Here is a 228,702-nt window from a genome sequence, read left to right as displayed (position 1 = left end):
CCGTACTCGTCAGGAAAACTTGAGCAGCACCCGAGCCGCCATGCAGGAGCAGGGCGCCCATTGGCATTTGCTCAGTGCGCTGGATGATATTGCCTGGACCCTGAATCTGCGTGGCAGTGATGTGTCCTATAACCCGGTGTTCCTGTCGTACTTGCTGATTGGCCCGGATCAGGCGTTCCTGTTTGTGGATAGCAACAAGCTGTCGGCAGGCATACAGGACACGCTGGCTGTGGATGGTGTGCAAGTACAAGGCTATACCGAGCTGTCCTCCTTCATGCGCGCCTTGCCAGCATCCATGCCCATCTTGCTGGATATGGCACGAACCACGGCCTGGGCCGCTCAATTGGCGGCGCATTTGAAGGTGGTCGAATATATCAACCCAGCTCAATTGCTTAAGTCTTGCAAGACCGATGCCGAGTTGGATCATGTGCGTGAAACCATGGAAAAAGACGGCGCTGCCTTGTGCGAGTTCTTCGCCTGGTTTGAACAGCAAAGCGATATCAATGAGCTGGATGTGGATGAACGTATCTGCGCCGCCCGTGCTCGTCAGGAAGGTTTTGTCAGTCCTAGCTTTGGCACGATTGCCGCCTATAACGCCAATGGTGCCATGCCGCACTATCAGGCTACCCAGCAGTCCCACGCCCGTATTGCTGGCAATGGTTTGCTGCTGATCGATTCGGGCGGGCAGTATCAGGGTGGGACCACGGACATTACCCGTGTCGTGCCGGTAGGTCAGGTGTCTGCCGAGCAGATGCGTGATTTTACGCTGGTTCTGAAAGGCATGGTGTCCTTGTCCATGCTGGTGTTTCCCGAAGGCATTGCCGGTCAACAAATTGATGTACTGGCCCGTCAGCCTTTGTGGGAGCAGGGCCTGGACTTTGGTCATGGCACTGGCCATGGCGTGGGTTACTTCATGAATGTGCATGAAGGCCCGCAATCCATTTCCTGGCGTGGTCGTATCGGACCTCATTCGGCCATGCGTGCCGGCATGATTACGTCCAACGAGCCTGGCTTGTATCGTCCCGGTCAGTGGGGCATTCGTATTGAGAATCTGGTGGCGGCGGTACCGGCCATGCACAGCGAGTACGGGCAGTTTCTGCGTTTTGAAACCTTGACCTTGTGCCCCATTGATACACGTTGTATAGATGCCGCACTACTGACGGCTGCCGAGCGCCAGTGGCTCAATGAATATCATCAGCAGGTGCGCGAACGTCTCTTGCCGCGTGTTCAGGGGGATGCACGCAAGTGGCTTGAGCAAAGGACGCAGGCGATCTGATCGCCACCGTCTGCTCTTGTCAATAGTTGCAAGGACAAGTGGTATTTCCGCTGTGAAATGCCACTTGTCGGGTCGCCAAGCATGGACGCTTGCCGTTATAATCCAAATTTCCCGCTATCGCCTGATTTGACCTCAGGCGCCTTTTATAATGACCACCAAATATGTATTCGTAACGGGAGGCGTTGTGTCCTCCCTGGGCAAAGGTATTGCGGCTGCATCCCTGGCTGCCATCCTGGAGTCCCGCGGTCTGCGCGTGACCATGCTCAAGCTGGATCCCTACATCAACGTAGATCCGGGCACCATGAGCCCCTTCCAGCACGGTGAAGTGTTTGTTACTGAGGATGGTGCGGAAACCGACCTGGACCTGGGCCACTACGAGCGTTTTATCTCCGCTCGCATGCGCAAGGTCAACAACTTCACCACGGGCCAGATTTACGAATCCGTGCTGCGCAAAGAGCGTCGCGGGGACTATCTGGGCAAGACCGTGCAGGTTATCCCGCACATCACCAACGAAATCCAGGACTTCATCATTCGTGGTGCCAAGGCTGCCTACAATGGCGAGGCCGATGTTGCCATTGTCGAGATTGGCGGCACCGTGGGTGACATCGAATCCCAGCCTTTCCTGGAAGCCGCCCGCCAGATGAATCTGCGCCTGGGCCGCAACAATACCGCTTTTGTTCACCTGACACTGGTGCCGTTCATTGCATCGGCTGGCGAACTCAAGACCAAACCGACTCAGCACTCGGTGCAAAAGCTGCGTGAAATTGGTATTCACCCCCATGCTTTGCTGTGCCGTGCCGATCGCGTCATTCCTGATGACGAGCTGGCCAAGATTTCGCTGTTCTCCAACGTGCCTATGGACGCCGTGATTTCGGTGTGGGACGCGGATTCCATCTACAAGATTCCATCCATGCTGCACAAGCAAGGTCTGGACAGCCTGGTGTGCGATGCCTTGGCCTTGTCGCCTCCACCAGCCGATCTTTCCATGTGGGATCGTTTGGTTCAGGCACAGGAAAATCCAGAGCACGAAGTACGTATTGGTATGGTTGGCAAGTACGTAGACTTGACCGAATCCTACAAGTCGCTCAGCGAAGCCTTGGTTCATGCCGGTATCCATACCCGTACTCGTATCAATATCGAGTACCTGGATTCCGAAGTGATCGAGAACGAGGGGACGGATTGCCTGAAAGGTCTGGATGCCATTCTGGTGCCAGGCGGTTTTGGCAAACGTGGTACCGAAGGTAAGATTCGCACCATTCAGTATGCTCGTGAAAACGGCGTGCCATTCCTGGGTATTTGCTTGGGCATGCAATTGGCCGTGGTCGAGTTTGCCCGCAATGTGGGTAATCTGGTGGGCGCGAACTCCACCGAGTTTGATCCATCGGCTGTGCACCCCGTCGTGGCCCTGATTACCGAATGGGCGGATCGCGAAGGCAAGATCGAGCACCGTGATGGCACCTCCGATCTGGGCGGCACCATGCGCAAGGGCGCACAGCGTTGCCCCGTGAAACCTGGTTCGCGTGCTGAAGCCATTTATGGTCCAGAAGTGAACGAGCGTCACCGCCACCGTTTCGAGGTCAACACCTTGTACGTGCCGCGTCTGGAAGAAGTGGGCATGGTGATTTCCGCTCGTACTCCTACCGAGAGCCTGCCAGAGATCATGGAACTGCCAAATCACCCCTGGTTCATGGGCGTGCAATTCCACCCGGAATTCACTTCCACGCCGCGTGATGGCCATCCGCTGTTTACCAGCTATATCAAAGCTGCTCTGGATCACCAGAAAAAATCGGCTTGATAATTTGGTATGACTGAAAAGGCCCGCGCGATGCGGGCTTTTTCATTCGGGGTGACAAAGTGTGTTGCCCGCTTTCCTGGGAGTAATCATGATCGAACAATTGGATCATTGGGTGCTGACCTGTACGGACCCGCAAGCCACCATCCATTTTTATACCCAAGTTCTGGGTATGAGGCAGGAGGTTTTTGGACAGGAACGCATTGCTTTCAGCTTTGGCTCACAAAAGATCAATTTGCATGTGCGCGGGCAGGAGTTCGAGCCCAAGGCGCATTTACCAGTGCCGGGGGCGCTGGACCTGTGTTTTATCGCCAGCATTCCTCTGGAGCAGGTGATCGAGCATCTACAGTCACACGCTTGGCCCATTATTGAAGGGCCTGTACAGCGTACGGGTGCTACTGGCCCGATTCGCTCTATCTATGTGCGCGACCCGGACTTGAACCTGATCGAAATCGCCGAACGATTGGGCTGACAGTGATGCTGCACGACGGTGCAGCATCACTGTCAGGAATGTGGGAGAATGCAGCAATACTGAAACGAGGTCTATTATGGATTTATGCGGTTACGACGTTGGCTTGGATCGGCCCTTTTTTCTGATCGCTGGCCCTTGTGTGATTGAATCGCGTCAAATGGCGTTTGATACAGCAGGTCAGCTTGCCGAAATTACCTCGGCTCTGGGTATCCCCTTTATCTACAAAAGCTCGTTTGACAAGGCCAACCGGAGTTCGGGCAAGTCTTATCGTGGACCTGGCATGGCGGAAGGTCTGCAGATTCTGGCGGATGTGCGCTCGCACTACAAAGTGCCAGTCTTGACCGATGTACACGATAAAGACCAGGTTGATGATGTGGCGGCCGTCGTGGATGTGTTGCAAACACCGGCTTTCCTGTGCCGCCAGACCGATTTTATTCAAGCCTGTGCCGCTACCCTGAAACCCGTGAATATCAAGAAGGGTCAGTTCCTGGCCCCTCAGGATATGGTGCAGGTGGTGGCAAAAGCACGTGCCGCGGCAATGGAAATGGGCGGTGATGGCTCCACCATCATGGTCTGTGAACGTGGCGCTTCCTTTGGCTACAACAATCTCGTGTCCGATATGCGCTCTTTGGCGATCATGCGCGCCACGGACTGCCCGGTTGTCTTTGATGCCACACACTCGGTTCAATTGCCGGGCGGGCAGGGAACCTCTTCGGGCGGACAACGTGAATTTGTGCCCGTGCTGGCGCGTGCTGCGGTTGCAGCAGGGGTGGCTGGCGTGTTTATGGAAACACACCCCAATCCGGACAAGGCCTTGTCTGATGGCCCCAATGCCGTCCCCTTGTCGCAGATGACAGATTTGCTGCGGACACTGCAACAGATCGATTCGATTGTTAAAAACAGCGGTGCCTTGCAGCACGGCTATTAAAAGTAGTTTGGAGACAGTATGCCCGCATATTTGATTGCTAATGTCGAAGTAAGCAACCCGGAGCAGTACAAGCAGTACCAGGAGTTTTCCAGCATCGCCATGAAAACTCACAACGTGAAAGTGTTGGTGCGTGGCGGTGAAACAGTCGCTTTAGAAGGCAATGCGCCTTTGCGTACCGTGGTTATGGAGTTTGACACGCTGGAGCAGGCCCAGGCTTTCCACGATTCCGAGGAATACCGTCGTGCCCGTAAAGCACGTGAAGGCGCGGCTAATATGACCATGTACGTGGTGCAAGGTCTGTAAAAACAGGCTATTCCATCTAGACAGGCAGAAAAAGGGAGTGCGAAAACACTCCCTTTTTTATGCTTGCAGGCATAGACCTGCTCGACCATTGTGGCCTGAAGGCGTTGCTCTTGTCTTGATGCTCTCGAATGCCGAATAACGAATGTCTTTGTGCTTGAAGGCAGGTGCGGGCGGGCGGATTTTTCAGCCTCACCAGATGCGCTATCAGCCGCAGAGAGTGCTTTTTCTTTTCCTTATTGTCCCATGCCCCTTGTGAATACGTGGCGACGCTTGCGGTTTAAAAACGCGGGTCGCGCAGGGCGGGTAGGGTCAGTTCGCGTATGAAGCTGGCGGGAGACAGTTGCAGCAGGCTGCGCACAATGGTGAGCACGTCATGCACTGGAATAGTCTCGCCCTGGTCCCGCTCAGCGGCGGTGGACAGCGGAACATCCAGGCCATCTTCCGTATTGAGGTAGCCCAGTTGTAGACAAGTGACGGCCAGACCTTGATTCCTATAGCCTTCGCGCAAGCTATCCGCTAAACCATTCAAGGCAAATTTCGTCGCCCCGAAAGCAACTTCCGGACGGCCGTTTTGGCGCAGGCCTGAGGTGGAGCCAGTCAGAATCAAGCGGGGCTGGCTGCTGCGCAGCAAATTGGGCAGCAAATGGCGGATTGCCAATAAGGCGCCGGTCAGATTTACATCAACCAGGCGGCGCAGAGCTTGATCGGACTGCGACATGAAATCGTATTCTGGGCTGAATGCTGTGTCTTCCCAGATTCCCAGGTTATAGATCAGCACATCCAGCGAGTCTGGGCAGGCGGCTGCCAAGTGGCTGGCAGCGTCAGGCTGGGACAAGTCGGCGCTGATCCAATGTTGGCGGTGGCTGGGGTCTGGCTGCAGGGCGCTGGTCAAGGAGCTGGGCGGCCGTCTAGCCACGCCATACAGCGTGTTGCCATCTTGGGCCAAACCGTCCATCAAGGCGCGTCCCAGACCCATGCTGGCGCCCACAATCATGATATTCATACTGTTTTCCTATGGAACAGACTTGGGTGGAAAGCATGACTCTCCGAATGAGTGCCATTGTGCACCAGGATGGAGGGGCAGGGCTTGAGTCAGTCAGTGCTTGTCAGGTTTTTCACTCCCCCGTAAAATAATTGACTAGGCAATAATTGCGTGGTCAATGAAAATGGTAAACGTATCGGAAGCGGCCCAAAAGACCCCAGGGCGTGTTTTATCAGTCACAGAATCCATACTGGCGATGATGGGTTTGTGCTTTGTGGTGATGTTGGTGGCCATTGATCAGACCGTGGTCGGGACAGCCTTGCCCACCATCGTGTCCGAGCTGCATGGTTTTGAATTGTATGCCTGGGTAGCAACCGCGTATTTGCTGACTTCGGTGATTACCGTGCCTATCTTTGGCCGCCTGGGGGATTTTTATGGACGCCGCCGTTTTGTCTTGGTGTCCATTGTTCTTTTCACCTTGGCCTCCGTGTTCTGTGGCATGGCGCAAAGCATGTTGCAGTTGGTGCTTGCGCGGGCCTTACAGGGCATCGCCGGGGGCATGCTGGTCGGGACTGCCTTTGCCTGTGTGCCAGATCTTTTTCCCGACCCTCGTATCCGTTTGCGCTGGCAAGTGATGCTGAGCGCGTCCTTTGGGATTGCGAACGGGATAGGGCCCTTTCTGGGGGGAATTCTGACGGAGCACTACGGTTGGCGTTCTGTTTTTTATGTAAACCTGCCTGTCGGTTTGCTCAGCCTGTATTTTGTCTATCGCTACTTGCCGCAGATTCGCCACTTCCGTCAAACCCAAGTCCGTATGGATTATTTGGGCGCGCTTTTATTGATGCTCGGCTTGGCCTGTATTCAGTTGTTGGTAGAGTTGCTGCCTCTCTATGGCGGCAGTTATGTGATGGTTTTGTTGGGGCTGTGCAGTGTGGCTGCTTTTTCCTTGCTGGTAACTTGGGAGCGACGGGTTGCAGAACCCCTGCTGCCTTTGGTTCTGTTCAGTAGTCCTGCTCAGTTCTCCTTGCTGGTTCTGTCAGCGGGTTTGGGCTTTATTCTGTTCGGCCTTTTGTTCTACGCGCCTTTATTGCTGCAGGGAGGATATGGTCTACGTCCGCAAACAGCCGGTTTATTGGTCACACCCTTGGTCGTGTTCATTACGGTGGGTAGTATTATTAATGGCCGTATGATTACTCGCTTGCGTCGTCCTGCCTTGATGTTGTACCTGGGGCTGGTGCTGTTGACGATTGCCTGTCTGGGCATGGTGTTCATCAAGAAAACCGATCCACACTGGCATTTTGTCTTGTACGCCACGATTGCCGGAACCGGGGTGGGCTGCATCATGCCGAATTTGACCGTGTTTGCACAGGAAATTGTAGAGCGTTCCATGCTGGGAATTGCCACAGCCATGCTACAGTCCATGCGCATGGTGGGTGGCATGTTGGGAACTGCTGTTGTCGGTGCCCTGATCAATTACCAATATGGTGAAGCCATCCGCACGCAATTGGCCGCTTTGCCCGCAAGCGTCGTCAGCGCGCTGCAAGATCCGCAGGTCTTGATGAGTGTGAGCCAGCAGACACAGTTTCTGGGGCTGGCGGGGCAGGACGGGCAGATGTATCTGGGCTTGGCCCGGGATGCCTTGGCACATGCCGTCAATATGGGTATGGCCGTGACCTTGCTGCTGATCGTCTGGTGTTTCTATTGGGTACGCAAAGTGCCACCGATACGATTTAATCGTCAAGAACAGTCTTGAACATGATGAATGAATTTCCGCAACTTCAAGCGGCTCAGCAGTTGGGGCGCACCTATCGTAGTCTGATGGCAGCGTTTGACCAGCAATTGGGCATGCCCTTGCCACGCTGGCGTATCCTGATTGGTCTGTATCAAGAGGGTGGCTGTCTGTCTCAAAAGCAATTGGTACGCATGCTGCGCATCGATCCGGCTGCCGTGACACGACAGCTTAAAAGCATGGAGGCCTTGGGGCTGGTTGAACGTTTCACGGATGAGCAGGACAACCGGCTGACCAATGTGCGTCTAAGCCCCACTGGCCGCGAACTGGTGGAAGCTACCTTGCCCCGGCGTCGCCGTCTGGTGGAAGCCATGCTGCAAGATTTTTCCGATCAGGACTTGAATCAATTAATTACCTTGCTGGGCAACTGGGAAAGCGCCTTGTTGAAAGCAGCCGACAAAGATTTACTTTGAGACGTATCGGTACTTTTTGTATTTACAGAGACGCCGCCTAGTCTCGGAATTTCTGGTGATAATAAACATGTGCCGGTTTCGATCAGGATGCAGGCAGGGGCTTGAATCCGGGCTTTTTTCCAGCTTTCGGAACTAGACATGGCACGGCTGTGTCATGGGCAGGTACAATCCTGTTTTAGCAGGAGGGCAGGGGCGCTGATTGCACTATAGCTGTCGCGCTTGCTGGTCTTTTCAACTTCCAGGCTAGGCGCCTTTTCAAGCTGATCTTCAATTGGTTTACGGCGATACGCCCGGCAGCAGGATTGTTTAACTTATCTAGCTTAATGCTACTTCAGGCAGGACTGTCAAAATCATGAGTGCAATCGTAGATATTATTGGCCGCGAGATTCTGGATTCCCGTGGTAATCCAACGGTGGAGTGTGATGTATTGCTCGAATCGGGCGCTATGGGGCGTGCCTCCGTTCCATCAGGTGCATCCACTGGCGCGCGCGAAGCGTTGGAACTGCGTGATGGTGACAAGGGCCGTTACCTGGGCAAAGGTGTTTTGCGCGCTGTCGAGAACCTGAACACGGAAATCTCCGAAGCCCTGATGGGCTTGGATGCTCAGGAACAAACCTTTATCGATCGCACCCTGATCGAGCTGGACGGCACTGAAGACAAGAGCCGCCTGGGCGCTAACGCCATGCTGGCTGCCAGTATGGCTGTGGCCCGTGCTGCTGCTGATGATTCGGGTCTGTCCCTGTACCGCTACTTCGGTGGCAGCGGTGCCATGGCCATGCCTGTACCCATGATGAACGTCATCAACGGTGGAGCACACGCCAACAACACTCTGGATCTGCAAGAATTCATGATCATGCCCGTGGGCGCCAAGAGCTTCCGCGAATCGCTGCGTATGGGTGCAGAAGTGTTTCATACCCTGAAAGGCCTGATCCACGATCAAGGCATGTCCACCGCTGTGGGCGACGAGGGTGGTTTTGCTCCTAACGTGGCCAACCACGAAGCCGCTATCGAACTGATTCTGCGCGCTATCGAACAAGCTGGCTACGAGCCGGGCACCCAGATCGCTCTGGCCCTGGACTGCGCCGCTTCTGAGTTCTACCGCGACGGCAAGTACCACCTGGCTGGCGAAGGCGGCGTGTCCCTGAGCTCGCAAGACTTTGCCAACCTGTTGGCCAACTGGTGCGACAAGTACCCCATCATCTCCATCGAAGACGGCATGGCCGAAGACGATTGGGACGGCTGGCGCATTCTGAGCCAGCAACTGGGCGACAAGATCCAGTTGGTTGGTGACGATTTGTTTGTAACCAACACCAAGATCCTGAAGAAAGGTATCGAGCTGGGTATCGGTAACTCCATCCTGATCAAGATCAACCAGATCGGCACCCTGACCGAAACCTTTGCTGCCATCGAAATGGCCAAGCGCGCCGGTTACACCGCTGTGATTTCGCACCGTTCGGGTGAAACCGAAGACTCCACGATTGCGGACATCGCTGTGGCTACAAACGCCATGCAGATCAAAACAGGCTCCCTGTCCCGTTCCGATCGCATGTCCAAGTACAACCAGTTGTTGCGTATTGAAGAAGAATTGGCAGAAGTTGCTACCTTCCCAGGTCGCGAAGCGTTCTATAATCTGCGCTAATTCTGTTTGATGAACCGGGTCGCTAGACCCGGTTCTTATATCACCATGCGCCTTATTGTCCTGCTCCTGCTGTGCTTGACCCTGGTAACCCATTACGCTTTATGGTGGGGCAAAGGCGGTTGGCTGGATGTACGGCAAATGCAGACCAAGCTGGTCGCGCAAAAAGAAACCAATGAAGCCCTGACAGCGCGTAACAACGCCTTGCTGGCCGAGGTTCAGGATTTACGCTCGGGTACCCACGCGGTTGAAGAGCGCGCCCGTAGCGAGTTTGGCATGATGCGTGAAGGCGAGATCTTTGTGCAGATCGTGCCTCCTGGTGGTTCGGCTACCACGACAAGCAGCCCACGTTAGGAAGTAGCGCGCAAGGCGCTGCTGGAACGGCTATTCAGCCAGTTCATTTCTGATAATTCCTCTGCTTAGTGTATTTGGATCGTTGATCCAGGTTTTGTTGCGCGCCTTGTATTTGAGCTTGAGTGGGACTTGGTTTCAGTAGTAGCCATTCCAGGGTTAGCGTCCGTGCTTGACTGGCTATGCAGCCCCTTAGCTGTGCAGGTAGTGTGACTGACCTATCTGTTCTTTCTCCTGGTTTTTTATTGTGCGACCACAAACTGCTTATTACGGTGACCGTAATGTTCCATTCTGGTTTAGCCAGCAGAGTGTTGATAGCATCCTATGCTGCTGACACGACGGCCTACACTAGAAATCTGCACTGGATGGCACGTATTTAGTAGCAAGCGGGGTTTGGGGGTACGGAGTCAACCCTTCCTGAGTCTGGGGTGGGGGCGGCAGGCCCTGGAGAAGGGGAAGCATCACCTGATCCTTGAGCAGGGCCATCCCATGATGGCAGACGGCCATTCCCGTCCGTTGATGGCGGTTCTGCTGGCTCCAGGTCTGTGGACCAGCCTGTTTGGGACACTGGCAAGGCAAGCGTGTTTTCGGTCGGCTGGGCATAGATGACTCGACCGTCAGCCAAGTTATCCCACTGCACGGCATCGGACTGCATGGGGTGCCTGATTTCCAGGCGCAGCCAGACCGCTGCCGAACCCGAAGGGCTGGGCGTACTGGCGGCAAGCTTGGGTAGCAGGCGAAGCAAGGAAAGAGGCCCTGGCTTATGGGCGTAGAGCAGATACAAATGCAGTGTGTTGGCCTGGTAGATGCTGGTGCCGCTGTGGCTGGTTTGTTCCGCTTGCTGTGCCTGCCAGCCTTGGGTAATGCTTGTTCGCCCCTCATGCAGCCGGGAAGGTCTGCCATGCAGCATAAAAGCCTGTGGTGAGGGCGACAGAATCTGGATTTGCCATTGATCATGCAGTGGCACGTTGGCAGCAGCCAGTGTTTGGCTGAATGCCAGGGCAATGCTTTCAGGCCGGGCATGCTGCACGCTGGCCTGACGAGCTGCCTGCAACAGGCCGTGCTGCAGGCGTACGCGCAAGGAGTACAGCGTCAGCACGTCCAGCACCAGCCAGCTCAGCAGGATGATGGCAAGCAGGGCTCCCACGATGTGAGAGCCCGCCAAACCGGATTGAGGATGGGGTGAAGAAAAAGAATCAGCCATGATGTTGCCATCATGGCTGACTGTCTTCTAGCCCGATAGAGGGACTTGTGCGGGCGTAGTGTCTCGTAGAGACATCGGCCTAGTGCAGGGTGTCATCACCCGGCTGCGTGTCGCCCTTGTCGACAAACAGGGATGCACAATCGATTGCATCGTACTGATAGGGTTTACCGCAGAAGTTGCAGGACACATTGATGGTGTCTTGTTCTGCCAGCATTTGCTCGATCTCTGCCTGGCCCAGCATACGCAGCATATTGCTGACGCGTTGACGGGAACAAGGGCAATGCCAGCGTACGGACTGGGGTTCGAAGACTTGCAGATCTTCTTCCCAAAACAGGCGGTGAATCAGGGTGTCGCTATCGAGCTGCAGCAACTCTTGAGTCTGGACGGTAGAACCCAGCGCCAGAGCGCGTTCCCAGGTGTCCAGGTTCTGTGCCAGGTTGTGTCCCCCTTGGGGGGGAATACGTTGCAGCAACAGGCCCGCACAACGGTTCTCATCGGCAGCCAGCCACAAGTGAGTATCCAGTTGTTCGGAGGTGCGCATATAGGTTTGCAGAACCTCGGCAACGGTCTCGCCTTCCAGGGGCACAACGCCTTGATAGGGACGGAAATCCTTGCTGCTTTGACGTGGGGCCAGCACCACGGTGAAGCGACCTTGGCCTTGCGGGTTCAATAAGGTTTGCAGGGTGCCGGTTTGAGGCACGGGATGGTGTTCACGCAGTGAAACCGTGGCACGTATGTCCATGTCCGAGGTGCACTCCACCACCAGCAAGGCAATCGGGCCATCGCCCTGGATTTGCAAAATCAAGGAACCGTCAAACTTGAGGTTGCCCGCCAGGAGCACCGAAGCGGCCACCAGCTCGCCCAGCAAGTCGCGGATGCAGGCTGGGTAGTGCTGGTGCTCCAGGCCCATTTGCCAGGCCTGCTCAAGATGAACAATCTGGGCGCGTGTGCTTTGGTCGGCGAACAGGTATTTTTTTAAAATGTCAGTCATGACTTTGCTGTACTACTAAAAAATGAAGAGGCAGCTTGCCTGCTCAGGTGGCCGCCGAAGTGACTCGGGTGGGGCGCGCATCGATCAGATGAGTCTTGCTAAGACGGTCGTGCAGAAACTGCTGGTCTTTGTCGAACCAGGTCCAGATAAAGTTCAGAAAAGGCGTGAATACGATAAGAAGATCCGTGGACGCATAGCCTGTGTAGCCAGACAGAAGCTGAATCAGCAAAGCCCCCAGCAAAGGCAGGGGCCATAGCAGAATATAACGCAGCAGCAGGGTACGCAGGGCAGGAATCTGGCCCTGTTCGTCCACCAAACGCATGTGCCATGTTTTCATGGGCAGGGTTTGGCCCGCTTTGCGCCAGCACAGGACGAAATAAATCCCCAGGGCAATAAACAGGATGCCCTGACGGACATGACGCAGATCCAAGCCGCTACGGCTTTGGGTCAAGGTATCAAACAGATAGCCAGCGGTAAAAATAACGCCAAACAGCAGGATGGATTCATACATCATGCAGGCAAAGCGTCGCCAGCGGCCAGGAGTAGTGAAAGTGGGTGTCATGGTGCGTGTTGAAGCAGGCAAGACTGTCATTATCGCGTATATCGGAGGCGAACGGAACGCCGCTCCTATAAACAAGGGCCAAGCCATTGATATGGACTTGACCCTTTGTCGCCTTGGGCAAGACGGCTTGGCGCTTATTCGGCGCTGGCCGAGTCTTCGCTGGCGTCCGAGGCTGCCTCGTGATTGCGATAACTGGCCGGAACCATATCAAAGCAGAACAGGCGGCAATCCAGAGCGCCGTTGTACAGCGGGTAACGACGCTTGGGCTTGAGGCGCATATGACGTGGCAGCTCCAGATCGCTGCTGATCATATTCACGCTCCAGTTGGCGAAGTTTTGCTTGAGGTTGCTGGCCCAGTTTGGCCAGAAGTCCTCGTCCTGATGTTCCAGCCGCTCGCCGTAAGGAGGATTGGTGACAATCCAGCCGGCCTCTGTTTCCGGGCGAATCTTCAGGGCATCGCCTTGCTCGAAGCGAATCGTCTCCAGCGTCAGGTGCGAGCGTTCCAGGTTGGAACGGGCGGCATCCAGAACGGTGGGGTTGATGTCGTAGCCAATCAGTGGTGTATCCAGGCGAGGGGCGATCAGGGAACGCGCTTCGTCTTTAATGTCACGCCACAAACGCTGATCGTGGCAGCGCAGACGCTCGAAGTGGAAGGGACGCCAGATTCCGGGAGGTGCTCCCAGGGCCATCCAGGCGGCTTCGATCAGAATCGTGCCACTACCGCAGAAGGGGTCGATCAAGGGTTTGCTGGGATCCCAGCCAGACAGGGCCAGCAGGCCTGCTGCCAGGTTTTCACGCAAAGGCGCATCGCCCTTGTCGTGCCGCCAGCCGCGCTTGAACAGGGACTCGCCACTGGTGTCCAGATAGAAGGTGGCACTGGTCTCGTCCAGGAACAAATGCACCTTGGCATCCGGGCGTACGGTATCGATGGAAGGACGGGCGCCTTCCAGGTCTCGCAGGCGGTCACAAATCCCGTCTTTGGCGCGCAGATTGCAGTACTGCAGGCTTTGCATGGGGCTACGTACCGCCGAGGTATCGACACGCAGTGTCTGCTCGGGGCCGAACCAGCGTTCCCAAGGCGTTACCCGGGCCAGGGCCAGAATGTCCTCTTCGTTGGTGACAGGAGCGTGCGAGACTTCCAGCAAAATGCGTGTCGCCAGTCGCGAGGACAGGTTGGCACGCATGACGCCGATCCAGTCCGCGTCAAAATGGCAACCCGCACGGCCGGTTTGGACGTTCTCGTAGCCCAGTGCTTGCAGTTCCAGCGACAGCGCCTCCTCCAGCCCTTGTGGGCAGGGAGCAAACAGACGGTAGCGTTCGCCTTGCAGGGCTTTGACCTGGACGCGCTCGTTTTGCTCGATATGGCTATCGGGCAGGCGCTGACCGGGCTTGGGGGCCTGGGGGCTGTCTACACGCTGGATAGGCGAGACATACTGAGGAAAGGCATCGGAGTCACCTGCCGGGCTAAAAAGCTTGCTGGGCATCTTGCCGGCAGGGGTACGCTCCGAGGACTCATTGTCGCTCTTGAAGGCAGGACGTTCGCGGCGTTCACCCGAGAAATTGCGGCGCTCACCCGTTTGAGGGCGGCTGTCGCGGTCACGGTTGAATGCCGGACGTTCACGGCGTTCACCGGAGAACTCACGACGTTCGCCCGATTGTGGACGGTTGTCACGGTCACGGTTGAATGCCGGACGTTCACGGCGTTCACCGGAGAACTCACGACGTTCGCCCGACTGCGGACGGCTGTCACGGTCACGGTTGAATGCGGGGCGTTCTCGGCGCTCACCGGAGAATTCACGACGTTCGCCCGATGGTGGGCGGCTGTCACGGTCACGGTTGAATGCGGGGCGTTCACGACGCTCACCGGAGAACTCACGACGTTCGCCCGATGGTGGGCGGTTGTCACGGTCACGGTTGAATGTGGGACGTTCGCGGCGCTCACCGGAGAACTCACGACGTTCGCCCGATTGAGGACGGCCTTCGCGGTTGCGGTCGAATGCGGGGCGCTCACGGCGTTCACCGGAGAACTCACGACGCTCACCCGTTTGCGGGCGGCTGTCACGGTCACGGTTGAATGCGGGGCGTTCACGACGTTCGCCCGACTGCGGATGGCTGTCACGGTCACGGTTGAATGTGGGGCGTTCACGACGCTCACCGGAGAACTCACGACGTTCGCCCGATTGTGGGCGGTTGTCACGGTCACGGTTGAATGCGGGGCGTTCACGGCGTTCACCGGAGAATTCACGACGTTCGCCCGATTGTGGACGGTTGTCACGGTCACGGTTGAATGCGGGGCGTTCACGGCGTTCGCCCGAGAATTCCCGGCGTTCACCGGAGAACTCACGACGCTCGCCTGATTGTGGGCGGCTGTCGCGGTCACGGTTGAATGCGGGGCGTTCACGGCGCTCACCGGAAAACTCGCGACGCTCGCCCGATTGGGGGCGATCTGTGCGGTCGCGGTTGAAAGCAGGGCGCTCACGGCGTTCCTGGTCACGTTTCTCTACGTAGGGGCGGGACTCGCGCTTGGGGCCGCCCTGGCGGTCTTGCTGCAGGCTGGCCGCACGCGCGCGCGCACCCGAGCGCACGCGGGGTTCCGCATTGCTGGCTTTCTTTTTAGTGCCTGGGCTCAGGCTTAGTGTCTTGCGTTCAGATTGGTCTGACATGAATAAGGTATTAGAAGGGTTTTATAACCACCAGGATGAGGACCAGCAGCAGAACGATGACCGGAATTTCATTGAACCAGCGGAAGAATACGTGTGAGCGGCTTTGTTGTCCTTGTTGGAACTGCCGTAGATAGCGCCCGCACACACCGTGAAAGGCAAACAGGATTAAAACCAGGGTTAGTTTGGCATGCATCCAACCCTGTCCTTTACCGATGCCGTAATACAAAAATAATCCCAGGCCTGTTAACAAGGTCAGAATGGCTAAAGGGGCCATAAAACGATACAGGCGCCGGGCCATGCCCAAGAGCGTTTCATAGGTCTTGGTATCTTGCTCCCGGGCAAGATTCACATAGATGCGGGGCAAGTAGAACAGCCCCGCAAACCAGGAGGTTACAAACAAGATGTGGAATGTTTTTAACCAAAGCATGATTTAACCACGTATTTGGCCATTGCCATGCAAGACCCATTTGTAAGTTGTCAGGCCTTCCAGGCCAACAGGGCCACGGGCATGAAGACGGTTGGTGGAAATGCCAATTTCTGCGCCCAGGCCGTATTCAAAGCCATCGGCAAAACAGGTAGGCAGGTTCACCATGACGGAACTGGAGTCCACTTCGCGCTGGAATCGCTCGGCCAAGCTCAGATTTTCTGTCACGATGGATTCCGTGTGCTCAGAGCTGTACTGGGCAATATGGTCCATGGCCTGGTCCATGGAATCGACAATGCGGATCGCCAGAATGGCCGCGGCAAATTCGGTTTCCCAGTCTTCTTCGGTGGCGGTGGCCACATTGGCGACCAGGGCACGGGTTTGTTCGCAGCCCCGCAATTCCACCCCTTTATCCTGTAATTGGCGGGCCATTTCTGGCAGGAAAGCCGGTGCAATGCTGCGGTGAACCAGCAAGGTTTCCATGGTGCCGCAAATACCGTAGCGGTAGGTTTTGGCATTGAACACGATGCGTGAGGCTTTTTCCAGATCGGCAAATTCATCCACATAGACGTGGCAGTTACCGTCCAGGTGCTTGATCAGGGGAACCGTGGCTTCGGCGCTGAGCCGTTGGATCAGGCTCTTGCCTCCACGCGGGACAATAACGTCCACGTAGTCGTTCATGGTTACGAGCAAGCCAACGGCGTCACGATCCGTGGTGGGCACGACTTGGACAGCATCTTTAGGCAAGCCGGCACGCTCCAGACTGCTGGAAATAATTTGTGCCAGCGCCTGGTTGGAGTGAAACGCTTCGCTACCGCCGCGCAGAATGGTGGCGTTACCGGATTTCAGGCACAAGGCGGCGGCGTCAATGGTCACATTGGGGCGTGATTCGTAAATGATACCGATCACCCCCAAAGGTACACGCATCTGAGCCACGCGCATGCCATTGGGACGGGTGCGCGAAGCACTGATCTGACCAACTGGGTCGTCCATGTCCGCAATTTGACGCAGGCCTGTGGTCATGATCTCCAGTGCCCGGTCCGACAGAGCCAGGCGTTCGATCATGGCCGGGGCTATCTGACGCTCACGTGCCGCGCGCAAGTCCAGCTCGTTGGCGGCGAGCAACTGGGCTTTTTGTTCAATCAGGGCATCAGCCATATAGCGCAGGGCGTCGGCTTTGGCTTTGCCAGTGGCGGCGCGCATGCGACGGGCAGCAAGCTGGGCGCGCTTGCCCAAATCTTGCATCATGGAGGATAGATCGCCGACCTGAGTGGTGGTAGAGGACTGGGTGATATCGTTCATAGCCGTGTAACTCTCCGATTCAAGAGAGCATTATCGCAACAATTGAGAGGTTAAGGGGTATCGGACGCTTAGCGGCGGGGTGCTTGTGTCGCGACCGCGATACGCATGGTCAGGCGGCGCATTTCTTCCCATGGGTCTTGCTGACGTCCGTTGGGGTGCAGGCCTTTGATCAATCGGTCTATATCGTGTGCATGCAGCACTGAGGCAGGCCAGCTTTGAGACGGAATGCGGTCCAGGGCCTGACGGACGAGTTTTTCGCGTGGGCCAAAAATGCGGTACTGGCGAAACAGGTTGGATATATCCTGCCCTTGTTGGCGCGCCTGTGACAAGCGCGCCAAGGTACGCACTTCTTCACCGACAGCCCACAGGACCAGGGGCAGAGCTTCGCCTTCTGCCTGCAAGCCATCGAGCACGGTCAGGGCGCGTTGGCTATGGCCGGCCAACATGGAGTCGCGCAAATCAAAGATGCTGTAGCGAGCCACGTTCAGGACGGCGTTTTCCAGTTCCTCCTGGGTCAACTGACCGGGAGGGTAAATCAGAGCCAGTTTCTGGATTTCTTGATGGGCTGCCAAGAGGTTGCCTTCAACCTTGTCAGCCATCCACTCCAGACTGTTGCGCTCCAGGCTTTGATCCTGAGCGTTCAGGCGCTGGGCAATCCAGCCTGCCAGGGAGTTGCGGTTGATGGGCTGGATTTCAACCCAACAGGCGACTTGTTCCAGGGCCTGGCACCATTTGCTGTTGCGCGTAGCCTTATCTAGGCGGGGAAGTTGGATCAAAAAGCTGGTGCCATCCATTTGCCCGTTGCTGATCAGTTCGCACAGCTTTTGCAGGGCGTCGCCGCCCGGTTTGCCGGGTTTGCCACTGGGGATGTTTACATCAACCAGCTTCTGATCGCCAAACAAGGATATGTTCTGAGCAACGGCAAACAGTTGTGACCAGTCTGCGCGTGCATCCAAGGTAAAGCTGCTGCGTTCAGTAAACCCATCCAGGCGGGCGCGAGCGCGCACCGCATCGGCGGCTTCAATCAGTAAAAGGGGCTCGTCACCGGATACCACATAAAGCGGTTGAAAGGCTGCTGATGGCGTGGCCAGTTCGCGCAGCAAAGTATCGTGGTCGGCTCTGCGCCCCATCTTTACAGTGGTGCCTGTGGTCGGTTGGGCAGCAGTTCCAATTCTTCCATGGAGCTGACCTCGGGCTGATTGCTTAGGAAGTGGTAGGCGCTGGTGACATCAGGCGAACTTAGGCGACGCACAATGCGGTTGATCAAGGATTGTTCCATATCACGGAAAATCATCTCGATTTCGCTGTCTTTGGCTTGGACGGCTTCGGCGTCGTAAGGCACTTCCCGTATGACATTCAACGTGGTGGGGGGCAGCACGGCGCGGCCTTTGGCGTCCAGTAGCTCAAATACAAAGGTCAGTTGCAGTTCGTACTCTTCCACTTGGCCCTTGGCGTTGATGGAGATTTCGCGCTGACTACGATTGAGAGAGAGTTGCTGCAGGATGGCCTCAGCCTCTTGTGGGCGTTCCACAAAGTGGCTTTGAGGCGAACTGGCCAATAGCGTTCGACGCAGGGTCGCGCCAAAGGCGCTGTTGTCGGTAATGTTGGTGTAAATCGCGTTGAACGGTAGCGGGGCTATGCCTTTGAGGTGAAAACCACACGCTGTCAGAACAACACTGAGCAGCATGACCAAGCCCGCCAGTCCCCAGAACCTGGGTGCAGGAACAGACAAGGAGCTGGAAGGAAACAAGCGGGCTAAGTACATGATTAACCTACGACGTTAACGAGTTTGCCTGGCACCACAATGATGCGTTTGGCGGGGCGGCCTTCCAAATACTTGAGTACTGCAGCATGTTCGGCTGCGGCTTGCTCAATGGCGGCCTTTTCTGCGCCCTGGGGCACGATCAAAGAACCGCGCAGCTTGCCGTTGACTTGCAGCATCAACTCGACTTCGTCGGCAATCAAGGCTTGCTCATCCACGACAGGCCATTGAGCGTCCAGCATATCGCCTTGACCGTCAGCCCAGCCCAGTTCACGCCACAACTGCCAGGTGATGTGGGGGACAACTGGATACAGAACGCGCAACAGGATGGAGGTAGTTTCAGCCAGCGCACGTTGTGCGGCAGGCGTGTCTTCCCATTGTGTCTGCTCCAGGGTGTTGAGCATTTTCATGCAAGCTGACACGACCGTGTTGTACTGGATACGCTCGTAGTCGTAATTGGCTTGCTTGAGCAAGGAGTGGATTTCCAGACGGGCGCGTTTGGCCGTTGCGTCCAGATTGCTCCAGTCGGTCGTTTGTGTGTTGCCAGCGCGCAGGGCATCGGCACGGTTGTAGCAGAAGGCCCATAGACGACGCAGGAAGCGGTTGGCACCGTCCACACCTGAGTCTGACCACTCCAGTGTCTGTTCTGGCGGGCTGGCGAACATGATGAACAGGCGGGCGGTATCCGCACCCATCGTATCGATCAGGGATTGAGGATCCACGCCGTTGTTCTTGGACTTGGACATGGTGCCAATGCCGTTGTATTGCACGGGCTGACCATCGCTCTTCAAACGGGCGCCGATAATCGCGCCTTTTTCGTCGTAGACGTTTTCGACCGTTTCAGGCCAGAAGTACTCGATACCACCTTGAGGTGTGCGGCGAGTGTAGCTGTGATTGAGCACCATGCCCTGGCACAGCAGGCGGGTGAAGGGCTCGTCAATCTTGACCAGGCCCATGTCGCGCATGACTTTGGTCCAGAAGCGGGCGTACAGCAAGTGCAGCACAGCGTGTTCAATACCACCGATGTACTGATCCATGGGCATCCAGTAATCGCTACGCGGATCGGTCATGGAGTCGTTCAGATTGGGTGTGGTGTAGCGCAGGAAGTACCAGGACGAGTCCACAAAGGTGTCCATGGTGTCCGTCTCGCGGCGAGCCGGTTTGCCGCAAGAAGGGCAAGTGCACTTCAGGAAGGCTTCGTGCTTGTTCAGCGGGTTGCCGCTGCCGTCGGGAATCAGCTCTTCGGGCAGAACCACGGGCAGGTCTTTTTCTGGAACAGGAACCGGACCGCAATCGTCGCAATGGATGATCGGGATTGGGGTGCCCCAGTAACGCTGACGGGAAATGCCCCAGTCGCGCAGGCGGTAGGTGGTTTGTTTTTCGCCCAGATCCTTGGCGTTCAGGTCGGCGGCAATGGCATCGACGGCAGCGACGTGTGTCAGGCCGTCGTACTTGCCGGAATTGATGGTTTGACCTTGCTGCTTGTCGCCGTACCAGTCTTGCCATTGGGTAGCGTCGTATTCTTTGCCTTCAACACCAATGACCTGATTGATAGGCAATTGGTATTTCAGGGCGAAGGCGAAGTCGCGTTCGTCGTGAGCAGGCACGCCCATGACAGCACCATCGCCATAGCTCATCAAGACGTAGTTACCGACCCAGACAGGAACATCTGCACCGGTCAGTGGGTGCTTGACCGTCAGGCCGGTTGGCAGACCTTCTTTCTCGCGGGTCGCCATATCGGCTTCCGTGGTGCCGCCTTTCTTGCATTCTTCGATAAAGGTGGCCAGCTCGGGATTGTCGCGGGCGGCCAAAGTAGCCAGTGGGTGTTCAGGAGCAACCGCACAGAAGGTAACACCCATGATGGTGTCCACGCGGGTGGTGAACACGAACAGACGGCCGTCCTGGATCAGTTGGCCTTGCTCGTCACGAATATCGTGAGGGAAGGCAAAGCGTACGCCCTGGCTCTTGCCGATCCAGTTTTCCTGCATCAGGCGCACACGCTCGGGCCAGCCGGGCAGGCCGGTTTTTACGGTCTCCAGCAGCTCTTCGGCGTAATCGGTAATGCGCAGGTAGTAGCCGGGGATTTCACGCTTTTCAACCAGCGCACCGGAGCGCCAGCCACGGCCTTCAATCACTTGTTCGTTGGCCAGAACGGTTTGGTCTACCGGGTCCCAGTTCACCGTCTGGGTTTTGCGGTAGGCAATGCCTTTTTCCAGCATCTTCAGGAACAGCCACTGGTTCCATTTGTAGTAGTCGGGGTCGCAGGCGCACATTTCGCGCGACCAGTCGATGGCCAGCCCCATCGCCTGCATCTGCTTTTTCATGTAGGCGATGTTGTCGTAAGTCCACTTGGCGGGTGGTACTTGCGATTTGATGGCAGCGTTTTCAGCGGGCATGCCAAAAGCATCCCAGCCCATGGGCATGAGAACGTTAAAACCGCGCATGCGTAGCTGGCGCGCCATCATGTCATTGATGGTGTAGTTGCGCACGTGGCCCATATGTAGCTTGCCGCTGGGGTAGGGCAGCATGGAGCATGCGTAAAACTTGGGTTTGAGCGAGCCATCGGGAGCGGTGGCGTTTTCGACGGCGCGATAGGCGTCCCGATCGGTCCAGTTTTGCTGAGCGAGTTGTTCAACCTCGCTGGGGTTGTAACGTTCCTGCATGAGTGGCAATACCGTTTTAGACAAAAGTAAAGGAGTATCCGCCATTATACGGGGCAAATCTCGCTGTGGACGGCTGCAAGGTGGGCAGTGTGCATGAGCGTAATGGCAGACAGGAGGCAGGCCTGTCACAGCAGCCTGTGAGGGGCAAAAAAAACCCCTGCAGGGCAGGGGCTTTTTTGAAAACCAATCCGCAGTGAGTGCGGGGCGCGAATTAACGCAGCTTGGTTTCTTTGTACTCGACGTGCTTGCGAACGACGGGGTCAAATTTCTTGATCACCATTTTTTCAGGCATGTTGCGCTTGTTTTTGGTGGTGGTGTAGAAATGACCGGTGCCGGCGGACGATTCGAGTTTGATTTTTTCGCGTATACCTTTAGCCATGATGAGCTCCTGGTTAAATGTTTAAGAAGCGCAGCTTAGTATTTTTCGCCGCGGGAGCGCATGTCGGCCAGAACGGAGTCGATACCGTTCTTGTCGATGGTGCGGATAGCGTTAGCGGAAACGCGCAGGCGAACCCAGCGGTTTTCACTTTCAACCCAGAAACGACGGGACTGCAGGTTTGGCAGGAAGCGACGCTTGGTTTTATTGTTGGCGTGCGAAACATTGTTGCCCGACATTGGGCCTTTTCCGGTCACTTGGCATACGCGTGCCATGGTCATACCCCTTGAGATCTAAATCAGCCTCCGCTAAACGAAAAAAGCCGCGGGCGATTGTAAAATTAGGATCGTGTTAACCCCAGTGCTGGGGTACAAAGAAGATTATTCTAATATGGAAAAATCACTTAGATCAAGTTTTACCGTGCTTTCCTCGCGGCATTGCGGCCAAACAGCCACGATAAGATGGCACAGATCGCCAATACCGCGGTCAATGGCAAAGCATTGGGAGCAGCCCAACTGCTGACGGCGAAACCGGCCAACGCTCCACATAACATTTGCAAAGCGCCCATCAGGGCCGAAGCGGTTCCCAGACGATGGCCTTGCTCAGACAGGGCAAGGGCGGCGGAGTTGGGGTTTACAAAGCCCTGGCAAGCCATAAAGCCCATCAGGGTCACCATCAGCCAGGTCAGGTCCAGCACGCCCGACAGGGTCAGAGTCGCGCCCAGCACAGTAAAGATTACCTGCAGTCCCTGCGCCACGCGCAACAAGGTGGGCGGGCTGTACGTATTGAGCAAGCGGGCACTGACCTGAGAGAAAACAATCAAACAGGCGGCATTGGCGCCAAAATAAAACCCAAAATGGCGCGGTTCGACTGAAAATAAATCAATAAAGACGCGTGGCGATCCGGCGATGTAGGCAAACATACCCGCAGAGCTGAAACCGGCGGCCAGGGAATAAAACATGAAGGGCTTGTCGCGCAGCAAGGCGCTGTAATTATGTGCAATCAGCTTGGGCTGCAGTGGCAGTACGTGCTCGGGGGCCAGGGACTCTTTCATGGTGAAAAAAGTCAGCAACCACAGGAGTACACCACAGCCTGCCATGAAGTAGAAGATGCCGCGCCAGTCACTGAACAGCAGGATCTGACCGCCAATCAGCGGGGCTAGAATCGGCATGACGCCCATGATCAGCATCAGCATGGACAAGGCACGGGCGGCTTCACGGGTCTCGAATCGATCCCGGATCACGGCACGGGGAATGGCCATGCCTGCCGCCCCTCCAAAGGCCTGCACAATACGCCAGGCAGTGAGCTCATCAATATTGCTGGCGCGCGCACAGAAAAAAGAAGCGGTGGTGAAGATCAGCACGCCCATCAGCAAGGGCAGCTTGCGGCCGAAACGGTCTGCCATGGGGCCATAGACCAACTGGGCCACACCAACACCCAAGAGGAAACTTGCCAGTGTGCGCTCTACCATGCCTGCCGAGGTGTTCAGGCTCTGGGCCATCGCCGGGAAGGCGGGCAGGTACATGTCAATGGCCAAAGGCCCCAGGGCCGTGAGCAGCCCCATCAAAATGAGCCAGGGCGGAAAAGCAGGGGAGTGGTTGCGTGTCATCGGGCCAAGTATTAAGGTGGGGCAGATCCTGGCCGAGAGCCCGAACCCATTACCCTGTGCCGCGCATCAATGCAAGCCGATGCAATGGGCCAAAGGCAGGCAGTTTAGCATGGGGTGAGGTCAATATCGGGGTGAGTGCTTTAGGTTTGAAATATGTGATTCGTGACTTTGATGCAACGGATCCAGGGGCTGATTGTATTAGGCTACAGGATTGACGGCTTACGTGCGGTGTGTCGATGCAGGCGACACATTGTCATCTTTGTTTGTTTACATGCAAGGAGGCGAAGTTGAGTTCAATTTCATCCATGGTCCAAGCCAAATTAGATCGACTCAGCGTCCCGGTTCGACTGACCTTGCCCAATGGGGAGCAGGTTGGAACAGCCAACGCATCGGTTCATCTGACGATCAAAGACAATGCCACCTTGGCGCAACTGGCTGCCGGACAGTCCGGGCAGTTGGGTGAGGCCTACGTGGAGGGACGTATGGACTTTGAAGGGTCCATGCGGGATTTGATGCAGTTGGCGGCTGATATCTTGCCGGGTTCACCAGTTGATGCCGCTCAGGCGGGCTGGCTGACCTCCATTATCAAGCACCTGACTTCGGTCTGGCGTCACTCGCAGGAAAAGGACGCCAAGCAGATCCAGTTTCATTACGATTTGTCGGACGATTTCTACGCCTTGTGGCTGGACCCGCGTCGGGTTTATTCCTGCGCTTATTACCGCGAACCGGACATGACGCTGGCCCAGGCTCAGGAAGCCAAGCTGGATCACATTTGCCGCAAGCTGCGCTTGCAACCGGGTGAGCGTTTTCTGGATGTCGGTGCCGGGTGGGGCGGATTGTTGATGTGGGCGGCTGAACATTACGATGTGGACGTGACAGGTATTACCTTGTCCCGTAACCAGCATGCCTATGTGAATGGGCTGATCGAGCAAAAAGGTCTGTCGGGCCGGGCCCGTATGATGCTGCTTGATTATCGTGAGCTCGATGAACTCAAGCCTTATGACAAGCTGGCCTCGGTAGGTATGTTCGAGCATGTGGGGCGAGCACAGTTGACGGCCTATTTTGACAAGCTGCGTCGTTTGGTCAAGCCCGGCGGTTTGATTCTGAATCACGGTATTACGGCCGGTGGAGTGGACAATAGCCAATTGGGTGCTGGGATGGGCGACTTTATCGAGAAATACATTTTCCCTGGTGGGGAGCTGACTCATATCAGTCATGTATTGCGTCATTTGGCGGAAGGCGGTCTGGAAGGGCTGGATATTGAAAATCTTCGTCCCCACTATGCGCGTACCTTGTGGGCCTGGAGCGATGCACTGGAAAGTCAGTTGGACAAGGCCAAGACGGCGCTGGATTCGGAGCAGGGCCAAAAATCCCTGCGTGCTTATCGGGTGTATCTGGCTGGATGTGCAATGGGTTTTGAGCATGGCTGGATCGCCTTGCATCAGGTTTTGGCTCAGGCCCAAAGTGTAGGACGGGCTCAGGAACTGGAGTATGCGCCCGGCGTCGTGTATCCATGGCGACGGGATTACATGTATCAGCCTTAAGTCAGTTATCCAAAGAGCCAATGACAAGGTTTTATGCCTGCTCATTGGCCTTTGGGAGCCCGGTTTTTAAACCCCTGAATTGGCTCTGAATTATTAAGTAACAAAAAAAAGTTTATAAAATCCTCAAAACCACGCCAAACAAGGGGTTTGTTGCGTTTTAGCCATTGACATATTTTTGACTTTAACTGGTTTTGCGCAGTAATAATTTGTTTTTGATTGCAAAGACCCGTAGAATGGCCTTCTTGTCTTATTCATCAATTCGATCCAGAACCGCTTGTGCAGCGTGTTCTATTCGCACCAAATCATCGCCCCGCGCGGTGTGACCTGGCCCAGCCGTTTTGTTTCGGTCAAGGCGCAGAACGATATAAAAAGGGTGTTTACCCATACGTATCGTTCCGGGTTTTCGTGAGTGCCTGGCACTCGTCTATACGTAGGTATGTATTGGCGATAAGAGCATCGTCTTCCGCACACCCCTTTAGCCTTGGCGCTGACTGATCATGCAGGACGCGTCCACAGTAACTCAAGGAGGAGCATCATGTCTTCATACTTCCCTCACGCCGGTGCCAAGTCGCGCTTGCACCGCTTTCCCCTGATTCAAGCCTCTGTGCTGACCAGCGTTTTGCTGGGTTTGTCGTCCGCCGCACAAGCCGCTACCCCGGTTTCCTGCGAACTGGATCGTGCTGTTCGCTTTGGCGGCATGAATTGGGAATCCAACCTGGTCCTGACTGAAGTCGAGCGTTTTATCGCTGACAAGGGCTATGGCTGCAAGACTGAGGTCATCTCGGTCGAGACGCTTCCGGCTTTGGCTGCATTGGAGCGAGGCGACCTGGATGTCAACACGGAAATCTGGCTCAACAGTGTGGCTGATCCCTGGAAACAGGCACAAGCCACGGGGAATGTAAAACGTATTGGCGATATTTATATGGGTGGCGAAGCCTGGTTCATTCCACGCTATACCGCCGAGCGCCTGCCTGAACTGAAGTCCGCGGCGGATTTGCCCAAGTTCAAGGATGAATTCAAAGACCCTGAAGAACCCGGTAAAGGCCGTTTTTATGGCTGCCCGGCAGGCTGGGGGTGTGAAGTGGTCAGTGGCAATCTGTTCAATGCCCTGAAACTGGGTGATACCTACACCTTGTTCTCGCCCGGTACCGGTGCCACGCAGAAGGCTGCCTTGACCTCTGCTTACCAGCGCAAGGAAAACATCGTGTTCTACTACTGGTACCCCACACCGCTGGTGGGTTCCATGGATCTGGTCAAGCTGGAATTGCCCGCTTATGACGAGAAAAAGCACGGATGTCTGACCGATCCTAATTGTGCCAATCCAGAGCCTAGCGATTACCCAGAAAACCCCGTGTTCACTGCCGTGAATACCGAGTTCTCCAAGCAAGCTCCCGAACTGACGGCTTTCCTGGCCAATGTCAGCGTGCCTTTGGAGTTGATGAACAACACCATGGCTCATATGGAAAAAACCGAGGGTGAGCCCGAGGATGTGGCGCACTGGTTCCTGAAAGAGCACGAGGACATCTGGTCCAAGTGGGTGCCCATGGAAGTGGCTCAGCGCGTAAAAGCCGCTCTTTAGTATTCGTGTTGTTGTGTAAGCGAGGCCGGCCTCGGTATCTGCATTCTTTTGGGTGTGGGCACTGAGCCGTACCTCGCTTTTGTGTCTGGTTACAGTGTGACCGGCAGGCTCATGGCCGGGCAGCATGCCCGCGCCGTGTATGCACGAGTTTTACGGAGTGTTTTTTATGTTTCCTGAGTTGATTGATCCGCGCGCCTTACGTTTGCCTATCGATCAGTTCGTGGGTGACCTGGTTGATAATTATTCCAGTACCTTGCGCGCGCTGACCCAGCCTTTGCTGGATATGCTGGTTTTCATGGAGTCCATCTTGCGCAGCAGCCCGTGGTGGGCGGTCGTGCTGGTGGTGGTGGTGCTGGGTTGGGCTGCCAGTCGCCGGATTCTGTTTTCCGTCGCTATGGGGGCCATGTTGTTTCTCATCGGCTTGATCGGCCTGTGGGATGCCGCCATGCAGACCCTGGCGCTGATGATTGTGGCCGTTTTCCTGTCTGTCCTGATAGGCATACCACTAGGTTTGTTGATGGCCAGCTTTAACTGGCTGCGTCGCATCATGATGCCGATTCTGGATGTGATGCAAACCATGCCCAGCTTTGTGTACCTGATTCCGGTGGTGATGCTGTTCAATCTGGGCAAGATCGCCGCCCTGATTGCCACCATTATTTACGCTATTGCGCCGGTGATTCGTCTGACGGACCTGGGGATACGTCTGGTCGACAGTGAAGTACTGGAAGCCTCGCGCTCTTTTGGGTCCAATCGCTGGCAGCAGCTCTATGGGGTGCAATTGCCGTTGGCCATGCCCAACATCATGGCCGGTATTAACCAGACAACCATGATGGCACTGGCGATGGTGGTGATTGCCTCCATGATCGGTGTGCGGGGGCTGGGTTACGAAGTGCTGCAAGGCATTAATCGCCTGCAGGTGGGCCGTGGCCTGATGGCGGGTTTGGGTATTGTGTTGTTGGCCATCTTGTTTGACCGTATCACGCAAGAGTTCGGTCGCCGCTTTCAGACGCGGGAGGCCTCATGAGCAAGATTGACGTTCGCAATATTTACAAGATCTTTGGCTCTCAACCCGAACGCTGGCTGGAAGAGGCTCGCAACGGGGTTCGTAAGGATGAGCTGCTGGCCAAGAGTGGCCATACGCTGGGTCTGCGTGACATCAGCTTGTCCATTGAGCATGGCAGTATTTACGTCATCATGGGTTTGTCTGGTTCGGGCAAATCCACCCTGATCCGCCACTTCAACCGTCTGATCGAACCGACTGCCGGGCAGATTCTGGTCGATGACGTGGATGTGATGAGCCTGGATGGCAAGGCGCTGATGCAGTTCCGTCAACAAAAGATCAGCATGGTCTTTCAGCGTTTTGGCTTGTTTCCGCATCGTACCGTGCTGGAGAATGCGGCTTATGGCCTGCAAGTGCAGGGCATGGGCCGCGCCGCTCGTGAAGAGAAGGCTACTTACTGGTTGGAGCAGGTAGGTCTGCAAGGCTTTGAAAATCAGTACCCTCATCAGTTGTCGGGCGGTATGCAGCAACGTGTGGGTCTGGCACGTGCCTTGGCCACCGATGCGGACATCCTGTTGATGGACGAGGCTTTCTCGGCCTTGGACCCGTTGATTCGACGCGAAATGCAGGATCAGTTACTGGAACTGCAGGCCCGGCTGAACAAGACCATTGTGTTTATCACGCATGATCTGGATGAGGCCCTGCGTCTGGGTAACCGGATTGCCATCCTGAAAGATGGTGAACTGGTCCAGGAGGGGTCGCCTGAAGACATTCTGCTATCGCCCGCCAGCGATTATGTGCAGGCCTTCTTGCAGGATGTGAACCGCAGTAAGGTGCTTAATGCTGCCCATGCGGTGCGCGATTCCAGCAAGACATTGACCTTCACCATGCGTACCCGCGCCGTTCATGCGCTTGAGCGTCTGAGTGAGCGGGGCGTGCGGTATGCGCCTGTGCTCGATGGCAAGCGTCTGGCTGGCGTCCTGATGCGTTCCAGTGCCCAGGAAGCGGTGCAGCAAGGCGCACGGGATATTTCCAGCTTTGTGGACGAGATGAGTTCCGTTCCCGCCACCATGGGTCTGGATGAAATCCTGGGGCAGTTGCTGCGTAGCAGCGAACCTTTGGCCGTGACGGGCGAGAACGACGAGTTCCTGGGCTTGCTCTCGCGCAGCAAGGTCGTGGATCTGGTCAGTCCGTTGATTGATGCGGCGGAGGAATCGCCGGATGCGGCTGCAGAGTCGACGCCGGATGATACTGCCAAGATTGTGGAAGCACTTGAAGGCAGTAAACCTGCTGCCTGACCTTTCTTGTTTTGGTAGGGCGATAAAGAAAATGGGACCTGTTATTGAACGGGTCCCGTTTTTTTATATGTTTGCGCTTTGACGGTTTGCCGTATTTTGATCTTGGGCTTTTGATGCTGAGCAAAGAGCAAAGGACGGTCAGCAACTGGACGTCTGAATCTGTCCTGGACTGAGTGACTGCCAGTGCCCGAGGTCTTGCTTATTGGGACGCTTGCGTCTTGCGCCTGGCCGGATTGTAGATGTGCAAAATATGGACGTACCAGAACAGCAGCAGCAAGGCCGAAGCCCCCAGCCCCAAGCTGGACATGGTCCACAAGCTGGCCGCACCCACCGGCGCACCCGGTGCCAGCCATTGAATCACTCCTTCCAGCGATCCGGCAGCGGGCCCAAAACCCAGCCACCACCCCCCACCCAAACCCAGTACGCTCAAGGCAAAGAATTGCAGCAGCATGGGGATGAAGGCCACTTTATAGGCGCGCAACAGATAGGAAATCAGGCACTGGAACGCATCGAAAAAATGAAAGAAGGGCAGCAGTTGCAGTAAGAGCAATGCGCGCAGTGCAACATCGGCATCATCGGTGTAGGCATTGGCCAGCGTCGGGCGCAGCAGCACCAGCAAAGTAGTCGTTAGCGTCACCCCCACCAGCACAATTCCCAGGCTGACCATCCCCACCTGACGGGCGCGGTGATACTGCCTGGCACCAATCGCTTGTGCACTGACCGAAGCTGCGGCAACACCCACGGCCATAGGCACCATGAAGCAGACGGCGGCCAGATTAGCCATGATCTGGTGTGCGCCCGAGGCAAAGACTCCTTCACGAGCAACCAGCAAGGCCATAAAGCTGAAGGCGCAGATCTCGATCAGGTAGGAGCCGCCCATAGGCAGCCCCAGACGCAGCAGTTCTTTTTGGGCCGCCCAGTTAGGCAGTCCCAGTCGCAGCGTGAAAGGTTTGTAGTAGCGGTCGGTACGCAGTAACCATAGGCCTGCCGCCAGCATCAGCCAGGAAACCAGAGTAGTGGCCAGACCTGAACCGACAGCCCCCATGGCAGGCAGCCCAAATTTCCCGAAAATCAGCACCCAGTTGAACAGGGCCTTGAAGGCCACGCTGAACAGGTTGATCAGCATGACGGCCTTGGGGCGGGACGTTGCCGTGCCCAGGCAGTAAATCGTTCGGAATACCAGAGCGGCGGGCAGAGCCAAAATCAGGCTGCGCAAATACCAGGTCACGCGGTCGTGTACTTCAAGGCTTAGATCGCCCGACCAGCGTAACCATAGATTGGGAAAGGCCAGCGCCAGGGTCCCGATCAAGGTCAGTAAAAGGGCCAGCCAGACGCCTTGCCCCCACCAGCGGCCCACTTCTGTCAGGCGGCGCGCGCCAAATTGCTGCGCAATGATAGGGATCAGGGCGTGGATGACACCCATCAAGCCAATAAAAACGGTGATGTAAATGGATACGCCCAGGCCCATGGCCTGCAGATCGATCGCACTGCTGTGACCGACCATAACGGTATCCAGAACGCCAAAGGCGATACCCGCCCAGGAGCCAACCAGCACAGGCCAGGCCTGACGCAGGATCTGGCCTGCCTGGCCTTTCCAGTTGTGATGAAACACGGAGGACATGATTGAAACTTACTGAGCTTGGACTCGCAGCAAACGGAAAGCCTCGTGGCGATCTGGTCCGCGTTTACCTTGCCAGAGCTGGACCGCATTGTCGGGAATGGGGGCCTTGCCATCTTTCAGGTCACGCAGGGAAAACTGTTCCAGTACCAAAGAGCAGCGGTTATCAAAATTGATATTGATGTCGTTGAACACCAGGAAGGAGGCCCGTTGCCCTGAACCCAGCCCCCAGGAGCGCAGGCATTCGCCGGGCTGCTTGTGCGTGTGCAGGGCGGCAGACAGTTCGCCGGACACATCGCGGTAACTACGTACATAGTCCAGCGAAGGCATCCATAAAGTCACCAGCAAGAGCCAAGTGGTAATCAGGCCGCCAGCAGACAAGACTGTGCCACGCAACAGCCCAGGAGGGTTGGAGGACAAGCGCCAGCGCACCAGCGCGACCCAGGCGACGGTACCGAGCACGGCAATAATCATGACCGGCCAGGAGATAAAGGTGTCATAGCCTTGCGTCTGGCGGGCAATGTTGTGCGAAATCTGGCGTGGCCATCCGGTTTGCTGAGCAAACCAGCCCAGCCATACGGTTGCCGCCGTCAGCGAGAAACACATGATGGCAAACCAGTCCAGCGTATTGATGACGCCACGACGCAAGGTGGGCAAAGAGAAAGCAGCGAGGATAGCGCAAGGTACAACCAGCAAGGCGTATTCGGGCTCGAAGGCATCGCGCATGAATAATAGGCTGATGAGCGGGACCAGAAAGCTGATGGCGGGTACATAAATATGCGGAGCCTTGAACCAACTGCGCCATTGCCACAGCGCCAGCAGCGCCAAAGGCCAGATAGGCCAGAGGAACCACAGCAAGTCGCGCAGATTATTCAGTTGTTCCTTGAAACCAGCCCAGCCCCAGGCAGCCAGATGCCACAGACGCCATTGTTCGGTCCAGTACACGCTGACTCGCTTGGCCGGAATCCACCAGGCCATGATGATGGCCAGGGTCAGCACGGCGCTCAGAGCCAGCCATTGGCTGTGCTGGCGCAAGGGGCCGCGCGGAATGAAACACAGCGCAGTGGCCAGCATGATGGGGCCCGCACCCAGCCAGCCGCGGGTCAGAAAGCAGGCACCCAAAGACAGGCCCAGCATGATCGCGCCCGAGGCAGGGCGGTCGAACATGCGCACCAGACTGTACAAGGCCAGTGCCTGAAAAGCGATGATGGCCGGCACTTCCGAGGTTTCGTGCATGCGCCAGATGATGCCGACCGTGGCCACTGTCAGCAGCAAAGTGGCGTCGGCAATCATGCGTCCATAAGCGGTGGGCGAGGGCTCCCCGCCAAAGGGCAGGCGTAACGGCTGGGCTTCGGGACGACGGGCCAGCCAGTAGGCGCTGTGCCAGACCGAAGCGGCCAGCATGCCGAACCACAGCAGGTTAGGTAGGCGGGAGGCCACAATATTGGCATTCAGTTCGGAGGTGAAAAGTTTGAGCAGCGGCGCAAACAGGGTAATGAACAGCGTCCCCAGCCAGGTGATGAGTGGCCCGTCCTGGGCATGCGCCAGATCGCCTACCTGCGGCAATAGCAAGGCCTGACCGCTGGGATCAGACAAGGCGGTCAGCATGGTTGCAAGCCCGATGACATCGTCTGCTTTCCATGGGTCACGGAAAAACAGCCCCGCAAGAATGTAAATTGTTCCCACAACAAGCAGGACCAGTCGGGGAAGTTTGACGGCAGCGGTGGCGGTCAGGCGAGCAGGGGTGGAGGTGGGTATGAGGCTAGATGACACGTCTAGGGTAAAACAGTCGGTTGATTCGCCCTATCTTAATGCAAAGGGGGCGCCTTGGCCGGGAAATGTGCAGTAAAAAAAGACCTCTACGCTGTGCCTTCGGCTTGCTGCCCCCTCCGAGGGGGCTTTTTACCGGGGGCGCCAAGCCTTGGGGTGGCCCAGTGGATAAAAAAAGGCAGCCGAAGCTGCCTTTTTTGCGCTTAACGCGGTATGTCGAGAAAGAGAGCTTATTCGCCTTTCTTGACGGTACCAGCCGTACGGGCAAAACGGGCGCGGAATTTTTCAACGCGGCCAGTTTCCACGATACGGGTTTGAGCGCCCGTGTAGAAGGGGTGCGACTCGGACGTCACGTCACACTTGAACAGCGGGTAGGTCTGACCGTCTTTTTCGGTGGTTTCGCGAGTCTGGACAGTGGAACGGGTGATAAAGGAGTTGCCCGTTTGCAGGTCCAGAAACACCACGTCACGGTATTCTGGGTGAATGCCTTCTTTCATGATGATTCCTGTTTTGACAAATAAGGACCGCCAGCAAGGCACGTATTTACAAAAAATAAAGCTGCGCAGGGCAGATTTTCAATTTTTCTTGTAAGTACCGGCACTAAAAAGCTAGAGGGCTGTTTTTTTAATCGGGTAGGGGTTTACATCCTGCCCGATTGAATAATGCCTAAAGACTTTTTGCCACGTATCCGATGAAGCCTGAGATTTTAGCATCGAGCTGCCACTTTTCAAAGAAAACTCCGTCAAAGCGCGGCACAGGAGCAACACGAGCAGGCCTGAGCGGTGATGTGTGCCTCTTGAGGACGTGAATACCGGCTACAGATCCCCGCGTTCGGCCATGGAGACGGTCTGGCTGGGTGTGACAATAATATGGTCCAACAAACGTATATCTACTAATGCCAATGCCTGGCGTATGTGTCGGGTCAGCCGGATATCAGATGCACTGGGATAGGCTGCGCCAGAGGGGTGATTGTGCGCCAGAATAATGGCGCAGCTATGGTGACGCAGGGCAGCGCGCAAGATCTCCCGTGGGTAGACCGAGGCCTGATTCACGGTGCCCCGGCTGATTTCCTCGGCACAGATCAGGCGTAACTGATTGTCCAGAAACAGGGCCAGGCAGTGCTCTACGGGCAGGTGTCCGATATGGGCCAGACAGTATTCGCGCACTTTGTCCGCCTGGTTCAGGACTGGCAATCCGCTCAGGGACTCCAGGGCACAGCGCCGTTGCAGTTCCCGGATAACCAACAGTTCCGCGCATTTGGCCGGGCCGATTCCGTCCAGTTGGCGCAGGGCCGACGCATCGGCCGATAATAATCCTTTGAGTCCGTTAAAATGGTCCAGCAACATCTGGCCCAGCTCGACAGCATTGCGCTCGCGTGTACCGGTGCGCAGGACAATGCCCAGCAGTTCCGGGGTGCTCAGACAGGCAGGACCGTGCGCCAACATGCGCTCACGGGGCCCTTGGCGGCGTAAAGTGGATGTGGCCATAAGAAACGCTAAAATGCGGTAATTGAATGATTTTCTATAGTGAGCGATCGTGAGTAACTCTGCTAGTTCCGAGCTTGGAATTGTCCGTCAGGATTCCTACCTGACTTTGCACTATCGTATAGAGCTGGCCAGTGGCCCGGCGGCAGGCTCTGTGTTTGCGGATACCTTTACGGGCCGCCCGGCGACCTTGCAGTTGGGCAATGGCCAGTGGGCCCCCGGCATGGAAGAGAAGTTGCTGGGTCGCCGTGAAGACGAGCGCTTTCAGCTCGACATCACCCCTGAAGATGCTTACGGCGCCCGTAACCCGGATCTTTTGCAGCGCATCACTCGTGAAATGCTGGCCAGCAATGCTGCTGAGGGGGTGGAGTTCGTGCCCGGTGATATGGTGGAGTTTGCTGCGCCTAATGGCAGCCGCTATTCGGGTGTGCTCAAGGAAATCGACGACAAGACGGCCTTGTTCGATTTCAACCATCCTTTGGCTGGCGTGGCTTTGCGCCTGGATGTTCATATTTTGGGGATTCTTTAATGAGTCAAGCTACTCCCGTTCAGAACGCTGAGGTTGTTCTGGCCCAGCCCCGTGGATTCTGTGCTGGGGTTGACCGCGCAATTGATATTGTCGAACGCGCCTTGGAATTGCACGGTGCACCGATCTACGTGCGCCATGAAATCGTCCATAACCGTTACGTGGTCGAAGACCTGCGCAACAAAGGGGCGATCTTTATTAAAGAGTTGGATGAAGCGCCTTCGGGGGCAATCGTGATTTTCTCGGCTCACGGCGTCTCGCGTCAGGTGCGTGACGATGCCGAAAAACGTGGCCTGAAAGTCTTTGACGCCACCTGCCCGCTGGTGACCAAAGTGCATATCGAGGTCTCCCGCATGCGCACCGAAGGCCGGGAAATCATCATGATTGGTCACGTCGGTCACCCTGAGGTCGAGGGCACCTTGGGACAGGCCGACGGCGGCATGTACCTGGTGGAAACGCCCGAGGACGTCGCCAACCTGAAAGTGGCTGATCCCGACAAGCTGGCCTTCGTGACGCAAACTACCTTGTCCGTAGATGATGCGGCTGTCGTGGCCCAGGCCTTGCGCGAGCGTTTCCCCAACATCGTGGAACCCAAGAAAAGCGACATCTGTTACGCCACCCAGAACCGTCAGGATGCGGTCAAGATCATGGCTCCACAGTGCGATCTGGTCCTGGTAGTGGGCAGTACCAACAGCTCAAACTCCAATCGTTTGCGCGAAGTGGCTGAACGCAAGGGCGCGGAAGCTTATCTGCTGGATAAACCGGAAATGATTGATCCGGCCTGGCTGGTGGGTAAGAAGCGTGTGGGCGTGACAGCGGGCGCATCGGCACCGGAAGTTCTGGTCAATCAGGTGATTCAGCGTTTGCAGGAACTGGGCGTAGGCAAAGTGCGGGCCCTGGATGGGGTGGAAGAAAATATTGCCTTCCCGCTGCCTCGAGAGTTGTCGCGCAAAATTGAAAGCCTGAACAAATAAAAAACGATTTTTGCAGGGTGGACAGGAGACAAGATGATTCTGTATAGCTACTTTCGCAGTTCCGCCGCTTACCGGGTGCGGATTGGTCTGAACCTCAAGGGTCTGGATTACCAGATCAAGCCTGTGCATCTGCTTAAAGATGGCGGTCAGCAGCATCAGCCGGATTATGTGCAGATCAACCCCGTGCAGTTGCTGCCAGCCTTGGACGATGATGGTCTGATCATCACGCAATCCCTGGCCATTTTGGAGTATCTGGACGAACGCTATCCCGAGCTGCCTTTGCTGCCCAAAGCTTCGGCAGAGCGGGCCTGGGCACGTTCCATGGCTCAAACCGTGGCCTGCGATATTCATCCGCTGAACAATCTGCGTGTGCTTCAGTATTTGAAAAACGAGCTGCATGCCGAGGAAGACGCCCGCAACCAGTGGTACCGCCATTGGGTCACGGTAGGGCTGGAGGGTCTGGAGGCCCTGGTACAACGTCATGGCAAAAAGGACCATCCCTTTATCTTCGGTGATACCCCCGGTATTGCTGAAATTTGCCTGATTCCCCAGATGTTCAATGCGCGTCGCTTTGAAATCGATCTGAGCGCATTTCCCCGCCTGCTGGCCGTCGAAGAAAAATGCCTTGAGCTGTCCGCTTTCCAGGAAGCCGCTCCCGACCGTCAGCCCGACGCAGCTTGAGCATCAGCATGAAGGCGGCCCGGGTTTGGGCCGACCAGAACCCACCCGCCGGACAGGCGGGTTTTTCTTGCCCCGTTTCAGCCAGATCCATTGTGGTGGGGGCGTAAAGGACGAGACATGAATATTGGTTTTTGTGGTTTGGGCCGTATGGGACAACCGATGGTGCGCCGTTTGCTGAATGCTGGCCATCAGGTTCGTATCTGGAACCGCTCAAAGGATAAGGCGCAGACCTTGATTGAAGCGGGTGCCCGCTGGTGCGATACCCCGGCACAGATGGCCGAGCAATGCGAGGCCGTGTTCTTGTGTGTATTCGATGCCCAAGCGGTGCACGATACCGTTCTGGGCGAGCAGGGCCTGGCCACTGTGCAGGGAGCCTTGCAGATTGTAGTGGACCATTCCTCGATTTCACCTCAGGCTACGCGCGAGATGGCAGTTCAACTGCAGCAGCGTTGCGGGGCGGATTGGCTGGATGCTCCTGTCTCGGGGGGAGTCGGCGGAGCGGAACAAGGCACTTTGGCCATCATGGTGGGTGGAGCAGCGGCGCAGTTGGATCGGGTACGCCCCGTGCTGGCGGCGTATTCGCAGTGCGTCACCTTGATGGGGGCGGTTGGGGCTGGCCAAGTAACAAAATTATGCAATCAGACCATTGTGGCTACGACCTTGACCGCTATTGCCGAGGCCTTGAGTCTGGCCAATGATAATGGCGTGGAGGCGTCTAAAATCAGTGAAGCGTTGCGAGGTGGTTGGGCTGATTCGGTTCTGCTGCAATTGTTCGTGCCGCGCATGACGCAGCGCGACAATCAAGTAAAGGCGTCGGTGGATACCATGTTAAAGGACTTGAATACGGTGGCGGAGCTGGCCAGTGTCAGTCATACCAGCATGCCGGTGGCTCATGCGGCCCAGCAAACCTATCGTGCAGCCCATCGCTTGGGCTTGGGTGAACAAGACGTCGCTCGCATTACGCACGTGAATAGTTACAATTACGGGGAATAAACCTCCTTCAGTCAAACTTAGTTTCGGTATTATGTCGGCTGTTTAAAGTTGGGACTGTAGGTCAACAAAAGGGAAGTCATGAAGAAAAGTACAGGGCTAGTCACACTGGTTGTCGTGTTAGCGGCTGCATACGGCGGTTCGACTTGGTACACCGGTAAGAAAACAGAAGCACTGATGGGCGAGAAAGTGGCCGAGTTCAATACCTTTGCGGCCAAGCAGTTGCAGCAAATGGGAGCGAGTGAGTCGCTGGTCATGAACGTGGTGGACTACCAGCGTGGTGTGTTTTCCTCAACCGCTCGTTATACCATCACCCTTAAGTCTGCTGAGGATGCAGACAAGCCTCTGGAGCTGACTTTTGAGGACAAGATTAGCCACGGTCCTTTGCCTGTGTCGGCTCTGGCCATGGGTAACTTCACACCTGTTGCGGCTTTGTCGCACAGCACCTTGGTCAAGACCAAGGATACGGAAGGTTGGTACAAGCTGACGGGTGACAAAACGCCGTTGTGGGCTGACAGCCTGGTGGGTTTTAGCGGCTCGGTAGATTCGACTGTGAGCTTTGAGGCCATCAAGCACCAAGGTAATGAAATCAGTGTGGATTTCAGTGGTGGCCAGTTGCGTACCAAGGCGGGCGGCAAGAGTGAAGACATTATTGTCACCGGCAGCTTTCCCAAGTTGATTGTCGATGACATCAGTGATGACCCCTTGAAGCTGGAAGCCGCCAATTTTGTGGTGGACTTCAAACAAGAGGGCGATGTCAATGTCAATGGGACGCAGGTTGGCAAGTTGAGCGTGGATAACGTCAATATGCAGTCTGTCGATATGGCAAGTGTCAATTTCAAACAGATTGCGATTTTGACGGATGCGGTGACCAAAGACTCCATGAGCAACACCAAGGTCAGCTATCAGTTGAATGATCTGTTGCTAGAGGACAAGATCAAGCTGGGTTCGGCAGAGCTGGTGGTGCATTTTGAACGCATGTATATGCCAGCGATTTCTGAACTGTCTACCTTGTTGTCGGACTCCAAGGTGCATAGCGAGATCGATTCGGTTGATGCCCCGGTGGTCCAGAAAATCATGGAATTGGCTTTGCAGGCACTGGAACACAAGCCTGTGCTGCGCGTAGAGCCGCTGCGTTGGTCCACCGAGGGTGGTGAGTCCACAGCCAGCTTGCGTGTCGATTTGCAAAAGCCTGATGCAACGGTTCAGGAACTGAAAGAAAGTCCAAACCTGTGGCTGGAAACCATTCCTGCCGCTCAGTTGGATGTGTTGGTTTCCAAGCCTATGCTGCGCCATTTGGCCGCTGAAATTGACAAGGCAGAGGGTTTGTCGGGCGAGGACAGCAACGTTGCCATGTTAGATATGGCTTTGGACCTTGTGCTTGAGCCGTATGTCGAGTCCAAGATCCTCAAGAGTGATGAAGCCAGTATCTCGACCGTTATCAAGTACGATGGCCAGGATCGTGTTTTCGACATCAATGGTCAGCGTTTCACATCCGAACAACTGTTTGGCTTGTTCCTGTTGGGCATGATGTAATTGTCCTGGGCAAGACTCAGTGTGAAGCCCACCGGAAACGGTGGGCTTTTTTTTGCCTCGGGTGATAGGGGCGGCTTGGTGTGGCAGACAAGATCGGCGCACTCTGTTTGCCTGATGCCTGGTATTTCAAGGGAAAGGAGCTTCAATGACCAGCTTATCGGATCAATTGTCTCGGCTGGTGTACAGCACGGAGCAAGGGCGCATGTGTCCGGATTGCGGGCAACCGCAAAACCAGTGCCGTTGCGAAGAAAACAGGCGCGAACACGCTTTGTCTCAGGCTCAGGGGCCGGTGCGTTTGAGTCTGGAAACCAAGGGGCGCAAAGGGAAGGGGGTGACCGTGGTAACGGGGCTGGTGATGCCGCAAGAGCAACTCAAGGCGTTGGTCAAGGAATTGAAGAACGCCTGTGGAGCGGGTGGGACGCTGAAAGAGGAAACGCTGGAGATTCAGGGCGATCATCGAGCCGTTGTGCAGGCACGCCTGGAACACAACGGCTTGACGGTCAAGCGGGTCGGCAGACCCTGACGGGACTTAGAAGCTGTAGCCCAAGCCTACGCCACCAAAGACGCTGCTTTTCTTCTCGACCAGCGGGCTGTCTTTGGCTTCTTCACCCAAGGTATTCACGCCCAGCAACCCCTGCAGGGACCAGCTTTCGCTGAGCTTGTGGGTGTACTGACCGTACAAGGCGTAAGAGCGCAAACCCGCGTCAGGGCGGTACGTGCGCAGTTGGCCATTACTGCCAGCGGCTTCATGCGATTTCACGCCAAAGTAGGTGCGCATGGCTTTTTCGTTGGACCATTTCAATTCGGCACCCAGCGAGAAGCTGCTGTCCTGATCGTTCCAGAGGCGGTAGCTCAGATCCAGAACGGCAGTGGCCCCGTAACCGCTTTTCAGTGCCTGATAGTAGCTGCCTTCGATCTTGGCATTGCCCAATTGGTAGGCGGTAAACACACCCAGATTACCGTGACGATCAATATCGTCCGTACCGTACAGGCGGTCGGCATCACCAGATTTACGTGCGCGGGCCAGGGCGGCGTACGTGCCGATCGTCCAGTTGTCGGTCAGGTTGGTTTGCAGACCAATGGCAGGCATGCCTGCCTTGGGGGCCAGAAAGAAGTGGCCATTGCGGTGCGACAGCAGGGGGTAGAAACGGCCATCGTAACTGTCAGCCCCTTCATATTTGGGGGCAAAACCCACGCCCACGCCAACTGTGGTTTGCTGCGCCAATGCCTGACTGGTTCCGAAAGCACATAAAGCCAGTAGCAGGCAGGGGCGCAGAGCAGAGCGGGCGAGGGTGGCCATGACAGATTTCCTTGTGATACGGGATAAAAACAGGCCCGCTTGCCGCAGGCCTAGCTATCGTATCAAGGTTTGAACTGGCTTAGGCAAAATCATGACCGGCCTGTATGGTCTGTTGTTCTGGCCCTACACCCCATCAGGCCCGAATGTAAATCCAGTTTTCTGCCTGTAGTTTCACCAGGGTGGTGATGGCCCCTTGCTCCAAGGTTTGGAGGCGTTCTGGCGCATTGAGGGACTGATTGCGCAGCGTGTTGGGGCATAGGTAGGTGTAGGCGTCGCACTCGTGTGCTGCGCCTTCTACGCAGGCTTTAACCGCCTGCGCATTGGCGATGATGCGAACCTGGGCATCCGGTATGTCCTTGAGCAAGTTGCGCGCATTGCTGCGGGCGCGCTCCAGGGCAAGGGCAGTGGGGGCATGCAAGAGAACACGAGTGCTCATGAATAAACGTCCTGCTTGAAATTAGCGTGGGCCAAAAACGCGTTCGGTAATGTCGGGTGAAGCGCCAGTCTGCATTTGAATGCGACCTTGCTCATCTTGCCAGACCATGGCGGGGGTGGCACGCAAATCCCAGCCCATCATCAGATCTTCATTGCGGGTCAGGTCGGCTTCAATATCGCTGGGTACACTGTCCAGGCCTTTTACACCGGCGCTGCGATCTTTCAGCATGGCCAGAGAATGTTCATTCAGGGCCTGGGTAGGATCTTTGGCAGCCAGGATCGCAGCCGATTTCAGGCTGCTGCTGGGGGCCAGAATGCCTACCATGATGTGGCGTAGCTGCACTTTTCCGGACTCCACCCAGGGGCGGGCCATTTGCCAGAGCTGCATGCAGTAAGGGCAATTCGGGTCGGTAAAGACGTAGACCACGCGAGGGGCCTTGTCGTCGCCATCCTTGATCCAGCGGGATTTCTCCAGCTTGCCCAGCATGTCTTTGGCGATAGCCGGCTGAACCAGCTCGTCCAGGCCGGCAGGTCGCACCTCTTCGCCATTGGCATCAATCATGGTGCCCACCATCATGTGTTGCCCATCGGGCAAGTTGTAGATGGCCAGTGCCCGATTCCCGCTATACGCACCCCAGGCTTTCAGGCCACCGGGAGCATCAAACTCGCCCACAATGGACAGCCCTTGTTCTTCCAGAGCCTTCAGGGCTGCGGGGCGGTCGGCGGCTTGGGCGACGGTGCTGGCGCACAGCAAACCGGCCAAGGCAAGACGAATCGAAAAAGAAGAAAGCGACATGGTGGTTAAATCCTGCAAAACAGTCGGTGAATGTATATATCCATAAAATATATACTAAGAGCCAAATGGAATAAAAAGAATGGGACTAGGCCTTGTGCGGATAGTTCCCCATTCCTGTCCGGATCGGGCTGTTTCTCCGGTTTAGCCGGGTGTACGATGCTTCAGATTGGCCAGTTCCAGCAAGCGGTAGGTTTCGTGCACGGGCAAACCCATCACACCGGTATAGCTGCCACTTAAGTGGCTGATAAAGGCGCCGCCCAGACCTTGAATGCCATAGGCTCCGGCTTTTCCCATAGGCTCGCCACTGGCGCAGTACTCTGCAATTTCCTGTTCGTTCAGGGTCTTGAAGCTGACTTCGCTGATGCTGATGCTTTCAAACTCCACCCCGCCCACGCCCAATGACAGGGCGGTCATCACTTTGTGACGGCGGCCCGAGAGCTCGCGCAAGATACGTGCAGCATCGGCCACATCAGCAGGTTTGCCAAAAATGTCTTCGCCCATGCAGACCGTGGTGTCCGCACTCAAAATAGCGCGTTTCTGATCCAGACCACTATTCTGTGCTCGCCATGCCAGGGCGCGCAGCAGCTTGTCGCGGGCTGTACGACGAACATAGTCCAGCACGGCTTCCTGTTCCAGGCGCGGCTCATCCTCGCCCGGAGGGCTGGGCACCTTCAGGACTTCATGTGTGATCTGGATGCTGTTGAGCAGGTCGTGGCGGCGTGGGCTGGCAGAGGCCAGATAGATGGGCTGAAAAGGCATAAGAAACCAGGGCTAAAAGAAGGTTCAGGCGCGGTGGTAAGGATGCCCGGTCATGACGGACCAGGCGCGATACAGTTGCTCGGCCAGAAAGATACGTACCAAGGGGTGGGGCAGGGTCAGGGAGGACAGACGCAACATGCCGTGGCAGCTTTGCTTGAGTGCTGTATCCAGCCCGTCCGGGCCACCGACCAGAATGGCAATATCTTGACCGCTGCTGCGCCAACGCTCCAGCTCCTGAGCCAGCTTGACGGTGGTCAGATCCTTGCCGCGTTCGTCCAGGGCGATACGCATCGCCTGGGCGGGAATGGCCGCTTCAATGCGTTTGGCCTCGGCCTGCATCATCTGGGCAGGCGTCTTGCCGCTGGTACGGGGTTCGGCCTTGATTTCGCGCAGTTCTATGGCGCAGTCCTGGGGCATGCGGCGAGCATATTCCTGCCAGCCTTGTTCCACCCAGTCGGGCATGCGTTGACCTACCGCGATGACAATGAGTTTCATGGAATGTCGTAAAAGAAAAAGGCCGCATCGTAAGCTGCGGCCCGGGTATTGCCGACAGGACAGAGGAAGGGTTTAGTCTTCGTTTTCGTCGGCGCTGGCGAAAAAGCCAGCCGGTGGAACCTGGCGCGATTGCGGCAGCAGTTCCACTTCGACAGGGCGTTCGCCCCAAAGTTCTTCCAGGTTGTAGTACTGGCGGATGGCCGGCTGCATGCAATGCACCACGATGTCACCTAAATCCAGCAACACCCATTCGCCGGTGTCCTCGCCTTCATGAGCCAGGACTTCGACCTTGTTTTGGCGTGCCTTGTCAAACACGCTCTGGGCCAGAGCGCGGGTTTGCCGGTTGGACGTACCACTGGCAATGACCACACGATCGAACAGGCCGGTCATGTGGGTCGTGCTAAAGACCTTGATGTCTTGAGCTTTGACGTCCTCGAGGGCATCGATGACGAGTCGTTGAAGTGTTTCTATATTCATAAAAAGAACTATACAGGGCGCGCCTGTGGGTGGGAAAGATAGAGCTGTTTTTTGTCAATGTATTGAGCGACTTCTTCCGGGACCAGGGCAGTGATGTTGTCACCGCGCTGCACTCGCTCTCGAATTTGAGTGGCCGAGATGTCCATAGGTACAAAGTCGATCTGATGCAAACGGCGCTGCAGTCGACTGAGTTCCTGTTGCAAGGCCTGTGGCGTTTCCACGGGGCTGCCGGGGCGCTGGGCAACAGCCAGCTCGACGTACTCAAGAATTTCCTGCCAGTCGTTCCAACTGCAAAAATTATGTAGTTGGTCGCTGCCTAAAATCCAGTAGTACCGTGGTCCGGCGGGCAGGCTGCGTACTGTGTCTATGGTGTAGGTGGGGCCACCGCGTTCGATCTCTATGGGGTTGATCTGTAGACCGGGGTGGTTTTTTGCAGCCAACTCGGCCATGACCAAGCGATCCTGCGTGCTGGCCCCCAAGGCGTCGCGTTGCCAGGGTTGGGCAGCGGGCAGCAGTTGAACCTGGTCCAGTTGCAATTGCTCGAACGTGGCAACAGCCAGTGCTACATGGGCTTTATGGATGGGGTCGAAACTGCCACCCAGGAGCCCGACACGCTTTAAATCCATTCGCGCGGCACCAGGTATTGCGCCAACGCCGCTTCCGGTGTGCCAGGTTCGGGCGACCAGTTATAGCGCCAGTTCGCCTGGGGCGGCATGGACAACAGGATGGATTCCGTACGCCCACCGGATTGCAGGCCAAACAGGGTGCCACGGTCAAAGACCAGATTGAATTCCACATAGCGGCCGCGACGAATGGCCTGGAAGTCTCGATGCGCCTGGGTGTATTCCTGATCCATGCGGGCACGCACGATAGGCGTGTAGGCATCGGTAAAGGAGTTGCCCACGGAGCGGGTCAGGGCAAAGCTGGCTTCGAAGCCAGCTTCGTTCAGGTCGTCGTAGAAAATGCCGCCAATGCCACGGGTCTCGTTGCGGTGCTTCAGATAAAAATATTCGTCGCACCAGCGCTTGTAGCGCGGGTAGTAATCGCTACCGTGTGGCGCCAGCGCATCGTGGCACACCTGGTGGAAATGGCGGGCATCGTCTTCGTACAGGTAGTAGGGCGTCAAGTCCAGACCGCCGCCAAACCAGAACACATCCTCTTGATCCGCTGTCTGGGCCTGGGCCACAAACATGCGCACGTTCATGTGCGTGGTGGGCACAAAGGGATTGCGCGGATGGATGACCAGCGAAACACCCATGGCCTCCCAGGGGCGTCCGGCCAGTTCAGGCCGGTGGGCGCTGGCCGACGGAGGCAGGGTGTGGCCTTTGACATGGCTGAACAGAACGGCAGCCCGCTCGAACACGGGGCCGTTCTCCAGCAGGCGGGACAGGCCGCCACCGCCTTCTGGACGATTCCACTGGTCCGACTCGAAAGGCGTACCATCCAGTTGCTCAAGTGTGTCCACGATGTGGCTTTGCAACTGACGGAAATAAGCCTGGACGGTATCAATGGGTAAAGACATGAAAAGACCTTGCTGCGACAATCAGGACTCACTGCTGGGCAGAGCGCGCCAGCCGATATCGGTGCGAAATTGCTTGCCGTCGAAATGCGTTTGGGAAATGGCCTCGTAAGCGGCTTCCTGAGCGCGGCGGATGGAGTCGGCCATGGCGGTCACACACAGTACACGACCACCAGAGGTGACCACGGTGCCGTCTTTCATCTGAGTGCCTGCATGGAAGGTGATGCACTCGTCAGTGTCTTTCGCAAACTGCGTGATGGCATCGCCCGTGCGCGGCTCTTCGGGATAGTTGGCCGCGGCCAGTACCACGCCAATGGCGGTACGACGATCCCACTCGATAGTCGCCTCGTCCAGCTTGCCAGCCAGAGCCAGCTCGAAGGTTTCGGTCAGATCGCTTTTGATGCGCATCATGATCGGCTGGGTTTCAGGGTCGCCCATGCGGCAGTTGAATTCCAGTACCTTGATGGGGCGGGTAGCGTCCGGGCCATCGTCAATCATCACGCCCGCGTACAGAAAGCCGGAGTAGGGCAAGCCTTCCTTAGCCATGCCTTGCATGGTGGGGTGAATGACTTCGCGCATGATGCGGTTGTGCAGCGTGGGGCTGACGATAGGAGCAGGAGAGTACGCACCCATGCCGCCGGTGTTCGGACCTTGATCGCCGTCTTTCAGGCGTTTGTGATCCTGGCTGGTGGCCATGGGCAGCACATGCTTGCCGTCGCACATCACGATGAAGCTGGCTTCCTCGCCGGTCAAACATTCTTCCACGACCACACGGGCACCAGCGGCACCAAAGCGGCCATCACCCAGAATATCGTCAATGGCGCCCAGTGCTTCTTCCAGCGTAGTGGCCACAATCACGCCCTTGCCAGCGGCCAGGCCGTCGGCCTTGACGACAATGGGCGCGCCTTGCTGGCGGATGTAATCCTTGGCGGCATCTGGATCGGTAAAGGTTGCGTAGGCCGCCGTCGGGATGTTGTGACGCACCATAAAGGCTTTGGCGTAGTCCTTGGAGCTTTCCAGTTGCGCGGCAGCCTGGGTAGGACCAAAGATTTTCAGGCCAGCCGCGCGGAAGGTGTCCACAATGCCAGCGGCCAGAGGCGCTTCCGGGCCAACGACGGTGAAGGCAATTTTTTCTTGCTTCACAAAGGCAATCAGTTCCTGGATATCGGTGATGGCCAGGTTTTCAATACGTTCGGCACGCGCGGTACCGCCATTGCCTGGGGCAACGTAGACAGTCTGTACGCGTGCAGATTGGGCCAGGCGCCATGCCAAGGCGTGTTCACGGCCGCCGCTGCCGACAACAAGTAGCTTCATAGTGATGAGTCGGGCAGGGCCCGCAAAGAGGAGTTTTCAGGAATCAGGTTATTCGGCTTCGTCCATGACAGCGGTGGTGTAGACCTCTTGGACATCGTCCAGGCCTTCCAGTGCGTCCAGAAGTTTTTGCATTTTGACGGCATCATCGCCGCTCAGTTCGGTCTCGTTCAGGGCTTTCATGACCACGCCTTCCACTTCGGGCGTCAGGCCAGCAGCCTGGAACGCGGCTTGCACAGCCGGGTAGTCGGTGGGAGCGCACAGCACTTCGATCAGGCCTTCTTCATCCGTTACGATGTCGTCGGCACCGGCTTCCAGGCCGATTTCCATAATCGTGTCTTCCGAGGTGCCCGGAGCGAACAGAAACTGACCGCAGTGGCGAAATTGAAACACGACCGAGCCATCCAGGCCCAGATTGCCGCCATTTTTTGTAAAGGCGTGACGCACATCCGAGACCGTGCGCTGACGGTTGTCAGTCATGCAGTCCACAATCACGGCAGCACCGTTAATGCCATAGCCTTCGTAGCGAATTTCTTCGTAGTTGGCGTCGTCTGCCCCGCCCGCACCGCGCTGGATGGCGCGCAGAATATTATCTTTGGGCATATTGGCACCGGTTGCCTTGTCCCAGGCCATGCGCAAACGTGGGTTGGACTCGGGGTCAGGGCCGCCAGCACGTGCGGCCACGGTGACCTCACGAATGATCTTGGTCCAAAGTTTGCCCCGTTTTGCGTCTTGACGACCTTTACGGTGCTGAATATTCGCCCATTTACTATGTCCGGCCATAAAGTATTACCAATTCAGTAGACTACGTTCAAAGAAAAACAGATCTATTTTAACCTGTCTGTGCGACTAGGCCCGAGCTTGGGCGAAAGTCGCTAGAATCTAGGCACTTGGCATTCTATCCGGAAGAGAACAAACAATCATGGCCGATCCAATTTTGCTTGCTCAGAACAGCAATACCCCCATTTACCTGTTGCCTGCTTTGGCCAACCGGCATGGTTGTATTACGGGCGCCACAGGTACAGGCAAAACTGTCACCTTGCAGGTGCTGGCTGAGGCTTTTTCCCGCCAGGGAACGCCGGTGTTTCTGGCTGATGCCAAGGGCGACTTAAGCGGAATTTCCCAGGCTGCCCAGCCCAATCCCAAACTGCAGGAGCGTTTGCACAAACTGGGTCTGCCTGAACCGGCCTGGGGCGCAAACCCGGTCACCTTCTGGGATATTTTCGGCGAGCAAAGTCATCCGGTCCGGGCCACGATTTCCGACATGGGGCCTTTGTTGCTGGCCCAGATTCTGGAGCTGAATGATACCCAGGAAGGGATTCTGAATATTCTTTTCCGTGTGGCAGACGATGAGGGACAACTGATTCTGGACCTGAAGGATTTGCGTGCCTTGCTGCAAGACATAGCGGATCGTGCGGCCGAGCTGCGTAATCAGTACGGCAATATTGCCGCCGCGAGTGTGGGGGCCATTCAACGCGCTTTGCTGCGCCTGGAAACCCAAGGGGCGGATCGTTTCTTTGGTGAACCCGCCCTGGATGTGATGGACTGGATTCGTACCGACTCTGCTGGGCGCGGCATGATCAATGTGCTGGCCGCCGACAAGCTGATGCAGTCGCCTCGCTTGTACGCGGTATTCCTGCTGTGGATGCTGGCCGATCTGTACGAGCGTCTGCCGGAGGTGGGCGATCTGGACAAGCCGCGTCTGGTTTTCTTTTTTGACGAAGCCCACTTATTGTTTACAGGTGCACCCAAAGCCCTGCTGGAAAAAGTAGAGCAGGTCGTGCGCCTGATTCGCTCCAAAGGCGTGGGTATTTATTTCGTGACCCAAAACCCGCTGGATATTCCGGATACCGTTCTGGGTCAGTTGGGCAATCGAGTACAGCACGCCTTGCGCGCCTTTACACCGCGCGATCAAAAAGCCGTCAAGACGGCCGCGCAAACCATGCGCCCCAATCCGGGTCTGGATATTGAAGCGGCCATTACGGAGTTGGGTGTGGGTGAAGCCCTGGTGTCCATGCTGGATGCCAAGGGGATTCCCACGCCTACCGAGCGCGCCTGGCTGGTGGCTCCGGGTAGCCGAATTGGCCCGGCCACTGATGCTGAGCGACAGGCGGTTCGACAAGCTTCCTTGTTTGGCTTGAAATATGACCAGGCTATTGACCGAGAATCCGCCTATGAGGTGCTGGCCAAAAAAGCAGCGGATGCTGCTGCCAACGGTGCTGCCGGTGCTACCCAGGCCAGTGCGTCAGCAGGCAAGGATGAGGGTTTGATGGGCGTGGTCAATGACTTTCTATTTGGATCAACGGGGCCGCGTGGTGGTAAAAAGGACGGTTTGGTGCAAAGTATGATTAGAACCGAGACCAAACGGGCTGCCACCAAAGTGCTGCGTGGGGTATTGGGCTCTTTATTTGGAGGAAAGCGTTAATGCCCTCGCCATTGCCGCATTTAATTATTGCTACCGCACGGCCATCAGAAACCACGCGTTGGGCGGACGCATTCCGTAAAGCTTATCCCGATTGGAAAGTGGACGAGTTTGTAGCGGGCCAGCCCAGTACCGGCGCGACCTATGCCGTGGTCTGGCAACCGGATGCGGTTCTGTTCAAGCAAGAGCCCCATTTGTGCGCCACGTTCAATCTGGGTGCGGGCGTAGACGCGGTCGCCGGAACCATCCCGCCCGAAATGCCCTTGTACCGTCTGGAAGACGCCGGCATGGCCGAGCAAATGGCCGAATATGCCTTGTATGGTGTGCTGCGGGCCGTGGGCCGTTTTCAGCCTTATGAAGAACAGGCGCGTGAAGGCAAGTGGAAAGCCTATCGCCCGATTGACCGCCGTCAGTGGCCCGTAGCGGTGCTGGGCCTGGGTGCGATTGGCAGCAAGATTGCCAAGATCATCGCCAGTCTGGGGTACCCCGTGCATGGCTGGTCGCGTCGTCTACACGAAGCGGATTTTCCTTGCTATGCCGGTGAAGATGGCCTGAAAGCGTGCGTCTCTGCCAGCCGTATTCTGGTCAACGCCTTGCCACTGACGCCGCAAACGGCAGGGGTGATCAACCGTGACGTGTTATCGAATTTGCAGCCTGGTGGCTATTTGATCAATGTGGCTCGCGGCGCTCATTTAGTCGATGCGGACGTGCTGGATGCGCTCAAGAGTGGCCATCTGTCTGGTGCTTTGCTGGATGCCTTTACTCAGGAGCCATTGCCTGCGGATCATCCGTATTGGGGCATTCCTTCTGTGATGGTTACGCCGCATATTTCGGGTATCACCGTGCGAGAGTTGGCGCTGGAGCAAATTGGCTCACGTATCGCGCTTTTGCAGCAAGGCAAGCCTGCGGCCGGACGAGTGGATCATAGTCGGGGCTATTAAGTATTTTCAAATTTAGGGCCAGCTTGCCGGCACAGTGGGAGCAGGCTGGCTACTTGCTGTTTTGTGAACAGCGCAGCGTCTTGTCAGAATAAGGCCGTTGAGGCCATGTAAAACCACAAGGAAAGAGGAATGAGTAAAGTGCATCGTATTGCCGTGATCGCGGGAGACGGGATCGGCAAGGAAGTCATGCCCGAAGGACTGCGTATTCTGGACGTGGCTGCTCGCCGTCACGCCATCAATTTTGATTGGAAAGTGCTGGACTGGAGCTCGGACTACTACCAGAAGCACGGCACCATGATGCCCTCGGACTGGAAAGCCCAACTGATGGATACCGAGGCCATTTTCTTTGGTGCCATGGGCTGGCCCGATCTGGTGCCTGACCATGTTTCGCTGTGGGAATCTCTGTTCAAGTTCCGTCGTGAATTCGATCAGTACATCAACTTGCGCCCCGTGCGCTTGATGCCCGGTGTGCGTTCGCCGTTGGCGGGTCGTGAGCCAGGCGATATCGATTTCTTTATCGTGCGCGAGAACACCGAAGGTGAATACTCCAATAGCGGCGGCATCCTGTTTGAAGGCACGCAGCGCGAAGTGGTGATTCAGGAAAGTGTCTTTACTCGCACGGGTACGGATCGAGTCTTGAAGTTTGCTTTTGAACTCGCCAAGAAACGCGGCAAGCACGTTACCGCGGCGACCAAATCCAACGGTATCTCGATTTCCATGCCCTGGTGGGATTCTCGCGTGGCCGCCATGGGCGAGCAATATCCGGATGTGAAATGGGACAAGTACCATATCGATATTCTGTGTGCGCACTTCGTGCAGCATCCGGACTGGTTCGATGTGGTGGTGGCTTCCAACCTGTTTGGCGACATCTTGTCCGACCTGGGCCCGGCATGTACCGGCACCATTGGCATTGCACCGTCAGCCAACCTGAACCCCGAACGTGTGTTCCCATCTTTGTTTGAGCCCGTGCATGGCTCGGCACCGGATATCTATGGCAAGGGCATTGCCAACCCGGTCGGTCAGATCTGGAGTGGTGCCTTGATGCTGGATTTCCTGGGCTACCCGCAGGCTACCGCCGAAGTGGTGCAAGCCATTGAGCAGGTTTTGGCCAACGGCCCACGTACGCCTGATCTGGGCGGCCAGGCCAGCACCGCAGAAGTCGGAGCCGCCGTTGCCCAGGTTCTGGAAGCGATGGCCTAAACCCTTAGCTGGACTTGGGTGGGCGCAAGCCTGCCCAAGTGATGGCGCCAATCATGATGGCTCCACCCAGCAGCGCACGGCTGCTGGGGTACTGAGCGAAAAGCAGCGCCGCAAAGGCGATGGCGTAGACAGGCTCCAGGGCGATCACAATCCCGGCACTGCGAGCATTCAAAACGGTGAGCGCAGAGACCAGCAGGTAGTGCGACAAGGCCGTACAAAATACCCCCAGCAGTGCAATCCATACCCAGTCCACCAGCGTGCTGTCGCCCAGTAGCTGTAGGGCAAAAGGCCAACACATCAGGGCGACAAACAGGTTCTCCCACCAGGCTACTTGTTGTGCTGACAAATGCTTGGCGGCGCGTCGATTGATGAGGGTGAACATGGCAAAGGTAAAGCCGGAGGCAATCGCCCAGGCCAGGCCAATGGTAGATTGATCCTGGAAATCGAAAGAGGGGGTGACCAGCAACAAGCCAAAGGTGACCAGGGCCAGAATGATCCATTCAGAGACGGTGACGCGCTCGCGCAGCACGGCCCATTCACACAAGGTAATGAAGGCCGGGAAGCTGGCAAAACCCAAGGTGGCAATGGCCACACCCCCCACTTTGACGGCCACAAAAAAAGTGGCCCAGTGAATGGCCAGCATGATGGAGGCCATCAGCAAGGTACGGAAGTCCGCTGCCTTCATACCCTGCCCCAAACCGCGCCCTTGAGAGCGAATACTGATCAACAAGGCCAGGACCGCAAAGCTGGCTCGGCCTGCGGTGATCAGCATGGCGCCGACCTGAATGAGTTCACCAAAAATACCGGTCAGTCCGAACAGAATGGCGGCCACATGAATGGCTGCCAGAGCACGTCCATGTGTCATGGAAAGCGATCCGAGAAAAAAGAGTGAAATTTACGCTATTCTGGTGCTTTAGATCAGCCAGCGATAGGGCAGTGGGGTCGGGCAGGCAATGCGTGTAAAGCATTATTCTAAGACATTGCTATGGGCCCCTCATCAAAGGAGTAACACAATGACGCAGACGGTTAAGGCGATACGGATTGAACGCAATGGGGGCCCGGAGGTATTGCAATGGGCCTCGGTAGAGTTACCCGCTCCGCAGGAAAAGGAAGTCACCATTCGACAAAAAGCGGTGGGCTTGAACTTTATTGATATTTATTTCCGTAATGGCCTCTACAGCAATCCCTTGCCGCATGGTTTGGGTTTTGAAGCGTCTGGCATTGTGGAGGCAGTGGGTTCGGGCGTCACGCATTTGAAGGTAGGTGATCGTGTCGCTTATGGTCAAAGCCCTCTGGGGGCGTATGCCCAAGCGCGTAATGTGCCTGCCGACCGTGTCGTGCGTATTCCTGATGCAGTCTCCTTTGAGCAGGCGGCGGCCATGATGCTTAAAGGTTTGACCTGCTGGTACTTGCTGCGCCAGACGTATCGCGTACACGAAGGCCAGACGATTCTGTTCCATGCCGCTGCGGGTGGCGTGGGTTTGTATGCCTGCCAATGGGCACGAGCCTTGGGTGTGAAATTGATTGGCACCGTTTCCGGCCCGGAGAAAGCGGCATTGGCGAAAGCGAACGGTGCTTGGGAAGTGATTGATTATTCCCACGAAGACGTGGTGCAGCGTGTGCTGGAGTTGACCAATGGCCAGAAAGTGCCGGTTGTGTATGACGGCGTGGGCAAGGATACCTGGGAGCGTTCGCTGGATTGCCTGCAACCGCGTGGATTGATGGTCAGCTTCGGCAATGCCTCCGGTCCGGTCACCGGCGTGAATCTGGCGACGCTGGCATCCAAAGGCTCCTTGTATGTGACTCGTCCTGTTCTGGGGGCTTACGTGCCCACACAGGAAACCATGCAGGCAGCGGCAGACGAGATGTTTGAGCTGGTGCTGCAAGGCAAGATCAAGCCGCTGATCGGGCAGCGTTTTCCGCTGGATCAGGTTGCCCTGGCTCATGAGGCTTTGGCGGGCCGTCGCACGACGGGCTCTACGGTTTTGACGCTGGATTAAGGCGGGTTATCGGGCGGTGACGAGCAGTCAGCCGCAATCGTATTGCTTTAAAAAAATGGCCTCCGACAAGGAGGCCATTTTCATTTGGCAGTGCTGTATCCGCCGAGGATTGGCGGACAGAAATCAGCCTTGCTCGTGGTACTGACGCACGCGCTCGACTTCATTGCGCGAACCCAGAATCACGCCAATGCGCTGATGCAGTTCGGTAGGCTGAACGTCCAGAATGCGCTGTGTGCCGTCAATCGACATGCCACCGGCCTGCTCGACCAGGAAGCTCATGGGATTGGCTTCGTACATCAAACGCAGCTTGCCTTTGCGACCGGAGGCGCGGGCATCGCGGGGGTACATGAAGATGCCGCCACGGGTCAGGATGCGGTGTACATCGGCCACCATGGACGCGATCCAGCGCATATTGTAGTTTTTGCCCAATGGGCCTTCGGGACCCGCCAGGCAGTCGTCGATATAGCGTTTTACCGGGGCTTCCCAGTGACGCATATTGGACATGTTGATGGCAAATTCCGAGGTGTCCTCAGGAATGGTAACGCGCTCGGTGGTCAGCACCCAGGAGCCCATTTCCTTGTCCAGCGTGAAGGCGGCCACGCCATCACCTACCGTCAGCACCAGCATGGTTTGCGGACCGTAAATAGCATAACCGGCGGCCACTTGACGCACGCCAGGTTGCAGGAAGTCTTGCTCTTCAATCACGCGCTCGCGTGCTTCAGGCGGTACGCTCAGTACCGAGAAGATCGTGCCAATGGACACGTTCACGTCAATATTGGACGAGCCATCCAGTGGATCGAACAAGAGCAGGTTTTCGCCCTTGGGGTAGTAGTCGGGGATGCGGTGCAGGGTGTCCATTTCCTCGGAGGCCATGGCAGCCAGATTGCCGCCCCATTCGTTAGCTTCCAGCAGGATTTCATTGGACAGGACATCCAGTTTTTTCTGCACTTCGCCCTGGACGTTTTCGGAATCCAGAGCACCCAGAACGCCGCCCAGCGCCCCTTTGCTGACGGCATGGCCAATGGCCTTGCACGCGCGAGCCACGGTTTCCAGTAGCAAGCGTACATCGGCGGTGACCGTTTTCTTCTGGCGTTGTTGTTCCACCAGATACTGAGTAAGGTTTTTCTTCAAGACAGACTCCGAGGTCAAAGAGTTAATGCTTTATGTACGATTTCGGCCACATTGCCCGACAGGCCGGGTTCGGCCTGAATACGCTCCAGCGCGGCTTTAAGCCGGTCGCGGGCTTCGGGTTCAAAGCGGGCCCAATTATCAAACACACGGGCCAGACGGGCCGAGATTTCCGGGTTGAGCTTGTCCAGGGCAATGACTTGCTCGGCCCAGAAAGCATAGCCTTCCGGCGTGTGTACTGCCTGCATATTATTCATGCAGAACTGGAAAATCAGCGAGCGGGCGCGGTTAGGGTTGCGCATCGAGAAAGCAGGATGCAGCATCAAGGCACGCACCTGGGCAACGTGTGTGCTGGGGGCGGTGGCCTGTAAGCTGAACCAGCGGTCCAGCACCAGGGGATTGTCCTGCCAACGCTGGAAAAAATCATCCAGGCCGTCTTGGCGATCTTCTTGGTCGCCGTAGTTCACCAGCGCGCTCAAGGCCCCCATGCGATCGGTCATATTAGTGGCCTGATCGTATTGATTGCGTGCCAACTGTGGGCCGGTATGCACACCAGCGACCAGTAGATAATTCAGAGCCAGATTGCGCAAGGCGCGCTGGCCTGCTTGTAAGGCGTCGGGGCTGTAAGGGGCCTGCTCCAGGCTTAGGTATTGGTATAGCTCTTGCCAGTAGGGCGTCAAGGCCAGGCCCAGTTCACGTTGCAGTTGACGGCGTGCTTGCACCACGGCGCGTGGTGTCATGGGTTGGGTTTGCTCCAGCAACTCACGCTCGCTGGGCAGGGACAGGATGCGGGCTTTGTAAGCCGGGCTCAAGGCGGGGTCTTGCACCAGCGCATGCCAGGTTTGCACCACGGTTGCCAGTTGTGCAGCCGAGGGTGTCCGACCTGATGCGGAAGACAAAATCAGACGGGTCGCCAGCAGTTGAGTCGCTTCCCAGCGCGCAAATGGATCGGTGTCGTGGCGGGCCAGCAAAGCCAGTTCAGAATCGGGACGGTAGTAGTCTACACGTACAGGGGCAGAGAAATTGCGCAGTAACGACAGAATCGGCGTGTCGGGAGTCTGCGTGAAGGTCCAGCTTTGTTCGGCTTGCGTGAAATCCAGTACCAGTGTATCGCCTTGCTGACCATCAAGATGCAGGGTCAAGGGGGCGCCTTGCTGATCCAGCATGCCCAGGGCAAAGGGGATATGCAGCGGGGGTTTGGGTGTGGATTTGTTTTCGATTCCAGCGGGCGCATTGCTTTGACGCAAGGTCAGTGTCGTAGTTTGGGCGGCGGCGTCATGGTGCAGGCTGACCTGAACACGCGGGGTTCCCGCTTGCTGATACCAGCGTCGGAACTGCTCCAGACTTCGGCCAGGGTTGACCTGGCGATACACGCTGTCCATGCTGTCCACGAAGTCATCGCAAGTGACTGCCTGGCCGTCATGGCGCTTGAAGTATTCACGAATACCAGCCTGGAAGTTTTCTTCACCCAGCAAGGTGTGCTGCATGCGAATGACTTCGGCGCCTTTTTCGTAAATTGTGGCGGTGTAAAAGTTGCTGATTTCCTGATAGCTCTCGGGGCGAATGGGGTGAGCCATTGGGCCGGCATCCTCTGGGAACTGGGCGGCGCGCAAGACGCTGACATCATCAATACGTTTGACGGCACGGGCACTGGCGGCTTGAGCGCCATCCAGACCTTGAGCCAGCATGTCGGCTGAAAACTCCTGATCACGGAAAACTGTCAGGCCTTCTTTCAGGGAAAGCTGGAACCAGTCACGGCACGTGACGCGGTTGCCGGTCCAGTTATGGAAGTACTCATGGCCAATGACGGCTTCCACGGCGTGAAAGGACGCATCGGTGGTGCTTTGTGCATCGGCCAGCACATAGGCGGAATTAAAGATGTTCAGGCCTTTGTTTTCCATCGCGCCCATATTGAAGTCGCGGGCGGCCACAATCATGAAGCGGTCCAGATCCAGTTCCAGGCCAAAGCGTTGTTCATCCCAGCGTACCGAATGTTCCAGGCATTCCATGGCCCATTCTGTTTTATCGCCGTCACCACGATCGCAATAAACCTGCAATAGGGCAGGCTGGCCATTGGCCTTTTTGATTTCGCGTTCGCGCACATCAAAGTCGCCGGCAACCAGTGCAAATAAATAAGAAGGCTTTGGAAAAGGGTCTTCCCAGATTGCCTGGCTGCGGCCATCGTCCAGCGTGGTGCTTTCCAGCAAGTTGCCATTGGAAAGTAGATAAGGATAAAGCTTGGCATCGCCGCGCAGAACCACTTCATAACGGGCCATCACATCGGGGCGGTCTGGGAAGAAGGTAATACGGCGAAAGCCCTGGGCCTCGCATTGGGTAAACAGGTTCTGGCCCGAGACATACAAGCCCATCAGCATGGTGTTGTCTTGCGGGCGGCAACGGCTTACCAGCACCAGGTCACATTCTGCGGTCTGGGGCGAGAGCGTCAGGCCCTGTTCATCAAGCTGGTAATCCTGGGCGGTCAGGGCGACCCCGTTGAGACTGACTTCAAGTAGTTCAATGTCTTCGCCGTCCAGTACCAGGGGGTGGATCTGGCCGTCTCGGCTACTGGCTCGGAAAGCCAGACGAACCAAGGTTTGCTCGGCCGCCAAATCAAATTCCAGCCGTACCTTTTCTATTTGATAAGGGTAGGGCTGGTAATCGTGGCGGGAGATCGTAGGTAAGGAGTCTGTGCGCATGTGATGCTGGTCCGACAATCGAAAAAGATGGTCTATTGTAATGATGTTTGAACGCCCACACTGGACGCCAGGAACAGGCAGTAAACTAATTGTTCGTCGGCGCTACGGCGCTGTCATTAATCGGGCTTGAACGTGCAAGCGTAAAACAAGCAAGGGTGAAACTATGACGTTATTTTCTGAAGGGTTTTCCTGGCGCGCCCTACGCCTGATGAGTCTGGTATTGGCGGTATTGACCACGGCTTGCGCTGCGCCTAGCTGGTCCGCTAAATTGACGCGCTATCAGCAGTGGCCCACGGCGACCAGTGGCGATACCTATTACATCAAGTCCTCCCCAGACAAAAGCAGTAGTCTGCAACACCAGTCTTTTGCAGATTCTGTACGGGCTTCTATTGGTGTGACGGGGCTGGTGCAAGCGGCGGATCTGAAGTCCGCGCGTTTTGTGGTGCAAATGGACTATGGCAATCCGCAGGAACAAAGCTGGGTGCCTCAATTTGCCGATAGTTTTTATGGTCCATCGGCGTGGGGAATCGGGCGCGGCTATTATGCGCCAAATGATGGTTGGGGCGGAGGTTTCTTTTATTCTCCGAATGTAGTGAATGTTCCTGTCACGATGTATAAGAATTATCTAAATGTAATCATTACGGATAATCAAAACTCGGGCGCAGAAGTGTATCGCGCTACAGCCGTTTCTTATAGCCATTCCGACAACCTGGACCAGCAGATGCCTTTTTTGTCCCAGGCCATATTTGATGGTTTTCCGGGTAATAATGGGCAAGTGATTGATATCCGATATCCAATACCGCGCGATTGAGTCGCCAGAACCCCGGCATTATGTAGGGAAATTATATAAATAGAAAGGGACCGCTTTTTCAAGCGGTCCCTTTCTTTTGTTTGGTTTTCGAGCTTACTTGATAAGAAACTCTTCACGGCTGCGGCCATTGGCTTCTGCATCAATAATCCAGCGTGGTGGACGACCACGTCCGGTCCAGGTGTCTTGGGTGCCGGGGTGGCGGTATTTGGGAGGCAGGCTGGTCTTGGGACCGCTGGAACTTGCCCCAGCGCCGCGGCGGGCAGAGTTTTCCAAAGCTTCAGCGACTTCTTCAATGGTGATCTCGTTGTCTTGCATGGACTTGACGATAGACGCAATGACAGGACGACGCTGTTTGACTCGAAGGGATTTCATCTGCTTTTGCAGACGCAGAATCTCTTTTTCGATCTTCTGCTTTGCGGAGCTGTAAGTTTCGACTGACATATAGGATTCCTGTTTCATGTTTGTAGTTATCTGATAAACCCTGCCTGCACAAGCTCATGTTTATCATGTGAAAGCAGTGTACTTTGATTTTCTTGAAAAGATAAGTGGTTTGGATAAAAAATAAACCCGTAATCAAAAAGGTGTTTGGTTTTTGTAATTATTTAAGGGGATTAGACGATTCTATGGCCATTGATTAATTAATCTAATCAGGGGTTATCATAAAACCGAATGGGTTTATATCAAAACTATATGGGTTCATTTCTAATTAGATGGATTTTTAAATAGTTTTAATTCCGTATCAGAAAATGTCGTAAGTGGAGTTTTTGAACTGACGGCGTCAATTGGCTGATTCAAGACTGGGGCAGGCCCTCAATGCCCTGATCCGTACGTGGGCATCGCATACGGTGGCACATTCTGTTTTAATGCTCAGATGGACGGAAGCCACGTTGATGTCAGCACGTCTGTTGGTATCCATTTTCGTCCCTTGCAGCCATGGGCTTGCCGGGGATCTGTCAGTAGGAATAAACGATGAAGTTAGTTGATCCGGCTATCAATGCTTTGGAATGCGCCCGTGGACTGTTGCTGGACCCCTGGGGTCTGAATGACAGTCATTTGTCCGGCGCGCTCGGTGAGATCCTCACCCATCAAGCCGACTACGCCGATTTGTATTTTCAGTACACCCGTAGCGAAGGCTGGGCGTTGGATGAGGGGATCGTCAAAAGCGGCAGCTTTTCAATCGAGCAGGGCGTGGGTGTGCGGGCATTGAGCGGCGAGAAAACCGCGTTCGCCTATTCGGATTCCCTCAGCCCCGAGGCTTTGTTGTCCTCGGCCCGTGTGGTGCGTTCGATTGCACGCCAGGGTGGTTCGGGTAAAAGCGGCATTCTGGTGCCGGGCGACTCGTCGCGTCCCACCTTGTATACAGGTACAGATCCGATTGCCAGCTTGCCCGCTCCTGAAAAAGTGGCTTTGCTGGGAAGGCTGGATGCCTTGGCACGTGCGGCAGATTCGCGCGTGGTGCAGGTCATGGCCAGTCTGGGGGCGGAATACGATGTGGTACTGGTCGCCGGTAGCGATGGTCGTCTGGCCGCCGATGTGCGCCCTCTGGTGCATTTGTCCTTGTCGGTCATTGTTGAACAAAATGGCCGTCGTGAACGCGGTTCGGCAGCCGGTGGCGGGCGGGTTGATCTGTCCTACTTCTCCGACGATATGCTGCGTAGCTACGTAGACAAAGCAGTGCGTTCGGCCATGACAAACCTGGAAGCCAAACCTGCGCCCGCCGGTCAGATGACGGTGGTTCTGGGCCCAGGCTGGCCTGGCGTCATGCTGCACGAAGCCGTCGGCCACGGTTTGGAAGGCGATTTCAACCGTCGTGGCAGCAGCTTGTTCTCGGGTCGTATTGGTCAACGCGTGGCTTCCAAGGGCGTGACCGTCATTGATGATGGCACCCTGGAAAACCGCCGTGGTTCCTTGAATATGGATGATGAAGGCAATACCACGCAACGTACGGTCTTGATTGAAGACGGTATTTTGAAAGGCTATTTGCAAGATACCCATAATGCACGCTTGATGGGGGCGGCTATCACGGGTAATGGCCGCCGTGAATCCTACGCCAGCCTGCCTATGCCGCGCATGACCAACACTTTTATGCTGGGAGGCGATAAGGATCCTCAGGAAATTATTGCCTCGGTTAAAAAGGGTTTATATGCCGTCGACTTTGGTGGCGGCCAGGTTGATATTACTAGCGGTAAGTTTGTTTTCTCCGCCTCGGAAGCCTGGGTGATTGAAAACGGAAAATTGATGTACCCCGTTAAAGGTGCCACTTTGATTGGTAGCGGCCCCGACGCCATGAATCAAATCAGCATGATCGGTAATGACATGCAGTTGGATTCGGGAGTGGGCACTTGCGGTAAAGAAGGTCAAAGTGTTCCGGTTGGGGTGGGGATTCCTACTGTGCGGATGGAAAACCTGACGGTAGGCGGAACCGCCTGATTAAATTTACTGGCTAATCAAACGCAATAAAAAGACCGCCCAACGCTGAATTAACGTGGGCGGTCTTTTTTTAGCGTGCTTTTATTGCATCGCAGCAAACAGGTTTTGCTTTTTGATTTTTGCTTGGAAGGCACGAATTTATCGGGATTAATGAGTATGGTTTTTTCAGGCTGCGTTTTTCAGCGGTTTGGGTAGGCGAACCCGGATGGCCAGCCAGCATAGCAAGGCACCTGAACACACCATGGCCGAGCCTTGCCAGAAGGTCAGCGTTAACGGAGCTTGCAGCAAAAGGGTCGATAAGGCGGCTGAAAAAACAGGGATAAAGTAGGAAGCACCGGCCAGTATGGTGACATTGCCATGCAAAATGCCTACATTCCAGGCGGCATAGCCAAAGCCCATTGCCATGGCAGCCAGCAGCAAATACACCAAAGCGGGAACCGTGAATGTCATGGCAGGCGCGCCTTGGATCAGATATTTCACCCACAAGGCCGCTGCTGTCAGCATGAAAAACAAGGTGATGCCATTTTTGCCCTGCGCGAGGCGGGCGGTCAGGGTGCTGTAGCCGGCCCAGATCAATGCACCGCTAAAGGCCAGGCCATAGCTCAAGGGATTGTCCTGCACATTCAGCCAGATGTTGTGCAAGCTTAAACCGTGTTCTGCGCCCAGAATCCAACTGATCCCCATCATGGACAAGAGCAGGCCAGGTGCAAGCAGCCAATTGGCTTTTTGTTTATTGAACAAGATGGCGGCCACAATGGTAAAGGTCGGCCACAGATAGTTGACCATCCCCACTTCAATGGCCTGCTGGCTGTTGTGAGCATAGCCGATGGACAGGGCCAGGCAGAGTTCATAGCAGACAAACAGCACACTGCCCCCGATCAGGTAGCGGTGCGGAAAGTCGCGCAAGCGTACCCAGCCTACTGATAAAAGAAGAAAGACCGAGGCCAGGGTGTAAATCAGGGCAGCACCACCAGTGGCACCTAGATAGTCGCTGACACTGCGTATCAGGCCGACAATGGTGCTCCACAGGATAATGGCGATCAGCCCGATCAGGGTTGCCTTATCAGATTGCTTCATGCTGGTTTCTATGTCTGGCGGGCGCTCCGTGAACCGGGAGCGGCTTTACTTGGTCAAGAGACTTATGGGTTAATGGGCCGGGTTTGTATCAGGCTGTGGTGGTTTGCAAGCAGGGTTCTGATACAGCACGTCATGTCTTGGGGAAGGCCAGGAGTGACAGCCCCGGCAGGGATTCCTGGCAGTGTACTGTAAGCTTCACGCTGCTTTGTTCTGTTCGTTGATAAGAAGGCACGGAGCAGGGCATTGCGCTCGCTTGCTTGCCCGCTGCAAAAGGGGCAGGTGCTTACATTTTTTTCAGTTTTGAGTCAGATCCACGGGTTTACGCTCCGTATGATTTTGAGTGTGAATCGGTTTGACTTAGATCTTTTCTAGGCATATCATTTCAACACGAATTAATCGTGCTGAATTATTTTGTTTGGCTAATTAAATGACCAAAGATCAACACTACGATTTACGAATTTTGCGGGCTTTGCGCCAGATCACGCGCTCGATTGCCCTGCACTCCAGACAACTGTCGGCGTACAGCAATATCACCGCGCCCCAGTTGATCTGCCTGCGCACCATTATTGAAAAAGGTCCGCTGACGGCCACGGCCATCAGCCGTGAAATGCATGTCAGCCCCAGTACTGTGGTCGGTATTCTGGACCGTCTGGAGGACAAGAAACTGGTGGTGCGCGAGCGTGGACGTGAGGATCGACGGATTGTTTTTGTGAGCGCGACACCCGAGGGCAAGACCTTGGCGCAGGATACGCCATCCCCTTTGCAAAAGAAGTTGTCAGATGCCTTGAAAGAGTTGCCCGAGCTGGAACAGGCCACCATGACCTTGTCCCTGGAGCGCATTGTGCGTTTGCTCGACGCTGACCCGGATGTTGTGCTGGAGGCCGATGAGGCGGCCTCGCCTATTCTTGAGGTCCCGGAAGGGGATGTTCCCCCCGAATCCGGGTTGGTGGTTTGACGGACCGACCTAGTACGGGCAGCTCGGCTGGCAGTGTGACTGCCACCGATTCTGCCCCCAGTGACCCGGCGCTGATACTGCGTGCGCCCCTGTTGCGTGATGCTGCCGCAATCCATCAACTGATTGCCGATAGCCCACCACTGGATCTGAATTCTGAATATCTCTATTTGCTGCTCAGCGAGCATTTTTCCCAGACCTGCGTTATCGCGCAGCGTGGGGAACAAATAGACGGTTTCATCTCTGCCTACTTTCTCCCCGACCGTCCCGATGTGCTCTTTGTGTGGCAAGTTGCCGTGCATGAGCGCGCTCGTGGGCGTCGTTTGGGGCAGGCCATGCTGGAGCACTTGCGAGAGCGTTTGCGTGGTCGTTCCTTGCGCTATCTGGAAACGACGGTCAGCCCAGGGAACCGGGCTTCGCGTGGCTTGTTTGCGGCCATGGCACGACGTTGGGGTGTGCCTATGCAGGAACAGGAATTTTTTGATACTGCCTTGTTTGCCAATCAGGCTCACGAGGCAGAACCTCTATTACGAATCGGCCCCTTGGACTCTGGATAAGGGGACTTTACGCAAAAGAACGGTAGAGCCGGTCTGGTTCGCTGATTGTTGTTTGTCGGCTCAAAAGACACGCCGTTCTATAACCAGGAGAGGAAATATGACTGATTTAAAAATATTCGACCGGATGGAGTCTGAAGTACGGGGCTACGTCCGGTCCTTCCCGGTCATTTTCAACAAAGCCCGAGGCTCGGTCTTGGAGGACGAGTCAGGCAGGCAATACATCGATTTTTTCAGCGGGGCCGGTACGCTCAATTACGGGCATAACAACCCTCATCTGAAAGAAAAGCTGATTGAGTACCTGAACACCGACGGCTTGGTACACGGTTTGGACATGGCCACCAGCGCCAAGAAATACTTTCTTGAAACGGTGGATAAAGTGCTGCTCAAACCGCGCGGGTGGGACTACCGCTTGCAGTTTACGGGGCCTACCGGCACCAATGCCGTTGAAGCGGCGTTAAAACTGGCACGCCAGGTCAAGGGTCGCCAGAATGTCATTTCCTTTACGCATGGTTTCCACGGCGTCAGCACGGGTTCCCTGGCAGTGACGGCGAACTCCAAGTTTCGTAGTGCAGCGGGTGTCGCCCTGGGCAACACTTCGTTCATGCCCTATGACGGGTACTTGGGCCCGGACGTCAATACGATGGCTTATCTGGAGCGTTTGTTGGAAGACCCCAGCAGCGGCCTGGACCATCCTGCCGCGGTCATCGTGGAAACTGTGCAGGGTGAAGGGGGCGTGAACGTTGCCACACAGCGGTGGCTGCGTGAATTGCAACGTCTGTGCCGCGAGCACGATATGTTGCTGATTGTCGATGATATTCAGGTTGGTTGCGGTCGGACTGGCCGTTTCTTCAGCTTCGAGCAGGCTGGCATCAGCCCTGACATTATTACCTTGTCCAAATCCTTGTCCGGTTTTGGCTTGCCCATGTCCCTGGTTCTGTTGCGTCCTGAACTGGATGTGTGGAAACCCAGCGCGCATAACGGCACCTTCCGTGGCAATAACCTGGCTTTCGTGACCGCCGCTCAAGCCCTGGAAAGCTACTGGGCTAACGAGGACTTTGAAGCCGAAATCCAGAGTAAAGAGCGCCAAGTGCGCGACTGGCTGGAGAACCTGGTTCATAGCTACCCCGATCGAGGATTAAGTGTGCGTGGTCGTGGCCTGATTCAAGGTCTGGTGACTCCACCCGGCGCCGGTCTGGCCAATGAAATTGCGGCACAGGCTTTCAAGCAAGGGTTGGTGGTTGAGACCTCGGGTGCTCATGACGAGGTTCTGAAGCTGCTGCCTGCGCTGACGATCAGCAATGAAGAGCTGACTCAGGGGCTGGACATTATTGAACGCAGCGTGGCTCAGTGTTTGTCCAAGCGTGGCAGTCAAGCCAAAATTCTGAAGATTGGAGGAGCACGCTAATGCTGGTGAAGAACGTACAAGATGTGATTGGAACCCGTGATGAGGTGCGTACAGACACCTGGGTTAGCCGCCGTGTTTTGCTCAAGAAAGACGGCATGGGTTTTTCCTTTCATGAAACCGTTATTTTTCCGGGTACCGAGACCCATATCCACTACCAGAATCACCTGGAAGCGGTGTGGTGCATCGAGGGCGATGGTGAAATCGAAACCGTTGCCGACGGCAAGAAATACGATTTGGGCCCAGGCGTAGTCTACGCTCTGGACCAGCACGACGAGCACTATCTACGCGGTGGCAAAGAGCCCTTGCGAGTGATCTGCGTATTCAATCCGCCCTTGACCGGTCAGGAAGTTCACGATGAGAAAGGGGTTTACCCAGCCATCGTGGAAGACTGAAGACCTAAGGAGAGCATGATGACAGTGACCATGAGCGATCTGTACACCTCCCGTACAGAACGAACGGCGGCCATCGTCAGCCGCCAGGAGCCGGTGGTGTATCCGGATCCGGTAGGTAGCCAGCCTTTGAACACGTCCCAATTGCGGGAGTATGAGGACAACGGCTTTTTGCTGCTGCCCGATTTGTTCAATGCGCAGGAAGTGCAAGCCTTGCTGGGCAATGTGGAAGCCATGAGCACGGACCCCGGCATCTTGTCGCGTGAAGAGGCTGTGGTGGAAAAAGGCAGTCAGGCCGTGCGCTCGATCTTTCGGGTGCATGAATTAAGCGAACTGATTGCCCGTCTGGTACGTGATCCGCGCGTGCTGGATGTGGCTCGCCAGATTCTGGGCTCGGATGTGTATGTGCATCAGTCCCGTGCCAACCTGAAACCGGGCTTTACCGGCAAGGAGTTTTACTGGCACTCGGACTTCGAGACCTGGCATATCGAAGATGGCATGCCGCAAATGCGCGCCTTAAGCTGCTCGGTGCTGTTGACTGACAATAATGTGTGCAATGGCCCCTTGATGCTGGTGCCAGGGTCACACCGTCAGTTCATCTCTTGCACGGGGCAAACGCCGGACAACCATTACAAGGAATCCTTGCGCAAGCAGGAGTATGGCGTGCCCGATCCAATCAGCCTGCGCTTGCTGGTGGATCAAGGTGGCATTGAAGCCATTACGGCCAAGGCCGGTTCGGTGATCTTTTTTGACTGCAATACCTTGCATGGCTCGGCCAGCAACATCTCGCCTTGGCCACGAGCCAATGTGTTTACGGTCTATAACAGCGTGGAAAACTGCGTGGGCGATCCCAAGCAGGGGCTGACGCCTCGTCCTGCGCATGTAGCCACTCGTGGGCAGTTTCCTGTCCTGACGCCATTGACCGGTCCACTGCTGGAGTCCTAAGCCAGAAGAAGGTCTGCGCCTTGGGTGCAGGCATGGCCGGATAAGACGCTCCCTGGATTTATTTCAGGGGGCGTTTTTTGTGGGCTCAGGATTGTGAAGAAGAGGGGGAGGCGGCCAGCGTCTGGGGGCGGACGTTGGCAAATGACGGGTCTGCACCGTACAGACTGGTCGGCGTTCGGGAAAGCCGTTATCGGAGATGCTCATCAGATATGACTCGGCTTGTCCAGGAGTCCTTGTGATGGCTGCTGGACAGGATCAACTGTGTTAATGCGCCCAATTAGCAACAACCTCTTATTTATACCCGGGTAATATTGACAGCTTAATATCATCCGGGTAAAAATAGGATCTTCTTACTTGAAGCTCTGGTTTTGCTATGACAACGACTTACCCCAATACCTACACCAGTTTTATGGGCCACCGCCGTATCGCGTCCGGCCCTATGCTGGTCAATGTGCTGGCCGTGAAGAAAGTGCTGGAAAGCCGGGTGAATGATCCCGTGCTGATCTTTGACGATGTGACAGGCCGCTTTGTGGATGTGAATACCCAGAGGACGGACGAAGAGCTGGCGCAACGTTATGCGCCTGTGGACGTTCCTGAACCTGAGCTTAAGCAGACAAAAGAAGAGGCCCCGCGAGGCCGTGGTCGCCCCAAGCTGGGCGTCGTCCCCCGCGAAGTGACCTTGTTGCCACGACATTGGGATTGGCTGGCGACTCAACCCGGTGGAGCTTCGGTTGCTCTGCGCAAACTGGTGGAAGAAGCGCGTCGTGCCAGCGCCGCCAAAGATCAGCGTCGTCAGGCGCAAGAGCGGGCCTATAACTTCATGACCGCGATTGGTGGTGACTTGCCCGGCTTTGAAGAAGCCATGCGAGCCTTGTTTGCCGATGAGTGGGAGCGATTCAAACAACTGCTGGCAGCCTGGCCGGAAGATGTGCGTGAGCATGCCATCAAACTGGCTGAAACTCCGGCGACGTCCTGGGTTGAATAAGACTTGGGGGCAGAGTCCATGAACACCAAGCCTCAGCCACGTGTGTATCTGGAGCCGACTCAGGCATCAGGTTGTGCTGTTGTTATGCGCGACGCACGCAAGCGGTGGTCAGCTTTTGTTTTTTGGGTTCAGGCGGCCCATTCTTGATTGGTCCGGAAGAAGAGCGATGGGATCTGGCAATGCTGGTTCAGCAACAAAGCGCGGATTCGCTCCTGGCTTTTGCTGATAAGGCGGATTACCGGAGAGGGCAGACCTATCGCCGCACCGCTCTGGAGGGTTCTCGTTTGCTGCCGTTGCGGGAGATTGACTCCTTTGTGGCAAAAGCCGTTTGCGCGTGGTTCAGGGCAGAACCACGCTCAAGTGACGGAGCGTTGGGGGTCACGCTGCCTGAATGAAGTTGCTCAAGAACGCCTGTGTCCGTGCCTCCTGCGGATGGCAGAACACTTGCTCTGGTGGGCCGGACTCGACAATCACGCCTTTATCAAAGAAGCAGACGCGGTCTGATACCTCCTTGGCAAATTGCATTTCGTGAGTCACCAGCAAAATCGTCAGATCCTGTTCCTGACTCAGCGTTTGAATCACGCCCAGCACCTCACCTACCAGTTCCGGGTCCAGGGCCGAGGTTGGCTCGTCAAACAGCAGAATATTGGGTTCCATGGCCAGGGCCCGGGCAATTCCCACACGCTGTTGTTGCCCGCCAGAGAGCTGACTGGGGAATTTGTCGGCATGGTCGATCAGGCCGACCAGTTCCAGGTATTTGGTAGCCCGTTCGCGCGCTTGTTTTTTGGACAGGCCCAGCACATGGGTGGGCGCTTCAGTCACATTGCGCATGACCGTCATATGCGGGAACAGGTTGAATTGCTGGAACACCATGCCCATTTCCTTGCGCATTTCGCGCAAATGATTTTGGCTGGCGGGCACCAGCTTGTCATCAACCCGCTCGTGCCAGAGGGGCTTGCCGGCTACGGTAATGACGCCTTCGTCGATGGTTTCCAGTGTCATCAGGATGCGCAGCACCGTGGATTTACCTGAGCCGGAAGGGCCGATGATGGTGACTTTCTCACCCGGTTCTACCTGGAAGTTCAAGGCGTCCAGGACGGTGACATCACCAAACTTCTTGGTGACATTGTCAAATTGAATGATGGGGCTTGTTGTGTCAGTCATCGCAGGGGAATTCCTTGCTTGGGTAAACGCTGGTCCAGCGCCCGTACCCCAGCCGAAGCCAGCAGGGTCAGCAGCAGATACAGGCCGCCCACCATGGACAGGGGAATAATGTAGTTAAAGGTACGGTCACCAATAATCTTGGCCACATTCAGGACTTCCAGCACCGATACGACAGAAAGTACAGGCACGTCCTTCATGATGGACACCAGGTAGTTGCCCATCGCAGGGATGATGCGCGGGATAGCCTGGGGCAGGGTGATGACCATGAAGGTGCGCAGCGGAGAAATATCCAGCGCGCGGGCGGCTTCAGTCTGGCCGTGGGTAACGGACTCCAGACCGGCTCGATAGACTTCAGACAAGTAGGCGCTGTACTGCACACCCAGTGCCAGCGCGCCGGTTAGAAAGGCGGGTAGCACAATGCCGTAGTCTGGCAGCACGTAATACAGGAAAAACAGTTGCACCAGCAAAGGCGTGTCGCGCAGGAATTCGGTCAGCACATAGGCGGGCCAGGAAATCAGGCGCAAACGCACGCTTTTCAGGCCGGCCAGAATCAGTCCTAACACCGCGGCCACACCGAAGCCCAGCACAGCGGCCTGGATGGTGACCCATAAGCCTTTGAGCAAGATAGGCAGGATAGACAGCGCAAATGCTCCGTTGCTGCTGGTGTCCCATTCAATACCAAACAGCATGTTCAGCTCCTTTGCGCGCGCCAGCGGCCGGTTGCGCGTTCCAGTAATTTCATCAGGACGGTCAGTACCAGTGCCATGCCAAAGTACATCAGCAAGAGCAGGGTATAGATGGTGGTGCTGTCCTGGGTGAAGTTGCGTATTTGTTCAGCTCTAAAGCTCAAGTCCCCCAAGCTGATCAAAGAGACCAGGGCCGTATCTTTCAGGTTTTGTACGGCCAGATTGCCAAAGCTGGGCATCATCTCGGGAATGGCCTGGGGAAGGCTGATGCGCCACAGGGTTTGGCGCTCGGTAAAGTCCAGGGCCTTGGCAGCCTCTAGTTGGGAGTGCGGCACGGCCTGAATGGCACCACGTACGACCTCCGCACCGTAGGCGCCAATGTTCAGGCCCAGGGCCAGGGTGCCGGCTACGACAGGATCAAGACGCCAGTCCAGGCCTATGGACTCGCCCAGAATCGGCAGGGCAAAGTACAGCCAGAACAACTGTACCAATAACGAGGTGCCGCGAAAAACTTCAATAACGGTGATGGACAGTGAACGCAAGGCTACCGAGTGAGAGAGCCTGCCTATGCCCAGGGCAAAGGAAGCGATGGCTCCCACCACGGTTGAATACAGGGTGAGCTGTATGGTGACCCAGGCCCCTTCCATCAGGGGCAAGCTGTAACTTAACCAATCCATATCAGGTTCCAGACAAGGGCAGGCGGTGCACTTTGGATGCTCTGTTGGCCCTTGCAAGGAGCCGCGCAGCCCGTGCGGCCGCCTTACCCGCAGGTGAAGGATCAGGCTTTACACAGCTGTTCCGTGGATTTCTCAAACGAGTGCTTGACGTCTTCTTCGGTAAAGCCGTGCTTGCTCAGGATGGCTTTCCATTCATCGGTTTTTTTGAATTCAGCCAGTTCCTTGTTGACGGCATCACGCAGGTCTTCGGACTCCTTGGCAAAGGTAAAACCGCCCCAGCTACGAACCGGGCTGCCATTGATGACGGGGTCCTTGAACTGGGCGGCCAGTTCTACTTTGCCACCCCCTTTGGAGGCCAGATCGCTGGCTGTTTGACCGGTAGCTGCATAGGCATCGGCACGACCCGTAGCCACGGTCGAGATGGCATCGGCGTTATTGGAAATGGTGACCATGCGTTCATCGGGCACACCCAGGGCCTGCATCATTTCCAACTGATCGGCACCTGCCATGATGGCAATCTTGTGATCAGTCTTGGCGAAGTCTTCGTAGGAGTGAATGTTCTTGGGGTTGCCCTTGGCGACCAGCAGGCCTTCACCATAGGAGCTGTTGGGCTCGGAGAACAGCACGGTATTGCAGCGTTGCGGCAGGATGGCCATTTCAGCGGCCACCATATCAAAGCGTTTGGCTTGCAGGCCGGGGATCAGGGAGCCAAAGTTGGCGGTTTCCCACTTGATCTCTTTGATACCCAGACGCTCCAAGATGGCCTGGGCCACTTCGGGGCCAGCGCCTTGGGCTTTGCCGGACATGTCCATGTATCCGTACGGAATTTCATTCGCAACGGCGACGCGAATCACGCCGCGCTCTTTGACTTGCTCCAGCGTGACTGCGTGGGTGCTGGATGCGGTAGCCAGGGAGCCCAGCAGGGCAAAGGCCAACGCGCAGAGGGGCTTGGATTGTAGTTTCATCATGAGTCCTTTTTTCGCCTATACCATTTCGTTATAAATGATTTGTTTTACGAAAGATTTGCAGAGAAATCATAGCTTATAAAATCATTAGTACTCAAATTAAATGGATAGAAACTATCGAAAAAAGAGCCTGCTTAGGATTTCTATATAGGAGAAGAGGCAGGCAGAGGACAAATGGGTGACCTGGCAATAGACATGGCTTTTAAGCCCACCTAAGGTCATCGGTGGGCCTGCGATGATGAGCTTGCGGTTCTACGTTGAGGTGCTGTGTGAGACTCCGTTTATTGTGATGTCCACAAATGCAGGCACACAGGCTGGCAATCCATCATCAGGTTTGTATGCAGATGTAAAAACAAGACAGGCAAACCATCTAAACGATTTATCGTGGTTTTTCGCAATAACACGAAACAAAAGGGCTGATAAAAAACGCTAAACGAAATGATTGTTTTGTTTGGTGGTGTTTTTTAGGGGGTTGTTGGTATAAATATTTTATTGCTCTGCGTTTTTTAGGATGAATCTTGCTGGTTTTGTTGGCGGCGCGTCCGGAACTGTGTTAGGATTTTTTCCATGACTTTCGCAACCCCTGTTTTCTTTTTTTATTTTTATGCTTTTCCGATGCCGCTGGTGGAGGAAAGGACGGGTTGCACCAAACACAAGTAAGACCTAAATCCTGAAATAAGCCGCCAGCATAGACCGGGCGGCTTTTTTTTCGTTTGCCCCCGGATCTGGCAAACCAACTGGAGTTCAATCGTGTCGCACAATACTGATGATTTACGGATTCGTGAAATTAAGGAGCTGTCTCCCCCATCCCATGTGATGCGCGAGTTCCCGTGTACCTCTGCTGTCTCGACCACGGTTCACAAGGCGCGCCGCAGCATTCACAAGATTCTTCACGAGCAGGACGATCGTCTGGTGGTCGTGGTGGGCCCTTGTTCCATTCACGATACCGAAGCCGCTCTGGATTACGCCCGCCGTCTGACGGTCGAGCGCAAACGCTTTGCCCCCGAGCTGGAAATCGTGATGCGCGTGTATTTCGAAAAGCCACGCACCACCGTGGGCTGGAAAGGGCTGATCAACGACCCCTTCATGGATGGCAGCTTCAACATCAATCAGGGTTTGCGCACCGCACGTGAATTGTTGCTGGCCGTCAACCAGCTGGATTTGCCTGCTGGCTGCGAGTTCCTGGACATGATTACGCCTCAGTACATTGCCGATCTGGTTTCCTGGGGCGCCATTGGTGCTCGCACGACAGAGAGCCAGGTTCACCGCGAACTGTCCTCCGGATTGTCCTGCCCCGTGGGCTTCAAGAATGGCACGGATGGCAATATCCGTATTGCTCTGGACGCGATCAAGGCCGCTTCGCAGCCGCACCATTTCCTGTCGGTCACCAAGGGTGGTCACTCCGCCATTGTGTCCACCGTGGGCAATAACGATTGCCACGTGATTTTGCGCGGTGGCAAGACGCCGAACTACGACGCCGAAAACGTCGAGGCAACCAGCCAGGCCATGATCAAGGCCGGCATGGTGCCGCGTGTGATGGTCGATGCCAGCCATGCCAACAGCAATAAAGACTACCGCCGCCAGCCCGAAGTGCTGGCTGATGTGGCCGGTCAGATCTCGGGCGGCGATATGCGTATCTGCGGCGTGATGATCGAAAGCCATTTGGTCGGCGGTCGTCAGGACGTGGTGGAAGGCAAGCCTTTGACCTACGGGCAAAGCATTACCGACGGTTGCATCGATTGGGATGACACCGTGGTGGTTCTGGAAAAACTGGCCCAAGCGGTGCGTCAGCGTCGCCAGGCACGAGTCGCTCTTGAAGAGGGGGCACTTAGCCACTCATAATAGGGTTTTGCCTTTTTGGAATGCTCATGAATGCTCCCGGTCATGCCGACCTAGCGCGGCGCCCTTTACCTGAAGGTTTTGTAGAAGCCTTGCAGGCTCAGTTCCAAGAGCGGTGCTCGCTTTCTCACGCCGTGCGTGAACACCATGGACGGGATGAATCGCCCTATCCACCCATGCTGCCTGATGTTGTTGTTTTTGCTCGCAGCACAGAAGAAGTGGCCTGGGTGGCACGCCATTGTCATGAGCATCATGTGCCTCTGATTCCTTACGGGGCCGGTTCCTCGCTGGAAGGGCATTTCCTGGCGATTCAAGGCGGCGTCAGCCTGGACTTGTCCGCTATGGACGAGATCGTGGCGATCAATGCAGAAGACTTCACCGCCACAGTGCAAGCTGGTGTCACCCGCACGGCCCTGAACGAGCATATCCGGGACACCGGCTTGTTCTTCCCTATTGACCCTGGTGCGGATGCTAGCCTGGGCGGGATGGCAGCAACCCGTGCATCGGGTACCAATGCCGTGCGTTACGGTACCATGCGTGAAAACGTCCTGACCCTGAAGGTCGTGACGGCAGACGGCCGCATTATTGATACGGCTAACCGCGCCAAGAAATCCTCCGCCGGTTACGACCTGACCCGCTTGTTCATCGGTAGCGAAGGGACGCTGGGCATCATCACCGAAGTCACGGTACGCCTGTACCCGCAGCCCGAAGCCATTTCTGCCGCCATCTGTAATTTCCCCGATCTGCGCTCTGCCGTGCAAAGCGTGATCGAGGTCATTCAAATGGGTATTCCGATTGCGCGCGTTGAGTTCATGGATACGGCCGCCGTACGTGCCACCAATGCCTACAGCAAGCTGACGCTGAAAGAATCGCCCCTGTTGCTGTTTGAATTCCACGGCAGCCCCAGCGGTGTGCAGGAACAGGCTCAGGTGGTTCAGGAAATCACGCGTGATAACGGGGGCATGGACTTTGAGTGGGCCGACAAGGCCGAAGACCGCTCCCGTCTGTGGACCGCACGTCACAATGCCTATTTTGCCGGTTTGCAACTGCGTCCCGGTTGCCGCTCCAGCACCACGGACGTGTGCGTGCCCATCTCGGCTCTGGCCGAGTGCGTGGCTGAAACGGCTGCGGACATGGATCAGGCTCCGTTCCCGTACACCATCGTGGGTCACGTGGGCGATGGCAACTTCCACGTTCTGATGCTGCTGGACGCCGATAGTCAGGAAGAGTGGGACGAGTCCGAGCGCCTGAACCATCGTCTGGTAGAGCGTGCCATTGCCATGCAAGGCACCTGCACCGGCGAACACGGTGTGGGCTTGCACAAGATGGAGTTCATGCTGGCCGAACACGGCCAGGATGCGCTGGATGTGATGGGCAGCATCAAGCAGGCGCTGGACCCTCATAACATCATGAACCCCGGAAAAATGTTGCCTGCGCGTCCTCAGAACTGATCGCCCAGCAGCAGTTTCAAAAGCCCGGATGCCTGTCCGGGCTTTTTTATTTGTGTCCTGGGCAGTACAGTTTTCCAGAAACCCCAGGTACTGGCGGTGTCTGCCTGTACATGCGTCAGGGCAGGCGTACAATGCCTTTTTTAGTTAGTCAGGTGCGTGCCAGACCATCGGTCTGCCTGCTGCGACACCTCTCATCATCACTGCAATGACTATTTCCACCAAAAAAGGTCGCGTCGTTATCGGAATGTCCGGCGGCGTGGACTCCTCTGTCTCGGCTTGGCTGCTTAAAGAGCAAGGCTATGAAGTCGTGGGCCTGTTCATGAAGAACTGGGAAGACGACGATGACTCCGAATTTTGCTCCTCGCGCCAGGATTGGCTGGACGCGGCCAGCGTGGCCGATCTGGTCGGGGTCGAGATCGAGGCGGTCAACTTCGCTGCAGAATATAAAGACCGCGTGTTTGCGGAGTTCTTGCGGGAATACTCGGCAGGCCGTACCCCGAATCCCGATGTTCTGTGTAATGCGGAAATCAAGTTCAAGGCCTTTCTGGACCACGCCATGACCTTGGGCGCGGACTGGATTGCCACTGGCCATTATGCCCGTGTGCGTGGCGTGCCCATGGCCGGGGGCGGCACAGACTACCAGTTGCTGAAAGGTCTGGATGCGTCCAAGGATCAAAGCTATTTTCTGCACCGTCTGAATCAGGCGCAGTTGTCGCGCACCTTGTTCCCTTTAGGCGAGATCAACAAGCAGGAAGTGCGCCGCATTGCCGAGGAACTGAAACTGCCCAATGCCGCTAAAAAAGACTCGACCGGCATTTGCTTTATTGGTGAGCGCCCTTTCCGCGAGTTCCTGAATCGCTACCTGCCCACTCAACCCGGTCCTATCAAAACACCAGAAGGGCAGGTGCTGGGTCAGCACGTGGGCCTGGCTTTCCACACCTATGGTCAGCGCAAGGGTTTGGGCATTGGTGGGGTCAAGGGTAAGCAGCGCGAAGACGGCACCGCCGACGCCTGGTATGCCGCCCGTAAGGATCTGGCCACGAACACGCTGTATGTGGTGCAAGGGCATGATCACCCCTGGCTGTTGCAGTCTGAGTTGAGGGCCGAGCAGACCAGTTGGGTAGCGGGCCATCCGCCAGCGTTAGGCCCGATTCATGCCAAGACCCGTTATCGCCAGGCTGATGCGGCCTGCACGGTTCTGGCTGCGGAAGGCGACAGCCTGTCCCTGCATTTTGATCAGCCCCAATGGGCCGTAACGCCGGGCCAGTCCGTGGTCTTGTATGACGGTGACCGCTGCCTGGGCGGCGGCATTATTCAATAAGAGGCGGGCATGGATCCCATTCTTGTCATCAGTTTGCTGGTACTGGGTGCTGGTATTGGTTTGGCCGCCGGTTTACTGGGGATTGGTGGGGGCATGATTCTCGTGCCCTTTCTGACCTTCCTGCTGCCCTTGTTTGGGGTGCCGCAAGAGCTGGCCGTGCATGCGTCCATTGCCACGGCCATGGCCACGATTCTGTTCACCTCCTTGTCCAGCGTGCGAGCACACCATAAACATGGTGCTATTCGCTGGGACGTGGTCAAGGTCATGGTGCCCGGTTTGATCGTGGGTGGGCTACTGTCGGGCGGCGCGATTTTTGCCATGATCAACAGCACGGCGCTGGCGATTGTGTTCGGTGTGTTCGTCTTGTATTCGGCCTCCAAAATGGCACGTAAGTCGATCCCGGTGCAAGGCCGTTCCTTGCCTGCTCCATTCTGGATTGCGGCCATGGGAGCCTTGATCGGTTTCGTGTCCGGTCTGCTGGGAGCGGGTGGGGCGTTTCTGTCCGTACCCTTCATGCTGCGCGGCAATGTGCCTGTGCGGCAGGCCGTCGCTACTTCGGCTGCCTTGGGTTTTTTCATCGCGCTGGCCAATAGCGTGGGTTATATCTGGTCCGGTCAGGCTACCTTTGGCAGCCATCCCGGCATGATTGGTTTTATCTACTGGCCAGCCTTGTTGATTGTCTCGGTCACCAGTATTTGTACCGCCCCCTTGGGCGCCAGTCTGGCCCACAAGATTGACCAGGTGACGCTCAAGCGCATCTTCGCTGGCATGCTGACTGTGCTGGCGATCTACATGATTACGCAGGCCATCACACAGGCTTGATGTCTTCAGGTTGGGCTTTGCCATACGCACAGTCCAGCCCATTCAGCTCGGTTTCTTCTGCTGGCTCAAAAACTCCCCCAACTGTCCAGTGAATTGCTGCTCGTAGCGCACTCATCGCCTGCTCACTTTGCGGCAGTGTGCTGCCGTAAGCATGAAATTCGTGCGTCATATCCGGCCAGACATCCAGCCGTATATTGGCCCCCTGTTTGTGCGCCTCTCGGGCAAAATCCCGGATCATGTCGACCAGAATTTCCTTGCCACCTGCCTGAATGTAGATGGGGGCCAGATGGCGCAGATCCTGTGCAATGGGCGAGAGCCGATCATCATTCCAGGGGCCGTTGCCCTTTAGCCATTGACCGTATTGCAGCGTTTGATAGCCCTGCACCATATCGTAGCGATCATGACCAAACTGGCTGGCGCCGCGTCGTCCTATATCCGTCCAGGGGCTTAGTGCCAAGGCCAGAGAAGGTTGGGGCAGTCCCGCTTGACGCAGGCCGACCAAGCTCATCAGCACCAGGTGTCCGCCCGCCGAGTCGCCTGCCAGGACAATATCCTGGGCAGGGATACCACGCTTGAGCAGATAGCGGTAGGCGTCTAGCGCATCTTCCTGTTGGGCTGGGTGAGGATGCTCCGGGGTCAGGCGGTAGTCCACGGCGAAGATGGAAATTTGCAGCTTGTGGGCCAGCAGGCGAATGAAGTGGTGCGACGCAGCAGGGTAGAACGTATAGCCGCCACCATGAAAGTACAAGAGGGTTTTGGTGTTGTCCGGGCGGTCTGGAATAAACCAGTCTCCCCGTGGTTCTGGGGACGTGCTGGCCTGTATCTGGACGGGCAAGTCCGGTTCGGCAATCGTGTACAAGCTGTCGAAATAGGCGCGGCCTTCAGCTATGGTTGGCAAGCGGAAGGCGTGGTTGAACTGCTTGCGATAGAACAGGGTGGCGATTTCAAAAGGCACAGACCAGCCTCGCACCAATGGCTTGGCGATGGCGCGGCGGAGCAGTACGTCGATGGTGGTGGCCCAAAGGGTAAGGACGCTTCGGCAGCGATGAGACCAGGATCCTTGCAAAATAGTTTTAGGCATAAGAAGGCGGGGCTGAAGTAGGATAAAAGGACTTTCAGTGTGGCCCGGCTTGCCTGGGTCGGATAGAACGGAAACGACCTCCCATGTCTGCTTTGCCTTGTGCCCGTTTGCATCACCCCAGCCGAAAAACGGCGTCCATTATCCATCTGGGCGTGGAGCGTGATACCCGTGCTCTGGATCTGCTGCCGCAGCAACGTTTGAACTTTTATCCGGCTTCGCCCCTGGTGGTGTTGTCCTGGGTTTTTCATGGCCAGTTGCATATGGTGCAGACGCCAGTAGATGGCGGGACTTTGGTTCTGTCAGAGGCCCTTCCCAGCATGCTGTTCGCTGGGCCTTCGCGCACACCGTCCATTAGCTGGTCTCCCGGACCTGTCCATGCAATTTCGATTGGCCTCTATCCCGATGCCCTGAAGCGTGTGTTTGGGATAGAGGCCAGCGATTTTCTGGATCAGGTACTGCCTCTGGATCAGGTTTTACCCGCTGCCCGTTGTCAGATACTTGGGCAAGCAGGCACTGAAGATGGCCCTTTGTTCGAGCAGTTGGAGGCGGCAATTCATCGCTGTGCGCATGGCAGTCTGGCGACAGAAGGTGCTGACAGCTTGCATCATTGGCTGACGACCTTGGGGATGAAGATGGCCGCAACACGTACGGGAACGGGCCTGCGCCAGATGCAAAGGCAATTCAAGCGTTGGGCCGGGCAGAGCCAGCGTGAGCTGCAGCTGTATGTGCGGGCAGAGCGCGCCTTTGCTCTGGTGCAGCAGCAGGCTCAGCCTGTCTGGTCCGATGTGGCGTTGCAGGCCGGGTATAGCGACCAGTCTCATTTTGGCAGAGAGGTCAAACGCATTTCCGGTTTTTCACCCGCCCGGTTTGCCCAACGCATGAAGACCGATGAGGCCTTCTGGATGTACCGTTTGCTGGGTAAGTTCTGAGTGAGCAGACATAAAAAAACCCATTCAAAAGAATGGGCCCTGGCTTGCTGGCGCAACGCTCACTGTGTAGGCGGTAAGGTGCTGGCAAACGAGGGGCGCGCTTGGAGTTTTTCATCCAGGCGTTGCAGATTGCCGTACTGCGAGCGCCAGTCCAGTTCAGGAAAGCGCAGATCCAGATAACCCAGTGCGCAGCCTACGGCAATGTCGGCCAGGCTAAAGCTGGTGCCCATGCAAAAGGACTGGTCACCCAAGGTATTGTTCATGGATTGCAGGGCAGCGGTGATTTTGCCGTTTTGGCGGTCGATCCAGGCGGGCAGACGCAGCTCTTGGGGGCGGCGATTTTCCACCACGATGGCAACGCAGGCATCAAGCAAGCCATCGGCAATGGCTTCCCAGCATTTGACCGCTGCGCGATCACGTCCTGCTTGAGGAATCAGGCGGCCGACGGGTGAGAGGGTATCCAGATATTCGACGATCACACGGGAGTCAAACAGGCTGGCCTGATCATCCATAATCAGACAGGGGACTTTGCCCAGTGGATTGTGTTTCAGAATATCACTGTCATCGGCCCACACATCCTCCAGAATCAGCTCGTAATCGAGCTTTTTTTCCGCCATGACAACACGCACTTTGCGCGCGTATGGGCTGGTGAGGGAAGCTAGAAGTTTCATAAAAAGCTATCAAAAGTTGCAGGCTCAAAAAGTATAGCAGGAACCTATGGGCGAACGCCCCGCAGGCCAGGCTTGCCCCTGTCACTGGAAACAATGTCGGAAAACTGTGGTTTATTCGTCAAAGCTTCGAGCTGTCGTCGCATTCTGCCCCCATGCTGAACACGCAGCATACGGGTGACAGCCCGCAATGTTAGAATGCGGGCTGACTTTATTCCCCTTCTTTTCTGTAGAACGATGCACATAGCCGATACCCTGAGCACTCTGAATGCCTTGTCGCCATTGGACGGGCGTTATGGCAGCCGTACCGCCCCCTTGCGTGGCCTGTTGTCCGAAGCCGCATTTATGTGGCATCGCGTAGAGGTCGAAGTGGCCTGGCTGATCGGCTTGTCCGACGCGGGTCTGCCTGAACTGCCTACTTTCTCTGAGCAAGCCCGTGAGGTACTCAAGAGCCTGGTGCAGAATTTCTCGGAAGACGATGCTGCCCGCATCAAAGCCATCGAGCGCACTACCAACCACGACGTGAAAGCCGTGGAATACTGGTTGAAAGAAAAAGTGGCCGACCACGCCGAGCTGTCCGCAGCGGCGGAATTCATCCATTTTTCCTGCACCTCTGAAGACATCAACAATACGTCGCACGCCTTGATGCTGACGCGTGCCCGTGAGCAGGTGATCCTGCCCCAACTGCAAGAAGTGTGCGATGCCATCAAGGCCCAGGCCCGTCTGCATGCCGAGCAGCCTTTGCTCTCGCGCACCCACGGCCAGCCAGCCAGTCCCAGCACCATGGGCAAAGAGTTCGCCAACGTGGCCGCTCGCTTGCAAAACGCCATTAGCGCCATCGCCGCTGTTCAGCCTCTGGCTAAGCTGAACGGTGCAACGGGTAACTACAATGCGCACTTCTCGGCTTACCCCGAAATTGACTGGCCAGCTTTCAGCAAAAAAGTGCTGAATGGTCTGGGTCTGACGCAAAACGTCTATACCATTCAGATCGAACCGCACGACTGGATGGCCGCCCTGTTTGACGCAATTGCCCGCGCCAACACCATTCTGCTGGACTTCAACCGTGACGTTTGGGGCTATATCTCCCTGGGTTACTTCAAGCAGCGCCTGAAAGAAGGCGAGATCGGTTCGTCCACCATGCCGCACAAGGTCAACCCGATTGACTTTGAAAACTCGGAAGGCAATCTGGGGCTGGCCAACGCCATGTTGCGCCACTTGTCCGAGAAGCTGCCTATCTCCCGCTGGCAGCGTGACTTGACCGACTCGACCGTGCTGCGTAACCTGGGCGTGGCTCTGGGCTACAGTGTGGTGGCCTATGACGCCTGCCTGCGCGGTCTGGGCAAACTGGAACTGAACGCGGCCGCTGTGGATGCGGACATTGATGCTTGCTGGGAAATTCTGGCCGAGCCCGTGCAAACCGTGATGCGTCGTTACGGTCTGCCCCAGCCTTACGAACAACTCAAAGCCCTGACCCGTGGTCGTGGTATTACCGAGGAAGCGTTGCGCGAGTTTATCGGTGGCCTGGAGCTGCCCGCAGACGCTAAAAACTATTTGCTTGAGCTAACGCCACGTAGCTATCTGGGTGTCGCGGTAAAGTTGGCCCAGGCAATCTAAATCCAAACGGCTGTGTTCGGGCACAAAGGACACAGCCGACCGGGTTTCTTGAGCCAGTGCTTTATGACGTGTTTTATGTTTCATCACACAGGAGTTCCCATGAAAAAACTTGCGTTTTTGACTGCCGCTGCCGCCTTGTGCGCTGCGTTTGTCACGCCAGCTACAGCCCAATTCGCTAAGCCTGAGCAGGCCGTGAACTATCGTCAAGCCAGCATGGCCTTGATTGGTTCGCACTTCGGTCGTATGGCTCCCGTCGCTAAAAAGGAAGCTCCTTATGACGCGGCTGCTATTGCCAAGAACGTGGAGGTGCTGACTGTTTTGGCTGCTCTGCCTTGGGGCGCGTTTGGTGCCGGTACGGAAGGCGGCGAGACCAAAGCAGAAGCCTGGAGCGATGCTCAGGGTTTCAAGCAAGCGACGGATGATTTCACCACTGCGATCGACAAGCTGAAAGTGGCCTCCGATTCGGGCGACTTTGATGCCTTCCGCGTGGCTTTTGGTAATGTGGGCAAATCCTGTAAGACTTGCCATGACGCCTACCGCAAAGAAAAATAAGCTACTGTGTTGCTTATAAAAAAAAGCCCTCGAGAGAGGGCTTTTTCTTTTAGGTTTGTACCTGTGTTTGAAGGGGGCTGTTTGCCGGTGGGCAAGATAGTCAAGAATCATGATGGGATCTCAGTGTTGATAACCCGTCTCACCGTGGGTACGGATATCCAGACCTTCGCGCTCATGGTCAGCATCGACACGTAAACCACCGCAGACGACTTTGGCAATCTTGAAGGCAATCCAGGCGGCGATACCGGACCAGACCAGAGTCAGCAATACGCCTTCGAGCTGAATCCACAACTGCATCCAGATACTGTTGTCAGCGGCGGTACCGGGACCACCTAGGACAGGCGCGTTGAACAGACCCGTGAGCAAAGCGCCCACAATCCCACCCAAACCGTGAATACCAAACACATCCAATGTATCGTCGGCACGTAGCCAGCGTTTCAGGACATTAACGCCCCACAAGCAAGCCAGGGAAGTAATCAGGCCAATGGCCAAAGCACCGGAAGGAGCCACAAAACCGGCTGCCGGGGTAATGCCGACCAAACCTGCAATGGCACCCGAGCAAGCACCCAGCAAGGAAGGGTGGCCTTTGCTGATCCACTCACCTAAAGCCCAGGCGACAACACCAATCGCGGCGGCCAACATAGTATTGAAGAAGGCCAGCGTCGCATTTTCATTGGCGGATAAAGCCGAGCCGGCGTTGAAACCAAACCAGCCCACCCACAGTAAAGCTGCACCGATAAAGGTCAAGGGCAGGTTATGGGGTGGCATGGCTTCTCGACGGTAGTTCAAGCGTGGGCCAATCATCCAGGCACCGACCAGACCCGCAATACCGGCATTGATGTGTACGACCGTTCCACCCGCAAAGTCCAGTGCGCCACGAGTGTTGAGCAAGCCGCCGTTCTGTCCATCAGCAAACCAGACCATATGGCAGATAGGCAGATAGGCCAGGGTGAACCAGATCACGGTAAAGACCAAAATGGCGGACAGGCGGGTACGTTCTGCCAGACTGCCGACAACCAGAGCGCAAGTCAGACCGGCAAAGGTGGCCTGGAAAGACGCAAACAGCAGTTCAGGCAGGGTGCCCGACATGGAGAACTGTTGGTCGGTAGCCGTGAACATGCCATTGAACAAGACCTTGTCAAAACCGCCAATCAAGGGGTTGCCGGCAGTAAAAGCCAGCGAGTAACCATAGATAAACCACAGCACCACCCCTAAACTGAACACCAGCAAGGTCTGGGACAACATGGACAAGGCATTTTTTTGACGCACCATCCCCGAGTAAAACAGGGCCAGACCTGGCGCGGCCATCATCAGTACCAAAAGTGTGGAGACCAGCATCCACGATAGATCAGCGTTGTTCATGATGGAGTCTCCGATTACAGGGCTTGCTCATCGCATTCGCCAGTGCGGATGCGGATGACGTGGTCCAGCGGTTGGACAAAGATCTTGCCGTCACCAATACGACCGGTGCGGGCACTGCTTTGAATGGCCTCCAGAACACTTTCCAACTGCTCGTCGGGAATAGCCAGTTCAATGCGGATCTTGGGCAGGAAGTCGACCGCATATTCCGCACCGCGGTACAGCTCAGTGTGGCCTTTCTGGCGCCCAAATCCTTTGACCTCAGTGAGTGTCATCCCCTGTATGCCCAGATCGGAAAGGGCCTCGCGTATTTCGTCAACCTTGAAGGGTTTGACGATGGCGGTAATTAATTTCATAGGTGTTCCTGAAGTAAACACAGGCAAGCTGGCCTTGCGGATGCAATGGAACACCGAGGGGGTAGGAGACGGTTGAGAGGGGGCCGACCAGGATGGGTAATCCTGGTGGATGGCTTGAGTGCAACCGGGCAGTGCCGGTGTGAGCGACTCTCCGGCTGTCAGCAGGATGTGCGACAGCGCGAACGCAAGTGGTAGGCAAGCGGACCTGTGTTGTAGGTTGAAGAGCAACACAATTCCGGCAAGGCGAGTAAGCTAGCTAGGCACGTGACCCCGGTCTTGCCTAGTCGGTGGGCAGCGAGATAACAGCAGCGTTCTGTGACGCCTGTCTCCGCTCATCTCACCACCGCAGGAACAACGACTATGGAAAAATAATATATGTTGCAGCGCAACAAGTGCGCATTGTGTGGAGTTTTTTTTTAAATAGTCTTAACTTTGCAACATTTTCCTGCTGCAAAAGCACTATTCAAACCTGGAACGAGGCGCTGGCAGGGCAGCGGCATTTTCCTTGCTGGCCTAGCTTGAGCCTGTATGTCATGCGTGCCGGAGGCGTGAATTGGAGGTTTGTCAGTTCCTGGTTTTGCCAGGCGGCTCATTGCCCGGGATTTTCTTCGGATCAGGTTCAGGGTTGGGTGTTTTGCCCGGTGGCGTGGTGTCGGGGGCCTTGGTTGGATCAATAGCAATCAGCATGAGCTCTCCTGATTTGAATGATCTGTTAGCCTAGCGGGTTTTTCTGGTCGGCGAAGTAAACAATGATGACTAGAAAATGGGCAAGCCAAATCGGGGCAGCGGTGTGCTGGATCGTTGCGTCTGGAGGCAAAAAAGCCCGCACAAAGGCGGGCTAAAATGCTTTTTTGCGGAGCAAGGTACATTTTGCGGAGCAAAACTTACCGTTAACACTCTTGCAATCAGCAGGATATTTGGTGGGTCGTGACAGACTCGAACTGTCGACCAATGGATTAAGAGTCCAGTGCTCTACCAACTGAGCTAACGACCCCTGTTCCCTGCGAAGAAAAAGATTATAGAACGGAAATTATTCAGTACAAGGTTGGGTTACATAATTTTACGTTTATTGAAAAGCTGGATCTGGGCGTGTAAAGGTATCGCACATTTTCAACTGTCCGGTTTTATAGCCTTGCATGAACCAGGCCATGCGTTGTTGCGCGCTGCCATGGGTAAAGGAGTCGGGAACCACGTAGCCTTGCGATTGCTTTTGCAAGGTGTCATCGCCTACGGCTTGAGCCGCGTCTAGCGCGGAACGGATATCGCCTGGTTCCAGAATCTGGCGTTGTGCATCTGCGTGATTGGCCCAGATGCCGGCGTAGCAGTCAGCCTGTAGTTCAAGACGTACCGACGCTTGACGGGCTTGCGAGGCCGAACCACTGCGACGGGCCTCATCTACACGGCGCATCATGCCTAATTGATTCTGAACGTGGTGGCCAACTTCATGTGCAATCACGTAGGCGGGGGCAAAGTCGCCTTTGACGCCCATCTTTTGCTCCATCTCGGTGAAAAAGCCCAAGTCTATATAGAGCTTTTGATCGGCAGGGCAGTAAAACGGGCCCATGGCCGACTGACCTGTACCGCAAGCTGTAGGGGTGGCGCCGCGATATAGAACCAGTACCGGGTCGCGGTAGCTGCCATTGGTTTGCTTGGCAAAAACATCACGCCAGACATCTTCGGTTTCACCCAGAATTTTGGCAATGGTTTGACCTTGCGCATCTGAGGCGGCGACAGGCTGAGATTGCGGGGTGCTGGTGGGGCCATCGGCCAGGTTCAGCACCACATTGGGGTCGACCCCAAAGTATAGGGCCACCAGGGCCAGCACGATTGTCCCCAAGCCGATTTTGCCGCCGCCCAGGCGAGGCCCATTGGCACGGCGGTCCTCGACATTACGGCTGGAGCGAGATTTATCCAGACGCATCACGCTCTCCTTGAATTTGAAAACGTCAATGTACTCTGATTTGCAGGCCAAAGCAGGGGCGTTTTCGATTCTTGTCATCTTCTAAAGCGAAGGGGGCGTTAATTACTCCGCCATGACAAGTTATTGAATTGCTTGGCTTAATGTGACTTGTCCAAGGGCTATCCCCGAGCTTGCCCACTGAAAATGTGGATAAGTGGATAAGTAAGTCATTCGGACGCTGCGGTATGCTACTTTTCTCAGGGCGTACCCTACTGGAGAGCGAGTATGTTGGGAGGAACCTTGTTGGCCTTGCGCGACCATGCGCGCGTGCGTGCCATCGGAGCGGTCATTGCTCGATACGGGATCGGGGATGTGATGCATCGCCTGGGCTTGTCGGAGCTGCTGCCTGGCAACAAAACTTCGGTGGCGACTGAAATGCCCGAACGCTCTGCGCCCGAACGCTTGCGACGTGCCCTGGAAGAGCTGGGGCCGACCTTCATCAAGCTCGGTCAGATTCTAGCCACACGCAATGACTTGTTGCCATTGGAATGGACCCAGGAGTTGGAAAAGCTGCAGGGCCATGCTGCGCCGGTGCCTTGGGAGGCTATTCGGCCCGAGTTGGAGCAGGCTTTAGGCCAGACAGTCGGGCAGGCCTTTGCGCGTTTTGATACTCAGGTGCTGGCCTCGGCTTCTATGGCGCAAGTGTATCGTGCCTGTTTACGCGATGGTACTGACGTGGTGGTGAAAGTACAGCGCCCCGGTCTGGAGCCCTTGATTCAGGCTGACCTGCGTTTGCTGAAACAGATTGCCCGCTTGGTGCAGCAGCAAGGTTTGCTGCCCGAGTATCGCCCTTACGATATTGTGCGTGCCTTGGCCGAAGCCATGGCCGATGAGCTGGACTTTACACGCGAAGCGGCCAACACCCTGGCGGTGCGCGAGAATATGCAGCCCTTTAACGATATTGTGGTGCCGCGTGTTTATATGGAGTGGACCAGCGCCACGGTCATGGTTCAGGAATTTGTGCCTGGAGTCTCGCCGACTCAAGAGGGGCAACTGCAAGCTCTCGAAGTGGATCGACCCTTGCTGGCTCGTCGAGGGGCCTTGGCCTTTTTACATATGGTTCTGGAGGATGGGCTGTTTCATGCTGACCCGCACCCTGGCAACATGATGGCGCTACCCGGCAATAAGCTTGCCTTTATTGATTTTGGTTTGGTGGGCCATTTGACGGAACGTCGTCGTCAGCAATTGCTGGTTTTATTGCGTGCGATTGTGGATGGGCAGGCCGATGGGGTGGCCACCACCTTGCTGGACTGGTCTGGTGCGGAAGATTTCGATTGGAGCCGGCTGGAGGAAAGTGCCCAGCGTTATGTCGCCCGACAAAGTAGTGGGCTCTTGTCCATTTCAGCGGCTTTGCTGGACTTTATGACTTTGGCGCGTGAGAACCATTTGATTCTGCCGCCCGATCTGGCGTTGTTGTTCAAGGCCTTTATCACAGCAGATGGGGTGTTGAAACGGCTGGACCCGCAGTTTGATGTGGTCGAGGTCGCACAACCGGTTATCCTGGCCTTGATGCGCAAGCAGTATGCGCCTCGCCGTGTTTATGCGGACTTGCAACGCAGCTTGCTGGAGTCTCGCCAACTGGCTATGGATGCGCCTCAATTGCTGCGTTTGCTGATGCATCGTGTCCGGCAGGGCAAGATTTCCGCGCGCATTCAAATCGAAGGTATGCCTCGTTTGGCTTCATCGCTGGAAAAAGCGGCTACCCGTCTGGCAATTGCGATTGTAACGGCAGCTTTTGTGCTGATTCTGGGGCCGGTGCTGGTAACACGCGGCCCCGCTTGGTTGGGACTGACTATTTTTAGCTGGGCCGGTTTAGTGGCGGCCGTGTTGGGCTTGGTGCTGGTCTTGTGGGGATTTTGGCGACGGCGCTGATCATGGCTTGGGCTAGTTCCCTTTTGTGCAGACCGTGCTCAAGCGGCTAGTCACCATCCAGTTTAAAAGACGGCTAGTAAAAATGCGGCCTAGGCCAAACAGTCCCCGTATTATCCCCAGGTTTATTCACAGCTTTTGGGGATAAGTCGGGTTTACATAAAATCGTCCATGCCGCCACCTACCGGTGCCAAGCCGGTGATCCAGTACACGCCCCAGGCAATCAGCCCGGCGATGAGCAGAGCGAGTAAACGGGTTTTCCAGTTGTCTTTGCTGGCAGGCAGCGCAGGCTCACTGGGTACGGGCATGCTGCCCTTGACCATGACGCTGGTTAATTTCTGACCACCCAGGACGCGATACAGAAAAATAGCCAGGATATGCAAGCCGATAATGGCCAGCATGATCCATTCGTTGGCTTTGTGCAGGCCGGTCAGGGTTTTGGACCAGTCGCTGCTCAGATAGGCCAGAGGGCCTGTCGTGAAAATGTCGTCATTGGCAAACAGGCCCGAGACAGCCTGAAAACCAAACACAATCAGCATGATCCAGACAGACCAGGCACCGACCGGGTTGTGGCCCGGATAGATCGCGGGCTTGTCGCGCAGATAGCGCAGGCTGCGTACTGGATTGGGAAAGAAGTGGCTAAAGCGGGAGTAGTAGCCACCGATCAAGCCCCAGACCAGTCGGAAGGCCAGCAGTCCCAGCGCCAGCAGACCAAAGCGTACGTGCCAATCCATCCACAGCCCGCCAACTTTGATTGTCACAAAACAGCCCACAATGCTGATGACCAGCAGCCAGTGGAACAAACGGGTGGGTAAATCCCAGATGAGTAAAGGGCGAGTCGAGGAGGCTTGCATAGGGAAAATCCGGAGAGACGTAGACATCTGATTATAGTCAGTGTTCCGTTTGAGTCCGCTATTCCTTGTGGGTTCCCCTTATTGCGTGCTTTGGCGGCGCTTGCGCAAACTGATTTTGCGCCCATCGTATCGGTATTCGTCAATCATGGCCGGATTGTCCCGACTGGGCGTTTCCATAATCAGGGTTCGGCCATGATGGCGTACCCGGATTTTTGCGTTGCATGAGCCAAAGGCTGGCGAGACGGTATAACCCTTGGACGAGACGGTGACCCAGTGGTAATTGATCGAGCAAGCACCCAGGCCCTTGTCGACGGAAATTAGGGCCGTTTGATTGTTGGCTTGCTTGAAAGCGTAGGGGATATTGATCATCCCTTTTAGCTCTGGCTCAATGGTCTTTGCGTCCAGTTGCAACTGCGCTTCGTAGACATAATCGCTTTGGCTTACCTGCAGGGTGCCGTAGGGGCTATCCAGACTGAGCTGTGAGGGAGGTTGAGGCCAGACCTGGCTTGCCGCGCCATGGGCGACAAACGCTTGCAGGGCTAAAGTAAGCCCAAGGACAAGGTGGCGGATAAAGGCCTTAAGGGCAGGCATGATTCATCAGCTTTGAAGGTGATCAGGGCTCAGTGAACAACACAAGATGCCATAGATAGTCTGTATTTGTAAATTCCATAACATTTTATGTATTTTCTTGTTGCGTAGAATACCGGATAGCAGAATTTTTCGCTATAAGGATAGGCACATAAGGTGACTATGTCATTTCTGTGTCATGGGCAAAGAGCGGCAGTTAGCCCTGAAAAGCATCTTGTCCCAAGCTGAAAGAAACAGGCTGAATTGGGCTATCATTGCTAGATTGCCCCGGATGGGGCCAAGCCGCATTTCTTCGTTGCAGCAGAGACTCATTATGCAATCCATCCCGGATGCCGCACTGGCGTCAGAATCGGACTCTACGCTGGTTGCCCAGCAGGCCAAACCCGGCGCTTTATTGGACTACGTCAGCTCCAGCCGTTTGCCCACGCCGTGGGCCGTATTTCAAATCCATGTATTTGTAGAGCGCAGTAATCAAAAAGAACACGTCTTGTTGACCCTGGGGGATGTGGCCAACGGCGAGCCGGTCCTGGCCCGTGTCCACTCCGAGTGTCTGACAGGTGACGCCCTGTTCAGTCTGCGCTGCGATTGTGGCCCTCAGTTGCAACTGGCACTGGAGCGTATTGCTACGGCAGGCCGTGGTGCCTTGATGTATTTACGACAGGAAGGGCGAGGCATTGGTCTGGTGAACAAGATCCGTGCCTATAACCTGCAAGATCAGGGTGCTGATACGGTGGAAGCCAACGAAAAGTTGGGTTTTCCGGCTGACATGCGTCGCTACGATATTTGTAAGGATATGCTCGAGCACGTCGGTATCCAGAAATTGCGTCTGATGACCAATAATCCGCGCAAGGTAAAAACCTTGCAGGACATCGGCATTGATGTGGTGGAGCGCGTGCCGCACCAAATTGAAGGTAATCCCTTTAACGAGGCTTACCTGAATACCAAGCGTCTGCGTTTGGGCCATTGGCTGGAAACGGACGAATAGGTACGGGGCGAGCCTGACGCCAAGTGGGTACCTGCACAGGGTCAGGGATCACTTGGCTAAACCTGGCGCGCTTAGGATAAAGGGCCATGTATAGGCCCTTTTTTTGTTGTTCCGTCGATGGCACTGAATGGTGTCATGTCGAGCTTAGCCTGTTCATGCCTTCGTTTTCGCGCCTGGCAGCAAGAGCGAGCCGGAATAAGAAGCCGGATGCCTAAAAAGCACCGCCAGACTGGATCGAGGTCGCAGTCTGGCGGGGGTTGGGCGATGCCGCGTGAAGGATTTCGCGTTGCGGTCGGATTGACTGGGAGCGCGTCTATTTTAGGCTGTGCTCTTTTCCAGCAAGGCACTGACACTGGCTTTGGCATTTTCTACAATCTGATCACGTAGCTCTGGGCTCTTGCCCAGACCTTCGGCGTACACAATACGCAGGTCGGTCACCCCCATGAAACCGAACATCACGCGCAGATAGCTTTCCTGGTGTTCCATGGCCCGGCCTTGTTCCGACTCGGAGTAGATGCCACCACGACTTAGAACCAGGTAAACCGTTTTGTCGCCCGCCAGACCTTCCGGGCCATTGCTGGTGTAACGGAAGGTGCGACCAGCTTGAGCCAGACGGTCCATCCAGGCTTTCAGTTGACTGGGGATGGTGAAGTTATAGAAGGGGGCACCAATCACAATGACGTCCGAGGCCAGAAACTGGTTCAGGTATTGTTCGGTGATGGCGTTCTCGGCGCGTTGACGCTCGTTCAGTGTGGCGGGGTCCAGACCCAGACGCATGCCCAGGGAGTCAGCCGAGAAGTGGGGTGGTGGGTTCAGGGCCAGATCGATATGCTCCACGTGGACTTGATCGTTTTGCTGGCGCAACTGATCCACTACAAATTGCGAAAGTTCGCGGGAAACGGAGTTGGCGCCGGTGATGCTGGAGTCTACGTGTAGCAGTTTCATGATGTCTGTTGTCCAAAGTAATCAAGGAATGGTGTCATTATGTTTGATACCCATACCTTTGATAAGCCGGTTTTTCTGAGAAAGATTGTTCTAATTTTGTCTGTAATTCTGGAAAACATCCCTGTATGTATGACTTAAATGACATGGTGTTGTTTACCGAAGTGGTGCAGCGCGGCGGGTTCAGTGCTGCCGCCCGGCACTTGGGTATGCCGCCATCGCGCGTGTCGCGGCGTCTTAGCCGCCTGGAAGCAGAAGTTGGTGTGCGCTTGTTGCAACGCACGACGCGTAGCCTGTCTCTGACTCCTGCCGGAGAGGTATTCCTGCGCCATTGCCAGGCCATGCGTGACGAGGCCGAAGCGGCTTATGCCGCTGTTGCGCAAGTGCAGCAAGAGCCGCGTGGCCTTTTGCGCATCAGTTGCCCGGTTACCTTGGCCCATACGGTCTTGTCGACCGTATTCGCCCAGTTCTTGATCCGTTATCCCCAGGTCGAGCTGGAGGTAGAAGTCAGCAATCGGGTCGTTGATCCGGTAGCCGACGGGATTGATGTGGCCTTGCGGGTACGCAGTACCCTAAGTGACAGCGCCAGCTATATCGTGAAGCGTCTGGGTGAAACCGGGGCGATTCTGGTCGCCCAGCCTGCGCTGCTGGCACGTTTCGACCCGGTGCGCGGCCCGGCAGATTTGGTCAAGTTGCCCACAGTGGCGATGTCGGCCCGTCAAGGGCAAAACGAATGGGAATTGTATGGTCCCGAAGGGGCCAGCCTGACAGTCACGCACAGGCCGCGTTATATGGCCTCGGATTTGCTGACCCTGCGTGAAGGGGTGGAGCAGGGCATAGGCGTGGGCATCTTGCCTGACTATATGTGTTGCGATGCCTTGAGGGCTGGGCGCCTGGTGCAGGTTCTGCCGCAGTGGGCGCCCCTGCCGGGGATTATTCACGCCGTGTTTGCTTCCCGGCGGGGCATGGCCCCGGCAGTGCGACATTTTCTGGATTATCTGGGTGAGCAACTGCCCGTGCATCACCCGCAGATTTAAGCGTTTTAGCGCGTAGTGGCTAAAAAGGGGCAACTGCTGTGCGCGGGTAGAATTGCCCAGTTCAGATCAATCAAGGGGCTGCGCTCGGAGGACCAGCGTTGCTTGGCCAGCCCCTTGATGGGCGCTTGTTCGTACAGCTTGAGCAAGGGGGCCGGAGGCTCTCCACGGGTCTGGATGCTGTATACAACCAGTGCTCCGCATTGCAGGTCTTGGGGGAGAGTCAACCAGGGCGAAGCAGCAGGATCGGCATCAATAAAGACCATGACGTCTTGCCCAGCATGAACGGCAATGTTTCCACCCAGCCAGGTGTCCGCCACTACAAGGCTCAAAGGGATGCCGGGCATGTGTTCTTTCCAGATGGCTTGCATCAGGGCAGACACCTCAGGGCCGGGAAACGTGGATCGAGAATCCCGGCCTGTATACCAGGCCAGTGGGCCACGGGCCAAGGCATAACCCGTTGCCAATAGAATTTGCAGCACGATCACAATAGTGGCGACGCGACGTAACTGAATCTTGTCTTTGCCGTGCATGATCCACAAGGCAAAAAAGCCATACAGCACAAAGAACGTTGTTGCCCAGGATGCCACCAGACGGGTACCCATAATGGCAGAAATCAAGACTGTGCTAACGATAGGCGTCAGGCCCACCCACAGTAGAAATTGCTTGTCGCTGCTAGAGAGGGAATGGGCATAGCGTTGCGGGTTTGGCTGGGCGCTATCGGGCGTAACCTGCTCTTTGCGGTCTCGACGATTCCAGACGCTCAGTGCAATCAGGGCCACTATCATGGGGCTGAGCCGCCCCAGTTGGTCCAGACTAAAAGCCAGCAGCTCCTGATAGGCCTCCCAGCGAGTGTGCGTTTCCAGCGAACCATCCATATAGCGGAAGGGGGCGAAATCGTGCTTTAGCAACCAGTACAGATGCGGAGACAAGACCAGCACATAGGTAAGCAGGGCCAAGCCCAAGCCTGCCCAGGTTTGTCGCTGACGCCACATACCGCTGCGCAGGAAATACAAAAAGAAGGCGGTGAATAGAATAAGGGCGCTGTATTTGGTGACCGTAGACAGCGCGGCGACCGCGCCCAGCCATAACCAATCTGCTGGTTTTTGATCCCGGCTGGCACGATAGAAAAGCCAGGTCGCGGCGGTAACCGACCACAGTTGGGCCGTGTTGTGATTAAAGATGGTGCCGCGCAAGGAAAAATAAATACTGACAGAGCTGATCAGCAAGACCATGAAAGCGCGTTCAGGATTCAGGAACTCGCAGGCCAGTTTCCAGATAAACCACAGTCCCAGTACCGAGGCCGTTATGCCTGCCGCAAAGGTCAGCCAGGCCGGGCGCCCGAGCACACTGGTCAAGGCGGCCATCACCCATGAGGGGAAGGGCGGATGCTTCAGATAGCCCAGCTCAAAACTGACCGACCAGACCAGCTCTTCCATGCCGTCCAGGTCGGGCGCCTTGTGGCTAATGGCCATCAAAACGGACCACAACAAAATCATGAATAACAAATACAGCAGCACATAAGGCTGGTAGGTGTTGGGCTTGCCTGATGCTGGGGGGTGGGCAGTCATGCGTAAGGTGAAAGCGTGAAAATAAGCAAGTGTACTTCCAGTGCGTTGAAAATCTCCGATTGGACAGGTGCACTAATCTACGCTACGATGCGCTTCGTCATGAGGGAGTAGCCGCTTCGGATTAGCGAAGATCAGCGTCAACATACTTGGCCTATACAGGGTCATGGCGCTGGTAGCAACTTAGCCTGGCAAGACTTTTGACCATAGACCTTCGCGTTTGGCCGGGAGGGTTTGTGGTCATTCGTCTCGTATCCGGCCAGGAGTTGTTATGGAAGCGTTGTTTATCTCCACGGGTGTGGTTGCTCTGGCAGAAATTGGGGACAAAACCCAGTTGCTCGCCTTTATTCTCGCAGCCCGCTACAAACGCCCTTGGCCCATTATTCTTGCTATTTTCATAGCAACCTTGGTCAATCACGGCCTGGCTGGTGCTATTGGTGCCTGGGTTCCTGCTTTGCTGGATCCTGAAGTGCTGCGCTGGGTACTGGGTGTTTCTTTTCTGGCCATGGCCATCTGGATTCTGATTCCCGACAAGATTGACGATGCCGAAGCCTCGCGTACGCGTTTTGGCGTGTTTGGTACCACGCTGGTCACTTTTTTCCTGGCCGAAATGGGTGACAAGACACAGATTGCCACGGTCGCTTTAGCCGCTCAATATCAAGAATTTGCTTGGGTGGTGCTGGGCACGACCTTGGGGATGATGCTGGCCAACGCTCCAGCCGTCTTGTTCGGTGAACGTATTGCCCGCCGCTTGCCTACTCAACTGGTCCACCGTATTGTCGCCTGTATCTTTGCTGTGCTGGGCGTGCTGGCCCTACTGGGGGGCACCCAAAGCCTGGGATTTTAGTATTGTTATGTGTTGGATATCACTTGTCGGAGCCGTCCCGGCTGGGTGGACCTGCGACGAGCGGTATCCATATTCACGATGGGTGCCAGAACCAAAGGGGTCGGCGAGCGTGCGGGTTCGTGGGTACGCGCGTTGTCTCCATGATTCAGGACTCGGATTGCCTCTTGCAGCTCGGCACCGTTCTGGTTCAGCTCCTGAGCGGTTTCGCTCAAATCATGAACCAGGGCGGCATTGTCAGTGGTAATTTGATCCACTTGTTTCAGGGCTTGGGTCAGTTGGCCTAAACCCATGCTTTGCTCGCTGGTGGCAGCAGAAATTTCACCCATCAAACCCGCCACTTCAGATACCGAGGCCAGAATTTCCTGCATGGTTTGGCCGGCATGTGCCGCATGATCCGCCCCTTCGGCACTGAGTGTTTGGGTTTGCGTGACGAGCTGCTTGATTTCATCGGCTGCTTGGGCGGCTTGCTGAGCCAACGAGCGAACGGCAGAAGCGACCACTGCAAAACCTTTACCGGCCTCTCCAGCCCGCGCTGATTCAATCGAGGCATTGATTGACAAGATATTGGTTTGAAAGGCGATGTTATTGATCATCGAGACAATATTGCCAATATGCTGCGAGCTTTCCAGAATCTGTTGCATGGACGAACTGACTTTCTGAACCGCCTCATTGCCACGACTGGCAATATCTGCACTGCGGCTGGCCAGTTCATGGCTGGCCTTGGCATTGTCTGCGGTCTGCAAGACGGTTTGTCCGAATGAGCTCATGCTGGCGGTTGTCTCTTGCATGGAGGAAGCTTGTTCTTGAGTGCGTGCTTCCAGCAAGGTGCTATTGTCAGAGAGTTTGCGTGATACCTGCTGATTGCGTGTACAGCTCTGGTCCACGTCCGTGCTGATGCTCATCAGGCTTTTGCGCATCAGGTCCAGATTCTGTCCCAGTGTTTCCAGTTTTTTCACGGCAGGCCCACGTGTATTGACCGTCAGGTTGCCTGCTGCAATTTGTTGAGCGATGTGCGTGGCTGTTTTAAACGATCCCAAAACGCGCCGCATCAAGATGGCTTGATAGCCTAAAATCATCAAGGTGCCTATGCCCAGGGAACTGGCCAGCAGAATCATGCTTTGTTGTGGCATTTCCGTACTCAGGATCATGGCAATAATCCCGCCGGTAATACCTAGATTCAATATGCCTTTGCGCAGAAAAGCCGCCAGTAAGCTGGGGCCAAGTAAAAAGCGCAGCCCAGCAACAGGGCGCCGCCAACTGCGGTCCATAATTTGACCTGCGCGGATGGTTCGCGAACGATTTCGGCCTTCGCGCAATTCCTGATAAAACTGTTCAGCCGCTTGAATATCCTGAGGTTTTGCTCGTACCCGTACCGACGCAAAGCCGGTTAATTCGCCTTGTTCAATAATCGGGCTGGCATGGGCGAGAACCCAATAAAAACCGCCGTCTTTGCGGCGATTCTTTACCACTCCCACCCACGAACGCCTCTGTTTCAGGGTATGCCACAAATCTGCAAAAACTTCCGATGGCATATCGGGGTGGCGCACGATATTGTGTGGCTCGCCTATCAACTCTGCCCGACTAAAGCCGCTTACCTCGACAAAGGCCGGGTTTGCATAGATGATGCGGCCGGCCAGATCAGTTTTGGAAATGAGATATTGCTCGTCCAGAAGCTCGGTTTCGACGCCGGTAATGGGTAGGTTCTTGCGCATAGCTTTTCCCCTTATATTTTTGTATCAGCAGAAGACGCGAGATAAACGGATCAATTTCTTGTTGTGAATTTTCGTGAATAGTATCATTTGATCCGTTTTTTATGTCCAAAAATAAAAAATTGATAATCAAATGAAAATTATTGTCACAAATGGCTTGAAATTGAAAAAATTGATCCGTACTGATACTGGGGGAAGAGGTGCTCAGGAGGGCAGGTACTGGGCGTGGAAGGCTTCGCTGAGCAGTTGCAACAGCAAGGCGATGGGAATGGGCTTGGCCAGGGCTGTGGCGTTGCTGGGCAGGCCACCACGTGCGTGAATGTCGGCAGCACTCAAAGCGGAAATCACGTAGATCTGGGTATGTCCTGTTTCGGGGGCATCCGCCAAGGCCTTGAGCATGGCAAAACCATCGAGCTTGGGCAAGTTCAGATCCACAATAAGGACATCGGGGTAGAAATTGCCCGCGGCTATCAGACCTTTGAGCCCATCCTGCTCGCAACGCAGTTCAATCGGAAAGGGCAGATGTTCCATAGCCATACGGTAAATAGCCAGCAGATCCAGATCGTCTTCAACGACCAGTACGCGCAGACAGGGTTCTTCGTTGCAAACGGGCAGGCTCGTCGGGGTAGTAGGGGCACCGGGCAGTTGCTGACTGCTGCGCCCTTGGCGCTCTTGCAAAATGGTTTGCACGGAGTCGCGGTCAATGCGTCGGTGGCCGCCTTGGGTTTTCCAGGCTTTCAGGGTTCCGGCTTCTACCCAAAGTTGTACGGTGCGTACGGACACACCTAGTAAATCAGCAGCCTGCCGAGTGGAGTAAACGGCGTCGTTCATGGAGTCAAAAAAATGAAAGCAGGCCAGACCGGGGTAGTCAAGGAAAAGGGCCCCGATGTAGCAGTGCAGAGTGTAGAGACGATATTAGTAAGTACTGAAATTGAAATACTAATACTGGCAATGGGAAGTGGCCTGTTCATGCCTAGTGATAGGCAGAGTATTCGACACACATGCTTCTAATATCTCCGATTTTCAGATGTTCATGTTTCTTCAGGGAATCACTTCAATCTGGCGGGCCTATGAACCTGGACTCGCCTTGCTGATTTTACGCGTATCCCTTGTGCTGTCGTGTTACCGGACCTTCCAGTGTAGGTCGTTGAACACACTTGTCGTGTAATGCAGCAAATTGGTGCCCAGGATAGTGGGGGGACTGCCCAAGCAGAAAAACAGGGTGTTTGCACCCTAGTGTTTTTTGTGGGTATTGACCTTGATCCCAGTCAGCCTTTATGAAATAAATAGGAATCTATTTTATGCAAGCCTCCTTATTTTCTACAATCAGCTCTGTGCGCCTTATGATACGGCTGTTTATGATTTTAAACAGTCTGGCGCGTTATTTTGGAGTCAAGATTTTTAAACGTCATAGTGCTTTTCCCGTTTTTTGGCTTGTTGGTAATGAAATAACGTTATTAGGTAATTGATCGTTTGTTTCACCCAGGCCGATGCAAGATATCGGCGTGTCGATAATCCCATCCGGAAAAAAGCAGGTGTATTTTCGGAGCCTGATCTTTTGCGGCATGGCGATTGAGAACGCACTGAGGCAGGCACAGTGCTTGTTTTGGGGCAGAAATAGGGGATTGACTTGTTGCTCACATTATTTACCAGTTTTCTAATGGGGCAACGCTTGTTTAATCAAGCGAGTGTTCCTAAATGGCCCAGGCTGACTTATGAAAGATCGCATTGTTCGGAACAAATGCTGGATACCTTGCCGGATGCGATTGTGATGTTTGATTCCGGTGGGAGGCTGCTGGGCTGTAATCGGGCCATGCGTAACATGTTGGGTCTGCCGGAGCTGGTCAATGGCAAAAATGACTTTCTTGATTTTTTCCAACGTCTCGAAAATGGACTGCAGGCCGATTTAGCGTATTTGCTACCTGGAATTAGCCAAGCTATTTACCGCAGCAATCATCCCTTTTACGGTATGCACCGGGATGGTGAAGGCGAGCGCAGACGTGCACTGGAGTTTCACTCCTATGCTGCGCCAGCTCCAGATACGGCCACGTTATTGATGATTCGCGATGTCACCGCTCACATGCAAAAAGAACGAGACCGGGCAGACTGTTTTGCGGTGGCCGCCCATGAAATACGCTCTCCGCTGGCGGCCATCAGTGGCTATATTGAATTGCTGCAGTTGGAGGCTACCCCGTCAGCCTGGGCCAGTAAGATTTACATGCAGTTACATGAAAAAGTCCGAGGTGTGGATGTGCTGCTGGATGAGTTGACGCAACTGAATCGCATTGAGTACGACGGGGTCGGCAGCCGGGAGTGGCGCGCGTCGGATTTGCGCGCGGTGTTGCGTCTGAGCCTGCGTGCTTTCAATGAACAGCGCCAGCGGATTTGTCTGGATTTACCGTCGCACAGTTTGTGGGCCAGAGTGGATGTTGTTCCTTTGCTTGTGGCGCTGCGAAATGCCCTGGAAAATGCCTTGAAGTACTCGGCTGCGGATACCGTGGTGATCTTGCGTTTGCGGCCTGGCCAAGCTGGTTGGGCCTGTATAGAGGTTCTGGACCAAGGGCCGGGTATTGATCCTATTTATCAAGATAAAGTGTTTGACAAGTTCTATCGCCTACCTGGCCAACAGGTACAAGGTAGTGGTCTGGGTTTGTCCATTTTGCGTTCGATTGTGCGGCACCACGGGGGCAGGGTGTATTTCAAGGAACATCCGGGACCGGGTGCGCATTTGGTCATGGAATTGGTTCTGCTGCCTTCCGCATCGTATACACCTTAATCTTCTCTAAAATAGGGTTATTTTCATATATTTAAGTTTGATATAAGGTACAATTTGCGCTCTTTTCGATGAAGCGAGGTGATCGCCTGTTCAGGTGCACCTCGCTTTGAAGTTTTTATGTTGCGGTCATCTCGTTGGTAGGGAGCGCAAAATCCGTTAAAGGAGCACACGATTATGCAAGGCTTGCACTTGACCGCAGACCTTTACCAATGTGCATGCAGCCCGGAGCTGCTGATCGATGCCCAGAAACTGGCTGATTTTTGCCGCCAGCAAACGATTGATGCAGGGCTGACGATTGTTGGTGAGGAGTGGCAGGCATTTCCCGAGTTTGAAGGGCAGCCCGGTGGTGTCACCGGTGTACTGTTGCTGGCCGAGTCCCACTTGGCCATTCATACCTGGCCCGAGCGTGGTGGCGTGACGTTGGACGTTTATGTCTGCAACTTCATGCAGGATAACTCGGGCAAGGCGACCGGCCTGATCAACGGAATTGAACAGGCTTTCAAGCCCGGCCAGGCCCAGCGTAATCGCTTGTGGCGCGGCGAGGCCGACGGCCCGGCTCATGCGGGCGAGTTGCTGACGGAAAACCTGAACCAGGACGCCTTGTACGGTTTCCGCTTTACCGAGCGTTTGTTGGAGCGCCAGACGGCTTTCCAACGTCTGGAATTGCTGCGTTCCGAAACCCTGGGTACGACCTTGCGCCTGGACGGTTGCATGATGACCTCCGAGGCTGAAGAGTTCTTCTACCATGAAGGTCTGATTCACCCGGCTGCCATGGCTCATCCCAATCCTCGTCGCGCCCTGATCGTGGGCGGTGGTGATGGCGGAGCCCTGGAAGAACTGTTGAAGTACCCCAGCCTGGAGCGTGTGTCTCTGGTTGAACTGGATGGTGAGGTGATTGAGGTAGCTCGCGAACACCTGCAGTCCATTCACAAGGGGGCATTTGATAACCCACGTGTGCAGATTCAAATTGCAGACGGTGCGCAGTTCCTGGCCACGACGCAGGAGCAGTTTGATCTGATTTATCTGGATCTGACCGACCCCGAAACTCCGGCCGGTCCCTTGTACACCGCTGAGTTCTTTGAGTCCTGCAAACGCGCGCTGGCAAGCGGTGGTGCTTTGGTGTTGCACCTGGGTTCGCCTTTCCACGAAAGCCAGCAGGTCAAGAATCTGAGCTCCTCCTTGGCCAGCGTGTTCGCCCAAGTGCATGGCTACGGGCTGCATATCCCGCTGTACGGCTCTTACTGGGGGTTGGCGATTGCTTCTGATGAGTTGAACCCGCGTACGTTCTGTGCCGAGCAAATTCAGGAGCGTCTGGAGCAGCGTATGAGCAGCGAGAACCAGGATTCCCTGCAGTTTTACAACGCTGATCTTCATGGTGCCTTGTTTGCTTTGCCTACGTTCTACCGCCGTCTGATGCCGGTGAACGAGACCAATCTGGAAGAGGTCTGTTAGGCTGCCTGCGATATATTGCCAAAGCTTGGCGATCCGTTGACTGTGCAAGAAATAAACCCCCTGGTCTCAAGCAAGATCAGGGGTTTTTTTTGTCCAAGATGCTGCCAGTGCATCATGTGCCGCACTGAGTCAAAGTCTATACAGCAGGTTCAATGGCTGAGACTAGGTCAATATCTGCTCAGGCGGTGCGTCAAAATCTCGCCCTAGGGCAGGCGTGGGAAGTGGAGCGGATTGAGGGTGGGCATTTATTGGCCGTTCACGCGGTGGGGTTTGGTTTGTGGCTTGTCCAGAGCAGCCGGAAACACATGAGCGCACAGGAAATCGACGAAGGCTCTGACCTTCGGCGAAGGATGTTTGCTGGCGGGCCAAAGGATGTAAAAAACGCCAGTTCGCTGGGCATGATCGGCCAGAACAGTCTGCAGCCGCCCATTTGCCAGAGGTTCTCTGATCGAGAACTCTGGCAGGTAGGCGATGCCTAAGCCCTGCAGCGCAAAGCACAGGCGCGTCTCAATGTTATTGCAGATCATCGAGGTGGGGAGCGTCAGTTCGGGTTCATCTGCAGCGCGGCGTAGCGCCCACGGCTCTAGTTTGCCGCTGTTGGGAAAGCGGTAGTGCAGGCAACTGTGCGCCAGTAAATCGGCAGGTACTTGGGGTATTCCTTGCCGCGCCAGATAGTCGGGTGAAGCGACCAGCATCGAATGAAAAGAGCCAAGCCGACGGGCGGAAAGGCGCGAGTCAGTTGGGTCGCCCGTTCTGACTACGGCGTCGAAACCTTCCTCGATCACATCAACGAGCCGGTCGCTGAAATCCAGGTCCAGTTCGATCTCTGGGTACTCGCGCATGAACTCGCCGAGCACGGGCAGTAACAGCGAGCTGACTAAAGGTAGGCTGATTCGCAACCGGCCATGCGGCATAGTCGTCGCCTGCGACAGTTCCTGTTCTGCCGCCTCGATTTCGGCAAGGATGCGGCGGCTGCGCTCCAGGAACAGCGAGCCCTCGGCTGTGAGTGAGACACTGCGAGTGCTACGGTGGAACAGGCGCACACCCAGCTTTTCCTCCAGCCGCGCCACACTCTTACCGACCGCAGAGGCCGACACGCCCAGCAGTCGACCCGCCGCAATGAAGCTGCGTACTTCAGCCACTTGGACGAACACCACGAAGCTGTTGAGACTGTCCACCATCACCCCTCAATTACGGACATAAAGTTCCGCTTAAAACGGAACTCTACCTGACTTTTTCTTTAATTTCAGGCTTTCTATCATGACGTTTGGGTCTATTGATGAAAGGAATTACCTGTGATGACTTCCGTAATTACGCGATGCGCCGACGCCCCGCCTGCGCATCTTTCCACCCGTGTACAACAGGCACTGGACCAAGGCCGCCTGGTCGGTGTGGTCGTGCTGGTAGCCCGCGGCGGCCTGCTGCCCAGCAAAATGGTCGCGAAAATGGGAAGGGACCAGACGAAGGGCCACGAATTGCCGGATGCACCGGGGTTCGGGTTTGGGCTGGGCTTTTCGGTCCTGCGCGACCGGATGCTGGCTGCATCGCCCCAGTCCAATGGAGCCTGGCGCTGGGGCGGAGCCTACGGTCATTCATGGTTCGTCGACCGGGCGCAAAGGCTTAGAGTGCTCGCCTTCACTAATACTTTGTACGGGGGCATGTCTGGCCGCTTTGTCACGGATTTGCGTAATGTGGTCTATGGTGCCTTGAAGGTGGGGCAATGAGTACTACCTCTATGAACAGCTCAGCCTGCTTGCAGGAATGCAATGAGGCACTTGTGACCCATCAGGATCGTCTGCCGCTTCCTGCCTTGCTGGCCTTGGCGATGGCAGCCTTCATCACGATCCTGACCGAAGCTCTGCCTGCCGGCTTGTTGCCTCTGATGGCGCAAAGCCTGATGGTATCCGAGGCCTTGGTTGGCCAACTCGTCACCATTTACGCGATTGGCTCACTGCTTGCCGCGATTCCCTTGACGGTGGTCACGCAGAGTTGGCGGCGTCGGTCTTTGTTGCTGATCGCCATCAGCGGCTTCGCTGTTGTCAATACGGTGACTGCTGTTTCTGACAGCTATGCCATCACACTTGTCGCCCGTTTCTTTGCCGGTGTATTTGCAGGACTGTTGTGGGCCTTGGTGGCTGGCTATGCGGCCCGCATGGTGCCTGAACACCTGAAGGGCCGCGCCATCGCAATCGCCATGGCAGGTACACCGATTGCACTTTCTTTGGGCATCCCAGCCGGCACGTTTCTGGGTGCGGCCTGGGGCTGGCGCGTGACTTTTGGTCTTATGAGCATTCTGACGGTGATTCTTGTGGTCTGGGTGATTGCCAAGGTGCCAGACTTTCCTGGCCAAGTGCGCGGAAAGGGGGTTGCGCTCAAGACGGTTTTTGCTTTACCAGGTATTCGGCCGATTCTGTTCGTTACTCTCGTCTATGTGCTAGCCCATAACATCCTCTACACCTACATTGCCCCCTTTCTCGTTCCGGTTGGCATAGCGGATCGGATCGATCTCGTCTTGCTGGTTTTTGGCGTAGCCGCGCTACTGGGCATCTGGATTGTGGGTGTGTTGATCGACCGCTGCTTGCGTGAACTGGTGTTGATCAGCATGATGCTGTTCGCACTTGCCGCGCTGACACTTGGGCTTGCAGGCACCGTACCGGCTGCTGTCTACGCGTCTGTCGTCGCCTGGGGGCTAGCCTTTGGCGGTTCGGCAACGCTCTTTCAAACGGCCTTGGCCAAGGCGGCAGGGAAAGCCACCGATGTGGCGCAATCCATGATGGTGACGGTCTGGAATATCGCCATTGCCGGCGGTGGAATTGTAGGCGGCATTCTGCTCGAAACCTTTAGTGTGTCTGCTTTCCCATGGAGTGTGCTGGTCCTGCTTGTCGCGGCATTAGCGGTCACTGGAGTTGCCCGCTCACATGGCTTTCCATCATCGAAATAGGTATCTGCCAGGGGCGTCCTGCCCGATCTCAATCCGAGCAGGACGGTGTGGCAAGATACCGCCTTATTCCTTATCCGCCCCACGATAGCGTTGGTAAGGCAGGACGTTCCAGGTGCGTGTGCTTAGTTGCTTGGCAGAAATCACCGCCGGAATGTCATCCAGCAAGCTGCGGGCCGAATGCAGCTCGCGCACCACTTCCTGTTTGTCCTGATACATGAATTCGTCTGAGGCCTCTTGTGGTGCTTGCTGTTGCTTTTCCTCCAGATCGTCGATCAGACGCTCTTGCTGGAAGCGTAGGGCGGCGCGCGCATCCTCAATCCAGGCGGCTTGCATGCTGCGGTTGTGGTCCACGACGGCGCTGTACTCGGTGTACACCCCCTTGTAGATATCCTCCGCATGGTGCCGCACGTCGTGGCTGGCGATTTCCAGATCGCGCACCGTCAGTTGAGATGGGTCCAGTGCTTCACTACGCTTGGCCCCGCCCAGACGGGTGTACTGGGTGTAGTAGGGGAACATGCTCTGGATGACTTTGCTGACGGGCTGGATGGCTTCGCCTTCTTCGCACAGCCCCTTGGGTTGCACGCCCTGCATGGCCGGCAAAATGGATTCGGGACGGCAGATTTCCTTGGGTGGCATGATGCCGTGACGCAGCATCTCGCGAATGCCGGTGCCGGAGATGGTCAGCCTGAAGCGATCATCGTGCGGGCAGGTCTCGGAAGTGGCATGGCAGGCGCAGCGCGTGCAGTAAAACACCTCATGGAACAGGCGCACATCGATGCCCATTTCCTTGGGGCTGAACTGGTCGAAAATACTGTGGCTGGCGTACTTGTCGTAGTAGCTGCCTATCCCGGCGTGATCCCGACCAATCAGGGCGTGGGTACACCCATAGTTCTTCATGATCAGGGCATGCAAAATGGTTTCGCGCGGGCCCGCAAAAATATAGGTGACACGCAGCGGCGAGAGGATGGCGCGGTCCTTGGGGTAGTAGGTATCCAGCACATTGCGGTAGGCCATCATGCGGAACTCATGGCGCACGTATTCACGTTTGGCCATCTCTACGAGTGGTTGCAGGAACAGGCCATCAATCCCCTCCAGCGCATTGCGGTGAATGTACTCGTGACCCCGGTGTAGCGGGTTTGCGCCGGTGATAAAGCCTGCCACGGAATTGAATTTCTTTTCTTCGTAGAACAGACGCCAGGTGTCCTTAGGTTCGCGACGCAGCTTCTCGAACGGGCCCCAGTCCACACGTTGCAGCAGGTGCAAGGTGCCGCCCAGAGACACATCGCCCATGCGGCGGTAAATGGAGTCCACACCGGGGTGGTTTCTGTCCGTGGTGCCAAACAATTGCTGGGCGCGCTGCTCCTTGTCGTAGGAGAAAATGTCCTCGATGCTCAGGATGGCAACCGGCTCGTTGTCGCTATTGGTCAATGCCACTTCAGAGCCGACTGAAAGGCCTTTGATAATGTCGCGGTTGCGATCGCCAATCGGGGCGAAGCTCAGCGGCACAGGCCACACCACACCATTACTCAAGCGACCCTCTTTGAGCACGGAGTTGTAGTCGGCCTCGTTCATGAAGCCCTTGTTGGGAGAGAGCACCCCGGTGGCGATCATCTCGATGGTGATGACCGCCTCCAGATCCACGCGGATGCTGGGCAGGGAGCGCGCGCGCTCGATCTCGTCTTTTACCCGATCTTCCGGGACAACTTGATTGACCAGCGTTCCACCATGCGGCTGCTGGGGGTAGCGGTCAACGTTCAAGGTTGAGTGCTTCATCTTGCCTCCTTTAATGTGCCCCGCGTGACGATGAAAGATAGTTTTTGTGTCGGGGCGTTTTTCGTTTGCGAGTGATAGATGAGTTTTAGGCCAGGGCAAAAGCCCATGAAGCTCAAACGCTCTATTTCTTTTTGTGATGTCAGACGAAAGCTCTTCGTCCAAACAGGTGATGCAGCGCTGGCTTGAATACGGCCTGCGCATCGTTTTGCTGCGCTTGTTAAATGCGACATAAGGACAGGAATGCAGGCATCGTTCCGGGTTTGTCGGTGCGGGACGTGATCCTCACCGTGGCTCATGATGCTGCGGGTGCTGCCTGCCCCAAGAGATTTGTCCTGAAATTCAAATTGGGTATAGGTGATAAGCCCTAGCCATGCAAGGCCAGATCCCGCAGGAACTGCCTTAGTATTACTCACAATCGCGAGAAAAATCATCGCGTTATACCAAAGTAGGAGACCGTGCTGATGACGCCAGCTTGGGTGGTGTTGGCTTCCTTGATTTACGCCGCCATTTTGTTCGCTATTGCCTGGTTCGGGGACAGGCATCCCTTGTATACCCAGCGCCCGTGGTTGCGACCCACGGTCTACAGTCTGGCCCTGGCTGTGTACTGTTCTTCGTGGACCTTTTACGGGGCGGTCGGCTCGGCCGTGCGCTATGGCATTGGCTTCTTGCCTATTTATTTAGGCCCCCTGCTGATGCTGCTGTTTGGCTGGCGGATTATCGAACGCCTGGCGATGGTGGCTCAGTCCCAGAATACGGTGTCCATTGCGGATTTCATGGCCAGTCGTTATGGGCGTTCGCAGCGCCTGGCGGCCATGGTCGCGGGGATTGCGGTGGTGGCGGCTGTTCCGTATCTGGCCCTGCAATACAAGGCGGTCGCCTTGAGTTTGAGCGTGCTGGCCGGGACGGAGTTTCATACGGGTTTATTAGGCGACCCAGCCTTGTATGTTGCCATTTTGATGGCCTTGTTTGCCATTCTGTTTGGAACGCGGCAGGTGGATGCCACCGAGCACAGACCGGGTTTGATGCTGGCCGTGACGTTTGAGTCGGTGGTGAAACTGGTGGCGCTGGTTGCCGTTGGTTGGTTCGCCTTTCGCTGGTTTGGCGAAGCTGAACTCAATATGGTGGGAGCCGTCACCACCTTGTTCGAGAGCAGTCCACCCGTGGGCTTTGTAGGGCAAACCTTGCTGGCCTTTGCCGCCATTATTTGTTTGCCCCGTCAGTTCCATGTGGCCATTGTGGAGTGTGGTGATGTGGTGGATATACGGCGGGCGCGCTGGTTGTTCGGTGCGTATCTGCTGGTGGTCAGCGTCATGGTTTTGCCCATTGCTGCGGCAGGTGTCAGCTTGTTTGGCGTCGGGGGCGAGGGCGTGGCACCGGACAGCTTTGTGCTGGCCTTGCCTTTGTCGCAAAACCAGGTTGGCCTGGCCTTGATGGTTTATATAGGTGGCTTTTCGGCGGCAACCGGCATGGTGATTGTGACCAGCGTGGCGCTCTCAACCATGGTCAGTAATGACTTGGTGATGCCCTTGTTGCTGCGTCGTGGCTGGGCGCAGTATCAGCAAAGCACGGTGGCTTCCACGGTGTTATGGATACGTCGTGTTGCCATCATGGCGCTGGCGGGTGTGGCTTACGGCTATTACATGCTCAGCGGCAGCGACACGACCTTGGCAGCCTACGGCTTGATGGCTTTTGTGGCGGTTGCGCAGTTTGGGCCGGGCTTGATCGGTGGTTTGTATTGGCGTGGCGCCAGTCGGCAGGGGGTGGAGGCCGGGCTGCTCTTGGGCTTTGCCATCTGGGTTTACACCTTGCTTCTGCCGACCCTGACCGAGGTGGGCTGGTTGGCGGATGACTGGTTGCATCAAGGGCCTTTGGGACTGTCCTGGTTACGCCCTTATCAACTGTTTGGCGTAGAAGGTTGGGACCCGCTGACGCATGGTACGTTCTGGTCCTTGCTGTGCAATATCAGTGCCTGCTTGTGGGTGTCCTGGCGTCGACCTCCGGGCTTGGGAGAACGCTTGCGTGCCGAGCCTTTTCTGGATCCTTATGCAGAGCGACAAACACTGGCGGCCCGGCATTCTTATGGGGATCTGTCGGTGCACGATCTGCAGGCATTGGCAGAGCGTATTGTTGGCAAGAAAATGGCGCGCCGGGCTTTTGAGACTCAGGCCAGACAGGTCAAGCAAACGCTGGAGCCCGGTTTGCGGGCGGATAGTGCCTGGGTGCATTTTACGGAGCTCTTGCTGGCAGCAGCAGTGGGGGCGGCGTCTGCCCGTCTGGTGCTGACCAGCGCCTTGCGTGGTTCGGGCATGGAGGTAGCCGCCATCATGGCCGTGCTGGATGAGGCGGGGCAGGAGCTGCGTTTCAATCGGGATATTTTGCTGGCGACGCTGGAAAATATTGATCAGGGCGTCAGCGTGGTGGATGCGGACATGTGTCTGGTTGCCTGGAATCAGCGCTATCAGCAGTTGTTCGATTATCCGCCCAGCATGTTGTATGTGGGCCGCTCCGTGGCTGATTTGATTCGCTTTAATGCAGAGCGTGGCAAGGTTGATGGTGTTGAGAGCATAGGGGTGGAGCAGGCCATAGAACGTCGCATTCAATTCATGCGTGAAGGCTCGTCTTATGTGACTCAACGCATGTTGAATGACAAGCAGGTGGTCGAGCTGCGGGGACGACCTTTGCCGGGTGGCGGGTATGTCACCAGTTATAGCGACATCACCCATTACAAGCGTGTGGAACGCGAGCTGCGGGAGATGAACGACAGTCTGGAGCAGCGTGTTGCGGCGCGTACACAGGAAGCGGAGAAAGCCCAGGAGTCTCGCACCCGATTCCTGACGGCGGTCAGCCATGATGTACTGCAACCGATTAATGCGGCACGCCTGTTCGCCTCGGCCTTGCGGGATACCCATGATCTTGCGGAAATGCCCAATCTGGCCGAGCGGGTCGATACTTCTTTGCGTACCGCAGAGGAGTTGCTGGAAGGTCTGCTGGATATTTCCCGTCTGGATGCCGGAGCCTTGAAGCCGGATCTGGGTGTGATCAATGTGCAGCATCTGCTGCAGCATTTGGCGGATCAATACGCTCCTATGGCTGCACGACGTGGTATCCAGTTGCGGGTTCATGCTCGGCCTTTGCAAGTGTATAGCGACCATCGTCTGTTGCGGCGTGTGCTGCAGAACTTCCTGGCCAATGCCTTGCGCTACACCCAGGAAGGACGAGTGGTGTTTGGCGTGCGAGCCCGGGGCGAGGAGCTGGAGTTTCAGGTCTGGGATTCAGGTCAAGGTATTCCGCCGCATCATATTCAGCAGATTTATGCGGAGTTTCATCGTTATGAGCAAGCCTTCGATTGGGATGGCCGTGGCCTGGGCTTGGGCCTGTCCATTTGCCAACGTATTGCGGTCTTGTTGGGCCACACGCTGGATGTACGATCCGAGGTGGGGCGTGGCAGCATGTTCTCCATTCGTGTCCCTTTGAGTCACGCTAGCGAGGCCAGCAGTCATCAAAATAAGGAGTCCAGCAAGCCTGCAGATGGCTTGCCTTTGACGGGCTTGCGCGTGCTGTGTCTGGACAATGATCTGGATATCATGGCGGGCATGGAAGTGCTGCTGGGCCGTTGGGGAGCGGAAATCATCACCGCCAATACAGTAGACAGTGCGTTGGAGAAAATTGTTTTGAACCCTGATGTCTTGCTGGTGGATTACCACTTGCATGATCGGCTGGATGGCTTGCAGGCGCTGCAATTATTGCGCTTGCATTTGCCCCACGCGCAGGGTGCCTTGTTGACGGCGGATGGTAGCGATGAGCTGAAAGCGGCAGCCCGGCAATATGGTTATCTGGTGCTGACCAAGCCGGTAAAGCCCGCTTCGCTACGAGCTTTTTTGACCGCGCAAATTAAAACGTATTAGCGTGCTGGGATTCATCCTGGTTCAGGCCAAGATGACTAGCCATCAGGACGGCCTGGGTGCGGTTGGAGGCGCCCAGCTTACGCAAAATGGCTGTCATGTGCGCCTTGATAGTGGCCTCCGAGACATTCAGCTCGTAGGCGATCTGCTTGTTCAGTTGGCCGGTGCTGAGCATTTGCAGCACGCGAAATTGTTGTGGCGTCAGCTCGCGCAATTTTGCGGCCACTTCGCGCTCGTCCAGGCTGATGCCAGGGGCGGACGAGTTGATTTCCGGTAGCCAGGTGCCGCCGTCCAAAACCACTTGCAAAGCCACGCTCAGTGTTTGTGCATCAATGGATTTTGGGATGAAACCCATGGCGCCGTGATCCATGGCGCGGCGCATGAAGCGGGCTTCTTCATGGGCGGTAACGAGAATGATGGGCAGGGAGGGATAGGTCGCTCGTAAATGAACCAGGGCGCTAAAACCAATTGCCCCTGGAATATCCAGATCCAGCAAGAGCAGATCGGCGTCCGGATGGTCGTCGACCAGGGGATATAAATTGGAGATGCAATCTGCTTCGTAAATGGCCGTGCCGGGAAACAGGCTGGCGACGACGCCTCGTAACGCTTCACGAAATAGTGGGTGATCGTCCGCAATGAGCAGTTCATTCATGTGGGGATTATGCCATGTTCAAGTTTCTGTAATGATGCCTGCCAGGATGAGCTGCACATCCATAAAAACAGGGCACCGAAATGCCCTGTGTTCTGTTTCAGCGTGCTGATTGAATCAGCGTAAAAGCCTTAGTGAGCGCTGGCGCTAGCCGCACCAATGCCGGTTTGACTGCGTACGGTCAGAGCTTCGAAGGCTTCGCGTTCCTTGGCAGCGCGTGCGCTGTTATCCAGGGTCGAGAACAGCCAGATCGAGAAGAAAGCCAGCGGGATGGACAGGATGCCGGGGTTAGGGAAGGGGGTGATAGGCTCGGCAAAACCGAATACATCGACCCATACTGTGCTGCTCAAGACCACCCACACTGTGGCGGTGACCAGGCCCAGGAAGCCGCCAATGGTGGCGCCCCGTGTGGTGCAACCACGCCAGGCAATCGACAGTACCAGAACCGGGAAGTTGGCACTGGCGGCAATGGCAAAGGCCAGGCCCACCATGAAGGCGACGTTCTGGTTTTCAAAGATAATGCCCAGCAAAATCGCCAGCACACCCAGCACCACTGTGGAGATACGCGAAATGCGCATCTGGTCTTTTTCGGTGGCGCGGCCTTTGGCAATGACGTTGGCGTACAAGTCATGCGAAATAGCCGCGGCACCGGCCAAGGCCAATCCTGCAACCACGGCCACGATTGTTGCAAAAGTCACGGCGGCCAGGAAGCCCAGCAAGAGGTTGCCACCTACCGCATTGGCCAGGTGCACCGCCACCATATTGGTGCCGCCAATCAGGTCGGTCAGCATGTTGAAGGAACCATCCGGGCCGGTCTGGAAGTACTCGGGATGCTTGACCAGCAAGGCGATGGCACCGAAACCGATGATGAAGGTCAGCAGGTAGAAGTAGCCAATAAAGCTGCTGGCGTAGATCACGGATTTACGGGCTTCCTTGGCATCGGCCACGGTGAAGAAACGCATCAGGATATGGGGCAGGCCAGCGGTACCGAAGGCCAGGGCAATACCCAGGGACAGCACGTTCAGCGGGTTGCTGCTGACAGCTGCGCCGGGTTCAAGAATGGCGTGTCCGGTAGGGTGTGTTTCCACGGCAGCGGCCAGCATGGCATCGACATCCCAGTAGAACGCAGCCAGAACCAGAATCGTCATCAAGGTAGCACCGAACAGCATCAGCACGGCTTTGATGATTTGCACCCAGGTGGTGGCTGTCATGCCGCCAAAGGTGACGTAGATCATCATCAGTGAACCTACGATGACGACGGCCACGTTGTAGTCCAGGCCAAACAGCAACACGATCAGTTTGCCTGCGCCGACCATTTGCGCGATCAGGTACAGGGCGATGATCAGCAGGGACGCACTGGCCGCCAGAATCCGCATGGGGTTCTGGGACAGGCGAAACGAGGTCACGTCAGCAAAGTTGTAGCGGCCCAGATTGCGCAGGCGTTCTGCAATCAGGAACATCACAACCGGCCAGCCGAACATGAAGCCGATGGCGTAAATCATGCCGTCAAAACCGCTGACGTACACCATGCCCGCAATCCCCAGGAAGGAGGCGGCGGACAGATAGTCCCCGGCAATCGCCAGGCCGTTTTGAAAGCCGGTCAAACCGCCACCGGCAGTGTAAAAGTCGGACGTGGTGCGTGTGCGGCGTGCCGCCCACCAGGTAATGCCCATGGTCCCGGCAATAAAGATCAGGAACATGACAATGGCAGAGGTATTGGCCTGGCCGGGGGAGGCCGCTAGGGCATTGCCGCTGGCCAGACTGAACAGGCCCAGGCTCAGAAGTCGTTTCTTCATGTCACGTCCTTCATGATTTGAGCCAGTAAGGGGTCATACACCTTGTTGGAAATGTAGACGAAGGCGGACACCAGCACGACGGCACTAAGCAGCACAATGGCGGCACTCAGCACACCAATTGTCATGGTCATGGAACCGACAGAGCGGCTGAACAGTTCGGGATCAAAGGCCAGGGTCAAGATAAAACCGGCGTACACAATCACGGTCAAGCCGAAAAAAATCAGGCTCATGCGGTTGCGTTTTCTAAGCAGCTCTTGATAGGCAGGGTGCTGGGTAACTGCCGATACGGCAGTATTGGCTGAGCTCATTCTTATGTCTCCTTATCGAGGTTGATGATTCTTGGCATCGAGCCTCTCTAAACACGGCGTGTACAGAGAGTTGGCGCTTGAGGGCGCTCTGTGTACAGCATGTATAGAACGAATCAACGTTTCCCAACAGGCGACTTTGGTCGTAGATGAGGGGGAGAAGGCTATGGTTTCAGAGCCTTGATGTGGCTGGACGATGGCACGACATTGTGCCGTAATGGGCAAGCGGTGCTGGTGTTGTGCTGGAGAAAGGTGCTCTGATGGCGTGCGACGAAAAGAATGCGATATTTCAATCGGCTAGGGGAAGCAAATGACGCAGGCTCCTTACCGGTACACGATTGACCTATTCTGCCCGGAGTTGGTAGCAGAGGCTGGAACGGGCGCCCTTTGTTTGATCAAAACAGCGCGTCGGCTGTGGCCAGTTCTTGTTCCGATTCATCGCGGCAATCAGCGCCACGCACTTTCAGTATCTCGGACAGCAACAGATGGGACAGACTGGCAACGGCCACTGAGTTATCCGGTAGCGGTTCAGGTCCAGGCTGGCAGGGCAGGGACCAGCGGGTCTTGGGCCGCTCTTTATAATCCTGATCGGTGATCAACACGATGTCTGTGCAGCGTGTTTCCAGGCGTTGGATCAGTTCTGGCATGTGGCTGGGGCGTGGATGCAAATCAAAAACAATCACGACATCCTGGTGCCGGATGTCAGTCTGGTAGTCGGAGACGGTCTGGCCTGCTTCCGGGATAAGCCGTACTCCTGGCATGAATTTTGACAAATGCCAGTGAAAATGTCCGGCCAGAAAGTAGTTTGCCTGCAAACCTACCAGCCACACCTGTCGCGCACGGCCGATGGCCTGGCTGGCCTCCAGCAGAACCGAGTGGGAGAGATGGCGGTAGGTATTGCCCAGCTTGCTATAGCTGTCTTGCAAGTGTGTCTGCAAGGCGGTCTCACTCGCAGACAGCGCTTGGCTGAGCGAGGTGAAGGCGTCAGCCGTTCTCTCTGTGCGAATCTGCTTGCGAGCCGCTTCGTAGTTCGCGTATTCCAGACGCCGGATCAGGCGTGTGACGGTGGCATTGGAGACTTGGGCCAGGCTGGCCAGCTCTGAGGCGTTGTAGCTGGACAGGTCACCCGAGAAGTCCAGCGTGAATTGGGCCAGGCGTCGCTCGGAAGCGGGAAGGTCACTCAGGATGGCGCGTACACGGTCAAGAAAGGAGATGTTGCTGGTGTCTGGCATGGTGCTGGGCGTAGCCCTGTTTTTTTGATTCAAGAAAAGCGGGGGGTGCGGGGAACCTGTTGTTTGGTTCGTGTGGGCGGGTTAAAGGTTTCAGGGCCACATCATACCTGAGAGTCTATTGCGTTTAATTTTGCCAAAATACGTTTAATTTCAAACCTGTTTGAATATTTGTCCTTGATTGCCAAGCAGAATTCTTTCTGCGCATGAATCAGCTGATGGCTTTGAAATAATCCTGCGCGGCAATCAGGGCATCGGTAAACGTACCATGTACGAACTCTGTGCTGATTGCCACCATCAGGTTCGAGGGCAGGCCAAAGTCCTCAATAAGTGCGCCATTGCGATCACGCCATATCCGGCTGGCCGGATCCAGTACGACCGGGCTGTAGTGTTCGCGCACGGTATCCAGAACCGTATCGGCGGTAGAACGGTAGGTGAAAACAGGCAAACCCTGAGCCACGGCATAGCCAATTTCAAAAGCAGTGCCAGTATCAATTTCCGCTCCTCTGAAGGGAGTGATATTCGCCAGTACGGCATCGGCCTGATCCAGCAGGCGGATATTGTGATGGTAGATGGATGAAGCCTCGATTTCTTCCTGATCAACGGGATGCAAGGGCTTGAAGCCAAAGTCTCGTACCCATTGCTTGTGCAGCTTGGCGCGCTCGGTGGCATCGCTAAAAAACACGTCAGGACCCGCTAAATAGATACGCTTCATCTTGGCTCCTTGTTGAGTCGGGCAAAGTGGACAACCATGCCGGTCCAGGCGGTAAGTTCTGGTAGGCCGGAATTTGTGAGGATCTGGCGACATTGAAGCCGTGGCAGGGCATGGGGGCGATCATCTGAATGATGATATACGATCCCATCGGCCTGAACATGGTGCTGGGGCAGGGTTGAGCCGGCGCATGGCCTGACTGCGGAAGTATTTGACAGCAGATGCCCGGACATCAAAGCAGGGTGGTTGGTGTCTGGTCTGATGCAATCGGGTTTGGAGCACATACAAAAAAGGCCAGCCTGATTGGCTGGCCCCTTGTGGGTCAGAGTAATCAATCAGGCACGACCTGGCTCGAGCGTTGCCGCAGCAGTAAACAGCACATCGGTTGAGGAGTTCAAGGCTGTTTCGACCGAGTCTTGTACCACTCCAATCACGAAGCCGACACCCACAACCTGCATGGCGATATCATCGGAGATGCCGAACATATTGCATGCTAATGGAATGAGTAGCAACGAGCCACCGGCCACGCCAGAAGCACCGCAAGCCGCCACTGTGGCTACCAGGCTCAGCAGCAAGGCAGTAGGCAAGTCAGCCTGAATGTTCAGTGTGTGAACGGCAGCCAGTGTCAATACGGTAATGGTGACAGCGGCGCCAGCCATATTGATGGTGGCACCTAGCGGAATCGAAACGGAGTATGTGTCTTTATTCAGCCCCAGGCGTTCGCACAGTGCCATGTTCACGGGGATGTTGGCGGCGGAACTACGGGTGAAGAAAGCCGTGATACCGCTCTCACGCAGGCAAGTCAATACCAACGGGTAGGGGTTGCGGCGCAACTTGGCAAATACGATCAAGGGGTTGATGATCAGGGCGACCGCCAGCATGCAGCCTACCAGGACAATCAGTAGCAGGCCATATTGGCGCAGGGCGTCAAAGCCAGACTCTGCAACAGTTACAGCCACTAGACCAAAAATCCCCAACGGCGCGAAGCGAATCACCAGTCGTACCAGGGAGGAAACCGAGTTGGCCATATCAGTGAGCAGGTCACGCGAGCTTTGTGAACCATGTTTCAATGCCAGGCCCAACGCAATGGCCCACGCCAAAATACCCATGTAATTGGCGGTGAGCAAGGCATCAATCGGGTTCACCACAATGTTGGTCAACAGATCCAGCAGCACTTCGGTGATATCGCTGGGCGGGTTCAGTGTGGTGTCGGCCAGATCCAGTTTGAGTTTGACGGGGAAGGCGAAACTGGCGATCACGGCAACCAGCGCGGCCAGAAAGGTGCCCATCACGTACAAGAGCAAAATAGGGCCCATGCGGCTGGAGGACTGGGCTTTTTGATTGGCAATGGAAGACATCACCAGCACAAACACCAGAATCGGCGCTACCGACTTCAAGGCAGAGACAAATAACTGGCCGAGCAAGGCAATCGATTGAGCCGTTGCCGGAGCAAAGCGCCCCAACAAAATACCGGCGACCAAACCGATCACAATTTGAGTAACAAGACTGCCGTGCAGGATAAAGCCTAATGGGCCTCTGGCTTGATTGGCGGGATGGGCCATGAAAAGCGACTCCAAACAAATGGGTAGGCGTGAAGTACGTGAAAAAACGCTCTGGCGGGGACTCAGCCAGAGCGCGGAAGAAGCTTATTCTAGCACCAGGAACTATACATTTTGTAGCCGATGTGCTATGGTTTCCAATCCACATGGGGTCGACATGGCTTCGACGTGGGTCAAGAAGCAGCACAGGGCGTGTCGAGCACCAGTACGCTCGTAAATCCACTGGAAAACTACAAACGCCAACGACGAGCGTTTCGCTCTAGCCGCTTAAGGCTGGGCCACTGCACTAATTTGTCTTTGGGTTAGGTAGGGCAACCTACAGCAGTGTCATTTACAAAGAATCGAATCGGCCTGCGCCACGAAGTCCGGTTCTAAAACTTAGTGGATCGCCAAGGAAAGGCCTGTCAATTGGCACAGTCCAAGGTTAAAACTTAAAATTAATTGACTACACATGTAGAACTGTCTGTGGACGGCTTGCGGACGGGGGTTCAATTCCCCCCGACTCCACCAAGATATCCCAAGCAACCCAACCGCTTAACGGCTGTTGGGTTGCTTGTTTTCTGATTGCTCAACAACACTTTAGCGTCATAATGATCCCTTCATTTACAGCACAAGAGGAGATCGACATGTCTCGTTGGGTGTTCTATTGCGCGCCAGGGACCTGCGCGCTTGCAACGCATATTGCACTGCATGAAGCAGGGGCTGACTTTGATGTGGTCAAGCTGGATTTTGGTGCGAATCAACAGCAAAGCCCGGAGTTTCTGCGCGTCAATCCCAAGGGGCGTGTTCCGGCGCTGGTGACAGAGCAGGGAACATTGACGGAAACCCCGGCTTTGCTGGCTTTTGTGGCACAGAGCTTTCCGGATGCCAAGCTGGCTCCTTTGAATGATCCCTTTGCGTTCGCCCGCATGCAGGAGCTGCACAGCTATTTGGCATCCACCGTGCATGTGGCCCACGCGCACAAGCGCCGTGGTTCCCGTTGGGCAGATGATCCGGCTGCGGAAGAAGCCATGCGTGCCAAGGTGCCGCAAAACATGACCGCGTGTGCAGCTTACCTGGAATCCTGGATTGTGGGTCCCTGGGTGCTGGGCGAGCAGTTCAGCGTGGCCGATGCGTATCTGTACACCGTAGGTGGCTGGCTGGAAGGTGACTCGGTTGATATGAGCCAATTCCCTAAACTTAGTGCCTATCTGGAGCGGGTAGGGGCGCGCGAGGCCGTGCGCAAGGCGTTAGCCGAAGCCGCTGCCTGAACGACATTCTTTATATGCGTTGCGCTGTGTTCAGCATGGCGTAACGCCTTTCTTCCTATTCCCGAATTAAAATCGTAACAAACATAGTTTCATGAGTTGACCTGTTTTTCTCTTATACGTAACATGAAAAGCTACGTTAAAGAGAAGGTGAATTTATGGACTTCGATATCATCATCGTCGGTGGGAGTTTTGCGGGTCAGGCTGCGGCGATTCAATTAGGTCGGGCGCGGCGGCGCGTACTTTTATTGGATGCGGGGCAAGCCCGGAATCGATTTGCCCAGGCCTCTCATGGCTTTCTGGGACAGGATGGGCAGGCTCCAGCGGCTATCATGGCAACGGCAAAACTTCAGCTTGCGAAATATGGGACGGCCGAGCAGCGAGCCGGGCTTGCTGTGGAAGCTCGCGCTATTAAGGGTGGGTTTCAGCTATTGACCGAGGACGCTCAGACCATCCGTGCCAGTCGCTTGATTCTGGCCACTGGCGTCAAGGACAGCTTGCCGGATATTCCAGGTATGCAGGAACGTTGGGGCAGCAGTGTGCTGCATTGTCCCTATTGCCATGGCTTTGAGCTGAACCAGCAGCCTTTGGGGGTATTGGCCAGCAGCGAACTGGCTATGCATCAAGCCATGCTGGTGCCAGATTGGGGGCCGACCACTTTGTTCACTCAAGCTGCCTTTACACCGAGTGCAGAGCAGGAAGCCCAACTGAGAGCGCGTGGCGTGCAGATCGAAAAGACACCGATTGCAGAGTTGTTGGGAAGCAAGCCGGGGCTGGAGGCGCTGCGTTTGCAGGATGGCAGAATGGTGGCTGTTTCCGGCCTGTTTGTAGCACCCAAAACAGAGTTGGCCAGCGACCTGGCCATACAGTTGGGTTGCAAGCTGACAGCGGGGCCTACGGGGGCTTTTATTGCTGTGGATTCCATGCAGCACACGTCTGTACCGGGTGTGTTTGCGGCGGGTGATGCTGCCAGTCCCATGGCTAACGCCACCCTCGCAGCCGCTGCGGGGGTAATGGCGGCGGGCGGGGCACATCATTCCTTGATTTATGGCTTGGCGGAGCAGGCTGGAGCCAGCTCGGAAAAGGTCGCATGAAGCGCAGAGCAATACCAAGCGTAGAAAGCTTCATGCAGACCAAGCAATATCAGAAATAGGGTGTACCCATGCCATTGCTTAACACCAGTTCAGGATTTCAATGAAAACACCCACTTCCGTACAAGCCTTTAGCGATCCTGCCTGGGTTGCCCGGTATGCCGATACAACGCCACCGCGCATCCCAGGCTTCCATGACCTTCATCGCATGGCCTTGATCCTGCTTTCCGAACGGGCAAAGAGCAATGCCAGGATTCTGGTCCTGGCAGCAGGTGGCGGGCTGGAGTTGAAGTCCTTTGCGCAAGCCCGCCCAGATTGGTTTTTTGTAGGAGTCGATCCTTCGCAAGCCATGCTGGATCTGGCGGCACAGGTGTTAGGGCCTTGGGGTTCGCAAGTGGATTTGATATCAGGCTATGTGGATGATGCACCGCTGGAACTGTTTGACGGTGCTACTTGTCTATTAACTCTGCATTTCTTGTCAAAAGCAGAGCGCTTGTCCCTGTTGAAGTCCTTGCACGCCCGCTTGAAGCCGGGGGCGGCGCTTGTGTTGGCTCATCATTGTCGGCCAGAAGGGGGGGCCCCCGAGGATTGGTTGGCCCGATCCATCGCCTTTGCTACAGGGACGGAAGCTACGGCAGAAGCGATAAGTTCTGCATCAAATATGGCTCAGCATTTGACGCTGTTAAGCCCGCAGGAGGAAGAGGGCTTGTTGCGGGAGGCCGGGTTCATGGCACCCGCCTTGTTCTATGCAGGGCTCTCGTTCCGGGGCTGGGTAGCCTACGCAGAGGATCAGGCCTAGTTGCTCATCTCTTGTTCTTGTATTGCTTCTGCTCTGAGTCAAACAGAGCCTGCGGATTATGGCTCCGCCATCCTTCTGTCCAGCGCTGCCATTTCTGCCTTATAGAGCTGTTCAAACTCGGCCAAGAGCTCTGCCAAGGGAATGGCCTCCAACCTTTGCATGACCAGAGCCTCCGCTTCCTGGAGCACATCGCCCAAGGCGGCGTTAACCACTTTGGCGACACCGCAGCTTGGGTTCTCGTTCTCGTGACCGATAAAGAAGATGCGCGGCCCCCCAACCGCTTTGTGTATGTCCAGCAGCGTGACTTCTTTCAGATCACAGCTTAGCGTCCAGCCGCCCCCGTGCCCTTTCTCGGAGCGCACGTAGCCTGCCTTGCGCAAGCCTGCCATGGTGCGTCGTACGACTACGGGATTGGTGCTGAGCATAGTGGCGATTTGCTCGGAGGTAAATGGCTGATCGTGTCTGGCCATGTGCAGCAAAACATGCAGCATGCGGGAGAGCCGGCTATCACTTCTCATATTCTTGACCTTGTGATGCACCGGGGAAGGGGGGAGGGTGTCCCGGTGCACGATGTCACATTATAAGTAGCAAGAAGGGGATAGTCAGATCAGGGTGGTTTGTACTTTGCGACGGGCTGTCACCTTGCTGACTTCTTGGCCTCTTGTGCCTGTTTGTCTCTTGCCACCGCCTGCATTGCACTGCCAATGAAATGATCTCCCTGGCTGATTAATGCAGCTGATGCCGCCTCCATATCCCGAGCCTCCTTATTCTGGCTCAGCTTGGTTTTGCCGATCAGGCTAGTGATCTCAATTTCAATTCCGACAATGGCTTTGAGCATGGCGTCGATATAGTCCTTGGGGCCATCCGTCATCTTCCAGGGTACATGCTGGCTGGCTTCGTGGATACGGGTCAAACGCGCCACGGCACCGCGAACATAACGTTCTTCATCGCGTATCCTTACCTGCCCATAGGCATGGGCCACGATGTAGTTCCAGGATGGGACTTGCTTGTGTGTTTCCAGCTTGCTGGGAAACCACTGTGGGGAGATATAGGCATCCCCTGCACGGAATATCACCATTACTTCGTCGCCGTTCTTCAGGTCTTGCCACACGGGGTTGTTTCTGGCGACGTGGCAGTGCAACACCCCTTGCGCGCCTTCCTGGGGATGCAGCATGAAGGGCAGGTGGTTCGCGCTTAAACCACTTTTACCATTGGCGACCAGAATGCCCAGAGGATGCTGGGCGATCAGTTCGTGCAGTGCTTCAGGCCGGGATTCATTGAAGTGTGCGGGGATATACATCGTTGTCTTTGTGGGCTTGGGATTCAGGATCAATGTGTCTATTATTGATTTATTCTGGATCATTGCTCTGTACCAGTTTGGCACTATTTTTATGGACCACAAGCCATGTCACGCACTGCCCACAATCCAAAGGTTCCATCTCTTGGTGAGCTGGACCGAAGCGAAGGAGCCCTGGGGCGTCAGTTGGCGCAGAAGCTGCGCGAAGCAGTAAAAAATGGTGCGCTCAAACCGGGTGAGTCCTTACCCTCTACCCGAGCCTTGGCGGCATCCTTGGGTGTTGCCCGTGGCACGGTTGTAGAGGCTTTTGAGCAATTGATTGCCGAAGGCTTTCTGGAGTCCTCACCCGGCGTGGGCACTTATATTGCTCACTCGCTGGCCAATCCCAAAACAAGAGCTAAGAAGCGCAGGGCGGCATCGCTGCCTGCCCAGCCTGCACCACCCGCTGCCCAGCCATTCAATACGGTTGCAGCTCAATTTCAGCCTTTGCCGTCAGCCCCGTTTGCCGTGTCGATTCCATTGGGTGCCGCTGCGCCAGGGCCGATCTGGCGACGCTTGGGGAATCGTTTACGGGCACATGGTCAGGGTGCGCCGGGCGGTTATGGTGATCCTCAGGGTGCCTTGCCTTTGCGGGAGGCCATTGCGGAATACGTGCGCCGGTCACGCTCGGTGCGTTGCGAGGCAGAACAGGTGATCGTGACGACAGGCACTCAGCAAGGCTTGTTTCTGGCTTGTCTGGTCTTGATGAGCAGGCAGGATTTCGCCTGGGTGGAGAACCCGGCTTATCCCGGTATTACCGCGATTTTGAATACGGTAGGTTCGCCGGAACGTATGGTTCGTGTGCCTGTGGATGAAGAGGGGCTGGATGTGGCTGCGGGCATACGCTTGCAAGCCGATGCGCGGGTCGCCTTTGTGACTCCTTCGCATCAATACCCTTTGGGCATGCCCATGAGCATGGCGCGACGCAATGCCTTGCTGGCCTGGGCACGCGATAAATCCGCCTGGATTGTCGAGGATGATTACGACAGCGAGTTCCGCTACTGCGGTCATCCCTTTCCTTCCATGCAGGGCCTGGACCCGGAGCGAGTGATCTATCTGGGAACCTTTAGCAAGGTGCTGTTTCCCTCGCTACGTCTGGGCTATGCGATTGTGCCGCCACCGTTGGTACAGGCTTTTTGCGGAGCGCGCGTTCTGCTGGATCGGCATCCGCCCAGTGCAGACCAGCATGTCCTGGCCAGCTTTATTGCAGAGGGGCATCTGGAGCGCCATATTCGGCGTATGCGCGGGATCTACACCCAATGCCGTAACCACCTTTTTGAGATTGTGCGTGATGTCTTGCCTAGTGATTTGACGCGTCTGCAACCCAGCGATCAAGGGATGCACTCGGTCTTGTGGTTGACCGTACAGATTGACGATGTGGCGGTGGCGCAGCAGGCCATGAAAGAGGGCGTGGCCGTGCGTCCGGTCTCTGCCATGTATCACGCCGGTGAGGGGCCCCCAGGGCTGATTCTGGGTTTGAGCGCATTCAGTCCAGAGCAAATGAGGGAAGCGGCGCAGAAACTGGCGCGCATCATCTCCGAGCTTGCTCGACCTCCCAAAGCCAAAAGAAAACCCTGAGCTCTGCTCTCTAGGCAAGCCTGTGGCAGAAGCTCCGGAGCGCACGAGTTTTACCATCTACTTCGAGTGGCAACCTCGCCTTCTGTCTGCCAGTTCGGGTTCCACAGAGTCCATTACGTTGAAACTGGCAGCAATGAGGTCTTGGCTGCACGTTGAAGCGCCGTACCCATATTGCGCAAGGTGTCGGAGCGGATTGCCGCATGTTGCCAATACAAAGGCACATCCAGCCAAAGGCCAGGGGCGACTAAAGTCAGTTCTTTGATGGCCAGGGTATCGCTGACCATGGAGTCAGGTGCCAGACACCAGCCCAGGCCCAAAGCCGCTGCTTTCACAAAGCCGGTAGAGGTGGGCAGGTAATGGATAGGAGGAGCGACAGATTCAGTAGTGATCTGCCGTATAAAGCGCCACTGCAATTCGTCCTTGCGGTTAAAGACGATCATGGGGGCTTGAGCCAGGGAGTTTGCGTCTACTCCCAATCCAAAATGCCGCGCCACAAATTGTGGAGAGGCAATGGCTTGATAGCGCATGATACCCAGAGCCTGAACCTCGCAGCCTTGCAGGGGAGTTGGCTCGGCGGTGACAGCGCCCAGCACGGAGCCATTGCGTATCAGCTCCAGCGTGTGGTCCTGATCATCCACACGCACATCAAACAAGTAGCCATGTTTCTGACTGAGCTGGGACAAGGCTTCCAGAAACCAAGTGTCCAGCGAGTCACTATTGACGGCAATTGCGATAGGCCGACGTGGGCCATTTTGTTCTGGCAGGAAGTCCGCGACAGCCTCGGCTTCCAGAACCTGCATGGGACGTACACGACGCAGCAGCAACTCTCCCGCTGGTGTCGGACGGCAAGGTGGCTGACGCAGGACCAGTACCTGTCCCAGCCTGTCTTCCAGCGCCTTGATACGCTGCGAGACGGCTGAGGTGGTGATGTACAGCTTGCGTCCGGCCGCTTCAAAGCTGCCTTCCTCCAGGACTGCCGTAAACGCTCGTAGTTGTGGGTGTAACAGATCCATGGTTGGCTTGTTTGTTTAGAAGAACTTAATTTTATAAAGAATAATTAGCTTTTCTTAAATCGTAAATGGCGGCACCCTATCGCAACTGTCAAATTCGTGGGGGCTGACATGTTCTTCTCTGTTGTGGCGACTGGCTTTTTGACGGGTGCCGGCCTGATCATGGCCATAGGCACTCAAAATGCTTTTGTCTTGCGGCAGGGATTGGAGCGTAGGCATGTGGGTTTGGTGGTAGCGATCTGCGCGCTGGCCGATATTGTCTTGATCCTGGGGGGCGTGGCTGGCATCGGTACTTTGGTACGGGAATGGCCTGGCTTGTTGCAAGTTCTGCGCTTTGGTGGCGCGGTCTTTCTGGCCTGGTATGGGGTGTTGGCAGCCCAGCGAGCCTGGACTGGCAAGGGAAGCCTGATGGCCGGGCAGGGTAGCGAGCGCAATCGTCGCCGTATCTGGCTGACCTGCTTGGCATTTACCTTCTTGAACCCTCACGTCTATCTGGACACGATGGTGTTGTTGGGCAGCCTGTCTACCCCTTACCCTGGCAACTTGCAGTGGGCCTTTGCCTTGGGGGCCTGTGCAGCCAGTGCTAGCTGGTTTCTGGCCTTGGGCTATGGGGCGCGATTGTTGCAACCCGTGTTTCGTCAGCCTTTGGCCTGGCGTGTGCTGGACGCCAGCATTGCTGTTTTCATGTTGGCCTTGTGTGCTTTATTGTTGCTGCGGCCTTTGTATTAAGCGTTGTGGTGTGGGGTGAAGACGCAGTCTTCGGCGTGTTTGGGTGGCACGCTCCGAGCGCGGCTTGCAGGTAGGTGGATGCGTCAGTGAAATGGGCAAGACGTAAGCCGACTAAAGCCAAGTCGATGAACGCAGCCTCTTGTTGAAGGTGACAGCAAGGGGCTGTTTTTTTATGCCTTATTGGTCTGTGGGGCGATGTGTCCCAGTAAAGGCGTATTGTCACAAACGCTCTGCTCGTTGGCTGTTGGGTGAAAAGCAGAGTTATCATTTTTTTAAAATAGATTATGATTATAATCTATTTGCGCTGATAGTAATACGCACTCACGCACTTTTTGGAGAGTATTCGGATGAACCTTACAGTACCTGTCTACCTTGAAGATCTGGCCCTGGGGATGGAGTTTCGCAGTGCAGAGCATGCTCTGGATGAGGCGCAAATTGTCAGCTTTGCCCGCCAGTTTGATCCGCAGCCTTTCCATCTGGATGCAGAAGCGGCCAAGAGCACGTTCTTCCAAGGTTTGGCTGCAAGCGGTTGGCATACTGCCGCCATCACCATGAAGCTGTTGGTGGACAGCCTGACATTCAGTCAGGGGATTATTGGTGCCGGCGGGCAGATTGACTGGCCACGGCCCACGCGCCCTGGAGATGTCTTGCATGTGCTCAGTACCATCATCGACATTCAGCCATCCAGATCCAAAGCGGACAGGGGAATGGTGGTGGTGGAGTCCCATACCCTGAATCAAAACAATGAAGTGTGTCAGCGTTTGATTGCCAAGCTGATTGCTTTTCGTCGTCCGGAGGTGTGAATGGGGCGTGTTTCGCGTGAGCAGGCCGAACGCAACCGCAAGCGGGTGCTGGAAACGGCGTGCCGATTGTTTCGCAAACATGGGGTGGAGGCAGTCTCGATTGGAGACATCATGAATGATGCCGGTCTCACGGCTGGCGCTTTCTATAAGCAGTTTGCCTCTAAAGAGGCCTTGATTGACCAGGCCTGCCGTTTTGCCTTCACTCAGTCTGCTGAGTCTTGGGAGCGTATCAATCAAGGCTACGAAGAAGACGCCGTACAAGGTTTTCAAGCCTTGATGCGACGTTACTTCAAGCACCGTCCTCAGACCCAAAGTTGTCCGATTTTGGCCTTTTCTTCCTTGGCCAGCGGTCTGCCTGCCGATGCACAAACCACGGCGATGTACCGCGAAGGGGTAGAGAGCTTGTTTGAGCAGTTTCGCCGCCTTGCCCTGCAAGCCTGTGCCGAGCAGACTCAAGAGCACATCATGCTGCTGTTTGCCGCCATGTTGGGGACAGGGATGCTTAGCCGGGCTATGGGCGATACCACGTTGACGCAAGGTATGCAGGCTGCGGTGCTGGCGACCTTGCCAGGAGGGGAGTCCGATCTTTGATAAGCCGCTTTTCAAAATAAAAAACGCCCGATGTGCTGAATCGGGCGTTTTTTCATTGCATCAAGATCTGCTTGCTCTGTAGACCCCGATGTGCAGCTTCTGCAGCTTAAACGGTGTGCGCACTGCCTTCAGCGGAAAGTGTGGCTTGCGTGAACTCTGGCCGTTCCGTGCCGTGCTTGATACGGTAGTCTTTCAGGAACTTGGCCATGCGGCTGATAGCCTCGCGCAGGTCTGGTTCGTGCGGCAGGAACACCATGCGGAAGTGGTCGGGATGAGGCCAGTTGAAACCCGTGCCTTGCACCAGCATCACGCGGGTGGCTTCCAGCAGTTGCAGGAAAAACTGACGGTCGTCTTCGATGGGGTAAATGTCGGGATCCAGACGCGGGAACATATACAGCGCAGCGTGGGGCATAACGCAACTGACCCCTGGAATGGCGGTGATCAGCTCGTAGGCCAGATCGCGTTGACGGCGCAGGCGCCCGCCTTCGCAAACCAGGTCGTTAATGCTCTGATAGCCACCCAAGGCCGTTTGAATCGCCCATTGGCCGGGCACGTTCGCGCACAGCTTCATATTGGCCAACATGCTTAGCCCTTCGATATAGTCAGCACCGGCTTGTTTGTCGCCCGAAATCACCAGCCAGCCTGCGCGGTAACCACAGGCGCGGTAGCTTTTGGACAAGGAGTTGAAGGTCAAGGTCAATACATCGGTGGACAGGCTGGCCATCGCGGTGTGCTTCATGTCGTCGAACAGAACCTTGTCGTAGACTTCGTCAGCCAGCAGCACCAGATTGAATTCGCGGGCAATATCGATCAGGGCTTGCAGTACCGAATCCGGGTAGAGCACGCCGGTCGGGTTGTTGGGGTTGATCACCACCAGCCCTTTGGTGCGCGGGGTGATCTTGGAGCGGATATCGTCCAGATCAGGGATCCAGCCATTGGCTTCATCGCAGAGGTAATGGACGGGAGTACCGCCTGACAGGCTGGTAACAGCAGTCCACAGCGGGTAGTCGGGCATGGGCAAAAGCAGCTCGTCGCCATCATCCAGCAGGGCATTGGTCGCCATGGCAATCAGTTCAGAAGCACCATTACCCAGGTAAATGTCTTCCAGCGTTACGCCCTTGATGCCTTGTGCCTGGGTGTAGTGCATGACGGCTTTGCGTGCAGCAAAAATACCTTTGCTATCCGAGTAGCCCGAGGAGTTGGGCAGGTTGCGGATCATATCCAGTTGGATTTCTTCCGGGGCATCAAAACCGAATACCGCCAAGTTGCCGATGTTCAGCTTGATCAGTTGCTGACCTTCGTCTTCCATTTGCTTGGCCCGGTCCATGATGGGGCCGCGAATATCGTACAAAACATTCGCCAATTTGTTCGATTTCTTGATGCTATTCATGATGCTGGTACTCGGATTCCATGTGTGCTGCAGAGGATAGTGGGCAGGGCTGATGCCTGACCAAGCCTTCTACCTTACCGCATGCGAAGGCCTTGCTTGTAAGCATCAAGCTTAAAATGTGGCATTGTCGAGTTTTGGCGACACTCTTTTTGTCAAAAAAACGGCTGTCTTGTTGAGTAGGCTCCGTACTAGGTAGGCTTATTTCGCTTTGTGGATTGGATTGGCATGATGTGAAATCTGTTTATGTTTATTCTTCTTGTTTTTGACGACGTCCAATATTAAGATTTGATATCAAATAATTTGAAATCAAACTATGAAACTAGAAGCGAAATATCAGGCCCTGCTCGCACACGCAGAGCAGCAGCAGGGCGTCAATGTTCAAGGCATGTCTCTGTGTTTTCAGCTTCTGTCCTTGTCTGCCCGTATTGATCGAGACTGCGCCGCCTTGCTGGCACCTCATGGTTTGAGCGAAGCCCGTTTTGTGCTTTTGTTTTTGCTGGAAGAGGCGCCCGACGGTATGCCCTCCCACATCCTGGCTGAGCGGGCAGGTGTGACGCGGGCAACCGTGACAACCCTGGTGGATGGGTTGCTGAAAGCGGGCTTGGTGCTGCGCTTTGCGGCCGAGGCGGATCGGCGTTCTGTCATGGTGAAACTGAGTCCCCAGGGGGCGAAGCTGGCCAACATGCTGGTCGCGACTCATGCCCAGTGGATTGGCGAGTTGTTCCAGCATTTGTCCGAGGCGGAATGCGCGCAGCTAAGCACCTTGTTGAACAAAGCGGCCGCAGGAGAACAAGCATCATGAGTACAGAAAACCGCAAGGGTTATGCCAGGGTCGCGGATATACCCGCTGATATTTTATTGGCCCTGTCCCAGGGTGAAATCCAGAGCCTTACCCTGACCGAGTCGCTGGCGATTGATCAGCGTGTACTGGTGGCAACGGTATTCCCAGAGCTGGATGAGTCGGGCACGTATCACATCGATACCTTGGCCGAGCTGGGTATTCTCAAGCGCATGAAAGCCATAGGGGAATATTTGCTGCAAACCTATGGTGAGATGGCCTGGACGCGTTGCCTGAATCATCCGGCCGATGTGGTGCGCGGCTGGGCCTGCTTTATGGTGGGGGCGCGGGAGTCCTTAAGCGTGCCCCAGCGCCTGAACGTCCTGCGTCCCTTGGCAGATGATCCGCATTTCGGTGTGCGTGAATGGGCCTGGATGGCGGTACGTCCTCAACTGGTCGCCGAGCTGGAGGTATCGATTCAGGCTCTGCGACAGTGGGCGCATTCAGACTCGGCGTATCTGCGCCGCTTTGCATGTGAAGCCTTGCGCCCTCGGGGTGTATGGTGCGCACATATCGCCATTCTGAAAAAGGAACCGGAACGGATGTTGCCGATCCTGGAGGCCTTGTACCAGGATGGCAGCGTCTATGTGCAGGACTCGGTGGCCAATTACTTGAACGATGCAGCCAAGGATCAGCCACAGTGGGTGCGCGGTCTATGTGCTCAATGGCAGGAGCAGTTACCGGGCAGTGCCACTGTGCGGCGCCTGTGTCGACGGGCGCTGCGCAGCGTGTCTTGATGTTCTGGTGTGCGTTTCAGATTCAGGGGGCGCGCAAGGTAATCAAGGTAATTTCCGAGGCGCGCCCCAGACGCAGCGGGAAACCTGGCCACAGCCCGGCGCCATAGCTGACATAGAGCTGCATATCATCGACTTGATACAGTCCGCCTACATAGCCGTCATTGGCCATTTGCACGATCTTGTGCATGCCCAGAATATGGCCGCCATGAGTATGGCCGGACAGTTGCAAAGCCACGCCGGCCGCTGCGCTTTCTTTGGCGGTATCGGGGCGATGGGCCAGCATGATGATGGGCATGTCGACCGGGATGCCGGCGACTGCCGCAGCCACATCGGGCGTGGGCTGCCCATGCATGGCCGCTGACTTGTCCGTGATGCCGGCCAAGGCAAAAGCGGCATCGCCTTGCTCAATAATGCTGTGCTCATTTAGGAGCAAACGTAGCCCCAGGCTGTTGAAGTGTTCTATCCAGGGCTGGTACTGGGTGTAGTACTCGTGGTTGCCTGCAATGACCCAAACCCCTTTGGGAGCAGACAGGGCTTGCAAGGGGGCGACATCTTCGCGGCGAGCTTTCACCGTGCCATCGACCAAGTCGCCCGTAATGGCAATCAAGTCCGGTTTTAAGGCCTGTGTTTTGTCCACAATGGCCTGTACCCACGGCCCTTGCAGCAGGCGACTGGCGTGCAGATCGGTCAGTTGCATCAGCTTGAACCCATCCAGGCTAGGGGGGAGGCCCTTTACCTTTACGTCGATGGATTTCACTTCTGGAACTTGCACAGCCTGCCACACGCCCAATGCGGAAAGACTGACAGCGGCGATACCCAGCACACCGCGCAAGGCGGGTGAGCGCAGCAGTATCAGTCCGGCAGGTTTGTACAGGAGGCGCATCAACAAACCTGCCAGATCGGTGATCAAGGTAAGGCAGGTGGCCAGCAAGACTGTTCCAAAAGCCCAACCCAAGATCATGATGACTTGGGCGGGAATTTCCGGGGACGCGCGGGTGCCCCAGAACAGGGCGACGGTGTAATGGTGCAGGGTGGCGGCAATGGCCAAGGCACTTAACAGCCACTTGATCCAGGGTTTGATTGGCAATGGTTTGATCAGTCGCCAGACGATATACAGGGCAAAGACGAGGGCAGTGACTTGAAACACAAAATCATTCCAAAAAGAAACTTAGTAGCGCCAGCTCAGTCCCAGCACGGGGCCTGACATGCGCGTGTCAAAGACGTGGCCGGAGCGACGATAATCCACATCCAGCATTTTGTACCCGGCCGCAATGGAGAAATGTTCCGACAGGTCGTAGTTCAGCGTCAGCGTGGCCTGATAGCTCAGGCGCGAGCCCACACTAAAACCGCCTAGATGGACCTGGGCATGCGTGGACAGCTCGGGGGTGAAGCGATAGAACGCACGCAGCCCGATCATAGGGTCAACCCAGCTAAAGCTTTCTTCGTGGTGTTTGGTCCGGCCTGCCGTGCTCAGATGGGCACGGGTGCGAATATCCCAATACGAAAAACCGGCCAGTGCATCCATGCTGGCTTGTTCGGAGTCATAGACACGATACCCACCTTGCAAGGTGGCCATGAACAGCCGCGTATCCACCGTCCCCTCGGCAGCGCCGACCAAGGGCAAGCCACCGACTACTTCACTTTCTTGCGTGTTGACGTAGAGCAGATCGCCATTGAATACATAGCGGTTGCGTCGTGCCCAGGTGTTCACAAAGGCGGCGGCGCGCAGATTGTGCAGCACATCGGAAAAGGATTTTTCGATATCCAGCGAGGGAGCGCGTTTGAATGGCGAGGACTCACCGGATAAACCGGTAATCCAGGCGTAGGGGGTGATCTGTAATGCGTAAGGTGGGGAGCCCCCGGTGTCGGACAGGGCAGCCGAATGGGGATCCGTCGCCTGAGCTTGTGCCGTGCAGGCCAGCGGCCATAATCCTAGCAGTAGCCAGCGAAGGTGAGTGAGTTTACACATCCTTGTCTTGGACTCCTTTTCAATTCTGTAAATGATGGCGTACTAGCGCCTGTCTTGTTTCTTTCGGTATGCTGGAACCGCCGATCACCAATCTGTGGAGAACGTGTCATGCATGTGTTTTACCTTAGCAAGCAAGATATTGATAATTTGTTGCCCCTAGTGCAAGCGGCGTTACAAGCTGGCCAGGGCGGGCAAGTCGGTTTTACTGACCAAGAGCTGTCCTTGCGCGCTGCCCTGGAGGGCTTGCAAGACCCTAAGTTGTCCGAGCTTTTGGCCGGAGCCCGTGTTGATCCGGGGCGCAGTGCGGTTGGTTTGGCTGACGAGGACTATCGGGAGAATCTGCTGGCTCTGGAAACTCGAGACAGTGCGTATTTGATGGATCAGCTCATGGATTGCTACGCAAGATTGCCAGGTTTTTTCGCTTGCCTGGAGTTTTGAATGGATGCGTTAAGCTGATGTGTAAAAAACGGCCCGGAAAGGGCCGTTTTTGATGTTGCATGATGCGATGTGTTTAGAAACCGACAGTGAGCTGAGCCCAGTAACGGCGGCCGTCATACACAGCATCAAAGGTCTCATCCGTGACGCGCTTGTCAAGGATGTTGTAGATACCAAAGCCAAACGAGGTGGTCTTGTTGAGCTTGTAGTTCAGGCCGGCATCCAGGAAGGTAAAGGAAGGCGTGCCTTGCGCCATGCGGGTGCGGCTCAGGTAGTCCGAGGTCTTGCCGCGGTAGTTGACACGAGTCCACAAGCCCAGTTGTTCATTGGCATCCCAATCCAGGGTGGCATTAAACATATGTTTGGGCATCTTGTTCAAAGGCTGGCCGGAGAACTCACCGCTCTTTTGCTTGGAGTAGGTGTAGGTATAGTTGGCGGCCAAACGCAGGTCGTCGGTAATCGACCAGGTGGTGGATGCTTCCACACCGCGCATGATGGCCTTGTCTACGTTGACTCGATCACTTACGAATTTATATATCTGAGGCCCACCAGGATAGGACGAACAAATGGGTAAGTTATCAGGATTAGGACAGTCTCCCCGTCGAACTTCAGTAATTTTGTCTTTGAAGGTCGTATTGAAGAAGGTCAGGCTGTTGACCATACCGTTCTGGTTGTCCCACACAATGCCCAGTTCCTGGCTCAGGCTCTTTTCCGGCTTCAGGTTCGGGTTGCCAACGATCACGGCAGGTACGCCACCACCACCGGTGATCTGACCCCAGTCCGCCACGGCAGAGCGCAGGGAGGGGGCCTTGAAACCCGAGGAGACACCGCCCTTCAAGGTCAGTTGCTCGGTGGCATGCCAGACACCATAAAGACGTGGAGTCCAGTGATTGCCATAGTTCTCGTCGTGAGTCATGCGCAAGCCGCCAGTCAGGGCAAAGTTGTCGGTCATGCTCCATTCGTCCTCCGCGAATACCGACCATTGCTCTCGGCTCAGGCGATTGACATCGGGCTTGTACTGATTGCCGTTGTCACGCAGTTGCTCATGCAGATATTGAAAGCCCGAGGTCAGCATGTGGTCGCCTAAAGGCAGGCTCCATTGCGTATTGAACTCGGTATTTTTCAGGAACATGCTACGGCCGGGGTTATCAATCTCTTCACGTTGTACATAGGTGTTGGAAACAGCCCGTCCCCAGCGACCGTTGTGGCCCACGGAGAACACATTGCGAGAATACTTGCTCGTGGAGAGCTCGTTGGGTGCGCATGTGCCGTTTCTGCCGCAGGTTTCGGCTGGCATGCTTTTGCCGGGCGTAGAGGTGCGTTCTTGCAAAGTCCGTGAGAACTCGGCGGTAAAATCGTGTTTGGCCGAAGGCGTCAAGGTCAGTTTGACGGTACCCGAGGATGTATTTTGCTTGTTGAAGCCGTCGAGAATTTTGTCTTCATTGCGACGGGATTCCTGGCCATAAATCTGCAGCCCCAGCATGTCTTTCTTGATGGGGCCTGCCAGATAAAAATTGCCTTGATAGATATTGCCGGACTTTGAATCTTCTTGGATGGTGCCTTCGGTGCGCAGCGAGCCGGTCCATTCCTGGTGGACTTTGCGGGTGATAATGTTGATCACCCCGCCCATGGCTTCCGAACCATATAAGGACGACATGGGGCCGCGGATCACTTCAATACGTTCGATTGCCTGCATGGGGGGCAACCAGCCTTGTTCGATACCTGCACCATCGCTGTTGGGACGTGTCTCACGCGAGTTTTGCCGCTTGCCGTCAACCAGAATCAAGGTGTAGGCCGACGCCATGCCTCGGATACTGATATCGCTGCTACTTGCACCACCTGTAATCACAACGCCGGGAACATCCCGTAAGGCGTCGGTGACGTCGCGGTAGGCTTTCTTTTCTAGTTCGGTACGTGGAACGACGCTGATGGAGGCGGGGGCGTCTTGAACCGCTTGCTCAAAGCCGGAAGCCGTAACCACGATGTTGTCGAGCTGGTTGACGCTCTGTTGGGCCAAGGAACAGGAGAAGGGGGCGATGGAGCCAGCAAGAATGGCTACGGCACGGGCAACTGGAGAAAGTGGAAACAAGAGAGACATAAAAATCAGCACAAGGAACAAAAATGAGAACGGTTATTATTATCCAGTCGCTGTCATTCTCAAATCAAGAGGGCTCTTTTTTATGTATTTGTAGGTCTTCTGCCACAACGGGCCACATGGCTTGACGCACTGCCTCAATCCTGTTTTTGTTACACACGTGTCCAATGTATCGGCTGTGAAAACAGTCGGTTTTGGGTTTCATTGATTGGGCGGCTAGCCCTCTCTGGAGAGAAAGATGTTGCTAAAAAAATGTCGTCGTACTTTGCTGGCGTGCGCAGTTGGGCTGGCTTTAGTGCCTGCGGCCTCTCAGGCGTGTACCCGAGCTGTTTTTCTGGGTGATAACGGTCAGGTGATTACCGGCCGTTCCATGGATTGGAAGCTGGACGTTGGAACCAACCTCTGGATTTTTCCTCGTGGCGCCAAGCGCAACGGTGAAGCAGGTCCATCGTCGATTGAATGGACATCCAAATATGGCAGCGTGATTGCGTCGGGTTATGACCTGGCTTCGACAGACGGCGCCAACGAAAAGGGACTGAACGTCAATTTGCTGTGGTTGGTGGAGTCGGAGTACCCCACCCCTCAAAAGGGCGACAAAACCTTGAGCATGTCTTTGTGGGGGCAGTACGTACTGGATAATTTCGCAACAGTGGCTGAAGCGGTGGCCGCCTTGGAAAAGAATCCCTTCGTGGTGATCAGCGATAAAGTCCCTAACGAAGAGCGTTTGGCGACCTTGCACTTGTCCATGTCGGACTCTTCCGGTGATAGTGCCATTATTGAGTACATCGACGGCAAGCAGCATATCCACCACAGCCGCAACTATCAGGTCATGACGAACTCGCCGACCTTTGATCAGCAGTTGGCTATCCGCGATTACTGGCAATCGGTAGGGGGCATGAATATGTTGCCGGGCACCAGTCGTGCCGCTGACCGTTTTGCTCGCGCTTCTTTCTACATTGATGCCGTGCCACGCAATCTGAGCGATGACAAGGCCGTGGCCAGTGTGCTGAGCGTGATGCGCAACGCGTCCACTCCTTACGGCATGACCGTGCCTGATCAGCCCAATAACTCCTCCACTCGCTGGCGCACGGTGTTCGACCACCAGCGCAGCCTGTACTACTTTGATTCGGTACTGTCGCCTGGGGCGTTCTGGGTGGATATGAAGAAGGTCGATTTCTCGGCTGAAACCGGCAAGGTCATGAAGCTGGATCTGGGGCCTGAGCAAAGCACGGTCTATATGGGTGAGGCACTGGAGCACTTCAAGCCAGCCAAACCCTTCCAGTTCCTGCCCGCGAAGGCTTCGGCCATCTAAGGTGTCAGGCGGCTTTAGCCGCTGCAAAAAAAAGCCGGAGTGCAGCTTGAGGACTTAGGGCATAGCCGACAGTGATCACATGATGTTCATGTGCAACTGTTATGCTATGCCCGTCTTTGTTTGTTGAAGTAGTTGTTCCATGACCTACGTAGTGACGCAAGCCTGCATTCAGTGCAAGTACACCGATTGTGTGACGGTGTGTCCCATGGATTGCTTTTTTGAAGGCCCGAATTTTCTGGTCATCCATCCCGACGAATGCATTGATTGTTCCATCTGTGTCGCTGAGTGCCCAGTAGGTGCTATTGTCAGCGATCAGGATGTGACGCCCGAGCAGCAGGTCTATGTGGAGCTGAACCGGAGCTTGAGCGAGAACCCGTCCTGGAAACGCATCAGCCAACAAAAAGCGCCCTTGCCGGATCACGAGTATTGGGCGACTCAGACCGACAAGTTGGCGCTGTTGCAAAAAGCTTAATGGGCACGAGTAGCGTGGCGGTTCGGGTTGCGCTGAAAGTACCAGACTGCCACGGCTGCCATCAGCAGTAAAACCGTGCAACTGGCCAATACGACAATATAGCCTTTGTCAAAAGAGTCGCGGGCCAATTCACTTAGGGTCAGAGCCAGACCTTGCGGCATGGTTTCTGCTATGAGCAAGGCTTGATCCAGACTGTCGTAAGCCAAGGCGCGATCACTTAATTCCTGTGGCAAGATCAAGCTGGCGCTGTACACGAAGGACAGTAGGCTACCCATAATGGTCACGCCCAGCGCGCCCCCTAGCTCGTAAGACATTTCCTCGACTGAAGCCACCATGCCGGCGCGCGAAGGCGGCACGCTTTGCATAATGGTGCTGGAGGCGGCGGTCATGGCCGCACCGATACCCAGTCCAAGCATGACCAGGCTGATCACTTGCAGTAACTGTGCGCTGTTATGCCACAGGAGATAGGCGGCCATGCCCGCTCCAGCCAGACTCAGGGAAGCAATCAACAGGCGCTTGCTGCCAATGATGACCAGCAGACGGCCAGCCAGCGGGCCTGAGACAAAAGCGGCGAGAGGCAAGGGCAGAATCGCCATACCTGCTTCTAAGGGCGAGAAACCCAGCACTAACTGCAATCGTTGGCTAAAGACCAGTTCCATGCCAATCAGGGCTGCTGAGGCCGTCAGTGCAGACAATACAGCCGTGCTCAAGGTTGAGTCCTTGAACAGGGAAAAATCCAGCAAAGGAAAAGGGCTGCGATTTTGTTGACGGACAAACCAGCTTAGAAAGGCAATGCCAGTAAGCAGGGCAAGAGTGACCAGGCCCCAGTTGATGTGCAACTTGCCCATTTCCTTGATTGCCAAGGTGCTGGCAACCAGGCCCACCATGATCAACAATGATCCTTTGATATCCCAGGGGCGGGACGTATTCGGGGTGGATCTGGGGACCAGCAGCCAGCCTAGAGGCAAGGCGATCAGCACAATGGGGACGTTGATCAGAAAGACCGATCCCCACCAGAAATGTTCCAGCAAGAAGCCACCCAGGACCGGACCAAAAGCGGCTCCGCCCGACGCAATGGAAGACCAGACCCCAAAGGCCACGGCACGTTCGCGTTCATCGTGAAAAGTGATGCGGATCAGCGACAAGGTGGCCGGCATCATCATGGCGGCTGCCACCCCCAGAAACGCGCGTGCGGCAATGAGGGTGGTTGGGTTGGGGGAGTAGGCTGCTGCGATCGAGGCCAGCCCAAAAGTGGCCAGGCCAGACAGAAACAGGCGTTTGTGTCCCAGACGGTCTCCCAGGGTGCCCATGCCCAGAAGCAGTCCGGAGACGACCAGGGCATAGCTGTTGACGATCCAGAGCTTGTCCGAGGCCGAAGCCTGCAGATCATGCGTCAAGCGTGGCAGGGCGGTGTAGAGCACCGTCATGTCCACCACGATCAGTAAAAGGGCTGCCGAGACAATCGCCAGGATCAACCAGCGACGGCTTGGAGACAGGGGAGCAGTTTGGGCTTGATGGGTAATCGAGCTGTGCAGCATATAAAGCCAGAAGGATAGGAAAGCTACTATGATCTATCAATATTATCAACAGACAAAGTTGATTAGCATCTATAAAATAGATGGATGGATTGGACTTTAGAACGTATTCGACATTTTGTGGCCGTGGCTGAAACTGGTTCCATGACGCAAGCGGCCAAGGAGCTGGGCAAAGTGCAGTCTGCTGTCAGTACCTCAGTTTCCCTGCTGGAAGCCGACTTGAACCTGGAGTTGTTTGATCGCTCACGGAGAACCTTGAGCTTGACGCTACCAGGTGAAATCATGTTGCTCGAAGCCAAGGCTTTGTTGCGTCAGGCAGACGGTCTGAGTCGCCGTGCTCTGGACTTGTCAAAGGGGCAGTCGGCCCGATTGGAAATTGGTCTTGATGAGGCTTTGCCTCAGGAGCCGCTGCGTATATTGCTGAAAGAGCTGGCGGTGCGTTGGCCTGCACTGGAGTTGACGATTTGCAATGGGACGGCATCCGAGGTCATGAATTACCTGGCCGAGGGGCGCTCGGATGTAGCCATTCAGTTTGATCGTGGGGCTGATGCCAGTTCTTTTGCACAAAGTTATATCGGAGCCGTGCCCCAAGCGATTTGTGTTGCGCGTACGCACCTGCTAGCCAGTCAACAGCAGGTCAGTCGTAAAGAGCTGACAGCGCATAGACAACTGCTGATTCATATCGAAGGGGTGGAGCAGATAGTGATCAGCCCCAGCGTGTGGCGCTCGGATAGCTTTTACGTGATTGCCGATATGGTGGCTGATGGCTTGGGCTGGGCGATGCTGCCCTTGAATATTGCGGAGTATGAGAACCTGCGCAATAAATTAGCGCAACTGCATTGCAAGGAGCTGGCCTTGCCACCTTTGCCCGTGCAGATGTTGTGGCGACAGGGGCAATCGTTGGCGCCGGTGGCTGTGTGGATGCAGCAGCGCCTGTCGGAGCTGCTGCCTTGAGTCTGTTCAGTTGGTCAGCGGGGTGGGATTGGGCAACTGGCCATTCGCCCAGCGTTCTACGCCTTCCCAGATATCTCTTGCGTGGTGCACGGTCAGATCAGCCTGCCAAGTGCTGATACTGTCGTCGCCAGCGCAATAGCCGTAGGCGGCAACCATGGTCGCCATGCCAGCCGCCTGGCCTGCTTGAATGTCACGCAGGTCATCGCCCACATACAGACAGTCTGCCGGTGCAAAGCCGGCTTGTCGGGCAGCGTACAGCAGAGGCTCGGGATGCGGCTTGGTATGTTGGGTCGTGTCGCCGCCTACCGTCACGGCACACGATTGCGACAGGCCCAGGTGGCGAATCAATGGCAGGGCCAGGTACTCGAGCTTGTTGGTGACAATGCCCCAGGTGTAGCCCGCTTGCTCCAATTGTTTGAGCATGGGGGCTATGCCCTCAAACAAGTGGGTCAACTCTGTCATGTGATCGTGATAGTTCTGCAAGAACTGTGCTCGCAGTTCAGCATAGTTGGGATGATCAGGGTTGATATCCAGGGCTACCTTGAGCAGACCGCGGGCGCCGTGTGAGGCATACGGACGCAAAGCGTTGTAAGGCAGCTCGGGCAGGCCATGTTCCTTGCGCATGCGATTGGCTGTGGCCGCCAGATCCGGCGCGGAATCGGCCAAGGTGCCGTCAAAATCGAATAGGACCAGTTTATTCATGGGGGCTTAGCGTTGGCGGCGGCTGGCCAGCAGGTAGTTGACGGAGGTGTCGCCGGACAGGCGATAGTGCTCGGTAATCGGGTTGTATTCCAGGCCTTTCAGGGCGAGGGCATCCAGGCCACTGCGACGGGCCGAGGAAATCAGCTCGCTGGGCTTGATGAAGCCATCATAGCTGTGTGTGCCTTTGGGGATCAGACGCAAGAGATACTCGGCGCCCACAATGGCAAACAAGAAGGATTTGGGGTTGCGGTTCAGGGTCGAGAAAAAGACCCAGCCCCCAGGTTTGACCAACTTGGCGCAGGCTGCAATGATGGAGCCCGGATCAGGGACGTGTTCCAGCATTTCCATGCAGGTGACGACATCAAAGCGACCAGGGTGCTGATCGGCCATGTCTTCGGCACTGATCATGTCGTATTTAACCGGCACACCTGATTCCAGACTATGCAGGCGAGCAATCTTCAAGGACCGCTCGGCCAGATCAATGCCGGTTACGTCGGCACCAGTCTGAGCCAGGCTTTCTGACAGAATCCCCCCCCCACAACCGACGTCCAATACCTGTTTGCCCGCCAGGGAGCCGGTGTAGGACAGAATCCAGTCCAGACGCAAAGGGTTGATGGCGTGCAGCGGTTTGAACTCGCTGTCTGGGTCCCACCAGCGGGAGGCCAGTGCACTGAATTTATCGATCTCTGCGGGATCGACATTGAGGTTAGTGGCAGCGGAAGCAGTCATGGCTTATCCAAAAAAATTAAGGCCCCGCAAAAGCGGAGCCTTAATTGTAGCCTTAGCTACAGAAATACGTGATGCAGCAAGAATTACTTGCGGTTGCCCACGATTTCGATTTCTACGCGACGGTTTTGAGCGCGGCCTTCGCGGGTCTTGTTGGACGCCACGGGGTTGGCTTCGCCCTTGCCTTCGGTGTAGATACGGTCAGCAGGTACACCTTTGTTGACCAAGTATGCTTTAACAGCATTGGCGCGACGCTCGGACAGCTTCTGGTTGTAAGCTTCGGCGCCGATCGAGTCAGTGTGACCGGTAGCAATCAGAGTTTCCAGATCGATGGCCTGAACAGTGTCAGCCACTTGATCCAGAACCTGGCGGCCTTCTGGCTTGATAGTGGATTTGTCGAAGTCGAAGAAAGTGTCAGCGTTCAACGTCACTTTAGTGACGGTAGGAGCGACGACAGGAGCTTCGGGGGCTTGGGCAACGGGCACACCGTCACAACCTGGAATACCTGTAGCAGGTGTCCAGAAGTTGTTGCGCCAGCACAGTTCGTTGGTGCCGTTTTTCCAAACGTCGCCGAACGGATTGCGCCAGTTGTTAACTTCGCCGGACTCTTGTGCGGAAACTGCACTAGTGGCCGATGCGGCGGCAATGGCGAGTACAAGTGCGATTTTGGAGGGTTTGTTCATATTTCTCCTCGTTGAGCTGATGCTGTTAAGTGACCGCAGCGAACCCCTGCCGCTGATTAACGGAACCAGTATAGCAATCCTTTGAACGGAACAAAGACTTGCTTGCGCTGGGTTTCATGCGTGTTAGGTCGAATCTTAAGACATTTCGGCCTTATGCGTGAGGGGGACAAGGAACGATTCGTGAAGATGCGTGGAATTAGCCTTGTTCTTTCCCGTTATTGTTGGTTTTAGGCAACAACGGGAGGGTGGCCCTGCTTCTCTCATTTCTGATCGATCCGATTAGTGGACGATGGGTTTTTTGGTGGATCGACCGTTTCAATGGCATATCGTCCGCCTTGTCGCCGCGCTACGCTGCGTCCCTCTATGTGAAAGTGCTAGAATTTCCTCTTGTCCGTTTACGGCTGGCTTACTGCTTAACCCATATCTATAAAGAATTGACCTATGGATTCCTTTGCCAAGGAGACGCTTCCCGTTTCGCTTGAAGAGGAGATGCGCCGCAGCTACCTCGATTACGCCATGAGCGTGATTGTGGGCCGTGCTCTTCCTGACGTGCGAGATGGTTTGAAGCCCGTGCATCGCCGTGTTCTGTTCGCCATGCATGAACTCAATAACGACTGGAATCGTGCCTATAAGAAGTCGGCTCGTATCGTCGGTGATGTGATCGGTAAGTACCACCCTCATGGTGACTCTGCCGTCTATGACACTATCGTGCGTCTGGCGCAGGACTTTTCCATGCGCTACACCCTGGTCGACGGACAAGGTAACTTTGGTTCCATCGACGGGGATAACGCCGCGGCCATGCGTTATACCGAAATCCGTCTGGCCAAAATCGCTCACGAACTGCTGGCCGATATTGACCAGGAAACCGTGGATTTCGTGCCTAACTATGATGGCAGCGAAAAAGAACCGGCCCTGTTGCCTTCGCGTCTGCCCAACCTGCTGGTTAACGGCAGCTCGGGTATTGCCGTGGGTATGGCCACCAATATTCCGCCGCATAACCTGGCTGAAGTGGTCAATGGCTGTCTGTACTGCCTGAGCCACCCCGAGTGCACGGTTGATGAACTGATCGAATACATCCCGGCCCCCGACTTCCCGACTGGCGCCATTATTTATGGCATGTCCGGTGTGCGCGAAGGCTATCGCACGGGTCGTGGCCGCGTCATCATGCGTGCCAGCACGCACTTTGAAGACATGGAAAAGGGCAACCGTCAGGCCATCGTGGTCGACGCCATCCCTTATCAGGTCAACAAGAAGTCGCTGCAAGAACGTATTGCCGAGCTGGTCAACGAAAAGCGCATCGAGGGTATCTCCGATATTCGCGACGAGTCCGACAAGGACGGCATGCGTCTGGTCATTGAACTGAAGCGCGGCGAAGTGCCGGAAGTTGTACTGAACAACCTCTACAAGAATACGCAGTTGCAAGAAACCTTCGGGATGAACATGGTGGCGCTGGTCGATGGCCAGCCCCGTCTGCTCAACCTGAAACAGTTGGTGGATTACTTCCTGAGCCACCGCCGTGAAGTGGTGACACGCCGTACCGTGTTCCAACTGCGCAAAGCGCGTGAGCGCGGCCATGTGCTGGAAGGTCTGGCTGTGGCACTGGCTAATATTGATGAGTTCATTGAAATCATCAAGGCCGCTCCAACGCCCCCGGTTGCCCGCGTCGAGCTGATGGCTCGCTCCTGGGATTCCGGTCTGGTGCGCGAGATGTTGGCCCGTGCCGACACCAGCGCCATTGTGGGCGGCCGTCAGGCTTACCGTCCTGATAATCTTGGTGATGAATTCGGCATGAGCTCCGAAGGTCTGTACCGTCTGAGCGAAGTCCAGGCCCAAGAGATTTTGAATATGCGCTTGCAGCGTTTGACCGGCCTGGAGCAGGACAAGATTGTTAACGAGTACCGCGAGGTCATGGACAAGATTGCCGACTTGCTGGACATTCTGTCTAACCCGGCTCGCGTGTCTGCCATTATTGGGGATGAACTGATCGCTGTGCGCGACGAGTTCTCGGCCACCGGCAAGGACGTTCGTCGTTCGCAAATCGAGCACAACGCGACCGAGCTGGATACCGAAGACTTGATCACCCCGATGGATATGGTGGTGACGCTCTCGCATACCGGCTATATCAAGAGCCAGCCGCTGTCCGAATACCGGGCCCAGCGTCGTGGTGGCCGTGGCAAGCAAGCCACCGCCATGAAAGAGGACGACTGGATCGACAAGCTGTTCATTGCCAATACCCACGATTACCTGCTGTGCTTCTCCAACCGTGGCCGTGTGTACTGGCTCAAGGTCTGGGAAGTGCCTCAAGGTTCGCGCAACTCGCGTGGCCGTCCTATCGTCAATATGTTCCCTCTGGAAGAGGGCGAGAAGATCAACGTGGTGCTGTCCGTCAAGGAATTCAGCGAAGATCAGTTCGTGTTCATGGCGACCTCGCGCGGCACGGTCAAGAAGACCCCGCTGTCCGATTTCTCCAACCCTCGCAAGGCCGGCATTATTGCTGTGGGTCTGGACGAGGGCGACTACCTGATCGGTGCTCAACTGACCGACGGTGTGCACGACGTCATGTTGTTCTCTGACGCCGGCAAGGCGGTGCGCTTTGACGAAGGTGATGTGCGCCCAATGGGCCGAGCAGCCCGTGGTGTGCGTGGCATGACGCTGGAAGACGGTCAGTCCGTGATCGCCTTGCTGGTGGCCGAAGACGAAACGCAATCCGTGTTGACCGCTACCGAGAATGGTTTTGGCAAGCGGACTCCTATTGGTGAATACACGCGTCACGGTCGTGGCACCAAGGGCATGATTGCCATTCAGACCTCGGCCCGTAATGGCAAGGTTGTGGGGGCCGTCCTGGTTCGTGAGTCCGATGAAATCATGCTGATTACCAATGCAGGAGTGTTGGTCCGGACCCGTGTGGCTGAGATTCGCGAGATGGGTCGTGCAACGCAAGGTGTGACCTTGATCAGCGTGGATGACGGCAGCGAACTGTCGGGTGTGTACCGTGTGGTCGAGACCGACGATGAGGTCGATGCCGAGCTGGGCGAAGACGGTCAGGCGCCAGAAGGTCTTGAGCAGGACAATCAAACTGATTCCGCCCAAGATCAGGCGGACTCTTCTGGCGAGGAAAACGAGTAATGCGTGTATGGAATTTTTCGGCAGGCCCGTCGATGCTGCCGTTGGAGGTGCTGGAACAAGCTGCCGCTGAAATGACCGATTGGCACGGCACTGGCATGTCCATCATGGAAATGAGCCATCGTAGCAAGGACTACATGGGTGTGCGTGATGAGGCGGAAGCCGATTTGCGCGCCTTGCTGTCCGTGCCCGATGACTTCGCCGTGCTGTTTGTGCAGGGTGGGGCGCAAGGCCAGAACGGCCTGTTGCCCTTGAACCTGATTCAGCGCAATGGCAGTGGCAAGGCCGACTACGTGCTTTCGGGGAGTTGGTCGGTCAAGTCATGCGAAGAGGCTCAGCGTTATGGCGACATTCGCGTTGCCGGTACCAGCGGTCAGGTGTGGCAGGATCAGGGCAAAGAGTGGGCGCCCTGGACTTGGTTTCCCAAGCCTTCCCAATGGGACGTGCGCCCGGACGCGGCTTATTTACACGTCTGCACCAATGAAACCATTGGTGGCGTTGAGTTCAATGATGTTCCCCAACTGGATGTCCCCGTTGTTGCCGACGTGTCGTCCAATATTTTGTCCTGCCCGATTGATTTTTCGCGTGTCTCGGTTGCTTACGCGGGCGCTCAGAAAAATGCCGGCATGTCCGGTATTGCCTTGATGATGATACGCAAGGATTTGCTGGGTCATGCCATGGACCTGTGCCCGTCGGCGTTCAACTACGCCAACATCGAAAAGCAGCAGTCCATGTTCAACACGCCACCTACGTACTCGATCTACATGGCTGGCCTGATGTTCAAGTGGCTGGAGCGCCAGGGGGGTGTGGCGGCCATGCAGGCCCGCAATGCGGCCAAGTCCGAAGCCTTGTATGGCTTTCTGGATGCCTCCGAGTTCTATACCAATACCGTGCATCCGGCGTATCGCTCGCGCATGAACGTTCCGTTCCTGTTGCGTGATCAGTCCTTGGACGCCTTGTTCCTGGAGCAGGCTACGGCAGCGGGTTTGACCTCCCTGAAAGGGCACAAGAGCGTGGGTGGTATGCGCGCTTCGATCTATAACGCCATGCCGCTGGAGGGTGTGCAGGCACTTATCGACTTCATGACTGATTTTGAACGACGGAATGGCTAATACCTTAACTGAGCGCCTGCTCCCGTGGCGCAATCGTATTGATGAGCTGGATCGCCAGATCCTGGAGCTGCTCAACGAGCGTGCTCGTGCGGCTTTGGAAGTGGGCAAGATCAAGCAGGATTTCAATACAGAGGAAGTCATCCTCAAACCTGAACGCGAGGCACGTATTGTGCGTCGCTTGCAGTCTGAAAATGATGGCCCGTTCACACCAGCAGCAGTCGAAGCCGTTTGGGGGCAGATTATCTCTGCCTGCCGTGGTCTGGAGAGCGTCTTGCGCGTGGCTTATCTGGGCCCGCAGGGCTCTTTTTCCGAGCAGGCGGCATACGAACATTTTGGTCATGCTCTGGATGGTCTGCAGTGCGATTCCTTCGACGAGGTTTTCCGTAGCGTCGAAGTGGGTCAGGCTGAAGTGGGAATGGTGCCTGTCGAGAACTCGACAGAAGGGGCGGTGAATCGCACGCTGGATCTGCTGCTGAACTCGCCTTTGCGTGTCTTGGGCGAGCGTTCGATTCGTGTACATCACAATCTGCTCACCCAAACTGGCACCATGGAGGGCGTTACCCGTGTGATGGCCCATCCGCAGGCCTTGGCCCAGTGTCAGAACTGGCTGCAAAAGCATTACCCTCAGCTTTTGCGTGAAGCCGCCTCCAGTAACGCGGAAGCGGCTCGCATTGCGGCCTCCGATCCCACTGTGGCGGCGATTGCGGGTAATACGGCCGTCACTGCCTGGAGTCTGGGGGTGGTCGAAGCCGGTATTCAGGACGATCCGCACAACCGCACCCGTTTCCTGGCCATTGGTAATATCGAGTCCTTGCCTAGCGGCAATGACAAGACCAGCATTATTCTGGCGGTGCCCAACCGGGCTGGCGCTGTCTATGACATGCTGTCTCCTTTGGCGGTGCATGGTGTGTCCATGACTCGCCTGGAGTCGCGTCCTGCACGGACAGGGCAGTGGGAATATTATTTCTACGTAGACCTGATCGGCCATCGTGATGAGCCAGCCATGGCTGCTGCTTTGGCAGAGCTGAAGAAACAAGTCGCCTTTTTCAAGATTCTGGGTTCTTACCCCGTAAACGACTTTTAAGCATCAGAAACAAGAAAGACCTGGGGGGCCTCACGGCCTTATTGTCTTTTTAGGACGTGCCTGTTTAGGACATGCCTGTTTAGGACGAGTGGCTTGCACAGGACCTGCTTGTTTCGGTATGTCTTGAGCAGTTGCTTGGGGCACTGTTTCATCAAGAGCTGGCTAGACAGAATAGAGGCTTTGCGCGTTGCTTTAATCCTTTGATGGAGTTTACGCAGCAGTCTGGCAAAGTCTGCATCAATATCCCGGTTTTGCTTGTGCTCTTTTACGTAATACGTGGGGCATGGACGGCCTGAGAGGGAACGGAATTAATCATGATAGCGTCATCAGAAACTATGGCGCCGCCGCCCTTGGTGCCGGTGCTGGCGGTCGTTGGAGTCGGTTTGATTGGGGGCTCTTTGGCTCTGGCACTGAAACGCGCTGGGGCGGTAGGGAAAGTATTGGGCGTTGGTCGGCAGCTAAAAAGCGTGCGACGCGCCCAGGAGCTGGGCTTGATCGACGAGGTCGCCACGCTGGAACAAGCCGCGCAGCAAGCGGACTTGATTGTGTTGGCTACGCCTATTGGAGCGATGGCTTCGGCATTGCAAACCCTGCGTCCCCATTTGCGCGACCATACCCTGATTAGCGACGCAGGCAGCACCAAAGTCGATGTGGTCAGTGTGGCGCGGGAGGCGCTGGGTGATCGTATTGGCCAGTTTGTCCCCGGTCACCCCATTGCCGGCGCAGAAACCGTAGGTCCCGAAGCGGCGCGCGCTGATCTGTACGATGGTCGCAACGTCATTTTGACTCCCCTGGAAGAAAACAGTGCCAGCGCACGCGAGCGTTTGATTGCCGTGTGGGAGGCTTGCGGGGCGCGGGTTATGCTGATGGACCCGGCAACGCACGATGAGGTGCTGGCATCGGTCAGTCATGTGCCACACTTTTTGTCCTCCGTCTTTATGTGGCAGGTGGCCTCCAGTACCAATTCGGATCAACGCTTCGCCTTGGCAGGGACTGGCTTTCGGGATTTCACCCGCATTGCGGCCGGCTCGGCCGAAGTGTGGCGCGATATTTTCCTGAGCAACCGCGAGGCTGTTTTGGGTCAATTGCAGGAAGTACGTCAGGCCCTGGATCAGGCTGAGCAGGCTTTGCAGGACCAGGATGGTCAGGCTTTATACGAATTTTTAGAGCGTGCTGCCTTGGCACGCCGTTTTTGGGCAAGTAGGAGTGGTTTGCAATGAGCCAGAGCGACAGTCTTGTTTTGAACCCCGTCAGTCGCGCCAGCGGACAACTGCAATTGCCAGGGTCCAAGAGCATTTCCAATCGGGCCCTGTTGTTGGCCGCTTTGGCTCAAGGGCAAACGCGCCTGGAAGGCTTGCTGCATTCGGACGACACCCGTGTCATGATGGCTGCGCTGCAGCAAATGGGCGTGGCGGTACAGGATCTGGGGCAGGGCACAGTAGTGATCAACGGTGGTGCTCCTTTTGCACATCGCGATGCCGACTTGTTTTTGGGTAATGCCGGTACGGCCTTCCGTTCCTTGACTGCTGCCTTGGGTTTGATGGGCGGCCGTTTCAATCTCAGCGGTATTGCTCGCATGCACGAGCGCCCCATTGGGGATTTGGTGGATGCGCTGCGCAGCCTGGGGGCCGAGGTGCACTACCTGGGTGCGGAAGGCTATCCACCCCTGGCGATTGGCGAGTTGGCCCAAGCGGATCAGCGTCGTGTGTCGGTAAAAGGCTCGGTATCCAGCCAATTTTTGACCGCCTTGTTGATGGCCGCTCCCTTGTTGACTGCTCGTACGGGCCAGCCCCTACGTATCGACGTGGAAGGGGAGTTGATTTCCCAGCCTTATATTGAGATTACGCTGGCCATGATGGCGCGTTTCGGTGTGCAGGTGGAGCGCGACGGTTGGAGTGGTTTTACTGTCCCTGCCGATGCGGCTTACGTCAGCCCCGGTTTGTATGCGGTGGAGGGCGATGCCTCGTCGGCCTCGTATTTCATTGCCTTGGGAGCTATTGGCGGTGGGCCGCTGTGCATTCAGGGTGTGGGCACAGAAAGTCTGCAAGGCGATATTCAGTTTGCCGATGTGGCTGAGGCCATGGGTGCCCGTATCGAGCGCCATGCCAACGAGCTGATTGTTTCGGGGCTGTGTGTAGCCAAGGGCGACAAGCTCAAGGCCTTTGATCTGGACTTCAACCACATTCCTGATGCGGCCATGACAGCCGCTGCCATGGCCATGTTCGCCGATGGTCCGTGTACCCTGCGCAATATCGCCAGTTGGCGTGTGAAGGAAACCGACCGTATTGATGCCATGCAGGCCGAATTGCGTAAACTGGGCGCGACAGTGGAATCCGGGCCGGATTGGCTGACTGTGCATCCTATTGCGGCCGATCAATGGCGTTCAGCCAGCATTGAAACCTATGATGATCACCGCATTGCCATGTGTTTTTCACTGGCCAGCTTTGGCCCGGTGCCGGTCACGATTCTGGATCCCGCCTGCGTCAGCAAGACCTTTCCCGAGTATTTTTCTGTTTTTGAACAATTGGTGCAGGTATGACAGAGCAGCGTATTCCCGTCATTACCATTGATGGTCCTACCGCTTCCGGTAAAGGGACGATTGCTTCCCTGGTCGCGCAGCGACTGGGCTGGCACACGTTGGACAGCGGTGCCTTGTATCGTTTGACCGCGTTATCCTGCCTGCGTCGCGGCGTGGATGTACAGGACGAGGCTCAGGTCCAGGGCGCTGCACAAAACCTGAACGTGCGTTTTGACTACCCCTATATCTATATGGATGGCGATGATGTCAGCGATGCCATCCGTCAGGAGGAGGTGGGAAATCTGGCCTCGCAAGTGGCCGCCTTGCCGCTGGTGCGTGAGGCACTTTTGCAACGGCAGCGGGATTTTCGCGTTGCGCCCGGTTTGGTGGGCGATGGGCGCGATATGGGCACCGTTGTGTTCCCGGACGCGCCTTTAAAGATATTTTTGCTGGCAGATGCAGAAGTGCGAGCCCAAAGACGCTGTAAACAGTTGAGCGAAAAGGGTATTTCTGCTAATCTTACGAGTCTTTTGGCGGACTTGCGTGCGCGCGACGAACGTGATCGTTCTCGAACCCACGCCCCGCTTGTGCCTGCGCCGGGGGCCCACATTGTGGATTCTTCCCAGCTCAGCATCCAGGAAGTTGTAAATAAGGTGCTCGACCTTTGGTCGGGTATTGCGGTCCCGACAGCCTAATCCCGTGCTGATCGGGCTTTGTTCACTCCACCGGGTTCTGCCTGGTGTGTTTTTTATGGCCATTTTGGCTAACGGATTGATTTAATGTCCACTAACCTTCACACAGACGCAACGGGCGGCGAAAGCTTTGCCGATTTGTTTGCAGAAAGCATTAAAAACCAAGACCTGAAAAGCGGCGAAGTTATCTCCGCCGAGGTTCTGCGTATTGACCACAACTACGTTCTGGTCAATGCTGGCCTGAAGTCCGAAGCACTGATCCCTCTGGAAGAGTTCCTGAACGATCAGGGCGAGCTGGAAGTTCAAGCGGGTGACTTTGTTTCCGTGGCAATCGACGCCTTTGAAAACGGCTACGGCGACACCATCCTGTCCCGCGACCGCGCCAAGCGTCTGTCGGCCTGGTTGTCCCTCGAGCAAGCACTTGAGTCCGGCGAACTGGTCAACGGTACCATCACTGGTAAGGTCAAGGGCGGTCTGACCGTCATGACCAACGGCATCCGTGCATTCTTGCCCGGTTCGCTGGTTGATCTGCGTCCTGTCAAGGACACCACGCCATACGAAGGCAAGACCCTGGAATTCAAGGTTATCAAGCTTGATCGCAAGCGTAACAACGTCGTGTTGTCGCGTCGCGCTGTGCTGGAAGCCTCCATGGGCGAAGAGCGTCAGAAACTGCTGGAAACCCTGTCCGAAGGCGCTATCGTCAAAGGTATCGTCAAGAACATCACCGATTACGGTGCGTTCGTGGATCTGGGCGGCATCGACGGTCTGCTGCACATCACCGACATGGCATGGCGCCGTGTTCGTCACCCATCCGAAGTTCTGCAGGTGGGTCAGGAAATCGAAGCCAAGGTCCTCAAGTTCGATCAGGAAAAGAGCCGCGTCTCCCTGGGCGTCAAGCAGCTTGGCGAAGATCCATGGATCGGTCTGGCACGTCGCTACCCACAAAACACCCGTTTGTTCGGCAAGGTGACCAACCTGACCGACTACGGTGCATTTGTTGAAGTGGAAGACGGTATCGAAGGTCTGGTTCACGTATCCGAAATGGATTGGACCAACAAGAACGTTGACCCACGCAAGGTTGTAACCTTGGGTGAAGAAGTCGAAGTCATGGTTCTGGAAATCGACGAAGATCGTCGTCGTATCTCCTTGGGCATGAAGCAGTGCCGTGCCAACCCATGGGAAGATTTCGCCATCAACTTCAAGCGCGGCGACAAGGTTCGCGGTGGCATCAAGTCCATCACCGACTTCGGCGTGTTTGTTGGCCTGCCAGGCGGCATCGACGGTCTGGTTCACCTGTCCGACCTGTCCTGGTCCGAGACTGGCGAAGAAGCCGTTCGCAACTTCAAGAAGGGCGACGAAGTTGATGCCGTGGTTCTGGGCATCGACACCGACAAAGAGCGCATTTCCCTGGGTATCAAACAGCTGGAAGGCGATCCATTCAACAACTTCGTAGCCACCTACGACAAGGGTGCTGTGGTTAGCGGCGTCGTCAAGTCGGTAGAAGCCAAGGGTGCTGTTGTTACTCTGTCGCTGGACGTTGAAGGCTACCTGCGCGCCTCCGAGATCTCCTCGGGTCGTGTTGAAGATGCCACGACGGCTCTGAAAGAAGGTCAGGAAATCGAAACCATGATCTTGAGCGTGGATCGCAAGACCCGTTCGATTCAGTTGTCCATCAAGGCACGTGATACCGCCGAAACCGCTCAATCCATGGCCCGCCTGACCGAAGCCAGTGCTTCGTCCGGTACGACCAACCTGGGTGCTCTGCTGCGTGCCAAGCTGGACCAGCAGCAACGTGACGACGGTTAATCAGCGTGACAAAGTCTGAGCTGATCGCGTTGTTGGCCAGCCGCTATCCGCAGCTGGCTCTGCGCGATATGGATTTCGCCGTGAAAACGGTTTTGGATTCGATGACCCAGGCCTTGGCCAGCGGTCAACGGATCGAAATCCGAGGGTTTGGCAGTTTTTCGCTCTCTACCCGTTCGCCGCGGGTAGGGCGCAATCCCAAATCCGGTGAGAAAGTGATGGTGCCTGGTAAACAGGTGCCGCACTTCAAGGCCGGCAAGGAGTTGCGCGAGCGAGTCGATTCTGTCTTTCTTGAGCAAGAGCAAATCGAAGCAGACGACCAGTCGTCTGCCTTCGAGCAGCTCAATGCGAGAGTCCGTCACGGTTAAGACCTACTTGCACACTGATTACACAGGCCCTTTACAGGGCCTGTTTTGCGTGTGCGCTAAATTCCGCTTGCACGTACAATCAGACATTATAAAAACACTGTTGGAGCCCTAAAAATGCGCTATCTAGTCTGGGTACTGCGTCTGCTCGTTTTTGTGATTGTGTTGCTGTTCGCACTGAAAAACACCGAACCTGTGCAAGTCAGCTTCTTTGCCGAGCATATTATTCAAGATGTTCCCCTGATCGTCGTGATGCTGGCCGCGTTTATTTTAGGCTTGGTGTTGGGGCTGCTTTTGATGGTGGGCGCGGTTATGCGTCGCCGCCGCGAGGTCAACCGCTTGCGCCGCGAAATGGATCGCTTGCAAGACAAGTTGGAACAAGTACAACAGGCGCCCGTCAATACGGCTGCTGTTGTGCCCGAGACCGTCGCCCCCTTGGCACCTTTGTAAGCCCTTGGAGTAAACAGTGGATTTTGAAACCTGGTGGTTGGTTTTTGTACCCATTCTTTTTGCCTTGGGTTGGGTCGCAGCACGGGTGGATTTTCGGCAGATGATGTCCGAAACTCGCACCTTGCCGGACTCCTACTTCAAGGGTTTGAACTTCCTGCTCAATGAAGAGCCGGATCGGGCCATTGACGCGTTTGTGGAAGTGGCTAAGCTGGACCCCGAAACCACCGAGCTGCACTTTGCACTGGGCAGCCTGTTTCGCCGTCGAGGCGAAATGGAGCGTGCTATCCGTGTGCATCAAAGTTTGCTGTCGCGTGCCGATCTGCCGGTTGCCGATCGTGAAAATGCTCAGTTTCAGATTGCCCAGGATTTCCTGAAAGCTGGCATGCTGGACCGGGCCGAAGCCGCTTTCGAGGCAGTGCGTGAAACGCGCTTTGCCATTCCGGCCATGCGCGCCTTGATCCGTATTTATGAGTCCGAGCACGATTGGCCGCGCGCCATTGAAGCGGTGCGCCGCCTGCGTGCCCTGGTCGATGAGCCTGTGCCGCAATTGGTGCATTACCAGTGCGAGCAGGCCGAAGGGGCCTTGCAAGGCAAGCAGCCCGATTTCGAACGTGCCGCCAAAGCCTTGGACGAGGCTGATAATGCCATTCGCAAACTGGGTACGGGACAAGGCATGTATGCCTCTCAGGCGCGGGTTGCGGGCCTGCGTGCACGTGTAGCCCGGATGCAAGGGCAGAACGAGCAGGAACGTGCTTACCTGGTGTCCATTCTGAGCAGTGCTCCAGAATATGTGGGTTTGTATGCCACCGAGCTGCTGGACAGTTATCGCAAGCTGGGTCGTGGAGAAGAAGGTGTTGCCATGTTGCGCAGCCATTATCAGAAGCACCCCAGCCTGGATATTTTCAATGTGCTGTTCCGTGTATTGCGCGAACAGCAGGGCCATTTGCAAGCCTGGGCCTTTGCGCGTGATGCCTTGCGTGCCCATCCTTCTTTATTGGGCTTGGACAAGATGCTGGAAGTCGAACTTCAGGATCAAGGGCAGAACAAGGAAGGCGCCGAAGGTGCAGAGGCCGTCGGTGTCGATCAAATTATTGCCGGTGCGGATCTAAGTTTGCTGCGTTCTTTAATTCACCGGCATACGCAGCGCCTGGATCGCTATTCTTGTAGTTCTTGCGGCTTTGAGGCTCGCCACTTTTACTGGCAATGTCCCGGCTGCAACTCGTGGGAGACTTATGCGCCTCGACGTCTTGAGGAGCTGAAATGATGACATTTCCTAATGAGGCCGTTGCCGCCAGCCGTGTGCTGGTAGTGGGCGACGTCATGCTGGACCGTTACTGGTTTGGCGATGTGGATCGTATCTCCCCTGAGGCGCCCGTTCCTGTGGTCAAGATGGGCCGGGTAGAGGATCGTTTGGGGGGGGCTGCCAATGTGGCGCGCAATATTGCCGCTTTAGGTGCCCAAGCCAGTCTGTTGGGCGTGATTGGGCAGGATGAAGCGGGTAAGACCGTGCGTGAGTTGGCACAAGCAGATCATGTTCAGGCTCATTGGGTACAAGACCCAGTCATGCCCACGTCATTGAAGCTGCGCGTGTTGGGTCGCCAGCAGCAATTGTTGCGTGTGGATTTTGAAGAAAGCCCGGCCAGCAGTGCTTTGGATCAGTTGCAGCAAAACATGAGCGATTTGCTGGATCAGCATCAGGTGTTGGTTTTGTCGGACTACGCAAAAGGTGCGTTGGCGCAGGTGGAAAGTTTGATTGCCTTGGCACGATCCAGGAATATTCCTGTTTTGGTGGATCCCAAGGGAAAAACGTACGAGCGTTACCAAGGTGCCACGATTCTGACACCGAATCGTTCGGAAATGCAGGAAGCCGTGGGCGTCTGGAAAGATGAGGATGATCTCATGCAGCGCGCCCAGGATTTGCGTCGCAAGTTGAATCTGGAGTGCTTGCTGATTACCCGCTCCGAGCAAGGCATGACTTTGTTCACCGAGCAGGGGCGTGAGCATGTGGATGCCCAGGCACAAGAGGTGTTTGATGTGTCGGGTGCCGGGGACACGGTATTGGCAACGTTGGCGGTCATGCGGGCGGCAGGGCTGGACTGGTTGCAGGCCATGCGCTGGGCAAATCGTGCAGGTGGTATCGTGGTCGGAAAATTGGGTACGTCCATTGTGACGGCAAAGGAATTGGCATGATTGTAGTGACTGGTGGCGCTGGCTTTATTGGCAGCAATTTGGTGAGAGGCCTGAACCAGCAGGGTGTGACAGATATTTTGGTGGTGGACGACCTGAGCGATGGCGACAAATTCGTCAATCTGGTGCATGGTCAAATTGCCGACTATATGCATAAGGACGATTTCCGTGCTCGATTGGCGCGGGACGAATTCTCCAATATTGAAGCCGTGCTGCATCAGGGTGCATGTTCGGATACGACCGAGCGTAATGGTCAGTTCATGATGGACAACAACTATCGCGTGACGCTGGAAATCTTTGAGTATTGCCAGGCCAAACGTATTCCTCTTTTGTACGCATCGTCCGCCGCGGTTTACGGTGCGGGCCCGCTGTATGCGGAGGACCTCGGCAATGAAGCGCCTTTGAATGTCTACGGTTATTCCAAGTTCCTGTTCGACCAGGTGCTGCGCCGTCATCTGGATAGCCTGCGCGCGCCGGTAGTGGGTCTGCGTTATTTCAACGTTTATGGCCCACAAGAGCAACACAAGGGCCGTATGGCGTCGGTGGCTTACCACAACATGTTGCAGTATCGTCGCGATGGCCATGTGCTCTTGTTTGGTGGCTGGGATGGCTATGCGGATGGTGGTCAACAGCGTGACTTTGTCTTTATTGATGATGTCGTGTCGGTGAATCTTCATTTTCTAGGTCAAGACAAGCAGTCGGGTGTGTTTAACTGCGGCTCGGGCCGTGCCCAACCGTTCAATGATGTGGCCCAGACCGTCGTCAACACCCTGCGTGAGCACGATGGCCTGCCTGCCTTGGCATTGGAAGAGCTGGTGATGCAACAGTTTTTGCAATACATCCCCTTCCCGGATGACTTGAAGGGCCGTTATCAAAGTCACACCCAGGCTGACTTGACTCAATTGCGTGCCGCTGGCTACGACAAGCCTTTCCATGATGTACAGACCGGCGTGGCTGAGTACGTACGTCGTCTACTTCAGTCAGGGGCTCTGCGTTAAGAGTCGTGGCGAGAAAGTCCATGCGGGCTGCCACGCATGGCTAAAAGCGGTCTTCGGGCCGCTTTTGTAATCACTCAGGCAGCACCATAAAGGCTTCTTTCCAAGGAGCCTTTATCATGTCTACCTCTCCCAAGTCGTTCTTTGTTTCCAATCGCCAGCAGCGTTCGCCGCAAAGCTGGCGTGGTTCTGTTGTGCGCGTGCTGCTTGCTTTATGTTTGTTTGGGCCTTGGGGCTTGGCCGCTGCAGTCAATTTGAATACGGCTGATGCCCAGCAGCTTCAGCAAATCAAAGGCATCGGCCCCCGTACGGCTGAGCTGATCCTTGAGGAGCGTCAGCGTGGTGGTCCTTTTGACTCTTTGCAGGATTTGGCAGACCGGGTCAAAGGGATAGGGGTCAAAAAGATTATGACGATGGAGCAATCGGGCCTGAAGGTAGAGCCGGCCAAGGCGGCTGGCAAGGCCGTTTCCAATACGGCGGGCGCGGATATAAGAAGAAAGCCGTAGCTCTGGGCGTAGACTCGTTTTAAGCTAGTAGTTTGTTTAGTCTGCATGGGCAGTCAGTGTGAACTGGCTGCCTTCTTGTTCAAGGTAAGAGATTGATCGATGAAAAACTATCCCACCATTGAAGATACCGTTGGCCAAACTCCCTTGGTGCGCTTGCAGCGTATTCCAGGTGAGTTTGGGCAGGCGCGCGGTAATGTCTTGTTGGCTAAGCTGGAAGGTAATAACCCTGCCGGTTCGGTGAAAGATCGTGCGGCCAGTTCCATGATTCAAGAGGCCGAGTGCCGTGGTGATATCCAGCCGGGAGACACCTTGATCGAGGCTACCAGCGGCAATACAGGTATTGCGCTGGCCATGATTGCAGCCGTGCGTGGCTACAAGATGATTTTGATCATGCCCGATAACTTGTCGCTGGAACGTCGTGCGTCCATGACGGCGTATGGTGCGAAGTTGATTCTGACGCCTGCCGACCAGGGTGGCATGGAGTACGCCCGTGATCTGGCGCTGAAGATGCAGGCCGAAGGGCAGGGCAAGGTACTGGACCAGTTTGCCAATAAGGACAATCCTGCCGCTCACATTCATAGCACCGGTCCGGAAATCTGGCAGCAAACTGGCGGGCAGGTCACGCATTTTGTCAGTGCCATGGGTACGACCGGTACCATTATGGGGGTGGGTAATTACTTGCGTCGCCAAAACAGCGGCATTGTGGTGGTGGGCGCTCAGCCTGCGCCGGGCGCGCAAATTGCCGGTATTCGTAAATGGCCCGAAGAGTACCTGCCCAAGATTTACGATCCATCCAAAGTGGATATGTTCGAGGAAATTGGTCAGCAAGAGGCCGAGATCATGACACGCCGTATGGCTGCTGAAGAAGGGATCTGTGCCGGTATTTCGTCCGGTGGTGCCTTGGTGGCGGCCATGCGCGTTGCTCAGCGCGTGGAAAACGCCACGATCGTTTTTATTGTGTGCGACCGTGGCGACCGTTATCTGTCTACTGGCATCTTTAATTAATTAGGGCTGCCATAACCCATTTGTTTAGCCAGTTCGGAAGCCAGGTCGGCGACCGAGCTGGCATAAAAATAACTGCGGTTGTAATGAGTAATGGCAAAGAAGTTGGGCGTGCCCAGGCGATACTCCGTGGTATTGCGTGGCTCGTCCACCAAGTTCACCACACCTAATTGAGCCTGTTGCCATGGGCCTGTATTGTGGCTCTGGCCTTTCACTTTGGCACCAGCATTATTCAATTGCGCCCAACTCAGCTTGGGGAAGAGGCCGCCATCAACCATGCCTTTATTTGTGTTGCTCAACTCGACCGGAGCAAAAACCGGCAAACCGGGTTCCCAACCATGTGCCCGCAAGAAGTTGGCAATCGAAGCCATGGCATCGGCGGGATTGTTGCGCAGATCAATACGGCCATCCCCACTTCCATCCACGGCATAGCGTATCAGGCTGCCGGGCATGAATTGGGACATGCCCATGGCACCTGCAAACGAGCCCTGAACAATACGGGCATCCAATTCCCCTTGGTAGTGAAGCTCGAGCAGATCCGCTAATTGATCGCGGAACAGTTGGCCGCGTTCGGGGCGGCTGTCGTCCGGATAGGCAAAGCCCAGCGTAAACAGGGCGTCCAGCACCTTGAAGTCACCCATGATTTTGCCGTAGACGGTTTCCACGCCCAGAATGGCCACAATAATGGAGGGCGGCACGCCATAGTCTTTGGCGGTCTGTTCCAGCGCCAGTCGATGCTGTTGCCAGAACTGGACACCGCCTCGAATACGGGCAGGGTCTACATTGCGTTTTTTATACGTTACCCAACTGCGCTTGATACGTCCCTTGGTGGGGCGCATTAATTTGGCAGCGGTCTCGTTATATTGGGCCTGCTGCAAAATATCAGTGACCATATCCAATGGAATATCGCGTGCTGTGGCCACTTCCTGGGCATAGGCCGCAATATCATCGTTTAACTCACCGTTTAATTTAAAAAATTGTGTCCGGCCAGAACGGGATTCGCCAGCCTGAATGGACTGGGGTTCGGCTAAGGCTTTAATTATGATGGCGTCGGGTTTTTTTGTCGGGCTCAGGAAAACCGCGCCGTTATTGGGTTTGGCGTCCGAAGACGGAGCTTGTGACGTGGTGGTGGCGCAGCCGGCAGTGCTCAGCGCGATTAGTACTGCTTGCAAAATTCGAGTGGGTCTGAACATAATCCATCCTCATGGAGACACTATATTTTATCCATCCATCGTGCCATTTGCATGAGATGGGTCGATGGCATCCGGAAAGTCCGCAGCGACTCGATGCCATAAATGATCAACTGCTATCGAGCGGTCTGGCATCCTATCTGGCCCAGCGACAAGCAAGGCTGGCCACGGATGAGGATATCTTGCGGGTACACGATGCCGCTTACGTGCAAAAGCTCAAAGAGCAATTGCCGCGGCAGGGGTATTTCAATATCGATCCTGACACCTTGATGAATCCGCATACCCTGGAAGCCGCCTATGCCGCTGCCGGGGCGGGTCTGGATGCTGTCGATGGTGTTATGCATGAAGGGGCGGCTGGCGCATTTTGTGCCGTACGACCTCCTGGGCATCATGCCGAGCGGGCGCGAGCGATGGGATTTTGTTTTTTCAACAATGTCGCCGTGGCCGTGGCCTATGCGATGGAGAAATATGATCTCAAGCGGGTCTTGATCGTGGATTTTGATGTGCATCACGGTAATGGAACCGAGCAAATTTTTGCCGGCGATGAGCGGGTTTTGATGTGCAGTTTTTTTCAGTCCCCGTTTTTTCCTGATTCCTTTCAGGACCCGGCAGCGCAAAACATGGTAAATATACCGGTTGAGGCTTACACCAAGTCTGCTCAGATTATCGATCTGTTCAAACAGGTTTGTTTGCCCCGCATAGAGGCGTTTGCCCCTGAAATGGTCTTTTTCTCGGCAGGCTTTGATGCTCACCGTGAAGACGAGATGGGGCAGCTCAGTTTGGTTGAGGCCGATTATGCGGAACTGACCGCCATGGTGGTCCAAGCCTGTGCGCCTAGTGCCGGACAACGTCTGGTCAGTATGCTGGAAGGGGGGTACGATCCCTCGTCTCTGGGACGCAGCGTGGTGGCCCATATCAAGGCCTTCGCCGGGCTTTAGGCGATTGGCTTCGGGCGTTGGAATTCTTCCAACGCCTTATTTCAACAGAACAATTTTTATTTAAGACTGCACTGGAGAACATTACATGAAGGTGTTAGTACCCGTGAAACGCGTAGTTGACTATAACGTCAAGGTGCGCGTGAAATCTGACCAAACCGGGGTGGACATTGCCAATGTGAAAATGTCCATGAACCCTTTTGACGAAATCGCTGTCGAAGAGGCTACACGCCTCAAAGAAAGCGGTGCAGCCACAGAAGTTATCGCGCTGTCTTGCGGTGTTGCACAAAGCCAGGAAACCTTGCGTACGGCCTTGGCCATTGGTGCCGACCGTGCCACCTTGGTGCAAACCGACGCCGAGTTGCAGCCTTTGGCTGTCGCCAAGCTGATCAAGGCCGTGGTGGATAAAGAGCAGCCTCAGCTTGTGATCCTGGGCAAACAGGCGATCGACGATGACGCCAACCAAACCGGCCAGATGCTGGCTGCCTTGCTGGACTGGCCACAAGCTACCTTTGCCAGCAAGGTGGAAGTTTCGGGCGATAGCGTGTCGGTCACTCGTGAAGTGGACGGCGGTCTGGAAACACTGAAATTGAGCCTGCCCGCTGTGATCACCACCGACCTGCGCTTGAACGAGCCTCGTTATGTGACACTGCCCAACATCATGAAGGCCAAGAAAAAGCCTTTGGAAACTCTGACTCCTGAAGAGCTGGGCATTGATGTGGCTCCTCGCATCAAAACTCTGAAAGTGACTGAGCCTCCAGCTCGTGCTGCCGGCATCATGGTGCCCGATGTTGCCACACTGGTCGAGAAACTGAAGAACGAAGCGAAGGTGATTTAAATGGCTATCCTTGTTATTGCCGAGCACGACAATCAGCAGCTCAAGGCTGCAACTCTCAACACCTTGGCTGCCGCTCTGAAGCTCGGCGGTGAGGTGCATGTTCTGGTCGCGGGTAACCAGGCTGCTGGCGTAGCCCAAGCGGCTGCCAAAGCCCAGGGTGTCAGCAAAGTGCTGCTGGCCGACGGCCCTGCATTGGCTGAGGGTCTGGCCGAGAACGTGGCGGCTCAAGTGCTGGCCATTGCTTCCAACTACAGCCACATCCTGTTCCCCGCCACCGCATCGGGCAAGAACATTGCTCCTCGCGTGGCCGCCAAGCTGGATGTCGCGCAATTGTCGGACATCTTGTCCGTCGAGTCGGCAGACACCTTCACTCGTCCTATTTATGCCGGTAACGCTGTGGCCACCGTTCAGTCCAGCGATGCCGTTAAAGTTGTCACCGTGCGTACCACTGCGTTTGACGCGGTGGCCGCTGAAGGTGGTAGCGCCGCGGTTGAAGAGCTGAGCGCCGTTGCTGATTCGGGTCGTTCGACTTTCGTCAGTCGTGAAGTGGCCAAGAGCGATCGTCCTGAACTGGCGGGTGCCGGTGTGGTCGTGTCCGGTGGCCGTGGTATGGGCAGCGCCGAAAACTTCAAACTGCTGGACGGTCTGGCAGACAAGCTGGGTGCTGCACTGGGTGCCTCGCGCGCTGCAGTGGACGCCGGTTATGCACCCAACGACTGGCAAGTGGGGCAGACAGGAAAGATCGTCGCTCCTCAGTTGTACGTGGCCGTGGGTATTTCCGGTGCCATCCAGCATTTGGCCGGCATGAAAGACTCCAAGGTCATTGTGGCCATCAATAAAGATCCCGAAGCGCCTATTTTTGGCGTGGCAGACTACGGTTTGGTCGCGGACCTGTTTGAGGCTGTGCCTGAGTTAGAAAAAGCGCTCTAAGCGCCAATCGGCCTGCTGGATACTTCTCCAGCAGGCTTTTTTTCAGTGCGTATACCCCAGGGGCCTGGTTGTGGCTTCGGTCCTTTTTGTTTCTGTGTAGGAGTGTTCATGACGTATCGTGTACCCACCCAAGATATCCGCTTTGCACTTACAGAGCTGGCTGATCTACCTGGTGTGCTGGAATTACCTGGCTTTGAGGATTTCTCGGCCGAGTTGATCGATGCCATTATTGATGAGAACGCCCGTTTCGTTGAGCAGGAAGTAGCACCTTTGAACCGCGCTGGTGATCAGAATGGCGCCAAGTGGAATGACGGTGTGGTCACCACCACACCCGGCTTCAAGAAAGCCTTTGAAGAGTTTGCCAAAGCCGGCTGGCAGGGTTTGCAGCACGAAGCCGAACTGGGTGGCCAAGGCCTGCCCAAACTGATCGGTGCCGTGGCTTGTGAAAACATCAATGCCGCCAACCTGGCTTTTTCCCTGTGTCCTTTGCTGACGGACGGCGTGATCGAAGCCGTGTCCATGGTCGGCTCGGACGAGCAGAAAGAACGTTTCCTGCCCCCTTTGCTGGAAGGCCGCTGGACCGGCACCATGAACTTGACCGAGCCTCAGGCCGGTTCGGATCTGGCCCAGGTTGCCAGCCGCGCTGTTCCTCAGGATGACGGCAGCTACCGCATCAGCGGTCAAAAGATTTTCATCACCTACGGTGAGCACGATATGGCCGAGAATATCGTCCATCTGGTGCTGGCCCGTACGCCAGATGCGCCTGCCGGTGTGAAAGGGATTTCGCTGTTCATCGTGCCCAAGTTCATGGTCAACGACGATGGTTCCCTGGGCGCCCGTAACGACGTCTGGTGTGCTTCGCTGGAGCACAAGCTGGGCATCCATGGCAGCCCAACCGCTGTGCTGCTGTACGGCTCGGGCAAGGGTGATGTGGGCGAGGGCGCTGTCGGTTATCTGGTCGGCAAAGAAAACGAAGGCCTGAAGTACATGTTCATCATGATGAACGCGGCCCGTTACGCAGTGGGCGTGCAAGGTATCGCCGTGGCTGAGCGTGCATTCCAGCAGGCTCTTGAATACGCCAACGAGCGTGTACAGGGTGCGCCTCTGACTGGTGGCAAGGCCGTGTCGATTGCCCATCACCCCGACGTGCAGCGCATGCTGGTGCAAATGCGTGCCCTGACAGAAGGCTCTCGTGCGCTGGCTTACTTCGCTGCTGGTGTGAACGACAAGGCGCGTCACAGTGCAGATGAAAATGCCCGCAAGCGTTACCAGGCTCTGTACGAGTTCCTGGTGCCTGTGGTCAAGGGTTTCAGCACTGAAATGTCCTTGGAAGTCACGTCCCTGGGCGTGCAGGTGCATGGCGGCATGGGCTTTATCGAAGAAACCGGTGCAGCCCAGCATTACCGCGACTCGCGCATTTTGCCTATCTACGAGGGGACCACCGCCATTCAGGCCAACGATTTCATCGGTCGCAAGGTTCTGCGTGACGCCGGTGCTGTGATCCAGGGCCTGGCTCCTGAGTTGGGCGCTACTGTAGCCAAGTTGCGCGAACGTGCGGCTCAAGGTGGTGGGCACAGCGTCGCCTTGACCCTGATCGCCGATCGTCTGGAAGCCGGTGTGAAGAGCGTGGAACGTGCTGCCATGTTCACCTTGATGAATGCTCAGAAAGACCTGCCGGCCGTGTTCCTGGGTAGCGTGCCATTCCTGATGCTGTCCGGCTATGTGCTGACGGGCTGGCAGATGGCTCGTGCTGCTTTGGCTGCAGAAAAAGCATTGAGCGAAGGCAGTCAGGATCCATTCCTGCGCCGCAAACTGTCTACCAGCGTGTTCTTTGCCAGCCACTTGCTGCCACGGGCTACCGCCTTGGCCCAGTCTGTGGCTGACGGCGTGGAGCTGACACCTTACTTGGCGACCGAACTGTTGTAAGTCGACCAGACCCAAGGCATAAAGGCCCGTGCAGCTTTTTTGGCTGCCGGGCCTTTTTTCGGTATATTGATATAGCTTTTAATTATTTGAAACGTACTCTTTATGCTGACAAAATCATCTGACTAGTCCTGATTATTTAAGCCGGTGATTACCTGATCGCGGCTGTATTTCGAAAAGAGGAACGCAATGGCTACACTTCGTCTGGGTGACCTGGCCCCTGATTTTGAACAAAAATCCTCCGCTGGCACCATCAAATTTCACGAGTTCTTGGGTAATAGCTGGGGCGTCTTGTTTTCCCACCCAGCCGATTTTACGCCTGTGTGCACCACCGAACTGGGCTACACCGCCAAGCTGGCGGACGAGTTCGCCAAGCGCGACGTAAAAGTGATTGCTGTCTCTGTTGATGATGTTGATTCTCACGGCAAGTGGATTGATGACATCAACGAAACTCAAAAAACCACCGTTAACTTCCCCATCCTGGCTGATGCGGACCGCAAGGTGTCGGATCTGTACGATATGATCCACCCCAACGCCAGCACCACCGTGACTGTGCGTTCGGTGTTCATCATCGACCCGGCCAAGAAAGTGCGTCTGATCATCACCTACCCCGCCAGCACGGGCCGCAACTTCAACGAAATCCTGCGCGTGATCGATTCTTTGCAACTGACCGACAGCCACAGCGTGGCCACGCCAGTGAACTGGGAAGACGGTGATGACGTGATCATCGTCCCCAGCCTGAAAGATCCGGAAGTTCTGAAGCAGAAATTCCCCAAAGGCTTTACCGAGATTCGTCCTTACCTGCGTGTGACGCCTCAGCCTAACAAGTAATTTTCCTGGCCTTCGGGCTCGGACCAAAAGCCCTCCTGCTTATGGCACGAGGGCTTTTTTGTGGGCGCAGCCTTTTCAGGCAGATGGCCTGTGCTTGGGCTGGGTGCTTGCCCTGGATTCCCTGCAGGGGTCGCGGGAGAGTGCCGCTACTGTGCAAAATCACTGTATAAAATACTGGATGAAAGTGGCGATCCAGCTTTGAAAATGGGCAGGGCAGGCAAGGCTGGTTTGTCAGGGGATTGGCTGTAGCTGGCGTCGGGACTGGGTTTGCGCCTGTCAGTGGGGCAGGCGCAACATCAGCGCGGATACTGATTGCACTCGAAGCTGGTTTTAAGTACAGTACTGTATAAGAAAACAGTAAACGGAGTTAGTCATGTCTAGTCCAAGCCGTCATTACCGCCCCCAAGCCACTCCACGTTTCCGCGGCCCGGTTCGTTCTGCGGCCTCTTCCAGCCCATTTAACAAGCCTTTGTCTTTCAAGGCCAAGGTCATGGATGTGTGTTTGGTTGCTGTGTGGGGTGCCAGTATTCCCGGCTTGCTGTGGTTGGGCAGCATGGGTGGGTTTTAAGGCCACGTCCTTGTGCTGCCCCAGGGAGCGATCAGGGCACCAGTTGTGTCCAGTCGTTTGACAGGAAACGGTCGTATGCCAGTTTTTCGGCCTGTTCCAATGTTGACGTGGGCAGTGTGCCGGGTTTGAGAGCCGTCTTTTTGCGGAACATGTCCAGCATGGCTTCAATAACCGCTTCACGGCTCATGCCAGTTTGACTGCGGATAGGGTCCACGCGTTTCTTGGCGCTGGTGGTGCCTTTGTCTGAGAGTTTTTCCTTGCCGATGCGTAGGACTTCCAACATCTTGTCAGCATCAATGTCGTAGGCCATGGTGACATGGTGCAAGACGGCGTTGCCACGGCGCGCCTGTGCGGCACCGCCAATTTTTCCACCGGCACTGGTAATGTCGTTCAGCGGTTGGTACCAGGCATCAATACCCATGTTGCGCAGGGCTTCAATGACCCAGGAATCCAGAAACTCGTAGGACTCCTGAAACGTCATGCCGGCTACAAACTGCTTGGGTACGCTGAGCGAATAGGTAATGGTATTGCCGGGTTCGATGAACATGGCACCACCGCCACTGATACGGCGCACCACACGAATACCGTGACGGGTTGCAGCCTCAGCTTCAATTTCATTGCGCAGAGATTGAAAACGCCCAATCACGACAGCAGCCTCTTGCCATTCCCAGATACGCAGGGTAGGGGCGCGGGTGCCTTCACTGACTTGCTGGGTAATGATTTCGTCTAGTGCCATATGCAGGGCAGCGGGCTGCGGCTCCATGTGGATCAGCTCCCAAGGCAACTCGTTCCAGCTCATCATGCCAAGGCCCTCCTTACCACCACCCCAATCGCTTGTGGGTCCAGACCGAACATTTCGATGTCCTTGGGCAGGGCGCGGCTGACGTGAGCCGCAATTTCTTCGGCACTGCTGTTGACGGACAGGCCCTGCAGGGCTTGATTAATCAGGCCCAGTGCTTCGGGTGGTTCCAGAAAAAAATCGCCGCTCAGTCGTGCTTGTTCGATCATATGGTCTTTGACATCCAGATCGATCACGACCAGCTTGCCGCCAGGAACTTTGTATTCAGCATGCATAGACTGTGTCCTTTGATAAGGTCGGCCCCTTTTCGTCAAGGGGAGGGCCAAGCGAGTAAAACCTCGCTTTTGCTGCGTTTAATACAGGGGCACGATGCCCAAAGTGTCGTATTTTAGCGTAGTTAAACGCCTGAAAATACAGCTGTAATCAGTCAAAAAGCTTGGTAATTTAAGCTTTTTACTGATAGAATCATTGGCTAATCATTTTTTCATCCTCTGTCAGCGCGATTTTTATAATGTGTGCGGCTGATACGATGGTTTTGGAGTCAATCGTGGATTTGATCGCTATTCTTGAGCAAGAAGAAATCCAGCGCCTGACCGGTGGCAAGCTGCCTCCCGAGTTCGGTCCTGGTGACACTGTTGTTGTGAACGTAAACGTGGTTGAAGGTACACGCAAGCGTGTACAGGCATACGAAGGCGTGGTTATTGGCCGTCGCAACCGTGGTCTGAACTCTTCTTTCATCGTTCGCAAGATTTCTTCGGGCGAAGCCGTTGAGCGTACATTCCAGCTGTATTCCCCTCAGATCGCCAGCATCGAAGTCAAGCGTCGTGGCGCTGTGCGTCGTGCTAAACTGTACTATCTGCGCGAACGCTCGGGTAAAGCCGCTCGCATCAAAGAAAAACTCGTTCGTCGTTCGGGTAACTAATTCCCAAGCGAACAGCGATGCAAAGGCACCCAGGCGGGTGCCTTTGTTTTTATGTGGGATCACATACCCGTTCTTATGGATAAGCCTCGTATCAGGCCCGTTATCGTTCCTGGATTCGATCCTCGCAGCCAACCCTTGGTTGCATTAGATGCTTTGCCTGAATTGCCTGTTCAGGCTCAGCAACTGGATTTTCTGCGTAGTGCCTTTGCCCAGCCCATACAGTGGCAAGTTGAGCCCTTATTTCGCAGTTCTTTCTATCCCGAGTTTTTGCCCGGTTCCATGAATGTGCGTTCCGCCGTCTGTATCGGTGTGATGCAGCGCCCCGAAGGGCCTACCGTCATTTTCACACGTCGGGCCATGCACCTGCACAATCATGCGGGGCAGATCAGTTTTCCGGGTGGACGAATTGAAACCTCGGATCTGGGGCCAGTAGAAGCCGCCTTGCGTGAAACCCAGGAAGAGATCGGTATCGAGCCGCGCTTTGTGCGGTACTTGGGACAGCACCCTATTTTTGTCACCAGTACTCAGTTTGCGATGCGCCCCATTATTGGTGAGCTGCAAGAGGGTTTTCAGGTGCTGCCCGATAGCTCTGAAGTGGCCGAGGTCTTTGAAGTGCCCTTGTCGGTCCTGCTGGACCCGCAGCGCCATCAATTGCACCATGCAGACTTGCCGGATGGCGCAGGGCGTTACTACTTTTCGATCCCTTGGGGGCCGTATTTTATCTGGGGTGCTACGGCGGTCTTGATCCGTAATCTGTACTACCACTTGTCGGCTGCCTGGGTGCAGTTGTCTGCCGGTGGGGATACGCGCAGCCTGTAATCAGGTCTGATGGATGGGCGCTCTGGCAGCGAATTCCGCCTGCATAAAAAAGGGGCGCTTTGCTTCGCCCCTTGTTCCCTTAATAGCGTGGTTTGTTTTCGTGCTCGGCCAGCAAGCGTTGGTACAGCGCGTGCCGTTCGGGATGAATGCTGCCTGCTTCAATTGCGGCCAGTACCCCACAGCCCGGTTCATGCCGATGGGTGCAGTTATAAAAGCGACAGGACTCCACCGCTTTTCGGAAATCGGGAAAGCCGTGTGCAATATCTTCCTGAGTCATGTGTGACAGGCCAAAGGCCTGGAAACCGGGGCTGTCGATCAGGTCGCCGCTATTGGGCAGGTGATACAGGCGGGTGCTGGTGGTCGTGTGTCGGCCTGCGCCCAGGGCTTGCGAGTATTCCTGGGTCAGCGCGCCTGCATCCGGAACCAGTGCATTGAGCAGGGTGGATTTACCCATGCCGCTTTGTCCCAATAGCAAAGTGCGTTTGTTCGCCAGCCAGGGTGCCAGGGCTTCCCGTGTCTGTTCCGGTTCCAGTGCGACCATTTCCAGAATTGGCACGCCCAAAGCGGCGATGGGGGCCAGCTTGGCGCGCGCACGTTCCAGGTGAGTGCTCAGATCAGCCTTGTTCAGAATAATCACCGGCTCAATATCCACACTCCAGGCGGCGACCAGGGCGCGCCCCAGCAAGTCTTCGGAGTAAACGGGTTCCGGTGCCACCACAATCAGAAGCTGATCAATATTGGCGGCAAACTGTTTGGTGCGGAAATCGTCAGAGCGATACAGCAGATTGCGCCGTTCCTGCACTGCTTCAATAGAGCCTTCCCCTTTGGCCTGCATCAGGACATTGACGTGATCACCTACTGCAATCCCAGCTTTTTTTCCACGTGGAAAGCATTTGATGGTTTCGCCATCCGGCAGCTCGACAAAGTAGTGGCGACCGTGGGCGGCGGTCACCAGACCGCTAATGTATTTGGATGTCATGCCAGGCTTTTCAGGTGTCGAATGCGATCAATCGCGTTGGGGTGGCTGTCGTAAAAGGCAGAGTGCACAGGGTCAGGTGTCAGGGTGGCGGCATTGTCGTTATAGAGCTTGAGCAAGGCGCTGATCAAGTCCTGGGACTGGCTGTGCTCGGCGGCAAAGCTGTCGGCCTGATATTCGTCGCGGCGCGAGAGCAGGGCGCTCAAGGGGCCCATCCAGAAGGTGAAGGTCGGCACCACCATAAAGAACAGGATCAGGGCCAGGGCATCGTTGGGGCGACCTAACTGGGGAATCACACCCAGGCCGGTGTAAAAACCGACCTTGCCCCAGGCCCAGCCCGCCAGCAGGAAAAAGATCAGGGACGTGACTACGCTGATCAGCAGGCGACGTTGGATATGGCGATGCTTGAAGTGGCCCAGCTCATGCGCCAGCACGGCTTCCACTTCCTCGGGCTGCAGCTTGTTCAGCAAGGTGTCAAAAAACACGATGCGCTTTTGGCGTCCCAGGCCGGTGAAGTAGGCATTGCCATGGGCCGAGCGGCGCGAGCCATCCATGACATACAAGCCATTGGTCTGAAAGCCGCAACGTTGCGCCAGGGCATTGATGCGCTCGCGCAGGCTGGCATCCTCCAGTGGTTTGAAGGTATTGAAAATGGGGGCGATAACGCGCGGGTACAGCCACAGCACCAGCAGATTGAACACCAGCCACAAGCCCCAGCCATACCAGGGCCAGGAGGGGCCCGCCCAATCCATCAGACTGAGCAGGGCAGCACACAGGGGTGTCCCCAGAATCAGGACGATGACCAGGGTTTTGGCGGTATCGGCAAAGAACAGCGCGGGCTTCATGCGGTTAAAGCCAAAGCGCGCTTCCAGCACAAATTTGCGATACCAGGCAAAAGGCAGGCCTACGACACCCATAATCGCCAGGACTGCTCCAATCAGAGTCAATTGACGCAGTAGTTCATGGCTGATCCAGTTGCCCAGCGTGACATCCAGCCATTGCAGGCCGCCCAGCAGTGTAAAGCTCAGCAATACCAGGGCTTCGACCAGACGTTCGCTTAAACCCAGCCGGGTGCGGGCGATGGTGTAGCGTGCAGCACGTTGATGGCTATGCAGGCCAATGCGTTCGGCAAATTCGGCAGGTACCTCGTTCTGATGGCGATAAACGTGCCGGATCTGCCGCAGGCCTAAATAAAAGCGCAGCAAGACGTCTGCAAGCAGAAAGATAATGAACAACAAAGTCAGCATGTAGGCGGCTATATGTAAAATGGGCGTTTTGAGGAATGATTATATGGCGGTTCATACACAGCGTCTGGTCTGGCTCGATATGGAGATGACAGGACTGGATCCGGATAAAGAGCGCATCATTGAAGTTGCGGTCGTGGTAACAGAAGCAGACTTGACCCTGGTAGCAGAAGGCCCGGTTCTGGTGGTTCATCAAAGCAATGCCTTGCTGGATGGCATGGACGCCTGGAACAAGGGTACGCATGGCCGTAGCGGCCTGATCGACAAGGTCAAAGCTTCTACCCTGACCGAAGCGCAGGCCGAGGATCAGTTACTGGAGTTCCTGAAAGAGCACGTACCGGCTGGCAAGTCGCCCTTGTGTGGTAACACCATCAGCCAGGACCGTCGTTTCATGTACCGCTACATGCCTCGTCTGGAGGCTTTCTTCCACTACCGCAATCTGGATGTCAGCACCTTGAAAGAGCTGGCTTTGCGTTGGAAGCCTGAAGTGGTTAAAAGTTTCGTCAAGCAAAGCCGCCACGAGGCCTTGGCCGATATTTATGAGTCCATTGACGAGCTGAAACACTACCGCGAGCACTTCATTCGTCTGTAAACGGGCAGGGTAGGCAAGGCGGGTATTGCGCTGATTCCTGTGAGGTCCGTGAGCGGGCTACCGCTTTAAGCAGGGATACATAGGCTGGATGAAAACCGAGGATAGCGATTTGTCGCACCTCGGTTTTTTTACGTCTAAGTATTTACCCTTAAAGTATCTGTTCCAGGGCTATATGATACGGTTTTGCGATTGACATCACATTTTTCGTATTAAATAATGAAGTGTATATGGTTGGCGTCGAAACAAATTTGTTTGGGCGCTTTCTGCACTCTTACCGGGGATGGTCATGTATGCACAACTTGTAGAGACAGGCGTCAAGCAGGTCCAGGATATCGAGCAGATGTCCGACGAAGAACGTCGGTTCCAAGAGCGCATCGATGAGGGTGTCCGCATCGAAGCCAGGGACTGGATGCCCGAAGCCTATCGCAAAACCTTGGTTCGCCAGATTTCTCAGCACGCGCACTCCGAGGTCGTCGGGATGCTGCCCGAAGGTAACTGGATTACTCGCGCCCCTTCGCTCAAGCGCAAAGCCATCTTGATGGCCAAGGTGCAGGACGAAGCCGGCCACGGTCTGTACCTGTACAGCGCCGCTGAAACACTGGGCGTAGGTCGCGACAAGCTGGTCGACGACCTCCTGTCGGGCAAAGCCAAATATTCCAGTATTTTTAATTACCCCACGCTGAACTGGGCCGATATTGGCATGATCGGCTGGCTGGTTGACGGCTCGGCCATCATTAACCAGATTCCGCTGTGCCGCTGCTCCTACGGCCCATACGCCCGCGCCATGGTGCGTGTGTGTAAGGAAGAGTCCTTCCACCAGCGCCAAGGTTACGACCTGCTGATTCAGATGTGTCTGCACGGTACGCCGGAGCAAAAGGCCATGGTTCAGGATTCCATCAACCGCTGGTGGTGGCCTGCCTTGATGATGTTCGGTCCTTCGGATGCGGACTCCACCAACAGTGCCCAGTCCATGCAGTGGAAGATCAAGCTGTTCTCCAACGACGAACTGCGCCAGAAGATGGTGGACCAGACCGTGCCTCAGGCCGAGTACCTGGGTCTGACCATTCCGGATCCTGATCTGCGCTGGAACGAAGAGCGCGGTCACTACGACTTTGGCGAGATCGACTGGGAAGAATTCTGGGCAGTGATCAAGGGCAATGGTCCCTGTAATCGTGAGCGACTCGAAGCCCGAGTCCAGGCCCACGAGAACGGCGCCTGGTTCCGTGATGCACTGGATGCACATGCCCAAAAGCAGCAAGCCGTCCGCAAGGTGGCCTGATCAAGAAGGCTAAGAAACCAGCACGGTTTCTGATTCGATCCGATTCGCAGCAGGCGCGTTGACCGCGCCACTGCACAGCAAGGAATTTTCAGTTATGAGCAAGAACGATTGGCCCCTGTGGGAAGTTTTCATTCGCAGCCAGCACGGCCTGGCCCACAAGCACGTAGGCAGCCTACACGCTCCTGACGCCGAAATGGCCATCAACAATGCCCGTGATGTGTACACCCGTCGTAACGAAGGCGTGAGCATCTGGGTCGTGCGTGCAGCCGATATCGCTGCCTCCAGCCCTGGTGATAAAGGCCCGCTGTTCGAGCCTTCCAATACCAAGGTCTACCGTCACCCTACGTTTTTCCCCATGCCTGACGGCATCAATATGTAGGAACTGGTATGGACAAAGCTTTGTTTTCCTACGCCCTGCGCATGGGCGATTCCACCCTGGTGCTGGCTCAGCGTCTGGGTGAGTGGACTGGCCACGGCCCGGCTCTGGAAGAAGAACTGGCCTGCGCCAATACGGCACTGGACTTGCTGGGGCAGGCTCGCATGTGGCTGACGCTGGCTGGTGAGACCGAAGGTCAGGGCCGCGACGAAGATCGTCTGGCCTATCACCGTGATGGTCACGAGTACACCAACTACTTGTTGGTGGAGCGCGAGAATGGTCACTATGGTGACACGCTGGCACGCCAGTTCCTGTTTGATGCCTGGCATTGTTTCCTGCTGGAGCAGTTGATCGAATCCCGCGACGAGCAGATTCGTGAAATTGCCCAGAAGGCGCATAAGGAAGTGCTGTATCACCTGCGTCGCTCGACCGACTTGATCGTGCGCCTGGGGGACGGTACACCCGAAAGCCACCAGCGCATGCAAAAAGCCATTGATGATGCCTGGTTCTACCTGGGCGAGTTGTTCCTGGATGACGAAGTCACCGAGGAATTGGCTCAGCGCCAGGCTGCGCCTTTGATGGCGAGTCTGTGGCAGCCTTGTCTGGAATACATCCAGAATGCCCTGGAACGCGCTACTTTGCGTTGCCCTGCCGAGCAGGATGCGCAGCACAAGGCCTACCGTGGTGGTCCACAAGGCCGTCACACGGAAGCGTTAGGGTTTCTGTTGGCAGAAATGCAGCATCTGCCACGTATGTATCCTGACGCCACTTGGTGATCGCCATGACACAGACCTGGAGCACCGAACAGGTCATGCAAGTGCTGGCCACAGTTCCAGATCCGGAGATCCCCGTGATCTCCTTGCTGGACCTGGGCATTGTGCGTGACGTGAGTTGGGAGCAGGACGTGTGTGTGGTCACCATCACACCGACTTACTCCGGTTGTCCGGCGATGTACGAGATGAGCCACTCGATTGAACAGGCCTTGCAGCAGGCCGGTATCGAGCAGGTTCGGGTAGATACGAAGTTGTCACCGGCCTGGACGACCGATTGGATGAGCGAGCAGGGTAAGTTGGCCTTGCGCGACTATGGTATCGCTCCTCCGGCTCAAAGTGCGGTTGATATTTCTGGTTTGCTGCGTCAGCCCGAGGCGCCTGTGGTGGCCTGTCCTCAGTGCGGCTCCACGCATACACGGGTGATCAGCCAGTTTGGCTCCACACCCTGCAAGGCGCTGTATCGCTGCATCAGCTGCGGTGAACCATTCGATTACTTTAAGGCGCATTAGTCCTATGAGTCAGTTTTATTCTCTTCCTGTGGCCTCGGTTTCCCGCAGCACCCGCGATGCCGTGGTGGTGGCCTTTACCGTGCCCGAGGATTTGCAGGATGTGTTTCAGTTTCGCCCCGGTCAGTACCTGACCTTGCGCACCCATCTGGACGGTCAGGAATTGCGCCGTTCTTATTCGATCTGTGCGGCTCCGCACGATCGTTTGCTGCGCGTGGCGATCAAGCGTGTCAATGATGGTGCTTTCTCCACCTGGGCCAATAGCCACCTGGAAGCCGGTGCTTCCCTGGAAGTGATGCCACCGGATGGCAACTTCACGGTGGACTTCGATCCCAGCCAGGCTCATCGTTACGCCGCCTTTGCGGTCGGTAGTGGCATTACACCGATTCTGTCCTTGGTGAAAACCGCACTGGATACCGAGCCCCAGTCGACTTTCACGCTGTTTTTCGGTAATCGTGCCTCTTCGGCCATCATGTTCCGCGAAGAGATCGAGGACCTGAAAAACACCTATATGGAACGTTTCTCCATCGTGTATATCATGAGCCGGGAAACGCAGGATATTGACCTGTTCAATGGTCGTCTGGATGGCGAGAAAGTACGCCAGCTAATGCAGCAATGGTTCGACCCCGCCAGCGTGGATGTGGCCTTTGTGTGTGGCCCTCAGGACATGAGCGAGCAGGTAGTTGCCGCCTTGCAGGAAAATGGCCTGGAAAAATCCCAGATCAAGTTCGAGCTATTCGGTGCCCCTAAAGGCCCGCGTGCCTTGCGCACGGGTGAGGAGTCGCGCAAGGCTCCGGGCAAGGAAGAGTGCGAGCTGACCGTGATCCAAGACGGCATTACCCGCAACCTGACCATCAGCAAGAGCAACAGCAGTATTTTGGATGCGGCACTGGAGCAAGGGCTGGAATTGCCTTACTCCTGTAAGGGTGGGGTGTGTTCCACCTGCCGTTGCAAAGTGGTAGAAGGCGAAGTGGACATGGACGCCAACTTTGCATTGGAAGATTACGAGGTAGCCCGCGGTTTCGTGCTCAGTTGCCAAAGCTTTCCGGTTACCGACCGGGTGGTGATTGACTTCGATCAGGAAACCTAAGACCGCAGTGAATAAGCGGTTTTCCAAGAATCTGGACGCCAGCCTCCCGGCTTGGCGTCCTACTAGTTTCAGGAGCACATTGTATGGCAGCAGATTTTTTCAAAACGCATCAGGCGACGCTGGATCAAGCTTTGAGCAGTATTTTGGAGCGCAACTTCTGGAGCGCATATCCTGAAAACCCCAGCCCGCGCGCTTACGGTGAGACCGCGGCTCAGGAAGGTCAGGCTGCTTTTGAAGCCTATCGTGGTAAAGCCTTTCCTTTGACGCTGGAAGGCGCTCAGGGTGAAGTGGGCAATGAGCAGTCGCCTTTTGGTTTTGATTTGGGTATTCGTTATCCCAAAGTGCCTGTGGATCAACTGCTGGCTCAGTCTCAACTGGCGCTCGACAGTTGGCGTGATGCTGGCCCACAAGCCTGGGTGGGTGTCTGCCTGGAAATCCTGCATCGCTTGAACCAGCGCAGCTTTGAGATCGCACACGCTGTGCAGCACACCACGGGTCAGGGCTTCATGATGGCCTTCCAGGCAGGTGGCCCTCACGCTCAGGAACGTGCGCTGGAAGCCGTAGCCTACGCCTGGCAGGAAATGTCTCGTATCCCCGGTCTGGTTGACTGGATCAAGCCTCAGGGCAAGCACGATCCCATCCAGATGAAAAAACAGTTCAAAGTCGTGCCTCGTGGCATCGGTCTGGTGATTGGTTGCTCCACTTTCCCGACCTGGAACGGTTACCCTGGCCTGTTTGCCTCCCTGGCAACCGGTAATACCGTAATTGTGAAGCCGCATCCTGGCGCGATCCTGCCTTTGGCTATTACCGTTGCGATCGCCCGCGAAGTGCTGGCCGAAGCCGGTTTCAATCCTAATGTGGTCTTGTTGGCCGCCCACGAGCCATCGGAAGACACCGCCCAGCAATTGGCCATGAACAAGGCCGTCAAGCTGATCGACTTTACCGGCAGCAGCCAAAACGGTAACTGGCTGGAAGAAAATGCTCGCCACGCCTTGGTCTATACCGAAAAAGCGGGCGTAAACCAGGTCATTATTGATTCGGTTGAGGATTTCAAGGCCGTTGCCCGCAACCTGGCGTTCTCCTTTGCGCTGTACTCCGGCCAGATGTGTACCGCGCCTCAAAACATTTACGTGCCTCGTGACGGTATCCGTACGGCCGATGGCGTGATGAGCTTCGATGAAGTGGCTCAAGGGCTGGCCCAGGCCGTGCAAAAGCTGGTGTCCGATCCGGCCCGTGCGGTTGAAATTACGGGCGCCGTGCAAAACGAGGCCTGCGCTCAGCGCATTGATCAGGCTCGCCAACTGGGCATGCCTATTCTGGCTGACAGCCAGACGCTGGAACACCCCGCATTCCCCGGTGCTCGCGTACGCACACCGCTGGTCTTGCAGGCCCGTGTGGATCAGCCCGAGATTCAACAAGAGTGGTTTGGCCCCATCGTGTTTGTGGTGCAAACCGATTCGACCGAGCAAAGCATTGAAGTGGCAGGTCGCAACGTGATCGAGCACGGCGCACTGACCTTGTCGGCTTACAGCACCGATGATGCCGTGACCGCCAAGATTCAGCGCATGGCCGAGCGTTCCGGCGTATCCCTGTCCCTGAACCTGACCGGCGCTGTGTTCATCAACCAGACCGCAGCCTACAGCGACTTCCACGGCACGGGCGCCAACCCGGCTGCCAACGCATCCCTGTCGGATTCGGCCTATGTTGCTAACCGCTTCCGTGTCGTTCAGACTCGCTGGCATTTCTAAAGGAGGGTGGCCAGGTGACTGACCAAAGTATTCAATTTCAGCTGGAAAATGGCGTAGCACGCATTACCTTGAATCGTCCCGACAAGCTCAACAGCTTCACGGCCGATATGCACGGCGAGCTGGCTCAGGCTCTGGATAAAGTGGAACAGTGCGCGGATCTGCGTGTGCTGATTCTGACTGGTAATGGCCGTGGCTTTTGCGCCGGCCAGGACCTGTCCGAGCGTCAGATGAGCGCGGGCGATGCCCCCGTGGATCTGGGTGCCACCATTGAAAAATTCTACGCACCGCTGGTGCGCCGTCTGCGTGCGCTGGCGGCCCCTGTGGTGGTGGGTGTCAATGGTGTGGCCGCCGGTGCTGGCGCGAACCTGGCTCTGGCCGGCGACATCGTGATCGCCACTCGTTCGGCCAGCTTCATTCAGCCGTTTTGCCGTCTGGGCTTGTTGCCTGACACTGGCGGTACCTTCTTCCTGCCTCGTCTGGTGGGTACGGCACGTGCGATGGGTTTGTCTTTGCTGGGCGATAAGCTCTCGGCCGAGCAGGCTGCTCAGTGGGGCCTGATCTGGGAATGTGTGGATGACGACGCATTCCAGGCTCGCCTGAATGAGTTGGCCGCCCATTTTGCTCAGGCTCCGACCAAAGGTCTGGCCTATGCCAAGAAAGCGATTTATGCCAGTGATGCCCATTCGCTTGATCAACAGTTGGATCTGGAGCGCGACTTGATGCGTGAACTGGGTGCATCCGAGGATTATCGCGAGGGTGTTAATGCATTCCTGGGCAAGCGTGCCCCCCAATTTAAAGGAAAGTAATGCAAAGCAACGCAATGGCTGTTGAAGATCCACAAGCACTGGCCCAGCAGGTCAGTGACCATATGTATGGCAACGACCAGGCCTCTCAGGGTCTGGGCCTGAGCCTGGATAGCGTGGCACCGGGCAAGGCCGACATGAGTATGACGGTGCGCGCCGACATGCTCAACGGCCACAAGACCTGTCACGGTGGTTTTATTTTTGCCTTGGCTGACAGCACCTTTGCGTTTGCCTGCAATTCTCGCAACGCACCGACGGTTGCGTCCGGTTGCACTATCGATTACCTGGCTCCTGCCTTTGAGGGGGACGTCCTGACCGCTCGTGCGATCGAGGCCTCCCTGGCAGGGCGCACCGGGGTGTATGACATCGAGGTGGTCAACCAGAACAACAAGCGCGTTGCCTTGTTCCGTGGGCGCTCGTACCGGCTGAATGGCACGGTATTGGGCGGGATTGAAAAAAAATAATTTTTGACGATACATACCCTGTAGACCCGGGGGGGTCGGAAGTACCACACCAGCGGCAGGGCAGGAGTACACCATGACAGCAATTAAAGAACAGGTTGGCCGCGATGCCATCGAGCATGCCAGTATTGACGAAATCCGTAACGTGCAGTTGGAGCGTCTGAAATGGACGCTAAAGCATGCGTACGAGAATGTGCCGCACTATCGGCAGAAATTTGACGAAGCGGGCGTGCACCCCGACGATTTGCAGCAGTTGTCGGACATTTCCAAGTTCCCTTTCACGACCAAGCAGGACCTGCGGGACAACTACCCCTTCAAGATGTTTGCGGTTCCCCGTGAACAGGTAGCACGCGTGCATGCTTCCAGTGGCACCACGGGCAAGCCAACCGTGGTGGGTTACACCGCCAATGACATCTCCACCTGGGCAGACTTGTTTGCCCGTTCCATGTGGGCAGCCGGTGCCCGTCCGGGTGACATTGCCCACGTGGCTTACGGCTACGGCCTGTTCACTGGCGGTCTGGGTGCGCACTACGGTGCCGAGCGCCTGGGTTGTACCGTGGTTCCCATGTCCGGTGGCCAGACTGAAAAACAAGTTCAGCTGATTCAGGATTTTCGTCCCGACGTGATTCTGGTTACCCCCTCGTACTTCTGCAATATCGTGGAAGAGATCGAGCGTCAGGGCATGGATCCCCGCGATACCTCCCTGCGTATCGGTATTTTTGGTGCTGAGCCCTGGACCGGCCAGATGCGCCTGGATATTGAGCAGCGTGCCGGCATCGACGCTGTGGACATCTACGGTCTGTCTGAAGTGATGGGCCCGGGCGTGGCCATGGAGTGTGTGGAAAGCAAGGACGGCCCAGTGGTATGGGAGGACCATTTCTACCCCGAAATCATCAACCCTGAAACCGGCGAGCCGGTGGCTGAGGGTGAAAGCGGGGAATTGGTCTTTACCTCGCTGAGCAAGGAGGCCATGCCTGTCATTCGCTACCGCACTCGCGACCTGACGCAACTGTTGCCACCCACGTCGCGCAGCATGCGTCGTATTGGCAAGATCACGGGCCGCAGCGACGATATGGTGATTGTGCGTGGTGTGAACCTGTTCCCGACTCAGGTCGAAGAGCTGGTTCTGAAGATGCCCGAGCTGGCCGCCCAATATCAGTTGGTATTGAGCCGTAACGGCAATATGGACGAACTGGAAATCCTGGTTGAAGTGCGCCCCGAGTTCAATCACTTGAACGATGCCGAGCGTGAGCAAATGGCCCGCCGTCTGAGCCACTCCATCAAGACTTTCATCGGTGTCAGCGCACGTATCCGTGTGCTGTCCTCTGGCATGGTCGAGCGTACCGTGACAGGCAAAGCCAAACGTGTGATCGACAAGCGCGCGTTCTAAGCCTGGCGGATTGACGTTAAAAAACGGCTCTGCTCAGGCAGGGCCGTTTTTGTATTCCGCACTCTCACGGTATCATTGCAAGCTGGTAGACGGCCCATGCCGTTTTTGCTGTATTTTTTCCGATGACATCATGCTTCCAATACCGCCCGGTTTGATTGCCGGTATCGGCACCGACCTGATCCGAATCGAGCGGATTGAGCGCGCTTTAGCTCGACATGGTGATCGCTTTGTCAAGCGCATTCTGGGCGAGCAGGAGCGAGAAGTCTATGCCCGCCGACAGGCACGTGATCCGGTGCGTGGCCTGCGCTATCTGGCCACCCGTTTCGCAGCCAAGGAAGCCTTTTCCAAAGCGGTGGGGCTGGGCATGCGTATGCCGATGGCCTGGTCGCGCATGCAAACCCTGAATGCACCCGGTGGCCGCCCGATGGTGCGCCTGTCTGCGGATCTGCAAAGCTGGTTTGACGCCCGCTTCGGGGCCGTTCATATTTCCCTGACAGATGAATCCGATATGGCCATGGCCTTTGTGGTGCTGGAAGCCAAAGCGCCTGCCATTCCTTCCTTATCCTTAGCTGAGTCTGATACTAAATGAGTTCTTCCTCGCAAGCAGTACTGCCTCCGGGCCCGGTCATGGTGGACGTGCAGGGCATGGTCCTGACGGATCAGGAGCGCGAGCGCCTGCGTCACCCTCTGGTCGGTGGCGTGATCCTGTTCAGTCGTAACTTTGAAAACCGTGCTCAGCTGACCGCCCTGTGCCAGTCCATTCACGAAGCGCGCGATGAGCCTTTGCTGATCGCCGTGGACCACGAGGGGGGCCGGGTACAGCGTTTCCGCGAGGATGGCTTTACCACGCTGCCCGCCATGAGTCAGTTGGGGCAACTCTGGACCCGTGATGCCGTTAAAGCTGCTGCTGTTGCCGCCGATACGGGCTATGTGCTGGCGGCCGAGCTGCGTGCCTGCGGTGTGGACATGAGCTTTACCCCCGTGCTGGATTTGGACTGGGGGGTTAGTAAAGTGATTGGTGACCGTTCTTTCCACCGCAGCCCGCGGGCTGTGTCCATGTTGGCGGCTGGCTTGATCCGTGGTCTGAACAAGGCCGGTATGGCTGCCTGCGGCAAGCATTTTCCGGGTCATGGCGGCGTAGAGGCAGATTCGCATCACGAGATTCCCGTTGACGACCGTACGCTGGAAGAGATTCTGGACGAGGATGCCGCTCCTTACGGCTGGCTGGGCACCTTGCAGTTGCCTTCGGTGATGCCTGCACACGTGATTTATTCCAAAGTGGACCCGCTGCCCGCCGGCTTTTCGCCATACTGGATTCAGCGTGTGCTGCGCAAGGCCCTGGCCTATGACGGCGTGATTTTTTCCGACGACCTGACCATGGAAGGCGCCACTGTCGTGGGTGATATCCTGGCACGTGCTCAGGCTGCCCTGGGGGCCGGTTGCGACATGGTGCTGGTATGCAATCGTCCTGATCTGGCCGACGATCTGCTCTCGCGCCTGGATTTCACGATTTCCGAGGAATCACAAAACCGCATCCGTCGTCTGATGCCGACGACGCCAGCCTTGGATTGGGACGCTTTGCAAGCGGATGAACACTATCAATATGCCCGCGGACTTCAATCTAAAATCCTTTCTGTCTGATTTGCCGAATCTGCCGGGCGTGTACCGGCATATCGACGAACAGGGCGAGGTATTGTATGTTGGCAAGGCGCGTGATCTCAAGCGCCGTGTCAGCTCGTACTTCCAGAAAACGCTGAGCAGTCCCCGTATTGCCCATATGGTGGCGCGCGTCGCGCGCATCGAGGTCACCGTTACCCGCAGCGAGGCCGAGGCCTTGCTGCTGGAAAACAACCTCATCAAGCGCCTGCGGCCGCGCTACAACATTCTTTTCCGGGACGACAAGTCCTACCCCTACCTGATGATCAGCGCCCACCAGGCGCCCCGTATTGCCTATTACCGGGGCAGCACCAGCGGGAAAGGGCATTTTTTCGGCCCTTATCCCAACTCCTGGGCGGTGCGTGAAACCATTCAGATCCTGCAACGGGTGTTCCGTTTGCGGACCTGTGAGGACAGCGTCTACGCCAACCGTAGTCGTCCCTGTTTGCTGCATCAGATCGGGCGCTGTTCGGCTCCCTGTGTGAACCTGATCTCGCCCGAGCAGTATCAACTGGATGTGCAGCGCGCCATCAGCTTTCTGGACGGGAATACCTCTGAAATTCTGGGCGAACTGCAAGAACGCATGATGCAGGCCTCGGATTCGCTGGATTTCGAGCAGGCAGCGATGTTGCGCGACCAGATGAAAGCCTTGTCTGCCGTCTTGCAGCAGCAAAGCATGGAGCAGGTGGGCAAAGAGGATGTAGACATTATTGTGGTGCTCAATGCCGGTGGTAAGTTCTGTGTGAACCTGGCCATGGTGCGTGGTGGCCGTCACCTGGGCGACCGCGCTTTCTTTCCCACACAAATCAATGATGACACCCCCAGCGATGTGTTGGCCGCGTTTATCGCCCAGCATTATCTGGAGCGTCGCATGCCGCCGGTTCTGGTCTGTTCACATGCTTTGCCCGATGCGGACCTGATGCCCTTGCTGGCTGAGCAGACCGGCGTGAAGGCGCGCGTTGTGGTGCGTCCGCAAGGGGTGCGCAAGATTTGGCTGGAGCAGGCGACCAAGAACGCCGGTCTGGCACTGGCCCGAGTATTGAGCGAATCCACCGCCCGTGCCGATCGCACCCGCGCCCTGGCTGAATCGCTGCAATTGGATCTGGATGAGGCCCAGCTCGATGCTTTGCACATCGAGTGCTTTGACATCAGTCACACGGCCGGGGAGGCCACGCAAGCCTCCTGTGTGGTTTATAAACACCACGAGATGCAGAATTCGCTTTATCGCCGCTACAACATTGCGGGCATCACGCCCGGTGACGATTACGCGGCCATGCGTCAGGTGCTGAACCGACGTTTCTCGCGGGTTGCGGAAGGTTTGGCCCCCTTGCCCGACATTGTTCTGATTGACGGCGGCAAGGGTCAGGTGGAGATCGCCCGCCAGGTTTTTGTGGAACTGGGCCTGGATATTCACGTACTGGTCGGTGTAGCCAAGGGTGAAAAGCGTAAAGTAGGTCTGGAGACCTTGGTATTTGCCGATGATCGCCCGCCTGTGGCCTTGGGTGTGGAGTCCGCGGCATTGATGCTGGTTGCTCAAGTCCGTGATGAAGCGCACCGTTTTGCCATTACGGGCATGCGTGCCCAGCGCGCCAAAACGCGTAATGTGTCACGCTTGGAAGATATTGACGGGATTGGCGCCAAACGGCGTCAGCGTCTCTTAGCCCGCTTCGGTGGTTTTAGCGGGGTTGCCGATGCCAGTATTGATGAGCTTAGTGCGGTTGATGGAATATCCGTTGAGCTGGCCGAACGTATTTATCATGCTTTACGATAGGCGAGAGCCTTTGTTTTAAATTAGGTTGGTATCCAAGCTATGCCTTTTAATTTGCCCATCGCCCTGACGTGGCTTCGCATCGTTCTGATCCCTTTGATCGTTGCCTTGTTTTATCTGCCTGCCAATTGGTTGAGCATGGAGACACGCGATCTATGGGCCGCCTCTGTGTTTATCGTGGCCGCCGCAACGGATTGGTTTGACGGTTGGCTGGCTCGTCGCTGGAACCAGACCTCCTCGTTTGGGGCCTTCCTGGACCCGGTTGCGGACAAACTCATGGTCAGCGCCGCTTTGCTGGTTCTGCTCGATCTTGGCCGTGTGGATGCTTTTATCGCCCTGATTATCATTGGGCGTGAAATTACCATTTCGGCACTGAGGGAATGGATGGCCAAGATTGGCGCCAGTGGTAGTGTGGCCGTGCATCGCTTGGGTAAATTCAAAACCGCTGCGCAAATGGTTGCCATTCCTTGTTTGCTGTATTGGTCGCCCGTCATGGGCTTGCCGACACGGATAATTGGGCAAGCCTTGATTATTGTTGCGGCGGTTCTGACGGTCTGGTCCATGTGCTATTACTTGCAGAAGGCTTGGCCAGAGATCAAGAAAAAGCAACGTTGAGAGCAATGGCTAATTCACCAACAAGGACGCTGGACGGGGCGGGGCCTGACGGCTCACGGGACTGGCAGGTAATCGGTGTTATTGGTATTGCGCACGCCAGTTCGCATTTTTTTCAACTGATTTTGCCCACCCTGTACATCGCTTTGGGACAGGAGTTCGGTTACGACTTCCTGAAGTTGGGAGGGCTGGTCACCACTTTTTATCTGGTCTCCTGCTTTGGGCAGGCATCCTCGGGTTTTTTGGTTGACCGTATCGGTGCTTTGCCGGTTCTGAAAGTGGGGCTGTCCTGTTTTGTGGTGGCGGCTTTGCTGATTGGCATGGCCAATGGTTATGGCATGTTGTTGGCGGCCGCGCTGATTGGTGGGGTGGGCAATGCGGTGTTTCATCCCGTGGACTACTCCATTCTTAATCATCGTGTCAGCCCGGCTCGTCTGGGCCACGCCTTTAGTGCCCACGGCTTGACGGGAAATCTGGGTTGGGCCTTGACCCCTGTTTTTATCACCACGCTGACTATCTATTTCAATTGGCGCGTTGCCGTGTTGTCGGCAGCGGCCTTGATTGCGGCTGTTTTGGTACTGGTGCTGATGAATCGGGACGCCCTGGCGGGGCGTACAGCCTCGGGTGCCGTTGCAGCTCGTCCACCCAGCAAGGAGTCGGTCTGGACGACATTGTCTACCTTGCTGTCGCGTTCTTCCTTGTGGGGCGCCTTTTTGTTCTTCGCCTTTGCCACGGCGGCCATGGCAGTCGTACAGAACTACACCATTCCCATGCTGCATAGCACCTACGGCATTGATAAGGTTGTAGCGGGTACGGCCTTGTCCGGTTTTATGTTGTCCTCTGCCGCAGGGATGTTTGTAGGCGGGTTTCTCGCTTCCACAACGCCGCGCTCTGAGCTGATCGTGTTTGTGTCACTGTGCGTGTCGGGGATTTTGCTGCTGGTGCTGGGTGCCGGGTGGGTTATGCCATCTCTGGCCTTGTTTGTCGTGGGGGCGGCTGGTTTCTGCTCGGGCATCGCCTCGCCATCGCGAGACATGTTGATACGCCGTGTCACCCCCAAAGGCTCTACGGGTGCTGTTTACGGCTTGGTTTACTCTGGCATGGACGTCGGTTCTTCCCTGGCACCGGTGGGTTTTGGCTTGCTGCTGGACATGGGATTGACGCAGGCTCCCTGGTATGGCGCAGCCGTCGGGTATTGGACGGCGGCTGGCTTGGCCGTGTATGTGGCCTCTACCGTCAGCCGCGCAACCAAGTCCTGATTGACTTGAAGCGATTCATGGCTACTTGGACAGCCATAAAAGAAAACCCCAAAAACCTATCAGGTTTTTGGGGTTTTTGCCTGTCCAGGCTGTGTCTTGGCGCGGGGCTTGGTACTGTAAAAACAGAAAAGCGCATTGGTCTTCCCGGTTCAAGCATCTCTATCCAGCTTTATATAGCGATCACTGACGGGCGAGTCGTGGCTCTTCCACACTGTCCGCATGGCTGCTGCGCCAGGGGTTGATATCCAGGCCTCCACGGCGGGTGTAACGCGCATACACCCGCAAACGCTCTGGTTGGCAGCTTTGCTGGATATCGCTGTAGAGACGTTCCACACAATGTTCATGGAATTCAGTGTGACGGCGCAGCGAGACGATATAGCGCAGCAAGGAAGCCGGATCAATCTGCGGTCCGGTATAGCGTACTTGCACACTGCCCCAGTCGGGCTGGCCCGTGACAGGGCAATTGGACTTGAGCAAATCAGAGACTAGAGACTCGGTCACGATGGGGGCGTCTGGCAGGCATTTCAGCAAACCGCTTTGTGGCGTGTAGTCCTGAATACTGATATCCAGCTCATCAATGCAGTGGCCGTCCAGTTGGGCAATAGGCTGACCATTCAAGGTGCTGAGCGGAATCAGCGTCACATTGACGGCCGCACCGGCAACCGTACTCAAGTCGTGCTCCATGCGCTGTACAAGACTGGCCATGTCTTCCACAAGCTCATCATTAAACGAGTTCAGGTAAAGCTTGAAAGACTTGGACTCGATGATGCGTGGGCTGTTCCAGGGAATGACAAAACGTGCCAGAGCGACAACGGGCTTTCCCTTGGGATTGAGCCAGGAGATTTCGTAACCGTTCCAGATGTCGGCACCATGCCATTGTTCCGGAATGCGAAGTGCCTGTCGGTTCAGGGAGCGATCAATGCCAAACAGGACACTGGGATCGTACCGCGTGGGATACACCACATCATGTCCAAGAGGCGAGTCTTTCAGTGGGGAGGTGTTGCTCATTGGCGGGTATTGCAGAAATAGACAAGAAAACCGGTGCTGGGGGAGGTGTTCACCGGGCGGCATAAGAAGGATTATCCCACATTGTGAAATCCTTGTCTCAGTATGCAAAAAACGGCTTTCGCGCCGCACATTTTTTCATTTCATAAACAGGTAAGTCATTTCATATCTCGAAATAAATTGTGTATGTGCATGATATTTAACAAAAAAATATTTACTCTTATATAAGATAGAAAACATGGTTGCAATGCAGCATTTGGGTAGACTGTAGTCATCTTGTTCACTGTTAAATCCATCTTAGGAGTCCATCATGAATGCTCGAGAAACTGAGATCCGCAACTTGCAAAAACGCTGGGCAGAAGATCCACGCTGGCAAGGTATCAAGCGTGCTTACACCGCTGAGGAAGTCATTCGTTTGCGTGGTTCTCTGGTCGAGGAGCACACGCTGGCTCGCCGTGGCGCTGAGCGTCTGTGGCAATCCATCAATCAGGAACCCTTTGTGAATGCACTGGGCGCCCTGACGGGTAACCAGGCCATGCAACAGGTCAAGGCTGGTTTGAAAGCGATTTACTTGTCGGGTTGGCAAGTGGCTGGCGACGCCAACAGCGCCGGCGAAATGTACCCTGACCAATCGCTGTACCCCGTTAACTCGGTGCCTTCCGTGGTGCGTCGCATCAACAACTCCCTGGCCCGCTGTGATCAGATCCAGTGGATGGAAGGGGTGAACCCGGGCGACGAAGGCTACGTGGATTACTTCGCTCCTATTGTGGCCGACGCGGAAGCCGGTTTCGGTGGTGTGCTGAACGCATTTGAACTGATGAAAGCCATGATTGTGGCGGGTGCTGCTGGCGTTCACTTCGAGGATCAACTGGCCTCAGCCAAGAAATGTGGACACTTGGGTGGCAAGGTGCTGGTGCCCACTCGTGAGGCTATCTCCAAGCTGGTGGCTGCTCGTCTGGCGGCTGACGTGCTGGACGTTCCCACGATTCTGGTTGCCCGTACCGATGCAGACGCAGCAGACCTGATCACCAGCGATGTGGACGAGTATGATCGCCCCTTCATTCTGGATGAACGTACGGTGGAAGGTTTCTACCGCACTCGTGCCGGTCTGGACCAAGCCATTGCCCGTGGTCTGGCCTACGCGCCTTACGCCGACCTGGTCTGGTGCGAAACCTCCACACCGGATCTGGAATACGCACGTCGCTTTGCGGAAGCCATCCATCGTCAGTTTCCTGGCAAGTTGCTGTCCTACAACTGCTCGCCATCGTTCAACTGGAAGAAGAATCTGGACGACGCTACCATTGCCAAGTTCCAGCGCGAGCTGGGTGCCATGGGCTACAAGTTCCAGTTCATTACCCTGGCTGGTTTCCACGCACTGAACTATGGCATGTTCGAACTGGCCCACGGCTACGCCCGCAACCAGATGAGCGCCTTCGTTCAACTGCAGGAAAAAGAGTTCGCTGCTGCACCCCTGGGCTTTACCGCTGTGAAACACCAGCGCGAAGTGGGTACAGGCTACTTTGACGCTGTCACTCAGACAGTGGAAGCCGGTAAGTCCTCGACAACCGCACTGGCCGGCTCGACCGAAGCCGAGCAGTTTGCGCCCTCCGAGGCATAAGCAGGACAGGGAAGGGTAGATAGCCCCTTCTCTGGTTGCAGGCAGCCCACCGTACGCTCCAGTCGGTGGGCTGCTTTTTTATTTGGGTACAGACTTTTTGCTTAAAAGCTACATTTTTCAAATATCAAATTTTAAGGCTTGATATTTGATGGCAGTGGTTTTTTTAGGCTGTGGAAGTGCAAAAAAAAGCGTGAAAAACGGGCACGAAAAGATTTGTGAAACGGGTGGTCAGAGCTGCCTGCTTTTAAATTGAGGGTTCACTGTTTCGTGAGTTGATTGGTATGCACAGAGCGGCGTTTTTTCATGCAAGGTATTGATAATAAATCCATTCTCATAGCGAGAGGGCGTGCTGGATTTGGCTGTGCAAGGAGCAAATCGCCAATGCACAATCGTTGTTTTACCTTGTGTTTTGGCATAAAAAAAAGGCTGCCAAGTAGCAGCCTTGAAAGCATTGAACAGTTAGCGCCGTGTTGGGGGGGGAACGGCCTGAACAAGATGCATAGGGACAACGATATAGGATCCAAACAAAGTCGTATTGATTTAAATCAAGAATGAAGAAATATCAGTGGCTTATAGTCCTTCCATGCGCGCATATTCGATTTTTTCTCTCCCAAAGCCTCTCACTGATGAGCAGCGGTCGCGTCGGCGACACACCTTAGCCCGTTTGGGTTTGTCTTGGCTGGCTGCCATGCAGGTGATGATGTTTGCTTTTCCGGGTTATATGCGCTCCTTCAGCACTCGCGCGGAAGATATCGAATCGCTCTCGCAAGTCATTGTGCTCATGAACTGGGCCGGTCTGTGCTTGACCATGCCCGTTGTCCTGTACTGTGCCTGGCCTATCTTGAAAGGGGCAGTGAAAAGCTTGTCCGAAGGTCGCGTAGGCATGGATGTGCCGGTGGCCTTGGGCATTGTTGGCGCCTTCCTGCCCAGCGTCTACAACACCTGGACGCAGCAGGGCGAGGTGTATTACGACTCGGTCACGATGTTCGTGGCCTTTTTGTTGACGGCCCGTTATTTGGAGCTTTGCGCGCGCCAGTCTGTGATGCAGTCCGCATCCCATGACCTGATCGAACGCTTTCGCCAGTCCGTGACAGGTCATGCCAATACCTTGGCATTCTGGTTTGTCAGCATTCAACTGGTACTGGCCGCCGCCTTTGGTTTGGTCTGGTACTGGATGGACCCTTCGCACGTCGTTCCCGTTGTGGTTGCCATGCTGGTCATGAGCTGTCCCTGTGCCATGTCCATGTCGGTTCCCTCCGCCGTTGCTTCAGCGCATGCCGGCTTGCTGGCTCGACCTGCCAAGAGCGAGTTTGAAGTGGTACAGCTGACCCAGCAAACGGGTCGCATCGCCCGTCAAAACCTGTATGGTTCGATTATCTGGCATTTGCTTATGACTCCCTTGGCTGCCGTGGGGATTGTGGCCCCTTGGTTGGCCGCTGTCAGTATGCTGGTGTCCTCTTTGGCCGTGGCGGCCAACTCCTGGCGCATCTATCGTAGCCGCAGCCGCGAGGTACCGGCCCAGTGGACGGGCCCAGCAGCAAGGCAGGGCTGATATGTTTGGCTCGTTGCTGGTCCTGATCCCTATCTCCATTTTTTTGGTCATTGTTATCGGCGTGTCTTTCTGGTGGGCCATTTTTGCTGGCCAGTTTGAAGATACGGGCAATGCGGCTGACTCCATCTTGCAGGACGACGACTCCACAGCGGGTCTGTCGGGCGCAGAGCGTCCACCTGACACCTGATTCTTACTGATTTGTTTTTTAGCCCTGCAAATGGTCGGCGACACACAGTCTGCAGGGCGGAAATACGCACGAATGCGTGCTTTCCGATGTTTTTTGATAAGCATCAAGTAGCAGTTTATCGACTTGCGGGATGATGTAAGTTGTTGTCGCTTGTATTAACAATGTTTGTTTAGGGGAAGCAAATGGGCACTTCCGATGCAGTCGGAAATAACGCCGAAGTCTTCAATTACGGGATCGTGAGACAGTTCACCATCATGACCGTATTTTGGGGCGTCATCGGCATGGCAATAGGCCTTTTTATTGCCTTGCAGTTGATTTGGCCAGAACTCAATTTCGACACACCGTGGCTTAGTTTTGGGCGTTTACGTCCACTGCATACGAACGCTGTGATTTTTGCCTTTGGTGGAACTGGCTTGTTTGCCACTTCCTACTATGTGGTACAGCGTACCTGTCAGGCCCGTTTGTTCTGCGATAAGCTGGCTGCCTTTACCTTTTGGGGGTGGCAGGCTGTGCTGGTGGCTGCGGTCATTACCCTGCCTATGGGCTACACCAGCTCCAAAGAGTATGCCGAACTGGAATGGCCCATCGACATCCTGATCACGCTGGTCTGGGTGGCTTACGCCATTGTGTTCTTTGGCACGATCGTCAAGCGCCGTGTGCGTCACATCTATGTAGCCAACTGGTTCTTTGGCTCCTACATTGTCACGATCGCTGTCTTGCACATTTTCAATAACCTGGAACTGCCAGTCAGCTTCATGAAGTCCTACTCGGCCTACGCCGGTGTGCAGGACGCCATGGTGCAGTGGTGGTACGGCCATAACGCCGTGGGCTTTTTCCTGACCACGTCCTTCCTGGGCATGATGTACTACTTCATCCCCAAACAGGCCAACCGTCCCATTTACTCCTACCGCTTGTCCATTGTCCACTTCTGGGCTCTGGGCTTTACGTACATGTGGGCCGGTCCTCACCACTTGCTGTACACCTCTTTGCCAGACTGGACGCAATCGCTGGGTATGGCGTTCTCCCTGATTCTGTTGGCCCCCTCCTGGGGTGGCATGATCAACGGCATCATGACCTTGTCCGGTGCCTGGCACAAGCTGCGTACGGATGCCATCCTGAAGTTCATGGTTGTGGCTTTGTCCTTCTACGGTATGTCTACCTTTGAAGGTTCCATGATGGCTATCCGTACGGTCAATGCGCTGTCGCACTACACCGACTGGACAGTGGGTCACGTGCACTCCGGTGCGCTGGGCTGGGTTGCCATGATCACCTTCGGCTCCTTGTATTACTTGATCCCACGTCTGTACGGCCGCACTGAAATGGCTCGTCCTCGTCTGATCGACCTGCATTTCTGGCTGGCGACCCTGGGCGTTGTGCTGTATATCGCCGCGATGTGGATTGCCGGCGTTATGCAAGGCCTGATGTGGCGTGCTACCAGTGTGGATGGCACCTTGACCTACAGCTTTGTGGAGGTCGTGAAGGCGACTTACCCCTTCTACGCAATCCGTGCTTTGGGCGGCGCCTTCTTTGTGGCCGGTATCTTGCTCATGTCCTGGAACGTGTTTCTGACCATTCGTGCAGGTCAAAAAGATATCAACCCTGTTGTGCCTCTGAAAAACCCGGATGCCCGCGACCCAGCACTGGTGGGCCAGACCACCTTGCTGGCCTAAGGAGTAAATCATGGCTAATGACACTAATAAACGCTTTTCTCATGCCACGATCGAGAGAAATACCGGGCTGCTGATTATTCTGAGTATTTTGGTGATTTCCTTCGCGGGCTTGGTACAAATCGTTCCTTTGTTTTTTCAGCACTCGACCACCCAGCCCACTGAAGGGGTTGAGCCGTACGAGCCCTTGCGCCTGATGGGGCGTGACATCTACATCCGCGAGGGTTGTGTAGGTTGTCACTCCCAGCAGATCCGTATGTTGCAGTCCGAAGTACAACGCTATGGTCCTTATTCGCTGGCTGGTGAGTCGGTGTACGACTACCCCTTCTTGTGGGGCTCCAAGCGTACCGGCCCGGATTTGGCCCGTGTGGGTCAGCGCTACAACGACGAGTGGCACCGCATTCACCTGCGCAATCCACGCAATGTAGTGAAAGAGTCCAATATGCCTGCCTATCCTTGGCTGCAGAAAAACTCGGTGGAAGGGGCAAATATCCAGGACCGTATGAATGTGCTGCGTAAGTTGGGTGTGCCTTACACGCAGGAACAAATTGATGCCGCGCCAGAGCAATTGGTAGGCAAGACCGAGGAAGACGCGGTCGTCGCTTATCTGCAGGGCTTGGGTGTGGCCAGTCGCGACGCAGCTGCCAAGGCTGTGGAGCAGGGGAGCTTCTAAATGGTAGCCATCATCAACGGTGTTATGACTGCTTTGGCGATGGCAACCTTCCTTGGCATTTGCTGGTGGGCGTTCTCTCGGGGACGCCGCCAGGCCAACGAAGAAGCCGCGCTTCTGCCTTTCGCCTTGCCCGACGAGGGAAGCAACGATAAAAACCCTGGGGGTTCCGAATGAGTGACTTTTTTAATAATGGCTGGAGCCTGTGGATTTCCGGCATTGCCTTGCTTGGCATTATATTTTGTTTATGGCTGCTCTTTACCCAGCGCGCATTTCTGGGCAAAACCGTAGACGTGGAAGAGACCGGTCACGTCTGGGACGGCGATTTGACCGAGCTGAATACACCTGTGCCTCGCTGGTGGACGGTGATGTATATCGGCCTGTGTATCTTTGCTTTGGGTTATCTGGTGCTGTATCCCGGTTTGGGTAGTTTCAAGGGCACCTTGGGCTTTACCGCTGGTCAGCAGGTCAAGCAACAGCAGGCCGAAATCAATGCGCGCCTGGAGCCTGTCTACGCTCGTTACCGCGACATGCCTATTGAAGAGATTGCTCATGATTCGCAAGCTCGTGAAATTGGTCAGCGCCTGTTCCTGAATAACTGCGCCCAGTGCCACGGCTCGGACGCTCAGGGTTCCCCGAGCTTTCCTAACCTGGCTAATAAAGCCTGGTTGTGGGGGGGCGAGCCCGATGCAATTCTGTACACCATTACTGAAGGCCGTACCGGCATCATGCCGCCACAGTCCCAGTTCAGCCCAGCTGAAGCCTCGGATGTGGCTCAGTATGTGCGTTCTTTGTCTGGCCTGGCAGCAGATCCTTTGCGTCTGGTTGCGGGCAAGCGCGTGTACGACAGCGCATGTTTTGCCTGTCACGGTGCGGATGCCAAAGGTAACACGCTGATGGGGGCGCCTGATCTGACAGATGATTACTGGCTGTATGGCAGTTCCGAGGCCACGATTGTTCAGACGGTGCTACAGGGCCGCACGAACCAGATGCCGGCACAAAAAGGAACGCTGACGCCAGAGCAGATCCGGTTGCTGGCAGGTTGGGTCTGGGGCTTGTCCAATCCCGCGCCTACCCAAGCTAACTAACGTGTTTTAAATTGATCTGACGTCTTCAGGACATGCAATGAGTAGTGATTCTTCCCAACCCAGTGCTGATAATGCGCAGGGAACTGTGCCCAAGTGGCAACCTCCACGTAACACCAAGGGAGCGGGTGGAACCTCTCCGCAAGTCGAGAAGGCGCTGGTCGATGTCCGCAGTAAAATCTATCCACGATCCGTCAAGGGCGTGTTCGCCCGTTGGCGGATCTGGATGGTGTATTTCACGCAGATCATTTTCTATGGTTTGCCTTGGTTGGAATGGCATGGTCGTCAGGCCGTGCTGTTTGACCTGCTGGAGCGCAAGTTCTATATCTTTGGCATGATTCTGTGGCCTCAGGACGTTATTTACCTGACGGTGCTGCTGCTGATATCTGCCTTCTCCTTATTCCTTTTCACTGCCATGGCGGGCCGCTTGTTTTGTGGCTACGCCTGTCCGCAGACGGTCTACACCGAGATCTTCATGTGGGTCGAACGCAAGGTAGAGGGAGACCGTCTGGCGCGTATCCGCCTGGATGAGCAGGCCTGGAACGCTCGCAAACTACGCCTCAAAGCCACCAAGCACTTCCTGTGGGTCGTGATCGCTTTGTGGACCGGTTTTACCTTTATTGGCTACTTCGCTCCTATCCGCGAATTGGGTGGTGAACTGATCGCTTTGTCCCTGGGCCCTTGGCAGTGGTTCTGGCTCTTGTTCTATGCCTTTGCCACCTGGGGTAACGCTGGTTTCATGCGCGAAGCCGTCTGTAAGTACATGTGCCCCTACGCACGGTTCCAAAGTGCCATGGTGGACAGCGATACTTTTGTGGTGACCTACGACTTCGTGCGTGGTGAAACCCGCGGTGGCCGATCTCGCAAGATTGATCACAAAGAGGCGGGCATGGGCGACTGTGTGGATTGCAGTCTCTGTGTTCAGGTCTGCCCGACTGGAATCGATATTCGTGATGGCCTGCAATACATGTGTATTGGCTGTGGCGCCTGTGTGGACGTCTGTGACCAGGTCATGGATAAGATGGGCTATGAAAAAGGCCTGATTCGCTACACCTCGGAGCGTGCCATCAAGGAACGCATGACGCAGTCTCAGGTGCGACGCCGTATGCTGCGTCCGCGTGTGCTGTCTTATATCCTGATCCTGGGCGTTATTTGTGGTGCTTTCGTCTATACCTTGGCGACCCGTACGCCCATGCGTGTGGATGTGATCCGTGACCGTGGTGCACTGGGACGTGAAGTGCCCGGTGGCATGATTGAGAACGTGTTCCGTTTGCAAGTCATCAACACCTCGGAAGAGGCTATGGAGCTGCAGTTGTCTGTCACTGGTCTGGAGGGCGCGCGTATTCATTTGACCGAGAACGGCCAGGATCATATTCAGGTGGCGCCTGCCGGCAATAGGCTGCTGCCGGTTGTGGTGCAAGTCCCAATTAGTAGTGCCAAACCGGGCCTGTATGATATTTCCATTCAGGCGACGGGCGAGCATGAAGGTGGCCGCAAGACGTATGTGAACGAACGTAGTAGTTTTTACATTCCTCAGTAACTTTATAAAGAGCAAAACATGGACGAATCAAAGGACAGTGGACCCTGGTGGCGCGAGCCGTGGCCATGGTTGTTGATGGCGGGGCCAGCTCTGGCTATCGTGGGCTGTGTCATTACCATTGTGCTGGCCTTCCAGAACTTCAGTAATCAAGGGATTACAGATGGGGGGGTCAAACAGGGTCTGGTTGTCAGCAAGGTAGAGTCGGCACCCGAGCAGCCTTAAAAAGTAGTTGATACACCGTTACGCTGGGGTTGAGAAAAGTATGTTTCCGTTCAAGAAGGGGGTACGAATGACCATCCGATCGTTGATGTGGATACTGTGGCCTTCATTCCTGGTCGCCGGGGTGCTGAGTGCAATTGTGTTTGCTTTGGTAGACCCGTTGGACATCATTGTGCTTGGACATATGCAAGTAGATCGACTGACTTTTTATACGGTGGCGTTTTTTCTGTTTTGGCTGGCCGCTGCGGTGGCGTGTGCGCTTAGTTTGTATATGTCAGCCGGTTCGCCAGCGCTACAGGCTGAACCGGCAGATAGCCTGGACTGAAGCATGCATTGGCCAAGATAAAAAAGCACATGCAAATTGCATGTGCTTTTTTTTAAGCGTTTGACGCAGGGGAGCGATACAGTAGGCTTAGAGACGTCCAGTAACCCGCCTGCGTCCCCAGGTAGCAGTCAGGGGGATTAGTCGCACTCTGTGCCGGCCAGGGTGCGCAGGGCGGCCAGATCCAGCAAGTGAACTTCGCGCTGGGAGATTTTCAGCAGACCTTCGCGTGCAAAACGCGAGAACAGGCGGCTGACGGTTTCCAGTGTCAGGCCCAGGAAGTTGCCGATTTCTTCGCGGCTCATGCGCAGAATGAATTCGTAAGGGGAATAGCCAAGCAGCGACAGGCGCTGGGACAGGTTCAGCAAGAAGGCGGCCAGGCGTTGCTCGGAACGCAGTCCGGCCAAAGTCATCATCAATTGATGAGCGCGGTTGATTTCCTTGCTCATCAAGCGACGGAACTGTTGTTGCAAGATAGGCAGTTGGGCCGACAGGCGGTCCAGATCATCGAGGCGGATCACACAGACCTCGCTGTCTTCCAGGGCGATGGCGTGGGAGACATGGCGATTTTCAACCAGGCTATCCATGCCAAGGATTTCTCCTGGTAACAAAAAGCCCGTAATCTGGATGTGGCCGGTGGAGTCTTCCAACTGCATCTTGATTGAACCAGAGCGCAGGCCATAGATTCCCTCGACTGAGTCGGCCAGTCGAAACAGCACGCCGCCCTTGGGGATGCGGATGCGCTCCTTGACTAATTCGTCCAACCGCTCCATTTCATGCTTAGGCATCCCAAGAGGTAGACACACCTCATTGAGCATACAGCTGGAGCAGCGTATGGAGTCAGCGGTAACCGAGATACGTTTTTGCATAAGGAATAATGTCAGATGGCGAAACGCGAAATCTTTGAGTCAAATCAAGTGTAATTGTAGCTTTTTATTGGTTGGTATTCCCGCTAATCCTTAATATGTTTAGTTCTTAAGGCTCTTCTCATGCGGGAAACGGCTGCTCATGCCGGGTACAGCGTAGTCAGACCATTCTTGCCCGGTTGTTGTTTAAAAGCGATCTAAACACTTGAATACTGGGTTTTTGTCCTTATCTTCAATTCATCCTGTTATTTGTTGCGAGATCTGGGCGAGCAGTATTGAGTAACTGTTTGCTTTAGCTTATCGCATATTTTCTCAAGTGAAAATTCTATGCGAATCGATAAATTGACAACGAAGTTTCAACAGGCTCTAGCCGATGCGCAGAGCCTGGCTGTTCGCGAAGACAATCCCTATTTGGAACCTGCTCACGTACTGGTCGCCTTGCTGGCGGATGCCGACTCTGGCACAGGCAGCTTGCTGGCTCGTGCGGGCGTTGCCATTCCCCGTCTGGAAAACGAGCTTAACCGCCTGATCTCCAATTTGCCCAAGGTACAAGGGGCGGAAGGTCAGCAGCAGCTTAGCTCGGCTCTGCAAGCTGCTTTGGCGAAAACCGACAAGGAAGCCGCTCAGCGCGGTGACACCTATATCGCCAGCGAATTGTTCCTGCTGGCCTTGGCTGATGACAAGGGCGAAACCGGTCGTGCTTTGCGCGACGCGGGTTTGCAGCGTCGTGCGCTGGAGGCGGCCATTGAAGCCGTACGCGGTGGAGCCAATGTGAATGACGCCGAAGGTGACAGCAATCGTGAAGCCTTGGACAAATACACCACTGACCTGACTGAGCGTGCTCGTCTGGGCAAGTTGGACCCGGTGATTGGCCGTGATGACGAGATTCGTCGCACCATTCAGATTTTGCAGCGTCGTACCAAGAACAACCCTGTGCTCATTGGTGAGCCAGGGGTGGGTAAGACTGCCATTGTGGAAGGTTTGGCGCAGCGTATCGTGAACAACGAAGTGCCTGAAACCTTGAAGGGTAAGCGCGTTCTGGTGCTGGACCTGGCGGCTTTGCTGGCCGGTGCCAAGTACCGTGGCGAATTTGAAGAGCGTCTGAAAGCAGTTTTGAAAGAACTCTCCAAGGATGATGGCAAAACCATTGTTTTCATTGACGAGCTGCACACCATGGTGGGCGCCGGCAAGGCCGAAGGCGCCATGGATGCGGGCAATATGCTCAAACCCGCCTTGTCACGTGGCGAGCTGCACTGTATTGGTGCCACTACGCTGAACGAGTACCGCCAGTACATCGAGAAGGATGCCGCTCTGGAGCGTCGTTTCCAGAAGGTGTTGGTGAACGAGCCGGATATGGAGTCCACCATTGCGATTCTGCGCGGTTTGCAGGAACGTTATGAACTGCACCACGGTGTGGCGATTACCGACCCCGCCATTGTGGCCGCAGCCGAGCTGTCGCAGCGTTACATTACGGATCGCTTCCTGCCCGATAAGGCCATTGACCTGATCGACGAGGCCGCGGCCCGTATCCGTATGGAGATCGACTCCAAGCCCGAGGTCATGGACAAGCTGGATCGCCGCATCATTCAGTTGAAGATTGAGCGTGAAGCCGTCATCAAGGATACCGACGAGGCCTCTCAGCGTCGTTTGCAGGCCATCAATGACGAGATGGAAAAGCTGCAGCGCGAGTACAACGACTACGAAGAAATCTGGAAGGCCGAAAAAGCGGCGGTTCAGGGTTCGCAAGTCGTTAAAGAGGAAATCGAGAAGGTTCGTGCCGAAATGGCCGAGCTGCAACGCAAGGGCCAATTCGACAAGTTGGCCGAGCTGCAATACGGCAAGCTGCCCGAGCTGGAAGAGCGTTTGAAAGCGGCTGAAGCCAATATGGACAAGGCTGATCAGGACAAGCCCCGCTTGCTGCGTACCCAGGTCGGTGCCGAGGAAATTGCAGAAGTGGTCTCGCGTGCAACCGGTATCCCCGTGTCCAAGATGATGCAGGGTGAGCGTGAAAAGCTCTTGCAGATGGAAGACTATCTGCACAAACGTGTGGTCGGTCAAGGTGAAGCGGTACGTTTGGTGTCGGATGCCATCCGTCGCTCGCGTGCGGGCTTGTCTGATCCGTCCCGCCCGTATGGCTCCTTCCTGTTCCTGGGACCAACTGGTGTGGGCAAGACCGAGCTGACCAAGGCATTGGCCAACTTCCTCTTTGACTCCGAGGATCACATGATTCGTATCGACATGAGCGAATTCATGGAGAAACACTCGGTGGCTCGTTTGATCGGGGCGCCTCCCGGCTATGTGGGCTACGAAGAGGGCGGTTACCTGACCGAGGCTGTGCGTCGCAAACCGTATTCGGTGATTTTGCTGGACGAGGTGGAGAAAGCACACCCTGACGTCTTTAACGTGCTCTTGCAGGTGCTCGATGATGGCCGTTTGACCGATGGTCAGGGCCGTACGGTGGACTTTCGCAATACGGTGATCATCATGACCTCCAACCTGGGCTCACAGCATATTCAGCGTTTGTCGGGCGAACCTTACGATGTGATCAAGGACGTGGTGTGGGAAGAGGTGAAACAGCATTTCCGCCCCGAGTTCCTGAACCGTATCGACGAAGTGGTGGTGTTCCACGGTCTGGAAGCAGAACACATTGCGTCCATTGCTCGTATCCAGCTTGAACGTCTGGATCAGCGCCTGGCTCAGCGTGACATGCATCTGGAAGTGAGCGATGCTGCTTTGGCGCAGTTGGCCAAGGCCGGGTTCGATCCTGTGTTCGGTGCCCGTCCTTTGAAACGTGCTATCCAGCAGTATATTGAAAACCCGGTGGCACGGCTGATTTTGGAAGGCCGCTTTGGTCCTAAAGATGTGGTGCCTGTGGACTGGAAGGACGGTGAGTTTACGTTTAGTCGCAGCATTCAGTAATGAGCAGGGCTCTGATGGCGATGGTGCTGTCGGATGGTTTGATTAGCCATTTTGATTCTCGGAGAGACTGATCAATCCAGTCGCTGGAGACGAGGTGGTGAAGTAGGCTACCGTGCCGTATCTCGTCATCAACGCTGCAAAGAAAAAACCGCCTTGGATTTTCCAAGGCGGTTGTCCTCATTGATAGTCGGAGTACGCGGTCTTGATGCTGTGCGATGTTGTTTTGGGTTGAAGCGATTGGAACACTAGTCGGTCAGCATTGAGATGAGTGTTGCTGCTCCGTGTCGTAGATGGGTGATGGTTTGCTAATTGTCCATCGCCTGACGTCCAAACCATTCCCGCTTGTGGTCTCGCAAGCAATGAGCTTGCTGCAAGATGATCAAGCCAGTCGCCAGCCTATCTCCGCTTTTACGCGTTCTCTTGAACAGGAGCCGGAGGCGGTGTCAGGTCCAGCTCATCCTTGCCGTAGAACTTCACACCGATCTCGATGCGAGGGCGGCCTTGCGAGCGGCGGTGGCGGTTGGTGTCGCGCAGCGAGTAGACGCAGCCGCAGTATTCCTGCTGATAGAAGTTTTCACGCTTGCTGATCTCCAGCATGCGCTGCGAGCCACCACCTTTGCGCCAGTTGTAGGTCCAGTACTTCATCTCCGGATAACGGGCTGCGGCGCGTTCGCCACAGTCGTTGATCTGGTTCATGTCTTTCCAGCGCGAGATGCCCAATACGCTGGAGATGATGTCATAGCCATGCTCGTGGGCATAGAGGGCCGTGCGCTCAAAGCGCATGTCAAAGCAGACCGTGCAGCGTTCGCCTCGCTCGGGGGCGTGTTCCAGGCCGCGTACGCGCTCAAACCAGTTGTCTACGTCGTAGTCGGCATCAATGAACTTGATGCCGTGCTGTTCGGCGAAGCGGATGTTTTCCTGCTTGCGCAGTTCGTACTCGCGCACCGGGTGGATATTGGGGTTGTAGAAGAAAACGGTGTATTCAATTCCCGAAGCGTGCAAGGCCTCCATCACCTCGCCCGAACAGGGGGCGCAGCAAGAGTGCAGCAGCAATTTCTCGCGCTTCTCCGGCATGGTTAAAACTGGACGATTGAGCTGAGTGGACATGAATCTGAATCCGAGAAAAAAGCGCCCTGGATCGGTCGCGCAATAAATCAATGCGCCTATTGTAGATTCTTGGCAAAGTTTAGTGAAATCAATCTGTTGCCTTAGTACCCCAGAACCTCATCCCATAGCCGTGTAACGGCCTGCCGTTCCTGGGTCAGCTCGGTTTGTGGCACACGGGCTTTCTCGGCCCCTTCCAGACGCAAAGCGTGCTGACGTCGACGCAAGGCGCGATACGCATCGGCAACTTCCTGGGCATGGTCAGGCGCAATCAGGCCCGCCTGGGCAGCAATGCCCAGCAAGGCGATATTGCCCAGGTTCTCCAACAGTTTGGGGTGCTCACGGCTATGGCACAGCACCAGATATTGGGTGATGAACTCCACATCCACCATACCGCCACGGTCGTGTTTCAAGTCAAACAGCTCGCTGCGGTTGGGGTGCCCGGCACTGATCTTGTCACGCATGTCCAGAATGTCGGCGCGCAGTTTGCGGCGGTCGCGCTCCATCAACAGGATGGAGCGGCGGATTTCATCGAAGCGGTCCTTGATCTGCGTATCTCCGGTCACGAAACGGGCGCGGGTAATGGCTTGATGCTCCCAGGACCAGGCGCTACGAGTTTGATACTGCTCAAAGGCATCCACGCTGACCGCCAGCAAACCGGCATCACCATCCGGGCGTAAACGCAGGTCGATCTCGTAGAGACGTCCCGAGGAGGTCATGGCCGATAACCAACTGGTCATGCGGCGGGCCAGTTTGATGTATCGCTCCACATGGTCCTGACTGGGATCATCGTACAGAAATACCAGATCCAGGTCGGACGCATAACCAATTTCCTTGCCTCCCAGCTTGCCGTAGGCAATGACCGCAAAGTGGGGGGAGGTGTCCTTGTCTGGGGCCAGGCTGCGGGGGCGCGTCAGTGGCCAGGTGCGCTCCAGTGTTTCGGCCAGCATCATATCGGCCAGAGCCGAAAGCTGGTCGGCCAGTGCCTCGACGGTCAGTACACCTTCCAGGTCCTGGGCCAGTAATTGAAACGTGATCTGGTGCTGCCAGTCGCGCATCATGTTCATTTGCTGTTCGACATCGGCCTGGCCATCGGGCAGACGGCAGGCGTCAAGATCGCGGCACATTTGCTCGGACAGGGCGACAAAGTCTGGAATCTCCATCAGTGAATGCCACTCGATCAGGCTGTCCAACAAAAGGGGGTATTGAGCCAGATACTGTGCGGCCCACGGGCTGGCCGAGACAATACGGGCAACGCGTGCCAGCGTGTCCGGATATTCGGCCAGCAAGGCCAGATACGCACTGCGCTGGGCGATCAGTTCGATCAGGTTGAACAGGCGGGTTGCCGTCATTTCCGGGTTTTCAGAGCGGCAGGCGTAGTCCTGGGCCAAGGGGATCAAGCGTTGTACGCGATCCAGACTGGCATTGGGCAGGCTGCGCAGACGATGGCTGTTCAGCAGAGCCTGACGCAATTGCTCAATGCGTTCCCGCAAAGCTTGATCGTGCTCTGCGCGACTTACTTCAGGGGTGGGGGCGGTCGTCGATGGGGGGGCGGCACTGGCTTCTTCCCCCATGCCTGCCAGACGGAAGGCGTTGCGGAAGGTATGCGACACAAACTTCCTGTGCTGGCCAAGTTGCTCATCGAAATCAGCCAGACTCAGGCCCAAGGTAGCCGCCAGCTCGGTGCGCAGCTTCTCGTCCTGGGGCAGCAAATGGGTTTGTTCGTCCTCACGGTATTGCAGGCGGTGTTCGACACGCCGCAAGAAGGTATAGGCGGCCAGCAGCTTGTCGCAGACCTCCTGGTCCAGCAGACCGGCCGCACATTGACCGCGCAGGGCCTCGTGCAGGCTGGGTGTTTGTAGGGAGGGTTGTCGTCCGCCGCGAATCAACTGATTGAGCTGGACCACAAATTCAATTTCTCGAATCCCGCCATCGCCCAGCTTGATGTTGTGCCAGGTTTCCACGCCATTGCGGTTCAGGGCGCGGCGCGTCCAGTCCTGGCGAATGCGCTCGCGCAGGCCGCGCAAGGCAGAGAGGGCATCAAAGTCAAAATATTTGCGGTACACAAAAGGGGTGCGCAGTGCCTCGAAGTGATGCACATCACCGGCGCTGCGGCTGCCCTCAAAAGCCTGGGCCTTGATGGGGCGGGCCTTGATCCAGGCATATCGTTCCCATTCCCGGCCTTGGTTGACCAGATAGTTTTCCAGCGCCTGCATGCTCCAGGCCAGCGGCCCGGAATCTCCGTCCGGACGTAGGCGCAGGTCTGTGCGAAATACCTGTCCGAAGGCGTCGGTATCGGAGAGCATGGGCATCATGCGCTGGGTTACCTTGCCGTAAAACTCGTGATAGCTCAGGGGACGGCGGCCATCGGTTTCGCCGTCCTCGTCGTAGAGCATGATCAGGTCGATGTCCGAGGATACGTTTAATTCCCCTCCACCCAGCTTGCCCATACCTAAAATAATCATCTCCTGGGGCAGGCCAGTTTCCGAGTTTCTAGGAATACCGTGTACGTCAGCCAGTTGCCGGGCCACGGTTTCATAGGCTTGTGCGACGGCCAGATCCGCCAGGCTGCTCATGGCCAGCATGACCTCTTCAAGAGGGGCCAGACCATTGATGTCGCGAATCATCAGTAGCAGAAAGACCCGTTCACGCAGTTGACGCAAGGCCTGGCGCACTTGTACCAAACGATCATTTTCGGGTTCGGGCAGTAAAGTCCTATACCATTGCGTAATCAGAGCGGGGGTGACAGGGTGCTGGGCTTGCTCTTGCAACCACGCCCCAAATTGTGGCTGAGCGTTTACTTTTCGACGCAAGGGGCCGGACCATTGCATCACGGGCTTCAATATAATGGACTGGCTCATACGATAAGAGGCTTTTCGGATAAGGGGGGACGACAAGTGAGGTGGCTTGTCTGACAAGGCCGGAAATGACCGTATCTAACTATACTCGGGAATTGATTGCATGGTAGTTCGAGGGCTTGTGCGACTGGCGCTAGTGCTCTATTTTGCGCTGATGCTAAGCCTTGTCGGGCTACGTTATCTGCTCGTGCCACAACTGGATACTCTGCGTCCCTATCTGGTGCAGAAAATCAGTGAGCAAACCGGCCTGCAAGTTCAGATTCAAGAATTAAAAGGCGACTGGCAGGGCTGGAATCCTCATCTTTCTGTGACGAACCTGTCGCTGGCAGAGCCAGGGGAAGAGCCCATGTTGCAGTTGCCCAAACTGCAGGCTGATATCAGTTGGAAATCCTTGTTCAGCGGTTCGCTGCAATTGCGTCAGCTGGATGTGCAAGGTTTGACGATCCCGGTGCGGCGCGATCCCCAGGGCCAGATTCTGGTGATGGGCCAAGTGCTGGATCTCAATGATGACACTGCTCCGTCAGAGCCCGAAGCCTGGCAAGGGCCGGTTCGCTGGTTGCTGGAACAACGCGGCATTCGCATTCAAGGCACATCCTTGCAATGGCAAGATGATCTGCGTGGTGCGCCTGTCTTGAGTCTGCCCTCGATTCAATTGCAGATCGGTTATAGGCAGGGTTGGCATGAGGTGAGTCTGGCCACGGCCTTACCCGCTGATCTGGGTGAGTCCCTGGCGCTGACCTTACGGGTGGAGGGGCAGCGTCGTCTGCCCGAAAATGGAGATGTCATGGACCTGCCCTGGGAGATGACGGCGCAGGCCAATGGGGTCGATACACCCGCGCTGCGCCCTTGGCTGGATGTGCCTGCGATTCTGGGTAGAGGCTGGGTCGATGTGCGTGCCCAGGCCCGTCAGCCAAAAGCGGCCCAGGCCGTACAGATGCAGTTGGCTGCCCAATTGCAGGATGTGGCCGTGCTGACGGATAGCGAAGATCGCTTGCAGTTGGAGCAAGCCAGTCTGGAGCTGGAGGGGGAGCTGAATGATGTGCAGGCGCTGGCCCAAGGCAAGCAAAGTGGTGATGTGCAGTGGGCCTTGTCGATGAAGGGTTTTGGTCTGCGTGTGCCGGATTTGTTTGCCCAGTATTGGGCGGTGGATCAGCTCAATGCCCAAGGCACCGTCCACCGGGATGAGCAGGCCAGACTCAGCGTCAGCAAAATGAATCTGGCCTTGCGCAATCCTGATCTGGATGCGCAGTTGACAGGCAACTGGCGTGAGGATGCCAAGTTCGAGGCCGGTGTGGCCGATTGGCAGGGGCAATTCAGGCACCTGAATCTGGCGGCTTTGGTGAATTATCTGCCTTTGACGGTCAACCCTCTGGCGCGCGAATGGATGCAGGCTGGACTGGTGCAGGGGGCAGTGCGAGACGGAACAATCCGGCTGCAAGGGGGGCTGGATACTTTTCCGTATGGCTTGAGTCCGGAGGATGGCAGTTTTGAAGTGGCCGGTAGATTGGACGATGGGATTGTGGATTATCAGCCCGCCCGTCCCAAGCGTTTGGCCTGGCCGCGTCTGGAAGACGTGCAAGGCAGCATACGCATGCATAACGACAATCTGGACATTGTGGCCCAGCAGGCACGCATGCCTATCGCCAAGCAACAGGATATCGTGCTGCGCGATATTCAGACCCACATTACGTCCTTGGAGCAAAACAGCTTTTTGAAGCTTGAGGGCGTGTCGCAGGCTCCGGCGACCAGTTATCTGGCCCTGGTTCATCAATCGCCCTTGAATGCCTTGCTGGATGGCTTGCTGGCTGACAGTCGCGTTAAAGGGGATTGGACCGTACCCATCAATTTGCAGATTCCTTTGGATAATGCGGACGACGCCCAGGTACAGGGCCAAATCCAGATGAGCAATGGCGAGTTTCAGTACATGCCTGAAGCGCCGTCGTTGACGGCCTTGAAGGGCGAGCTGGCCTTCAGTGAAAAAGGCGTCAGTGCCCAAGCCTTGAGCGGCAAAATGCTGGGCGGCGACACCCAAATCAGCGGTGTGCTCGAACCCGGCACACCCGGTTTGCGCCTGAATGGTGTACTGACAGCCAAAGGCCTGGAGCAGTACCTGGAGTTGAAGGGGGTGCAGCGTTTGCAAGGTCAGACTCCCTATAGTGTGTTGATGAAGCTGGATGCCAAGGGTTCTTTTTCCTTTGGCGCCGAGTCCGATCTGACGGGGCTGGCACTGAACTTGCCCGAGCCTTTTTACAAGCCTGCCGAGCGCGCAGCTAAATTGAAGGCGGATTGGAGTAGCGACTCCGCTGCAAAAATGGACCGCTTGCAGATCAGCCTGGAGGACAGGCAGACTTTTTTGCTGAACCTGCTGCATGCTCAAGGCTCCCGTCAGGGTAGTTACTTTCAAAGTGGCAGCATGGGGACGCCTGGACTGGTGAGTTGGCCCCAACGTGGCTTGGAATTACATAGCCGCTATGACCGTATGGATCTGGATGCCTGGGAGAGGGTTGTCGAGGAGTTTGGTCAGAATCTGGACGGCAGCCCTTTGGCTCCGTCGGGCCGTCCCTTGTTGCCTTTGCTGGAGCGGGTGCGCCTGAAAGCGGACCAGGCATTTTTCAGAGGGCAAGTGCTGGATCAGTTGGAGATGGAAAGTACAGAAGATGCTGCTGGCCGCTTGTTTCTGAACCTGAAGGCCAAGCAAGCCGAAGGGCGACTGCAGGCGCAACATCAAGGTGGCCGCTATACCGGCATGTTCAACGCCAATTTTTCCCATTTGTACCTCGGTGGTGGCAGACCTGATTGGGCTTGGCCCGAGGCTGATCTGCCCATGAATGACGATCTGGCTTTGCCCGCGATCTCGTTCAAGGTAGATGATTTGCAGATACAGGGCGTGCGCTTTGGCGCGTTGGAAGCTAAAGGCAAACCAGCAGGAACGGGCCACAAGTGGACTTTGGAAAACATTTCCTTGAATGCACAGGGCATGCAGCTTCACGGTTACGGTTCTTTGGCATTGAGTGGGCCGCAGCGGGGGCTGGAATTGCTTGCCAATAGCCAGGTAAGCAATTTGGGGCAGTTTGTGGATGTCAGTGGCTTGTTGACCGAGTCCATCAAAGATGGTGACGGCACGGTGCAGGCGGCCTTGTTCTGGAGCAATTTTCCCTGGTCTTTTGATAAGCGCAACATCCGCGGTCAGTTCAATGTGGATCTTCGCAAAGGACGCTTTATCAGCCTGAAATCGCGCTCGGCCAAATTGCTGGAGTTGCTTAGCTTGCAGTCTATTTCACGCTTGAGCAGACTGGATATGGACTTGTTCGGTGCCGTGAAGGAGGGGTTTGCATTCGATAGCCTGACCGGGCGCATGAACCTGTCGCAGGGCAAGCTGGAACTGGACAATTATCAGATCAAAGGCCCGGCCGGAGCGGTCAACCTGGAGGGCTGGATTGATATCAAGGATGAGACGCTGGATTTGATTGCGGTAGTCAATCCGAATCTGGATATGAGTGGCGCGGCAATTGCGGCCTATTTCACGGTCAATCCCATGGTAGGAGTTGGGGCCTTGCTGACGCAGTGGCTGATGCAGATTCCGATGAGCAGCCACCTGTCTGTCACGTATGCGGTAACAGGCAAGATGGATGATCCCCAGCTCAAAGAGTTGGAGGTCCCTGCCGTTAGTAAGGCCAAGCAAGAGAAACAGCCTCGGATTGAGCCTTGATGCCCAGCACCTTACTCAGAGCAGTTTTGCATAGCTTGTTGTCAGGGTCGTAGCAAGGTTTTCTGTTTTCTAACTCTTATGCAAAGAATGGGTCGATGAGCACACAAAGACTGAAACCACTGGCAGCGACCTTGATCATGGCGGGCTTGCCTTTCCATGTGCTTGGAGCGCAAACCCATCCGGTGGTTCAGGCCGCACAAGAGGCAGAGCAGTCCTTGCAGGCCCGTATCGGTCTGGCCGTGCTGGATACGGCAGATGGCCAGCTCTGGCAGTATCGCGCCGACGAACGTTTCCCCATGGCCAGCACCAGCAAAGCCTTGATTTGTTCTGCCTTGTTGGCCAGAGGGCCAGGGGCGATGAAGACGGCCTGGCGAATTAAAGAGGAAGCTGTTCAGTCTTACGCCCCCACGACGGAAAACCTGATCGGCCAGTATGTGTCAGCGGCTCAATTGTGTGCGATTACGATGCGCAACAGCGACAATACCGCTGCCAATGGGGTGCTGGAGATGCTGGGTGGACCGCAGGCTGTCACCTCCTTTCTACGCACGATCGGCGATACGGTGACGCGTCTGGACCGTAATGAGCCCAGTCTGAATGAAGCCACGCCCGGCGATCTGCGTGACACAACGACCCCACAAGCCATGGTTCAGACCTTGCAAAGTCTGGTCCTGGGCGATGCGCTTACAACCCCAGACCGTGATCGGCTGATTGATTGGCTGCGTCATAACGAAGTGGGTGGGCCTTTGCTGCGGGCGGGAGTACCTGAAAGCTGGATCGTGGCAGATCGAACGGGAGCCGCAGGGTACGGCACGCGTGGGGTGGTGGCGGTGATGTGGCCACCAGAGCGTGCGCCGCTGGTGGCTGCTGTCTACATCACGGAAACGAAAGCCTCGATGCAAGCGCGCAATGCGGCCATCGCGGCTATCGGCAACGTAATTGCACAGGCAGTGGATCAGAAAGCACAGCCTTGAATCAGTTGGTGGGCACTGGCGGTGACAGGCCACTTAGCTGGCTTGACGCTCCAGCATTTCATCCAGCGTTGCGTAATAGCTCATGGAGGCATGGCGCAGATTCGTGCGTACATGCTCGCGCGCCTGTTCCGGATCTTTATCCAGAAAGGATTGCAGGATGCCACGGGTTGCCTGCATGGACAGTTCCCGATAGCGCGTATCGCGTAAGGTGGCCAGACGTACCGCTTCTACGTGGTCACTCAGGCGAAAAATCATGGTGCTCAAGTGCGGGTTGGGGCATAGCGAAATCCAGCTTTCCCGAAACGCATCGTTGGCAATCATGTATTGCATGGGGTCGGCGGCGGCATGGGCTTTTTCTGAGGCATTGGCCGCCTTGTTCATCAAGGCCAACCCTTCCAGATTGGCTTGCAAGCAGGCAGCAGCGGCCGCTTCAGGCTCCAGCAACATGCGTATTTCAAAAATCTGCGCAATATCGGCCGGGGTGAAGCGCCGCAGCATGAAGCCGCGCGAGGTGCCCTCCAGCAGTCCTTCGTTGGTCAGTTGCAGCAAGGCTTCGCGCACAGGCATGCGCGAGACTTGCAGTTGAGCAGCAATTTCATGGTCGACCAGACGGTCGTCATAGCTGATGTCGCCACTGCGCATGCGGCTGCGCAGGTGTTTGTAGACCTGCTGGCGTATGTTCAGTTTGGGGGCGGCAGGCTGGTTTTTATTCATTGGTTTTGGGCAAGACGGTGAACAGGCAGTCGGCATGGCGTCCCTGTGCGCAGCAGTGTGTTTCCTGCACCTGGACGGGCTGATCATAGATCAGTTGGCCGACGGCTGTAAGCATACCAACGATAGGCCGGCACAGGGGCCGATCATGGGGGCCAAATCCCCAGGCAAAGGGGCTGTTTTTCACACGAACCTGTAAAGCTCCCGTGGCCTCTGCTTGAATGTCCCAGTTTCCCCAGCCCAGTTGTGCCGAGATGTCGGCGATGCTGTCCAGTAAAGCCTGTGGCTTGTGTTCGATGGCCTCCCAGTACGCCTTGGCTGACAAGCCGCCTTGTTCCATTACGGCCTGCCCCAGGGCATCCAGCGCCTGCGTTCGGGCGGGTTCATCCAGCCGGCGAAACAGCCCCATCAACACGTCGGCACGCATCATCATGTAGCGCCGATCGGCGTCCAAAATCTGGCCCTGTGCCGTATCCCAGCTTAATCTGTCTCTGAATTTAGTCATTTTTAAAGAAAAGTATATTGTTTTGTTTTTTTTGATAATAGATTGATATTAAAGAAAATAAATTATAGGGAAAACCATTATCCATTTAATTTAAGAATAAACTATATACTTTTTCGCAAGGCGGACTGACGCTGGAATGAAGTGCATAACAAAAGGGGACAAATGGTGAAAGCGTTGCGAAAAAGCGTAATGGGGCTGGCCTTGGGGGCTGCCTTGATGATGGGCTGGGGGACGGCCAGCCAGGCAGCCGGGAGCGAATTGAAAATTGCTTTCCCAGTTGATATTCCGTCCTGGGATCCGACCTCGGTCACCTTTCCGGCTGGCCAGTCGATCTACAAGGCCGTGTTTGATTCACCCCTGTTTGTGGGTGACGATTTGAAGGTGGCACCACGCCTGATCGAGTCCTGGGAATGGGCAGACGAGCAAGGCCAGGCCTTGAAGGTAAAGCTGCGCGACAAAGTGAAATTCCATGACGGCAGCGACATGACGGCCGAGGACTTGAGGTTCACCTTCGATCGTGCAATCAACAAGAAAACACTGGCTCTGAACGGCATGTTGCCCACCCTGAAGTCGGTGGAAGTGACCGGCCCGCTGGAAGCCATTATTCATTTCAGTTCGCCCACGCCAACGGCCCCAAAAGGCCTGGCCTTCTTGTCGGCCTATATCCTGCCCAAAGCCTATTTCGAGAAGGTAGGGGAAGAGGAATTCCTGAAGCGCCCAATTGGCGCAGGCCCATACAAGCTGAGCGATTATCAGCGTGGTTCCCGCATCACTCTGGAAGCCTTTGAGGACTACTGGCAAGGTGCACCAGACCTGAAGCAGGTCGTGTTTGAAATTGTGCCGGATTCCTCGGCACGCGTCGCTGCGGTTGAGTCCGGTCGGGCTGATGTCTCGGTTCAGATCCCGGTGCGCGAAATTGCCCGTCTGGAAAAGAATCCCAAGCTGGAAGCCAAGGTCTACCCGTATAGCGAGATCTACATTCTGCAGATGCCCAGCTATGTGGACAGCTTCAAGGATGTGCACGTGCGTCGTGCCATGAATATGGCTATCGACAAGGCCGGTCTGTCTCGTGCCTTTTACAAAAATGTCGCCCAGCCCTTGTCGGTTCTGGCTACCAAAGGCTCGCCCGGTGATGTGCCTGATCTGAACATTCCTTTTGACAAGAAAGCGGCGGTGGAGGAATTGGCCAAAGCGGGTTACAGCACGGAAAAACCGCTGACCATTACTTTGTACTCCACCAATAACACCTTCCCATCGGACTACGACGTCGCCCGTGCGGTGGCACAAATGTGGAGCCAGATTGGCGTGCAAACCACGGTTGAGGAAATTACCGTGGCCAAGTATCTGGAGCTGAGTCATTCGTCCAAATTGACGGGTGTGATGCTGTACAGCTGGGCCAATGCAACGGGCGATCCGGAGATTTTCACGGGCCGCATTCTGGACCCACGCCTGCGTTTTTCCACCTGGAAAGAAGAGCGTTTGGCGGGCACCCTGGATGAGCTGAACCGGCAGATGGACGAGGACAAGCGAGTAGCTGGTTATCAGGCGCTGAATCGTGAAGCGGCGGAACAGGCCTGGAGTCTGCCGGTGCTGCAGTCCATCTCCACCATTGCCTACAAAAAGGGCCTGAAGCTCAACACCTATCAGACGGGCTACATCCTGCCGCAGGAATATTCCTGGCAGTAAGCCTTTCATGCACCCCGCAGCATCGTGCTGCGGGGTGGTCTACCGGGTTCCTCCCGGCGTATTTTCTCCTGCGGTTCTCTTCATGAAAAACGTTTGCTTCCTGATGGCGCGCAAGCTCGTCTTCGTGCTGGTGACGGCGTTCCTGCTGTCCATGATCGTGTTCTTCATGCTGCGCGTCATTCCCGCTGACTCTCTGGGCATGATGCTGCCTCCTTCGGCCACCGAAGCCGATGCGCAGGCGCTGCGTGTTGAGCTGGGCATGGATGGCTCGGCCTTGCATCAGTACCAGGTTTGGTTGAGCGGTGTGTTTCGTGGCAATCTGGGCAACTCCATCTTCTTTCATCAGCCAGTGACAGGTTTGCTGGCGCAAGCCTTGCCACCCACGCTGGAGCTGGCCTGTATCAGCTTGCTGATGGCTTTGCTGATCTCCATTCCCGGCGGCCTTGTTCTGTACTTGCTGGACAAGAAAAAGATCGAATTTGTGGCCGACTTTGTGCTGGTGCTGCTTCTGTCAGTGCCGTCCTTTCTGTGGGGCATTATTTTGATCGTGGTGTTCGGTGTGCTGTTCCCGGTCCTGCCCTTTATGGGGCGGATGGAAGGGACACCCGCTGTGGATGGCGGCACGGGCTTTCTGCTGTTTGACCTCTTGATACGCGGTCAGTGGCAAGCCTGGTGGGATGCCTTTTCGCATTTGCTTCTGCCCGCCCTGGCCTTGGCCCTGGCTTTCAGTCCCATCGTGATTCGTGTGCTGCGCTCCAGCCTGATTGAAACGGCCAATAGCCAGTACGTGAATGTCGCCCGCCTGCGCGGTGTGCCGGAATGGCGCGTGTTGCTGGTGCATATGCTGAAAAACGCGGCCCTGCCTACCTTGACCTTGATCGGTGTGCAATTTGGCTTTTTGTTTGGCGGCACCTTGCTGATCGAAGTCATTTTCTCCTTCCCCGGTATCGGCAATCTGATGGTGCAAGCCATCAAGAACCACGACCTTCCCCTGATTCAGGGCGTGGCCCTGGTGTTCTGTTTGATGGTGCTGGCTGTCAACTTCTGTGTCGATGGCTTGTACAGCGTTATGAATCCACGTCTGAGGTCCGCATGAGCGCGCATCCACATTCTTTCTGGCAAGCGCGGCTGCGGCCTGTGCTGGCCCATCCCAAAGTGCTGGTTGGCGGCACTCTGGTCTTGATCTTTGCTCTGGTGGCCTTGTTTGCCCCTTTGCTGGCGCCCAATGATCCTAATGCTCAGGACTTGCTGGCCACGCTCTTGCCACCCGCGTGGCAGGACGGCGGTCTGGCGCAGTATCCCTTGGGAACGGATGGCCTGGGGCGATGTATTTTGTCGCGCCTGATTTATGGCAGCCGTGTGGCCTTTCAGGTGGCGGTGACCGCTGCCGCCGGCACCATGGTGCTGGGCACGGTGCTGGCGATTTTGGCGGGCTATATCGGTGGCTGGTTCGACCGGGGAGTCAGCTCCCTGGTGGTGTTGTGGATGGCATTCCCGCCCGTGGTGTTTTCCATGATGTTGATGGTGGGTTTGGGCACGGGTCTGTTCAATGTGATTCTGGCCGTGGTGCTGGTGGACTGGACCCGTTTTTATCGCGTGGTTCGGGCCGAAGTGCTGGTGGCGCGTCAGCGTGATTATGTGTATGCCGCGCATCTGCTGGGTTTTTCCCACCTGCGCATCATGCTGCGCGAAGTGCTGCCCAGCGTGGCGCCACTAATCGTCACTTTGTTCAGCCTGCAAATGGGGGTGGCTATTGTGGTTGAAGCCATCCTCAGTTTCGTGGGCCTTTCTGTTCCTTCTGATGTGGTGGCCTGGGGCGTGATGCTGGCTGATGGTCGTGACCAGATTTACCAGGCAGGCTGGGGTCTGATGGCGCCAGTGATTGGCATTGTGTTTGCAGTGCTGGGTTTCAATTTGCTGAGTGATGGTTTGCGCACCACGCTGGATCCTCGGCTCAAGCAACGAGGAGCGCACTGATGAGCGTGCCGGTTATTGAATTCAAGCAAGTCAGTGTCTCGGTGCCGGTACAAGGGCAATCGGTCGAGCTGCTGCGCAAGGTCTCGTTTGCGGTGCAAGCAGGCCGCACCTTGGGTCTGGTCGGGGAGTCCGGCGCGGGCAAGAGCATGATAGGGCGGGTGATCTCGGGCATGTTGCCCAGCAACCTGCGTCTGTCCTCGGGCCAGGTCTGTTTTCAGGGTTCAGTGGTCACGGGTGCACAAATGCGTCGTCTGCTGGGTCGCAAAGTGACCTTTGTGCCGCAGGAGCCCTTGTCCTCGTTGAATCCGGTGCTGACCATACGCCAGCAGATGTTCGAGCACTTGGCTCGACTGGGTATTCCCCGTGCATCCCGCGAGCAATATTGCCTGGAACGTCTGCATGAAGTGGGTCTGCCTGATCCACCGTCCATGCTGGGACGCTATGCCCATGAGCTTTCCGGCGGACAGTGCCAGCGTATCTTGATTGCCATGGCTTTTTCCGGCGACCCAGAATTGATTGTGGCTGATGAGCCGACAACGGCCTTGGATGTGATTACCCAAGCGCAAATCATCCGGATTCTGCGCGATGTGCAGCAGCGCCATCAAACCGCCGTGATTCTGATCACCCACGATCTGCGCATGGCTGCTCACGTCTGTGACGAGGTGGCCGTGCTGTATGCCGGGGATGTGGTGGAACAAGGTCCTGCCGCGGATGTCTTGGATACACCCCTACATCCTTATTCCTGGGCCTTGAAGAATGCGACGCCAGCACTGAATGGCCCTTTGTATGCCTTGCCGTCGCTGGCCGACATCATGCCTGGCCTGAAAGACATGCGGGATTTGCCGGGCTGTCGTTTTGCCCGTCGTTGTCCTACGCGTAATGCGGTTTGTGAACAGCGTGCGCCAGAGTTGGAAGCGGTGAAGCCCGGTCATTGGGTCAGTTGCGCCGGCCCCTGTATGACGCGTGATGTGGCGGCGCAAGCCCAGCTGCATGTCCTGCCGCAAGGGCCTTCTGACGAGTCCGCCCCGCTAGTGGAGTTTCAGAACGTGGAGCGCAGCTACCGAGTGACACGTAATGGCCGTCGTAACCTGATGTATGCCTTGCGGCCCCTGTCCTTGAGCGTGCGCCCTGGCGAGATGGTCGGCGTAGTGGGGGAAAGCGGTAGTGGCAAAAGCACGGTCGCCCGCTTGATGGTGGGTTTGTTGCAGCCCAGCGGTGGCCAAGTGCTGGTGCAAGGTCAGTCCCGCGAGCAGTTTGCCAAAGGGCAGGGCGAGTCCTTGTCGCAGACGATTCAGATGGTCTTTCAGGACCCGGATTCGGCCTTGAATCCACGCCGCAGCGTACAGCAGTTGGTAACGCAGGTACTGGAGTTGCAGCCGGGGATGACGCCCGAGCAGCGTCGTCAGAAAGCCGACGAGTTGATGGCGCAGGTGGGCATTGCCCAGGATGCGGGTTTGCGTTTCCCCTCGGAACTGTCCGGTGGGCAAAAGCAACGCGTGAACATTGCCCGCGCCTTATGCGTGCAGCCGCGTCTGTTGGTGGCGGACGAGATTGTGTCTGGTCTGGATGTGTCGGTGCAGGCGCTGATTTTGAATCTCTTGCTGCGACTGAATAAGGAATTGGGCATCGCAGTGGTGTTCATCTCGCACGACTTGTCCGTGATTCGTTATTTGTGCACACGAGTGCTGGTGATGAAAAACGGTGAAGTTGTAGAGCAAGGAAATACCGCCGAGGTGTTTGCCGACCCGCAGCATCCCTATACCCGTCTTTTGCTGGGCAGTGTGCCGCCGGATGATTCCAGCCAGATCTGGCCTGCGCCTTTGGACTGTCCGTCCCAAACCGTGGGTGAGGCTGCACCTGCTTTAGTACCCGCTATGGCGGTCTGAATCCCGTTTTACTCGTATTTACAGGAAGCACTATGAGTTATGCCAATAACGAGGCCGCCTTGTCGGGCCTGACCCAGGACCATCAGGTCCATCGGGATGCCTATCTGGACGAGGACGTCTTTCAACTGGAAATGGAACGGCTGTTCAGCCGTGCCTGGCTCTACGTGGGCCATGAAAGTCAGGTGCCCAAAACGGGCGATTATGTATCGGTGACCTTGGCACAAAGCCCCGTCATCATGCTGCGCCATAGCGATGGCTCGGTGCGGGTCGTGATGAACCGTTGCGCCCATAAGGGGGCCAGACTGGTCAGCGAACCCAGCGGTAATGTGGGCAAGATGCTGCGTTGTCCGTACCACGCCTGGACCTACAAGCTGGATGGCTCGCTGCTGGCGGTGCCGCTGAAAAATGCCTATGAAAACACGGAGTTTTCGCAATGTCCGGCTGCAGGCGGCCTGTCCACACCGGGGGCGGTAGAAAGCTATCGCGGCTTTGTGTTTGCCCGCCTCAGCAGGGAAGGGTTCAGCCTGCAAGAATATTTCGGTGATGTGTTGCAGGCCCTGGACAATATGGCGGATCGCTCTCCGGAAGGGGAGTTGCAGGTGGCTGGCGGTTCGATTCGTACCGTCATCAACTGCAACTGGAAGATGTACATGGAGAACATCAACGACACCGTGCATCCCATCTCCACGCATGAGTCGGCCTCCAGCTCGGCAGCCAAAGTGGGTGAAGTGTTCAAGGAAGAAGACCCCACCGCGCTGGAGCAATTGCTGCCCTTCGGTTCGGGCTATGACTTCTATTCACGCATGGGCGTGGAAACTTACCCGAACGGGCACAGCATTCTGGGCACCAAGTTCAGCATTCATACCGACTATTCCGGGATTCCGGGTTACGAAGCCATGATGAACGAAGCCTGGGGCGAGGAGAAAGCGGCTCGGGTGCTGGGCTTCAATCCACAAAATGTGGTGTTTTACCCCAGCATGGCAGCCAAGGGTTCGCCGCAGATTATTCGTGTATTGCGACCTTTGGCGGTAGACCGAACCTTGCTGGAAGTGTGGGTGTTTCAGCCCAAAGGGGCACCGCGTGAAATGCTGGATCGCGGCCTGACTTATAGCCGTCTGGTTTACTCCCCCATGAGTGTTGTCGCCCATGACGATGTGCACTTGTTCGAGAGCCAGCAAGCCAGCCTGAAAGCCCAAGGCAATCCGTGGGTGAATCTGCTGCGTCAATACGATGCGCAGGAAGGTGAGCAGGGCAAGGGCAGCTTTGACGATGCGAATAATGAATGGGTCATACGCAACCAATACCGTGCCTGGAAGCAAGGCATGACGCAGCAGGAGCAGGAGTGATGGGGATGGCGCAAGAGCAGGGCCAGCGCAGTGGCCAAGTACAGCATGCATTGCAAGAGGGGCAGCAACAGCAGCAACCATTGAATCCGCAGCAAAGCCAGGAGCCAGGCCAGCGTCTGGACCAAACGATGAGCCTGCAACAAAGCCTGCAGAACTTTGTATGGCAAGAGAACGCCTTGCTGGACGAGGGGCGCTTTGATGAATGGTACGAGCTATTCGCGCAGGATGGCCTGTACTGGATTCCCGGTGAATCCGGCCAGGAAAGCCCCGAAGGACGCATGTGCATTGCTTTGGAAAATCGTATGTTGATGCGCTTGCGTATTGATCGCCTGTCGCATCACCGTGCCTTTTCCTTGCAACCCGGTGTACGTGGCCTGCGTGTGATTCAAAACCCGCGCGTTCAGTCCGACCATCCTGATGAGGACGGCTGCTATACCGTGCGCACCAATCTGATTTATTCGGAGTATCAGAAGCAAAAAACCGAGGTTCTGCCCGCTACTGCCTCCTACCGTTTGCGCGCCGTCGATCAGGCTTGGGAGATCGTGGAGAAACGGGTGGATTTGTTGAGTGTGGATGGTTATTTGCCCACCATTCAGCTGTTTATTTAGGCCGCCTATGCACACGATTGACACATCATCTTGCTATCGCAGCCTGTCTTGTGAGGGCATGGACGACAGCATGGCCTACCGCTTGCTGACGTCCCTGATCGTGCCGCGTCCTATTGCCTGGATATGTACTTTGGAGGAGTCGGGCAGTGTGAATCTGGCACCGTTCAGCTCCTTTAATTACATGGCGCACAGCCCGCCCATGCTGGCGATCAATATCAACCGCAATGAGGATGGCAGTCTGAAGGATACCGCTCGAAATCTGCAGGCGAATAAGGAATGTGTGGTGCAGTTGTCCCGTCAGTCTGATCTGGCGGCGGTTCACACCAGTGCTGCTGCCTTGCCGCCCGGCCAGAGCGAGGTAAAGGCGTTGGGCATGCACCTCGTGCCCAGTCAGCATGTGCGCGTGCCTCGTCTGGATGGCGCTGCTGTGCAGATGGAGTGCAAGCTGGATCAGGTGGTGGATTTGGGACGTGGGGTTAACCAGCTGCATATTCTGGAAGTGCTGGCTTTTCATGTGGATTCGTCCTTGATGGACGAGAAGGGGAAAGTGGATCTGGAGGCGTATCGGCCTTTGGCTCGGTGGGCCGGGCCGTATTATGCGCAGCGTGGGGATATTCTCCTTCCCTGATGTCATTGCTTGGTTTCTGATCTGGACCCTGGCTATGTGTGTAGGCAAGCAGGCTTCGCTATGACCATGGTTGGCGACTTTACACTGATAACTGGACTATGGCTTTCAAGGGCGGATAGCTCCACATGGGCGACAGACACTTCCGGCTTGGACAGAAGCAAAAAAAAACCGCCTTGTGGGCGGTTTTTTTGACTACTGAGCAAGGCGCAAAACTTAATAAACACCTTGATGACGCATGGCATTGGCGACTTTGACAAAGCCGGCAATATTGGCGCCGTTAACGTAGTGGATGAAGTCACTTTCTTGACCATAGTTCACACAATTTTCGTGGATGTCACGCATGATGGAGTGCAGTTTTGCGTCAACTTGTTCACGCGTCCAGTTCAAACGCTGGGCGTTCTGACTCATTTCCAGACCCGATACGGCAACACCACCCGCATTGCTGGCTTTGCCTGGGGCATACAGAATCTTGGCGTGGATAAAGGCATCGACTGCGTCCAGCGTGCTGGGCATATTGGCGCCTTCGGCAACGCAACGTACACCATTCTTGATCAGGATCTCGGCGTCTTTGCCATCCAGTTCATTCTGGGTTGCGCAAGGCAGGGCGACGTCGACGGGGATATGCCAGGGGCGCTTGCCGTGCTCGTACAGCAGACGGTGTTGTTGGGCGTAATCGACCAAGCTGCCACGCTGTACATTTTTAATGTGCATCAGAGAAGCCAGTTTTTCACGCGTAAAGCCATCCATATCCACCACGCAACCTTGCGAGTCGGAAACGGTAACCACTTTGGCACCCAGGTCCAGGCATTTTTCAATGGCGTACTGGGCGACATTGCCCGAGCCAGAAACGGACACGGTCATGCCATCTAAAGATAGCCCTTTACGCGCCAACATTTCTTGTACGAAATATACGGTGCCATAACCCGTGGCCTCAGGGCGGATCAAACTGCCGCCAAAGCACAAATCCTTGCCGGTAAAGACACTGGCTGCACTGTTGGAGAGTTTTTTCATCATGCCGGCCATAAAGCCCACTTCACGTGCGCCCACGCCGATATCGCCCGCAGGAACGTCGGTGTCTGGACCCAGGTGACGGTACAGCTCGACAATCAGGGCCTGGCAAAAGCGCATGACTTCGCCATCTGTTTTGCCTTTGGGGTCAAAATCCGTACCGCCTTTGCCGCCGCCCATGGGTAGCGTGGTCAAGGCATTTTTGAAGGTCTGCTCAAAAGCCAGGAACTTCAGGATAGACAGATTGACCGAGGGGTGAAAGCGCATGCCGCCCTTGAAAGGACCAATGGCATTGTTGTGCTGAATGCGGAAACCGCGATTGACCTGAACCTGACCACGATCATCTACCCAGGAAATACGAAACTGGATAACACGCTCGGGTTCGACCAGACGCTCAAGCAGACCATGGTCGGCGTACTGGGGGTTTTTCTCGATGAAGGGCCACAAGCTGGTCATCACTTCCCGTACGGCCTGCATGAATTCAGGCTGATGTGGGTCGCGGGACTGCACTCTGGCTAGGAACTGCTCTAGAGAGATAGATTTCATTGCAAGCGAACTCTGTTTGCAATACTGAGATTTCGAGTAGAACTCAGCAGATTGAAAGAATGGATGCATGGGATTGCACCCGATCAATACGCCCATCGCAAGCAAGCCTCTCGTATAGAGAGGCTTGCGCAGGATGTTCGATTTACTTCTTCATCATGTCGAAGAATTCGGAGTTGGTTTTTGTTGCCCGGATTTTGTCCAGGATAAACTCCATGGCTTCAATTTCATCCATTCCGTGGATGAATTTGCGCAGAACCCAGACCTTTTGTAGAAGGTCGGGCTTGATCAGTAACTCTTCACGACGTGTACCTGACTTGTTCAGGTTGATGGCAGGGTAAATGCGTTTTTCGGCCAGGCGGCGCTCCAGATGGATCTCGGAGTTGCCGGTACCTTTAAATTCTTCATAGATGACCTCGTCCATGCGGCTGCCGGTCTCGATCAGGGCAGTACCGATGATGGTCAAGGAGCCACCTTCTTCCAGATTACGGGCAGCGCCAAAAAAGCGTTTGGGGCGCTGCAGGGCGTTGGCGTCCACACCACCGGTCAAAACCTTGCCCGAAGCAGGGACCACCGTGTTGTAGGCGCGGGCCAGACGGGTAATGGAGTCCAGCAGGATCACCACGTCTTTTTTCAATTCAACCAGGCGTTTGGCCTTTTCGATAACCATTTCGGCCACTTGCACGTGACGCGTAGCGGGTTCATCAAAGGTGGAGGCCACCACTTCGCCGCGCACGGTGCGCTGCATTTCGGTCACTTCCTCGGGGCGTTCGTCCACCAGCAGGACGATCATGGTGGCCTCGGGGTAATTGGTGGTGATGGCATGAGCGATGTGCTGCATCATCACGGTTTTACCAGACTTGGGGCTGGCGACGATCAGGGCGCGCTGGCCTTTACCGATAGGCGAGAAGATATCCAGGATACGGCCTGTGATGTTCTCTTCGCTTTTGATGTCACGCTCCAGGCGCATGGGCTGATCAGGATGCAGTGGGGTCAGGTTCTCAAACATGATGCGATGTTTGATGGCCTCGGGCTGCATGCCGTTGACTTTGTCGACCTTGACCAGAGCAAAGTAGCGTTCACCGTCTTTAGGGGTGCGCACTTCACCTTCAATGGAGTCACCCGTGTGCAGATTGAAACGGCGAATCTGCGAGGGGGAGATATAAATATCGTCTGTGCTGGCCAGATAGGAGGTTTCGGGCGAACGCAGGAAACCAAAACCATCAGGCAAGACTTCAAGTACCCCGTCACCGAAAATCTGCTCGCCTTTTTTGGCGTGCTTTTTCATGATCGCGAACATCAGCTCTTGCTTGCGCAAGCGGTTCGCGTTGTCGATTTCCAGAGTGGCAGCCATTTCTAGCAGCTGCGAGACGTGCAGAGCTTTTAATTCGTTCAGGTGCATGAGTGTGGGGAAGGGCTTTCAGCAGCAGACCGCAGGCCAGCGATGGGCCTGCGTGCGGTTAATCAGAGATTACAGGGAGCTGTCGAGAAACGCGCTAAGTTGAGACTTGGACAGTGCGCCGACTTTAGTCTGGGCGACTTGACCGTCTTTAAACAGCATGAGCGTTGGAATACCGCGAACACCGAATTGAGCAGGAGTGTCGGGATTTTCATCGACATTGAGCTTAGCGATGATAACACGACCTTGATACAGTTCGGCAGCCTCATCAAGCAAAGGGGCAATCATTTTACAGGGGCCGCACCAGGCAGCCCAGTAATCGACCAGAACGGGGAGATCGGCTTTGAGGACGTCGCTCTCGAAGGAGGCGTCTGTAACGTGAATGATGGAGTCGCTCATGGCAAAATGCAAAAAAATAAAAGATAACGAAAAACTATACGTGTGGCGTGACCTGAGCACAATGTATTCTACGGCCAATTGCGACGGTCTTGTTGCCAATTTTTGACAGGATACCATTGCGTCTGGTTGATAATGTGCATTCACTGCGCAACGCGCGTCAATAAAGCGTTTCCCCACTGGCGCCTAACCACTCGTAAAATAGCGTTTTTCTGTACGATCTACCGGGAATCAAGTTGTCTACTACACGTTACGACGAATCTTCTATACGGGTGCTCAAAGGGCTGGAACCGGTCCGTCAGCGCCCGGCCATGTATACCCGCACGGATAATCCCCTGCATATTGTGCAGGAGGTCATCGATAACGCGGCCGACGAAGCCCTGGCTGGTTTTGCCCGCACCCTGACTGTCACCTTGCTGGAGGACGGCGGCATACAGGTCGAAGACGATGGGCGCGGTATTCCCGTTGGCTTGCATCCAGAGGAAAATGCGCCCGTGGTGGAACTGGTGTTCACCCGACTGCATGCCGGGGGTAAATTCGACAAGCTCAATGGCGGTGCCTATGCCTTCTCCGGCGGTTTGCACGGGGTGGGGGTGTCGGTGACCAACGCCTTGTCGCGTCGCCTGGAAGTGCTGGTCTGGCGCGATGGCCAGGCTAACGAGATTGTGTTTGCCGATGGCGAGCTGGAACAGCCCCTGACCCAGACGGGCACAGTGGGCAAGCGCAAAACCGGGACCCGTGTGCGGGTCTGGCCCGATGCCAAATATTTTGATTCCGCCCAGATTCCCCTGGCCCAACTGACTCATATCCTGCATAGCAAGGCCGTTCTGCTGGAAGGCGTGACGGTGGAACTGGTGCAGCAAAAAACCGGTCAGCGCCAACAGTGGCGCTACGAGGACGGTTTGCGCGGCTACCTGCAAGAGGAAATGGAAGGGGTGGAGCTGCTGGTTCCCCTGTTTGAGGGCCGCCAGTATGCCCCACAAGATGACGATAATTTCTCCGCCGGCGAAGGTGCGCATTGGGTGGTGGCCTGGGCGCTGGACTCCAATATTGTGCGTGAATCCTATGTCAACCTGATTCCAACCCCAGCGGGGGGAACACATGAATCGGGCTTGCGTGACGGCTTGTATCAAGCCGTGCGCAGTTTTGCTGAACTGCATAGCCTGATTCCCAAAGGTGTCAAACTGCAGGCCGAGGACGTCTTTGCCCGTGCCAGCTTTGTGCTCTCGGCCAAAGTGCTAGACCCGCAATTCCAGGGGCAAATCAAAGAAAAATTGAACAGTCGCGATGCTGTGCGTCTGGTCAGCGGCTATGTGCGTAATGCGTTGGAACTGCATCTGCATGCGAATGTGGATCAGGGTCGAAAATTGGCAGAAGTGGCGGTGCGTCAGGCTCAGGCCCGTACCCGTTCGGCCCAAAAAGTGGAAAAGCGTAAAAGTTCGGGCGTGGCCGTGTTGCCTGGCAAGCTGACAGATTGCGAATCGCACGATCTGGAGCGGTCGGAGCTGTTTCTGGTCGAGGGGGACTCGGCCGGTGGTTCTGCAAAGATGGGCCGTGACAAGGAGTTTCAGGCCATCTTGCCTCTGCGTGGCAAGGTGTTGAACGCTTGGGAAGTGGACCGTGATCGTCTGTTCGCCAACCAGGAAATTCATGATATTTCCGTGGCTATCGGTGTGGACCCGCACGACGCCCAGTCCGAGCCGGATCTGTCCGGCTTGCGCTATGGCCGCATCTGTATCCTGTCTGATGCAGACGTGGACGGCTCGCACATTCAGGTGCTCTTGCTGACCTTGTTCTTCCGCCATTTCCCCAAGCTGATCGAGGCTGGTCATGTGTATGTGGCTCGCCCTCCCTTGTTCCGCGTAGACGTGCCTGCCGCCGGCAAACGCCCGGCTCGCAAGATTTATTGTCTGGATCAGGGTGAACTGGATGCGATTCTGGAAAAACTGCGCAACGAAGGCATACGCAACGAGTCCTGGAGCATCAGCCGTTTCAAAGGCCTGGGTGAAATGAGTGCGGAGCAGTTGTGGGACACCACCATGAATCCGGATACCCGTCGTTTATTGCCCGTGCATTGGGGCGAAGATGGGCTGAGCGGCACGCAAGCCATGTTCACCATGTTGATGGGCAAGGGCGAGGCCTCTGCCCGCCGTGCCTGGTTGGAAGAAAAAGGCAATTTGGCCGATCTGGACGTCTGAGCCCGATTTAAGAGTTATTTATGGACAGCAATCAATTGGATTTTGAGCCGGCGGGATCGGACGATAGCATCACGCTGGCAACTTACGCGGAACAGGCTTATCTGGATTACGCCGTTTCAGTGGTACGTGGACGAGCTTTGCCCGACCTGACTGATGGCCAGAAGCCGGTACAACGCCGCATTCTGTACGCCATGGATGCCATGGGCCTGGGCTCAACGGCCAAGCCCGTGAAATCGGCCCGTGTGGTGGGGGATGTGCTGGGTAAGTATCACCCGCACGGCGACCAGGCCGCCTATGACGCCATGGTGCGTATGGCGCAGGATTTTGTGCTGCGTTATCCGCTGGTAGACGGGCAGGGCAACTTTGGTTCGCGCGACGGTGACAATGCCGCCGCCATGCGTTACACGGAAGCACGTTTGACACCGTTCTCGCGTCTGCTGCTGGACGAGCTGGACGAAGGTACGGTGGACTTCATCCCCAACTACGATGGCAGCCAGAAAGAGCCGGTGACTTTGCCAGCACGCTTGCCCATCATGCTGCTTAACGGCGCATCGGGGATTGCCGTCGGGATGGCGACCGAGATTCCGTCGCACAATCTACGTGAAGTGGCGCAAGCCTGCGTCAGCCTGCTGCGCAACCCGAATTTGAGCGATCAGGAAATTCACGAGATCGTCCCCGGCCCGGACTTTGCGGGTGGTGGCCAAATCATTTCCGCCGCTGACGATATCGCAGCGGTGTACGCCCAAGGCCGTGGCTCCATCAAGGCTCGTGCCCGTTGGGTCTTCGAGGAAATGGCACGTGGTCAATGGCAGTTGGTGGTTACCGAATTACCGCCCGGCAGCTCTTCCCAGCAGATTCTGGAAGAGATCGAGGAACGCACCAATCCCAAGGTCAAGGCGGGCAAGAAGTCCCTGAGCACGGAACAACAGCAAACCAAAGCCCTGATGCTGAACATGCTCGACGCCGTGCGCGATGAGTCCGGCAAGCAGGCTGCGGTGCGTCTGGTGTTTGAACCCAAGTCTCGCGCCATTGATCGGGACGAATTCGTGACGACCTTGCTGGCGCAGACCAGCCTGGAGCGCAACGTCTCTATTAACCTGGTGTGTATCGATACGGATGGCCGACCCGGTCAGCGTTCTTTGCGCCAGATCCTGCTGAACTGGCTGGAGTTCCGCCGTCGTACGATGGAACGCCGTACGCGCTATCGTCTGGACAAGGTCACCGACCGTATCCATGTGCTGCAAGGGCGCATGGTAGTGTATTTGAATGTGGATGAGGTCATTCAAACCATTCGTGAGTCCGACGAGCCGCGTGCTGCCTTGATGGATCGCTTTGATTTAAGCGAACGTCAGGCCGATGATATTCTGGAAATGCGCCTGCGTCAGTTGGCACGTCTGGAAGGCTTCAAGATCGAGAAAGAGCTGCAAGAACGCCTGGACGAACAGGAGTCTCTTCAAAAGCTGCTGGACGATCCCAAGGCCTTGAAACGCCTGATGATTCGTGAAATCGAAGCAGACGTGAAAACCTACGGTGATGACCGTCGTACCTTGATTGAAGCGGCCGAGCGTGCCGTGCTGGAAAGCAAGGTGGTTGACGAGCCAGTTACCGTGATTGTGTCGCGCAAAGGCTGGTTGCGTTCGCGTCAGGGTCATGGTCACGACGCTTCGCAGTTCAGTTTCAAGACGGGGGATAGTTTGCGCGATGCGCTGGAGTGCCGCAGTACCACGGATCTGGTCGCCATCGGCACCGATGGCCGGGTCTATACTGTTCCGGTTTCCAGCTTGCCTTCGGCGCGTGGAGACGGTCAGCCCATTACCTCCATGATTGAAGTCAGCCCCAGCGCGCCTATCGAGCACATTCTGGGGGCACCTCTGGATCAGTACTACGTGCTGGCTGCCTGCGACGGCTACGGTTTTGTGGCCTCCCAGGGTGACATGAACACACGTCAGAAAGCGGGCAAGCAGTTTGTCACCATTGAGGATGGCAAAAAGTTGCTCAAACCTTTGGCCTTGCGTCCGGACGATCAGTACGTGGGGCTGCTCAGCGAGCAGGGGCGTTTCCTGGTGGTGGACATCAAGGAACTGAAAGTGCTGTCCAAAGGGGGACGTGGCACGGTACTGATCAAGCTGAACGAGGGCGATACGCTTAGCCAATGGGTGGCCTTTGGTGAAGCGGGTTTGGCCGTCAGTGGGGTGAATCGCAAGCGTGCGTCGACCATCGTGATGGATCTGGACATGCTGGCCAATTATCTGGGCAAGCGGGCAGGCAAGGGCAAGACCCTGTCGCTCAAATTGAACGACCCTGTGCTGCATCGGCCTGAGCAGGCCTGAATTTGTATAGCCGCCGGAGGCTGGGCCTCCGCCTGATAGATTTCTTTTTTGAGTGTTGGATATGAGTTTCAAAGTCACGGTTCAGCCCAGCGGGCACAGTTTTGACGTACAGCCCGGACAGTCTGTGCTGGATGGCGCGCTGAATGCCGGTATCGTCTTGCCCTATAGCTGCCGTAATGGCACCTGTTCGTCTTGCCGTGGCAAGGTCATTGAAGGTGCATACGATGCAGGCCGCGCACCTGAGCAATTGCTCAGCGAAGAGGATCGCGCGGCAGGCTACACTCTGTTTTGTCAGGCCAAGCCCAGCAGCGACATGCTGATCGAGTCCCACGAAATTCGTATGGCGACTGATATCCAGATTCGCAAAATGCCCTCGCGCGTGGTGGGCCTGGAGAAGGTACGTGATGATGTGATGGTGGTGCGTCTGCAAATGCCGTCGTCCGAGCCATTCCGTTATTACCCAGGCCAGTATCTGGAGTTCATCCTGAAGGACGGCAGCCGTCGCAGCTACTCCATGGCCACACCGCCACGGGAAGACAATCAGGTGGAATTGCATATTCGTCACATGCCCGGCGGCGTATTTACCGATCACGTGTTCGGTGCTGGCGCCACTGCCATGAAAGAGCGCGAAATTTTGCGCGTGGAAGCGCCTTTGGGTTCTTTCTTCCTGCGTGAAGATAGCGCGGCTCCTATGGTTTTTCTTGCCAGCGGTACAGGTTTTGCTCCTATCAAGGCCTTGATCGAGCGCCTGATTCAAACCGGCAGCCAGCGCGAAGTAGCCCTGTACTGGGGCGGGCGTCGACCCAAGGATCTGTACCAGTCCGAACTGGCCGAGAAATGGGCCAGTGAACTGCCTAACTTGCGTTTCATTCCGGTAATTTCCGACGCTCAGCCTGAAGATGGCTGGACAGGCCGTACGGGCTTTGTGCATCAGGCGGTACTGGCTGATTTGCCGGATTTGTCGGCCTGGCAGGTGTACGCCTGTGGCGCGCCGGGTATGGTTGAAGCAGCCCGCAAGGATTTTGTGGAGCAAGCCCAACTGAATCCGGACAATTACTTTGCAGATGCCTTTACGTCCCTGGCTGACGTAAAGTAAGCGTCTTGGTCAATAGCTCAACAAGCGGACAGTACACATGAAAGTAGCAGTTCTGGGCAGCGGCATTATTGGGGTATCAACTGCCTGGTGGCTCAGCCAGCAAGGTTGTGAGGTGGTGGTTGTGGATCGGGGAACCGGTCCCGCGCAGGAAACCTCGCGTGCCAATGGCGGGCAAATCTCGGTGTCCTATGCCGAGCCCTGGGCCAACCCGAAAATGCCGTTCAAACTGCTGAAATGGTTGTTGCAGGACGATGCTCCCTTGTTGTTCCGTCCGCGTCTGGACCTGCGCCAGTGGCGCTGGTGCCTGTCTTTCCTGCGAGAGTGCCTGCCGGGGCGGGTTGCGCCCAATGTGCGCGCTCTGGTGGCCATGGCGGAATACAGCCGCAGCACACTCAAGCAATTGCGTCCCAGTCTGGATTTTGATTATCGCCATCAGGAAAAAGGCATCATCACGTTTTACCGGGATGCTCAAAGTCTGGATGACTCCCAGCAAATGGCCGATGTCATGCGCGATATGGGGGTGGACCGCCGCATCATGAGCGTGGACGAACTGGTGCAGTTGGAGCCTGCTCTGGCCTCGGCTCGCGGCCAGATCGTGGGGGGCGATTACACCAAAGATGATGAATCCGGCGATGCAAACCAGTTCACCTGCGGTTTGGCAGCCATGGCCAAGCGGGCCGGGGTGGAGTTTCGCTTTTCCACCCAAATCACCCGTCTGCTGACGGCCAAGGGCCGCGTGGTGGGCGTCGAGGTCATTGGTTCGGACGGTGCGTACGAGTCCATACAGGCAGGCGCCTTTGTGGTGGCTATGGGCAGTTTCAGTCCCACGGTCTTGCAGCCGCTGGGGATTGCCTGCCCTGTTTACCCGGCTAAAGGCTATTCGGCCACTTTCCCGGTACTGGTTCCCGAGGGGGCGCCTACGGTCAGCCTGACTGATAAAGATCACAAACTGGTTTTTTCCCGTCTGGGTGATAGCCTGCGGGTCGCTGGAACCGCAGAGTTGTCGGGCTATTCACGCAGTTTGAACCCCGCCCGCTGTCAGGCTTTGTTAATGCATGTGGCTGATCTGTTCCCAAGCGCATTGGATTTTGATAATGTTCATTTCTGGTCAGGATTACGTCCTGCCACAGCATCAAATATCCCACTGATAGGCCGCTCGTCCATACCCAACCTGTACCTGAATACCGGGCATGGCACCCTGGGGTGGACGATGGGTGTCGGCTCTGGTCGCGCCCTGGCAGACCTGGTCATGGGACACAAACCCGAACCTGAATTTCCTTTTTTATCTTGAAGGATGTATGAAAAATCTACGCGGATTACTGTTGAAACGTGGTGTTATGGCTTTGGCGATGGCAGCGGGTGGCTCAGCCGCTTTGCTGTTCGGGTCGACGGCCCTGGCAGCCGTTGATATTCAGGTCTGGACTGCTTTGAACTCGCACAATCAAGATGAGTTTGAACGCCTGGTTCGGGATTTCAATCGCAGCCAGAGCGACGTCAAGGTGTCGGTCAAGGCTCATGACTCGGAAGCCTCGTTAGAGCAAGTCTTGCAAGCGGGCAAGGATTTGCCCAATCTGGTGCAATTAGGCGAAATGTCCGGCCTGGATGAAGTCGCTGACCGCTCTTACATTATGCCCATGCACACTTTGCTGGCGCGGGAAAAAATGGATAATGTGTCCTGGTTCCTGGCCTCGAACTCTTTTGTGCGCAATGGCCGTGGCCAATTACAAGGTTTCCCCTATATGGCCGAGATTCCGGTCATGTATTACAACCTGGACGCGTTTGATAAAGCCAAGATTGAGCCTGCGGTGCCCAGTCGTATCTGGTTGGACCTGCAGGCCCAGTTGGTTGATCTGGCCAATAAAGGCTCGCGTCGTTGTCCGTTGACTTCAGACCAGTCGGTTTCCATTAATCTGGAGAACCTGGCAGCGGTCAATAACCAGATTTACGGTCTGGCACCGGGCCCCAAGGTTAAAGGCAAAGTGGGCTTTGACTTTGATGTGATGTACATCCGTCACCTGTCCATGATGATCAGTTGGGTGAAATCCGAGCTGATGGTCAAACCTGGCACCTTGCCCGAGTCTCCCCAGCGTTTTGCCAAGGGCGAATGTGCCGTTATGTTCTCGAACTCCGGCCATATTGGTGAATACAGCGACACACGTGGCTTGAAATATGCGGTTACCGGTCTGCCTTATTACCCTGAGGTGACCCAAACTCCAGGTAAACCGTTTGTGACCGGCTCGGCTCTGTGGGCGGTCAAAGGTCATAAAGCCGAACAGAATCAAGCCTCGGCCCGCTTTATCAACTGGCTGGCTCAGCCCGAGAATGCGGCACGCTGGTATCAGAACACAGGCTTTTTGCCTGTGAGCCGTGAAGCCTTTAATGCCACAGGCAACGACTATTACAAGGATAAGGGCGACTGGATGCATCTGGTCGGCGCCTATAGCAGCGGTACCTCGGGCACAGCTAAAGGCAATTTCCGCAACTACCGCCAGATTCGTGCCGTGTTCAATCAGAGTCTGGAAAGTGCGCTGGATGGACAGCAACCTGCCATGACCGCATTGCGTACTGCCGCTACGCAAGCGAATCGTTTGGTGGCACAGAGAGGACGCTGATTTATCTGTGCGTACAAGCCGATCTAGCGGCTTGAGCAAGCATCCTTGAAGATAGACCCCATGCCCTTGACGGGACATGGGGTTTTTTCTTTGGGTGTCTGTGATGCGTTTTCTTGCCCGTTTTTGCGTGTTGGTAATGTGTGCTCTTGGGCTGTCTGCCTGTCAGACCCGTCCGGGGCCGGATGGTCTGCTGGCCGATCCGGGAGCGCGCGTCTTCAATTTTGATTGGCGCTTAGCCGGCGACCCCCAAGTGGGGCCTATGCAGGTCTTTGATAATGGGACGCGCATTTGGCTGCATTTTGCACCAGAGCAGATTTTGCCCGCGGTGTTTGGTCGCAGGGACGGGCAGGAAATGCTGCTGTCATTACGACCTTCGGGGCAGTTTCAGTTAATCGACGGTTTGTGGGCGGAGCTGGTGTTTCGTGCAGGCAGGGCGCAGGCACAAGCCAGTCTGCAGCGCAAGAGTAGCCAGAGTGAAGACTCTACCTTGTCAGGGGCAGAGGAATCGGATGTTTTAGCCCAACCTTTGCCTGTAGGAGATCCCTTGAAACCGGACCCAGTGGGGGCGATGCAGCCACCAGTGCTGAAGCTGGAGCCAGGGAGGGCCGGCGGGCTGGGGCAGGATGCCGGGCAAAAGGAGGCCGGGCGTGGCAGCTCGTCTCAGAACGCTGCATTGCCCGCACCCGTACAGTTGGTGGAACGGATTGCCTTTCAAGCCAGCTCGGACATGTGGGCGGTCAATCTACCGAACCCTGATTCAACTGTTTTTGAACTGCGTTTGAAAGACCGGACGCTAAGGCAGGCGCTTGTGCGTTGGGCCAAACAAGCGAAGTGGGTTTTTGCATCGGAACATTGGACTTTGGATGTGGATTTTCCTGTCAAGGCTGCCGCCCGCTTTGAGGGGAGTTTTGAGTCAGCGGTCGAGCAGTTGCTGACGGCGGCACAACTGAACGCCCATTCTTTGCAGGCCTGCTTTTATTCCAATCAGGTGCTGCGTGTTTTGGCTAGTCCGCAAACGTGTGACCCGAGTGTGCAGCATCAGGAGCAGTCATGAGCTCCTTGTTTTTTTTGTTGCTGCTGGCGTTGCTATCGGGCTGTACCTTGCAAACGACGGGGCATCACCTCGATCAGGCGTGGCTTGACGAGGCTGTTTCTTTGGATAAACCAGAAGTGCCCACAGGTGCATTGACCCAGTCTGTTGATCGACCCTGGCTGGTGGGGGCCGCTGTGCCCATCAAGCAAGCTGCAGTCGCATCCGACCTTTTGCGATCCAGGCAAACTTTCAGCTTTTCCTTGGAAACGCCTTTGCCCAGTCTGGATGAATTGGCGCGTCGCCTGTCTTTGTTGTCGAATCTGACGGTGTCCATCAGTCCTGAGGCGCGACTGCCTTTAGCTTATTTTTTGCCGCGGCTCAGTGTGGGGGATCAGGTGGAACTGGCACCCCAAGATGGTAGCCTGGTTTTTGAGCAATTACGGTTGCCGGAGTTGCTGAATCAAGTTTCAGCGGTGTATAGCGTCCGGTGGCGTTATCAGGCGGGACGTATCGAGTTATATCGCACTGAAACGCGTCGCTTTGCCTTACCGCTTAGCAAAACGGTGAATTCTGCTTATTTGAGTACGCCCGTAGATAACGCCTCCGAGTCTAATGTGATATCTGTGCAGATTGAAACGCCGCACTTGAACGATCCAGCCCTTGCTTATTTGCAAGAGACGACACAAGCTTTTCTATCGCGTGCTGGAACGGTCCAGGTGCTCGGTGTGCCGCCGAACGTTTTGTTGGTGACTGATACGCCGGAACGCTTGGAGGCATTGGGTTTGGCGTTGAGGCAACAGCCTGAGTTATGGCATGTGAAGAGTGCGCGAGCTAGCCGTCCTTTGGGCAGTGACGGGAGGGTGAAGTGAGTTCTTCCACCGTCAAGCGCGAGTATTGGTTTGGTTTGCAATGGGATCACCCTGGCCAGGATATGCGCTGGGCGCAAACCCGAAAATTGAAACGCTCGCATTGGGCTTGTTCTTTGGAAGGGCGGGCAACTGGACAATGGATAGGCTGGGTACAAAACAAGTGGCTCTATACCAAGCGAACTCACTCGCTATTGCGCTTGGCTCAAGAGGGGCCAACGTGGGCGAAATGCAGACGAGTACAGGCGTATTCTGCAGCCGCTTGTATGGCGGTGCATCATCCTAATGAAGCGGTTTTTCTTTTATGGGCTGTGGCCCCCGGCCAACTGTGGTTTCTGGTGCTGGAACAGGGCTTGGTTGTGGAAGGCAGTGATTGTGTGCTGGCACAGGTTGGACAGGTACAGGCCTTGCGGCAGGCAATGCTGGAACGCTATCCCACCATACGCGAACTGCGGCAACCCGATGATGTATGGATATGCCTGGAGCAGGGCAGACGAGCGCAGGCGCGTATGCAGCGCCAAGGTGGCGGGAAGCTTTGGCGACCTAATAAGATCTCACTTCGCTTGCTTGTCGCACCGTTGCTGGTGGCACTTGCTCTGGGAGGAGTCTTGTCTGCTGGTTCAGGCAGGATCAAGACTGAACGAGGGCTTGCTGCTGCGAGGGCTGTTGAACAGAGTCATGAGTTGCTGTTATCCAGTGCTCAGACTGTTCTGGGTTTGATTGAGGAACTGCCCGCACAGGGAGTGGACTGGCGTTTGCAACAGGTGGAGTGTCGTCGCCAAGCGGCTTTTTGGGACTGCCAGGCGCGTTACAGATTTGACAATGTACAGCGTTTCAGCCTGGCCATGCATCGTCAAACTCGTGCTCCGAACAGGTTGGAGCTCACTGAGGCCGGGCAGGCTGAGTTGCATATGCAGCGTACCTATCAGGCAGACGACCCGTGGTTCCCATTGTTGGGATCTCAGGAAGAGCAGCCTGTTGGATCATCCCTCAGCCTGATGGCTGAATTGAAGGCCTTGCAACCAGCATTTATACGCTTATCACTCGCTCAGGCGCACGCTCAGCCCCAGCCCCCCTATTCAGGGCAGGCTCGAACCGACAATCAAGTGGATATACCGTTGCAAGCAAAGACTGGGGCGCAGACCCAGAATCCCATCCAAGTGTTGGCCCCTCTGAGCACAGGCGATCAAGCAAAATCAGAGGTCTGGCGTCGCACATGGAGTAGCGAATCGCCTTTGCGTTCAGCCTATCTGCTCGCCGCACAACTGCCTCAGTTGCAGTGGGACAGGCTGAGCCTGTCAGTAAGTCCGCAGTCTTATCCCTCGCTGCTAGGCAGCGTTTTTATCGTGGAGCTGGAAGGCTATGTTGATGAGTGGGCGGGTTCGGGGAAGGAGGAGCGTGCGCAAGTATTTGAACATTCTGTTTGGCGGGATGCTGATGCTTAGCCTGCCAGTTCAGGCTACGGAAGGCATGGTTTCTATCGTGCGAGATCTGTTGCTGCTGGAAGCTGAGCAAGCGCGGCATAACATGGCGGCATGTTCGGGGCCAGAACAGGGGCTGGAGGGTGTGGATCTGGCTCAGCCCAGTGTGGGCAAGAATAGGTCCGGTAAACCTTTCCCCGGCTTGAAGCTGAAAGCTGTCTATGGACGAGACACGCAATTGCTGGCTGAAGTGCAGCATGAGCAGCGCCTGCTTGTGTTCCAGCAAGGCCAGCTATGGCCGATAGGACGTGAGAGAGATAGGCAAATGCGCCTCTTGTCTTTGGATAGTCGCTGCATTGAGCTTGAAATTGGGCTGCCCCCAGATTCAAGTTTGTCAGTGGCCTCGGATCAGGTTCAGCCGTCGCAGTCGGAAACTCAATCCATCAAACTCTGTCTGCCTTCTTGATGCGGGAGAGTTTGACATGTGTTTGGCAACACTCGGGCTTTTCAGGCCGCTGCTATTTAGGGGCTGCTCAGTTTCCAATTCCGCCTATTCTTGAGCCCCCATGTCATTGGTTTGGTACGCTTGCGCATCCGTACTTATCGGTTCGCCAGCAGACCTGGTGGGCCATTCAACTGCCCTCTAAACAAGAAAAAACCCCGACATGATTTTCATCATATCGGGGTTGGAAGTGACTACGGAGCTTGTCGCTCGTCAGGCTTTAGCCTTGTTCTGCATTAGTCGCGGGTACCGCTCCAAGCGGCAATGGCAGCACGCTCTTCGTCGGTCATTTTGGTCATGTTGCCCAAGGGCATGTACATAGAGTGCACCACGGTTTTCACCTGCTCGGCGTGCAGCACCGTGTTATCGATGGTATCGAGCAACATGCCAGCAGGAGCCGCCGTAAAGCCGAAGTCGGCATTGGGCTTGGCCGCGTGGCACTGAACACATCGTGCATCCATGATTTCCTGAACACGGGCAACACTGATGGTTTCAGCACCGCTCGCCGCTTCTGGCGCACTGGCAACTTCCCCTTTCAGGCTGGCAGGGGCAGCCAGGTAGCCAACGATCAGTAGCAGCACAACACCGGCAGCCGGGTAGGCAGGCTTTTTGATGCCAGCGTGCATCAGCACGAAGTATTGACGAATCAGGGCGCCGGCAAAGATGAACAGCACCATGATGATCCACGCATTGGGGTTGTTATACGTGAACGAGTAGTGGTTGCTCAGCATCAGCAGCAGAACGGGCAGCGTGAAGTAGGTATTGTGTACCGAACGCTGTTTACCGCGCTTGCCGTCCAGTGGGTTGGGCGCCTGACCGGCTTTCAGTGCCTTGACCATGCGGCGCTGGCCGGGGATGATCCAGAAGAACACGTTGGCCGACATGCTGGTGGCCATGACAGCGCCAGTCAGCAAGAAAGCAGCACGACCCGAGAAGATGTGCGCGCTCAGGTAAGCCACGACCACCATCATGATCGCCACCGCCACGCTCAGCAGACCGTCGCGGTTCATGTTGGGGCTGATCAGGCGGCACAGGCCGTTATAGACCACCCAGCCCAGTACCAGGAAAGCAATGGCCATGACGTTGGCTTGGGTACCGGTCATTTGAGCGGCCCATTCCCAGGGACTGTTGGGGTTGACCAGATAGAACTCGGGCTTGGTCAGGTAGAGCAGGGCGAACAGAAAGAAACCGGACAACCAGGTGGTGTAGGACTTCCAGAAAGACCAATGCAGGTCATCGGGCAGTTCGGCCGGGTTGGTCAGGTATTTCTGGTTGTGATAGAAGCCACCGCCGTGGACAGCCCACATCTCGCCAAACACACCGCGTTTCTTGCTTTCTTCGCCTTTAGGTGGTTTCAGGCCGTTGTCCAGCATCACAAAGTAGATGGACTCGCCAATCCAGGCGACGGCCGCAATGACGTGCAACCAGCGCAGCAGCAGGTTGCCGTACTCAAGTAGGTAAGCGTACATAAAGATCTCGTATCAGAGTGGTTTCGTATAGAAGCGAAAAGTCGACTTGGATACGCGATCAACTGCCGCGATAGGTAGACCAGGACCAGGGGGTGACGACCAGAGGTACGTGGTAATTGGCATTGGCATCAGCAATACCAAAGCGAATGCCGACCTGATCCACAAAGCGTGGCTCGGGCAGGGCCACACCGCTGGCGGCAAAGTAGTCACCGGCATGGAACACCAGTTCAAAAACGCCCGTGTGCATGGTCTGGCTTTGCAGCAGGGGCTCATCACAGCGGCCGTCGCTATTGGTGTGAGTGGTTTTGATCAGAGTGCGTTGATCGTTTTCGATGGAGTAAAGATCGACGCGCACGCCGCTGGCTGGGCGTCCTTGAGTCGTGTCAAGGACATGGGTTGATAGCTTTCCCATAAATGTCTCCGGTTTATGGTGATCAAAAAAGGTCCAGCGAGCCCAGTTTTGAGAACCGGCCGGGGGCCAGCGGTGCAAGGATCAGTGCGCTGGGTTGAGGCCCCGAAACTGTCGCTCTGTTTGAGGAATCAGATTGTCGACAATTTATGTTGACGATTTTGTCGGGGTACCGAATAATTGTCAATAGTCAATAACGAGAATTTCTATGCTTCAGATACGGCGGCAAGAGGGGATGACGAGTGAATCCCATGCGCCCAGCGCCTCCTCGCTGCTAGAGGGAGGCATGGCAGATAGCGAGGTCGGGCGTGTTTATAGCCAGATCTTTGATGCGGTGGTGGATCGGCGTCTTTTACCGGGCACCAAACTGACGGAAGCCACGCTGTGCACGATTTTCGAGTGCTCGCGGGCGACCGTTCGTGCGGCGCTGGCTGCCCTCGAACACGACAAGATTGTGGTCATTGAGCCCAATCGGGGTGCTTTTGTCTGGAAGCCGACGGCCAAGCAAACACGGGACGTGTTTGAACTGCGGCGTGATCTGGAAGCCTTGATTCTGCAAAAACTGATCCGCTCCCCGGATCTGCCGGCGCGTCTGGCTGGTTTATATGAAATGGTGGAGCGTGAACAGCACGCCTTTGAACATGGCGACCGCATCAGTTGGTTGCGCCTGTCCAATGCGTTTCACGTGATGCTGGCGCGCTGCGCGGGCAATGACGAGCTGACCGAGTTGATGCACACCTTGTGCGCGCGCACCACACTCATCATTGCGTATCACGACACGCCGGGCGAACAGGCTTGCTCGTTTTACGAGCACAAAGAGATTTTGGACAAGCTTAGTCAGGGCGATGCCGACGGCGCGCAACTGGCTATGCATCATCACTTAAGTGATTGTGAACATCGCATGAGCGAAGCGGGTGATGGCAGTGCTGCCGATCCTTGGCGGGCCCTCAGCGTAAAACGCTAAACGGAGACGGTATGTCCTTGAACAAGTACCCTCGTGACCTGGTCGGTTACGGTAAAAACGTGCCCCATGCACAATGGCCTGATCGGGCGCGCATTGCGGTGCAGTTTGTCTTGAACTATGAAGAAGGCGGCGAGAATTGCGTCCTGCACGGTGACCCGGGCTCTGAACAGTTCCTGTCCGAAATTATTGGTGCGGCGGCTTACCCGGACCGTCACCTGTCCATGGAATCCATTTACGAATACGGCTCGCGTGCCGGTGTCTGGCGGATTCTGAACGAGTTTGAAAAGCGTGGCCTGCCCATGACCGTGTTTGGGGTGGGCATGGCGCTGGAGCGTCATCCCGAGCTGGCACAGGAGTTCGTGCGCCTGGGTCATGAGATTGCTTGCCATGGCTACCGCTGGATTCATTACCAGAACGTGTCCGAAGAAGTCGAGCGTGAGCATATGCGCCAGTGCGTGAAAGTGCTGACGGACTTGCTGGGCCACCACCCCGAAGGCTGGTACACCGGCCGCGATAGCCCGAATACCTTGCGTCTGGTGGCCGAAGAGGGCCAGTTCCTGTACAGCTCCGATTACTACGGTGATGATCTGCCGTTCTGGGCCGAGGTTCAGCTCAGCGACAATACGGTCAAGCCGCAATTGATCGTGCCTTATACCCTGGACAGCAATGACATGCGCTTTGCGGCTCCTCAGGGTTTCAACACCGGCGATCATTTCTTTTCCTACCTGAAAGACGCATTTGACGTGCTCTACGAAGAAGGTGAAGAGGCTCCCAAGATGCTGTCCATCGGTTTGCATTGCCGTCTGATCGGCCGTCCTGGCCGCTTCCGCGCTTTGCAACGCTTCCTGGATTATGTGCAATCGCACGAGCGGGTCTGGGTATGCCGTCGTGTGGATATTGCTCGCCACTGGGCTGAGCACCATCCTTATCAGCCCAAGGCCTGACTGGGGCAGGGCCAGGGCTCCCGCCTTCTGGCCTCACAAGACGGCATCCTGAATCTGAGCAGGACGCACCCACATTCCGACTCGCCAGGGTCGGAATTGTTGTTTCTACCCGCTGAAAACAGTACTATCTGACGCTTACGCAGCCGCTCGTAAAGGGAGTGTGGCGTCCTGGCTTCTCACTGCTTTGCCGGGGCGGCAGGTGTTGTGCCAGCGCAGCGCGCGCATGGGCTGCAAGGCTGATCGTCTTATAATAG

The 228,702-nt window shown here is 55.9% G+C and carries 212 protein-coding genes, 1 tRNA gene, 1 other RNA gene, 1 pseudogene and 1 riboswitch (1 of these 216 cut by a window edge); of the genes and pseudogenes, 130 read left to right on the top strand and 85 right to left on the bottom strand.

Features of this window, described 5'->3' with window-relative positions; translation table 11 throughout:
• The 5 genes from ACDI13_RS02680 to ACDI13_RS02660 form a co-directional block, all read left to right on the top strand.
• Positions 1–1,276, top strand: partial view of an aminopeptidase P family protein gene (locus tag ACDI13_RS02680; RefSeq protein ID WP_316988480.1) — the 3' portion only. Its footprint begins 503 nt before the window's first position; the window shows 1,276 of its 1,779 coding nt (coding positions 504–1,779); its start codon lies off the left edge, out of view; the stop codon is at positions 1,274–1,276.
• 148 nt (positions 1,277–1,424) lie between these two features.
• Positions 1,425–3,071 carry a CTP synthase gene (locus ACDI13_RS02675; protein WP_316988479.1) on the top strand — a complete coding sequence of 549 codons (1,647 nt, stop codon included), beginning with the start codon at positions 1,425–1,427 and terminating at the stop codon, positions 3,069–3,071.
• Positions 3,072–3,159: 88 nt separating this feature from the next.
• Complete coding sequence (locus ACDI13_RS02670) at positions 3,160–3,540, top strand: VOC family protein (protein ID WP_316988478.1); 381 nt, start codon at positions 3,160–3,162, stop codon at positions 3,538–3,540.
• Positions 3,541–3,616: 76 nt separating this feature from the next.
• A complete protein-coding gene (gene kdsA / locus ACDI13_RS02665) occupies positions 3,617–4,468 on the top strand; it encodes a 3-deoxy-8-phosphooctulonate synthase (RefSeq protein ID WP_316988477.1) in 852 nt (283 codons plus the stop codon).
• An 18-nt stretch (positions 4,469–4,486) separates the two neighbouring features.
• A complete protein-coding gene (locus ACDI13_RS02660) occupies positions 4,487–4,771 on the top strand; it encodes a DUF1330 domain-containing protein (RefSeq protein WP_316988476.1) in 285 nt (94 codons plus the stop codon).
• Between the two features lie 277 nt (positions 4,772–5,048).
• On the opposite strand, the gene ACDI13_RS02655 is transcribed toward ACDI13_RS02660, so the two are convergent.
• Positions 5,049–5,774 (bottom strand): SDR family oxidoreductase, encoded by a 726-nt coding sequence (locus ACDI13_RS02655; protein WP_316988475.1) that lies wholly within the window; start codon positions 5,772–5,774, stop codon positions 5,049–5,051.
• A gap of 163 nt (positions 5,775–5,937) precedes the next feature.
• On the opposite strand from ACDI13_RS02655, the gene ACDI13_RS02650 reads away from it, so the two are divergent.
• The 4 genes from ACDI13_RS02650 (at position 5,938) to ftsB (ending at position 9,945) form a co-directional block, all read left to right on the top strand.
• Entirely contained in the window at positions 5,938–7,506 is a 1,569-nt protein-coding gene (locus ACDI13_RS02650) for an MFS transporter (RefSeq protein ID WP_316988474.1), read from the top strand.
• Positions 7,507–7,508: 2 nt separating this feature from the next.
• Positions 7,509–7,955, top strand: coding sequence for a MarR family transcriptional regulator (locus ACDI13_RS02645; protein WP_316988473.1), 447 nt, complete (start codon positions 7,509–7,511; stop codon positions 7,953–7,955).
• 352 nt (positions 7,956–8,307) lie between these two features.
• Positions 8,308–9,594: a phosphopyruvate hydratase gene (gene eno / locus ACDI13_RS02640; RefSeq protein WP_316988472.1), complete on the top strand. Its 1,287-nt coding sequence runs from the start codon at positions 8,308–8,310 to the stop codon at positions 9,592–9,594.
• A gap of 45 nt (positions 9,595–9,639) precedes the next feature.
• Positions 9,640–9,945 (top strand): cell division protein FtsB, encoded by a 306-nt coding sequence (ftsB, locus tag ACDI13_RS02635; RefSeq protein ID WP_316988471.1) that lies wholly within the window; start codon positions 9,640–9,642, stop codon positions 9,943–9,945.
• Positions 9,946–10,318: 373 nt separating this feature from the next.
• On the opposite strand, the gene ACDI13_RS02630 is transcribed toward ftsB, so the two are convergent.
• The 12 genes from ACDI13_RS02630 to ACDI13_RS02575 all read right to left on the bottom strand — a co-directional run bounded on the left by ACDI13_RS02630 (position 10,319) and on the right by ACDI13_RS02575 (position 23,453).
• Positions 10,319–11,146: a hypothetical protein gene (locus tag ACDI13_RS02630; protein ID WP_316988470.1), complete on the bottom strand. Its 828-nt coding sequence runs from the start codon at positions 11,144–11,146 to the stop codon at positions 10,319–10,321.
• Positions 11,147–11,225: 79 nt separating this feature from the next.
• A complete protein-coding gene (hslO, locus tag ACDI13_RS02625; RefSeq protein WP_316988469.1) occupies positions 11,226–12,137 on the bottom strand; it encodes an Hsp33 family molecular chaperone HslO in 912 nt (303 codons plus the stop codon).
• Between the two features lie 43 nt (positions 12,138–12,180).
• A complete protein-coding gene (locus tag ACDI13_RS02620) occupies positions 12,181–12,699 on the bottom strand; it encodes an RDD family protein (protein ID WP_316988468.1) in 519 nt (172 codons plus the stop codon).
• 134 nt (positions 12,700–12,833) lie between these two features.
• Positions 12,834–15,362, bottom strand: a complete 2,529-nt coding sequence (locus tag ACDI13_RS02615) for a THUMP domain-containing protein (RefSeq protein ID WP_372372662.1) — start codon at positions 15,360–15,362, stop codon at positions 12,834–12,836.
• 10 nt (positions 15,363–15,372) lie between these two features.
• Positions 15,373–15,789 (bottom strand): CopD family protein, encoded by a 417-nt coding sequence (locus tag ACDI13_RS02610; RefSeq protein ID WP_316988175.1) that lies wholly within the window; start codon positions 15,787–15,789, stop codon positions 15,373–15,375.
• A gap of 3 nt (positions 15,790–15,792) precedes the next feature.
• Positions 15,793–17,088 (bottom strand): glutamate-5-semialdehyde dehydrogenase, encoded by a 1,296-nt coding sequence (locus ACDI13_RS02605; RefSeq protein ID WP_372372661.1) that lies wholly within the window; start codon positions 17,086–17,088, stop codon positions 15,793–15,795.
• A gap of 68 nt (positions 17,089–17,156) precedes the next feature.
• Entirely contained in the window at positions 17,157–18,218 is a 1,062-nt protein-coding gene (gene holA, locus ACDI13_RS02600; RefSeq protein WP_316988174.1) for a DNA polymerase III subunit delta, read from the bottom strand.
• 2 nt (positions 18,219–18,220) lie between these two features.
• Positions 18,221–18,853 (bottom strand): LPS assembly lipoprotein LptE, encoded by a 633-nt coding sequence (gene lptE, locus ACDI13_RS02595; protein WP_316988173.1) that lies wholly within the window; start codon positions 18,851–18,853, stop codon positions 18,221–18,223.
• A 2-nt stretch (positions 18,854–18,855) separates the two neighbouring features.
• Positions 18,856–21,513: a leucine--tRNA ligase gene (gene leuS / locus ACDI13_RS02590; protein WP_316988172.1), complete on the bottom strand. Its 2,658-nt coding sequence runs from the start codon at positions 21,511–21,513 to the stop codon at positions 18,856–18,858.
• A 211-nt stretch (positions 21,514–21,724) separates the two neighbouring features.
• Positions 21,725–21,892, bottom strand: a complete 168-nt coding sequence (gene rpmG, locus ACDI13_RS02585; protein WP_003802781.1) for a 50S ribosomal protein L33 — start codon at positions 21,890–21,892, stop codon at positions 21,725–21,727.
• 35 nt (positions 21,893–21,927) lie between these two features.
• Positions 21,928–22,164: a 50S ribosomal protein L28 gene (rpmB, locus tag ACDI13_RS02580; RefSeq protein ID WP_316988171.1), complete on the bottom strand. Its 237-nt coding sequence runs from the start codon at positions 22,162–22,164 to the stop codon at positions 21,928–21,930.
• Between the two features lie 140 nt (positions 22,165–22,304).
• Positions 22,305–23,453 (bottom strand): Bcr/CflA family multidrug efflux MFS transporter, encoded by a 1,149-nt coding sequence (locus ACDI13_RS02575; RefSeq protein ID WP_316988170.1) that lies wholly within the window; start codon positions 23,451–23,453, stop codon positions 22,305–22,307.
• A gap of 350 nt (positions 23,454–23,803) precedes the next feature.
• Here ACDI13_RS02575 and ACDI13_RS02570 point away from each other — a divergent pair, with 350 nt between their 5' ends.
• The 4 genes from ACDI13_RS02570 to ACDI13_RS02555 all read left to right on the top strand — a co-directional run bounded on the left by ACDI13_RS02570 (position 23,804) and on the right by ACDI13_RS02555 (position 28,919).
• Positions 23,804–25,042, top strand: coding sequence for a class I SAM-dependent methyltransferase (locus ACDI13_RS02570; protein ID WP_372373079.1), 1,239 nt, complete (start codon positions 23,804–23,806; stop codon positions 25,040–25,042).
• Between the two features lie 535 nt (positions 25,043–25,577).
• Positions 25,578–26,621, top strand: a complete 1,044-nt coding sequence (locus ACDI13_RS02565; protein WP_316988168.1) for an ABC transporter substrate-binding protein — start codon at positions 25,578–25,580, stop codon at positions 26,619–26,621.
• A 166-nt stretch (positions 26,622–26,787) separates the two neighbouring features.
• The gene (locus ACDI13_RS02560) at positions 26,788–27,645 is read left to right on the top strand and encodes a proline/glycine betaine ABC transporter permease (RefSeq protein ID WP_316988167.1); all 858 of its coding nucleotides are present in this window, start codon (positions 26,788–26,790) and stop codon (positions 27,643–27,645) included.
• Positions 27,642–28,919 (top strand): glycine betaine/L-proline ABC transporter ATP-binding protein, encoded by a 1,278-nt coding sequence (locus ACDI13_RS02555; RefSeq protein WP_316988166.1) that lies wholly within the window; start codon positions 27,642–27,644, stop codon positions 28,917–28,919. Before ACDI13_RS02560 ends, ACDI13_RS02555 begins: the two co-directional genes overlap by 4 nt.
• Positions 28,920–29,118: 199 nt before the next feature.
• Here ACDI13_RS02555 and ACDI13_RS02550 read toward each other — a convergent pair whose 3' ends face one another.
• The 4 genes from ACDI13_RS02550 to radC form a co-directional block, all read right to left on the bottom strand.
• A complete protein-coding gene (locus tag ACDI13_RS02550; protein ID WP_316988165.1) occupies positions 29,119–30,540 on the bottom strand; it encodes an MATE family efflux transporter in 1,422 nt (473 codons plus the stop codon).
• Positions 30,541–30,549: 9 nt separating this feature from the next.
• Positions 30,550–32,310: a glycosyltransferase gene (locus ACDI13_RS02545; protein ID WP_316988164.1), complete on the bottom strand. Its 1,761-nt coding sequence runs from the start codon at positions 32,308–32,310 to the stop codon at positions 30,550–30,552.
• 227 nt (positions 32,311–32,537) lie between these two features.
• Entirely contained in the window at positions 32,538–32,804 is a 267-nt protein-coding gene (locus tag ACDI13_RS02540) for a type B 50S ribosomal protein L31 (RefSeq protein ID WP_009456467.1), read from the bottom strand.
• Between the two features lie 318 nt (positions 32,805–33,122).
• Positions 33,123–33,794, bottom strand: a complete 672-nt coding sequence (gene radC / locus ACDI13_RS02535) for a DNA repair protein RadC (RefSeq protein WP_316988163.1) — start codon at positions 33,792–33,794, stop codon at positions 33,123–33,125.
• Between the two features lie 49 nt (positions 33,795–33,843).
• Here radC and ACDI13_RS02530 point away from each other — a divergent pair, with 49 nt between their 5' ends.
• The 6 genes from ACDI13_RS02530 (at position 33,844) to ACDI13_RS02505 (ending at position 39,021) form a co-directional block, all read left to right on the top strand.
• Positions 33,844–34,320, top strand: a complete 477-nt coding sequence (locus ACDI13_RS02530; protein WP_316988162.1) for an FKBP-type peptidyl-prolyl cis-trans isomerase — start codon at positions 33,844–33,846, stop codon at positions 34,318–34,320.
• Positions 34,320–35,291, top strand: a complete 972-nt coding sequence (gene ispH, locus ACDI13_RS02525; RefSeq protein ID WP_316988161.1) for a 4-hydroxy-3-methylbut-2-enyl diphosphate reductase — start codon at positions 34,320–34,322, stop codon at positions 35,289–35,291. The genes ACDI13_RS02530 and ispH overlap by 1 nt, the downstream gene beginning before the upstream one ends.
• Before the next feature lie 33 nt (positions 35,292–35,324).
• The gene (gene maiA / locus ACDI13_RS02520; RefSeq protein WP_316988160.1) at positions 35,325–35,972 is read left to right on the top strand and encodes a maleylacetoacetate isomerase; all 648 of its coding nucleotides are present in this window, start codon (positions 35,325–35,327) and stop codon (positions 35,970–35,972) included.
• Between the two features lie 117 nt (positions 35,973–36,089).
• Positions 36,090–36,965 carry an NAD(P)-dependent oxidoreductase gene (locus ACDI13_RS02515; RefSeq protein WP_316988159.1) on the top strand — a complete coding sequence of 292 codons (876 nt, stop codon included), beginning with the start codon at positions 36,090–36,092 and terminating at the stop codon, positions 36,963–36,965.
• A 78-nt stretch (positions 36,966–37,043) separates the two neighbouring features.
• Entirely contained in the window at positions 37,044–38,498 is a 1,455-nt protein-coding gene (locus ACDI13_RS02510) for a YdgA family protein (RefSeq protein WP_316988158.1), read from the top strand.
• A 145-nt stretch (positions 38,499–38,643) separates the two neighbouring features.
• A complete protein-coding gene (locus ACDI13_RS02505; protein ID WP_316988157.1) occupies positions 38,644–39,021 on the top strand; it encodes a translation initiation factor in 378 nt (125 codons plus the stop codon).
• Positions 39,022–39,027: 6 nt separating this feature from the next.
• Here the strand turns inward: ACDI13_RS02505 and ACDI13_RS02500 are convergent, their stop codons facing one another.
• The 10 genes from ACDI13_RS02500 to ACDI13_RS02455 form a co-directional block, all read right to left on the bottom strand.
• Positions 39,028–39,798, bottom strand: coding sequence for a MipA/OmpV family protein (locus ACDI13_RS02500; protein ID WP_316988156.1), 771 nt, complete (start codon positions 39,796–39,798; stop codon positions 39,028–39,030).
• Positions 39,799–39,931: 133 nt separating this feature from the next.
• Positions 39,932–40,234, bottom strand: a complete 303-nt coding sequence (locus ACDI13_RS02495) for a hypothetical protein (protein ID WP_316988155.1) — start codon at positions 40,232–40,234, stop codon at positions 39,932–39,934.
• A gap of 21 nt (positions 40,235–40,255) precedes the next feature.
• Entirely contained in the window at positions 40,256–41,029 is a 774-nt protein-coding gene (gene dsbG / locus ACDI13_RS02490) for a thiol:disulfide interchange protein DsbG (protein ID WP_316988154.1), read from the bottom strand.
• A 141-nt stretch (positions 41,030–41,170) separates the two neighbouring features.
• Positions 41,171–41,788 carry a Maf family protein gene (locus tag ACDI13_RS02485; protein ID WP_316988153.1) on the bottom strand — a complete coding sequence of 206 codons (618 nt, stop codon included), beginning with the start codon at positions 41,786–41,788 and terminating at the stop codon, positions 41,171–41,173.
• 24 nt (positions 41,789–41,812) lie between these two features.
• Positions 41,813–42,283 carry a 23S rRNA (pseudouridine(1915)-N(3))-methyltransferase RlmH gene (rlmH, locus tag ACDI13_RS02480; protein ID WP_316988152.1) on the bottom strand — a complete coding sequence of 157 codons (471 nt, stop codon included), beginning with the start codon at positions 42,281–42,283 and terminating at the stop codon, positions 41,813–41,815.
• A 72-nt stretch (positions 42,284–42,355) separates the two neighbouring features.
• Complete coding sequence (gene rsfS, locus ACDI13_RS02475; protein ID WP_316988151.1) at positions 42,356–42,760, bottom strand: ribosome silencing factor; 405 nt, start codon at positions 42,758–42,760, stop codon at positions 42,356–42,358.
• 8 nt (positions 42,761–42,768) lie between these two features.
• On the bottom strand, positions 42,769–43,386 hold the full coding sequence (gene nadD / locus ACDI13_RS02470; RefSeq protein ID WP_316988150.1) for a nicotinate (nicotinamide) nucleotide adenylyltransferase: 618 nt from the start codon (positions 43,384–43,386) through the stop codon (positions 42,769–42,771).
• Positions 43,377–44,282, bottom strand: coding sequence for an oxygen-dependent coproporphyrinogen oxidase (hemF, locus tag ACDI13_RS02465; RefSeq protein WP_316988149.1), 906 nt, complete (start codon positions 44,280–44,282; stop codon positions 43,377–43,379). Before hemF ends, nadD begins: the two co-directional genes overlap by 10 nt.
• Positions 44,283–44,303: 21 nt before the next feature.
• Positions 44,304–45,593: a phosphoribosylamine--glycine ligase gene (purD, locus tag ACDI13_RS02460; protein ID WP_316988148.1), complete on the bottom strand. Its 1,290-nt coding sequence runs from the start codon at positions 45,591–45,593 to the stop codon at positions 44,304–44,306.
• Positions 45,594–45,641: 48 nt separating this feature from the next.
• On the bottom strand, positions 45,642–46,373 hold the full coding sequence (locus ACDI13_RS02455; protein ID WP_316988147.1) for a YebC/PmpR family DNA-binding transcriptional regulator: 732 nt from the start codon (positions 46,371–46,373) through the stop codon (positions 45,642–45,644).
• Positions 46,374–46,512: 139 nt separating this feature from the next.
• Between ACDI13_RS02455 and ACDI13_RS02450 the strand changes: the two genes are divergently transcribed.
• The 3 genes from ACDI13_RS02450 to ACDI13_RS02440 all read left to right on the top strand — a co-directional run bounded on the left by ACDI13_RS02450 (position 46,513) and on the right by ACDI13_RS02440 (position 50,153).
• Positions 46,513–48,015 (top strand): helicase HerA-like domain-containing protein, encoded by a 1,503-nt coding sequence (locus ACDI13_RS02450; RefSeq protein ID WP_316988146.1) that lies wholly within the window; start codon positions 46,513–46,515, stop codon positions 48,013–48,015.
• Positions 48,015–48,953, top strand: coding sequence for a glyoxylate/hydroxypyruvate reductase A (locus ACDI13_RS02445; RefSeq protein WP_316988145.1), 939 nt, complete (start codon positions 48,015–48,017; stop codon positions 48,951–48,953). Before ACDI13_RS02450 ends, ACDI13_RS02445 begins: the two co-directional genes overlap by 1 nt.
• A gap of 129 nt (positions 48,954–49,082) precedes the next feature.
• A complete protein-coding gene (locus tag ACDI13_RS02440) occupies positions 49,083–50,153 on the top strand; it encodes a tartrate dehydrogenase (protein ID WP_316988144.1) in 1,071 nt (356 codons plus the stop codon).
• A gap of 4 nt (positions 50,154–50,157) precedes the next feature.
• Here the strand turns inward: ACDI13_RS02440 and ACDI13_RS02435 are convergent, their stop codons facing one another.
• Entirely contained in the window at positions 50,158–51,018 is an 861-nt protein-coding gene (locus ACDI13_RS02435) for a DMT family transporter (protein WP_316988143.1), read from the bottom strand.
• 148 nt (positions 51,019–51,166) lie between these two features.
• Here ACDI13_RS02435 and ACDI13_RS02430 point away from each other — a divergent pair, with 148 nt between their 5' ends.
• Positions 51,167–52,153 (top strand): quinone oxidoreductase, encoded by a 987-nt coding sequence (locus tag ACDI13_RS02430; protein WP_316988142.1) that lies wholly within the window; start codon positions 51,167–51,169, stop codon positions 52,151–52,153.
• A gap of 123 nt (positions 52,154–52,276) precedes the next feature.
• On the opposite strand, the gene ACDI13_RS02425 is transcribed toward ACDI13_RS02430, so the two are convergent.
• Positions 52,277–53,302: a class 1 fructose-bisphosphatase gene (locus tag ACDI13_RS02425; RefSeq protein WP_316988141.1), complete on the bottom strand. Its 1,026-nt coding sequence runs from the start codon at positions 53,300–53,302 to the stop codon at positions 52,277–52,279.
• Positions 53,299–55,977: an aminopeptidase N gene (pepN, locus tag ACDI13_RS02420; RefSeq protein ID WP_316988140.1), complete on the bottom strand. Its 2,679-nt coding sequence runs from the start codon at positions 55,975–55,977 to the stop codon at positions 53,299–53,301. The genes ACDI13_RS02425 and pepN overlap by 4 nt, the downstream gene beginning before the upstream one ends.
• A gap of 163 nt (positions 55,978–56,140) precedes the next feature.
• Between pepN and ACDI13_RS02415 the strand changes: the two genes are divergently transcribed.
• Positions 56,141–56,788: a DUF4136 domain-containing protein gene (locus ACDI13_RS02415; RefSeq protein WP_316988139.1), complete on the top strand. Its 648-nt coding sequence runs from the start codon at positions 56,141–56,143 to the stop codon at positions 56,786–56,788.
• 93 nt (positions 56,789–56,881) lie between these two features.
• On the opposite strand, the gene ACDI13_RS02410 is transcribed toward ACDI13_RS02415, so the two are convergent.
• Positions 56,882–57,229 carry an H-NS histone family protein gene (locus ACDI13_RS02410; RefSeq protein WP_316988138.1) on the bottom strand — a complete coding sequence of 116 codons (348 nt, stop codon included), beginning with the start codon at positions 57,227–57,229 and terminating at the stop codon, positions 56,882–56,884.
• Between the two features lie 528 nt (positions 57,230–57,757).
• On the opposite strand from ACDI13_RS02410, the gene tldD reads away from it, so the two are divergent.
• The gene (tldD, locus tag ACDI13_RS02405) at positions 57,758–59,218 is read left to right on the top strand and encodes a metalloprotease TldD (protein ID WP_316988137.1); all 1,461 of its coding nucleotides are present in this window, start codon (positions 57,758–57,760) and stop codon (positions 59,216–59,218) included.
• 165 nt (positions 59,219–59,383) lie between these two features.
• Here the strand turns inward: tldD and yddG are convergent, their stop codons facing one another.
• Complete coding sequence (gene yddG / locus ACDI13_RS02400; RefSeq protein WP_316988136.1) at positions 59,384–60,295, bottom strand: aromatic amino acid DMT transporter YddG; 912 nt, start codon at positions 60,293–60,295, stop codon at positions 59,384–59,386.
• A 427-nt stretch (positions 60,296–60,722) separates the two neighbouring features.
• Here yddG and ACDI13_RS02395 point away from each other — a divergent pair, with 427 nt between their 5' ends.
• The 6 genes from ACDI13_RS02395 to ACDI13_RS02370 all read left to right on the top strand — a co-directional run bounded on the left by ACDI13_RS02395 (position 60,723) and on the right by ACDI13_RS02370 (position 65,528).
• Complete coding sequence (locus ACDI13_RS02395; RefSeq protein WP_316988135.1) at positions 60,723–61,250, top strand: MarR family transcriptional regulator; 528 nt, start codon at positions 60,723–60,725, stop codon at positions 61,248–61,250.
• Entirely contained in the window at positions 61,247–61,804 is a 558-nt protein-coding gene (gene ectA, locus ACDI13_RS02390; RefSeq protein WP_372372656.1) for a diaminobutyrate acetyltransferase, read from the top strand. Before ACDI13_RS02395 ends, ectA begins: the two co-directional genes overlap by 4 nt.
• A gap of 97 nt (positions 61,805–61,901) precedes the next feature.
• Complete coding sequence (gene ectB / locus ACDI13_RS02385) at positions 61,902–63,209, top strand: diaminobutyrate--2-oxoglutarate transaminase (RefSeq protein WP_316988134.1); 1,308 nt, start codon at positions 61,902–61,904, stop codon at positions 63,207–63,209.
• Positions 63,209–63,601, top strand: a complete 393-nt coding sequence (locus tag ACDI13_RS02380; protein ID WP_009456191.1) for an ectoine synthase — start codon at positions 63,209–63,211, stop codon at positions 63,599–63,601. The genes ectB and ACDI13_RS02380 overlap by 1 nt, the downstream gene beginning before the upstream one ends.
• Positions 63,602–63,619: 18 nt before the next feature.
• Positions 63,620–64,543 (top strand): ectoine hydroxylase, encoded by a 924-nt coding sequence (gene thpD, locus ACDI13_RS02375; RefSeq protein ID WP_316988177.1) that lies wholly within the window; start codon positions 63,620–63,622, stop codon positions 64,541–64,543.
• A 373-nt stretch (positions 64,544–64,916) separates the two neighbouring features.
• Positions 64,917–65,528 (top strand): DUF2239 family protein, encoded by a 612-nt coding sequence (locus ACDI13_RS02370; RefSeq protein WP_316988133.1) that lies wholly within the window; start codon positions 64,917–64,919, stop codon positions 65,526–65,528.
• A 378-nt stretch (positions 65,529–65,906) separates the two neighbouring features.
• Here the strand turns inward: ACDI13_RS02370 and ehuA are convergent, their stop codons facing one another.
• From ehuA to ehuB, 4 genes are all read right to left on the bottom strand, one after another.
• Positions 65,907–66,692, bottom strand: coding sequence for an ectoine/hydroxyectoine ABC transporter ATP-binding protein EhuA (gene ehuA / locus ACDI13_RS02365; protein WP_316988132.1), 786 nt, complete (start codon positions 66,690–66,692; stop codon positions 65,907–65,909).
• The gene (gene ehuD / locus ACDI13_RS02360; RefSeq protein ID WP_083053302.1) at positions 66,689–67,381 is read right to left on the bottom strand and encodes an ectoine/hydroxyectoine ABC transporter permease subunit EhuD; all 693 of its coding nucleotides are present in this window, start codon (positions 67,379–67,381) and stop codon (positions 66,689–66,691) included. Before ehuD ends, ehuA begins: the two co-directional genes overlap by 4 nt.
• 2 nt (positions 67,382–67,383) lie before the next feature.
• A complete protein-coding gene (gene ehuC / locus ACDI13_RS02355; protein WP_316988131.1) occupies positions 67,384–68,055 on the bottom strand; it encodes an ectoine/hydroxyectoine ABC transporter permease subunit EhuC in 672 nt (223 codons plus the stop codon).
• Positions 68,056–68,156: 101 nt separating this feature from the next.
• Positions 68,157–69,023 (bottom strand): ectoine/hydroxyectoine ABC transporter substrate-binding protein EhuB, encoded by an 867-nt coding sequence (ehuB, locus tag ACDI13_RS02350; protein ID WP_316988130.1) that lies wholly within the window; start codon positions 69,021–69,023, stop codon positions 68,157–68,159.
• 744 nt (positions 69,024–69,767) lie between these two features.
• On the opposite strand from ehuB, the gene aroG reads away from it, so the two are divergent.
• From aroG to ACDI13_RS02330, 4 genes are all read left to right on the top strand, one after another.
• On the top strand, positions 69,768–70,862 hold the full coding sequence (gene aroG / locus ACDI13_RS02345; RefSeq protein ID WP_316988176.1) for a 3-deoxy-7-phosphoheptulonate synthase AroG: 1,095 nt from the start codon (positions 69,768–69,770) through the stop codon (positions 70,860–70,862).
• Positions 70,863–70,888: 26 nt separating this feature from the next.
• The gene (locus tag ACDI13_RS02340) at positions 70,889–72,310 is read left to right on the top strand and encodes an FAD-linked oxidase C-terminal domain-containing protein (protein WP_316989016.1); all 1,422 of its coding nucleotides are present in this window, start codon (positions 70,889–70,891) and stop codon (positions 72,308–72,310) included.
• 205 nt (positions 72,311–72,515) lie between these two features.
• Complete coding sequence (gene mnmA, locus ACDI13_RS02335) at positions 72,516–73,631, top strand: tRNA 2-thiouridine(34) synthase MnmA (RefSeq protein WP_316989015.1); 1,116 nt, start codon at positions 72,516–72,518, stop codon at positions 73,629–73,631.
• Between the two features lie 9 nt (positions 73,632–73,640).
• Positions 73,641–74,453 (top strand): sulfite exporter TauE/SafE family protein, encoded by an 813-nt coding sequence (locus tag ACDI13_RS02330; RefSeq protein WP_316989014.1) that lies wholly within the window; start codon positions 73,641–73,643, stop codon positions 74,451–74,453.
• Here ACDI13_RS02330 and ACDI13_RS02325 read toward each other — a convergent pair.
• Positions 74,440–75,534, bottom strand: coding sequence for an alpha/beta hydrolase (locus ACDI13_RS02325; RefSeq protein WP_316989013.1), 1,095 nt, complete (start codon positions 75,532–75,534; stop codon positions 74,440–74,442). The two genes, ACDI13_RS02330 and ACDI13_RS02325, sit on opposite strands and share 14 nt — an antisense overlap.
• A gap of 83 nt (positions 75,535–75,617) precedes the next feature.
• Between ACDI13_RS02325 and ACDI13_RS02320 the strand changes: the two genes are divergently transcribed.
• On the top strand, positions 75,618–76,463 hold the full coding sequence (locus ACDI13_RS02320) for a helix-turn-helix domain-containing protein (RefSeq protein WP_316989012.1): 846 nt from the start codon (positions 75,618–75,620) through the stop codon (positions 76,461–76,463).
• Positions 76,464–76,522: 59 nt separating this feature from the next.
• Here the strand turns inward: ACDI13_RS02320 and ACDI13_RS02315 are convergent, their stop codons facing one another.
• Entirely contained in the window at positions 76,523–77,134 is a 612-nt protein-coding gene (locus ACDI13_RS02315; protein WP_316989011.1) for a glutathione S-transferase N-terminal domain-containing protein, read from the bottom strand.
• A gap of 234 nt (positions 77,135–77,368) precedes the next feature.
• Here ACDI13_RS02315 and purB point away from each other — a divergent pair, with 234 nt between their 5' ends.
• Both purB and ACDI13_RS02305 read left to right on the top strand, forming a co-directional pair.
• Positions 77,369–78,745 (top strand): adenylosuccinate lyase, encoded by a 1,377-nt coding sequence (gene purB, locus ACDI13_RS02310; RefSeq protein ID WP_316989010.1) that lies wholly within the window; start codon positions 77,369–77,371, stop codon positions 78,743–78,745.
• A gap of 99 nt (positions 78,746–78,844) precedes the next feature.
• A complete protein-coding gene (locus ACDI13_RS02305; RefSeq protein WP_316989009.1) occupies positions 78,845–79,297 on the top strand; it encodes a cytochrome c in 453 nt (150 codons plus the stop codon).
• A 120-nt stretch (positions 79,298–79,417) separates the two neighbouring features.
• Here the strand turns inward: ACDI13_RS02305 and ACDI13_RS02300 are convergent, their stop codons facing one another.
• The 5 genes from ACDI13_RS02300 to ACDI13_RS02280 form a co-directional block, all read right to left on the bottom strand.
• On the bottom strand, positions 79,418–80,659 hold the full coding sequence (locus ACDI13_RS02300; RefSeq protein ID WP_316989008.1) for an ammonium transporter: 1,242 nt from the start codon (positions 80,657–80,659) through the stop codon (positions 79,418–79,420).
• A gap of 14 nt (positions 80,660–80,673) precedes the next feature.
• Positions 80,674–81,012, bottom strand: coding sequence for a P-II family nitrogen regulator (glnK, locus tag ACDI13_RS02295; protein ID WP_316989007.1), 339 nt, complete (start codon positions 81,010–81,012; stop codon positions 80,674–80,676).
• Between the two features lie 564 nt (positions 81,013–81,576).
• Positions 81,577–81,699: a hypothetical protein gene (locus ACDI13_RS02290; protein WP_316989006.1), complete on the bottom strand. Its 123-nt coding sequence runs from the start codon at positions 81,697–81,699 to the stop codon at positions 81,577–81,579.
• A gap of 231 nt (positions 81,700–81,930) precedes the next feature.
• Positions 81,931–82,006: transfer RNA gene (locus ACDI13_RS02285), tRNA-Lys, on the bottom strand.
• A gap of 72 nt (positions 82,007–82,078) precedes the next feature.
• The gene (locus ACDI13_RS02280) at positions 82,079–82,933 is read right to left on the bottom strand and encodes a neutral zinc metallopeptidase (RefSeq protein ID WP_316989005.1); all 855 of its coding nucleotides are present in this window, start codon (positions 82,931–82,933) and stop codon (positions 82,079–82,081) included.
• A gap of 264 nt (positions 82,934–83,197) precedes the next feature.
• Here ACDI13_RS02280 and ACDI13_RS02275 point away from each other — a divergent pair, with 264 nt between their 5' ends.
• Complete coding sequence (locus ACDI13_RS02275; protein WP_316989004.1) at positions 83,198–84,844, top strand: AarF/UbiB family protein; 1,647 nt, start codon at positions 83,198–83,200, stop codon at positions 84,842–84,844.
• Between the two features lie 152 nt (positions 84,845–84,996).
• On the opposite strand, the gene ACDI13_RS02270 is transcribed toward ACDI13_RS02275, so the two are convergent.
• Together ACDI13_RS02270 and ACDI13_RS02265 are read right to left on the bottom strand one after the other, a co-directional pair.
• Positions 84,997–85,695, bottom strand: a complete 699-nt coding sequence (locus ACDI13_RS02270) for a cytochrome b/b6 domain-containing protein (RefSeq protein ID WP_316989003.1) — start codon at positions 85,693–85,695, stop codon at positions 84,997–84,999.
• Positions 85,696–85,773: 78 nt separating this feature from the next.
• Positions 85,774–86,286 (bottom strand): hypothetical protein, encoded by a 513-nt coding sequence (locus ACDI13_RS02265; protein WP_316989002.1) that lies wholly within the window; start codon positions 86,284–86,286, stop codon positions 85,774–85,776.
• Between the two features lie 310 nt (positions 86,287–86,596).
• Between ACDI13_RS02265 and ribA the strand changes: the two genes are divergently transcribed.
• Positions 86,597–87,268 (top strand): GTP cyclohydrolase II, encoded by a 672-nt coding sequence (gene ribA, locus ACDI13_RS02260; RefSeq protein ID WP_316989001.1) that lies wholly within the window; start codon positions 86,597–86,599, stop codon positions 87,266–87,268.
• 318 nt (positions 87,269–87,586) lie between these two features.
• Here the strand turns inward: ribA and ACDI13_RS02255 are convergent, their stop codons facing one another.
• On the bottom strand, positions 87,587–88,213 hold the full coding sequence (locus ACDI13_RS02255) for an NAD(P)H-dependent oxidoreductase (protein ID WP_316989000.1): 627 nt from the start codon (positions 88,211–88,213) through the stop codon (positions 87,587–87,589).
• Positions 88,214–88,338: 125 nt separating this feature from the next.
• Here ACDI13_RS02255 and ACDI13_RS02250 point away from each other — a divergent pair, with 125 nt between their 5' ends.
• The gene (locus tag ACDI13_RS02250; protein ID WP_316988999.1) at positions 88,339–89,247 is read left to right on the top strand and encodes a LysR family transcriptional regulator; all 909 of its coding nucleotides are present in this window, start codon (positions 88,339–88,341) and stop codon (positions 89,245–89,247) included.
• A 5-nt stretch (positions 89,248–89,252) separates the two neighbouring features.
• Here ACDI13_RS02250 and ACDI13_RS02245 read toward each other — a convergent pair whose 3' ends face one another.
• On the bottom strand, positions 89,253–90,815 hold the full coding sequence (locus ACDI13_RS02245; RefSeq protein ID WP_316988998.1) for a glycosyltransferase family 39 protein: 1,563 nt from the start codon (positions 90,813–90,815) through the stop codon (positions 89,253–89,255).
• A 90-nt stretch (positions 90,816–90,905) separates the two neighbouring features.
• A riboswitch (yybP-ykoY riboswitch) is annotated at positions 90,906–91,082 on the top strand.
• A 1-nt stretch (position 91,083) separates the two neighbouring features.
• Between ACDI13_RS02245 and ACDI13_RS02240 the strand changes: the two genes are divergently transcribed.
• The gene (locus tag ACDI13_RS02240; RefSeq protein ID WP_316988997.1) at positions 91,084–91,659 is read left to right on the top strand and encodes a TMEM165/GDT1 family protein; all 576 of its coding nucleotides are present in this window, start codon (positions 91,084–91,086) and stop codon (positions 91,657–91,659) included.
• A 5-nt stretch (positions 91,660–91,664) separates the two neighbouring features.
• Here the strand turns inward: ACDI13_RS02240 and ACDI13_RS02235 are convergent, their stop codons facing one another.
• Both ACDI13_RS02235 and ACDI13_RS02230 read right to left on the bottom strand, forming a co-directional pair.
• Positions 91,665–93,371, bottom strand: coding sequence for a methyl-accepting chemotaxis protein (locus ACDI13_RS02235; RefSeq protein WP_316988996.1), 1,707 nt, complete (start codon positions 93,369–93,371; stop codon positions 91,665–91,667).
• 201 nt (positions 93,372–93,572) lie between these two features.
• Positions 93,573–94,199, bottom strand: coding sequence for a helix-turn-helix domain-containing protein (locus ACDI13_RS02230; protein ID WP_316988995.1), 627 nt, complete (start codon positions 94,197–94,199; stop codon positions 93,573–93,575).
• A gap of 470 nt (positions 94,200–94,669) precedes the next feature.
• Here ACDI13_RS02230 and ACDI13_RS02225 point away from each other — a divergent pair, with 470 nt between their 5' ends.
• From ACDI13_RS02225 to speE, 3 genes are all read left to right on the top strand, one after another.
• Entirely contained in the window at positions 94,670–94,837 is a 168-nt protein-coding gene (locus ACDI13_RS02225; protein ID WP_372372655.1) for a hypothetical protein, read from the top strand.
• A gap of 272 nt (positions 94,838–95,109) precedes the next feature.
• Entirely contained in the window at positions 95,110–96,144 is a 1,035-nt protein-coding gene (locus tag ACDI13_RS02220; protein WP_316988994.1) for an ATP-binding protein, read from the top strand.
• A gap of 174 nt (positions 96,145–96,318) precedes the next feature.
• Positions 96,319–97,596 carry a polyamine aminopropyltransferase gene (speE, locus tag ACDI13_RS02215; RefSeq protein WP_316988993.1) on the top strand — a complete coding sequence of 426 codons (1,278 nt, stop codon included), beginning with the start codon at positions 96,319–96,321 and terminating at the stop codon, positions 97,594–97,596.
• Between the two features lie 245 nt (positions 97,597–97,841).
• On the opposite strand, the gene ACDI13_RS02210 is transcribed toward speE, so the two are convergent.
• Positions 97,842–98,774 carry a LysR family transcriptional regulator gene (locus ACDI13_RS02210; protein ID WP_316989023.1) on the bottom strand — a complete coding sequence of 311 codons (933 nt, stop codon included), beginning with the start codon at positions 98,772–98,774 and terminating at the stop codon, positions 97,842–97,844.
• A 234-nt stretch (positions 98,775–99,008) separates the two neighbouring features.
• Here ACDI13_RS02210 and ACDI13_RS02205 point away from each other — a divergent pair.
• Positions 99,009–99,320: pseudogene (locus ACDI13_RS02205) on the top strand (serine hydrolase); the annotation flags it as partial.
• Positions 99,317–100,537: an MFS transporter gene (locus tag ACDI13_RS02200; RefSeq protein WP_372372653.1), complete on the top strand. Its 1,221-nt coding sequence runs from the start codon at positions 99,317–99,319 to the stop codon at positions 100,535–100,537. The pseudogene ACDI13_RS02205 and the gene ACDI13_RS02200, both read left to right, overlap by 4 nt.
• 63 nt (positions 100,538–100,600) lie before the next feature.
• Here ACDI13_RS02200 and ACDI13_RS02195 read toward each other — a convergent pair whose 3' ends face one another.
• Positions 100,601–102,310, bottom strand: a complete 1,710-nt coding sequence (locus tag ACDI13_RS02195) for a sulfate adenylyltransferase (protein ID WP_316988992.1) — start codon at positions 102,308–102,310, stop codon at positions 100,601–100,603.
• A complete protein-coding gene (locus ACDI13_RS02190) occupies positions 102,307–102,741 on the bottom strand; it encodes a hypothetical protein (protein WP_316988991.1) in 435 nt (144 codons plus the stop codon). Before ACDI13_RS02190 ends, ACDI13_RS02195 begins: the two co-directional genes overlap by 4 nt.
• A gap of 30 nt (positions 102,742–102,771) precedes the next feature.
• Between ACDI13_RS02190 and ACDI13_RS02185 the strand changes: the two genes are divergently transcribed.
• Positions 102,772–106,215, top strand: coding sequence for a PAS domain-containing hybrid sensor histidine kinase/response regulator (locus ACDI13_RS02185; protein WP_316988990.1), 3,444 nt, complete (start codon positions 102,772–102,774; stop codon positions 106,213–106,215).
• On the opposite strand, the gene ACDI13_RS02180 is transcribed toward ACDI13_RS02185, so the two are convergent.
• The 6 genes from ACDI13_RS02180 to sstT all read right to left on the bottom strand — a co-directional run bounded on the left by ACDI13_RS02180 (position 106,202) and on the right by sstT (position 112,465).
• Positions 106,202–106,864, bottom strand: a complete 663-nt coding sequence (locus ACDI13_RS02180; protein ID WP_316988989.1) for a response regulator transcription factor — start codon at positions 106,862–106,864, stop codon at positions 106,202–106,204. The genes ACDI13_RS02185 and ACDI13_RS02180 overlap by 14 nt on opposite strands.
• A gap of 128 nt (positions 106,865–106,992) precedes the next feature.
• Positions 106,993–108,657 (bottom strand): cation acetate symporter, encoded by a 1,665-nt coding sequence (locus ACDI13_RS02175; RefSeq protein ID WP_316988988.1) that lies wholly within the window; start codon positions 108,655–108,657, stop codon positions 106,993–106,995.
• Positions 108,654–108,965, bottom strand: coding sequence for a DUF485 domain-containing protein (locus ACDI13_RS02170; protein ID WP_316988987.1), 312 nt, complete (start codon positions 108,963–108,965; stop codon positions 108,654–108,656). Before ACDI13_RS02170 ends, ACDI13_RS02175 begins: the two co-directional genes overlap by 4 nt.
• Positions 108,966–109,357: 392 nt before the next feature.
• Entirely contained in the window at positions 109,358–110,194 is an 837-nt protein-coding gene (locus ACDI13_RS02165) for a MurR/RpiR family transcriptional regulator (RefSeq protein WP_316988986.1), read from the bottom strand.
• Positions 110,195–110,402: 208 nt separating this feature from the next.
• The gene (locus ACDI13_RS02160) at positions 110,403–110,906 is read right to left on the bottom strand and encodes a nucleoside 2-deoxyribosyltransferase (RefSeq protein WP_316988985.1); all 504 of its coding nucleotides are present in this window, start codon (positions 110,904–110,906) and stop codon (positions 110,403–110,405) included.
• 332 nt (positions 110,907–111,238) lie between these two features.
• A complete protein-coding gene (gene sstT / locus ACDI13_RS02155) occupies positions 111,239–112,465 on the bottom strand; it encodes a serine/threonine transporter SstT (RefSeq protein WP_316988984.1) in 1,227 nt (408 codons plus the stop codon).
• A 145-nt stretch (positions 112,466–112,610) separates the two neighbouring features.
• On the opposite strand from sstT, the gene ssrA reads away from it, so the two are divergent.
• From ssrA to ACDI13_RS02135, 4 genes are all read left to right on the top strand, one after another.
• Positions 112,611–112,972, top strand: a transfer-messenger RNA (tmRNA) gene (gene ssrA / locus ACDI13_RS02150).
• 116 nt (positions 112,973–113,088) lie between these two features.
• A complete protein-coding gene (locus tag ACDI13_RS02145) occupies positions 113,089–113,712 on the top strand; it encodes a glutathione S-transferase N-terminal domain-containing protein (RefSeq protein WP_316988983.1) in 624 nt (207 codons plus the stop codon).
• A gap of 155 nt (positions 113,713–113,867) precedes the next feature.
• Positions 113,868–114,803, top strand: coding sequence for an NAD(P)/FAD-dependent oxidoreductase (locus ACDI13_RS02140; RefSeq protein WP_316988982.1), 936 nt, complete (start codon positions 113,868–113,870; stop codon positions 114,801–114,803).
• Between the two features lie 100 nt (positions 114,804–114,903).
• Entirely contained in the window at positions 114,904–115,599 is a 696-nt protein-coding gene (locus tag ACDI13_RS02135) for a class I SAM-dependent methyltransferase (protein WP_316988981.1), read from the top strand.
• A 56-nt stretch (positions 115,600–115,655) separates the two neighbouring features.
• On the opposite strand, the gene ACDI13_RS02130 is transcribed toward ACDI13_RS02135, so the two are convergent.
• Together ACDI13_RS02130 and ACDI13_RS02125 are read right to left on the bottom strand one after the other, a co-directional pair.
• A complete protein-coding gene (locus tag ACDI13_RS02130; protein WP_316988980.1) occupies positions 115,656–116,117 on the bottom strand; it encodes an Rrf2 family transcriptional regulator in 462 nt (153 codons plus the stop codon).
• Between the two features lie 119 nt (positions 116,118–116,236).
• Complete coding sequence (locus ACDI13_RS02125) at positions 116,237–116,899, bottom strand: FMN-binding negative transcriptional regulator (RefSeq protein ID WP_316988979.1); 663 nt, start codon at positions 116,897–116,899, stop codon at positions 116,237–116,239.
• Between the two features lie 105 nt (positions 116,900–117,004).
• Between ACDI13_RS02125 and ACDI13_RS02120 the strand changes: the two genes are divergently transcribed.
• Positions 117,005–118,513 carry a PLP-dependent aminotransferase family protein gene (locus ACDI13_RS02120; RefSeq protein WP_316988978.1) on the top strand — a complete coding sequence of 503 codons (1,509 nt, stop codon included), beginning with the start codon at positions 117,005–117,007 and terminating at the stop codon, positions 118,511–118,513.
• Positions 118,514–118,626: 113 nt separating this feature from the next.
• Here the strand turns inward: ACDI13_RS02120 and ACDI13_RS02115 are convergent, their stop codons facing one another.
• Positions 118,627–119,526, bottom strand: a complete 900-nt coding sequence (locus tag ACDI13_RS02115) for a LysR family transcriptional regulator ArgP (RefSeq protein WP_316988977.1) — start codon at positions 119,524–119,526, stop codon at positions 118,627–118,629.
• A gap of 108 nt (positions 119,527–119,634) precedes the next feature.
• Between ACDI13_RS02115 and ACDI13_RS02110 the strand changes: the two genes are divergently transcribed.
• From ACDI13_RS02110 to ACDI13_RS02100, 3 genes are all read left to right on the top strand, one after another.
• On the top strand, positions 119,635–120,252 hold the full coding sequence (locus ACDI13_RS02110) for a LysE/ArgO family amino acid transporter (protein WP_316988976.1): 618 nt from the start codon (positions 119,635–119,637) through the stop codon (positions 120,250–120,252).
• Between the two features lie 347 nt (positions 120,253–120,599).
• A complete protein-coding gene (locus tag ACDI13_RS02105; protein ID WP_316988975.1) occupies positions 120,600–121,055 on the top strand; it encodes a MaoC family dehydratase in 456 nt (151 codons plus the stop codon).
• Complete coding sequence (locus ACDI13_RS02100; RefSeq protein WP_316988974.1) at positions 121,056–121,646, top strand: TetR/AcrR family transcriptional regulator; 591 nt, start codon at positions 121,056–121,058, stop codon at positions 121,644–121,646.
• A gap of 106 nt (positions 121,647–121,752) precedes the next feature.
• Here the strand turns inward: ACDI13_RS02100 and ACDI13_RS02095 are convergent, their stop codons facing one another.
• Entirely contained in the window at positions 121,753–123,036 is a 1,284-nt protein-coding gene (locus tag ACDI13_RS02095; RefSeq protein WP_316988973.1) for a pyridoxal phosphate-dependent aminotransferase, read from the bottom strand.
• Positions 123,037–123,349: 313 nt separating this feature from the next.
• Here ACDI13_RS02095 and ACDI13_RS02090 point away from each other — a divergent pair, with 313 nt between their 5' ends.
• Together ACDI13_RS02090 and ACDI13_RS02085 are read left to right on the top strand one after the other, a co-directional pair.
• Positions 123,350–123,838, top strand: a complete 489-nt coding sequence (locus ACDI13_RS02090) for a MarR family transcriptional regulator (RefSeq protein ID WP_316988972.1) — start codon at positions 123,350–123,352, stop codon at positions 123,836–123,838.
• Positions 123,835–124,611 carry a HEAT repeat domain-containing protein gene (locus ACDI13_RS02085; protein WP_316988971.1) on the top strand — a complete coding sequence of 259 codons (777 nt, stop codon included), beginning with the start codon at positions 123,835–123,837 and terminating at the stop codon, positions 124,609–124,611. Before ACDI13_RS02090 ends, ACDI13_RS02085 begins: the two co-directional genes overlap by 4 nt.
• Before the next feature lie 22 nt (positions 124,612–124,633).
• Here the strand turns inward: ACDI13_RS02085 and ACDI13_RS02080 are convergent, their stop codons facing one another.
• Positions 124,634–125,758: a metallophosphoesterase gene (locus tag ACDI13_RS02080; protein ID WP_316988970.1), complete on the bottom strand. Its 1,125-nt coding sequence runs from the start codon at positions 125,756–125,758 to the stop codon at positions 124,634–124,636.
• A 21-nt stretch (positions 125,759–125,779) separates the two neighbouring features.
• Positions 125,780–126,580 (bottom strand): hypothetical protein, encoded by an 801-nt coding sequence (locus ACDI13_RS02075; protein WP_316988969.1) that lies wholly within the window; start codon positions 126,578–126,580, stop codon positions 125,780–125,782.
• A gap of 108 nt (positions 126,581–126,688) precedes the next feature.
• Here ACDI13_RS02075 and ACDI13_RS02070 point away from each other — a divergent pair, with 108 nt between their 5' ends.
• A complete protein-coding gene (locus ACDI13_RS02070; RefSeq protein WP_316988968.1) occupies positions 126,689–127,018 on the top strand; it encodes a hypothetical protein in 330 nt (109 codons plus the stop codon).
• A 73-nt stretch (positions 127,019–127,091) separates the two neighbouring features.
• On the opposite strand, the gene ACDI13_RS02065 is transcribed toward ACDI13_RS02070, so the two are convergent.
• Positions 127,092–129,113, bottom strand: coding sequence for a ligand-gated channel protein (locus tag ACDI13_RS02065; RefSeq protein WP_316988967.1), 2,022 nt, complete (start codon positions 129,111–129,113; stop codon positions 127,092–127,094).
• Between the two features lie 235 nt (positions 129,114–129,348).
• Here ACDI13_RS02065 and ACDI13_RS02060 point away from each other — a divergent pair, with 235 nt between their 5' ends.
• Positions 129,349–130,422, top strand: a complete 1,074-nt coding sequence (locus tag ACDI13_RS02060; RefSeq protein ID WP_316988966.1) for a linear amide C-N hydrolase — start codon at positions 129,349–129,351, stop codon at positions 130,420–130,422.
• 139 nt (positions 130,423–130,561) lie between these two features.
• Positions 130,562–130,894, top strand: coding sequence for a ferredoxin FdxA (gene fdxA, locus ACDI13_RS02055; RefSeq protein ID WP_316988965.1), 333 nt, complete (start codon positions 130,562–130,564; stop codon positions 130,892–130,894).
• On the opposite strand, the gene ACDI13_RS02050 is transcribed toward fdxA, so the two are convergent.
• On the bottom strand, positions 130,891–132,432 hold the full coding sequence (locus ACDI13_RS02050) for an MFS transporter (RefSeq protein ID WP_316988964.1): 1,542 nt from the start codon (positions 132,430–132,432) through the stop codon (positions 130,891–130,893). The two genes, fdxA and ACDI13_RS02050, sit on opposite strands and share 4 nt — an antisense overlap.
• Positions 132,433–132,516: 84 nt before the next feature.
• Between ACDI13_RS02050 and ACDI13_RS02045 the strand changes: the two genes are divergently transcribed.
• On the top strand, positions 132,517–133,383 hold the full coding sequence (locus ACDI13_RS02045; protein ID WP_316988963.1) for a LysR family transcriptional regulator: 867 nt from the start codon (positions 132,517–132,519) through the stop codon (positions 133,381–133,383).
• Between the two features lie 6 nt (positions 133,384–133,389).
• On the opposite strand, the gene gph is transcribed toward ACDI13_RS02045, so the two are convergent.
• The 3 genes from gph to ompA all read right to left on the bottom strand — a co-directional run bounded on the left by gph (position 133,390) and on the right by ompA (position 135,494).
• Positions 133,390–134,085, bottom strand: a complete 696-nt coding sequence (gene gph, locus ACDI13_RS02040; protein ID WP_316988962.1) for a phosphoglycolate phosphatase — start codon at positions 134,083–134,085, stop codon at positions 133,390–133,392.
• 6 nt (positions 134,086–134,091) lie between these two features.
• The gene (ubiG, locus tag ACDI13_RS02035; protein WP_316988961.1) at positions 134,092–134,814 is read right to left on the bottom strand and encodes a bifunctional 2-polyprenyl-6-hydroxyphenol methylase/3-demethylubiquinol 3-O-methyltransferase UbiG; all 723 of its coding nucleotides are present in this window, start codon (positions 134,812–134,814) and stop codon (positions 134,092–134,094) included.
• 83 nt (positions 134,815–134,897) lie between these two features.
• Complete coding sequence (ompA, locus tag ACDI13_RS02030; protein ID WP_094197129.1) at positions 134,898–135,494, bottom strand: outer membrane protein OmpA; 597 nt, start codon at positions 135,492–135,494, stop codon at positions 134,898–134,900.
• 441 nt (positions 135,495–135,935) lie between these two features.
• On the opposite strand from ompA, the gene gyrA reads away from it, so the two are divergent.
• The 14 genes from gyrA to cysM all read left to right on the top strand — a co-directional run bounded on the left by gyrA (position 135,936) and on the right by cysM (position 151,334).
• Positions 135,936–138,620 carry a DNA gyrase subunit A gene (gene gyrA / locus ACDI13_RS02025; RefSeq protein ID WP_316988960.1) on the top strand — a complete coding sequence of 895 codons (2,685 nt, stop codon included), beginning with the start codon at positions 135,936–135,938 and terminating at the stop codon, positions 138,618–138,620.
• The gene (serC, locus tag ACDI13_RS02020) at positions 138,620–139,729 is read left to right on the top strand and encodes a 3-phosphoserine/phosphohydroxythreonine transaminase (protein WP_316988959.1); all 1,110 of its coding nucleotides are present in this window, start codon (positions 138,620–138,622) and stop codon (positions 139,727–139,729) included. Before gyrA ends, serC begins: the two co-directional genes overlap by 1 nt.
• Positions 139,722–140,813 carry a prephenate dehydratase gene (gene pheA / locus ACDI13_RS02015; protein ID WP_316988958.1) on the top strand — a complete coding sequence of 364 codons (1,092 nt, stop codon included), beginning with the start codon at positions 139,722–139,724 and terminating at the stop codon, positions 140,811–140,813. Before serC ends, pheA begins: the two co-directional genes overlap by 8 nt.
• A 335-nt stretch (positions 140,814–141,148) precedes the next feature.
• Entirely contained in the window at positions 141,149–142,033 is an 885-nt protein-coding gene (locus ACDI13_RS02010) for a prephenate dehydrogenase/arogenate dehydrogenase family protein (protein WP_316989021.1), read from the top strand.
• On the top strand, positions 142,030–143,352 hold the full coding sequence (gene aroA, locus ACDI13_RS02005; protein WP_316988957.1) for a 3-phosphoshikimate 1-carboxyvinyltransferase: 1,323 nt from the start codon (positions 142,030–142,032) through the stop codon (positions 143,350–143,352). Before ACDI13_RS02010 ends, aroA begins: the two co-directional genes overlap by 4 nt.
• A complete protein-coding gene (gene cmk / locus ACDI13_RS02000) occupies positions 143,349–144,026 on the top strand; it encodes a (d)CMP kinase (protein WP_316988956.1) in 678 nt (225 codons plus the stop codon). Before aroA ends, cmk begins: the two co-directional genes overlap by 4 nt.
• An 84-nt stretch (positions 144,027–144,110) precedes the next feature.
• On the top strand, positions 144,111–145,829 hold the full coding sequence (gene rpsA, locus ACDI13_RS01995) for a 30S ribosomal protein S1 (RefSeq protein ID WP_022983279.1): 1,719 nt from the start codon (positions 144,111–144,113) through the stop codon (positions 145,827–145,829).
• Between the two features lie 5 nt (positions 145,830–145,834).
• On the top strand, positions 145,835–146,194 hold the full coding sequence (locus tag ACDI13_RS01990; RefSeq protein WP_026482971.1) for an integration host factor subunit beta: 360 nt from the start codon (positions 145,835–145,837) through the stop codon (positions 146,192–146,194).
• A gap of 114 nt (positions 146,195–146,308) precedes the next feature.
• Complete coding sequence (locus tag ACDI13_RS01985; RefSeq protein WP_316988955.1) at positions 146,309–146,641, top strand: lipopolysaccharide assembly protein LapA domain-containing protein; 333 nt, start codon at positions 146,309–146,311, stop codon at positions 146,639–146,641.
• A 16-nt stretch (positions 146,642–146,657) separates the two neighbouring features.
• On the top strand, positions 146,658–147,905 hold the full coding sequence (lapB, locus tag ACDI13_RS01980) for a lipopolysaccharide assembly protein LapB (protein ID WP_316988954.1): 1,248 nt from the start codon (positions 146,658–146,660) through the stop codon (positions 147,903–147,905).
• Complete coding sequence (gene rfaE1, locus ACDI13_RS01975; RefSeq protein WP_316988953.1) at positions 147,902–148,831, top strand: D-glycero-beta-D-manno-heptose-7-phosphate kinase; 930 nt, start codon at positions 147,902–147,904, stop codon at positions 148,829–148,831. Before lapB ends, rfaE1 begins: the two co-directional genes overlap by 4 nt.
• Entirely contained in the window at positions 148,828–149,826 is a 999-nt protein-coding gene (gene rfaD, locus ACDI13_RS01970) for an ADP-glyceromanno-heptose 6-epimerase (protein ID WP_316988952.1), read from the top strand. The genes rfaE1 and rfaD overlap by 4 nt, the downstream gene beginning before the upstream one ends.
• A 116-nt stretch (positions 149,827–149,942) precedes the next feature.
• A complete protein-coding gene (locus ACDI13_RS01965; RefSeq protein WP_316988951.1) occupies positions 149,943–150,329 on the top strand; it encodes a DUF655 domain-containing protein in 387 nt (128 codons plus the stop codon).
• A 99-nt stretch (positions 150,330–150,428) separates the two neighbouring features.
• Entirely contained in the window at positions 150,429–151,334 is a 906-nt protein-coding gene (cysM, locus tag ACDI13_RS01960) for a cysteine synthase CysM (RefSeq protein ID WP_316988950.1), read from the top strand.
• On the opposite strand, the gene mltB is transcribed toward cysM, so the two are convergent.
• A complete protein-coding gene (mltB, locus tag ACDI13_RS01955; protein WP_316988949.1) occupies positions 151,331–152,524 on the bottom strand; it encodes a lytic murein transglycosylase B in 1,194 nt (397 codons plus the stop codon). The genes cysM and mltB overlap by 4 nt on opposite strands.
• Positions 152,525–152,535: 11 nt before the next feature.
• On the opposite strand from mltB, the gene ACDI13_RS01950 reads away from it, so the two are divergent.
• The 6 genes from ACDI13_RS01950 (at position 152,536) to ACDI13_RS01925 (ending at position 158,546) form a co-directional block, all read left to right on the top strand.
• Complete coding sequence (locus ACDI13_RS01950; RefSeq protein ID WP_316988948.1) at positions 152,536–153,459, top strand: histone deacetylase family protein; 924 nt, start codon at positions 152,536–152,538, stop codon at positions 153,457–153,459.
• An 85-nt stretch (positions 153,460–153,544) separates the two neighbouring features.
• A complete protein-coding gene (locus ACDI13_RS01945) occupies positions 153,545–154,294 on the top strand; it encodes an electron transfer flavoprotein subunit beta/FixA family protein (RefSeq protein WP_009456000.1) in 750 nt (249 codons plus the stop codon).
• A complete protein-coding gene (locus ACDI13_RS01940) occupies positions 154,295–155,224 on the top strand; it encodes an electron transfer flavoprotein subunit alpha/FixB family protein (protein WP_316988947.1) in 930 nt (309 codons plus the stop codon).
• A gap of 108 nt (positions 155,225–155,332) precedes the next feature.
• Entirely contained in the window at positions 155,333–157,150 is a 1,818-nt protein-coding gene (locus ACDI13_RS01935; RefSeq protein WP_316988946.1) for an acyl-CoA dehydrogenase, read from the top strand.
• Between the two features lie 186 nt (positions 157,151–157,336).
• Positions 157,337–157,978 carry a peroxiredoxin gene (locus ACDI13_RS01930; protein ID WP_316988945.1) on the top strand — a complete coding sequence of 214 codons (642 nt, stop codon included), beginning with the start codon at positions 157,337–157,339 and terminating at the stop codon, positions 157,976–157,978.
• 373 nt (positions 157,979–158,351) lie between these two features.
• Positions 158,352–158,546, top strand: coding sequence for a hypothetical protein (locus ACDI13_RS01925; RefSeq protein ID WP_094197111.1), 195 nt, complete (start codon positions 158,352–158,354; stop codon positions 158,544–158,546).
• Between the two features lie 31 nt (positions 158,547–158,577).
• Here the strand turns inward: ACDI13_RS01925 and ACDI13_RS01920 are convergent, their stop codons facing one another.
• Both ACDI13_RS01920 and ACDI13_RS01915 read right to left on the bottom strand, forming a co-directional pair.
• A complete protein-coding gene (locus ACDI13_RS01920; protein WP_316988944.1) occupies positions 158,578–159,348 on the bottom strand; it encodes a biotin/lipoate A/B protein ligase family protein in 771 nt (256 codons plus the stop codon).
• Positions 159,345–159,620, bottom strand: coding sequence for a biotin--protein ligase (locus tag ACDI13_RS01915; RefSeq protein WP_316988943.1), 276 nt, complete (start codon positions 159,618–159,620; stop codon positions 159,345–159,347). Before ACDI13_RS01915 ends, ACDI13_RS01920 begins: the two co-directional genes overlap by 4 nt.
• Before the next feature lie 272 nt (positions 159,621–159,892).
• Here ACDI13_RS01915 and rplS point away from each other — a divergent pair, with 272 nt between their 5' ends.
• Entirely contained in the window at positions 159,893–160,267 is a 375-nt protein-coding gene (gene rplS / locus ACDI13_RS01910; RefSeq protein ID WP_189390916.1) for a 50S ribosomal protein L19, read from the top strand.
• A 153-nt stretch (positions 160,268–160,420) separates the two neighbouring features.
• Positions 160,421–161,086 carry a CoA pyrophosphatase gene (locus ACDI13_RS01905; RefSeq protein ID WP_316989020.1) on the top strand — a complete coding sequence of 222 codons (666 nt, stop codon included), beginning with the start codon at positions 160,421–160,423 and terminating at the stop codon, positions 161,084–161,086.
• A gap of 79 nt (positions 161,087–161,165) precedes the next feature.
• On the opposite strand, the gene rsgA is transcribed toward ACDI13_RS01905, so the two are convergent.
• A complete protein-coding gene (gene rsgA / locus ACDI13_RS01900; protein WP_316988942.1) occupies positions 161,166–162,065 on the bottom strand; it encodes a ribosome small subunit-dependent GTPase A in 900 nt (299 codons plus the stop codon).
• Positions 162,062–163,309 carry a M48 family metallopeptidase gene (locus ACDI13_RS01895; protein WP_316988941.1) on the bottom strand — a complete coding sequence of 416 codons (1,248 nt, stop codon included), beginning with the start codon at positions 163,307–163,309 and terminating at the stop codon, positions 162,062–162,064. Before ACDI13_RS01895 ends, rsgA begins: the two co-directional genes overlap by 4 nt.
• Before the next feature lie 43 nt (positions 163,310–163,352).
• Here ACDI13_RS01895 and orn point away from each other — a divergent pair, with 43 nt between their 5' ends.
• From orn to ACDI13_RS01820, 15 genes are all read left to right on the top strand, one after another.
• Positions 163,353–163,898 carry an oligoribonuclease gene (gene orn / locus ACDI13_RS01890; protein WP_009455985.1) on the top strand — a complete coding sequence of 182 codons (546 nt, stop codon included), beginning with the start codon at positions 163,353–163,355 and terminating at the stop codon, positions 163,896–163,898.
• Positions 163,899–164,184: 286 nt separating this feature from the next.
• On the top strand, positions 164,185–165,177 hold the full coding sequence (gene paaA, locus ACDI13_RS01885; RefSeq protein WP_316988940.1) for a 1,2-phenylacetyl-CoA epoxidase subunit PaaA: 993 nt from the start codon (positions 164,185–164,187) through the stop codon (positions 165,175–165,177).
• 94 nt (positions 165,178–165,271) lie between these two features.
• A complete protein-coding gene (gene paaB, locus ACDI13_RS01880; RefSeq protein WP_003799192.1) occupies positions 165,272–165,556 on the top strand; it encodes a 1,2-phenylacetyl-CoA epoxidase subunit PaaB in 285 nt (94 codons plus the stop codon).
• Positions 165,557–165,564: 8 nt separating this feature from the next.
• Positions 165,565–166,329, top strand: a complete 765-nt coding sequence (gene paaC / locus ACDI13_RS01875; RefSeq protein ID WP_316988939.1) for a 1,2-phenylacetyl-CoA epoxidase subunit PaaC — start codon at positions 165,565–165,567, stop codon at positions 166,327–166,329.
• Positions 166,330–166,334: 5 nt separating this feature from the next.
• Positions 166,335–166,835: a 1,2-phenylacetyl-CoA epoxidase subunit PaaD gene (gene paaD / locus ACDI13_RS01870; protein WP_009455982.1), complete on the top strand. Its 501-nt coding sequence runs from the start codon at positions 166,335–166,337 to the stop codon at positions 166,833–166,835.
• Positions 166,836–166,839: 4 nt separating this feature from the next.
• Entirely contained in the window at positions 166,840–167,922 is a 1,083-nt protein-coding gene (gene paaE / locus ACDI13_RS01865; protein WP_316988938.1) for a 1,2-phenylacetyl-CoA epoxidase subunit PaaE, read from the top strand.
• 83 nt (positions 167,923–168,005) lie between these two features.
• Positions 168,006–169,670 carry a phenylacetic acid degradation protein PaaN gene (gene paaN, locus ACDI13_RS01860; RefSeq protein ID WP_316988937.1) on the top strand — a complete coding sequence of 555 codons (1,665 nt, stop codon included), beginning with the start codon at positions 168,006–168,008 and terminating at the stop codon, positions 169,668–169,670.
• A 14-nt stretch (positions 169,671–169,684) separates the two neighbouring features.
• Positions 169,685–170,476, top strand: coding sequence for a 2-(1,2-epoxy-1,2-dihydrophenyl)acetyl-CoA isomerase PaaG (gene paaG, locus ACDI13_RS01855; protein WP_009455980.1), 792 nt, complete (start codon positions 169,685–169,687; stop codon positions 170,474–170,476).
• Positions 170,476–170,937 carry a hydroxyphenylacetyl-CoA thioesterase PaaI gene (paaI, locus tag ACDI13_RS01850; protein WP_316988936.1) on the top strand — a complete coding sequence of 154 codons (462 nt, stop codon included), beginning with the start codon at positions 170,476–170,478 and terminating at the stop codon, positions 170,935–170,937. Before paaG ends, paaI begins: the two co-directional genes overlap by 1 nt.
• A gap of 73 nt (positions 170,938–171,010) precedes the next feature.
• Complete coding sequence (gene paaK / locus ACDI13_RS01845) at positions 171,011–172,324, top strand: phenylacetate--CoA ligase PaaK (protein ID WP_316988935.1); 1,314 nt, start codon at positions 171,011–171,013, stop codon at positions 172,322–172,324.
• 130 nt (positions 172,325–172,454) lie between these two features.
• Positions 172,455–172,913, top strand: a complete 459-nt coding sequence (acpS, locus tag ACDI13_RS01840) for a holo-ACP synthase (protein ID WP_316988934.1) — start codon at positions 172,455–172,457, stop codon at positions 172,911–172,913.
• Complete coding sequence (nagZ, locus tag ACDI13_RS01835; protein WP_316988933.1) at positions 172,910–173,965, top strand: beta-N-acetylhexosaminidase; 1,056 nt, start codon at positions 172,910–172,912, stop codon at positions 173,963–173,965. Before acpS ends, nagZ begins: the two co-directional genes overlap by 4 nt.
• Positions 173,928–175,751, top strand: coding sequence for an excinuclease ABC subunit UvrC (gene uvrC / locus ACDI13_RS01830; RefSeq protein WP_316989019.1), 1,824 nt, complete (start codon positions 173,928–173,930; stop codon positions 175,749–175,751). The genes nagZ and uvrC overlap by 38 nt, the downstream gene beginning before the upstream one ends.
• Positions 175,752–175,790: 39 nt before the next feature.
• Complete coding sequence (gene pgsA, locus ACDI13_RS01825) at positions 175,791–176,363, top strand: CDP-diacylglycerol--glycerol-3-phosphate 3-phosphatidyltransferase (RefSeq protein ID WP_316988932.1); 573 nt, start codon at positions 175,791–175,793, stop codon at positions 176,361–176,363.
• A gap of 5 nt (positions 176,364–176,368) precedes the next feature.
• Entirely contained in the window at positions 176,369–177,619 is a 1,251-nt protein-coding gene (locus ACDI13_RS01820) for an MFS transporter (RefSeq protein ID WP_316988931.1), read from the top strand.
• Positions 177,620–177,799: 180 nt separating this feature from the next.
• Here the strand turns inward: ACDI13_RS01820 and queF are convergent, their stop codons facing one another.
• A complete protein-coding gene (queF, locus tag ACDI13_RS01815; protein ID WP_316988930.1) occupies positions 177,800–178,627 on the bottom strand; it encodes an NADPH-dependent 7-cyano-7-deazaguanine reductase QueF in 828 nt (275 codons plus the stop codon).
• Positions 178,628–178,934: 307 nt separating this feature from the next.
• Here queF and aceA point away from each other — a divergent pair, with 307 nt between their 5' ends.
• The 10 genes from aceA (at position 178,935) to ACDI13_RS01765 (ending at position 187,487) form a co-directional block, all read left to right on the top strand.
• On the top strand, positions 178,935–180,242 hold the full coding sequence (aceA, locus tag ACDI13_RS01810; protein ID WP_316988929.1) for an isocitrate lyase: 1,308 nt from the start codon (positions 178,935–178,937) through the stop codon (positions 180,240–180,242).
• 583 nt (positions 180,243–180,825) lie between these two features.
• Positions 180,826–181,794, top strand: a complete 969-nt coding sequence (locus ACDI13_RS01805; protein WP_316989018.1) for a hypothetical protein — start codon at positions 180,826–180,828, stop codon at positions 181,792–181,794.
• A 1-nt stretch (position 181,795) separates the two neighbouring features.
• The gene (ccoS, locus tag ACDI13_RS01800) at positions 181,796–181,981 is read left to right on the top strand and encodes a cbb3-type cytochrome oxidase assembly protein CcoS (protein WP_316988928.1); all 186 of its coding nucleotides are present in this window, start codon (positions 181,796–181,798) and stop codon (positions 181,979–181,981) included.
• A gap of 182 nt (positions 181,982–182,163) precedes the next feature.
• The gene (gene ccoN / locus ACDI13_RS01795; protein WP_094197092.1) at positions 182,164–183,651 is read left to right on the top strand and encodes a cytochrome-c oxidase, cbb3-type subunit I; all 1,488 of its coding nucleotides are present in this window, start codon (positions 182,164–182,166) and stop codon (positions 183,649–183,651) included.
• Between the two features lie 10 nt (positions 183,652–183,661).
• Positions 183,662–184,321 carry a cytochrome-c oxidase, cbb3-type subunit II gene (gene ccoO, locus ACDI13_RS01790; RefSeq protein WP_316988927.1) on the top strand — a complete coding sequence of 220 codons (660 nt, stop codon included), beginning with the start codon at positions 183,662–183,664 and terminating at the stop codon, positions 184,319–184,321.
• Positions 184,322–184,495 carry a cbb3-type cytochrome c oxidase subunit 3 gene (locus tag ACDI13_RS01785; RefSeq protein WP_094197090.1) on the top strand — a complete coding sequence of 58 codons (174 nt, stop codon included), beginning with the start codon at positions 184,322–184,324 and terminating at the stop codon, positions 184,493–184,495. It abuts the gene before it with no gap.
• Positions 184,492–185,406, top strand: coding sequence for a cytochrome-c oxidase, cbb3-type subunit III (gene ccoP, locus ACDI13_RS01780; protein WP_316988926.1), 915 nt, complete (start codon positions 184,492–184,494; stop codon positions 185,404–185,406). Before ACDI13_RS01785 ends, ccoP begins: the two co-directional genes overlap by 4 nt.
• 37 nt (positions 185,407–185,443) lie before the next feature.
• Positions 185,444–186,943: a cytochrome c oxidase accessory protein CcoG gene (gene ccoG, locus ACDI13_RS01775; protein ID WP_316988925.1), complete on the top strand. Its 1,500-nt coding sequence runs from the start codon at positions 185,444–185,446 to the stop codon at positions 186,941–186,943.
• Positions 186,944–186,961: 18 nt separating this feature from the next.
• Positions 186,962–187,165, top strand: coding sequence for a FixH family protein (locus ACDI13_RS01770; RefSeq protein ID WP_316988924.1), 204 nt, complete (start codon positions 186,962–186,964; stop codon positions 187,163–187,165).
• Between the two features lie 67 nt (positions 187,166–187,232).
• Positions 187,233–187,487: a hypothetical protein gene (locus ACDI13_RS01765; RefSeq protein WP_316988923.1), complete on the top strand. Its 255-nt coding sequence runs from the start codon at positions 187,233–187,235 to the stop codon at positions 187,485–187,487.
• A 137-nt stretch (positions 187,488–187,624) separates the two neighbouring features.
• On the opposite strand, the gene ACDI13_RS01760 is transcribed toward ACDI13_RS01765, so the two are convergent.
• The gene (locus tag ACDI13_RS01760; RefSeq protein ID WP_009455938.1) at positions 187,625–188,353 is read right to left on the bottom strand and encodes a helix-turn-helix domain-containing protein; all 729 of its coding nucleotides are present in this window, start codon (positions 188,351–188,353) and stop codon (positions 187,625–187,627) included.
• A 324-nt stretch (positions 188,354–188,677) separates the two neighbouring features.
• On the opposite strand from ACDI13_RS01760, the gene clpB reads away from it, so the two are divergent.
• Positions 188,678–191,269: an ATP-dependent chaperone ClpB gene (gene clpB / locus ACDI13_RS01755; RefSeq protein WP_316988922.1), complete on the top strand. Its 2,592-nt coding sequence runs from the start codon at positions 188,678–188,680 to the stop codon at positions 191,267–191,269.
• A gap of 408 nt (positions 191,270–191,677) precedes the next feature.
• On the opposite strand, the gene ACDI13_RS01750 is transcribed toward clpB, so the two are convergent.
• Positions 191,678–192,376 carry an epoxyqueuosine reductase QueH gene (locus ACDI13_RS01750; protein WP_316988921.1) on the bottom strand — a complete coding sequence of 233 codons (699 nt, stop codon included), beginning with the start codon at positions 192,374–192,376 and terminating at the stop codon, positions 191,678–191,680.
• Between the two features lie 101 nt (positions 192,377–192,477).
• On the bottom strand, positions 192,478–195,234 hold the full coding sequence (glnE, locus tag ACDI13_RS01745; RefSeq protein ID WP_316988920.1) for a bifunctional [glutamate--ammonia ligase]-adenylyl-L-tyrosine phosphorylase/[glutamate--ammonia-ligase] adenylyltransferase: 2,757 nt from the start codon (positions 195,232–195,234) through the stop codon (positions 192,478–192,480).
• Between the two features lie 151 nt (positions 195,235–195,385).
• On the opposite strand from glnE, the gene ACDI13_RS01740 reads away from it, so the two are divergent.
• Positions 195,386–198,940: a YhdP family protein gene (locus ACDI13_RS01740; protein ID WP_372372640.1), complete on the top strand. Its 3,555-nt coding sequence runs from the start codon at positions 195,386–195,388 to the stop codon at positions 198,938–198,940.
• Between the two features lie 95 nt (positions 198,941–199,035).
• On the top strand, positions 199,036–199,911 hold the full coding sequence (gene bla / locus ACDI13_RS01735) for a class A beta-lactamase (protein ID WP_316988918.1): 876 nt from the start codon (positions 199,036–199,038) through the stop codon (positions 199,909–199,911).
• Between the two features lie 33 nt (positions 199,912–199,944).
• Here bla and ACDI13_RS01730 read toward each other — a convergent pair whose 3' ends face one another.
• Both ACDI13_RS01730 and ACDI13_RS01725 read right to left on the bottom strand, forming a co-directional pair.
• A complete protein-coding gene (locus tag ACDI13_RS01730) occupies positions 199,945–200,625 on the bottom strand; it encodes a GntR family transcriptional regulator (protein ID WP_316988917.1) in 681 nt (226 codons plus the stop codon).
• Positions 200,618–201,127 carry a 4-vinyl reductase gene (locus ACDI13_RS01725; protein ID WP_316988916.1) on the bottom strand — a complete coding sequence of 170 codons (510 nt, stop codon included), beginning with the start codon at positions 201,125–201,127 and terminating at the stop codon, positions 200,618–200,620. Before ACDI13_RS01725 ends, ACDI13_RS01730 begins: the two co-directional genes overlap by 8 nt.
• A 165-nt stretch (positions 201,128–201,292) precedes the next feature.
• On the opposite strand from ACDI13_RS01725, the gene ACDI13_RS01720 reads away from it, so the two are divergent.
• The 7 genes from ACDI13_RS01720 to ACDI13_RS01690 all read left to right on the top strand — a co-directional run bounded on the left by ACDI13_RS01720 (position 201,293) and on the right by ACDI13_RS01690 (position 209,258).
• Entirely contained in the window at positions 201,293–202,813 is a 1,521-nt protein-coding gene (locus ACDI13_RS01720) for an ABC transporter substrate-binding protein (protein WP_316989017.1), read from the top strand.
• A gap of 82 nt (positions 202,814–202,895) precedes the next feature.
• Positions 202,896–203,909, top strand: coding sequence for an ABC transporter permease (locus ACDI13_RS01715; protein WP_042481614.1), 1,014 nt, complete (start codon positions 202,896–202,898; stop codon positions 203,907–203,909).
• Positions 203,906–204,790 (top strand): ABC transporter permease, encoded by an 885-nt coding sequence (locus ACDI13_RS01710; RefSeq protein WP_045930107.1) that lies wholly within the window; start codon positions 203,906–203,908, stop codon positions 204,788–204,790. The genes ACDI13_RS01715 and ACDI13_RS01710 overlap by 4 nt, the downstream gene beginning before the upstream one ends.
• Entirely contained in the window at positions 204,790–206,676 is a 1,887-nt protein-coding gene (locus ACDI13_RS01705) for an ABC transporter ATP-binding protein (protein ID WP_316988915.1), read from the top strand. Before ACDI13_RS01710 ends, ACDI13_RS01705 begins: the two co-directional genes overlap by 1 nt.
• Before the next feature lie 32 nt (positions 206,677–206,708).
• A complete protein-coding gene (locus ACDI13_RS01700) occupies positions 206,709–208,022 on the top strand; it encodes an aromatic ring-hydroxylating dioxygenase subunit alpha (RefSeq protein WP_316988914.1) in 1,314 nt (437 codons plus the stop codon).
• 5 nt (positions 208,023–208,027) lie between these two features.
• Positions 208,028–208,630 carry an aromatic-ring-hydroxylating dioxygenase subunit beta gene (locus ACDI13_RS01695; RefSeq protein ID WP_172401050.1) on the top strand — a complete coding sequence of 201 codons (603 nt, stop codon included), beginning with the start codon at positions 208,028–208,030 and terminating at the stop codon, positions 208,628–208,630.
• 7 nt (positions 208,631–208,637) lie between these two features.
• On the top strand, positions 208,638–209,258 hold the full coding sequence (locus ACDI13_RS01690; protein WP_316988913.1) for a flavin reductase family protein: 621 nt from the start codon (positions 208,638–208,640) through the stop codon (positions 209,256–209,258).
• Positions 209,259–209,471: 213 nt separating this feature from the next.
• Here ACDI13_RS01690 and gdhA read toward each other — a convergent pair whose 3' ends face one another.
• The 3 genes from gdhA to trxA form a co-directional block, all read right to left on the bottom strand.
• Positions 209,472–210,812: an NADP-specific glutamate dehydrogenase gene (gdhA, locus tag ACDI13_RS01685; RefSeq protein ID WP_316988912.1), complete on the bottom strand. Its 1,341-nt coding sequence runs from the start codon at positions 210,810–210,812 to the stop codon at positions 209,472–209,474.
• A 142-nt stretch (positions 210,813–210,954) separates the two neighbouring features.
• Complete coding sequence (gene rho, locus ACDI13_RS01680; RefSeq protein ID WP_003799272.1) at positions 210,955–212,211, bottom strand: transcription termination factor Rho; 1,257 nt, start codon at positions 212,209–212,211, stop codon at positions 210,955–210,957.
• A 69-nt stretch (positions 212,212–212,280) separates the two neighbouring features.
• Complete coding sequence (gene trxA / locus ACDI13_RS01675) at positions 212,281–212,607, bottom strand: thioredoxin TrxA (protein ID WP_316988911.1); 327 nt, start codon at positions 212,605–212,607, stop codon at positions 212,281–212,283.
• Between the two features lie 227 nt (positions 212,608–212,834).
• Between trxA and ACDI13_RS01670 the strand changes: the two genes are divergently transcribed.
• The 9 genes from ACDI13_RS01670 to ACDI13_RS01630 all read left to right on the top strand — a co-directional run bounded on the left by ACDI13_RS01670 (position 212,835) and on the right by ACDI13_RS01630 (position 224,626).
• Positions 212,835–214,802: a DNA topoisomerase IV subunit B gene (locus ACDI13_RS01670; RefSeq protein ID WP_372373077.1), complete on the top strand. Its 1,968-nt coding sequence runs from the start codon at positions 212,835–212,837 to the stop codon at positions 214,800–214,802.
• Between the two features lie 20 nt (positions 214,803–214,822).
• On the top strand, positions 214,823–217,132 hold the full coding sequence (gene parC, locus ACDI13_RS01665) for a DNA topoisomerase IV subunit A (protein WP_316988909.1): 2,310 nt from the start codon (positions 214,823–214,825) through the stop codon (positions 217,130–217,132).
• 61 nt (positions 217,133–217,193) lie between these two features.
• On the top strand, positions 217,194–218,228 hold the full coding sequence (locus ACDI13_RS01660; protein ID WP_316988908.1) for a CDP-6-deoxy-delta-3,4-glucoseen reductase: 1,035 nt from the start codon (positions 217,194–217,196) through the stop codon (positions 218,226–218,228).
• A gap of 37 nt (positions 218,229–218,265) precedes the next feature.
• Positions 218,266–219,519, top strand: coding sequence for a D-amino acid dehydrogenase (locus ACDI13_RS01655; protein ID WP_316988907.1), 1,254 nt, complete (start codon positions 218,266–218,268; stop codon positions 219,517–219,519).
• 7 nt (positions 219,520–219,526) lie between these two features.
• Positions 219,527–220,840, top strand: a complete 1,314-nt coding sequence (locus tag ACDI13_RS01650; RefSeq protein WP_316990294.1) for an extracellular solute-binding protein — start codon at positions 219,527–219,529, stop codon at positions 220,838–220,840.
• A 103-nt stretch (positions 220,841–220,943) separates the two neighbouring features.
• Positions 220,944–221,894, top strand: coding sequence for a TcpQ domain-containing protein (locus ACDI13_RS01645; RefSeq protein WP_316990293.1), 951 nt, complete (start codon positions 220,944–220,946; stop codon positions 221,892–221,894).
• The gene (locus ACDI13_RS01640) at positions 221,891–222,742 is read left to right on the top strand and encodes a hypothetical protein (protein WP_316990292.1); all 852 of its coding nucleotides are present in this window, start codon (positions 221,891–221,893) and stop codon (positions 222,740–222,742) included. Before ACDI13_RS01645 ends, ACDI13_RS01640 begins: the two co-directional genes overlap by 4 nt.
• Positions 222,739–224,184 carry a hypothetical protein gene (locus tag ACDI13_RS01635; RefSeq protein ID WP_316990291.1) on the top strand — a complete coding sequence of 482 codons (1,446 nt, stop codon included), beginning with the start codon at positions 222,739–222,741 and terminating at the stop codon, positions 224,182–224,184. Before ACDI13_RS01640 ends, ACDI13_RS01635 begins: the two co-directional genes overlap by 4 nt.
• Positions 224,138–224,626 carry a hypothetical protein gene (locus ACDI13_RS01630; protein ID WP_316990290.1) on the top strand — a complete coding sequence of 163 codons (489 nt, stop codon included), beginning with the start codon at positions 224,138–224,140 and terminating at the stop codon, positions 224,624–224,626. The genes ACDI13_RS01635 and ACDI13_RS01630 overlap by 47 nt, the downstream gene beginning before the upstream one ends.
• A 272-nt stretch (positions 224,627–224,898) precedes the next feature.
• Here ACDI13_RS01630 and ACDI13_RS01625 read toward each other — a convergent pair whose 3' ends face one another.
• The gene (locus tag ACDI13_RS01625) at positions 224,899–226,131 is read right to left on the bottom strand and encodes a urate hydroxylase PuuD (protein WP_316990289.1); all 1,233 of its coding nucleotides are present in this window, start codon (positions 226,129–226,131) and stop codon (positions 224,899–224,901) included.
• A 58-nt stretch (positions 226,132–226,189) separates the two neighbouring features.
• On the bottom strand, positions 226,190–226,543 hold the full coding sequence (gene uraH / locus ACDI13_RS01620) for a hydroxyisourate hydrolase (RefSeq protein ID WP_316990288.1): 354 nt from the start codon (positions 226,541–226,543) through the stop codon (positions 226,190–226,192).
• Between the two features lie 232 nt (positions 226,544–226,775).
• On the opposite strand from uraH, the gene ACDI13_RS01615 reads away from it, so the two are divergent.
• A complete protein-coding gene (locus ACDI13_RS01615; RefSeq protein WP_316990287.1) occupies positions 226,776–227,504 on the top strand; it encodes a GntR family transcriptional regulator in 729 nt (242 codons plus the stop codon).
• An 11-nt stretch (positions 227,505–227,515) separates the two neighbouring features.
• Positions 227,516–228,448, top strand: coding sequence for an allantoinase PuuE (gene puuE, locus ACDI13_RS01610; RefSeq protein WP_316990286.1), 933 nt, complete (start codon positions 227,516–227,518; stop codon positions 228,446–228,448).
• Positions 228,449–228,702: the final 254 nt, after the last annotated feature.

It is taken from the genome of Alcaligenes faecalis, from assembly GCF_041521385.1.
GTDB lineage: Bacteria > Pseudomonadota > Gammaproteobacteria > Burkholderiales > Burkholderiaceae_B > Alcaligenes > Alcaligenes faecalis_E.
This window is presented reverse-complemented; position numbering and strand designations above follow the sequence as displayed.

Coding starts and splice junctions, on each gene's coding strand:
- purD (WP_316988148.1), bottom strand. CDS start 45,593: ATGAAGCTACTTGTTGTCGGCAGCGGCGGCCGTGAACACGCCTTGGCA.
- ispH (WP_316988161.1), top strand. CDS start 34,320: ATGAGTCAAGCTACTCCCGTTCAGAACGCTGAGGTTGTTCTGGCCCAG.
- rfaD (WP_316988952.1), top strand. CDS start 148,828: ATGATTGTAGTGACTGGTGGCGCTGGCTTTATTGGCAGCAATTTGGTG.
- ACDI13_RS02220 (WP_316988994.1), top strand. CDS start 95,110: ATGCTGGATACCTTGCCGGATGCGATTGTGATGTTTGATTCCGGTGGG.
- yddG (WP_316988136.1), bottom strand. CDS start 60,295: ATGAAGCAATCTGATAAGGCAACCCTGATCGGGCTGATCGCCATTATC.
- puuE (WP_316990286.1), top strand. CDS start 227,516: ATGTCCTTGAACAAGTACCCTCGTGACCTGGTCGGTTACGGTAAAAAC.
- ACDI13_RS02495 (WP_316988155.1), bottom strand. CDS start 40,234: ATGAGCACTCGTGTTCTCTTGCATGCCCCCACTGCCCTTGCCCTGGAG.
- gyrA (WP_316988960.1), top strand. CDS start 135,936: ATGGATTCCTTTGCCAAGGAGACGCTTCCCGTTTCGCTTGAAGAGGAG.
- ACDI13_RS02185 (WP_316988990.1), top strand. CDS start 102,772: ATGACGCCAGCTTGGGTGGTGTTGGCTTCCTTGATTTACGCCGCCATT.
- ACDI13_RS01625 (WP_316990289.1), bottom strand. CDS start 226,131: ATGTACGCTTACCTACTTGAGTACGGCAACCTGCTGCTGCGCTGGTTG.
- ACDI13_RS02200 (WP_372372653.1), top strand. CDS start 99,317: ATGAGTACTACCTCTATGAACAGCTCAGCCTGCTTGCAGGAATGCAAT.
- ACDI13_RS02320 (WP_316989012.1), top strand. CDS start 75,618: ATGTCTGCTTTGCCTTGTGCCCGTTTGCATCACCCCAGCCGAAAAACG.
- rfaE1 (WP_316988953.1), top strand. CDS start 147,902: ATGATGACATTTCCTAATGAGGCCGTTGCCGCCAGCCGTGTGCTGGTA.
- queF (WP_316988930.1), bottom strand. CDS start 178,627: ATGAGCAACACCTCCCCACTGAAAGACTCGCCTCTTGGACATGATGTG.
- ACDI13_RS02270 (WP_316989003.1), bottom strand. CDS start 85,695: ATGCAAGCCTCCTCGACTCGCCCTTTACTCATCTGGGATTTACCCACC.
- ACDI13_RS01930 (WP_316988945.1), top strand. CDS start 157,337: ATGGCTACACTTCGTCTGGGTGACCTGGCCCCTGATTTTGAACAAAAA.
- aroA (WP_316988957.1), top strand. CDS start 142,030: ATGAGCCAGAGCGACAGTCTTGTTTTGAACCCCGTCAGTCGCGCCAGC.
- ACDI13_RS01805 (WP_316989018.1), top strand. CDS start 180,826: ATGCGCGCATATTCGATTTTTTCTCTCCCAAAGCCTCTCACTGATGAG.
- ACDI13_RS02065 (WP_316988967.1), bottom strand. CDS start 129,113: ATGTCTCTCTTGTTTCCACTTTCTCCAGTTGCCCGTGCCGTAGCCATT.
- speE (WP_316988993.1), top strand. CDS start 96,319: ATGCAAGGCTTGCACTTGACCGCAGACCTTTACCAATGTGCATGCAGC.
- uvrC (WP_316989019.1), top strand. CDS start 173,928: ATGCCCGCGGACTTCAATCTAAAATCCTTTCTGTCTGATTTGCCGAAT.
- hemF (WP_316988149.1), bottom strand. CDS start 44,282: ATGTCTTTACCCATTGATACCGTCCAGGCTTATTTCCGTCAGTTGCAA.
- ACDI13_RS01895 (WP_316988941.1), bottom strand. CDS start 163,309: ATGCTGACTTTGTTGTTCATTATCTTTCTGCTTGCAGACGTCTTGCTG.
- ACDI13_RS01645 (WP_316990293.1), top strand. CDS start 220,944: ATGCGTTTTCTTGCCCGTTTTTGCGTGTTGGTAATGTGTGCTCTTGGG.
- ACDI13_RS01690 (WP_316988913.1), top strand. CDS start 208,638: ATGCACACGATTGACACATCATCTTGCTATCGCAGCCTGTCTTGTGAG.
- ACDI13_RS02180 (WP_316988989.1), bottom strand. CDS start 106,864: ATGAATGAACTGCTCATTGCGGACGATCACCCACTATTTCGTGAAGCG.
- ACDI13_RS01730 (WP_316988917.1), bottom strand. CDS start 200,625: ATGAATAAAAACCAGCCTGCCGCCCCCAAACTGAACATACGCCAGCAG.
- ACDI13_RS01650 (WP_316990294.1), top strand. CDS start 219,527: ATGAAAAATCTACGCGGATTACTGTTGAAACGTGGTGTTATGGCTTTG.
- ACDI13_RS02305 (WP_316989009.1), top strand. CDS start 78,845: ATGAAAAAACTTGCGTTTTTGACTGCCGCTGCCGCCTTGTGCGCTGCG.
- thpD (WP_316988177.1), top strand. CDS start 63,620: ATGACAGTGACCATGAGCGATCTGTACACCTCCCGTACAGAACGAACG.
- ehuD (WP_083053302.1), bottom strand. CDS start 67,381: ATGCTGTTTGGTATTGAATGGGACACCAGCAGCAACGGAGCATTTGCG.
- bla (WP_316988918.1), top strand. CDS start 199,036: ATGAGCACACAAAGACTGAAACCACTGGCAGCGACCTTGATCATGGCG.
- serC (WP_316988959.1), top strand. CDS start 138,620: ATGCGTGTATGGAATTTTTCGGCAGGCCCGTCGATGCTGCCGTTGGAG.
- gdhA (WP_316988912.1), bottom strand. CDS start 210,812: ATGAAATCTATCTCTCTAGAGCAGTTCCTAGCCAGAGTGCAGTCCCGC.
- ACDI13_RS02615 (WP_372372662.1), bottom strand. CDS start 15,362: ATGTCAGACCAATCTGAACGCAAGACACTAAGCCTGAGCCCAGGCACT.
- ACDI13_RS02500 (WP_316988156.1), bottom strand. CDS start 39,798: ATGGCCACCCTCGCCCGCTCTGCTCTGCGCCCCTGCCTGCTACTGGCT.
- purB (WP_316989010.1), top strand. CDS start 77,369: ATGCACATAGCCGATACCCTGAGCACTCTGAATGCCTTGTCGCCATTG.
- rlmH (WP_316988152.1), bottom strand. CDS start 42,283: ATGAAACTCATTGTCATCGCGGTAGGTCAACGCATGCCCGACTGGGTG.
- ACDI13_RS01750 (WP_316988921.1), bottom strand. CDS start 192,376: ATGTCCACTCAGCTCAATCGTCCAGTTTTAACCATGCCGGAGAAGCGC.
- ACDI13_RS01740 (WP_372372640.1), top strand. CDS start 195,386: ATGCTAAGCCTTGTCGGGCTACGTTATCTGCTCGTGCCACAACTGGAT.
- ACDI13_RS02230 (WP_316988995.1), bottom strand. CDS start 94,199: ATGAACGACGCCGTTTACTCCACTCGGCAGGCTGCTGATTTACTAGGT.
- aceA (WP_316988929.1), top strand. CDS start 178,935: ATGAATGCTCGAGAAACTGAGATCCGCAACTTGCAAAAACGCTGGGCA.
- ACDI13_RS02195 (WP_316988992.1), bottom strand. CDS start 102,310: ATGAAGCACTCAACCTTGAACGTTGACCGCTACCCCCAGCAGCCGCAT.
- ACDI13_RS02190 (WP_316988991.1), bottom strand. CDS start 102,741: ATGATTTTTCTCGCGATTGTGAGTAATACTAAGGCAGTTCCTGCGGGA.
- rpmG (WP_003802781.1), bottom strand. CDS start 21,892: ATGGCTAAAGGTATACGCGAAAAAATCAAACTCGAATCGTCCGCCGGC.
- ACDI13_RS01920 (WP_316988944.1), bottom strand. CDS start 159,348: ATGATGAGCTGGAACGAGTTGCCTTGGGAGCTGATCCACATGGAGCCG.
- ACDI13_RS02620 (WP_316988468.1), bottom strand. CDS start 12,699: ATGACACCCACTTTCACTACTCCTGGCCGCTGGCGACGCTTTGCCTGC.
- ACDI13_RS01770 (WP_316988924.1), top strand. CDS start 186,962: ATGGACGAATCAAAGGACAGTGGACCCTGGTGGCGCGAGCCGTGGCCA.
- ACDI13_RS01945 (WP_009456000.1), top strand. CDS start 153,545: ATGAAGGTGTTAGTACCCGTGAAACGCGTAGTTGACTATAACGTCAAG.
- ACDI13_RS02655 (WP_316988475.1), bottom strand. CDS start 5,774: ATGAATATCATGATTGTGGGCGCCAGCATGGGTCTGGGACGCGCCTTG.
- ACDI13_RS02235 (WP_316988996.1), bottom strand. CDS start 93,371: ATGCGCAAGAACCTACCCATTACCGGCGTCGAAACCGAGCTTCTGGAC.
- ACDI13_RS02170 (WP_316988987.1), bottom strand. CDS start 108,965: ATGAGCTCAGCCAATACTGCCGTATCGGCAGTTACCCAGCACCCTGCC.
- ACDI13_RS02605 (WP_372372661.1), bottom strand. CDS start 17,088: ATGAACGATATCACCCAGTCCTCTACCACCACTCAGGTCGGCGATCTA.
- ACDI13_RS02445 (WP_316988145.1), top strand. CDS start 48,015: ATGCCCTCGCCATTGCCGCATTTAATTATTGCTACCGCACGGCCATCA.
- pgsA (WP_316988932.1), top strand. CDS start 175,791: ATGCCTTTTAATTTGCCCATCGCCCTGACGTGGCTTCGCATCGTTCTG.
- ACDI13_RS01695 (WP_172401050.1), top strand. CDS start 208,028: ATGGCGCAAGAGCAGGGCCAGCGCAGTGGCCAAGTACAGCATGCATTG.
- ACDI13_RS02120 (WP_316988978.1), top strand. CDS start 117,005: ATGTCACGCACTGCCCACAATCCAAAGGTTCCATCTCTTGGTGAGCTG.
- paaK (WP_316988935.1), top strand. CDS start 171,011: ATGACAGCAATTAAAGAACAGGTTGGCCGCGATGCCATCGAGCATGCC.
- paaE (WP_316988938.1), top strand. CDS start 166,840: ATGAGTCAGTTTTATTCTCTTCCTGTGGCCTCGGTTTCCCGCAGCACC.
- ACDI13_RS02340 (WP_316989016.1), top strand. CDS start 70,889: ATGAATGCTCCCGGTCATGCCGACCTAGCGCGGCGCCCTTTACCTGAA.
- ACDI13_RS02540 (WP_009456467.1), bottom strand. CDS start 32,804: ATGAAAGAAGGCATTCACCCAGAATACCGTGACGTGGTGTTTCTGGAC.
- eno (WP_316988472.1), top strand. CDS start 8,308: ATGAGTGCAATCGTAGATATTATTGGCCGCGAGATTCTGGATTCCCGT.
- ACDI13_RS02300 (WP_316989008.1), bottom strand. CDS start 80,659: ATGAACAACGCTGATCTATCGTGGATGCTGGTCTCCACACTTTTGGTA.
- nadD (WP_316988150.1), bottom strand. CDS start 43,386: ATGGATTTAAAGCGTGTCGGGCTCCTGGGTGGCAGTTTCGACCCCATC.
- ACDI13_RS02245 (WP_316988998.1), bottom strand. CDS start 90,815: ATGACTGCCCACCCCCCAGCATCAGGCAAGCCCAACACCTACCAGCCT.
- ACDI13_RS02660 (WP_316988476.1), top strand. CDS start 4,487: ATGCCCGCATATTTGATTGCTAATGTCGAAGTAAGCAACCCGGAGCAG.
- ACDI13_RS02095 (WP_316988973.1), bottom strand. CDS start 123,036: ATGAATAGCATCAAGAAATCGAACAAATTGGCGAATGTTTTGTACGAT.
- ACDI13_RS02485 (WP_316988153.1), bottom strand. CDS start 41,788: ATGCCTTTTCAGCCCATCTATCTGGCCTCTGCCAGCCCACGCCGCCAC.
- glnK (WP_316989007.1), bottom strand. CDS start 81,012: ATGAAATTAATTACCGCCATCGTCAAACCCTTCAAGGTTGACGAAATA.
- ACDI13_RS02060 (WP_316988966.1), top strand. CDS start 129,349: ATGTTGCTAAAAAAATGTCGTCGTACTTTGCTGGCGTGCGCAGTTGGG.
- hslO (WP_316988469.1), bottom strand. CDS start 12,137: ATGACTGACATTTTAAAAAAATACCTGTTCGCCGACCAAAGCACACGC.
- paaN (WP_316988937.1), top strand. CDS start 168,006: ATGGCAGCAGATTTTTTCAAAACGCATCAGGCGACGCTGGATCAAGCT.
- ACDI13_RS02380 (WP_009456191.1), top strand. CDS start 63,209: ATGCTGGTGAAGAACGTACAAGATGTGATTGGAACCCGTGATGAGGTG.
- ACDI13_RS02430 (WP_316988142.1), top strand. CDS start 51,167: ATGACGCAGACGGTTAAGGCGATACGGATTGAACGCAATGGGGGCCCG.
- ACDI13_RS02645 (WP_316988473.1), top strand. CDS start 7,509: ATGATGAATGAATTTCCGCAACTTCAAGCGGCTCAGCAGTTGGGGCGC.
- ACDI13_RS01985 (WP_316988955.1), top strand. CDS start 146,309: ATGCGCTATCTAGTCTGGGTACTGCGTCTGCTCGTTTTTGTGATTGTG.
- ACDI13_RS02450 (WP_316988146.1), top strand. CDS start 46,513: ATGGCCGATCCAATTTTGCTTGCTCAGAACAGCAATACCCCCATTTAC.
- ACDI13_RS02290 (WP_316989006.1), bottom strand. CDS start 81,699: ATGCTGATTGCTATTGATCCAACCAAGGCCCCCGACACCACGCCACCG.
- ompA (WP_094197129.1), bottom strand. CDS start 135,494: ATGAACAAACCCTCCAAAATCGCACTTGTACTCGCCATTGCCGCCGCA.
- rpsA (WP_022983279.1), top strand. CDS start 144,111: ATGTCCACTAACCTTCACACAGACGCAACGGGCGGCGAAAGCTTTGCC.
- ACDI13_RS02100 (WP_316988974.1), top strand. CDS start 121,056: ATGGGGCGTGTTTCGCGTGAGCAGGCCGAACGCAACCGCAAGCGGGTG.
- ACDI13_RS02075 (WP_316988969.1), bottom strand. CDS start 126,580: ATGTGTAAACTCACTCACCTTCGCTGGCTACTGCTAGGATTATGGCCG.
- trxA (WP_316988911.1), bottom strand. CDS start 212,607: ATGAGCGACTCCATCATTCACGTTACAGACGCCTCCTTCGAGAGCGAC.
- ftsB (WP_316988471.1), top strand. CDS start 9,640: ATGCGCCTTATTGTCCTGCTCCTGCTGTGCTTGACCCTGGTAACCCAT.
- ACDI13_RS02175 (WP_316988988.1), bottom strand. CDS start 108,657: ATGAAGAAACGACTTCTGAGCCTGGGCCTGTTCAGTCTGGCCAGCGGC.
- acpS (WP_316988934.1), top strand. CDS start 172,455: ATGCTTCCAATACCGCCCGGTTTGATTGCCGGTATCGGCACCGACCTG.
- mnmA (WP_316989015.1), top strand. CDS start 72,516: ATGACTATTTCCACCAAAAAAGGTCGCGTCGTTATCGGAATGTCCGGC.
- ACDI13_RS02325 (WP_316989013.1), bottom strand. CDS start 75,534: ATGCCTAAAACTATTTTGCAAGGATCCTGGTCTCATCGCTGCCGAAGC.
- ACDI13_RS02415 (WP_316988139.1), top strand. CDS start 56,141: ATGACGTTATTTTCTGAAGGGTTTTCCTGGCGCGCCCTACGCCTGATG.
- ACDI13_RS02010 (WP_316989021.1), top strand. CDS start 141,149: ATGGCGCCGCCGCCCTTGGTGCCGGTGCTGGCGGTCGTTGGAGTCGGT.
- paaC (WP_316988939.1), top strand. CDS start 165,565: ATGGACAAAGCTTTGTTTTCCTACGCCCTGCGCATGGGCGATTCCACC.
- cmk (WP_316988956.1), top strand. CDS start 143,349: ATGACAGAGCAGCGTATTCCCGTCATTACCATTGATGGTCCTACCGCT.
- orn (WP_009455985.1), top strand. CDS start 163,353: ATGGCGGTTCATACACAGCGTCTGGTCTGGCTCGATATGGAGATGACA.
- ACDI13_RS02070 (WP_316988968.1), top strand. CDS start 126,689: ATGCATGTGTTTTACCTTAGCAAGCAAGATATTGATAATTTGTTGCCC.
- ACDI13_RS01950 (WP_316988948.1), top strand. CDS start 152,536: ATGGAGACACTATATTTTATCCATCCATCGTGCCATTTGCATGAGATG.
- ACDI13_RS02455 (WP_316988147.1), bottom strand. CDS start 46,373: ATGGCCGGACATAGTAAATGGGCGAATATTCAGCACCGTAAAGGTCGT.
- sstT (WP_316988984.1), bottom strand. CDS start 112,465: ATGGCCCATCCCGCCAATCAAGCCAGAGGCCCATTAGGCTTTATCCTG.
- ACDI13_RS01700 (WP_316988914.1), top strand. CDS start 206,709: ATGAGTTATGCCAATAACGAGGCCGCCTTGTCGGGCCTGACCCAGGAC.
- ACDI13_RS02570 (WP_372373079.1), top strand. CDS start 23,804: ATGGTCCAAGCCAAATTAGATCGACTCAGCGTCCCGGTTCGACTGACC.
- ACDI13_RS02440 (WP_316988144.1), top strand. CDS start 49,083: ATGAGTAAAGTGCATCGTATTGCCGTGATCGCGGGAGACGGGATCGGC.
- rsgA (WP_316988942.1), bottom strand. CDS start 162,065: ATGACATCCAAATACATTAGCGGTCTGGTGACCGCCGCCCACGGTCGC.
- ACDI13_RS02650 (WP_316988474.1), top strand. CDS start 5,938: ATGGTAAACGTATCGGAAGCGGCCCAAAAGACCCCAGGGCGTGTTTTA.
- ACDI13_RS01820 (WP_316988931.1), top strand. CDS start 176,369: ATGGCTAATTCACCAACAAGGACGCTGGACGGGGCGGGGCCTGACGGC.
- ACDI13_RS02550 (WP_316988165.1), bottom strand. CDS start 30,540: ATGTCCTCCGTGTTTCATCACAACTGGAAAGGCCAGGCAGGCCAGATC.
- ACDI13_RS01710 (WP_045930107.1), top strand. CDS start 203,906: ATGAGCGCGCATCCACATTCTTTCTGGCAAGCGCGGCTGCGGCCTGTG.
- ACDI13_RS02250 (WP_316988999.1), top strand. CDS start 88,339: ATGTATGACTTAAATGACATGGTGTTGTTTACCGAAGTGGTGCAGCGC.
- holA (WP_316988174.1), bottom strand. CDS start 18,218: ATGGGGCGCAGAGCCGACCACGATACTTTGCTGCGCGAACTGGCCACG.
- ACDI13_RS02670 (WP_316988478.1), top strand. CDS start 3,160: ATGATCGAACAATTGGATCATTGGGTGCTGACCTGTACGGACCCGCAA.
- ccoO (WP_316988927.1), top strand. CDS start 183,662: ATGGCTAATGACACTAATAAACGCTTTTCTCATGCCACGATCGAGAGA.
- fdxA (WP_316988965.1), top strand. CDS start 130,562: ATGACCTACGTAGTGACGCAAGCCTGCATTCAGTGCAAGTACACCGAT.
- clpB (WP_316988922.1), top strand. CDS start 188,678: ATGCGAATCGATAAATTGACAACGAAGTTTCAACAGGCTCTAGCCGAT.
- ACDI13_RS02105 (WP_316988975.1), top strand. CDS start 120,600: ATGAACCTTACAGTACCTGTCTACCTTGAAGATCTGGCCCTGGGGATG.
- ACDI13_RS02240 (WP_316988997.1), top strand. CDS start 91,084: ATGGAAGCGTTGTTTATCTCCACGGGTGTGGTTGCTCTGGCAGAAATT.
- ectB (WP_316988134.1), top strand. CDS start 61,902: ATGACTGATTTAAAAATATTCGACCGGATGGAGTCTGAAGTACGGGGC.
- ACDI13_RS02135 (WP_316988981.1), top strand. CDS start 114,904: ATGAAAACACCCACTTCCGTACAAGCCTTTAGCGATCCTGCCTGGGTT.
- ccoS (WP_316988928.1), top strand. CDS start 181,796: ATGTTTGGCTCGTTGCTGGTCCTGATCCCTATCTCCATTTTTTTGGTC.
- ACDI13_RS02315 (WP_316989011.1), bottom strand. CDS start 77,134: ATGAAACTTCTAGCTTCCCTCACCAGCCCATACGCGCGCAAAGTGCGT.
- ACDI13_RS01765 (WP_316988923.1), top strand. CDS start 187,233: ATGACCATCCGATCGTTGATGTGGATACTGTGGCCTTCATTCCTGGTC.
- ACDI13_RS02330 (WP_316989014.1), top strand. CDS start 73,641: ATGGATCCCATTCTTGTCATCAGTTTGCTGGTACTGGGTGCTGGTATT.
- ehuA (WP_316988132.1), bottom strand. CDS start 66,692: ATGACTGACACAACAAGCCCCATCATTCAATTTGACAATGTCACCAAG.
- rho (WP_003799272.1), bottom strand. CDS start 212,211: ATGCACCTGAACGAATTAAAAGCTCTGCACGTCTCGCAGCTGCTAGAA.
- ACDI13_RS01715 (WP_042481614.1), top strand. CDS start 202,896: ATGAAAAACGTTTGCTTCCTGATGGCGCGCAAGCTCGTCTTCGTGCTG.
- ACDI13_RS01760 (WP_009455938.1), bottom strand. CDS start 188,353: ATGCAAAAACGTATCTCGGTTACCGCTGACTCCATACGCTGCTCCAGC.
- radC (WP_316988163.1), bottom strand. CDS start 33,794: ATGGCCACATCCACTTTACGCCGCCAAGGGCCCCGTGAGCGCATGTTG.
- ACDI13_RS01925 (WP_094197111.1), top strand. CDS start 158,352: ATGTCTAGTCCAAGCCGTCATTACCGCCCCCAAGCCACTCCACGTTTC.
- ACDI13_RS01965 (WP_316988951.1), top strand. CDS start 149,943: ATGTCTACCTCTCCCAAGTCGTTCTTTGTTTCCAATCGCCAGCAGCGT.
- ubiG (WP_316988961.1), bottom strand. CDS start 134,814: ATGACTGCTTCCGCTGCCACTAACCTCAATGTCGATCCCGCAGAGATC.
- nagZ (WP_316988933.1), top strand. CDS start 172,910: ATGAGTTCTTCCTCGCAAGCAGTACTGCCTCCGGGCCCGGTCATGGTG.
- gph (WP_316988962.1), bottom strand. CDS start 134,085: ATGAATAAACTGGTCCTATTCGATTTTGACGGCACCTTGGCCGATTCC.
- ACDI13_RS01935 (WP_316988946.1), top strand. CDS start 155,333: ATGACGTATCGTGTACCCACCCAAGATATCCGCTTTGCACTTACAGAG.
- ACDI13_RS02115 (WP_316988977.1), bottom strand. CDS start 119,526: ATGGATCTGTTACACCCACAACTACGAGCGTTTACGGCAGTCCTGGAG.
- ACDI13_RS02370 (WP_316988133.1), top strand. CDS start 64,917: ATGACAACGACTTACCCCAATACCTACACCAGTTTTATGGGCCACCGC.
- ACDI13_RS02165 (WP_316988986.1), bottom strand. CDS start 110,194: ATGCCAGACACCAGCAACATCTCCTTTCTTGACCGTGTACGCGCCATC.
- rsfS (WP_316988151.1), bottom strand. CDS start 42,760: ATGAATATAGAAACACTTCAACGACTCGTCATCGATGCCCTCGAGGAC.
- ACDI13_RS01725 (WP_316988916.1), bottom strand. CDS start 201,127: ATGACTAAATTCAGAGACAGATTAAGCTGGGATACGGCACAGGGCCAG.
- parC (WP_316988909.1), top strand. CDS start 214,823: ATGGACAGCAATCAATTGGATTTTGAGCCGGCGGGATCGGACGATAGC.
- ACDI13_RS01915 (WP_316988943.1), bottom strand. CDS start 159,620: ATGCATGCTGAATACAAAGTTCCTGGCGGCAAGCTGGTCGTGATCGAT.
- maiA (WP_316988160.1), top strand. CDS start 35,325: ATGATTCTGTATAGCTACTTTCGCAGTTCCGCCGCTTACCGGGTGCGG.
- ehuC (WP_316988131.1), bottom strand. CDS start 68,055: ATGGATTGGTTAAGTTACAGCTTGCCCCTGATGGAAGGGGCCTGGGTC.
- ACDI13_RS02225 (WP_372372655.1), top strand. CDS start 94,670: ATGCAAGCCTCCTTATTTTCTACAATCAGCTCTGTGCGCCTTATGATA.
- paaA (WP_316988940.1), top strand. CDS start 164,185: ATGTATGCACAACTTGTAGAGACAGGCGTCAAGCAGGTCCAGGATATC.
- tldD (WP_316988137.1), top strand. CDS start 57,758: ATGAAGTTAGTTGATCCGGCTATCAATGCTTTGGAATGCGCCCGTGGA.
- ACDI13_RS02140 (WP_316988982.1), top strand. CDS start 113,868: ATGGACTTCGATATCATCATCGTCGGTGGGAGTTTTGCGGGTCAGGCT.
- ACDI13_RS02630 (WP_316988470.1), bottom strand. CDS start 11,146: ATGGCTGATTCTTTTTCTTCACCCCATCCTCAATCCGGTTTGGCGGGC.
- leuS (WP_316988172.1), bottom strand. CDS start 21,513: ATGCAGGAACGTTACAACCCCAGCGAGGTTGAACAACTCGCTCAGCAA.
- ACDI13_RS02130 (WP_316988980.1), bottom strand. CDS start 116,117: ATGAGAAGTGATAGCCGGCTCTCCCGCATGCTGCATGTTTTGCTGCAC.
- ACDI13_RS01705 (WP_316988915.1), top strand. CDS start 204,790: ATGAGCGTGCCGGTTATTGAATTCAAGCAAGTCAGTGTCTCGGTGCCG.
- cysM (WP_316988950.1), top strand. CDS start 150,429: ATGAAAAACTATCCCACCATTGAAGATACCGTTGGCCAAACTCCCTTG.
- ACDI13_RS02265 (WP_316989002.1), bottom strand. CDS start 86,286: ATGCCTGCCCTTAAGGCCTTTATCCGCCACCTTGTCCTTGGGCTTACT.
- ACDI13_RS01940 (WP_316988947.1), top strand. CDS start 154,295: ATGGCTATCCTTGTTATTGCCGAGCACGACAATCAGCAGCTCAAGGCT.
- ACDI13_RS02555 (WP_316988166.1), top strand. CDS start 27,642: ATGAGCAAGATTGACGTTCGCAATATTTACAAGATCTTTGGCTCTCAA.
- ccoN (WP_094197092.1), top strand. CDS start 182,164: ATGGGCACTTCCGATGCAGTCGGAAATAACGCCGAAGTCTTCAATTAC.
- ACDI13_RS02435 (WP_316988143.1), bottom strand. CDS start 51,018: ATGACACATGGACGTGCTCTGGCAGCCATTCATGTGGCCGCCATTCTG.
- ACDI13_RS02565 (WP_316988168.1), top strand. CDS start 25,578: ATGTCTTCATACTTCCCTCACGCCGGTGCCAAGTCGCGCTTGCACCGC.
- ACDI13_RS02515 (WP_316988159.1), top strand. CDS start 36,090: ATGAATATTGGTTTTTGTGGTTTGGGCCGTATGGGACAACCGATGGTG.
- ACDI13_RS02125 (WP_316988979.1), bottom strand. CDS start 116,899: ATGTATATCCCCGCACACTTCAATGAATCCCGGCCTGAAGCACTGCAC.
- ACDI13_RS02410 (WP_316988138.1), bottom strand. CDS start 57,229: ATGTCAGTCGAAACTTACAGCTCCGCAAAGCAGAAGATCGAAAAAGAG.
- paaI (WP_316988936.1), top strand. CDS start 170,476: ATGCAAAGCAACGCAATGGCTGTTGAAGATCCACAAGCACTGGCCCAG.
- dsbG (WP_316988154.1), bottom strand. CDS start 41,029: ATGTCGCTTTCTTCTTTTTCGATTCGTCTTGCCTTGGCCGGTTTGCTG.
- pheA (WP_316988958.1), top strand. CDS start 139,722: ATGGCTAATACCTTAACTGAGCGCCTGCTCCCGTGGCGCAATCGTATT.
- mltB (WP_316988949.1), bottom strand. CDS start 152,524: ATGTTCAGACCCACTCGAATTTTGCAAGCAGTACTAATCGCGCTGAGC.
- ACDI13_RS02090 (WP_316988972.1), top strand. CDS start 123,350: ATGAAACTAGAAGCGAAATATCAGGCCCTGCTCGCACACGCAGAGCAG.
- ribA (WP_316989001.1), top strand. CDS start 86,597: ATGCAATCCATCCCGGATGCCGCACTGGCGTCAGAATCGGACTCTACG.
- ACDI13_RS01660 (WP_316988908.1), top strand. CDS start 217,194: ATGAGTTTCAAAGTCACGGTTCAGCCCAGCGGGCACAGTTTTGACGTA.
- ccoG (WP_316988925.1), top strand. CDS start 185,444: ATGAGTAGTGATTCTTCCCAACCCAGTGCTGATAATGCGCAGGGAACT.
- paaD (WP_009455982.1), top strand. CDS start 166,335: ATGACACAGACCTGGAGCACCGAACAGGTCATGCAAGTGCTGGCCACA.
- ACDI13_RS02675 (WP_316988479.1), top strand. CDS start 1,425: ATGACCACCAAATATGTATTCGTAACGGGAGGCGTTGTGTCCTCCCTG.
- ACDI13_RS01655 (WP_316988907.1), top strand. CDS start 218,266: ATGAAAGTAGCAGTTCTGGGCAGCGGCATTATTGGGGTATCAACTGCC.
- ACDI13_RS02280 (WP_316989005.1), bottom strand. CDS start 82,933: ATGCGTCTGGATAAATCTCGCTCCAGCCGTAATGTCGAGGACCGCCGT.
- ACDI13_RS01640 (WP_316990292.1), top strand. CDS start 221,891: ATGAGCTCCTTGTTTTTTTTGTTGCTGCTGGCGTTGCTATCGGGCTGT.
- paaB (WP_003799192.1), top strand. CDS start 165,272: ATGAGCAAGAACGATTGGCCCCTGTGGGAAGTTTTCATTCGCAGCCAG.
- uraH (WP_316990288.1), bottom strand. CDS start 226,543: ATGGGAAAGCTATCAACCCATGTCCTTGACACGACTCAAGGACGCCCA.
- ACDI13_RS02610 (WP_316988175.1), bottom strand. CDS start 15,789: ATGCTTTGGTTAAAAACATTCCACATCTTGTTTGTAACCTCCTGGTTT.
- ACDI13_RS02085 (WP_316988971.1), top strand. CDS start 123,835: ATGAGTACAGAAAACCGCAAGGGTTATGCCAGGGTCGCGGATATACCC.
- glnE (WP_316988920.1), bottom strand. CDS start 195,234: ATGAGCCAGTCCATTATATTGAAGCCCGTGATGCAATGGTCCGGCCCC.
- ACDI13_RS02510 (WP_316988158.1), top strand. CDS start 37,044: ATGAAGAAAAGTACAGGGCTAGTCACACTGGTTGTCGTGTTAGCGGCT.
- ACDI13_RS01615 (WP_316990287.1), top strand. CDS start 226,776: ATGACGAGTGAATCCCATGCGCCCAGCGCCTCCTCGCTGCTAGAGGGA.
- lptE (WP_316988173.1), bottom strand. CDS start 18,853: ATGTACTTAGCCCGCTTGTTTCCTTCCAGCTCCTTGTCTGTTCCTGCA.
- kdsA (WP_316988477.1), top strand. CDS start 3,617: ATGGATTTATGCGGTTACGACGTTGGCTTGGATCGGCCCTTTTTTCTG.
- ACDI13_RS02050 (WP_316988964.1), bottom strand. CDS start 132,432: ATGCTGCACAGCTCGATTACCCATCAAGCCCAAACTGCTCCCCTGTCT.
- pepN (WP_316988140.1), bottom strand. CDS start 55,977: ATGCGCACAGACTCCTTACCTACGATCTCCCGCCACGATTACCAGCCC.
- ACDI13_RS02505 (WP_316988157.1), top strand. CDS start 38,644: ATGACCAGCTTATCGGATCAATTGTCTCGGCTGGTGTACAGCACGGAG.
- ACDI13_RS02395 (WP_316988135.1), top strand. CDS start 60,723: ATGACCAAAGATCAACACTACGATTTACGAATTTTGCGGGCTTTGCGC.
- ccoP (WP_316988926.1), top strand. CDS start 184,492: ATGAGTGACTTTTTTAATAATGGCTGGAGCCTGTGGATTTCCGGCATT.
- ACDI13_RS02045 (WP_316988963.1), top strand. CDS start 132,517: ATGGATTGGACTTTAGAACGTATTCGACATTTTGTGGCCGTGGCTGAA.
- ACDI13_RS02110 (WP_316988976.1), top strand. CDS start 119,635: ATGTTCTTCTCTGTTGTGGCGACTGGCTTTTTGACGGGTGCCGGCCTG.
- ACDI13_RS02575 (WP_316988170.1), bottom strand. CDS start 23,453: ATGGGGCTGCTCACGGCCCTGGGGCCTTTGGCCATTGACATGTACCTG.
- ACDI13_RS02160 (WP_316988985.1), bottom strand. CDS start 110,906: ATGAAGCGTATCTATTTAGCGGGTCCTGACGTGTTTTTTAGCGATGCC.
- rpmB (WP_316988171.1), bottom strand. CDS start 22,164: ATGGCACGCGTATGCCAAGTGACCGGAAAAGGCCCAATGTCGGGCAAC.
- ACDI13_RS02275 (WP_316989004.1), top strand. CDS start 83,198: ATGTTGGGAGGAACCTTGTTGGCCTTGCGCGACCATGCGCGCGTGCGT.
- ACDI13_RS02145 (WP_316988983.1), top strand. CDS start 113,089: ATGTCTCGTTGGGTGTTCTATTGCGCGCCAGGGACCTGCGCGCTTGCA.
- ACDI13_RS02560 (WP_316988167.1), top strand. CDS start 26,788: ATGTTTCCTGAGTTGATTGATCCGCGCGCCTTACGTTTGCCTATCGAT.
- ehuB (WP_316988130.1), bottom strand. CDS start 69,023: ATGATGAAACTACAATCCAAGCCCCTCTGCGCGTTGGCCTTTGCCCTG.
- ACDI13_RS02255 (WP_316989000.1), bottom strand. CDS start 88,213: ATGAAACTGCTACACGTAGACTCCAGCATCACCGGCGCCAACTCCGTT.
- ACDI13_RS01785 (WP_094197090.1), top strand. CDS start 184,322: ATGGTAGCCATCATCAACGGTGTTATGACTGCTTTGGCGATGGCAACC.